Source organism: Roseibium sp. MB-4, from assembly GCF_053005265.1.
Window position 1 is genome coordinate 848,960 of record NZ_JBRKQB010000001.1, and the last position, 230,686, is coordinate 1,079,645.

The 230,686-nt window shown below is 56.4% G+C and carries 187 protein-coding genes and 4 tRNA genes (2 of these 191 cut by a window edge); 77 read left to right on the plus strand and 114 right to left on the minus strand.

The genetic code is table 11. From position 1 onward, the window contains the following. From ACVDG4_RS04115 to ACVDG4_RS04180, 14 genes are all read left to right on the plus strand, one after another. Positions 1 to 325, plus strand: the 3' portion of a protein-coding gene (locus ACVDG4_RS04115) for an ABC transporter permease (protein ID WP_209175785.1). 542 nt of this gene lie to the left of the window's left edge; 325 of the gene's 867 nt are visible here — the last part of the coding sequence; its start codon lies beyond the left edge, outside the window; its stop codon occupies positions 323 to 325. An 11-nt stretch (positions 326 to 336) separates the two neighbouring features. After that, a complete protein-coding gene (locus tag ACVDG4_RS04120; RefSeq protein ID WP_409691890.1) occupies positions 337 to 1,194 on the plus strand; it encodes an ABC transporter permease in 858 nt (285 codons plus the stop codon). Between the two features lie 12 nt (positions 1,195 to 1,206). After that, on the plus strand, positions 1,207 to 2,829 hold the full coding sequence (locus ACVDG4_RS04125; protein ID WP_447234110.1) for a GMC family oxidoreductase: 1,623 nt from the start codon (positions 1,207 to 1,209) through the stop codon (positions 2,827 to 2,829). Between the two features lie 12 nt (positions 2,830 to 2,841). Next, entirely contained in the window at positions 2,842 to 4,137 is a 1,296-nt protein-coding gene (locus ACVDG4_RS04130) for an NAD(P)/FAD-dependent oxidoreductase (protein ID WP_447234111.1), read from the plus strand. A 262-nt stretch (positions 4,138 to 4,399) separates the two neighbouring features. Further along, positions 4,400 to 6,625, plus strand: a complete 2,226-nt coding sequence (locus ACVDG4_RS04135; protein ID WP_447234112.1) for a DUF4114 domain-containing protein — start codon at positions 4,400 to 4,402, stop codon at positions 6,623 to 6,625. 289 nt (positions 6,626 to 6,914) lie between these two features. After that, positions 6,915 to 8,492: a PilZ domain-containing protein gene (locus ACVDG4_RS04140; RefSeq protein ID WP_447234113.1), complete on the plus strand. Its 1,578-nt coding sequence runs from the start codon at positions 6,915 to 6,917 to the stop codon at positions 8,490 to 8,492. After that, on the plus strand, positions 8,489 to 10,081 hold the full coding sequence (locus tag ACVDG4_RS04145) for a glycosyltransferase (protein WP_306147077.1): 1,593 nt from the start codon (positions 8,489 to 8,491) through the stop codon (positions 10,079 to 10,081). The genes ACVDG4_RS04140 and ACVDG4_RS04145 overlap by 4 nt, the downstream gene beginning before the upstream one ends. 449 nt (positions 10,082 to 10,530) lie before the next feature. Next, positions 10,531 to 11,823 carry a hypothetical protein gene (locus tag ACVDG4_RS04150; RefSeq protein ID WP_447234114.1) on the plus strand — a complete coding sequence of 431 codons (1,293 nt, stop codon included), beginning with the start codon at positions 10,531 to 10,533 and terminating at the stop codon, positions 11,821 to 11,823. Further along, on the plus strand, positions 11,816 to 12,031 hold the full coding sequence (locus ACVDG4_RS04155) for a hypothetical protein (RefSeq protein ID WP_447234115.1): 216 nt from the start codon (positions 11,816 to 11,818) through the stop codon (positions 12,029 to 12,031). Before ACVDG4_RS04150 ends, ACVDG4_RS04155 begins: the two co-directional genes overlap by 8 nt. Beyond that, positions 12,028 to 13,254 carry an SEL1-like repeat protein gene (locus ACVDG4_RS04160; protein WP_447234116.1) on the plus strand — a complete coding sequence of 409 codons (1,227 nt, stop codon included), beginning with the start codon at positions 12,028 to 12,030 and terminating at the stop codon, positions 13,252 to 13,254. Before ACVDG4_RS04155 ends, ACVDG4_RS04160 begins: the two co-directional genes overlap by 4 nt. A gap of 3 nt (positions 13,255 to 13,257) precedes the next feature. Then, a complete protein-coding gene (locus tag ACVDG4_RS04165) occupies positions 13,258 to 14,766 on the plus strand; it encodes an MBOAT family O-acyltransferase (RefSeq protein WP_447234117.1) in 1,509 nt (502 codons plus the stop codon). 13 nt (positions 14,767 to 14,779) lie between these two features. Next, positions 14,780 to 16,684, plus strand: coding sequence for a hypothetical protein (locus ACVDG4_RS04170; RefSeq protein ID WP_447234118.1), 1,905 nt, complete (start codon positions 14,780 to 14,782; stop codon positions 16,682 to 16,684). Between the two features lie 134 nt (positions 16,685 to 16,818). Further along, positions 16,819 to 20,319: a PAS domain S-box protein gene (locus ACVDG4_RS04175; protein WP_447234119.1), complete on the plus strand. Its 3,501-nt coding sequence runs from the start codon at positions 16,819 to 16,821 to the stop codon at positions 20,317 to 20,319. Beyond that, the gene (locus tag ACVDG4_RS04180; protein ID WP_447234120.1) at positions 20,316 to 21,836 is read left to right on the plus strand and encodes a sigma-54-dependent transcriptional regulator; all 1,521 of its coding nucleotides are present in this window, start codon (positions 20,316 to 20,318) and stop codon (positions 21,834 to 21,836) included. Before ACVDG4_RS04175 ends, ACVDG4_RS04180 begins: the two co-directional genes overlap by 4 nt. Positions 21,837 to 21,869: 33 nt before the next feature. Here ACVDG4_RS04180 and ACVDG4_RS04185 read toward each other — a convergent pair whose 3' ends face one another. Continuing rightward, positions 21,870 to 22,448, minus strand: a complete 579-nt coding sequence (locus ACVDG4_RS04185) for an NUDIX hydrolase (protein ID WP_008194638.1) — start codon at positions 22,446 to 22,448, stop codon at positions 21,870 to 21,872. Position 22,449: 1 nt separating this feature from the next. After that, positions 22,450 to 23,292 carry a hypothetical protein gene (locus ACVDG4_RS04190; RefSeq protein ID WP_447234121.1) on the minus strand — a complete coding sequence of 281 codons (843 nt, stop codon included), beginning with the start codon at positions 23,290 to 23,292 and terminating at the stop codon, positions 22,450 to 22,452. A gap of 504 nt (positions 23,293 to 23,796) precedes the next feature. Here ACVDG4_RS04190 and ACVDG4_RS04195 point away from each other — a divergent pair. Together ACVDG4_RS04195 and ACVDG4_RS04200 are read left to right on the plus strand one after the other, a co-directional pair. After that, positions 23,797 to 25,206 (plus strand): nucleotide sugar dehydrogenase, encoded by a 1,410-nt coding sequence (locus ACVDG4_RS04195; protein ID WP_447234122.1) that lies wholly within the window; start codon positions 23,797 to 23,799, stop codon positions 25,204 to 25,206. A gap of 294 nt (positions 25,207 to 25,500) precedes the next feature. Further along, the gene (locus tag ACVDG4_RS04200) at positions 25,501 to 26,826 is read left to right on the plus strand and encodes an EAL domain-containing protein (RefSeq protein ID WP_447234123.1); all 1,326 of its coding nucleotides are present in this window, start codon (positions 25,501 to 25,503) and stop codon (positions 26,824 to 26,826) included. 139 nt (positions 26,827 to 26,965) lie between these two features. Here the strand turns inward: ACVDG4_RS04200 and ACVDG4_RS04205 are convergent, their stop codons facing one another. Genes ACVDG4_RS04205 through ACVDG4_RS04240 form a run of 8 tightly spaced genes read right to left on the minus strand, consistent with a single transcriptional unit; the run spans position 26,966 to position 33,821 of the window. Then, positions 26,966 to 27,682 (minus strand): transporter substrate-binding domain-containing protein, encoded by a 717-nt coding sequence (locus ACVDG4_RS04205; protein ID WP_447234124.1) that lies wholly within the window; start codon positions 27,680 to 27,682, stop codon positions 26,966 to 26,968. A gap of 51 nt (positions 27,683 to 27,733) precedes the next feature. Continuing rightward, positions 27,734 to 27,982, minus strand: a complete 249-nt coding sequence (locus ACVDG4_RS04210; protein ID WP_447234125.1) for a hypothetical protein — start codon at positions 27,980 to 27,982, stop codon at positions 27,734 to 27,736. Next, on the minus strand, positions 27,979 to 28,740 hold the full coding sequence (locus ACVDG4_RS04215; RefSeq protein WP_447234126.1) for a hypothetical protein: 762 nt from the start codon (positions 28,738 to 28,740) through the stop codon (positions 27,979 to 27,981). Before ACVDG4_RS04215 ends, ACVDG4_RS04210 begins: the two co-directional genes overlap by 4 nt. After that, on the minus strand, positions 28,737 to 29,804 hold the full coding sequence (locus ACVDG4_RS04220; protein WP_447234127.1) for a Rieske 2Fe-2S domain-containing protein: 1,068 nt from the start codon (positions 29,802 to 29,804) through the stop codon (positions 28,737 to 28,739). Before ACVDG4_RS04220 ends, ACVDG4_RS04215 begins: the two co-directional genes overlap by 4 nt. Beyond that, a complete protein-coding gene (locus ACVDG4_RS04225) occupies positions 29,801 to 29,974 on the minus strand; it encodes a hypothetical protein (RefSeq protein ID WP_447234128.1) in 174 nt (57 codons plus the stop codon). Before ACVDG4_RS04225 ends, ACVDG4_RS04220 begins: the two co-directional genes overlap by 4 nt. Further along, positions 29,971 to 30,192, minus strand: a complete 222-nt coding sequence (locus ACVDG4_RS04230) for a hypothetical protein (RefSeq protein WP_447234129.1) — start codon at positions 30,190 to 30,192, stop codon at positions 29,971 to 29,973. The genes ACVDG4_RS04225 and ACVDG4_RS04230 overlap by 4 nt, the downstream gene beginning before the upstream one ends. 10 nt (positions 30,193 to 30,202) lie before the next feature. Next, positions 30,203 to 32,179 carry a thiamine pyrophosphate-dependent enzyme gene (locus ACVDG4_RS04235; protein WP_447234130.1) on the minus strand — a complete coding sequence of 659 codons (1,977 nt, stop codon included), beginning with the start codon at positions 32,177 to 32,179 and terminating at the stop codon, positions 30,203 to 30,205. A gap of 31 nt (positions 32,180 to 32,210) precedes the next feature. Next, positions 32,211 to 33,821 (minus strand): glutamate synthase-related protein, encoded by a 1,611-nt coding sequence (locus tag ACVDG4_RS04240; RefSeq protein ID WP_447234131.1) that lies wholly within the window; start codon positions 33,819 to 33,821, stop codon positions 32,211 to 32,213. Positions 33,822 to 34,212: 391 nt separating this feature from the next. On the opposite strand from ACVDG4_RS04240, the gene bchE reads away from it, so the two are divergent. Together bchE and bchJ are read left to right on the plus strand one after the other, a co-directional pair. Next, positions 34,213 to 35,868, plus strand: a complete 1,656-nt coding sequence (gene bchE / locus ACVDG4_RS04245) for a magnesium-protoporphyrin IX monomethyl ester anaerobic oxidative cyclase (RefSeq protein WP_447234132.1) — start codon at positions 34,213 to 34,215, stop codon at positions 35,866 to 35,868. Position 35,869: 1 nt separating this feature from the next. Beyond that, a complete protein-coding gene (bchJ, locus tag ACVDG4_RS04250) occupies positions 35,870 to 36,463 on the plus strand; it encodes a bacteriochlorophyll 4-vinyl reductase (protein WP_447234133.1) in 594 nt (197 codons plus the stop codon). 31 nt (positions 36,464 to 36,494) lie between these two features. On the opposite strand, the gene ACVDG4_RS04255 is transcribed toward bchJ, so the two are convergent. Continuing rightward, positions 36,495 to 37,247: a DUF1194 domain-containing protein gene (locus ACVDG4_RS04255; RefSeq protein WP_409691820.1), complete on the minus strand. Its 753-nt coding sequence runs from the start codon at positions 37,245 to 37,247 to the stop codon at positions 36,495 to 36,497. Between the two features lie 309 nt (positions 37,248 to 37,556). Here ACVDG4_RS04255 and lexA point away from each other — a divergent pair, with 309 nt between their 5' ends. Then, positions 37,557 to 38,270, plus strand: a complete 714-nt coding sequence (lexA, locus tag ACVDG4_RS04260; protein WP_409691799.1) for a transcriptional repressor LexA — start codon at positions 37,557 to 37,559, stop codon at positions 38,268 to 38,270. Positions 38,271 to 38,339: 69 nt separating this feature from the next. Here the strand turns inward: lexA and ACVDG4_RS04265 are convergent, their stop codons facing one another. Continuing rightward, positions 38,340 to 40,832 carry a ComEC/Rec2 family competence protein gene (locus ACVDG4_RS04265; protein ID WP_447234134.1) on the minus strand — a complete coding sequence of 831 codons (2,493 nt, stop codon included), beginning with the start codon at positions 40,830 to 40,832 and terminating at the stop codon, positions 38,340 to 38,342. A gap of 134 nt (positions 40,833 to 40,966) precedes the next feature. On the opposite strand from ACVDG4_RS04265, the gene gltX reads away from it, so the two are divergent. The 3 genes from gltX to ACVDG4_RS04280 all read left to right on the plus strand — a co-directional run bounded on the left by gltX (position 40,967) and on the right by ACVDG4_RS04280 (position 44,433). Beyond that, the gene (gene gltX / locus ACVDG4_RS04270; RefSeq protein ID WP_447234135.1) at positions 40,967 to 42,391 is read left to right on the plus strand and encodes a glutamate--tRNA ligase; all 1,425 of its coding nucleotides are present in this window, start codon (positions 40,967 to 40,969) and stop codon (positions 42,389 to 42,391) included. A 233-nt stretch (positions 42,392 to 42,624) separates the two neighbouring features. Then, positions 42,625 to 43,917 (plus strand): citrate synthase, encoded by a 1,293-nt coding sequence (gene gltA, locus ACVDG4_RS04275; protein ID WP_133950011.1) that lies wholly within the window; start codon positions 42,625 to 42,627, stop codon positions 43,915 to 43,917. A 198-nt stretch (positions 43,918 to 44,115) separates the two neighbouring features. Beyond that, the gene (locus ACVDG4_RS04280; protein WP_447234136.1) at positions 44,116 to 44,433 is read left to right on the plus strand and encodes a hypothetical protein; all 318 of its coding nucleotides are present in this window, start codon (positions 44,116 to 44,118) and stop codon (positions 44,431 to 44,433) included. Positions 44,434 to 44,480: 47 nt separating this feature from the next. Here ACVDG4_RS04280 and ACVDG4_RS04285 read toward each other — a convergent pair whose 3' ends face one another. The 4 genes from ACVDG4_RS04285 to ACVDG4_RS04300 all read right to left on the minus strand — a co-directional run bounded on the left by ACVDG4_RS04285 (position 44,481) and on the right by ACVDG4_RS04300 (position 48,617). Beyond that, a complete protein-coding gene (locus ACVDG4_RS04285; RefSeq protein ID WP_447234137.1) occupies positions 44,481 to 45,464 on the minus strand; it encodes a universal stress protein in 984 nt (327 codons plus the stop codon). After that, a complete protein-coding gene (locus ACVDG4_RS04290) occupies positions 45,461 to 47,185 on the minus strand; it encodes a cation:proton antiporter (RefSeq protein ID WP_447234138.1) in 1,725 nt (574 codons plus the stop codon). Before ACVDG4_RS04290 ends, ACVDG4_RS04285 begins: the two co-directional genes overlap by 4 nt. Before the next feature lie 28 nt (positions 47,186 to 47,213). Next, positions 47,214 to 48,233 carry an alcohol dehydrogenase AdhP gene (gene adhP, locus ACVDG4_RS04295; RefSeq protein WP_447234139.1) on the minus strand — a complete coding sequence of 340 codons (1,020 nt, stop codon included), beginning with the start codon at positions 48,231 to 48,233 and terminating at the stop codon, positions 47,214 to 47,216. 192 nt (positions 48,234 to 48,425) lie between these two features. After that, positions 48,426 to 48,617 carry a helix-turn-helix domain-containing protein gene (locus ACVDG4_RS04300; protein ID WP_209177743.1) on the minus strand — a complete coding sequence of 64 codons (192 nt, stop codon included), beginning with the start codon at positions 48,615 to 48,617 and terminating at the stop codon, positions 48,426 to 48,428. A 261-nt stretch (positions 48,618 to 48,878) separates the two neighbouring features. Between ACVDG4_RS04300 and ACVDG4_RS04305 the strand changes: the two genes are divergently transcribed. Both ACVDG4_RS04305 and ACVDG4_RS04310 read left to right on the plus strand, forming a co-directional pair. Then, positions 48,879 to 49,421, plus strand: a complete 543-nt coding sequence (locus ACVDG4_RS04305) for a metal-independent carbonic anhydrase family protein (protein WP_447234140.1) — start codon at positions 48,879 to 48,881, stop codon at positions 49,419 to 49,421. Between the two features lie 375 nt (positions 49,422 to 49,796). Then, a complete protein-coding gene (locus ACVDG4_RS04310; RefSeq protein ID WP_447234141.1) occupies positions 49,797 to 51,689 on the plus strand; it encodes a PhoX family protein in 1,893 nt (630 codons plus the stop codon). A 67-nt stretch (positions 51,690 to 51,756) separates the two neighbouring features. On the opposite strand, the gene ACVDG4_RS04315 is transcribed toward ACVDG4_RS04310, so the two are convergent. Beyond that, positions 51,757 to 52,452, minus strand: a complete 696-nt coding sequence (locus ACVDG4_RS04315; protein WP_447234142.1) for a type 1 glutamine amidotransferase domain-containing protein — start codon at positions 52,450 to 52,452, stop codon at positions 51,757 to 51,759. 140 nt (positions 52,453 to 52,592) lie between these two features. On the opposite strand from ACVDG4_RS04315, the gene ACVDG4_RS04320 reads away from it, so the two are divergent. Continuing rightward, positions 52,593 to 53,486 (plus strand): LysR family transcriptional regulator, encoded by an 894-nt coding sequence (locus ACVDG4_RS04320; RefSeq protein WP_447234143.1) that lies wholly within the window; start codon positions 52,593 to 52,595, stop codon positions 53,484 to 53,486. 51 nt (positions 53,487 to 53,537) lie between these two features. Here ACVDG4_RS04320 and ACVDG4_RS04325 read toward each other — a convergent pair whose 3' ends face one another. Beyond that, positions 53,538 to 55,031: a multicopper oxidase domain-containing protein gene (locus ACVDG4_RS04325; RefSeq protein WP_447234144.1), complete on the minus strand. Its 1,494-nt coding sequence runs from the start codon at positions 55,029 to 55,031 to the stop codon at positions 53,538 to 53,540. Between the two features lie 218 nt (positions 55,032 to 55,249). On the opposite strand from ACVDG4_RS04325, the gene ACVDG4_RS04330 reads away from it, so the two are divergent. After that, positions 55,250 to 55,789 (plus strand): helix-turn-helix transcriptional regulator, encoded by a 540-nt coding sequence (locus ACVDG4_RS04330; RefSeq protein ID WP_447234145.1) that lies wholly within the window; start codon positions 55,250 to 55,252, stop codon positions 55,787 to 55,789. Between the two features lie 64 nt (positions 55,790 to 55,853). On the opposite strand, the gene lpxB is transcribed toward ACVDG4_RS04330, so the two are convergent. The 14 genes from lpxB to rpsB all read right to left on the minus strand — a co-directional run bounded on the left by lpxB (position 55,854) and on the right by rpsB (position 70,420). Next, positions 55,854 to 57,050 carry a lipid-A-disaccharide synthase gene (lpxB, locus tag ACVDG4_RS04335; RefSeq protein WP_447234146.1) on the minus strand — a complete coding sequence of 399 codons (1,197 nt, stop codon included), beginning with the start codon at positions 57,048 to 57,050 and terminating at the stop codon, positions 55,854 to 55,856. Next, a complete protein-coding gene (locus ACVDG4_RS04340) occupies positions 57,047 to 57,931 on the minus strand; it encodes an LpxI family protein (RefSeq protein ID WP_447234147.1) in 885 nt (294 codons plus the stop codon). The genes lpxB and ACVDG4_RS04340 overlap by 4 nt, the downstream gene beginning before the upstream one ends. Before the next feature lie 13 nt (positions 57,932 to 57,944). Beyond that, positions 57,945 to 58,733, minus strand: coding sequence for an acyl-ACP--UDP-N-acetylglucosamine O-acyltransferase (lpxA, locus tag ACVDG4_RS04345; protein ID WP_447234148.1), 789 nt, complete (start codon positions 58,731 to 58,733; stop codon positions 57,945 to 57,947). 6 nt (positions 58,734 to 58,739) lie between these two features. Further along, a complete protein-coding gene (fabZ, locus tag ACVDG4_RS04350; protein WP_008192525.1) occupies positions 58,740 to 59,204 on the minus strand; it encodes a 3-hydroxyacyl-ACP dehydratase FabZ in 465 nt (154 codons plus the stop codon). A 66-nt stretch (positions 59,205 to 59,270) separates the two neighbouring features. Continuing rightward, complete coding sequence (gene lpxD / locus ACVDG4_RS04355; RefSeq protein WP_447234149.1) at positions 59,271 to 60,308, minus strand: UDP-3-O-(3-hydroxymyristoyl)glucosamine N-acyltransferase; 1,038 nt, start codon at positions 60,306 to 60,308, stop codon at positions 59,271 to 59,273. A gap of 100 nt (positions 60,309 to 60,408) precedes the next feature. Further along, positions 60,409 to 62,766 carry an outer membrane protein assembly factor BamA gene (gene bamA, locus ACVDG4_RS04360; RefSeq protein WP_209175830.1) on the minus strand — a complete coding sequence of 786 codons (2,358 nt, stop codon included), beginning with the start codon at positions 62,764 to 62,766 and terminating at the stop codon, positions 60,409 to 60,411. Positions 62,767 to 62,960: 194 nt separating this feature from the next. Further along, positions 62,961 to 64,097, minus strand: a complete 1,137-nt coding sequence (gene rseP / locus ACVDG4_RS04365; protein WP_447234150.1) for an RIP metalloprotease RseP — start codon at positions 64,095 to 64,097, stop codon at positions 62,961 to 62,963. Between the two features lie 99 nt (positions 64,098 to 64,196). After that, positions 64,197 to 65,408 (minus strand): 1-deoxy-D-xylulose-5-phosphate reductoisomerase, encoded by a 1,212-nt coding sequence (locus tag ACVDG4_RS04370; protein ID WP_447234151.1) that lies wholly within the window; start codon positions 65,406 to 65,408, stop codon positions 64,197 to 64,199. 8 nt (positions 65,409 to 65,416) lie between these two features. Then, positions 65,417 to 66,259, minus strand: coding sequence for a phosphatidate cytidylyltransferase (locus ACVDG4_RS04375; RefSeq protein WP_447234152.1), 843 nt, complete (start codon positions 66,257 to 66,259; stop codon positions 65,417 to 65,419). A gap of 15 nt (positions 66,260 to 66,274) precedes the next feature. Further along, entirely contained in the window at positions 66,275 to 67,042 is a 768-nt protein-coding gene (locus ACVDG4_RS04380; RefSeq protein ID WP_447234153.1) for an isoprenyl transferase, read from the minus strand. A gap of 33 nt (positions 67,043 to 67,075) precedes the next feature. Next, positions 67,076 to 67,639 (minus strand): ribosome recycling factor, encoded by a 564-nt coding sequence (frr, locus tag ACVDG4_RS04385; RefSeq protein WP_008196500.1) that lies wholly within the window; start codon positions 67,637 to 67,639, stop codon positions 67,076 to 67,078. 105 nt (positions 67,640 to 67,744) lie between these two features. Next, positions 67,745 to 68,467 (minus strand): UMP kinase, encoded by a 723-nt coding sequence (gene pyrH / locus ACVDG4_RS04390; RefSeq protein WP_008192166.1) that lies wholly within the window; start codon positions 68,465 to 68,467, stop codon positions 67,745 to 67,747. Between the two features lie 71 nt (positions 68,468 to 68,538). Further along, positions 68,539 to 69,456 carry a translation elongation factor Ts gene (gene tsf, locus ACVDG4_RS04395; protein ID WP_133950046.1) on the minus strand — a complete coding sequence of 306 codons (918 nt, stop codon included), beginning with the start codon at positions 69,454 to 69,456 and terminating at the stop codon, positions 68,539 to 68,541. A gap of 154 nt (positions 69,457 to 69,610) precedes the next feature. Then, the gene (rpsB, locus tag ACVDG4_RS04400; protein WP_209175834.1) at positions 69,611 to 70,420 is read right to left on the minus strand and encodes a 30S ribosomal protein S2; all 810 of its coding nucleotides are present in this window, start codon (positions 70,418 to 70,420) and stop codon (positions 69,611 to 69,613) included. 314 nt (positions 70,421 to 70,734) lie between these two features. Between rpsB and ACVDG4_RS04405 the strand changes: the two genes are divergently transcribed. Beyond that, complete coding sequence (locus ACVDG4_RS04405; RefSeq protein WP_447234154.1) at positions 70,735 to 71,133, plus strand: VOC family protein; 399 nt, start codon at positions 70,735 to 70,737, stop codon at positions 71,131 to 71,133. Positions 71,134 to 71,148: 15 nt separating this feature from the next. Here the strand turns inward: ACVDG4_RS04405 and dnaE are convergent, their stop codons facing one another. The 4 genes from dnaE to proS form a co-directional block, all read right to left on the minus strand. After that, positions 71,149 to 74,592, minus strand: a complete 3,444-nt coding sequence (dnaE, locus tag ACVDG4_RS04410) for a DNA polymerase III subunit alpha (RefSeq protein WP_447235084.1) — start codon at positions 74,590 to 74,592, stop codon at positions 71,149 to 71,151. A 581-nt stretch (positions 74,593 to 75,173) separates the two neighbouring features. Further along, on the minus strand, positions 75,174 to 75,890 hold the full coding sequence (locus tag ACVDG4_RS04415; RefSeq protein ID WP_133950053.1) for an ABC transporter ATP-binding protein: 717 nt from the start codon (positions 75,888 to 75,890) through the stop codon (positions 75,174 to 75,176). A 10-nt stretch (positions 75,891 to 75,900) separates the two neighbouring features. Next, positions 75,901 to 77,205 (minus strand): lipoprotein-releasing ABC transporter permease subunit, encoded by a 1,305-nt coding sequence (locus ACVDG4_RS04420; RefSeq protein ID WP_447234155.1) that lies wholly within the window; start codon positions 77,203 to 77,205, stop codon positions 75,901 to 75,903. Positions 77,206 to 77,285: 80 nt separating this feature from the next. Further along, complete coding sequence (gene proS, locus ACVDG4_RS04425; RefSeq protein WP_447234156.1) at positions 77,286 to 78,614, minus strand: proline--tRNA ligase; 1,329 nt, start codon at positions 78,612 to 78,614, stop codon at positions 77,286 to 77,288. Positions 78,615 to 79,561: 947 nt separating this feature from the next. Between proS and ACVDG4_RS04430 the strand changes: the two genes are divergently transcribed. Continuing rightward, the gene (locus ACVDG4_RS04430; protein WP_409691732.1) at positions 79,562 to 80,593 is read left to right on the plus strand and encodes a hypothetical protein; all 1,032 of its coding nucleotides are present in this window, start codon (positions 79,562 to 79,564) and stop codon (positions 80,591 to 80,593) included. Positions 80,594 to 80,670: 77 nt separating this feature from the next. Here ACVDG4_RS04430 and ACVDG4_RS04435 read toward each other — a convergent pair whose 3' ends face one another. The 21 genes from ACVDG4_RS04435 to ACVDG4_RS04535 all read right to left on the minus strand — a co-directional run bounded on the left by ACVDG4_RS04435 (position 80,671) and on the right by ACVDG4_RS04535 (position 100,114). Then, the gene (locus ACVDG4_RS04435) at positions 80,671 to 80,961 is read right to left on the minus strand and encodes a DUF1467 family protein (protein WP_055672865.1); all 291 of its coding nucleotides are present in this window, start codon (positions 80,959 to 80,961) and stop codon (positions 80,671 to 80,673) included. Positions 80,962 to 80,965: 4 nt separating this feature from the next. Next, a complete protein-coding gene (gene mce / locus ACVDG4_RS04440; protein WP_447234157.1) occupies positions 80,966 to 81,370 on the minus strand; it encodes a methylmalonyl-CoA epimerase in 405 nt (134 codons plus the stop codon). Positions 81,371 to 81,425: 55 nt separating this feature from the next. Beyond that, positions 81,426 to 83,105: a ribonuclease J gene (locus ACVDG4_RS04445; protein WP_447234158.1), complete on the minus strand. Its 1,680-nt coding sequence runs from the start codon at positions 83,103 to 83,105 to the stop codon at positions 81,426 to 81,428. 45 nt (positions 83,106 to 83,150) lie between these two features. Further along, entirely contained in the window at positions 83,151 to 83,936 is a 786-nt protein-coding gene (locus ACVDG4_RS04450) for a biotin--[acetyl-CoA-carboxylase] ligase (RefSeq protein ID WP_447234159.1), read from the minus strand. 15 nt (positions 83,937 to 83,951) lie between these two features. Then, positions 83,952 to 85,391, minus strand: a complete 1,440-nt coding sequence (gene nuoN / locus ACVDG4_RS04455; RefSeq protein WP_306147016.1) for an NADH-quinone oxidoreductase subunit NuoN — start codon at positions 85,389 to 85,391, stop codon at positions 83,952 to 83,954. Between the two features lie 24 nt (positions 85,392 to 85,415). Continuing rightward, the gene (locus tag ACVDG4_RS04460; protein ID WP_209177719.1) at positions 85,416 to 86,933 is read right to left on the minus strand and encodes an NADH-quinone oxidoreductase subunit M; all 1,518 of its coding nucleotides are present in this window, start codon (positions 86,931 to 86,933) and stop codon (positions 85,416 to 85,418) included. Next, on the minus strand, positions 86,933 to 88,945 hold the full coding sequence (gene nuoL / locus ACVDG4_RS04465) for an NADH-quinone oxidoreductase subunit L (RefSeq protein WP_447234160.1): 2,013 nt from the start codon (positions 88,943 to 88,945) through the stop codon (positions 86,933 to 86,935). Before nuoL ends, ACVDG4_RS04460 begins: the two co-directional genes overlap by 1 nt. A gap of 6 nt (positions 88,946 to 88,951) precedes the next feature. Then, the gene (nuoK, locus tag ACVDG4_RS04470) at positions 88,952 to 89,260 is read right to left on the minus strand and encodes an NADH-quinone oxidoreductase subunit NuoK (RefSeq protein ID WP_008192836.1); all 309 of its coding nucleotides are present in this window, start codon (positions 89,258 to 89,260) and stop codon (positions 88,952 to 88,954) included. A 97-nt stretch (positions 89,261 to 89,357) separates the two neighbouring features. Further along, positions 89,358 to 89,972 carry an NADH-quinone oxidoreductase subunit J gene (locus ACVDG4_RS04475; RefSeq protein ID WP_133950075.1) on the minus strand — a complete coding sequence of 205 codons (615 nt, stop codon included), beginning with the start codon at positions 89,970 to 89,972 and terminating at the stop codon, positions 89,358 to 89,360. A 91-nt stretch (positions 89,973 to 90,063) separates the two neighbouring features. Beyond that, positions 90,064 to 90,549 carry an NADH-quinone oxidoreductase subunit NuoI gene (gene nuoI / locus ACVDG4_RS04480; protein WP_447234161.1) on the minus strand — a complete coding sequence of 162 codons (486 nt, stop codon included), beginning with the start codon at positions 90,547 to 90,549 and terminating at the stop codon, positions 90,064 to 90,066. 20 nt (positions 90,550 to 90,569) lie between these two features. After that, the gene (locus ACVDG4_RS04485; protein ID WP_133950077.1) at positions 90,570 to 90,806 is read right to left on the minus strand and encodes a hypothetical protein; all 237 of its coding nucleotides are present in this window, start codon (positions 90,804 to 90,806) and stop codon (positions 90,570 to 90,572) included. Positions 90,807 to 90,817: 11 nt separating this feature from the next. Beyond that, on the minus strand, positions 90,818 to 91,876 hold the full coding sequence (nuoH, locus tag ACVDG4_RS04490) for an NADH-quinone oxidoreductase subunit NuoH (RefSeq protein WP_447234162.1): 1,059 nt from the start codon (positions 91,874 to 91,876) through the stop codon (positions 90,818 to 90,820). 16 nt (positions 91,877 to 91,892) lie between these two features. Continuing rightward, on the minus strand, positions 91,893 to 93,956 hold the full coding sequence (nuoG, locus tag ACVDG4_RS04495; RefSeq protein WP_447234163.1) for an NADH-quinone oxidoreductase subunit NuoG: 2,064 nt from the start codon (positions 93,954 to 93,956) through the stop codon (positions 91,893 to 91,895). A gap of 26 nt (positions 93,957 to 93,982) precedes the next feature. Continuing rightward, entirely contained in the window at positions 93,983 to 95,284 is a 1,302-nt protein-coding gene (gene nuoF / locus ACVDG4_RS04500; protein WP_428525917.1) for an NADH-quinone oxidoreductase subunit NuoF, read from the minus strand. A gap of 9 nt (positions 95,285 to 95,293) precedes the next feature. Next, on the minus strand, positions 95,294 to 96,550 hold the full coding sequence (locus tag ACVDG4_RS04505) for an NADH-quinone oxidoreductase subunit E (RefSeq protein WP_447234164.1): 1,257 nt from the start codon (positions 96,548 to 96,550) through the stop codon (positions 95,294 to 95,296). 81 nt (positions 96,551 to 96,631) lie between these two features. Further along, the gene (locus ACVDG4_RS04510; protein ID WP_133950087.1) at positions 96,632 to 97,816 is read right to left on the minus strand and encodes an NADH-quinone oxidoreductase subunit D; all 1,185 of its coding nucleotides are present in this window, start codon (positions 97,814 to 97,816) and stop codon (positions 96,632 to 96,634) included. Positions 97,817 to 97,827: 11 nt separating this feature from the next. After that, complete coding sequence (locus ACVDG4_RS04515; RefSeq protein ID WP_008196555.1) at positions 97,828 to 98,433, minus strand: NADH-quinone oxidoreductase subunit C; 606 nt, start codon at positions 98,431 to 98,433, stop codon at positions 97,828 to 97,830. A gap of 87 nt (positions 98,434 to 98,520) precedes the next feature. Next, positions 98,521 to 99,099, minus strand: a complete 579-nt coding sequence (locus tag ACVDG4_RS04520) for a NuoB/complex I 20 kDa subunit family protein (RefSeq protein WP_040451925.1) — start codon at positions 99,097 to 99,099, stop codon at positions 98,521 to 98,523. Beyond that, the gene (locus ACVDG4_RS04525; RefSeq protein WP_447234165.1) at positions 99,090 to 99,455 is read right to left on the minus strand and encodes an NADH-quinone oxidoreductase subunit A; all 366 of its coding nucleotides are present in this window, start codon (positions 99,453 to 99,455) and stop codon (positions 99,090 to 99,092) included. Before ACVDG4_RS04525 ends, ACVDG4_RS04520 begins: the two co-directional genes overlap by 10 nt. Before the next feature lie 463 nt (positions 99,456 to 99,918). Beyond that, a tRNA-Asp gene (locus ACVDG4_RS04530) sits at positions 99,919 to 99,995 on the minus strand. A gap of 42 nt (positions 99,996 to 100,037) precedes the next feature. After that, a tRNA-Asp gene (locus ACVDG4_RS04535) sits at positions 100,038 to 100,114 on the minus strand. A gap of 345 nt (positions 100,115 to 100,459) precedes the next feature. Here ACVDG4_RS04535 and ACVDG4_RS04540 point away from each other — a divergent pair. Beyond that, positions 100,460 to 100,834: a potassium channel family protein gene (locus tag ACVDG4_RS04540; protein WP_447234166.1), complete on the plus strand. Its 375-nt coding sequence runs from the start codon at positions 100,460 to 100,462 to the stop codon at positions 100,832 to 100,834. A gap of 60 nt (positions 100,835 to 100,894) precedes the next feature. Here the strand turns inward: ACVDG4_RS04540 and ACVDG4_RS04545 are convergent, their stop codons facing one another. The 8 genes from ACVDG4_RS04545 to ACVDG4_RS04580 form a co-directional block, all read right to left on the minus strand. Continuing rightward, positions 100,895 to 102,559: a Na/Pi cotransporter family protein gene (locus ACVDG4_RS04545; protein WP_447234167.1), complete on the minus strand. Its 1,665-nt coding sequence runs from the start codon at positions 102,557 to 102,559 to the stop codon at positions 100,895 to 100,897. A 253-nt stretch (positions 102,560 to 102,812) separates the two neighbouring features. Further along, positions 102,813 to 102,888, minus strand: a tRNA-Val gene (locus tag ACVDG4_RS04550). A gap of 256 nt (positions 102,889 to 103,144) precedes the next feature. Then, on the minus strand, positions 103,145 to 103,420 hold the full coding sequence (gene hbs / locus ACVDG4_RS04555) for a non-specific DNA-binding protein Hbs (protein ID WP_008192569.1): 276 nt from the start codon (positions 103,418 to 103,420) through the stop codon (positions 103,145 to 103,147). Between the two features lie 187 nt (positions 103,421 to 103,607). Then, positions 103,608 to 106,037, minus strand: a complete 2,430-nt coding sequence (gene lon / locus ACVDG4_RS04560; RefSeq protein WP_447234168.1) for an endopeptidase La — start codon at positions 106,035 to 106,037, stop codon at positions 103,608 to 103,610. A 338-nt stretch (positions 106,038 to 106,375) separates the two neighbouring features. Then, positions 106,376 to 107,641: an ATP-dependent Clp protease ATP-binding subunit ClpX gene (clpX, locus tag ACVDG4_RS04565; protein WP_133950095.1), complete on the minus strand. Its 1,266-nt coding sequence runs from the start codon at positions 107,639 to 107,641 to the stop codon at positions 106,376 to 106,378. Positions 107,642 to 107,879: 238 nt separating this feature from the next. Continuing rightward, the gene (locus ACVDG4_RS04570) at positions 107,880 to 108,521 is read right to left on the minus strand and encodes an ATP-dependent Clp protease proteolytic subunit (protein ID WP_447234169.1); all 642 of its coding nucleotides are present in this window, start codon (positions 108,519 to 108,521) and stop codon (positions 107,880 to 107,882) included. A 204-nt stretch (positions 108,522 to 108,725) separates the two neighbouring features. Beyond that, a complete protein-coding gene (tig, locus tag ACVDG4_RS04575; RefSeq protein ID WP_133950099.1) occupies positions 108,726 to 110,075 on the minus strand; it encodes a trigger factor in 1,350 nt (449 codons plus the stop codon). A gap of 249 nt (positions 110,076 to 110,324) precedes the next feature. Continuing rightward, on the minus strand, positions 110,325 to 111,110 hold the full coding sequence (locus ACVDG4_RS04580; protein WP_447234170.1) for an alpha/beta hydrolase: 786 nt from the start codon (positions 111,108 to 111,110) through the stop codon (positions 110,325 to 110,327). Positions 111,111 to 111,390: 280 nt separating this feature from the next. Between ACVDG4_RS04580 and ACVDG4_RS04585 the strand changes: the two genes are divergently transcribed. The 3 genes from ACVDG4_RS04585 (at position 111,391) to ACVDG4_RS04595 (ending at position 115,261) form a co-directional block, all read left to right on the plus strand. Continuing rightward, positions 111,391 to 113,820, plus strand: a complete 2,430-nt coding sequence (locus ACVDG4_RS04585; RefSeq protein WP_447234171.1) for a putative bifunctional diguanylate cyclase/phosphodiesterase — start codon at positions 111,391 to 111,393, stop codon at positions 113,818 to 113,820. A 496-nt stretch (positions 113,821 to 114,316) separates the two neighbouring features. Then, the gene (locus ACVDG4_RS04590; RefSeq protein ID WP_447234172.1) at positions 114,317 to 114,874 is read left to right on the plus strand and encodes a hypothetical protein; all 558 of its coding nucleotides are present in this window, start codon (positions 114,317 to 114,319) and stop codon (positions 114,872 to 114,874) included. Positions 114,875 to 115,063: 189 nt separating this feature from the next. Further along, positions 115,064 to 115,261, plus strand: coding sequence for a hypothetical protein (locus ACVDG4_RS04595; protein ID WP_209177706.1), 198 nt, complete (start codon positions 115,064 to 115,066; stop codon positions 115,259 to 115,261). A 164-nt stretch (positions 115,262 to 115,425) separates the two neighbouring features. Here ACVDG4_RS04595 and ACVDG4_RS04600 read toward each other — a convergent pair whose 3' ends face one another. Beyond that, positions 115,426 to 116,325 carry a LysR family transcriptional regulator gene (locus tag ACVDG4_RS04600; protein ID WP_447234173.1) on the minus strand — a complete coding sequence of 300 codons (900 nt, stop codon included), beginning with the start codon at positions 116,323 to 116,325 and terminating at the stop codon, positions 115,426 to 115,428. A gap of 115 nt (positions 116,326 to 116,440) precedes the next feature. On the opposite strand from ACVDG4_RS04600, the gene ACVDG4_RS04605 reads away from it, so the two are divergent. The 6 genes from ACVDG4_RS04605 (at position 116,441) to ACVDG4_RS04630 (ending at position 122,386) form a co-directional block, all read left to right on the plus strand. Next, positions 116,441 to 117,595: an ABC transporter ATP-binding protein gene (locus ACVDG4_RS04605; RefSeq protein WP_409691682.1), complete on the plus strand. Its 1,155-nt coding sequence runs from the start codon at positions 116,441 to 116,443 to the stop codon at positions 117,593 to 117,595. After that, entirely contained in the window at positions 117,595 to 118,515 is a 921-nt protein-coding gene (locus ACVDG4_RS04610) for a carbohydrate ABC transporter permease (RefSeq protein ID WP_306146994.1), read from the plus strand. The genes ACVDG4_RS04605 and ACVDG4_RS04610 overlap by 1 nt, the downstream gene beginning before the upstream one ends. Further along, on the plus strand, positions 118,512 to 119,447 hold the full coding sequence (locus ACVDG4_RS04615; RefSeq protein ID WP_141185488.1) for a carbohydrate ABC transporter permease: 936 nt from the start codon (positions 118,512 to 118,514) through the stop codon (positions 119,445 to 119,447). Before ACVDG4_RS04610 ends, ACVDG4_RS04615 begins: the two co-directional genes overlap by 4 nt. A 128-nt stretch (positions 119,448 to 119,575) precedes the next feature. Beyond that, positions 119,576 to 120,835 (plus strand): extracellular solute-binding protein, encoded by a 1,260-nt coding sequence (locus ACVDG4_RS04620; protein ID WP_409691672.1) that lies wholly within the window; start codon positions 119,576 to 119,578, stop codon positions 120,833 to 120,835. A 74-nt stretch (positions 120,836 to 120,909) separates the two neighbouring features. Further along, complete coding sequence (locus tag ACVDG4_RS04625) at positions 120,910 to 121,734, plus strand: phosphodiesterase (RefSeq protein WP_409691670.1); 825 nt, start codon at positions 120,910 to 120,912, stop codon at positions 121,732 to 121,734. A gap of 217 nt (positions 121,735 to 121,951) precedes the next feature. Further along, the gene (locus ACVDG4_RS04630; protein WP_409691667.1) at positions 121,952 to 122,386 is read left to right on the plus strand and encodes a hypothetical protein; all 435 of its coding nucleotides are present in this window, start codon (positions 121,952 to 121,954) and stop codon (positions 122,384 to 122,386) included. Positions 122,387 to 122,488: 102 nt separating this feature from the next. Here the strand turns inward: ACVDG4_RS04630 and ACVDG4_RS04635 are convergent, their stop codons facing one another. Together ACVDG4_RS04635 and ACVDG4_RS04640 are read right to left on the minus strand one after the other, a co-directional pair. Continuing rightward, entirely contained in the window at positions 122,489 to 124,024 is a 1,536-nt protein-coding gene (locus tag ACVDG4_RS04635) for a permease (protein WP_447234174.1), read from the minus strand. A gap of 8 nt (positions 124,025 to 124,032) precedes the next feature. Then, entirely contained in the window at positions 124,033 to 124,830 is a 798-nt protein-coding gene (locus tag ACVDG4_RS04640; RefSeq protein ID WP_306146988.1) for an ABC transporter ATP-binding protein, read from the minus strand. 302 nt (positions 124,831 to 125,132) lie between these two features. Between ACVDG4_RS04640 and ACVDG4_RS04645 the strand changes: the two genes are divergently transcribed. Beyond that, positions 125,133 to 125,996, plus strand: coding sequence for a hypothetical protein (locus ACVDG4_RS04645; RefSeq protein ID WP_447234175.1), 864 nt, complete (start codon positions 125,133 to 125,135; stop codon positions 125,994 to 125,996). Between the two features lie 661 nt (positions 125,997 to 126,657). Next, a complete protein-coding gene (locus ACVDG4_RS04650; RefSeq protein ID WP_447234176.1) occupies positions 126,658 to 127,416 on the plus strand; it encodes a hypothetical protein in 759 nt (252 codons plus the stop codon). Positions 127,417 to 127,663: 247 nt separating this feature from the next. Here ACVDG4_RS04650 and ACVDG4_RS04655 read toward each other — a convergent pair. Both ACVDG4_RS04655 and ACVDG4_RS04660 read right to left on the minus strand, forming a co-directional pair. Beyond that, a tRNA-Leu gene (locus ACVDG4_RS04655) sits at positions 127,664 to 127,748 on the minus strand. A 93-nt stretch (positions 127,749 to 127,841) separates the two neighbouring features. After that, positions 127,842 to 129,353 carry an NAD(P)H-hydrate dehydratase gene (locus tag ACVDG4_RS04660; protein WP_447234177.1) on the minus strand — a complete coding sequence of 504 codons (1,512 nt, stop codon included), beginning with the start codon at positions 129,351 to 129,353 and terminating at the stop codon, positions 127,842 to 127,844. A gap of 421 nt (positions 129,354 to 129,774) precedes the next feature. Between ACVDG4_RS04660 and ACVDG4_RS04665 the strand changes: the two genes are divergently transcribed. Together ACVDG4_RS04665 and glnA are read left to right on the plus strand one after the other, a co-directional pair. Beyond that, positions 129,775 to 130,113, plus strand: coding sequence for a P-II family nitrogen regulator (locus tag ACVDG4_RS04665; RefSeq protein WP_008195509.1), 339 nt, complete (start codon positions 129,775 to 129,777; stop codon positions 130,111 to 130,113). Positions 130,114 to 130,245: 132 nt separating this feature from the next. After that, positions 130,246 to 131,655, plus strand: coding sequence for a type I glutamate--ammonia ligase (glnA, locus tag ACVDG4_RS04670; protein WP_133950135.1), 1,410 nt, complete (start codon positions 130,246 to 130,248; stop codon positions 131,653 to 131,655). Between the two features lie 109 nt (positions 131,656 to 131,764). Here glnA and ACVDG4_RS04675 read toward each other — a convergent pair whose 3' ends face one another. From ACVDG4_RS04675 to ACVDG4_RS04705, 7 genes are all read right to left on the minus strand, one after another. Next, on the minus strand, positions 131,765 to 132,556 hold the full coding sequence (locus tag ACVDG4_RS04675) for a substrate-binding periplasmic protein (protein ID WP_447234178.1): 792 nt from the start codon (positions 132,554 to 132,556) through the stop codon (positions 131,765 to 131,767). 82 nt (positions 132,557 to 132,638) lie between these two features. Then, positions 132,639 to 133,679 (minus strand): DmpA family aminopeptidase, encoded by a 1,041-nt coding sequence (locus ACVDG4_RS04680; protein WP_447234179.1) that lies wholly within the window; start codon positions 133,677 to 133,679, stop codon positions 132,639 to 132,641. A gap of 54 nt (positions 133,680 to 133,733) precedes the next feature. Next, positions 133,734 to 134,213 (minus strand): P-loop nucleotide/nucleoside kinase family protein, encoded by a 480-nt coding sequence (locus ACVDG4_RS04685; RefSeq protein ID WP_447234180.1) that lies wholly within the window; start codon positions 134,211 to 134,213, stop codon positions 133,734 to 133,736. Between the two features lie 106 nt (positions 134,214 to 134,319). Beyond that, on the minus strand, positions 134,320 to 135,225 hold the full coding sequence (phnE, locus tag ACVDG4_RS04690) for a phosphonate ABC transporter, permease protein PhnE (RefSeq protein ID WP_447234181.1): 906 nt from the start codon (positions 135,223 to 135,225) through the stop codon (positions 134,320 to 134,322). Positions 135,226 to 135,305: 80 nt separating this feature from the next. Beyond that, positions 135,306 to 136,313, minus strand: coding sequence for a phosphonate ABC transporter substrate-binding protein (gene phnD, locus ACVDG4_RS04695; protein WP_133950143.1), 1,008 nt, complete (start codon positions 136,311 to 136,313; stop codon positions 135,306 to 135,308). Positions 136,314 to 136,336: 23 nt separating this feature from the next. Next, complete coding sequence (gene phnC, locus ACVDG4_RS04700; protein ID WP_447234182.1) at positions 136,337 to 137,161, minus strand: phosphonate ABC transporter ATP-binding protein; 825 nt, start codon at positions 137,159 to 137,161, stop codon at positions 136,337 to 136,339. A 192-nt stretch (positions 137,162 to 137,353) separates the two neighbouring features. Beyond that, a complete protein-coding gene (locus tag ACVDG4_RS04705; RefSeq protein ID WP_420337881.1) occupies positions 137,354 to 137,623 on the minus strand; it encodes a tyrosyl-tRNA synthetase in 270 nt (89 codons plus the stop codon). A gap of 305 nt (positions 137,624 to 137,928) precedes the next feature. Here ACVDG4_RS04705 and tyrS point away from each other — a divergent pair, with 305 nt between their 5' ends. After that, positions 137,929 to 139,182 (plus strand): tyrosine--tRNA ligase, encoded by a 1,254-nt coding sequence (gene tyrS / locus ACVDG4_RS04710; RefSeq protein ID WP_447234183.1) that lies wholly within the window; start codon positions 137,929 to 137,931, stop codon positions 139,180 to 139,182. Between the two features lie 891 nt (positions 139,183 to 140,073). Here tyrS and ACVDG4_RS04715 read toward each other — a convergent pair. Then, positions 140,074 to 143,364, minus strand: a complete 3,291-nt coding sequence (locus tag ACVDG4_RS04715; protein WP_447234184.1) for an AsmA-like C-terminal domain-containing protein — start codon at positions 143,362 to 143,364, stop codon at positions 140,074 to 140,076. A 223-nt stretch (positions 143,365 to 143,587) separates the two neighbouring features. Here ACVDG4_RS04715 and bcp point away from each other — a divergent pair, with 223 nt between their 5' ends. The 3 genes from bcp (at position 143,588) to ACVDG4_RS04730 (ending at position 146,369) form a co-directional block, all read left to right on the plus strand. Continuing rightward, positions 143,588 to 144,055 (plus strand): thioredoxin-dependent thiol peroxidase, encoded by a 468-nt coding sequence (bcp, locus tag ACVDG4_RS04720; RefSeq protein WP_447234185.1) that lies wholly within the window; start codon positions 143,588 to 143,590, stop codon positions 144,053 to 144,055. 43 nt (positions 144,056 to 144,098) lie between these two features. After that, complete coding sequence (locus ACVDG4_RS04725; RefSeq protein ID WP_447234186.1) at positions 144,099 to 144,935, plus strand: ferritin-like domain-containing protein; 837 nt, start codon at positions 144,099 to 144,101, stop codon at positions 144,933 to 144,935. A gap of 84 nt (positions 144,936 to 145,019) precedes the next feature. Further along, positions 145,020 to 146,369, plus strand: coding sequence for a M23 family metallopeptidase (locus ACVDG4_RS04730; protein WP_447234187.1), 1,350 nt, complete (start codon positions 145,020 to 145,022; stop codon positions 146,367 to 146,369). On the opposite strand, the gene ACVDG4_RS04735 is transcribed toward ACVDG4_RS04730, so the two are convergent. From ACVDG4_RS04735 to ACVDG4_RS04750, 4 genes are all read right to left on the minus strand, one after another. Continuing rightward, positions 146,364 to 147,248 (minus strand): DUF2971 domain-containing protein, encoded by an 885-nt coding sequence (locus tag ACVDG4_RS04735; RefSeq protein WP_447234188.1) that lies wholly within the window; start codon positions 147,246 to 147,248, stop codon positions 146,364 to 146,366. The two genes, ACVDG4_RS04730 and ACVDG4_RS04735, sit on opposite strands and share 6 nt — an antisense overlap. A gap of 81 nt (positions 147,249 to 147,329) precedes the next feature. Continuing rightward, a protein-coding gene (gene prfB, locus ACVDG4_RS04740) for a peptide chain release factor 2 (RefSeq protein WP_133950167.1) occupies positions 147,330 to 148,461 on the minus strand; the annotation gives its coding sequence in 2 pieces (ribosomal slippage) (positions 147,330 to 148,391 and positions 148,393 to 148,461; 1,131 coding nt in all). 126 nt (positions 148,462 to 148,587) lie between these two features. After that, positions 148,588 to 151,041 carry a penicillin-binding protein 1A gene (locus ACVDG4_RS04745; RefSeq protein WP_447234189.1) on the minus strand — a complete coding sequence of 818 codons (2,454 nt, stop codon included), beginning with the start codon at positions 151,039 to 151,041 and terminating at the stop codon, positions 148,588 to 148,590. A 182-nt stretch (positions 151,042 to 151,223) separates the two neighbouring features. Next, positions 151,224 to 152,531, minus strand: a complete 1,308-nt coding sequence (locus tag ACVDG4_RS04750; RefSeq protein ID WP_447234190.1) for an N-acetylmuramoyl-L-alanine amidase — start codon at positions 152,529 to 152,531, stop codon at positions 151,224 to 151,226. A 654-nt stretch (positions 152,532 to 153,185) separates the two neighbouring features. Between ACVDG4_RS04750 and ACVDG4_RS04755 the strand changes: the two genes are divergently transcribed. After that, positions 153,186 to 155,960: an Rne/Rng family ribonuclease gene (locus tag ACVDG4_RS04755; protein ID WP_447234191.1), complete on the plus strand. Its 2,775-nt coding sequence runs from the start codon at positions 153,186 to 153,188 to the stop codon at positions 155,958 to 155,960. 83 nt (positions 155,961 to 156,043) lie between these two features. On the opposite strand, the gene ACVDG4_RS04760 is transcribed toward ACVDG4_RS04755, so the two are convergent. After that, complete coding sequence (locus tag ACVDG4_RS04760; protein WP_447234192.1) at positions 156,044 to 157,204, minus strand: pyridoxal phosphate-dependent aminotransferase; 1,161 nt, start codon at positions 157,202 to 157,204, stop codon at positions 156,044 to 156,046. 205 nt (positions 157,205 to 157,409) lie between these two features. Here ACVDG4_RS04760 and ACVDG4_RS04765 point away from each other — a divergent pair, with 205 nt between their 5' ends. The 5 genes from ACVDG4_RS04765 to aat all read left to right on the plus strand — a co-directional run bounded on the left by ACVDG4_RS04765 (position 157,410) and on the right by aat (position 162,808). Further along, positions 157,410 to 158,876, plus strand: coding sequence for a M48 family metalloprotease (locus tag ACVDG4_RS04765; RefSeq protein ID WP_306147311.1), 1,467 nt, complete (start codon positions 157,410 to 157,412; stop codon positions 158,874 to 158,876). A 53-nt stretch (positions 158,877 to 158,929) separates the two neighbouring features. Then, positions 158,930 to 159,706 carry a DsbA family protein gene (locus ACVDG4_RS04770; RefSeq protein WP_447234193.1) on the plus strand — a complete coding sequence of 259 codons (777 nt, stop codon included), beginning with the start codon at positions 158,930 to 158,932 and terminating at the stop codon, positions 159,704 to 159,706. 290 nt (positions 159,707 to 159,996) lie between these two features. Then, complete coding sequence (gene accB / locus ACVDG4_RS04775; RefSeq protein ID WP_133950181.1) at positions 159,997 to 160,467, plus strand: acetyl-CoA carboxylase biotin carboxyl carrier protein; 471 nt, start codon at positions 159,997 to 159,999, stop codon at positions 160,465 to 160,467. Between the two features lie 15 nt (positions 160,468 to 160,482). Then, on the plus strand, positions 160,483 to 161,826 hold the full coding sequence (gene accC / locus ACVDG4_RS04780; protein WP_209177678.1) for an acetyl-CoA carboxylase biotin carboxylase subunit: 1,344 nt from the start codon (positions 160,483 to 160,485) through the stop codon (positions 161,824 to 161,826). A 295-nt stretch (positions 161,827 to 162,121) separates the two neighbouring features. After that, positions 162,122 to 162,808 carry a leucyl/phenylalanyl-tRNA--protein transferase gene (gene aat / locus ACVDG4_RS04785; protein WP_447234194.1) on the plus strand — a complete coding sequence of 229 codons (687 nt, stop codon included), beginning with the start codon at positions 162,122 to 162,124 and terminating at the stop codon, positions 162,806 to 162,808. Here aat and ACVDG4_RS04790 read toward each other — a convergent pair. The 3 genes from ACVDG4_RS04790 to ACVDG4_RS04800 form a co-directional block, all read right to left on the minus strand. Continuing rightward, positions 162,805 to 164,496, minus strand: a complete 1,692-nt coding sequence (locus ACVDG4_RS04790; RefSeq protein WP_447234195.1) for a hypothetical protein — start codon at positions 164,494 to 164,496, stop codon at positions 162,805 to 162,807. The two genes, aat and ACVDG4_RS04790, sit on opposite strands and share 4 nt — an antisense overlap. Positions 164,497 to 164,678: 182 nt before the next feature. Then, positions 164,679 to 165,065 carry an NADH:ubiquinone oxidoreductase subunit NDUFA12 gene (locus ACVDG4_RS04795; protein ID WP_133950189.1) on the minus strand — a complete coding sequence of 129 codons (387 nt, stop codon included), beginning with the start codon at positions 165,063 to 165,065 and terminating at the stop codon, positions 164,679 to 164,681. A gap of 215 nt (positions 165,066 to 165,280) precedes the next feature. Then, complete coding sequence (locus tag ACVDG4_RS04800; protein WP_133950191.1) at positions 165,281 to 165,970, minus strand: response regulator; 690 nt, start codon at positions 165,968 to 165,970, stop codon at positions 165,281 to 165,283. 642 nt (positions 165,971 to 166,612) lie between these two features. Between ACVDG4_RS04800 and ACVDG4_RS04805 the strand changes: the two genes are divergently transcribed. Beyond that, positions 166,613 to 170,281: a vitamin B12-dependent ribonucleotide reductase gene (locus ACVDG4_RS04805; protein ID WP_447234196.1), complete on the plus strand. Its 3,669-nt coding sequence runs from the start codon at positions 166,613 to 166,615 to the stop codon at positions 170,279 to 170,281. 329 nt (positions 170,282 to 170,610) lie between these two features. Further along, a complete protein-coding gene (locus ACVDG4_RS04810; RefSeq protein WP_447234197.1) occupies positions 170,611 to 170,859 on the plus strand; it encodes a DUF2188 domain-containing protein in 249 nt (82 codons plus the stop codon). 206 nt (positions 170,860 to 171,065) lie between these two features. Here ACVDG4_RS04810 and ACVDG4_RS04815 read toward each other — a convergent pair whose 3' ends face one another. Continuing rightward, on the minus strand, positions 171,066 to 171,881 hold the full coding sequence (locus ACVDG4_RS04815; RefSeq protein ID WP_447234198.1) for an NAD(P)H-binding protein: 816 nt from the start codon (positions 171,879 to 171,881) through the stop codon (positions 171,066 to 171,068). A gap of 75 nt (positions 171,882 to 171,956) precedes the next feature. After that, positions 171,957 to 172,865, minus strand: coding sequence for a haloalkane dehalogenase (locus tag ACVDG4_RS04820; protein WP_447234199.1), 909 nt, complete (start codon positions 172,863 to 172,865; stop codon positions 171,957 to 171,959). A 129-nt stretch (positions 172,866 to 172,994) separates the two neighbouring features. Here ACVDG4_RS04820 and ACVDG4_RS04825 point away from each other — a divergent pair, with 129 nt between their 5' ends. The 5 genes from ACVDG4_RS04825 (at position 172,995) to ACVDG4_RS04845 (ending at position 177,769) form a co-directional block, all read left to right on the plus strand. Beyond that, positions 172,995 to 173,594 (plus strand): TetR/AcrR family transcriptional regulator, encoded by a 600-nt coding sequence (locus ACVDG4_RS04825; RefSeq protein ID WP_447234200.1) that lies wholly within the window; start codon positions 172,995 to 172,997, stop codon positions 173,592 to 173,594. A gap of 178 nt (positions 173,595 to 173,772) precedes the next feature. Further along, a complete protein-coding gene (locus ACVDG4_RS04830; RefSeq protein WP_209177672.1) occupies positions 173,773 to 174,186 on the plus strand; it encodes an antitoxin Xre-like helix-turn-helix domain-containing protein in 414 nt (137 codons plus the stop codon). Positions 174,187 to 174,189: 3 nt separating this feature from the next. Then, complete coding sequence (locus tag ACVDG4_RS04835; RefSeq protein ID WP_447234201.1) at positions 174,190 to 174,882, plus strand: RES family NAD+ phosphorylase; 693 nt, start codon at positions 174,190 to 174,192, stop codon at positions 174,880 to 174,882. Between the two features lie 252 nt (positions 174,883 to 175,134). Beyond that, a complete protein-coding gene (locus tag ACVDG4_RS04840) occupies positions 175,135 to 175,950 on the plus strand; it encodes a substrate-binding periplasmic protein (RefSeq protein ID WP_447234202.1) in 816 nt (271 codons plus the stop codon). Between the two features lie 229 nt (positions 175,951 to 176,179). Further along, on the plus strand, positions 176,180 to 177,769 hold the full coding sequence (locus tag ACVDG4_RS04845; protein ID WP_447234203.1) for a cation:proton antiporter domain-containing protein: 1,590 nt from the start codon (positions 176,180 to 176,182) through the stop codon (positions 177,767 to 177,769). Positions 177,770 to 177,786: 17 nt separating this feature from the next. On the opposite strand, the gene ACVDG4_RS04850 is transcribed toward ACVDG4_RS04845, so the two are convergent. Beyond that, positions 177,787 to 178,797 carry a cytochrome d ubiquinol oxidase subunit II gene (locus ACVDG4_RS04850; RefSeq protein WP_447234204.1) on the minus strand — a complete coding sequence of 337 codons (1,011 nt, stop codon included), beginning with the start codon at positions 178,795 to 178,797 and terminating at the stop codon, positions 177,787 to 177,789. 6 nt (positions 178,798 to 178,803) lie between these two features. Beyond that, positions 178,804 to 180,180, minus strand: a complete 1,377-nt coding sequence (locus tag ACVDG4_RS04855) for a cytochrome ubiquinol oxidase subunit I (protein WP_447234205.1) — start codon at positions 180,178 to 180,180, stop codon at positions 178,804 to 178,806. Positions 180,181 to 180,500: 320 nt separating this feature from the next. On the opposite strand from ACVDG4_RS04855, the gene ACVDG4_RS04860 reads away from it, so the two are divergent. The 4 genes from ACVDG4_RS04860 to ACVDG4_RS04875 all read left to right on the plus strand — a co-directional run bounded on the left by ACVDG4_RS04860 (position 180,501) and on the right by ACVDG4_RS04875 (position 185,230). Then, positions 180,501 to 182,102, plus strand: coding sequence for an arylsulfatase (locus tag ACVDG4_RS04860; RefSeq protein WP_447234206.1), 1,602 nt, complete (start codon positions 180,501 to 180,503; stop codon positions 182,100 to 182,102). Positions 182,103 to 182,164: 62 nt separating this feature from the next. Continuing rightward, the gene (locus ACVDG4_RS04865; RefSeq protein ID WP_133950206.1) at positions 182,165 to 182,401 is read left to right on the plus strand and encodes a hypothetical protein; all 237 of its coding nucleotides are present in this window, start codon (positions 182,165 to 182,167) and stop codon (positions 182,399 to 182,401) included. A gap of 8 nt (positions 182,402 to 182,409) precedes the next feature. After that, positions 182,410 to 184,095 carry an alkaline phosphatase family protein gene (locus ACVDG4_RS04870; protein WP_447234207.1) on the plus strand — a complete coding sequence of 562 codons (1,686 nt, stop codon included), beginning with the start codon at positions 182,410 to 182,412 and terminating at the stop codon, positions 184,093 to 184,095. Between the two features lie 121 nt (positions 184,096 to 184,216). Then, positions 184,217 to 185,230, plus strand: a complete 1,014-nt coding sequence (locus ACVDG4_RS04875; RefSeq protein WP_447234208.1) for a formylglycine-generating enzyme family protein — start codon at positions 184,217 to 184,219, stop codon at positions 185,228 to 185,230. A gap of 52 nt (positions 185,231 to 185,282) precedes the next feature. Here ACVDG4_RS04875 and ACVDG4_RS04880 read toward each other — a convergent pair whose 3' ends face one another. Beyond that, complete coding sequence (locus tag ACVDG4_RS04880; protein ID WP_447234209.1) at positions 185,283 to 185,711, minus strand: hypothetical protein; 429 nt, start codon at positions 185,709 to 185,711, stop codon at positions 185,283 to 185,285. Positions 185,712 to 186,000: 289 nt separating this feature from the next. Between ACVDG4_RS04880 and ACVDG4_RS04885 the strand changes: the two genes are divergently transcribed. Continuing rightward, the gene (locus tag ACVDG4_RS04885) at positions 186,001 to 186,834 is read left to right on the plus strand and encodes an outer membrane protein (RefSeq protein ID WP_447234210.1); all 834 of its coding nucleotides are present in this window, start codon (positions 186,001 to 186,003) and stop codon (positions 186,832 to 186,834) included. Between the two features lie 57 nt (positions 186,835 to 186,891). On the opposite strand, the gene ACVDG4_RS04890 is transcribed toward ACVDG4_RS04885, so the two are convergent. Both ACVDG4_RS04890 and ACVDG4_RS04895 read right to left on the minus strand, forming a co-directional pair. Beyond that, entirely contained in the window at positions 186,892 to 187,236 is a 345-nt protein-coding gene (locus ACVDG4_RS04890) for a cupin domain-containing protein (protein ID WP_447234211.1), read from the minus strand. A gap of 122 nt (positions 187,237 to 187,358) precedes the next feature. Further along, entirely contained in the window at positions 187,359 to 188,348 is a 990-nt protein-coding gene (locus ACVDG4_RS04895; protein ID WP_447234212.1) for a fatty acid desaturase, read from the minus strand. A 308-nt stretch (positions 188,349 to 188,656) separates the two neighbouring features. Here ACVDG4_RS04895 and ACVDG4_RS04900 point away from each other — a divergent pair, with 308 nt between their 5' ends. Beyond that, entirely contained in the window at positions 188,657 to 190,138 is a 1,482-nt protein-coding gene (locus ACVDG4_RS04900) for a protein adenylyltransferase SelO (RefSeq protein WP_447234213.1), read from the plus strand. Positions 190,139 to 190,493: 355 nt separating this feature from the next. Further along, on the plus strand, positions 190,494 to 191,204 hold the full coding sequence (locus ACVDG4_RS04905) for a substrate-binding periplasmic protein (protein ID WP_209175994.1): 711 nt from the start codon (positions 190,494 to 190,496) through the stop codon (positions 191,202 to 191,204). Positions 191,205 to 191,306: 102 nt separating this feature from the next. Here the strand turns inward: ACVDG4_RS04905 and ACVDG4_RS04910 are convergent, their stop codons facing one another. The 3 genes from ACVDG4_RS04910 to ACVDG4_RS04920 all read right to left on the minus strand — a co-directional run bounded on the left by ACVDG4_RS04910 (position 191,307) and on the right by ACVDG4_RS04920 (position 193,546). Next, on the minus strand, positions 191,307 to 192,074 hold the full coding sequence (locus tag ACVDG4_RS04910) for a substrate-binding periplasmic protein (protein ID WP_447234214.1): 768 nt from the start codon (positions 192,072 to 192,074) through the stop codon (positions 191,307 to 191,309). A 139-nt stretch (positions 192,075 to 192,213) separates the two neighbouring features. Beyond that, entirely contained in the window at positions 192,214 to 192,534 is a 321-nt protein-coding gene (locus ACVDG4_RS04915; RefSeq protein WP_040453314.1) for an antibiotic biosynthesis monooxygenase family protein, read from the minus strand. Positions 192,535 to 192,610: 76 nt separating this feature from the next. Further along, positions 192,611 to 193,546, minus strand: a complete 936-nt coding sequence (locus tag ACVDG4_RS04920; protein ID WP_447234215.1) for a hydrogen peroxide-inducible genes activator — start codon at positions 193,544 to 193,546, stop codon at positions 192,611 to 192,613. 133 nt (positions 193,547 to 193,679) lie between these two features. Here ACVDG4_RS04920 and ACVDG4_RS04925 point away from each other — a divergent pair, with 133 nt between their 5' ends. Together ACVDG4_RS04925 and ACVDG4_RS04930 are read left to right on the plus strand one after the other, a co-directional pair. Beyond that, complete coding sequence (locus ACVDG4_RS04925; protein ID WP_133950226.1) at positions 193,680 to 193,862, plus strand: YdcH family protein; 183 nt, start codon at positions 193,680 to 193,682, stop codon at positions 193,860 to 193,862. Between the two features lie 38 nt (positions 193,863 to 193,900). Beyond that, positions 193,901 to 194,113, plus strand: a complete 213-nt coding sequence (locus ACVDG4_RS04930; RefSeq protein WP_133950228.1) for a hypothetical protein — start codon at positions 193,901 to 193,903, stop codon at positions 194,111 to 194,113. Positions 194,114 to 194,220: 107 nt separating this feature from the next. Here the strand turns inward: ACVDG4_RS04930 and ACVDG4_RS04935 are convergent, their stop codons facing one another. The 4 genes from ACVDG4_RS04935 to ACVDG4_RS04950 all read right to left on the minus strand — a co-directional run bounded on the left by ACVDG4_RS04935 (position 194,221) and on the right by ACVDG4_RS04950 (position 200,920). After that, the gene (locus ACVDG4_RS04935) at positions 194,221 to 197,337 is read right to left on the minus strand and encodes an efflux RND transporter permease subunit (RefSeq protein ID WP_447234216.1); all 3,117 of its coding nucleotides are present in this window, start codon (positions 197,335 to 197,337) and stop codon (positions 194,221 to 194,223) included. Between the two features lie 34 nt (positions 197,338 to 197,371). Beyond that, positions 197,372 to 198,466, minus strand: coding sequence for an efflux RND transporter periplasmic adaptor subunit (locus tag ACVDG4_RS04940; protein ID WP_447234217.1), 1,095 nt, complete (start codon positions 198,464 to 198,466; stop codon positions 197,372 to 197,374). An 11-nt stretch (positions 198,467 to 198,477) separates the two neighbouring features. Further along, positions 198,478 to 199,029 (minus strand): TetR/AcrR family transcriptional regulator, encoded by a 552-nt coding sequence (locus tag ACVDG4_RS04945; RefSeq protein ID WP_209175999.1) that lies wholly within the window; start codon positions 199,027 to 199,029, stop codon positions 198,478 to 198,480. Between the two features lie 247 nt (positions 199,030 to 199,276). Beyond that, on the minus strand, positions 199,277 to 200,920 hold the full coding sequence (locus tag ACVDG4_RS04950) for an EAL domain-containing protein (protein ID WP_209176000.1): 1,644 nt from the start codon (positions 200,918 to 200,920) through the stop codon (positions 199,277 to 199,279). 426 nt (positions 200,921 to 201,346) lie between these two features. On the opposite strand from ACVDG4_RS04950, the gene ACVDG4_RS04955 reads away from it, so the two are divergent. Further along, positions 201,347 to 202,516 (plus strand): aq_1923 C-terminal domain, encoded by a 1,170-nt coding sequence (locus ACVDG4_RS04955; protein ID WP_447234218.1) that lies wholly within the window; start codon positions 201,347 to 201,349, stop codon positions 202,514 to 202,516. A 67-nt stretch (positions 202,517 to 202,583) separates the two neighbouring features. On the opposite strand, the gene ACVDG4_RS04960 is transcribed toward ACVDG4_RS04955, so the two are convergent. The 5 genes from ACVDG4_RS04960 to ACVDG4_RS04980 form a co-directional block, all read right to left on the minus strand. Beyond that, a complete protein-coding gene (locus ACVDG4_RS04960) occupies positions 202,584 to 203,168 on the minus strand; it encodes a hypothetical protein (protein WP_447234219.1) in 585 nt (194 codons plus the stop codon). A 223-nt stretch (positions 203,169 to 203,391) separates the two neighbouring features. Continuing rightward, complete coding sequence (locus ACVDG4_RS04965; protein WP_447234220.1) at positions 203,392 to 205,161, minus strand: ABC transporter ATP-binding protein; 1,770 nt, start codon at positions 205,159 to 205,161, stop codon at positions 203,392 to 203,394. Between the two features lie 326 nt (positions 205,162 to 205,487). Continuing rightward, on the minus strand, positions 205,488 to 207,269 hold the full coding sequence (gene aspS / locus ACVDG4_RS04970) for an aspartate--tRNA ligase (protein ID WP_447234221.1): 1,782 nt from the start codon (positions 207,267 to 207,269) through the stop codon (positions 205,488 to 205,490). Positions 207,270 to 207,467: 198 nt separating this feature from the next. Beyond that, on the minus strand, positions 207,468 to 208,277 hold the full coding sequence (locus ACVDG4_RS04975) for a substrate-binding periplasmic protein (protein ID WP_447234222.1): 810 nt from the start codon (positions 208,275 to 208,277) through the stop codon (positions 207,468 to 207,470). Between the two features lie 101 nt (positions 208,278 to 208,378). Further along, positions 208,379 to 209,191, minus strand: coding sequence for a transporter substrate-binding domain-containing protein (locus tag ACVDG4_RS04980; RefSeq protein WP_447234223.1), 813 nt, complete (start codon positions 209,189 to 209,191; stop codon positions 208,379 to 208,381). A 791-nt stretch (positions 209,192 to 209,982) separates the two neighbouring features. Here ACVDG4_RS04980 and ACVDG4_RS04985 point away from each other — a divergent pair. Next, complete coding sequence (locus ACVDG4_RS04985) at positions 209,983 to 211,140, plus strand: D-alanyl-D-alanine carboxypeptidase family protein (RefSeq protein WP_447234224.1); 1,158 nt, start codon at positions 209,983 to 209,985, stop codon at positions 211,138 to 211,140. A 30-nt stretch (positions 211,141 to 211,170) separates the two neighbouring features. Here the strand turns inward: ACVDG4_RS04985 and ACVDG4_RS04990 are convergent, their stop codons facing one another. The 3 genes from ACVDG4_RS04990 to ACVDG4_RS05000 all read right to left on the minus strand — a co-directional run bounded on the left by ACVDG4_RS04990 (position 211,171) and on the right by ACVDG4_RS05000 (position 213,943). Then, a complete protein-coding gene (locus ACVDG4_RS04990) occupies positions 211,171 to 211,554 on the minus strand; it encodes a VOC family protein (protein WP_447234225.1) in 384 nt (127 codons plus the stop codon). A 104-nt stretch (positions 211,555 to 211,658) separates the two neighbouring features. Beyond that, positions 211,659 to 213,401 carry an ATP-binding protein gene (locus tag ACVDG4_RS04995; RefSeq protein WP_447234226.1) on the minus strand — a complete coding sequence of 581 codons (1,743 nt, stop codon included), beginning with the start codon at positions 213,399 to 213,401 and terminating at the stop codon, positions 211,659 to 211,661. Further along, on the minus strand, positions 213,398 to 213,943 hold the full coding sequence (locus tag ACVDG4_RS05000; protein WP_447234227.1) for a heme NO-binding domain-containing protein: 546 nt from the start codon (positions 213,941 to 213,943) through the stop codon (positions 213,398 to 213,400). Before ACVDG4_RS05000 ends, ACVDG4_RS04995 begins: the two co-directional genes overlap by 4 nt. A 274-nt stretch (positions 213,944 to 214,217) precedes the next feature. On the opposite strand from ACVDG4_RS05000, the gene bktB reads away from it, so the two are divergent. The 3 genes from bktB to ACVDG4_RS05015 all read left to right on the plus strand — a co-directional run bounded on the left by bktB (position 214,218) and on the right by ACVDG4_RS05015 (position 218,690). After that, positions 214,218 to 215,399 (plus strand): beta-ketothiolase BktB, encoded by a 1,182-nt coding sequence (gene bktB / locus ACVDG4_RS05005; RefSeq protein WP_447234228.1) that lies wholly within the window; start codon positions 214,218 to 214,220, stop codon positions 215,397 to 215,399. Positions 215,400 to 215,558: 159 nt separating this feature from the next. Then, positions 215,559 to 217,094 carry a DUF1254 domain-containing protein gene (locus ACVDG4_RS05010; RefSeq protein WP_447234229.1) on the plus strand — a complete coding sequence of 512 codons (1,536 nt, stop codon included), beginning with the start codon at positions 215,559 to 215,561 and terminating at the stop codon, positions 217,092 to 217,094. Positions 217,095 to 217,361: 267 nt separating this feature from the next. Next, positions 217,362 to 218,690, plus strand: a complete 1,329-nt coding sequence (locus ACVDG4_RS05015; RefSeq protein ID WP_447234230.1) for an MFS transporter — start codon at positions 217,362 to 217,364, stop codon at positions 218,688 to 218,690. Between the two features lie 49 nt (positions 218,691 to 218,739). Here the strand turns inward: ACVDG4_RS05015 and ACVDG4_RS05020 are convergent, their stop codons facing one another. Then, positions 218,740 to 219,366 (minus strand): nucleotide-binding protein, encoded by a 627-nt coding sequence (locus ACVDG4_RS05020; protein WP_447234231.1) that lies wholly within the window; start codon positions 219,364 to 219,366, stop codon positions 218,740 to 218,742. A 139-nt stretch (positions 219,367 to 219,505) separates the two neighbouring features. Here ACVDG4_RS05020 and rnd point away from each other — a divergent pair, with 139 nt between their 5' ends. Beyond that, the gene (gene rnd, locus ACVDG4_RS05025; protein WP_306146923.1) at positions 219,506 to 220,684 is read left to right on the plus strand and encodes a ribonuclease D; all 1,179 of its coding nucleotides are present in this window, start codon (positions 219,506 to 219,508) and stop codon (positions 220,682 to 220,684) included. A gap of 95 nt (positions 220,685 to 220,779) precedes the next feature. On the opposite strand, the gene ACVDG4_RS05030 is transcribed toward rnd, so the two are convergent. The 4 genes from ACVDG4_RS05030 to ACVDG4_RS05045 form a co-directional block, all read right to left on the minus strand. Continuing rightward, positions 220,780 to 222,303 (minus strand): Ppx/GppA phosphatase family protein, encoded by a 1,524-nt coding sequence (locus ACVDG4_RS05030; RefSeq protein WP_447234232.1) that lies wholly within the window; start codon positions 222,301 to 222,303, stop codon positions 220,780 to 220,782. A 153-nt stretch (positions 222,304 to 222,456) separates the two neighbouring features. Next, entirely contained in the window at positions 222,457 to 224,679 is a 2,223-nt protein-coding gene (locus tag ACVDG4_RS05035) for an RNA degradosome polyphosphate kinase (RefSeq protein WP_447234233.1), read from the minus strand. 263 nt (positions 224,680 to 224,942) lie between these two features. After that, complete coding sequence (locus ACVDG4_RS05040) at positions 224,943 to 225,623, minus strand: P-loop NTPase family protein (RefSeq protein WP_447234234.1); 681 nt, start codon at positions 225,621 to 225,623, stop codon at positions 224,943 to 224,945. Positions 225,624 to 225,633: 10 nt separating this feature from the next. Next, entirely contained in the window at positions 225,634 to 226,749 is a 1,116-nt protein-coding gene (locus tag ACVDG4_RS05045; protein WP_306146919.1) for an AI-2E family transporter, read from the minus strand. A gap of 216 nt (positions 226,750 to 226,965) precedes the next feature. On the opposite strand from ACVDG4_RS05045, the gene purM reads away from it, so the two are divergent. The 3 genes from purM to ACVDG4_RS05060 all read left to right on the plus strand — a co-directional run bounded on the left by purM (position 226,966) and on the right by ACVDG4_RS05060 (position 229,635). Then, positions 226,966 to 228,042 carry a phosphoribosylformylglycinamidine cyclo-ligase gene (purM, locus tag ACVDG4_RS05050; protein WP_447234235.1) on the plus strand — a complete coding sequence of 359 codons (1,077 nt, stop codon included), beginning with the start codon at positions 226,966 to 226,968 and terminating at the stop codon, positions 228,040 to 228,042. Between the two features lie 51 nt (positions 228,043 to 228,093). Continuing rightward, positions 228,094 to 228,744 carry a phosphoribosylglycinamide formyltransferase gene (gene purN / locus ACVDG4_RS05055; protein WP_447234236.1) on the plus strand — a complete coding sequence of 217 codons (651 nt, stop codon included), beginning with the start codon at positions 228,094 to 228,096 and terminating at the stop codon, positions 228,742 to 228,744. 63 nt (positions 228,745 to 228,807) lie between these two features. Then, positions 228,808 to 229,635: a hypothetical protein gene (locus ACVDG4_RS05060; RefSeq protein ID WP_447234237.1), complete on the plus strand. Its 828-nt coding sequence runs from the start codon at positions 228,808 to 228,810 to the stop codon at positions 229,633 to 229,635. A gap of 318 nt (positions 229,636 to 229,953) precedes the next feature. On the opposite strand, the gene ACVDG4_RS05065 is transcribed toward ACVDG4_RS05060, so the two are convergent. Next, positions 229,954 to 230,686, minus strand: the 3' portion of a protein-coding gene (locus ACVDG4_RS05065) for an amidohydrolase family protein (RefSeq protein ID WP_447234238.1). The gene runs 155 nt beyond the window's last position; 733 of the gene's 888 nt are visible here — the last part of the coding sequence; its start codon lies off the right edge, out of view — the gene reads right to left on this strand; the stop codon is at positions 229,954 to 229,956.

Here is a 230,686-nt window from a genome sequence, read left to right on the forward strand (position 1 = left end):
CATGATCGAGGCGGGATACAATCTTGGCGGTAACGGCTTCACGGTGCTGCGCAAGATCATTGTGCCTTATGCGATGCCAGGAATCGTTGCCGGCTGCATCGTAACGTTCATGCTGACGGCCGGGTCGTACCTCACGCCGATCCTGCTTGGCGGCAAAAATTCCAGCTGGTTCACGGAGCAGATCTACAACCAGTTCATCACCCGGTTTAACTGGGAAGGCGGCGCGGCCTTCGGCATGTTGCTTTTGCTGTTCACCTCCATCGTCATCTGGCTCGGCTTGAAGCTGAGTGGTCAGACGCTGGCAAACACTGTTGCCAAGAGCTGAGGAGGACAATCATGCTTGCGACAAACAAGACAACGCCGTTCCTCTTCGGATACCGGCTCTATGTACTGGCGTTCTTCATCTTTCTGGCTGCTCCGCTGATTTCAGCCGGTGCCTTTGCCTTCAATGACAGCTTGTTCCCGGCGTTGCCGTGGCAAGGCTTTACTTTGGACTGGTTCTTCTCCGACACTGAGCCAAAGCTTGGCATGTTCCATGACCGGCGGCTGCTTCAAGGGCTCTACTATTCGTTCGTGATAGCGATCTTTGTGGCAGCACTGTCGGTGTTCGTCGGCACAACCAATGCCTTCCTCTTTGTTCGCGGAGATTTTCCAGCCAAAAACTTCTTTTACATTCTCATGGTCGTTCCGCTGGTCATCCCGGGTGTTATCCTCGGTATCTCGATCCTGGTTCTTGCCAGCGACACGGCGAACTACATGGAGAACCAGTTCGACCTGGAACTGGAGTTCCTGCGGCCGGGCATGCTCTTGGTGGTTTTGGGCCAGTTCTCCTTCATTGCGACAATCACCTCTCTGGTGATCACCGCCCGGTTGAAGAAGTTCGATGAAACCATGGAAGAGGCCGCGTTCAATCTCGGCGCCAGCCGGGCCCGGGTGCTTCGCACAATTACCCTGCCCTTCCTGCGGCCGGCAATGATTGCTGCAGGCATCGTTGCCTTCCTGGTGTCGTTTGAAAACTTCAACACGACGCTGTTCCTGGTCGGCTCCGAGGCTCCGCTCACCATCACCATGTATGACCGCATGGCCAAGGTTGGTTCGACACCGGTTCTGAACGCGGTCTCGTTCTTCCTGATGGTTGGCTCTGGCCTGCTGGCGCTCCTGTCCATCCTAGTCCAGCGTGACAAGAACGCTTAGAGCGGAGACACCATGGCTGAGTTTGACTTTGTCATCGTCGGTGCCGGTTCTGCCGGTGCCGCCGTCGCAGACCGCTTGTCTGAAAGCGGCAAGTATTCGGTCTGCGTGCTGGAGGCTGGCGGCTCGGATCTAAACTTCTGGATCTGGGTGCCAGTCGGCTACGGCAAGGCGTTCTACAACAAGCACATCAACTGGATGTACTACACCCAGCCGGATCCGGGCTTGAACAACCGCGAAGGCTATTGGCCACGCGGCAAGGTGCTTGGCGGATCCAGCTCGATCAACGCCATGGTCTATATCCGCGGCCAGCACGCGGATTTCGAAGACTGGAAAGCCATGGGCAATCCGGGCTGGGGTTGGGACGATGTCCTGCCCTACTTCAAACGCTCCGAAACCAACGACGCTGGTGCGGATGACTTCCGCGGCGGAGACGGCCCGCTGCATGTTTCCAGCGTGGACAAGCATGCGCATCCGCTGTGCCAGAATTTCTTCCGGGCTAGCGAACAAGCCGGTTTCAAGTCCAACCCGGATTTCAACGGCGCGGACCAGGAAGGCGTCGGCCATTACCAGATCACGACCAAAGGCGGTTTTCGCATGTCGACGGCCCGGGCGTATCTGTCACGTGCGAAAAAGCGGCCGAATGTCACCATCCTGACGAAAGCGCACACAAAGCGTGTCCTTCTGGATGGCAACCGGGCGACCGGTGTGGTCTACGACAGGAATGGCGGCGAACATAAAGTTACTGCCCGGCGCGAGGTCATCTTGAGCGCTGGGGCAATCAACTCGCCACAGATCCTGATGCTCTCCGGTATCGGAGACGGCGCAGAACTTCAGGCCAAGGGCATTGAGCCCAAGGTCCAGAGCGCTGCCGTCGGCAAGAACATGCAGGATCACCTTGGCCTCGACTACCTCTACAAGTCCAAGGTTCCGACCCTGAACCAGCAGCTCTACCCGTGGTGGGGAAAGCTGGCCCAGGGCATCCGGTATGTTCTGACCCGCGGCGGTCCGCTCTCCATCAGCCTCAATCAGGGCGGCGGGTTTGTGAAGAGCAATCCGGAGTGCGAACGGCCGAACATGCAGCTCTACTTCTCTCCGGTCAGCTACACCAAGGCGCCGAAGGGACAACGCCCGCTTATGAACCCGGATCCTTTCGCTGGTTTCCTGTTCGGAATGCAACCGACCCGGCCAACCAGCCGAGGACATGTTGAGCTGAAGTCCTCAGACCCCTACGAGGGATTGGCCATCCGCCCGAACTCCTTGAGCACAAATCACGATTGTAAGGAGATGATCGAGGGATGCCGGCTGCTGCGGAAGATCGCGGCGAGCCCGGCACTTCAGGAAGTCATCGAGACGGAAATGACACCCGGCCCAGAGGTTCAAACAGACGAACAGATGCTGGATGATGTCCGCAACCGCTGCTCGACAGTTTTCCACCCAGTCAGCACGTGCCGGATGGGACCGGACAGGTCGGACAACGTCGTAGATCCGCGTTTGAAGGTGTACGGTGTCGAGGGCTTGCGTGTTGTCGATGCCTCGATTTTTCCGACGGTTACATCCGGCAACACGAATGCCCCGGCGATCATGGTGGGCGAAAAAGGCGCAGATCTTATTCTGGAAGACGCCAGGTCAGCATAAGGAACGACTACCATGGGAAGCGATGTGTTTGCGGCGGACTACAAGACAACGCCCTATTGGCAAGACATTGCGCCCAAGGTTTCTCTGCCCGAGCGGGAACGTCCAGATGAAATTGATGTCCTGATTATCGGGGCTGGCTACACCGGCTTGAACGCAGCACTACAAACCGCCTCCGAGGGGTTGGGCACGCTGGTGATCGATGCCGAACACCCCGGTTGGGGCTGCAGTCTCAGAAACGGCGGCCAGCTCTCAACCAGCCTGAAGCCCTCATTTGGCGCATTGTCGGGACGCTACGGAAAGGAACTGGCAACCGCGCTTTGCCAGGAAGGCCAAGCGTCTCTTGATTACATGCACCAGCTTTCAGCGGACGGTCTGGATATGGGGTTGAAGGAGGTCGGCCGGTTTCACGGGGCCCACAAGCCGCATCTCTACGACAAGCTCGCAAAGGAAGCTGCGACCGGACATCCGGTTTGGAAGCCAGACGCCTTCATGGTTTCAAAGGAAGACATGGCCTCCGAGCTTCGCACGGAGGCCTATCACGGCGGCATCGTCTTCCCGCATCATTGCAGTGTTGATGTCTCAAAATATCATCCAGCGCTGCTGAAGCGAGTCCTGGAAACTGGCGCTCATGTTATTGGCGGTTGCCGGGCTTTGTCGTTGGAGCGGACCGGATCTGGTTTCAAGGTACTGACCGAACGCGGCGAGATCCGCGCCGGGAAGGTCATTCTGGCCACAAACGGCTATTCCGGTCCCCTGTCGCCATGGCATCAGCGCCGGGTCATCCCGATCGGGTCTTATGTCATTGCGACCGAAGAGCTGCCAACAGAGCTCGTGGATCGTCTGTTTCCAACGGACAGGATCCTCTCTGATACAAGGAAGCTGGTCTACTATTACCGGCTGTCGCCGGACCGGAAGCGCGTTCTGTTTGGCGGCCGCGTCTCATTGAGCGAGACCGATCCCCGCAGCAGCGCGGTCAAGCTGCACCAGGACATGTGCGCCCTCTTCCCGGAATTGCGGCCGTTCAAGGTCAGTCACGGCTGGATGGGGTTTGTCGGCTATACGTTCGACACGCTCGCCCATTGCGGGCAAGACAAGGGCCTGTTCTACGCAAACGGCTACTGTGGGTCGGGTGTCGGCATGGCGAGTTATCTGGGCATGCGCATTGGCCGCAAGGCAGCCGGGCGGGAAACTACACCGTCGGCCTTTGAGATGATCCCCAACCCGACACGCCCGTTCTACACCGGTAATCCCTGGTTTCTGGCACCCTCGGTCATGGTCTACCGGATCCGCGACCGGCTGGGTCTCTAAGGCGGTCAATAATCCCCACAGCTATTCATAAGCTGAAGTGCTGATTTGCCCAGAATTCAAGTTTTGCATTTTCCGGAGCGGCTTTCTCAAAATCGAAAACGGGGTCATGCAAAACTGTAATATCGCTCGAATTCAAATCGACACTACCGCTATCTCATTGAAATAACTTATCTCTTACATGAACATTCTGTAAGGTTAGTGGCCCATTCCCTGCAACTGCCTCCTTCGATTGCGTCCTTCGTAAGAAATAAGGAGACAGGAAATGGCAAGTTTGCCCGCAACGCGTCCCATGATAGGGACGGATGAAGACGATACACTTGTCGGCACCCGGCATTCGGACGTCATGTCCGGTCGCTTTGGGGATGACGTGATGTCCGGCAACAACGGAAATGACGAAGTCTGGGGTGGCACCGGGGACGATATCCTCTACGGCAACAACGGCAACGACATCCTCTACGGCTCCGGTGGACCGGATCTGGTCGAGGTCACGGGCATTGAGATCGTGGATGATCATCCGGTGTCTGTCGTGTTCGAAGGTGAAACAGCCGGCTATCGAAACACCTTCGGCGACTACAAGATCCAGGAAGATGGACTAATCACAGACGTCGAGATCTTGTGGCCCAATGCCTCGTTGCAAGGAAGCGGCGGCAACTTGATCCAAGGTGAAAGCCGGGAATACCTGGATGTCCAGGCCGGTGACACGCTCGGTTTCTTCATTATCTCCAATGGCTACAGCCTGAACAATGGCTATCAGGGCTTGGACCTGGACGTTCGGCAGGACGGTGAAAACGCCCCGCAGTTGATGTTCAAGGATGCGGATGGCAACCAAGCCACCATCCACAGTGACGGTCCACGGCTGTATCATATCGCGGCGGACGGCACGGAGACGATGATCCGCACCAACCCGTATCATACCGCGGCTTTCGGCGAGACCGTTGATCTGAACCCGGATGGCATACTGCACACCACCGGCGTCCTGAAAGCCGATGCCGGAACAATCACGCTCGGGTTTGAAGACCTTTACAACGGCGGCGACCGGGATTTTGACGACAGCGTCTTCACCGTGGATATCGGGGTGCAAAACGCACTGGTCCTCAATGCGCATTATCAGCAGGATGATGGCGGCACCGATCCGGACCCAAGCCATGAAGGTGTCGGCAACCAAGTTGTCGAAATCGAACGGTCTGACAACGACATCCTTGTCGGCGGCGACGGTTCCGACGAGTTGCACGGCCGGTCCGGCAACGACGATCTGTCCGGCAACAATGGCCACGACGATCTGCACGGCGGGTCCGGGGACGATAACCTCAAGGGCAACTCCGGAGAGGATGACCTTTATGGCAACTCCGGCAACGACACTTTGAACGGAGGCAACCACAACGACAAACTGAACGGCAACAACGGTAACGATGCCCTGTACGGGGAAGCCGGCAACGATGAGATGATCGGCGGCACCGGTGACGACATGCTTGACGGTGGTAACGGCGATGACAGCCTCGTTGGCGGCTCGGGCGTCGACAACCTCAGTGGAGGCTACGGCAATGACGAACTCAAAGGTGGTGCTGGCGACGACACGCTCGATGGCGGCAACGATGACGACGTTCTGGTTGGCGGCTCCGGTGCTGACACGATGATCGGCGGCTACGGCAATGATGATCTGAAAGGTGGTGCCGACAACGACACCATGGATGGTGGTCATGGAGATGACAGTCTCATTGGTGGCTCCGGCGATGACATCATGACCGGAGGTGCTGGCGCGGATGTACTGAAAGGCGGCTCCGGCAACGACGAACTGAGTGGTGGCAGCCATAACGACGAACTGTATGGCGGTCATGGGGACGATACGTTCTATGGCGATGCCGGGAACGACATGATGCATGGCGGCCGGGGCAACGACACCGTTGATTACTCCGCCTTTGACGTGGATCTCTCCATATCCCTTCACAACAAGAAGGCTCATGGTCTTGAGATAGGCACCGATACCATCAAGTTCATCGACAACATCGTCTCTGGTGGCGGAGATGATATCCTGAAGGGCTCGAGAGACGCCAACGTGATCGAAGCCGGTGCCGGTGACGACACCATCCGCTCCCTCCAGGGCGCTGACACACTCACAGGCGGCGCCGGCAGCGATACGTTTGTCTACCGGTCCTATGACCTGTCAGGTGGCACAGACACGATCACGGATTTCCTGATTGGCACCGACAAGATCGACCTCAGCCAGATGCTTCATTCTCTGATCTCCTATGTCACCGAAGCCGTGAGTGCCGAGGACGGTGAAGGCAGCGGCGGTTCAAGCGAGCCAGGCACGACAACCATCGACTACTCAGCCGCGCTTGCGCGCCTGGACGTTGATATGGCTGGCGAAGACTTGACCCTCCTGATCGACCGCCAGGGCAACGATGCCTATCAGGAGGTCTGCACGCTGGTCGGTGTCGGTAATCAGACAGTGTCGGCCCTGCACGACAACGACTGCTTCATCCTCTAAGCAACTCAAAAGACCGGGTCGCGTTTTGAGAAAAACGCGGCCCTTATTGTTTTTGGTCCGGTACGGTTTTTTGCAAATTCGGAAGCGCCAAGTGACGGCGCTCAAGTTTCCAAGGTTCCCATTTTGCAAATTTCGGTTTTCTGCCCAATGCGAACTTCATTTTTTTCCGTATATTTTTCAATTAGATAATCCCTATCTCCGAAATAAACATCGCCTCTGATTGTCCCCCCAACAGTTTGGCATCGTCCTTGCGAACAGATGGGTGTCGTTGAGATCAAAGGTTGCAAAAGTGGACATCATTCATGAAAGGCCCAGCCAAAGGCTGCACTACAGGGTAACAGCGCCGATGCGCGTCACCCTTGGTGATCAGACTTTTGATGCTGCGGATTGGGGGCTCGGCGGTTGCCGGATCTCCGGCCTTTCTGCGCCGCTTCCTGAGGTCGGATCGGAGCACACTCTCTTGTGCACCCTGCCGTTCCAAGGCTTCAACATCACCTTGAAGGCAAGTGCCGAAGTCGTCCGTTCGAGTGAAGACACCAAAGAAGTCGCTTTCCGCTTTGTTGACCTTGGCGAGCGGGAAACCGCTTTGATGCAACACTTTGTCGAGGATCTCGTCCGCGGCAAGATGACAGACGTCACCGACACGATTGTTCGCATCGATACACCGGTCACGCCGGTGCCGACCAAACCGGACCCAAATCCGGCACAGGAAATCCCCGTCCGCCGCTGGCCGATCAAGCAGATCGTCATGACGCTCTTCTATTTCGTCCTTGGCATTGCAGTCTTCGGGTATGTCGGGATCTACATTTTCGCAACGCTCTTCCGTCTGGAAATCTCCACCGCAGTCGTCAGTGCAGAACGTTATCAGGTCACGGCACCGGCAACCGGTCGGCTGAAAGGTCTGAACCTGCGCACTGGTGATATTGCAGCTTCTGGTGTTCCGATCGCCTTTATCGAGAACGATGCTCTGATTTCCGAAATCCGGAAAGCCGAAACCGCACTTATGCAGGCGCAAGTAGAGCTCTCCGAGCACAAGCTTTATCTTCAAGTCGAAGCTGACCGCGAAAATGGCTACAGCCTCGTTGCGGCGAATGATCTGCGCCAGGCCCGCGCCGAAACGGTTACACTTGACCTTGCGGTTGAGACCGCACGTGACCGTTTAGACAGATATGAAACCCTGTTTGAACAGGGCTATCTGAAGCGGGATGTACTCGCCACGGCACAGCTTGAGCTGGCCACAGCCAAGAGCGCGCTTGAAAAGCACATCATTCACGTTGCCGAGTTGGAAAAACTGGGCGCTGAAGGCGGGAACATCGGCATCCTGAACGGTGACAAGTTCAGCGGCCTCAAGGCCGAACGCATTGCCGAAGTGGCCCGCTGGCAGCAGGAAGTCGACTTCCGCACCAATCTTTTGGAAGAGCTGCGCGCTCAACCTGAAATGATGCCGGTGACGGTTGGCTCCAATGCCGCTGTTGTGGATGTGATTGCAGCCGATGGTCAAACGCTTAAAGCCGGTGCCCCGATTATGGTTCTGGAAGAAAGCGATCACCGGGTCATCACGGCCTTCCTGACCCAGGAAGAAATCACTCAGGTCCGCAAGGGCAGCCCTGCTCGCATTTATGTGCCGGCAGAAGACCGCTGGATCGAAGCAACAGTGGATATGATCAGCCGCACAGACGGTTTCATTGATGAGACCACACAAATGCACCGGTTCAGGGCACCGGATGCGCGCTCTGCAAAGGTCGATCTGGTCGCAAAAGAGGGCGCCCTTCCCCAATCAGGAACACCCGTCACCGTCTACTTTGAGCGGTACCGCGCAAACAAGGTCTTGCGGCTGATCTCGGGCTACATCGGAGACGCTACATGAGCCGGTCCCTGCAACAAGATTTCAACGTGGATGAAATAACGCATCAACCGAAGGGTTTGGCTAAATGGACACCGTTTGCGCTGTTCCAGATCAGCCTTTACTTCGGACTTTGCTTTGTCGGGTTGACCACCTTTGAAAACGTCTTCTTCAGCCCGGCGACGAAACAGATCACCTTTGTCATCGGGATCCTTGGCATCTGGCGCTATGGCTGGTGGTTCACTCACGCGGTACGGGCGTGGATCTATGGCAAGTTTGTCTACCCCTCCATGCGGGATGCCGGAAAGAAGGTGTGGGATGACGGCTGGCGTCCCCGCCACCTCCACTTCATGATGACGACCTATAAGGAACACCGGGACATCACGGAAAAGGTGATCCGGTCGATCTGCCGCGAAATCCGGGACGCCGGTGTTCCGGGCACGATCTGGCTCGGCTCCGGCGACCGGTATGACGAAGACCTCATTTCCAATCTTCTGGCCCGGGAATGGTCCGACCTCGATGTGACCCTTCATGTCGTCCGGCAGAACCAGCCAGGCAAGCGTTTGGCGATTGGTCTCGTTTTGCGTGCGATGAGCCGGGGTGATGTGGAAGACGACGACCTGATCATCTTCATGGATGGCGACTTCATCCTGGCCAAAAACGCTGTTGGTGCATGCCTGCCGCTTTTCAAACTTTACCCGGACCTGCAGGCCTGTACGACAGATGAGGAAGTGCTTTGCATCGGCCCGCGCTGGATTGCCAATTGGCTGACCATGCGCTTTGCGCAGCGCCGGCTGGCCATGCAATCCCACTCGCTCTCCGGCCGGGTTCTGACCCTAACGGGACGGATGTCCGTTTTTCGGGCGAACCACCTGACAAAACTCAAGTTTATCCGTCTTCTCGAAGCAGACCATCTGGAACATTGGCTGTGGGGCAAGTTCCGCTTCCTGTCCGGAGATGACAAGAGCACCTGGTACTACATGCTCCAATCCGGCTGCCGCATGCTCTATGTGCCCGATGCCATGGGCTACACGGTTGAAGTCATTGAAGGTTCGGGCATGGACCGGATGGTTCAGAACTTCCGCCGCTGGTCTGGAAACATGCTGCGCAATGGTTCTCGCGCCCTGGCATTGGGGCCGGGCCGGATGCCGTTCTTTATCTGGTGGTGCCTTCTGGACCAGCGCGTTTCCATGTGGACCATGCTGGTGAGCCCGGTGCTTGCTGTCTGCACCACGTTTCTCTATGACCCCTACTACATCTTCGGATATGTGGTCTTTATCTGCATAACCCGCATGCTGCTGTCGCTGTTTCTCTACCAGTACGCCCGGAAAGTCGACCTCAGCTATCCGTTCATTCTCTATTTCAACCAGCTGATCAACGCGTCGGTAAAGGTCTACTGCATCTTCCGTCTGTCGAAGCAGCGCTGGTCCAACCGCGGCGACCAACGTGCGGGTGAAGGCGACGGGCTCATCGCCACTCTTCAGAACCTCATGGCGAGTTATCTCACACTTCTTTATGTGACGATGCTGTTCGTCGGTGTGTGCCTGATGGCTGGCCTGATTGAACCGCCGAGTGGCCTCATGATCGCCAACGTTCTCGGACTGCCAGCCTGATCTTCTGGCTGTGCCCGGACAATGCAACTGTTTTCGGGGGGACGGGAAATGTTCCACTCTCCGAGGCAGAAATACGGCTGGAGAAACTGTTCCCGGCACTGCGGTCACCCCGGGCGAACGAGGTGAGACCCGGGGCCCACTCATTTGCAGAGCCTAGCGCGCAATAACTAGCGGATGCCGATCGACTGATAGGGAACTTCGGCTTTGGCATGCAGCATTGCGAGCGGACCCCGAAACTTCGCTCCGCTCCGTCCGGGGTGACACTTACAGGGTATTCGACACCCAGGACTCCAACGCACTCAGAGACCTTTTCAATTTGCAAAACCGCTCTTGCACAATTGCTAAGCCCTACCTGTTTCCAAAAATGCAAAATCCTCATAAATATCTGTTTTTGTTGTAATTCTAACTCAATAACTGAATTGGCCCAGCTCTTGAAAGGATCCAGCCAAATGGATCAAACGAGGGCCACAGCTATGAAGCTGAAACCGAAACTCTACACTGCTGCATTGACCCTGACCGCGTGCCTCGCTCTGGCTCCGGTTGCGTTCAACGGTGTGGTTGACGCTTACAACCACAACCAGATCGTCGATCTCGGTCTCGACAAAACGGAAATCAGCGTCAAGGCGCATTATCCGCTCTACAAGATGATCGAGTATCCGCGCATCAAGGCACCGACGGTTGTCCTGGGAGACAGCCGCGCGCGCGCGCTCCAGGACAAGTACTGGCAGGAGCTCGGACGCGACGATGTCTACAATTTCGCCTATGGCGGCGCGACCGTTTTCGAGATCTACGACACGTTCCAGTATCTGAAGGACAACGCGGAACTGGAAACGTTGATCGTCAGCCTTCCGCTTCGGTCCATGGATGCCCGGTTCAAGGGCGGCATGAACCGCGTACCAGAAGCGATCTCGCTCGCAAATGATCCGTTCGGCTATTACACGAACTGGTTTGTTGCCAAGATCGGTTGGGCTCTTTTGCAGGACCGCTACCCGCAGGTCTTCGAAGCGGTCGAGAATCTGGCGCTGTCCCCCATTTCGGAAGCAAAAGCTGCTGAACTCAGCGGTCTTGAAACGCTCTCCGTCGACGCGCTGTTAGACCCTGCCTTATGCGACGAGTGCATCTTGCAGACACCGAACGGCACATTGATCCTGCCGGCAGTTTATCACGGCCGGGGGCTCGGTCTGGGACACTGGGCGCGCTACTGGCCGGACATTGCAATTGACCGGGATCTTCCGTCCCTGTTCGCCAAGCAGGTTGGCACCAATGGTGCGGCCGACTGGCGGCGGTTCAAGCAATCAGAAGATCTGTGGGCGATGGTCGAAGAAATCGCGGCCTGGTGTGACGAGAACGATGTCGAACTCATCTTCTTCATTCCGCCGACGATCTCCGAGATGCAGCAGCGCATCAATGATTTCGGACTTGCTGCGGCAAACCACAAGTTCCGTGACCGGCTCTCAAAACTTGCGCCCATCGTGGACATGGATTTCGACACGGGGTTCACCCGGGATCTGAAGAATTTCACCGACGCCTATCACTTCGGGTCCAACCCGGCCCGCAATATTGTCGGCGAACTCCTGCAAGTCATCGATGGCGATAAGGCACGGGTCAAGACGGCGATGGACCGCCGGGCCGATCTCGCCTGCCCGGTGCGTGCGGACGACATCACCCAAACCCACAACGAAGGCACACTTCAACTGATCGAAGGCACATCCTGCAGAATCTGGAGGCAAATCAATGGCTAAGTCGAACAAGACCCTGGAAGAAGCCCTGATTTGCGTAACCGGTTTCGTGATTGGCGCCATCGCCGCCTCTAGCTTCACCCCGATGCCTGAAACCGCTGCAGTGGAACCGAACCGCATTGATTGGCTGTTTGATCATGCTGAGCCCATGTACCGGCAAACGTCGACCGAAGGAGAACAGCCGGTCTTTGAAATGGAGTTGCTGAAATGACCCGCAAGCCATTGAACCGAAACATTCTAAAAGCAGCCTTTGTTGCCGCGATTATCGGTGGAGCCGGTGCTGTCGCGCTCTCCGGTGATGCAGTTCGCCCGGCAGCAAAGGCCGAGCGGATCGATCCTACGATCGAGGAGATGATCAAACAGGCCCGCGGTCTTCAGAAAGTCGGCCGCTGGGAAGCTGCCGCCGATCTCCTGACCCAGCTTGCCAGCGATGGTCATCCGGTTGCCCTTTATCACCTCGGCCGGGCCTACAAGAACGGCTGGGGCGTTGACGCAGACCTCGACCAGGCACGCCTGATCTTCATGGAAGCCGTGCGCTACTCCTTCGCCTATCGCGGCGAAACAGCTTATGAGCTCGGCCGCCTGTTCCAGCGCTCATCCGGCGAACGGTGTGCGGAAATCGCCTTGCAGTGGTTCCAAAAAGCCCTTGGCTGGGATTACCCGAAAGCGCACGTTCAACTTGCAAAGCACTATGAGCGCGGCATCGGCACAGAGCGGGATTTGACCCTCGCCTTTCATCATTACGAGAAAGCAGCGATTGCCGGATATCCGTCTTCAACCATCAACTACGCCCGGATCCTTTTGAACGGCCGTTACGGGTCCACCCCCAACCCGGAACAGGCTCTGTTCTGGGCCGAGCGCGCCATTGCCGGCTTGGAAAAGAAGGCCCGCGACGGATCCGCAAGCTCTGCCAAGACGCTGGGCAGGCTCTACCGGGACGGAGAATTCATGACAGCCGACCGGGCCCTTGCCCGTGACTGGTTCCTGCGCTCTGCCGATCTCGGCGATGCTGGCGCCATGCATGATCTGGCGCTGATGATGCTGGCAACCGCTGACGACAAGGACACCGTTCAGGAAGCTCTGAAATGGCTTCGCCTTGCTGCAAAAGCGGAACACGGCGGTGCTCTCACCGGCCTTGCCCGCCTGCATTTGAAGGAAAAACACGGCCTCGATGCCAATGCAGCTGTCGAGCTCCTGGAGCGCGGAGTCGCTGCCGGCCACCCGGGTGCCATGGAAGAGCTTGGCCGTCTTTATGCGAAAGGCAAGCTCGTGGAGCAGGACCGGACCAAGGCGTTCGAACTGGCCCGGAAAGGCGCCGACCGTGGCCACCAGGGCAGCGCCACTTTGCTCCAAGAGCTTCAGAAAACAGACGAAGCAAATCTCACCATTCTTCTGCGGACCACTCCGCAAGACACCAGCAACAAGGAGGGCTGAGTCATGGTTTTCAGTTCCCTGGAATTCATCTACCTGTTTCTGCCGCCGGTCCTCATCGGTTACCTCGTGCTCCGTCATTGGGGCTGGGAAAACGGCATCATCTGGTGGCTGACCATCGCGTCCCTGGTGTTCTACGCCTGGTGGACCCCGGTTTATCTGCCCCTTCTCTTGGGCTCCGTCGTGATCAACTACGGCTTTCACCGGGTGCTCCGGCAGGTCCGCGACAAGTTCATCCTGATCACGGGTATCGTCTTCAATCTCGCGCTGATTGCCGTGTTCAAGTATGCCGACTTCTTCATCGGCAATGCGAACCTGGTCGCCGGTACGGACATCCCGATGCTGAACCTGGTCCTGCCTCTGGCGATCTCGTTCTTCACGTTCCAGCAGATCTCGTTCCTGATCGATACCTACAAGGGCGACATCATCAAGTGTGACTTCGGCCGCTACATGCTGTTCGTGGTGTTCTTCCCGCAGTTGATCGCTGGTCCGATCGTCATGCAGAAGGAAACCATTCCGCAGTTCAAGCTGCCGGTGTTCCGAAACAAACTGGCACTCAACCTGGCAATTGGCGGCACTCTGTTTGCGATCGGTCTCTTCAAAAAGATCGTACTGGCGGACGGCATCGCACCCTATGCCAACCAGGTCTTCTCCCTTGCCGAGACCACTAACGGCGTTCCGCTTGAAGCTGCCTGGATCGGGGCGCTTGCCTACACCTTCCAGCTCTACTTCGATTTCTCCGGCTACTGCGACATGGCGCTTGGGCTCGCCCGCCTGTTCGGCATCCGCCTGCCCGTCAACTTCAACTCGCCTTACAAGGCAACCAGCATCTCCGACTTCTGGCGCCGCTGGCACATCACGCTGTCGCACTTCCTGCGGGATTACCTCTACATCCCGCTGGGCGGTAACCGCAGTGGCCCGATCCGCCGCTATGCCAACCTCATGATCACCATGCTTCTTGGCGGTCTGTGGCACGGAGCAAGCTGGACCTTCGTCTTCTGGGGCGGTCTGCACGGTGCGTATCTTGCAATCAACCACGGCTGGGATGCCCTGTCCAAGAAAGGCTATGTGCCGAACATCTTGCCCCGTCCGGTCGGCAATCTTCTGAGCCGCGGCATCACACTCCTTGCCGTTGTAGTTGCCTGGGTGTTCTTCCGCGCAGAAAGCTTTACAGGCGCAAGCAACATCATCCACGGCATGACCGGCTTCTCCACCGTCTATGAGCCGAAGCTTTGGGAAGGCGCCTTGAGCGGCACCATGCAGGTCTGGGCCATGATGGTTGCTCTTGCCGCTATCGTCTTCCTTCTGCCGAACGCCATCGAGTTCACCGAGAAGTACAACCCGGTGCTTGGCTTGAAGAAGCTGGTGGCACAGCGCCGTTCTGAAGGTTTCCTGCCGGTGCGCTGGCAGCCAACCACAGGCTGGGCCCTTGGTGTCTCGGTGCTGTTCGGACTGGCGCTGATCCAGACCTACCGGCTCGCAGAAATGACCGAGTTCATCTACTTCAACTTCTAAGCGGAGACAGCTGATGCGCTCGCTTTTTCTGACACTCGCCTTCTCAACGGCCCTTTGTGCCGGAACATCAACAACTTGGGCCGCACCGGAGGGTGCGGCTCAAAACTCCCTTCTTGTTCTCCCCGCTCAAGGCCTCGAAGTGGATCTGAAAAGCGGAGATGTGACCCGCAAGGGCGTGACCGGCCAGTGCCTTGAAACCGTATCGAAGGCCGGGTCCAACCTTCTGGTGGTCGCGAAGACCCCTGGCGATGACAAACCGACCGTCTCGGTGGATGGCATGATCCGGGAGCTCGGTGGCCCTGATCAGGATGGCGCGCGCCTTGGCACCATTCGCCTCGCCCGCGATGGATCATTGGTCCACATGCGAACCTGGAAAACCGGCGACAAGCAGACCGAACTGCTTCAGGACGGCGTGGTTAGGCTCACATTCAAGCGCGGCACACTCGCGAAACTGTTGCGCTTTACCGAGGACCAGGCGCTTTTGCTGGTCACCCGGCAAGGCGAACCGGCGCAGCTCATCCGTCACAAACGTGACACCGATGGCCGCATATCAGCGGAGCCGGAGGTTCTCCTGGATTTCGCTGGCTGCGCGCCCGAACGCGTCGTGGTTCGAGGTGATGTGCTCTGGGCCCGCATGGACTGTGAAAACACGGATACCGCCGGGATCTACAGGATAGACCTTGCGACAGGGTCCATTGAAGCGCCCGTCATGACAAGCGAGACCGCGGATTTCATGACGCTTCCACGCAAAGACCGTCCTGACGGGGAAGCCGTTCTAACGGTCTCTGGTTCGCCTGCCGGTATGAACTTCTACTACGCAGCCACCGGCCTGCTTGCCGCTCAGACTGGTGAGGTGCGGGCCTGCTCGTCGGATGCGGAAGGATTGCAAAGCTGGAACCAGAGTTACCGGCTTCGGGCCCTCGCCGCCCTTTACAAAAAAACCAGAGATCCTGTCTTTGCGGCGCTTGCCCGCAAATCGATCCGCCTCACCCTTGCAGCTCAGGACGGCGTCAACGGGCGCACGACAAATCAAAACCCTTCCTGCGGCTGGAGTTCAACCATCTACGCGACGAACACCGACGATCGGATGACCCTGATGATCAATCAGGCGATGATTGCCAATAGTCTTGCAAAAGCCTGCAAAATCCTTGGTGACGGGTGCACGGAAATCCTGGCGGACAGAATTACCGAAACACAGGCTTGTCTTGCCAATACCTACGAACCGGATTTCGACGCGGTAGCCGGACTCTACCGGATCAACGGAGATATCGACTTCAGGTTCAAGGGCAGCATCGCTCCCTGGAATTGGCAGGTGACAATGGCCAGTTTGCTGAAGGACCGTCCAGATCCTGCCCTCAACGCCCGAAGCACATCCATTATGGAAGGTTTTTATGACGAATGGAGTGCGGACGAAAATGGCGCCCTTTTCCGCTATTGGCCAAAGGCGGCTTTTGAAGACCGTGACGGTTCACCGTCAAAACGTGCCGGCGAGCGTTACGAAGATACAGGTCATGCCGGGATATCGCTGCTGAGTGCAGCCGAATTCCCTGATCTCATGACTGCCGACCATGTGGCCGCGCTCAAAAGCCGGGAAGACTTCCTGCTCACATTCGGTTCTGAAACCCCGCGTGATCTGGATGGCGCCGGACCGATCGGGCCCCGCTGGTTCCCGGCAGGCGGCTGGTCATTTGTACCGTCCGAAGCGTTGAAGAAACGATTTGCAGGGCCAGTCCCCGGCGTTCAGTCGGCCGATACGGTCTTTGCCTATGCAAACCTCTTTAATCCTGACGCAGACTTCCAGCTCACGCTCAAAGTTCACAGTTGCACAGACAGCTGCGAGCCGTACCGCACTTACACTTATGAAAGCTGGCAGGCCTTCATGGCGGATAATCCGTTCTTCAAATTGCAGCCGGGTTAAAGCCCGGCTGCAACCAGGACCTGAATCCTCCGTTTTTTCCATAAAGTGAAATTTTACATCCTATGGCCAAACTAACATCAGGAAACAGCCGAAGTGTTTTGAATTCGCAAAACGCACCAGCCAGGGACAAATCCATGCGTAAGTGGATATCTGATGTCGCGCAGGACGCCACTTTCTGGCTGGTCCTTGTGTTCATATGTGCATCTGCAATTTCGGCATACGTCATCGCGGTCGACTTTGGCCAAAAGGCGCGTACCGCCGATCTTTCCGCAGCCGCCCAAGCGCAGAATGAACTGCTGACCGCGACCCGTTCATTTTATTCGCGCGAAGTGGTCGACAAACTTTACTCTTCCCAAGATGTAACGGTCAGTCATGATTATCATGGGAACGAGCTAACAATTCCAGCTCCCGTCTCCATGACGTTGGCGCTGGAAAATGAACTGGCGCTTCTTGGTGCGAAGAGCCGGATCCGGATGTTATCCAATCATCCCTGGCCATGGCGCCATGACCGGGAAATCGATGACTTCGAGCGTGAAGCTCTGGCAGCCCTGGTGGCGAACCCGGAACAGCCGTTTCAACGGCTTGAACAACGCGAAGATGGTAACGTTTTCCGCAGCGCCACCGCCGTTCGTATGGAGGGAAGCTGTGTCGCTTGCCACAACACACATCCAGACTCACCCAAGACCGATTGGGAAGTTGGTGACATTCGTGGCATTCAGGAAGTCGTGCTCCCGGCGAGCGCGCTTTACGGCGGCAGCCTAACATCGATCAACAGCCTGATCGTGATGCTGGGCATCGCCTTTCTGGCGGCAGCTGCCCTAACTTTTGTGCTTTCGTCCCAGCGCCAGAAAGCTCTGACACGTGTGCATGATCTTGCCGATGCGGAGCGCGAAAAGAACGCCGCCCTTGAAGCGGCCATCATCCGCGCTGAAACCGGCGAAGCGCAAGTCAATGCCGTCTTGGAAACGATGCTGGATGGTGTTGTGACGCTATCTCCATCCGGCGATCTCTTGAGTGCCAATCCGGCAGCGCTGCAAATGTTCGGTGTTGATTCTTTTGAAGATCTGTCCGGCAAACGGATCTGCGATATTTTTCCAGAAGAAGATGCACATGTCCTGCCGTTTACGTGTTGCTCGGGCAAGTCTGCGCCTCTTGCAACAGACAAGAACCGCTTTGAAGTCACAGGCCGGCGCTTTGATGGAAGCCTCTATCCTGTCGAACTGTCTCTTTCCAAAACTATCGTCGAGGGTCAAGACACCTACACCGCAATCTTGCGCGACCTCACCGAGCAAAAAGCCGCGGCCGCGAAACTACAACAAGCAGAAACCCGCCTCGTGGATGCCATTGAGTCCCTACCCGACGGCTTTGTTCTCTATGACGCCGAAGACCGGCTGGTTCTGTGCAATAGCAAGTACAAGGAGTTCTACAGCAGCAGCGCCGATCTGATCCGGCCTGGCCGAACGTTCGAAGAAATCATCCGTGAAGGCGCGCAACGCGGCCAATATCAAGTCTCAGGACAAGTCCTAGAGGACTGGATTGAATTGCGGATGCAGAACCACCGGAATCCGGGCGCTCCGATGGAACAGCATCTGGACGACGGTCGGTGGTTGCGCGTTATTGAATCCCGGACAAGCGAAGGCGGCATGGTCGGTTTCCGTGTCGACATCACAGAACTTAAAAAGCGCGAGCAGGAACTGGTCAGCAGCCAAGGACTGTTACGCAATGTGGTCTCCGCCTCCTTCGACGGCATCATCGTCATGGATGGCAGCGGAACCGTTCTCGACTTCAGTCCAGCCGCCGAAGAGGTGTTTGGCTGGACCGCCACTGAACTCGTTGGGCAAAAAATGTCCGACTACATCATTCCCGACAAATACCGCGCCATGCACGATGCCGGTCTGGAGAAATTCCTGAAAACCGGAGAAGGACCGGTTCTCGGTAAGCGGATCGAGATCGAGGGCCTTCACAAGGAAGGACATGAGATCATCGTGGAACTCGCAATCCGCCACACGCGCGGTGAGAAGGGACCACTGTTCCTCGGCTATGTCCGAGACATCACGGAACGCAAAGCCGCTGAAGAGGCCCTTCGGATTGCCAAGGAAAAGGCGGAAGCAGCGAACGAGGCCAAGGCACAATTCCTTGCCATGATGAGCCACGAAATCCGCACCCCAATGAACGGGGTGTTGGGTATCTTGAGCTTGCTCCGGGATACCGATCTTGACCCCGGCCAAAAAGCATACGTGAAAACGGCCCGTGAATCCGGCCGCTCCTTGTTGGAACTCATCAACGATATTTTGGACTTCTCCAAACTTGAAGCAGGACGAACCGAGCTCGAAAAAGCGCCCTTCCGGCTCAAGACCGTCGTCAAGAGCATTGCCGACTTGTTCATGCCGATTGCCCAGGAAAAGGGGCTGACAATTGACCTGAACTATCCTGCCAACGTTCCACAGGTGGTAAGCGGTGATTCAGGCCGGTTGCGGCAAGTGTTGCTGAACCTGGTGTCTAATGCGGTCAAGTTTACCGAAATCGGGTCAATCGATATCAGCGTTTCCCTCGACAAGGACGATCCGGTTCAGCCTGTGTTCCGCTTCACCGTCAAGGATACCGGCATTGGCATCGCAAAGGACAAGCACCAGACACTGTTCGGAGATTTCGTCACCATCGATACGAGCTATACCAAAAAACAGGGGGGCACCGGACTTGGGCTGGCCATCAGCAAACGGCTCTCCGATTTGATGGGCGGAGAGATCCACGTGGAGAGCCTGCCCGGCGCAGGCAGCACCTTCCATTTCTGCGTTCCTCTTGAGCGCGCCGACGATGCTATCGAGTTGCCCGAGCCTGAAGTCGCCATGCTGGAGGAACATATTCCAGACGGCTTGACTGTTTTGGTTGCCGAAGACAACGCGACCAATCAGATCGTGGTCTCGCACGCGCTGGAACGTGCCGGCTGTGACATTGATATTGCCAACAACGGCAAGGAAGCGGTCATCGCGGCCCAGAACCGCGATTATGACTGCATCTTGATGGATATCTCGATGCCTGAAATGGATGGCCTCGAAGCTGCTCAACACATTCAAAACGGGCAGCGAAATGCAAAAACCCCCATCATTGCCCTCACCGCTTATGCCTTGCGCGGCGATAGAGAACGGTTCCTTGCAGCCGGCATGTCCGATTTCCTGTCAAAGCCTGTAGAGAAGCAGGATCTTTTGGCGTGCATTGCCCGCAATGTCCGACATCATGCTCCCAAGCTGGACCATGCCCCGCCGCAGGATGCGTCTCTGGAACTCGGCGAAGCCCGTACCCTCCTCGCGGATATGCCACCAGAGTTACAGGAAAAGCTCCTGAATCAATTCAAAGCCGACACTCGTGAGAAAAGCGAAGCGGCACGTCTTGCGGCTCAAACGCATGATTTTACCCAGTTGGAACGCGCCACACGCGCCCTGAAAAGTGTTGCGGGCACCTTTGGAGCAACGCGATTGACCACGATTGCGGCGGAAATCAACACTCTGGTCCGCGAAGAAAAAACAGCCGCGGCCCTTACACGGGTGGACGAACTCCGATCAATAAGTGACGATACGTTAGCAGATGTGAAAGCTTTGGCGGGCGAGATGGGGATCAACCTGACCTCTGATCCATGATAGCTCCGCAAGACTTTGAGGGAATTGATTTGAAAGTTCTGATTGTCGAAGACACGCTGTCTCTTGCCACCGTTTATGAGCACCATCTGTCCCGTGCCGGGATAGAGACGACCCATGTGGAAACCGGTCAAGCGGCCCTTTCCAAGATCCGCAAGGGCGGCATCAGCGTCGTACTTCTCGATCTGCAACTGCCCGACATGAACGGCCTTGAAGTCCTGGCGACCGTTCGGGAGGAACAGTTGCCAGTGACGGTCGTGGTTGTAACCAGCTCCGGATCCATCAAGACGGCGGTCGACGCCATGCAGGCCGGCGCCTACGACTTCATTGTCAAACCAGTTGCCGAAGAGCGCCTGATCACAACGACCCGTAACGCGCTGGAGCGTGAAACCCTCACGGAAGTCGTTGCAGAGGTCAGAAAACCGTCCGGCGGGAAGGCCAATCACGGCTTTGTCGGCTCGTCCTTGCCCATGACCGCTGTCTACAAAATGATCGAAAGCGTCGCCCGGTCCAATGCGTCTGTCTTCATCACAGGAGAAAGCGGCACCGGCAAGGAGGTCTGCGCAGAAGCCATCCACAAATCCAGCCCCCGCGTAAAAAAGCCTTTTGTGCCGCTCAATTGCGCGGCCATTCCGAAAGATCTGATCGAGTCTGAGATTTTCGGCCACGTGAAAGGCGCTTTTACCGGAGCGACGGGGGATCGGGATGGAGCGGCTGCCCGCGCGGACGGCGGCACCCTTTTCCTCGATGAAATTTGTGAATTGGAACTGAGCCTACAGGCCAAATTGCTGCGCTTTTTGCAAAGCGGCACAGTCCAGAAAGTCGGCAGCGACAAGCTGACCAAAGTCGATGTGCGCATCGTCTGCGCGACGAACCGGGATCCGCAGGAAGAAGTCGAAGCTGGCCGCTTCCGCGAAGACCTCTATTACCGTCTTCATGTCCTGCCTATCGGACTGCCACCCTTACGCGCTCGCGGTGCCGACATTTTGGAACTTGCCCGGCATTTTCTGACCAAGTTCGGCAACGAAGAAGGCAAGACGTTTGAAGGCTTTTCAGTGGAAGCCGAAGAGCTTTTGATGCGCCATCCCTGGCCCGGCAACGTCAGGGAAATGCAAAACACGATCCGCAATCTTGTTGTTTTGAATGAAGGCCCGATTGTCGAGGTGGACATGCTGGCAACGCTTCAGGGACGTCAACCCTCAGCGCCCAAACCCGCACAAGCCGTTCCCCTCAGTGTACCTCAGGCGGCAAGCCCGGCTGCAACGGTCGTCAGCGACACGGGCGATGTTTGGCCGCAGATTACATTGTCTCTCGGTCAACCCTTCGAAACGCTTGAACGCAGCATCATCGAAGCGACGATTGACGCTTGCGGAGGAAGCCTGCCGAAAACCGCACGTATTCTCCAAGTCAGCCCCTCAACCCTTTACCGCAAGAAGGAAATCTGGGCGGCCCAAGACGGGGACGACACCAGCGTTGCCGGCTCCGAACCGGACGAGGACGATATGGCTGTCAATTCCTGACAGCCTTTGCAGACAGCCCACTTTCTATTTCTGTTAGGCACCACTCGCCCTGATCATGGTCTCGGCAATCCCAACCGCGGCTGCGTGGGATGTAATTGGCAGAGCGCCGTTCAAAAGGTCTTGTTGAACCCGTTTTCGGGACCGCAGCCTGAGTTGCATTTCCTCCAGATCGCCAGGACATGGATCACTGAGCTGGATGACATGGCGGGCGACAAAGATATGTCCGAGCGCGACCCGTTGGTTTCCGTGAAGCACAAGGGCCGGTCCTGCGGTCCAGCGGCCACCGCCATAGCCTGTTTCTTCCAGGAGCTCCCGGCGGGCAGCAAACTCAGGGTTCTCACCAGGGTCAATTTGCCCGCCTGGGAGTGTCAGACACACATGTCCGACACCATGCTTGTATTGTTCCAGAAGCAGAACTTCGTCTTTCTCCGTTACAGCATAGACTGTCGCATAGGTCGGCAGGTCTATCTGATAATAGTCCTCAACACGGGTATGGTCCGGCAATTCAACGGTCTGGCGAAGGACTTTCAGCCGATCTCCGGCTTCAAACACCTTTTCACTTCCCAAAAGAGTCCAGGTCGTTTGGTCCAGGGGGGCGATTGGCAATCCCATCTCACGCCTCGACCAGTTCGCCGGCCCGCTCATTCACGGCGGCTTCTTGTTGCGTGAGACGGCGGAACTCATAGCTCAGCAGCTGACTGACATCGCCCGGCCCTTTGATTATCGAGAGAACGTCTGCAGTGCCAAAAGCGTCGCTGAGCGGACTGGCGTAGGATCCGGCGGCTTGCGGTGTCACATAGCCGATCAGGCGTGCATTCTTGTGCCGCTTGAGCAGATGGCTAACCACGAGAGCGGAAGAAAACGTCCGAGGGACGATCAACAGGCTTGTATCAGTGTCGCGGTATACATCGTGATCCGGAAACCGGGCTTTGAATTCATGGGTAATGGTCGCGAGCTCAGAATGCTCATCCTCCCATGCGGCATAGTCTTTCATCTGGCGAAGCGTTGATTGATAACCCGCGATGCAGAGACGCAAAGATGCAGAGCCACTTTCCAGCATCGGCGCTTGTTTTTCCGGGTACGCGCTTTTCTGAACGACCTTGACCATGAACTCATAGAGATCATCGGAGAACTCATGCTCATGCTGCACAACGAGATCATCTCCGACCCAGAGTTCCGTGCCTCCGGCCGCGAACAGACCGGCACATGCCGAGCGGACCGATGCCGGAACACGGGTCATCATGTCCGTGATACTGGTGTTGGACAGAATGTAGCATGCACGCTTGCGCGCAAATGCGCTCAAGTACCGCGCGAAATCCAGATCCATCTGGCCTTTCGGGCTTGGCACGAGAGCATCAAGATCGAACAGATAGACGTCATTTACCGGACCCGGGTCAGTCCAGCCAATGGGGCCCGTGACTTGTCCGACTGGGGCGAATACCGCTTGTGGAAACATGACAGCCTCTCCTTTGCGAGAATTAAGTTGCAGACTGCTCTGCAACAGGCTTGCCAAATGGAACGGTCGTGTCCGAGTCGATAATTTCCTAAATAAATACAGGCACCTATCTGAATTTTCAAACTACCGGATAACGTATATGCCATTTATCATTTCTGATTTCCGGAAGCGTTCTTTTTGAATTCGCGAAATCCGAACTGTTGTTTGTTACGAAATTTGGTGCATCCAAAAATCCGGCTATCAGGCTTTATTATATAGACCGTGTTTCATCGGCTCTTGGTTTGAGAAATTCGGGGGACTGACCACACACTTGCGTATTTCCGAAAACCCGAATTTTGTTTGTTCGAATTTGAACTTTTGTTTTCAAAATCGAAAGATCAGCAGACCCGGAATTTTTGTGAATTTTTTGTAAATTATTGTTTTTCCATCTCTTTTCTATGCCAATTCGATTTGGCACGGCGTTTGTAACTGTTGTCCCAGGACCATCACACTGGGAGCAGTGAAATGAAAATGCATGTAGGAAAATTCGAAGCCGTTCAAACTCTCGACGCTTTTGACTGGCGCCTCATTGAAACCAAAGACACCATCAGTGTCATCGGCCTGGGATATGTTGGAGCCGTCTCCCTCGCCTGCCTGAGCTCGCTCGGCCACAAGGTCATCGGCGCCGACATTGATGCCAAGAAAGTCGATTCCATCTCCTGGGGCCAGAGCCCGATCGTTGAAGACCAACTCGGCGACTTGCTGACCGCGGGTGTCAATGACGAGCTGCTGACCGCGACCACCGATGTTGTGCAGGCGGTTATGGACTCAGACGTAACGTTCGTCTCCGTTGGTACCCCGACCAGCGAAGACGGCGGCTGCGACACGCGCGCCATTAAAGCGGTTGCCCGGTCTATCGGCACTGCAATCGCGGCCAAGGACGAATTCCACGTCGTCGTTCTGCGCTGCTCCGTTCCTCCGGGAACGACACTCGAGATCATGACCCCGATCATCGAGGAAGTGTCCGGCAAGCGGGCCGGACAGGACTTCGGCGTATGTTTCAATCCGGAGTTCTTGCGGGAAGGTACGGCTGTTGCCGATTTCCATGCACCGCCAAAAACAGTCATCGGTGTTACGGATGAGCGCACCGCGAACATCTTGAAAAAGATCTATGCACCCGTTGACGACAACCCGATTGTCACCTCTGTCGATGTCGCCGAGCTGGTAAAATATGTCGACAATGTCTGGCATGCCACAAAGGTAAGCTTTGCCAACGAAGTTGGCCGCCTTTGCAAGCCGATGGGGATCGACAGTCACAAGGTCATGGACATCTTCGTCCAGGACACGAAGCTGAACTTGTCGCCTTACTACCTGAAGCCTGGCTTTGCCTTTGGCGGCTCTTGCCTGCCGAAGGAAGTCCGCGCCGTTTCGCATCTTGCAGAACAGCTGAACGTCAACGTTCCGCTCATCGACTCGCTGATCCCGACCAACGACCAGCAAGTCGAAGAGGCCATCGAGATGGTTCGTAAGACCGGTGCCAAGAAAGCCGCCATTCTGGGCGTCGCGTTCAAGCCGGGCACGGACGACTTGCGCGAAAGCCCGGTTCTGGAAGTGATTGCGGCCCTGCGCGCTGAAGGCGTGGAGGTCACCGCTTACGACCCGGCCATCGTGCCTGGTCCGCATATCGCACAACAGTTTGAATATATGCAGCACGCTTCGCCGCATCTCAAAGCTGTTGTCGATGCCTTGCCCGACTTCCTGAAACAGACCCCGGAAGAGGCCATCGCGGACGCTGATGCAATCATCGTTTCGCAAAACGGTCCGGCCATTCGGAGTGTGATGAGATCCAAAAAGGAAGACGCGGCAGTGGTGGATTTGGTCCGCCTGCACGCTGAACCGCCGGCATGCTCCCGCTATGCGGGGATCGGCTGGTAGGACCATCCACTCCCGTCCGCCTCCTCCCGTGGCCCCATCACAAAACCGGAGGGGGCGGACACCTTTCAAATTGACCAAGCCCCCGCTTCGGTTTCCGGAGCGGGGGCTTTTTCGTCCACCGAGGCACTTGGATATCAAAGCCCAGTCTTTAAGCTAATTCGCGGCACTATCGGCGAGAGGCTCGTCGGCGAAAAAGGGCCAATTTGAACGCTGGTCTTGTAAGGTCGTCATTGCGCTTTATGGTAGTGTTTAGAGGACTGTATCAAAGACAAGTCATTTGAAACGGGGCAGAAATTGGGAGATCAATCCGACGACGGTGACACGCCTGCCGCCTTGAAACAACGTATCGCGGCACTGGAGCATCGGCTGGGCACAGACGATCTGACTGGCCTTGCGACGAAACAATGGTTCTTCGACTATTTCGCTGAAAACGCGCGTGACGCCGACGCGCTCATGTTTATCGATCTGGACGACTTTAAGTCAGTGAACGACAACTATGGGCACGCCACAGGCGATCTGCTTTTGGTTCAAATTGCCTCCGCATTGCAAACAGCAGTTGGCGACAAGGGGAAGGTCGCAAGGGTATCCGGCGACGAATTTGTCGGCTTGTTTCACGGCATAGATGACCAGGGCCTCGAAGCCATAAGCGCAGAGGTCTTGACCGCGATCAGCAAGTGCCAAGTCCCCGTCGGAGAGCTCCTCGTTTCGCGCCATGCATCAATCGGTCTTGCGAAAGTCAAACACGGCATGAAGCCGCGCAATGCCTTGATCGAGGCTGACAAGGCGCTGATGGAGGCAAAGCGAACGGGCAAGCAGAAAGCGGTTTTGCTCAAAGAGCGCGGTCTCCAATTGGCAACCGGTCAACCAAGCGTTGAGGAGGTGCATCTTGGGCTAAACAGGCGCGAAATCGGCTATTTCGTTCAGCCGATTTTCGACATAAGGCAAGCTGAGTTGTGGGGCTATGAAGCCCTCTTGCGATGGCGGCGGCCGAATGGCGAAATCGTTGGCCCGGCACAGTTTCTTGAAACGATGACAGAGGCTTACAACTATGGAGCCACACCGCCGCTGGAGGCGGCCCACGCGACTGCTGCCTGGGCGGCGTTGAAACAGCAAAAAAACATAGCTTTCAACATCTCGAGCGCCTTCCTCGCGAAAGTTGCCGATCAGAAACTTGATTGGGTTCAAACGATTGTTGGCGACATTCCAACAGATCGTATCGTCTTTGAAATTGTGGAAACGGTTGTCGAACAGGACAGCAGCGATGTCAGCCGGGTTGTCAGCCAGTTGCGCGACAAAGGTATCAAGGTCGCCCTGGATGACTTTGGCATCGGGCAGTCAACACTAAGCCGGCTGCAGACCGTACCGGTCGACTACGTCAAAATAGACAAGCACTTTCTGGCATCCGCAATTCAATCACCGCGAGACAAAGATATCCTGTTTCGGATGATTGACCTTATCCGCGCCAGCGAGGCAAAACCGGTTGTAGAAGGCATTGAAACAGAAGAACAACTTGCCTTGGTTTTGGAAACGTCAGCCGATTACGGACAAGGGTTCTATCTCGGCCGCCCCAATCCGACCGATCATTGGAATGCCTCACCCCCGGAAATGCCCCGCCGCTGAAAATTTCGACCGGTTTGCTAACGCCTGATTGGCCAAACTCGTCTCTTCCCTGCAGCTTTGATCACTCGTTTTTTTTGCACGGTAGAAACGTTTTTCTGAGGTCAGCGATCTTCATCTTGAGATTTGGTTTGACAGTGAACTAACTGCCCGGATCAGCCTCATGAAAGCTCTCTGTTATTTCCTTGATTTTCCCGGTATCCAGCATGTCCCGCAAAACACGCGTGATGTTTGGTACCAAATGGCCGTTTTTTGAATGCAGGTAATGGAAAAAATCGACCTGCCCCAAAGAACCGCCAACAGCTTCGATGCATCCACGATCCTCGCGTTTGGAATAGATGTCCAAGGCTATCTGAGGACCGACCACGGCGTCCAATCGATCCAGTTTGAGCATGCCGAAAAGCTCTTGAAAGGTGTCTCCCAACCACACATCGTCATACCCCTCAGTGTATTTCGATAGTAGCCGAGCGCCGTTTATCCGGCCCCAACGTTTTTGCTTGACGGAATTGGCATCTAACAAGTCGGGATTGCAGGAAAATATCCTGATGTCGATCTGCAAGATCGGCACGTCGATCCGCGTCAGAAACGGAAACTCCTGATCAAACAGTTTTGGCCCGGCAATGATGCCGTCTACCTCTTTGGAAGATGCGGTAAGAATATTTCGGGACCGAGCCATGGGCAGTTTGGTAATTGAAATGCCCAGCTGATCATACGCGCTTTCAACGATGCGCACGGCCAGCGCAACCGGTGCAGCATTCTGGGCCATGGAAAACGTCAATGTGTCCTGCGCTTGCGATGACGGCACAAGCCAGTGCGATAACCCCAGAACAAAGACCAACGTTTTTAGCCCTGCCCGCATCCGCCTCTCCATGTAACGCAGTATCCTAAACAGCAAAAAACATCATTCCAGTTACGTCTTTCGCCTCCCAATCCGGGCCGCAAGGAAACCGATGATCCGATCCGCAAACGTCAGCACAACGAAAACAGCCAGAAGCCCAACGAAGAATCGCATGTCGGTGAGTAGCGTTCCCCTGGCATAGGTGCGCGCACCGATATTGGCGTAGATCCAAGCATAATAAGCGGCAGCTGTCACAGCGCCGGTCAAAACCAGAGCAATCGCAATCGTTTGCACAGGAGGACGCTTGGGTTGCCCGCTCATTTCAGGATCCTCGCCGTTGAGAGATCCGCCTTGAAGACCAGAAGATCGTCCAGGCGCTCCACCTCGCCTTCCACCTCGATGTAAAGCGCAAGCAGATCCCGGATCTCATCGCCCAAGAGAGTACCGTCCTTGTCTGCCATCAGGAAAAAATTGCGCCCCTCGACGGGACCGGAGGAGACAAAGACCGGCGGGATGCCTCCGGTAATGCAGAGATCGGCGCAGGCCTTGTGGGCAAGCCCTTGTCCCGGCCGCATGGCACCGGCATAGCATTTGCCATCGCAGATCTCTCCAGCGAGTTTCCAGCGCCCAAGCGGCACAGCGTCGCTTGGCGCAAAGTTGCCCGCGCCGCCCTCCGTTGCCTCCACCTTACCAACCTGGATCATGGTGAGATCACCCCGATTGACAGGAACGCCGCGCAAGGTGACCGGCGTCCCTGCATTCGCCTCTGCCGGACCGAAGACGCCGCGTTTTCCTTGACCGGACAGCATATAGGTCCGCGGCCCGCTCTCCTCGTCGCCGGGCACCCGGAACACCGGATAGGGCCTCATTTCCAGCAATCCGGCCTGTTCAAAGCGGTTCCCCCATTGAAATCCGCCATTGCCCGGATCGTTCTGGGTTGAGGACAACGCAAGAGCGGCCAACCCCATACCGCCTGCAAAACACAGAGAGAAAACCAGAGCGAACACGGCGAGCGGTTTTGGGACAGCATTGAGATAGCCAACGAAAAACGGCGCCTCCTTGGTTTGTTTCCAGCTCATGCGCCCTCTCCCAGTTTGACCGGTTCAACATGCGTTCCGGGCGGCAAGGCGTTCGGATCCAGAAGCACTGTCGATCCAATCAATTTTAGCCGGTAGGTCGATATTTTCTCGGTAAACGGTTCCGGAGCCCGACCGTCAGCGAGGTTGTACTGATATCCATGCCAGGGACAGGTAATGCAGCCCCACAGGACCTTTCCCTCCCCGAGTGGCCCGTTCTGGTGGGCGCAGGCATTTGTGATCGCGGACAGTTTGCCGTCATACTTGAAGATCGCGACACGCTCGTCGTCGTCCAGCGTCACCACCTTGGCGCAATCCTCATCGATCTCGTTTACCTCGCCGGCAATGACCCAGCCCGCCTGCTCAAGCGAAGCCTTTGCCGTGGCTTCGCCGCGCTCGCGCGCTGCTTCCATCCGCCCGGTCGCAAAGTGGACGCCGCAAACCAGTACAACACTCGCCGTGACCAGACTTGTCAGTATCGGATCCCCGGGGCCTTGAAGCGCGCCCAGCGCCACGTGCAGGACGACAAAGGCGTACGCGATATAAATTGACATGTGCAGCGCTTTCCAGAGGGGGGCTCCGAGAAAACTCAGCCAGAAATCATGGCTGGTGGCGGCAAGCACGAACAAGATCAGCAGCGCGCCAATGCCCAGCGCCTCGAAGGGAAAGCCGAGGATCTGACCGTAACTGGTGTTGGACGACAGCAACGCGACGTATTTGTCCGTCGGCGAGAAATTGAAATACCAACCGAGGACATAATTGGCATGGACAGCGGCGATCCCGGCCGTCAACACACCGAAGTGCCGCCGATTGTATAAAAGCGGCAGGAAGCGTCGGTCGAGCCGTGCGAGCGGTCCGATGCACAGGATAACGGTGAGCATCAAGAACGCGCAGCTGCCGAAGGCGCGCATGCGCAACGTTGCCCCGTCAATCGGTTTGGTCACATCCTCAAAGGCCGGGGCATAGCGGATAAAGACATAGAGATAGAGCGCGACCGCGATCAGCAGCACGCCGTCATAAACCAGCTTGTTCCGGTTCCAAAGGACGGGAGTGTACTGAACGCTCATTGGTTCCCCTCCCCGGTTGCCGCTGCATTTACAGGCGCTTCAATCAGGATTGCCGGCCGGTCCGCGGGCGGGGTTTGCCGCAAGGCAAGGATGGTGAAGAAAGCCATAGGCAGTGCGATCCCAAGCACCGTCCAAATCCGGGCGTGCGCGGTCCGGTGGGCCCGTTTCATGGTTTGTCCCCCTTGGTTCTTTCCAGAACGGCCCACCGATAGAGCACCAGCGGCCAGATGAGACAAATGCCGGGGATCAACAGCGGACGAAAGGCATAGGAGCCGTTGGCCGACGGCTCTATCCGGTCAATGCCAATCACCAGGAACAAAGCCGCAACAATCCCACCTGCATAAAGGTAGTAACGGCCAAGCTCGATCAGAAATGCTGCAGTCGCCAATGTTCTCCCCCTACACAAGATCCGCGTCGGTCACGATTTCCACCAAGGACGGCCCGTCATGCGCAATCGCTTCGGCGATGGCGGCATGGAGCTCTGCGGCTTCCGTGACCCGGTGCCCATGTCCACCGCAGAGCCTTGCGAAGGCCGCGAAGGACGGGTTGGTGAGGCTCGTCTCCCAAACCGGCCACTCACCCGACCGCTGTTCTTTCGAGATCTTACCGAGTTCGGAGTTGTTGAGAAGGATGTGCGTGATGTTCATGCCGTATTTGACGGCCGTGGTGAACTCCATCGCGTATTGCCCGAACCCACCGTCCCCGGAGATCGAGATGACCTTGCGGCCGCGATACTCTTCGAAATCCTGTGTGGCACACCAGGCGCCCAGCGCTGCCGGCAGACTGAACCCGATCGAACCGAGATATCCGGACATCAGGATGCGTTGGCCACGTGGCTCAAAATACCGGCCGAAGGAATAGGTGTTGTTGCCCACATCCACCGGAATGATCGCATCTTCCGGACACAGCTCCGTCAGCGCCTTGAAGACCGCTGCAGCGTGTATTCCGTGTCCCTGATCTTCGCTTAAGCGGGTTTCCTTCTCCTCCCGCCACATATGCCAACGCTCGAACAGCTCGGTAAGCTGGTGCGCGGCATGGGCGGACTTTTCGACCATTGGATGGACCGCATCACAAAAAGCCCCGATTTCACCCCAGACCGGCAGCGTCACCGGATGGAATTTGCCAAGCTGCATGCGTTCGTAATCGACTTGAATGATCGGCTTGTAGGGCGCGATACCCGTGTGATTGGCAAAGGACGAGCCCAGCGCCAGGATCAAGTCGGCCTCGTTCATGAGCCAACTGGCGATCGGGGTTCCGGAACGGCCCAGCACTCCGGCGGCGTTCGGATGATTGTCCGGGATAAGCCCCTTGCCCTTGAAGGTGGTCATGATCGGTGCACCCAGATGTTCGGCCAGCGCGATGACTTTGTCCCGTGCGTTTATAGCGCCATAGCCCATGATGATGACCGGCCGTTTGGCTTCCCCGATCATCTGCGCAGCCCGTTGAAGATCCTCGCGCGCCGGAACAACGGTTGAGCCTCCAACCCTTCCTTGTGGACCGGATGCCTTCTGATCACTCGGCAAAGTCTGAACATCATCGGGGAAGATAAGGTGAGACACGTCTTGCTCGACGGTCGCAGTCTTCAACGCAAGCGTCATCAGTTCCGCATGATTGGAGGATGTGAGCACCGGTTGGGAGAACCGGGCCACGGCCTCAAAAGCCGATTTCAGGTCTATGTCCTGGAATGCTCCAGGCCCAAAGACCTGCGTCTGGACCTGTCCTGTTAACGCAAGCACAGGCGCACGATCCACCTTAGCGTCCCATAAGCCCGTCACAAGGTTCGTCGCGCCTGGTCCGGCAATTGTCAGACAGGCGGCGGGTTTACCCGTCAACTTGCCATAGGCAGAGGCGGCAAACGCTGCAGCGCCCTCGTGCCTGATCCCGATATAGCCGAGCTTGCCCTTGTTCACCTGAAGCCGGATGGCATCGGCAAGCCCAAGGTTCGAGTGACCGACCATCCCGAAGATACGTTTCACACCCCAATTGACCATGGTCTCTGCCATGACATCGGTCACGGTGCGTTCATGCTCAGGCTCTGGTTCCAGCCCAACAAAAATCTCGCCGTTTTCGACCTTGAGGGGATAAAGCTCCTGTCCGCTGTCTTCGTGGCCTCCCGGCGGCTTTCCGGTCAGCGGGTCAAAGTCCCATCCGTGCCAGGGACAACGGATCCAGCACTTGCCATCCACTCCCTTCTCTATTGAGCCTTCTCCAAGAGGTCCACGCTGATGCGGACAGTGATTGTCCATCGCGGCCCACTGACCATCGAAGTGCGACAGGCAAATGGATGTGGTGCGCGCCGTAACCGTCTTGACGCGCCCTTCCGGCAAATCATTCACATGGCCGACCTTGATCCAGTCGAGATTTTGAGCGTCCATGAATTCCTCCCTCAAAACTTATCGGCCCGGATCAGGCCAAACCACCATAGGCAACACCGGATAGGTCTGCCATTTCCCGTTTCCAGGTTGTGAGATCGTGCTGGTTGAATTGGTTCAAATGCGAATAGCCACAGGCGCGCGCCATCACCTGCATCAGCTCAACCGATGCTTCGAAGAAGTTGGCAAGCTGGCGGGCGGATTTCTCGATCACCAGACGGTTCACAAGATGCGGTTTCTGGGTCGCGATCCCGACGGGGCAATTGTTGGTGTGGCAGGCGCGCATGGCGATGCAGCCGATCGCCTGCATAGCGGCGTTGGATACGGCAATCGCATCGGCGCCCAGGGCCATCGCCTTGACGAAGTCCGCCGGCTTCCGAAGGCCTCCGGTAATCACCAGCGAAACATCGCCCCGCCCAGACGTGTCGAGATGCCGCCGGGCCCGGGCGAGCGCGGGGATTGTCGGTACGGAAATATTGTCCCGGAAAATGATCGGCGCAGCTCCAGTGCCCCCGCCGCGGCCGTCCAGGATGATATAATCAACCCCAACCTCCAGTGCCGAGTCGATGTCTTTTTCTATGTGCTGAGCAGACAGCTTGTAGCCAATCGGAATGCCGCCAGTACGGCTACGCACCTCATCGGCAAAGTCCCTAACCTGCTCACATTGCGTCCAGTCGGGAAAGCGCGGTGGAGAAATGGCCGACTCGCCTTCGTTCAGGCCGCGCACCTCGGCAATCTTGCCTTGCACTTTGGAACCCGGCAAATGGCCGCCGGTTCCGGTCTTGGCGCCCTGACCACCCTTGAAATGAAACGCCTGAACCTTGTTCAGCTTTTCCCAGTCGAACCCGAAGCGTCCTGAGGCCAGCTCATAGAAATAACGCGAGCAGGCTTCCTGCTCTTCCGGCAACATCCCGCCTTCACCGGAACAGATACCGGTTCCAACAAGCTCCGCCCCCCGCGCAAGCGCAATCTTCGCCGGTTCCGACAAGGCGCCGAAACTCATGTCCGAGACAAAAAGCGGGATCTTCAGGTGAAGCGGCTTTTGTGCATTCGGCCCGATGACAACGTCGGTCCCCACCGGATCATCATCAAGCAACGGAAAACGCTGGAGCTGCGCAGTCAGGATCTGGATTTCGTCCCAATCTGGCAGCTCAACACGCGGCACCCCCATCGCATCCACCACGCCGTGGTGACCGGTCTTGGAAAGACCGTGTTTGGCATACCCCTGAATGAGTTTGGTATAAGGCTCTTCCTCAGTCCCGTGGGACGTGTCAGCATAAAGACCGAGATAGTCATCGCGCTGGAACGGTTGCGGGTTGTCTTTGGCCCAGGCCGCGATCTCCTCCGCATCCACCCGCACTTCGTCGTCTTCGATCCAGCTGCTGAATTTCTTCAGGACTTCCGAGTTGTTGTACTCAGAAACGCCTGTATCAATGCGGTAGTCCCAGTAGTGAACGCCGCAAATAAGGTTATCTCCATCCACATAGCCGTCGGACATCAGCGCCCCGCGGTGAAGACATCGCCCGTACATCACCGACACCGTTTCATCAAAGCGAACAACCACCAGATCGACATCTTCCACGAGAGCATATTGCGGATCTCGATCTGGCAACTCGCTCCACTTGGCGACGGCGTGTGCTTTCATTTTGTCTTCCCCAGCTAGTGGCACAGCGTTTGTTCGACTGGGCCTTGGTATTTTCTGTTTGCTTCAAAACAGTCGCCAATTCATTGCGGACTGTCGTTCTTAAATCTCCTGTCTCCATGATCAGCATGTGCTGAAGGCGCGCTTTGAAAAATGGGCGTGCAATAGATGGTTTGCTTGCAGGATTAGGTCTGGAAAGCCCTGCAGTCTCAAATCATAAGCAGATGACAGTGCTGTGTGGCAATCGTGAAATACCGCAAGGGAAGATAATTGAGCTGCAAACGACGCCGCCGCTCAACTTGCCAAAAATACGCAATTCGCCCGATTGATCTGCGTCATTTTTCTGAGACGATGCATGTGTCAACTTTAATTGACACATATGAGAGGTGATCCCATGCGCATCCTGTTCGTTCATCCAAACTACCATTCTGGTGGCGCGGAAATCGCCGGGAGCTGGCCTCCGGCTTGGGTCGCCTACCTCTCGGGAAGTCTCAAAAAGGCAGGCTTTGACGACATCCATTTCGTCGATGCCATGACCAATGACTTATCTGACGCGGAAATTGCTTCAGAGATCCGCCGGATCTCACCGGATGTCATTGGCGTTACTTCCATCACCCCCTCAATTTACGCAGCCGAACGGATATTGGAAATTGCGCGGGATGAACATCCGCATGCGGTGCGGGTTCTCGGCGGTGTCCACGCCACCTTCATGTACAAGCAAGTCTTGAGCGAAGCGCCCTGGGTGGACGTCATTGTGCGCGGCGAAGGCGAGGAAATCGTCATTGAGCTGATGCGGGCAATCGACGAGGAACGGTGGCCGGAAGACCGCAGAACGATCAAGGGCATTGCTTTCAAGGAAGACAACCAAATCGTTGCGACCCATGCGGCCGCGACCGTGAAAGATCTCGACGCGATCGAGCCGGACTGGAACATTCTGGAATGGAACAAATACACCTATGTTCCGCTCGGTACCCGCGTCGCCATCCCGAACTTTGCCCGGGGATGTCCGTTCACTTGCTCCTTTTGTTCGCAGTGGAAATTCTGGCGCGATTACCGGGTGCGCGATCCCAAAAAGGTTGTCGATGAAATCGAAAAGCTGGTCACTGAGCACAATGTCGGCTTTTTCATCCTTGCTGACGAAGAGCCCACCATCAACCGCAAGAAGTTCGTTGAATTCTGCAACGAGCTGATCGCACGCGGGCTGCCGGACAAAATCAAGTGGGGCATCAACACCCGTGTGACCGACATCATGCGCGACAAGGACCTCTTGCCGCTCTACCGCGAGGCCGGCCTGGTTCACGTGAGCCTTGGAACGGAAGCGGCGGCGCAGCTCAAACTCGACCAGTTCAACAAAGAAACCAAGGTAAATGATAACAAGGAAGCCATCCGGCTTCTGCGGGAGGCCGACATCTTCGTGGAGGCGCAGTTCATTGTCGGGCTCGACAATGAAACCGAGGAAACCCTGGAAGAAACATATCGGATGGCGTGGGATTGGCAGCCCGACCTTGCCAACTGGGCCATGTATACGCCCTGGCCGTTCACACCGCTCTTCCAAGAAATCCGGGATCAGGTCGAGGTGTTCGACTTCTCAAAATACAACTTCGTGACACCGATCATGAAGCCAGAGGCCATGACACGCGGCGAACTTTTAAACGGTGTCATGAAGAACTATCGGCGCTTCTACATGCAAAAGGCGCTGTTCCATTACCCGTGGCGCGGTACAGGCTTTCGCCGGCGCTATCTGCTGGGCTGCCTGAAAGCCTTTCTGAAAGCCGGGTTTGCCCGCACGTTCTATGACCTTGGCAAGGCCGGGTACTGGGGCCCGCAGTCCAAAGACAAGGTGCATTTCGACTTCGATGAGAACCGCACCTTGGCAGAAGCCCAAGTGGCGGACTGGGAATCGGCGGCCGATCGTGCCGCCCGGGCAGCCGAACGGCGTGAAGCGTTGCGTCTGCAGGGCAAGGAGCGGGCGGCAGACCGCAAAAAAGCGTCAGCCGCGGCAGCGCTTGCTTGCGGTGGCAGCACGGAACAAATGGCGGAGAACGCCTGACATGGACCGGCAGAGCCTTCAGGCCGATGGCATGATCGGCCCGAATGCCTTGACCCAATTCCGCTCTCCCTTGGAAGAACAGGGCGGTCAGGACCTTTTCGAAACGCTCTTGCACGACGCCCGCATTGCGAGCCTTCCAGATATGAGCGGCCTGATCCCGGAAGGCCCCGTTGCACGGTTTCACAAGACCGTGCGGGCCACCCTGCCCGACCTTTCAACGGAGATATCTAGGGCTGCTGGTGTTGGAACGGCCGATTATGTCCTAAAACACCGAATCCCTGGTCTGGCGCAATCGCTTTTGAAAGCGCTTCCCGCAAGCGTCTCAAAACATCTCTTGGCAAACGCCATTTCAAAAAACGCCTGGACCTTTGCAGGCTCCGGACAGTTTGAAATCGCAAGACGCAGACCCCTGGTCTTTATCCTGAAGGACAATCCGCTAATCGCAGGGGAACACGCTGATCATCCAATTTGCCATTGGCATGTGGCTGTTTTCGAGAGGTTGTTCCAGGAACTGATCGGCCAGCTTGTCCGTGTCACAGAGACGGAATGCGGAGCTTGCGGGGCGGATGCCTGCCGGTTTGAGTTCAATATCTAAGATTATGTAGTCCCGGACTGGATCTACCCGATCAGTTCGCAGCTCCCGTGCCTTCAATCGCTGCAAACCTCACACGGGCATCCGGCGCAGACCGCTTGTCCGCGATTTCCAGAATGAGTTTCTTGCGCACAGCCGCTGCGAAGGTATCTGCACTGTCCGCGGTCACCACAAAGGATCCCGGACCACCGATGATCTCGGAAAAGAACCGGTCCTCCAGATTGTAAGACACCGGACGGCCGGAACAGTGCCGGCACAGGACCGCAAGACCATTGATGACGATGCCGGAATTCACCACAGCGTCTCTTGCCTCAGTGATGCTTGGCCCATTCCAATTGTTGGCGCTGTCCGCCGACAAATCGATCACCCGGCGCAACCCCTTGTATTCGTTGGTGTCGATCAGCTCCTTGCCCTTTAGAAGAGCTGCGCCAATCGCGTTGCGGCCAAAGGCCTGACGGGGCGGTGCCATCAAACGCTCTGCAAAGAGCTGCGCCGACTGCGGTCCGTCGATCACCATCCAGTCGACCACGACGTCCTGGGAAAACATGTCCGCCCATTCGACATAGGTCACGGCGATCTTGCCATACGCGTTGTCCGCAATTGCGTTCAGGACCTGTGGATCGGTGATCGCTTCGGCATAGCCCTGGCGCTGGAACCTGATTTCCGCGTCATCAATTGAACCAGTGGCATCTGCCAGAAGCACGAGTTCCAGATCAAGTTCCTCGGATGAGGCCGCAGAAACAAGCAAGCCCTGCAACAAAACAGCAACGATCACAATCATCCGCATGGTCTGCTTCCTCCGCAACAACTCAGAAGATAGCTAGAGCCTGTTAGCGGATCAGAAAGGCCGGCTCACAACATTTGTGCAGGTCCCAGTCTTGTTCTTTCCGCGAAAATCGGTTGTTCAACCGTACTGCGAATAAAACAATCTTTTTCTCAGCGCCTTAAAGCATCTGCAGGTTTCGATCTCAGAACCATCGGCAGAACAGTAAGAGAACGTTTACCCTTGCAGAACACAATGAGAACAGGTAGGATGTTCTCGATTTGTACTGAGCGATTCTCAGGCAAAACTAAACTCAGGGCGAGGAACCGCAGTATGCTGACGCGCAAGCAGTACGAACTGCTCATGTTCATTCACGAAAGACTGAAGGAAACGGGCGTTCCGCCGTCTTTCGACGAAATGAAAGATGCTCTGGATCTCCGCTCCAAATCCGGCATTCACCGACTGATCACCGCCCTGGAAGAGCGCGGTTTCATACGCCGGCTTCCCAACAGAGCCCGCGCCATGGAAGTGGTCCGCTTGCCAGATTCGATCGCGCCGGGCCTGGGTGCGCCGCGACCAAGAGGCAGTTTCTCACCAGAGGTGATTGAAGGATCACTCGGCAAACCGGCGCCGGCCCCTGCGCCCGCGCCAGAACCTGTCGCAGCATCGACGGAAATCCCGGTCATGGGACGGATTGCAGCCGGTGTTCCGATCGAAGCAATCCAGACCCACAGCCACTCCATCAGCGTCCCGCCAGAACTCCTTGGCAAGGGTGAACATTACGCTCTGGAAGTGCGCGGGGATTCAATGATTGAGGCCGGCATTTTGGACGGCGACACCGTCTTGATCCGCCGAACGGAAAGCGCGGACAGCGGCGACATCGTCGTGGCCCTTGTGGACGATGAGGAAGCGACGCTGAAACGGTTGCGCAAAAAAGGCGCGTCGATCGCGCTTGAGGCCGCTAACCCCGCCTACGAGACGCGTATTTTCGGACCGGGCCGTGTCCGTGTGCAAGGGAAACTTGTTTCTCTGTTTCGCCGGTACTGAAGCTCCGAGACCGGCAGGCATTTTCGAGAGTTTCCCGCCACTGCGGGTTTGTAGGTACTCTCATCTGTTTTAGCCAGCAGATGCTCGCAGACTTGCGCGTGTGACCGAGCCTTGCTTGTGCCACGGCCGCGGAGGCGTTGGCTTGGCGTATTTGACTGAATTTATTTGCGTTTGGCAAACAACAGCGCTGGGAGTTTTTGCCGCTGCGCGAGTGGTTTGCGGCGGCATTATTGGGGCTGGCGCAACATTCTTTCTTTGAACCGCAGCCTCTACTCTCTGCCCGTTTTCGATCATCTGGTCCTTTGTTGGAGTGCGTGTTCGACAGACCTGGCCCAACCAAATAGAAATGGCACCGCGCGCCACTCTGATGTCCTGGTCGAAAACGACTGCGGAGCATGCTTCCGGCGCGATCATATCGGTCACGATCATATCTGCCTTTTGACAGTCATAAAAAAGGGCATTCCGGGTCTTCGGTAGGGCGATGGTGACCGGAATCTGCTCCTCACCAACTTCTGCCCTTGCTGCGAATGTCTGGACCACACAGCCCGCAGGGTCGCAAGCGCGCTGATCGGATTTCATCTTGCGCGATTTAATCGCTTCTTCTGATACTCCTTCCGCTTCAAACCAAGTCTCTACAGCAAAAGAACTTCTGGCGCTGGATAACGCTAACTTGCCCTCGATATCCCGGGCAGCCAATTGAGCCCCTTTTGCCGGAATGTAAATATCTGGCGGACGCGATATTATCGCGAGAGCGATTCCGGCAGGTGCGAGACCCAAACCGATCATCCGGAAACGGCCCGGGGCGAGCAGCAAACCAAAGAAACCGGCCAATAAAACAGCGGCAGACAGGCCGGTTAGACTTCCCATTCGGCCAAAGTCAGGCGCAATCTGTTCTGTGAATTCCGCTATCTGGATCAGCGCCGCCAGACCGGCGCTCATGATCTTGAGCGGGATTGCCGCCAAACCGAACGGCATCAGGACCAATGCCACCACGCCCATTGGCATCACGATGATAGAAAAAACCGGCATGCCCAGCATGTTGCCGACCAGTCCGAAGGGCGCGATCCGGGAAAAGTGGTACGCACCGACAATTCCGGTTGCGATCCCGGCGACGAGGGCCGTCACGAACAAACCGGTGGCCCATTTTAGTGCGCCGGACAAGAACCAAGAGAGCCCGATTGTTGAAGAGACAAGAAACCTTCTTCTCTTTTGATGCGAACGCCAAAGATCATAAACGGCGACCAGTGCGATCACGGCCGCAAACGACATCTGAAAACCTGGATAAAACAGGCGCTCCGGCGCGAGTAGAAGCAAGAACAGGCCGGCGATTGCGACCGATCGCAGTGTCAAACCCCGGCGTCCGGTCATGATCCCCAAAAAGACCAGCGCGATCATAATGAAGGATCTTTGGGTGGCGACTGATGCCCCGGACAGCAGAAGATAAAAAACTGCCGCGACAAGGGCGAGAACGGCTGAAACCTTGTGGATCGGCCAGCGCAGCGCAAGGCCCGGGATAATTGCTAGGGCGCCAAGACATACAGCATAAGCACCGCCTGCAAAGAGCGCCATATGCAGGCCTGAAATTGCCAGAATGTGTGCCAGGCCCGCGGCCCGAAGGCTCTCTTCGGTCTTTTCATCAATACCGCTGCGATCGCCCACCAAGAGTGCAACCGCAAGGGCTGTTTCCGGGCCTTCCGGCAAAAGTGCTGAAATCCGCTCTGCCAAGCGCTGGCGGAGTTCATTCACCTTGCGAACGAGCAGAAGGACTTGAGACGCCGCAGGCCCTTGCACGATCTCTGGCGCGCCGTAACTGAAGCCGCTTGCACCTATGCCGTCAAAATAGGCGCGGAAGGAAAAGTCATATCCGCCGGGCACCACAGGACCCATAGGCGGAAACAACCGGGCCCGGACTTTGATCGAGTTGCCGGGTGCAATGCGCGCATCGGCCGGAATGCGCAGCCGGACCCGGTTTGCAAACCGCCCAACAGTATTTTCTCTGGCATCAACTTCTCTGACGCGGAGCACAAGCCGCTTGCCAGACCGGGTTTCCTGCACCTTCAAGACGTCACCGCGCAACAGAACAGTCATCGGCTCCGCCAGCCGGGGTGCGCCCACTGCAGCTGTTCGGAGTGTTGCAATGCTGAGCCCTGCAAAAAGGGCGAGCAAAAGGATCAAAATTCGCGGCAGACCGGTTCGGATAGCGTGGGAGCCAGCGAAACCACCTGATAAAACGAATAACACGCCAAGCACGAGCCAACTCGGCTCTTCAGGCAACAAGCTGTAGAAAAAAATACCGGCGCTGAAGGAAAATCCGGTCCACAAAAGACCCTGCTTTTGCCAAAACTGCTCCCAATCGTCCGCCGTTCCTGCCCAACCAGCGTGCTGATAAGTTGGCCGGTCTTTGTGTTCTCTCCGGGTTCTCAGAAACGCGATCCAGGGCGACCCCTCGGCGGGCTGGTGCCTGCTATCCGTGTTTGACGATATAACTGAAGGGTCACTGACAGGAGCACCGGGGACAGCCCGGTTGTCATCATCGGCTTCTGGTTTCGCCTCCCGTGCCACCCGCGCTCCTTATGCCGGGTTTGACGATCGCAGCAAAGCCTATTTTGCCACAGGCTTGCCTATGCTAAGACCGCGCCACTATCCGTCAGGCGCAGACCCGCGCCTCATTCTGACAGAGACTTTCAAAAAGCACCATGGCACAAGATATCGTCACGCGTTTCGCCCCATCCCCGACCGGATTTCTACATATTGGCGGCGCCCGCACCGCCCTCTTCAACTGGCTCTTCGCCAAGCATCACTGCGGCAAAATGCTGCTGCGCATCGAAGACACAGACCGGGCCCGCTCCACACAGGAAGCGGTCGATGCGCTGATGGATGGCCTTTCGTGGCTTGGTCTTGACTGGGACGGCGAACCGATCTCCCAGTTCTCCCGGGTCGACCGCCACAAGGAAGTTGTTGACCAGATGCTGGAAAACGGCACGGCTTATCGGTGTTACTCAACCCCGGAAGAGGTCGATGCCATGCGCGAAAAGGCCCGCGCAGAAGGACGCCCGCCGCGCTATGACGGCACCTGGCGCGACAAGGATGCGTCCGAAGCGCCCGAAGGCATTGATCCGGTCATCCGGCTGAAAGCTCCGCAAGATGGCGAAACGGTCGTGGACGACATGGTTCAAGGCCGTGTGGTGATCCCGAACAAGGATCTTGATGACTTTGTTCTCCTGCGCTCCGACGGCACGCCGACTTACATGCTGGCCGTCGTTGTCGACGATCACGACATGGGCATCACGCATATCATCCGCGGTGTCGACCATCTGACCAACGCCGCCCGCCAAACGCTGATTTTCAATGCCAACGGCTGGGACGTGCCGAAAATGGCGCATATCCCGCTAATCCACGGGCCGGACGGTGCCAAACTTTCCAAACGCCACGGCGCGACCGGAGCCGAGGCCTACCGGGCCCTTGGCTATCTGCCGCAAGCCATGCGCAATTATCTCGCGCGCCTCGGCTGGAGCCATGGTGATGAAGAGATCATGTCGCTTGAGGACATGATCAAATGGTTCGGCATGGATGCCGTTGGTCAGTCGGCAGCGCGCTTCGATTTCAAGAAGCTGGAAAATCTCAATGGCCATTACATGCGCGCCACCAACGACGCTGAGCTGCTGGAGCATTGGAAGGTCTATCTTACACATGCGGACGACGGGGCAGCTGTTTTGGAATGGATGTCGGACGCGGCCAATGCCCAAACGGCTCTGACCGCCCTTCCCGGCCTGAAGGAACGCGCAAAGACACTTGTCGAATTGACTGACAGCGCCTCCTACCTGTGGCGCCAGCGCCCGCTCGAGAATGACGAGAAGGCGATCAAGATCCTTACAGACGACGCCCGGGCGATTCTGGGCGATCTAAACGGCGTGCTTTCTGGCGTTGCTGACTGGCAAGCGGAACCGCTGGAGGCGGCTGTCAAAGCCTATGCGGAAGACAAGGATCTGAAACTCGGCAAAGTCGCCCAGCCACTGCGTGCAGCGCTCACCGGCCGGGGCACCTCCCCTGGCATTTATGACGTGCTGGTTGCACTCGGCCGCGACGAATCCCTCGCCCGGATTGCCGATCAGGCTGCCTGACGTAAGGGAGCACAAAGGACCGGCGCGTTTTGCTGCAGCGCGCCGGAACATTGGCAAACATCAACATGTCGGCCTTTGACCAAAGCGTTATACGCTGCTGCTTGCGGCAGTGCGGCAAATGGGCTAGGCAAGACGCGACCATTCCTCCAGCACAGTCTGGCCGCCTCATTTGGGTCTTGCATCCAAGGCCCGTGGCTCGGCAGTGCAAGGGTAACAAATAGGGGGTTTTCTGAATGGCCGACAACAACGCCAAGCTCAACGTCGGTGGCAACGACCACGATTTCGACGTCCTTGACGGATCCATCGGACCGTCGGTTGTGAACATCTCGTCCCTTTACAAGGACACGGGCATGTTCACCTACGACCCGGGCTTTACCTCAACCGCATCGTGCGAATCCAAAATCACCTACATCGATGGTGACGAAGGCACGCTGCTGTATCGCGGGTATCCGATCGAACAACTCGCCGACCATGGTGACTTCCTGGAATCCTGCTATCTGCTGCTGTATGGCGAACTGCCGACCAAGGCGCAGAAAGACGATTTCGTCACCCGTGTGACCTATCACACGATGATCCACGAACAGATGAACCGGTTCTATTCCGGTTTCCGCCGCGACGCCCACCCGATGGCGATCCTCTGCGGCACCGTTGGCGCCCTGTCAGCGTTCTATCATGACAGCACCGACATCTCCGATCCGCATCAGCGGATGGTGGCGTCCCTGCGCATGATCGCAAAACTGCCGACCATGGCTGCAATGGCCTATAAGTACCACGTCGGTCAGCCGTTCGTTTATCCGCGCAACGACCTGGGTTACGCAGCGAACTTCCTGCACATGTGCTTTGCCGTTCCGTGTGAAGAGTACAAGGTGAACCCGGTTCTGGCGCGCGCCATGGACCGTATCTTCATCCTGCACGCTGACCACGAGCAGAACGCTTCCACATCGACCGTGCGTCTTGCCGGATCCTCCGGTGCGAACCCGTTCGCATGTATTGCAGCTGGCATTGCCTGTCTCTGGGGCCCGGCACACGGCGGGGCAAACGAAGCAGCGCTCAACATGCTGTCCGAAATCGGTTCTGTTGACCGCATTCCGGAGTTTGTTGCCCGCGCGAAAGACAAGAACGATCCGTTCCGTCTCATGGGCTTCGGTCACCGGGTCTACAAGAACTACGATCCGCGCGCCAAGATCATGCAGAAAACCTGCCACGAGGTGCTCGGCGAACTCGGCATCAAGGACGACCCGCTCCTCGACATTGCGATGGAGTTGGAAAAAATCGCCCTCAACGATCCGTATTTCGTCGAGAAGAAGCTCTATCCGAACATCGACTTCTACTCCGGCATCACGCTGCGTGCGCTCGGTTTCCCGACTACCATGTTCACAGTGCTGTTCGCGCTTGCGCGGACCGTCGGCTGGATCGCCCAGTGGAAGGAAATGGTGGAAGATCCGTCTCAGCGTATCGGCCGCCCGCGTCAGCTCTACACAGGTGCTACCAAGCGCGACTACGTGCCGATCGATCAGCGCCGCTGATTGGTTGACGAACTGACCAGACAAAAGCCCCGGATCGCAGATCCGGGGCTTTTTTGTTTCTGGGGGGAAATGCCGCCTACCAGAAAATATCTGGTTCTCGCATCACCGGTCTCATCTACCTAAAAGCACTTACGCAGTCGCCACAGCTTGTGCGTGCAAGACCCGCGTGTTGTAATTTTCTGGGATGGAGGAGCATCAATGCATGACCAACGTCACAAGTCGAAAAGACTGCAATCGCCGCACGAAGACGTGCTGGTCAATGATCTGATCCCGCGCGTCGCCCAGGAGTTGCACAAACGCTTTGCAGCCAGGCTTTCCGAAAAACCGGAGACCTTGAGTAATTCCAAATCGCGATTTGAAGATGTACCGCGCCTCCGAAGTGATCGGGCACGCCGCCGCTTTCCGGTCCATACCCAGTTCACAAGCCCTTGCGACACCTGCGAACGGTATCAGCGTGCTCCGCTGCCGTTCAACTTGCATCACGGGACCGCCGCGCCGCCGACAGGCATTCGCTAGGCCTTCTACCGGCCAGCTTGAGACCCGGCGGCAACACTCTTTCGATGTCAGGGTGCCAGCAATGGGCTGACAAACCCTTCAGGTTTGACGGCAAGCACCGGACATTGAAGGCTATTGACGATGTTCTCAGCCGTGTTGCCAATGAAAACGCCGCTGAGCCCGGTCCGCGCGACAGTTCCCATAACCACGAGATCCGCGTTTTGAATGTTGCTCTGAATTTCTATCACGCGTTCCACTGCGCCGCGGGCAAGAAGTGGCTGTAAGACCACGTTCGAACTCGCCAATCTCTCACGCATGGTATTGAGCAACCGGTGCATCGCTTCTTCGCGGATTTTCAACGTCTCCTGCACATAGTCATTGGCTGCCTTGCGCGCATCCCCGGTGTCGGAAAAAGCCCAAACCATCCCCTCGCCTACCGCGTCCCAGGCATGAAGTATGATGATTTCTGACCCGGGTGCATGTGCAACACGCACCGCAGCTTCGACAACGCGCTGGTTCAGCATGTCCAGAGTGTCCGGTTCCGCCGCATCCCAGTTGTCCAAATCCACCGCCGCAATGATACGGCGCGGCGACGGCTCAGCGGTTCCGGACTGCAGCCAGACCGGACAAGGACATTTGCGCAAAAGATGCTGGTCGTTGCTTGCATGCAGGAAACCACTGACGCCGGTCAACGGCTCAGCTGCTTTCACCACAAAATCGCAGCCCGTTTCAGCAACATGCCTGATGATGTTCAGATAAGCTTTCCCGACAACAACTTGAGGTTCGATCGCTTGATCCGGCAGAACCCTTCTCAGGTTCTCTGTTGCAGACCTTTGCGCACGGGTCACCATCTCTTCAATGATCGCGTCTTTATCGCGTCCGGCCAACCGGGCGATAATTGCGATGTCCTGCGGTGGCTCCACGCAAGCGATCACCTCTAAGGCGGCCTCATACGCTTTTGCCAACTCGGCTGCACTCTTAAGTGCGATCTGCGTATCTGTGTCATCGATTACGGCGAGTACTTTTTTTGGACGCCCGAGCTCCCCAATCATACCGGCAGCTCCTTTTGACCTTCAGGATCCTGTAGACCGGGCAAAGAGGGAGCCGCACGCCCGGCTATCATGTTTGCTGCGGCATAAGCTGCGTCACGGTATGGCATCATGACGATATCAGCGTTTATCCTTGAGAGAGCCTCCGCAGTCACCTCGCGGTGTGCGGCAACCGCAACACGTCCCTCAAACCCAAGATCACGGGCAGCTTTCAGCAAAGCAAAGCGCGGGTCATCATGTGTCACACCGGTGTCGTGTTCCGGAACAGCCATCACGAGCCATTCCGCATTGCCAAGTGGAAGATGAGCAAGAAACTCCGGATCCGTGGCATCTCCAAACAACACGTCATAGCCAAGTGCCCGGGCATTTCTGACAGCACCTGGACTGAAATCCACCCCCAAGATCCGTTTGCCATCCTCTTTCAAAGCGCTGGCAATCCCGAGCCCGTACCGCCCCAGACCAAACAGGATGACGTCATAGGACTTTGCAGACACGCTGCTGCCTTCGGGTTCGGCGGCCGTGTTGCGCCGTTCGAAGACCCCAAGGAACGGTTCGAGCGCGGCATAGAGCTGATGCGAGAAGGTGATCATGTAGGTCGATGCTGCGATTGTGACCAACCCGACAAGTGTCACCAGCCCAAGCGCGCGTTCATCCACGTGGCCGATCGTCAGCCCCATCGCCATGAAGATCAGGGAAAACTCGCTGATTTGGGCAACGGTCAAGCCGGCAAGAAACCCGGTCCGCTTGCGGTATCCCATGGCCCCCATGATCGCTAAAACGATCAAAGGGTTGCCAATCAGAACGAACAAAGAGAGCACGATGGCAGGCCCTACACTCGCGCCGAGGACCGACAGGTCCAGCGATGCACCGAGCGCGATGAAAAAGAACAGCAACAAGAAGTCACGAAGGCTGGCAAGACGTGCAGAAATCGCCTCGCGAAAGGGAGTCGATGCCAGTGACACACCAGCCAGCAAACCGCCCAGCTCCTTGCCAAATCCAAGGTAATGGCCAACGGCTGCGAGCAATGCCGCCCAGCCAATGGCAAACGACACCAGCAGTTCCGGCGCCGTGGACAATTTTTCGACCAGCGGATTGGCTACAAAGCGGATGAAGAACGCAACGAACGCCAGCGTCGCCAATCCATAGCCGAAGACCCGCAAAACATCGGCAAAGGCGCTGTCGCTGCCGCTCGCACTGCCGACACCAATCGCCGAAAGCGTGATCATGGCGACGACGACAACGACATCCTGAACGATCAGGAAACCAAGGGCGATCCGGCCGTGCAGCGCGTCGATCTCACGCTTGTCCGACAAGAGCTTCACAATGATGATCGTTGACGAAAAGGTCAACGCGATGGCGACATAGATCGCGGTGGTTGGTGTCATGCCAAGCGCAAGCGCGATCAGGAAGCCGAAGACGGTCGTGAACAGGACCTGCCCCAGTCCGGTCACCAGTGCGACCGGACCGAGAGTTCGGACAAGATTGTAGTCCAGTTTCAGTCCGACGAGAAACAAGAGGACCGCAATTCCAAGCTCCGCCAGCAGATCGATCTGGGCGTCTGACTGCGCAATTCCAAGGACCGAGGGACCGGCGAGGATGCCAACGGCGATAAAGCTGACGATCAGGGGCTGTCGCAGCAACAGCCCTACAAAACCGACACTTGCTGCAAGAACGAGCAGAGCTGCGATCTCGTAAAAGATATAGCCCTCAATCGCCGCTGCCATGATTGAAATCCTCTCTGTTTGCCGCCGGTTACAACGTCATCACAATGCGGCCATCGATTTTGCCCTGCTCCATCCGGCCAAAGATGTCGTTGATGTTGTCGAGTGACTCTGTGGCGTAATGCGAAGCAACCTTTCCCTCTGCGGCAAATGCCAGGCTCTCAGCGAGGTCCGCCCGTGTTCCGACGATCGAGCCCCGGATTGTTTTCCGGTTGAGAACAACGTCAAAGATGTTGAGCGGGAAATCGCCGGGCGGCAGACCGACAAGGCTCATGGTCCCGCCGGGAGCCAGCATGCCGACCGCCTGAGCAAAAGCTGAATTCGAGACGGCCGTTACCAAAACGCCGTCTGCGCCGCCCAATCGGGTCAGCTCAGCCACTGGGTCTTGCGTCTTGGCATTGATCGTGACTTCGGCGCCCAAATCGGACGCAAGCCTCAGCTTGTCATCAGCAACGTCCACGGCAATGACATGCAGACCCATTGCCTTGGCATACTGCACCGCGAGGTGCCCCAATCCACCGACACCGGATATGACGACACTTTTTCCCGGGCGGAGGTCACATTCCTTCAGGCCTTTATAGACCGTGACGCCAGCACACAGGATCGGCGCGGCCGGCGCGAAGTCGACCCCGTCCGGAATATGCCCGACATAGACCGGATCAGCCTCGACATATTCGGCGAACCCGCCATTGACTGTGTATCCGGTGTATTGCGGATCGGTCCGGCAAAGGGTTTCCCATCCGGTTATGCATGAGTTGCAGTGGCCGCAAGCACGATGAAGCCAGGGCACCCCAACACGGTCACCCTCCTTCACAGACGTCACACCGCGTCCGACCTCGGCAACGTAGCCCACACCCTCATGGCCCGGAATGAAGGGCGGTTCAGGCTTGACGGGCCAATCGCCTTTGGCAGCATGGAGATCGGTATGGCACACACCGCTGGCTTCGATCTTGACCACGATGTGGCCTTCTCGAGCGCCTGGTTTTTCGACCTCTCTGATTTCCAGTGGCTTGCCAAATCCCGTGACCACTGCAGCTTTCATTTTGGGCATTGCTTGTCCTCGTGATTTTGAGTGGAAGTTTTTGCGTGCCTTCGGTGCACAAGCTCTCAAATGCGTGTGCCTTCGGTTCGCGCGTTTTGTTCGTTCGTATGACTGTTTGCGCCAATTAATCAGCGGGCAATTTTCGGCGTTCGCCGATTAAACAGACTGTGCAGCAGTAACTAAAAGCATGGGCCGACTGGCTTATTTCCAACTGGGAGCTCTGGTCGCGTGTTCATTGACAAAGGCCTCCAGGTCTTTGACCGCCACGCGAAACTCCCGGCCGAGCTTCACGGCCCGCAGTTCCTGTTGATGGATCCAGGTCCGTACCGTTGGTTCCCGCACCTTCAGGAGTTCGGCGATTTCATGCGTTGTCAGAAAAGGTTTGCTCAGCATTTTCGTCTCCGATGTGTGCTCACCGTACCTGCAGGCAGCTCAACAGCCATTGATCCTCGTCAAACACTCTCAGATATTTTCAAAAACGCTCAACAGCTATCAATATTGTTTGCGCTTTGGGAAAGAAGGCCGGGTTTAAGGCTGTAAAATGGTCAGCGGTCCGGCTCAAATATTAAAATATTTTAATTGGTAACGTGATTGTCGACTTCCCATCTCCAGGTTGTCTTTGGATGAACCTGCCATTTCTTGGAGGAGAGAAGTATGTTGAGACCTGCCGCTTTCGCCATTGCTGCCGCGCTCGCAGCGACCGCCGTGTCCGCCACCGCGGCGACAAAGCCTTCTGGTGAACTGACGGAGAAGGAGGTCACTGCCCTGAAAACCGCCTGGGGCGAAGGCATCGTCAACATCGGCAAGGTGCATTCGGACGGTGGAGACTATAGAGCGGCGGCAACAAACCATATCGAGCAGTTTTATGCTTACGGCGACCGCCCTGTCCTTTTTAAACCAACGCTCGCCAGTGAAGATCAGTTCCGGGGAGACTTTGACGCGGCCCTCTCCTACTTTGTGGGCGGCGATATCTCCGAGGACAATGGCTTTGCGATCGCGCCTTATAGCAATGTCCGCTGGGAACCGGAGGGCATGGTGATCAGCGGCGAAACCGCCATGACCATGGGCAACTACTACTTCATGACCACTGACGGCACAGAAGTGAAGGTTGAATACACCTTTGGTGTTGAGCGGATGGAAGATGGCGATCTGAAGATCGTGCTGCACCACTCATCTGTTCCTTTTTCGCCGAGCTGAGAGCTGCAAAGGACCCTGTAATTCTTTGGGAGGCGTTGGCAGTACGCCACAGCCTCCCAACGTGTTTTCCGAGCCAGGGCTCCCTCTGTTCGGCTTGATCAAGATGAACTCAAACGGGGCCGCGATACCGGAACAAACCCGGACAAATTTCATATCTTTTGGAATGAATGACGGCGGGAAGCGTCATCCATTTGAAATCTAAATTTGCATAGATCCGATGGGTACGGGCGTTTCAATCGAAGGAATGAAACGGTCGTTCAGATCATCGCTTTGACAGCTAAATAGTTGCAGCTATAGTCAATGCGACCCTGGCGGGTGCCAACCAAAAATTCTTAGCCAAGACCGAAAACGGTCGCTAGCCTGGAGGAGCCTTCAATGGCCAACATCGACACCAAAGATTTGTCGTTCGATGAATTTGACGAGGTCGTAAATCCCCGTCCCGAAGAGAATGATTTTGACAGGATCGTTGAATCGGCCCTTAGCCGCCGCGGCTTTCTGGGCGGCGTTTTGGCATTTGGCAGCTTTACCGCCCTTGGCACGAGCCTGGTGCCGACCGGTGCAAAGGCTGCGGACGGCCGCTTTGCCTTCACCCAGATCCCGACCTCGACAGCGGATGCAGTGATTGTCCCGGAAGGCTACAAATCGGAAATCCTAGTGCAGTGGGGCGATCCATTGTGGTCCGATGTTCCCGAGTTTGATGATGCGACCCGCGGCACGGCGGATAGCCAGGCCCGCGCGTTCGGCGACAATACGGACGGCATGGACGTGTTCTCCCATGACGGCAAGACGCTTCTCGTCGTGAACAACGAATACACCAACCGCGACATCATCGCGCTGAGCGCTGAAGACAAGCGCATCATGGCCGAAGACGACATTGCCAAGGGCATGATGGCCCACGGCATTTCAGTTGTTGAAATCGCCAATGACGGTGGCGCCTGGAAAATCGTCAAGGACAGCCCGTACAACCGCCGCATCACGCCACAAAGCGAGATGGAGCTGACCGGACCGGCCGCAGGCCATGACTTGATGAAGACCGAGGCCGATCCAACCGGCACCAAGTCTCTTGGGACCTGGAACAACTGCGGCAACGGCGTCACCCCATGGGGCACGTACCTGACCTGTGAAGAAAACTTCAACGGCTATTTTTCCGCTCCGGAAAATCCGGACCACGAAGTAACTCCGGAACTTGCTCGGTATGGCGTGTCTGCAACGGACTGGGGCTACAACTGGGCTGTAATTGAAGATCGTTATGATGTCTCCAAACATCCGAACGAGCCGAACCGCGCCGGTTATGTTGTCGAGATCGATCCGACCGACCCGACCTCCACACCGAAAAAACGAACCGCCCTTGGTCGTTTCAAACACGAAAACGCCGAAGCCGTGGTCAACAATGACGGCCGCATTGTCGTATATATGGGCGATGATGAGCGCGGTGAATTCGTCTACCGCTACGTTTCCAACGGTGTTTACGCACCGGGTGCTCCGACTGACGCACTGTTGGACGACGGCATTCTTTATGTTGCGAAGTTCAGCGACAACGGCACCGGCGCATGGGTGGCCCTGACCCCGGAAACAACCGGCATGGATCAGGCTGAAATCCATATCCATACCCGCCAGGCAGGATCCAAAGTCGGCGCAACCACCATGGACCGTCCGGAGTGGATCTCGGCCAATCCAAAGGCACCGGAAGTCTACTGCTGCCTGACCAACAACAAGAACCGTGGCGTCAAGCCGAATGCCGGTGGCGACGACACATCCGTCAACGGTCCGAACCCGCGCGAGAAGAACAACTACGGGCAGATCGTGCGCTGGCGCCCGGATGGCGGCGACCACACGGCTCCGGGTTTCACCTGGGATCTTTATGTTCTTGCGGGCAACCCAACCGTTCATTCCGATGCCTATGCCGGCTCCGCGAACGTCAACGAAGAGAACATGTTCAACTCGCCGGACGGCCTGGCTTTCGACTCCAACGGCCTGGTCTGGATCCAGACGGACGGCAACTACAAGAACGAAGGCGACTTTGCCGGTCAAGGAAACAACCAGATGCTTGCCGGCGACCCGGTTACCGGTGAAATCCGCCGCTTCATGGTTGGTCCGAACGAGTGTGAAATCACCGGTCTGACCTGGAGCCCGGACCGCCGGACCATGTTTGTTGGCATCCAGCACCCGGGCGAGCGCGGCAACAGCCACTGGCCGGCTGGTGGCACGTCTGTTCCACGGTCCGCGATCATCGCAGTGACCCGGGAAGATGGCGGCCTCGTCGGCTAACGCCGTTTCCCTGAGGCAAAATAAAAGGGCGCCGCTTGGCGCCCTTTTTCATTTCTGTCTTGTGTGCTTATCCGAGCTGGGCGAGCACTTTTTCTGCGACAGCTTCAGAACTTGCCGGGTTCTGGCCGGTGATCAAATTGCCGTCTTCGACCGCAAATGAAGACCAGCTGGCCACGCTTTCATATGCCCCGCCCTTTGCCTTCAACTCATCTTCCAGAAGGAATGGAACCACATTGGTCAGGCCAACGGCGTCTTCCTCGGCATTTGTGAACCCGGCAACCTTTCGGCCGCTCACAAGCGGTGCTCCGTCTGGTGTCTTGGCATTAAGTAGCACTGCGGGTGCGTGACAGACCGCGCCAACCGGTTTGCCGGCGTTGAAGAAAGTCTCGATCAGGCCAATGGACGTCGTGTCGTTGGTGAGATCCCACAAAGGGCCATGGCCGCCCGGGTAGAAGATCGCGTCATAGTCCGCAGCGTTTACGTCATCCAATTTCAGGGTGTTTGCCAAAGCCTTCTGGGTTTCCGGGTCAGCATCAAACCGGCGGGTTGCGTCGGTTGCCGCAGACGGATCGGAACTCTTTGGATCGATCGGCGGCTGGCCACCTTTCGGCGAAGCAAGCGTGATATCCGCACCAGCATCTTTAAAGGCATAGTAAGGGGCGGCAAATTCTTCGACCCAGAAGCCGGTTTTCTGACCGGTGTCGCCAAGATCTTCATGGCTGGTCAGAACAATCAGAACTTTTTTGTCAGATACCTGCGGCATTAAAATTCTCCCTTGTCAAAAATGGACGGACAATCTGTCCGGCGTGACCTTGATTTAATTCGCTCACCCAGTAATACCAATGACAAATTGATTGACCTTAATGTCACAATTATTGAGACAAGCCTGGGAGCACCGTCCGCATGGAAGCGTCAATCGAACACCTCAAGAGCCTAATGGTTTTTGCGCAGGTGGCAGACAGCGGGTCGTTCAGTGCTGCCGGTCGGCATCTCGGCCTCACACGCGCCGTCGTCAGCTATCACGTGAACAAACTGGAAGACGCCTACGGGCTCAGCCTTTTCCATCGGGCACAACGAAGTCTAAAAATCACAGAAGCCGGAGCGAAGCTGCTCGGCCATTGCCGGATCATCATGGATGAGACCGTGGCTGCTCAGCGAGCCATTGAGCGCTACAAGCAGGAGCCGGAGGGCGTTTTACGCATTTCATGCCCTGTGAGCGTCGGCCTTAATCACATGGTTCCGGTTCTCGGTGCCTTTCACAAGCTCTACCCAAAAATTAAGCTCAACGTCAGTTTCTCAGACACGGTCGTCGACATTCTGGAAGAGGGTTTTGATCTTGCTATCCGCGGGGCCCCGCTGCCCGATTCAGACCTGAAGGCCACACGGCTCGCAACGATCACGACCTGCCTGTGTGCGGCCCCCAGCTATTTTCTAGCCCGGTCCCGGCCCAAAACCATTGATGATCTGAGTGACCATCAATGGGTGCTGCACATGAACAAGCAGAAGGTGGAGATTCTCATCCCCGGAAGCGCCTCAAAAGTCTTCGAACCGGAGGGAAGCATCACCACCAACAATGCCGTTGCCCGCACAGCCTTTGTGGAAGCAGGCCACGGGATTGGACGCATCCCGCGGTATGATGCCGATCCGAAAATCCGCGCTGGCCTCTTGGAGGAGGTTCTTCCGGGAACACGGCTGCCGGAAATCGCCATCTATGGCGTCTTTCCGCCGGGAGCTGCCATGTCCAGCAACCTCCGCCTTCTGCTCGATTTTACAAAGCAGGCTTTTCAGACCAACTGAACCTCAGTCCGTTCTAGAAAACAGCCTGTTTCACGGTTCAAAATGCCAAAACTAGGTGACTGTGAACTGTCCCATCATTCCGCGATCCTCATGTTCGAGGATGTGGCAGTGATACATGTATGGATACTGTTCTGTCGCGATGTGATCAAACCGCACTACAATTTCAGACCAGTCGTCGTCATCCAGCACCACTGTATCTTTCCAGCCTAGCTGGTCTGCTGGAACCGCCTCTCCTTCCATCTGCTCGATCAGGAACGAACACCCATGAATGTGAAAGGGGTGAGCGCCCTGGTCTGACCGGATGCGCCAGCGCTCCCAGACACCAAGTCCAACGCGCTCGTTGATCACCGACATGTCCATGACAGCGCCGTTGATGGTCATGTCCATCTTGCCGTGACCGTCATGGCCCACGTGATCACCGCTGTGATCCATTTCGAGAACAAATTCCCGAACGTTCTTGATCTCATGTTCCTCAGGATGCCTGATATGGGCGAGCTTATCAGGCAACGGCGCCTTGTTGGCAACCAAACGGGCATCCGGACGCAAGGTCAAAGATGCTCTTGGTGGCGCGGCATCCGATCCACCCACCAAAGTGCTCAGGCCACCGACGATGCCCGCGCCCTCGTCATCGATCTCATCTTCAAAGAAGGTCAAAAACTCTACAGGGTTGGCGTCAGCCAAATCAACGACAATCTCACACCGTTCGCCAGGCGACATTTCCATTGTTGTCATGGGGACAGGTGTGGGCAGAAGACCGCCATCCGTCGCAATCTTGTGAAAGACGCGATTGTCGGAAAAAGCGATCACATAGAACCGTGCATTTGCCCCGTTGAGCAGCCGCAAACCAACCTTGCCGGCCGGGACATCTGCCACAAGCGGCCCGATGGCGCCGTTGATGACGACAGTGTCCCCAAACCAACCGTCTTCATCCGCATCATAGAGGGAATAGACGAACCGGCCCTCACCATCGAACGTCCGATCTTGAATGATTATCGGCAAATCATCCACACCATACCGGTTCGGCAGGTCCAATGCGTCGCTCTCGTCATCATCGATGATGATCATTCCAGCAAGGCCGCGATAGACTTGGTCGCCGGTCTTGCCGTGAGTGTGCGAATGATACCAGCACGTGGCAGCCGGTTGGACAATGGACAAGGAAGGTTGCCATCCTTCACCCGGCGCCATTTCCAGTTGGGGCCCGCCATCGACATCTCCTGGGACATGGAGGCCGTGGCCATGAATGGAAACGCCCTCATCCAGCGTGTTCATGTAGCTCAAGTTGAGTTCGGTGTTCCGGCGTGTCCGCAAAGTCGGTCCAAGAAAATTCTGGTTGATGCCGAGCGTTGGTGTCTTCACACCAGCCGGAAAGGTGTGTTCGCCAGCCCGGATTTTGAGATCAACCGGCTCTTCATTGGTGCCGTCAGCCAGGGGCGGTATCGGAAGAATGGTCGGAGCTGTTGTCGACCAGGCAGGGCTGATCAGGGATGCCCCGAACAGGGACGCGGAACCGGCAAGAAGCTGTCGGCGAGATAGGCGAAGCGACATTCAGGTCCCCAAATCAAAGATACGACCAAGACTGTTTGCGGCCATCCAGGAGACAAGCAGGATCACCGCCGTGATGCCTGAAATGTGTGATGATACCGACGCTTGGAGTCCATCGGACAAATGCCGGATCAAAGGGTTCAGATATCCGGCAAAGGGTCAATTTTGGGAACAAACCCGGTTTTGGTATGTTGGGCGACCCATCGATCAAGGAAATTCAAATGATAGATGCCTCGGGGCAATTCCGTTACCGGCAAACCATCTTTGTTGTGTTCGTGCTTATCGTTTTTGGCACCAGCGTCGTGGAGATTGTCACGGAGTTCATGAATGGAGAAACGTTGACCACCATGGTCGACGACATGTCAGGTGTGGCAGTCAGCGCCCTTGTGCTCATGGGCTTTGCCTTGGAGCGGCATGCCCAACACAAAGCGCTAAAAGACCTTCGAGGCAAACTGGAAAACGCCCGCGGGCAACTCGCGAAGCTCGATGCCCGCTCTCCTCAGCTTGCCGGACAGTATCGCGCGGTCATGCAGAAGCAGTTCGATGCCTGGAGTTTGACGGCAAGCGAGCAGGACGTTGTAATCGGTATGTTGAAAGGCCTGTCTTTCAGAGAGATCGCAGAACTGAGGCAGACCCGAGAAAAAACCGTTCGCCAACAAGCAACATCAGTTTATCGAAAGGCTGGCGTGAACAGCCGCAACGAGCTGACGGCCTGGTTTTTCGAGGACATGTTGGATGCCCCACCAGTTCGCGAGCCGTAACGCGTCATGATGGATATGCTCGCAGCGTTCTCAACGCAATCTTCAAAACTTGGACCAATGTTTCTTAGTTGTTTTTGCTCAAACACCCGATAACGACGTCTGCTGCGGCCGCGCTTTGGCTGTAGCCATCCGGCAACCGCATGACGTCATCAAGGCGGCTCAGTTCAGCGACCTGTGCCGCGCGTTCAGGACTGTCCGTGAGATAGCCCGTTAACAGGGATGCAAGCACATCCGGCTGAACCTCATCATTCAGGAACTCGGGAATCGCCTTCGTTCCCAGAATGATGTTTGGGAGCACAAAGGAGTCGACGCTGGCGAATTTGAAGATCTTGTTGAGGTCATTGAGCCTGCGGAAGAACCAGTCGACCTTGTAGGCCACAACCATCGGAACACCGGCAAGCGCCAGTTCCAATGACACCGTACCGGATGCTGCTAACGCGGCATGTGCACTGCGGAAAGCCGTGCGTTTTGCGTCAAGGCCGGTCACGATGTCCGGCTGGACTGGCCAGTTGGCAACGCCCTGCCGAATCCGGTTTTCCAGATGGGCCACTGCCGGCAGGACCACCCTCACCTCCGGCATATCCGCCTTCACCTGGGCGACCGTCTCGCCAAAAACGTCGAGAAGCCGTGTGATTTCGCTTCCCCGGCTGCCCGGCAAGATCAGCATGACTTTCTCGTCTGCCTCCAACGGCGCGCGTTCCCCTTCAGACGGGCGCAAGAGATCGGCGTTTTCACTTAACGGGTGACCGACATAGTGCGTGCGCGGACCGCCGAGCTTCTTATGCACCGCCGGTTCGAACGGCAAAAGCGCTAGCAACTCGTCGACATAGACGCTCATTTTTTTTGCCCGACCCGGCCGCCAAGCCCAGACTGACGGGGACACGTAACCAACAACCGGAATGTGCGGTGCCCGATTGCGCACGCGTTTTGCCACGTTGTGGGTGAAGTCCGGACTGTCGATGATGATCAGAACATCCGGCTTGGCAGCAATGGCAGCGTCGACGGTCTGATAGACACGCTTTACAATCAACGGCAAGCGCGCAAGCACCGCAGACAGTCCCATGACCGAGACATCGGACATGTTAAAAAAACTGGTGAGCCCGAGAGACGTCATGCGTTCTCCACCGACACCGCAATACCGCACGCCGGGGCCGAGTTTTTCGTTCAGCGCCTTGATCAGTTCCGACCCGAGCTGATCGCCCGATTCCTCACCGGCCACTATGCAAATGGTGGGCATGACGCTGGCCGCGGGCGTCGTCATTCGGCCGGACCTTGAGACAAGGCAGACTGGTCAATGCCGATGACAAACAAACCTGCCCGATCTGCCTGCGCCAGGGTTTCCTCCCGATCGGAAATCAAGGTGCCGCCGGCTTCAATCGCTATGCCTGCCAACCCTGCGGCTTCGGCCCGCTCAATCGTCCGTGGCCCGATGGTGGGCAGATCAACCCGCAAATCCTGATTGGGTTTGGCGGTCTTTACCAGTACACCAGTCTTGTTCTTTGCCCGGATCCGGCCGCTGCCACGCAAATCTGCGCAGCGTTCGAGCATAGCGTCGGTGCCTTCCGCGCCTTCCAACGCGACAACCCGGCCACCAATGGCCACAGCCGCCTGTCCAATGTCGAGTTCACCCAGTTTCTGGGTCGCGGTCAAGGCAAGCTGGATGTCCTGCCAATCGGTGTCCCGCGGCTGCGTTTTTCCCAAAACGCCGCTGGCTGCGAGAAGCCCGGGTGCAACATCCTTGATCCCCACCACGCGAAATCCCTCTACCTCGAAAAGACCAATAACCTTGGTCAGTAGGCTGTCATCGCCGCCGGCAAGCGCGCGAATAATGGTCGGCAACCGGCGGAGCGTGCCAAGATCACCCAGAATAGACGCGAAATCCGGGCGTTTCGACACACCGCCAATCAACATCACATCCCGGCAGCCACTCTTGTTCAAAAAGGCATAGAGCCGGCCGATTTCTCCCCAGCCGAGCTCGGCAGAGGCGAGCGACCGTGTTGCTGCATCGGCCTCCCCGCGGATCGCGACAACCTTGCACTCCCGGCCTGCAGCCGCCAGGGCATTGGCGACCTGCAACGGTATTCGGCCATTGCCGGCAATTAATGCAACCGGAGCATGGGAGGCGGTTTCGGCCAATGTCATGTCCAATACCCGCTTATGCAGGTGTGCAGAAGCGCCGGTCTTCCTCCTCAAGGATGAAGTCGGTCACTTTCTTTACCAGCGGCTGATCTTGGGAGTTTTCTGCAATCGCCTCGGCGCGCGTGCGCAAGGTTCCTTCATTGCTCTCAAACAGCGCCTTATAGGCCGCGCGCAACGCATGAATTTGCTCACGCGGGAAATTGGCGCGTTTCAATCCGATCAGGTTTAGTCCGCCAAGGTTCGCCCGGTTACCGGTCACCATGCCAAACGGAATGAGGTCGTTCTCAAGGCCGGCCATGCCGCCGACAAAGGCGTTGTCGCCAATCCGTGTGAACTGAATAACAGCGGACCCACCGCCGAAAATCACATTGCTGCCGACGGTTACGTGACCTGCGATCATTACGTTGTTGGACAAGATGACCCTGTCCCCAAGGTGACTGTCATGTCCGACATGGGAATTTGCTAGAAACGCACAATTGTTGCCGATTGTCGTGCTCAGTCCGCCGCCCTCGGTGCCCGGATTGATCGTTACGCCTTCGCGGATGATGCAGCCTTCGCCAATCGTCAGAGTGGCGGCCTCGCCACGGAACTTCAGATCCTGTGCCTGATGACCAACCGATGCGAACGGGAAGATGGCAGTGCCAGCTCCAATGGTCGTGTCACCGGCAAGCGCAACATGAGACTTCAGCTCAACGTTGTCGCCAAGTGTCACCTGAGACCCAATGACACAATAAGGGCCAATGCGCACGCCGACGCCGATTGTTGCACCGTCTTCAATGATCGCTGTTGGATGGATATCAGCCATAATTCCTCACGCGTCTACCAGCATCGCGCTGACCTCGGCTTCGGCGACTTTTGCGCCGTCAACCATGGCAACCGCATCGAACTTCCAGATGTTGGCACGTTGCTTGATTTTCTTGACGTGAAAATGGACCTGATCGCCCGGCTCCACAGGTTTGCGGAACTTCGCCCTATCGATGGTCATGAAATAGACCAGTTGCGGCGGGGCATCGGCACCGCGTGCATGAACACACAAGGCACCTGCCGTTTGCGCCATGGCTTCGATCAACAGTACACCCGGGAAAATTGGCCGTTCCGGGAAGTGGCCCTGAAACTGCGGCTCGTTGATGGTGACATTCTTGATGCCGATGCAGCTGTTGTCGCCGTCCATCTCGATGATCCGGTCAATCAGCAAAAACGGATACCGGTGCGGCAACAGCTTCATGACTTTCATGATGTCCGCTGTTGCGAGCGTTGTTTTTTCTGTTTCGTCCATTCTTCGCCCCTTGGCGGAGGTCCGCCAAAACTCTTCAAGTAATTAGATGTTTGAACTGCTGTCCGTTTACGATTTGCCGCCGCGTTCTGCAAGTTTTCTGACTGCAGCAACTTCGCGGAACCATTGTTTCACAGGTTTTGCGGGCGTTCCGCCGTAGCGTCCGCCGGCTTCCAAGCTTTCGCTGACAACGCTGACCGCCGCAACCTGAGCACCCATGCCGATGGTGACATGCCCGCCCACACCGCTCTGTCCGCCAATCGCCACATAATCTTCAAGCGTTGCGCTGCCGGAAATTCCGACTTGGGAGACGATGACGCAATGACGGCCAATGACGACATTGTGGCCAATCTGGACCTGGTTATCGATCTTCGTGCCTTCACCAATCACGGTGTCGCGGTTGGCCCCGCGGTCAATGGTGGTGTTGGCGCCAATCTCCACGTCATCCTGTATAACAACCCGCCCGACTTGTGGCACTTTCAAGTGTCCGCCCGGTCCCATGGCGTAGCCAAAACCATCTTGCCCGCAGCACACACCAGGATGAAGATAAACACGATTGCCCAAGATTGAATGCTGGACGGAACAATTGGCGCCAATGACACTGTCACGGCCGATACGTACGCCTGCCCCGATCACCGCATTGCTGCGAATGACAGTCCCAGCACCAATTTCTGCGCCTGCCCCGATAACCGCCCCAGCTTCAACGCACACACCGTCTTCAAGACTTGCTGTCTCATCGACCGATGCGCGCTCGGATACGCCTTCGACACCATGATCACGCGGAACCATTGCCTCAGGAAAGAGCTGAGCCAGCACTTTGGCCCAAGACCGGTAGGCATCCTTGCACACAAGCGCGGCAACGCCTGCGGGAACCTTGTCCTTGTGGCGTGTGTTAACGAGGCAGCCGGCTGCCGCAGTGGTGGTCAGCGCGTCGAGGTAAGCCGTGTTGTCGAAAAACACCAGCATGCCCGGACCGGCGTCTTCAAGCGGGGCAACTCCGGTGATTTCGGTTTCCGGTGCACCGTTCACCAGTTCGGCCTCTGCCCAACCGGCGATATCGCCGAGGCGTATACCTTCTGGAAAGTGAAAGAATTTCGGCTCGGACATCGGCATATCCTCTTTTGAACACCTGCGGTCCGGTTTGACCGTAACAAAAACGGCCGCCGTTTGATGCGGCGGCCGTCGGTTTTTGGGTAGAAACCGCTTCTTAGAAGGTGGTGCCACCACTCAGGCGGAACACCTGGGTGCGGTCAGAGTCTTCTTTCAGGAGCGGGTAAGCAAAGTCTGCCTTGAGCGGACCGAATGGCGACTGCCACCGGATACCGAAGCCGACTGAAGCACGCAGATCAAATCCATTGGAAAGGATCCGGCCTCCGCCAGCTTCAACGATATCAACCAATTCGTTGTCGGCATCCCACAGCGAGCCAGCATCGGCAAACAGTGCACCACCAAGACCCAGTTCTTTCGGAATGCCCGGGATCGGGAACTGTGCTTCAGTTGTCGCCGCAAAGTACCAACGGCCGCCGATCGCGTCATCAGACGTCGCATCACGAGGGCCGATACCCCGGTTTTCAAAGCCGCGGATCAGGTTGCCACCAAGCATGAACTGCTCTGACACCCGAAGACGCTCATTGAGGCCGATGATGTTACCACCACGGAACTGAACGCTGCCAACGAGGCCATAGTCAGCGAGGATTTCCTTGTAGGCACGTGCCTGGATTTCACTCTTGATGTACTGGCTGTCGCCACCAACACCGGCAAACTCCTGCCTGAAGGAGGCATAGATGCCGTCCGTCGGGTTCAGGTTGCGGTCAAGAGTGTTGTAGCGCAGCTCATAACCAACCAGCGAGGTCAGGTATGTTCCAAGGGAGTCACAGACAGCCAGCGAGAGGTTGGCAGTGCTACAGTTATTGATCCCGGTCGAGCCATATTTGCCGTCGGTGTTCTTCTCCTCGTAGATTGCATAGAACAGACGGAGTGTTGTCTCATCTTCGCGCAGCGGCAGGGTAAAGCCGAAGCCACCGCCTGTCCGCTCTTCGTCAAAAGACCGGTAGCTGTTGGCATCATTCACCTGACGGTAGACATCGAGGTCCAGCGCGACCCGGCGGCCCATGAAGAACGGCTCGATGAACCGGAACTCGTAGGTCTGGGTATCGGAACCACCACCAACACCGATTTTAACGTACTGGCCACGGCCCAGGAAGTTGCGCTCGGTCAGCGAGATGTCACCGACCACGCCATCGGTCGTGGAGTAACCGATACCGAAGGAGATTTCACCTGTCGGCTTTTCTTCAACCTGCACGTTCACAATCACGCGATCCGGTGCACTGCCCTGCTGGGTCGTGATGGATACACGCTCGAAGAAGTTCAAGTTGCGCAAACGGCGCTCAGCCTTGTCGATCAGGGCGCGGTTGAACGCATCGCCTTCAGCAACGTCAAACTCGCGGCGGATGACATACTCACGGGTCCGGTCGTTGCCGATGATGTTGATGCGCTCAACATACGCCCGCGGGCCTTCTTCGATGTAGTAGATCAGGTCGATCGTGTTGTTTTCGTAGTTCCGTGAACCACGCGGACGAACACGGGCAAACGCGTAACCTTCTTCAGAAACACGGAGCGTGATGTCTTCAACGGACTGCTCGACGCGCAGGGCGTTGAATGTCCGGCCGCTGCGGGTCCGAACCAGCCGGCGCAGATCTTCCGGGTCAACTTCGGCGATCGTGGAAACCACCTCAACGTTGCCGACATCGTAGCGATCGCCCTCATCAACCGTGAAGGTCACGTAGAAGATGTTGTTCTCGCGGTCGAGATCAGCACTTACAGAAACGATACGGAAATCCGCATAGCCTTTGTTGTTGTAGTATTGGCGCAGCAGCTCTTCGTCCGCAGCCAGACGATCAGGATCGTATGTGTCGGTGCTGCGCAACCAGCTCAGCAGCCCACTTTCGCGTGTGCGGATCACGTCCCGAAGACGGCCGTCGCTGAACGAGTTGTTGCCGATGAAACTGATGCGTTCCACACCGGTCTTCGCACCTTCATTGATTTCAAAGACCAGATCGACCCGGTTCTGACCGCGATCAATGATCTTCGGTTCAACGGCAGCGCCATAACGGCCGCTGCGGCGATAGGCTTCAAGAATGCTTTGGACGTCGGACTGGACTTTAGCTCGAGACAGCATGGACCGTGACTGTGACCGAACGGCTGTAGACAGCGCATCGTCCTTGATTTTGCGGTTCCCCTCAAAGGAGACCCGGTTGATCATCGGATTCTCGGTCACGGTCACGATGACGGTGCTGCCACGCGGGGTGATTTCTACCGTGGCAAACAAACCGGTTGCATACAGCGCCTTCAAAGACTCATCGACGTCAGCCGCGCCATAGGAGCGGCCGGGAACGATGGTCATGTAGCTGATGACCGTATCTTCCTCAATCCGGCTCGTGCCGCGAACTTCGATGTTGCGCGCAACAGCGGCTTCCGCCTGCGTTGCCCCCGCGAACGGACCAAAGTTGCCCGGAACAAACGATCCGGCTGAGAGAACCGCGGTCGCCAAAATTGCGGCTCTCAAGTGTTTCTGCAATCGCTGCATCAGTGCGCTATGCCTTTGTTTTTTAAAACCCCGTCTCGGAATTCATCCGATCACCCCCGGAGAATCCCAAAAATCGATCCATGTTTTATAGGTTTTTACCGATAACGCAACAGCAGTTGGCCGCCGAAATCGATTTAGTCAGAGGACGTTGCGTCAATGTCACGGCTCCCCGCTTAAAGGCTCATTAATCGCCAGATATCGTTCCAAGTCGCGAACACCATCAGCATTAGTACGAGGCCTAAACCGATGCGAAAACCAACTTCCTGCACCTTCTCGTTGAGCGGTTTTCCACGGATAGCTTCAGCCGCATAGAACACCAGATGGCCGCCGTCGAGAATCGGGATTGGAAGCAGGTTGATGAAACCGATCGAAACAGACAGAAAACCAGCGAGACTGATGAGCTCAATCAAGCCGAACTGAGCGACCGTTCCGGACACCTGCGCAATTTGTATCGGCCCACCCAATTGCTTTGCCGACTGCTCCCCGGCAAAGATCTCGCCGATGAAATTCACGGTATCGTAGATGATCTTGTAGGTACGCAGCACACCTTCCCAAAGCGCGCCGCCAACACCGAGCTGCTTCAAAATACGGGTATTTTCGTCACTTGCGATTGCCACGCCAATGCGCGGCTCCCGGTACTCAACACCGAACTGATTGACGTCGGTGACGTAGACGGGCACCACTGTCGCCGTGAGCTCGGCCCCGTCCCGCTCAATCCCGAGGACCAGCGGCTGGTCCGGGTTATGGCGCACTGTCCATTTCAAATCTTCAAAATAAGACAATGGCTTATCATTGATCGACAGGATTCGGTCACCCGTCTGAATGCCCGCTGTTTCGGCTGCGGAACCCTCGATAACCGTGGAGACGACCGGCAAGAGCTGCGGCTTTCCGTAAGCCATGAAGATCCCGGCAAAAATGATGACCGCCAGGATAAAATTGGCGATCGGACCGGCAGCCACGATCGCTGCACGCTGCCACACGGGTTTTGCGATGAAAGCCGTTCTGCGCTCTTCCTCGCTCATGCTGGCAATGTATTCCCGGTCCGGAACACTCGCGGCATTCTCGTCACCGGCAAATTTCACATAGCCGCCAAGGGGAATAAGCGACACTTTCCAGCGCGTGCCGCGTTTGTCGTACCAGCCAAACAATTCCCGCCCAAATCCAACGGAAAAAGCATCCACCTTCACGTTGCACCACCGCGCAACGGCAAAGTGGCCGAGCTCATGAAAGAAGACGACGATCGTCAGAACAAACAGGAACGGCACCATATAGCCGATCAGAAGGTCGTAGGCAGAGCCAAATATTTCCATGAGATTTCCGATTGTTCCCGCACAGTCCTTAAGCGCTACCTTAATAGCAATGGAATTACGGCACGTTAATGATCCAGCATTCGTTTCGCACCGGATAAATTAGGCGGCGCGGCTTGAAATCCAATGCCCAGTCCAAACACGAGCTTCCTGATCCAGCGCCAAAACGTCTTCTACCGTCGCAGCTGGTGCAAGCTTTCCTTTGGCAGAAAACGCCGATAGCGCCTCTTCGACAGCTGCCGGGATATCCATAAACCCGATCGCGCCCTTCAGAAAGGCCGCAACAGCTGTTTCGTCGGCGGCATTTAGAACCGCTGGTGCTGTACCGCCCGACCGCAGCGCCTCCAGCGCGATCCGTAGTGCCGGGAACCGCTTCATGTCCGGTGCCTCAAATGTGAGCGACGCTAGTTTCGCCAAATCCAGGCGCTCGACCGGTGCTTTCATCCGGCGCGGATAGGCCATGCAATGCGCAATCGGTGTGCGCATATCGGGACTGCCGAGCTGCGCAAGAAGCGATCCGTCGCGGTATTGGACCAGCCCGTGAACGGCAGATTGCGGATGGACAATAACATCCAACTGATCAGCACTCACCGGAAAAAAGTGATGAGCCTCAATAACTTCAAGACCCTTGTTCATCATCGTAGCGCTGTCGATGGAGATCCGCGCACCCATATCCCAATTTGGGTGTTTGAGCGCTTGCTGTGGTGTCACCCGCACCATATCTTCAAACGCCATCGTTCGGAACGGGCCGCCAGACGCAGTCAGAATGACCTTTTCTATGCTGTCCGGGTGAGAGGCCTCGAAGACCTGGAATATTGCGTTGTGCTCACTGTCGACCGGCAGGATTTCGGCGCCCTCTGCCGCAATCTTGCCCATGAACAGGTCCCCTGCGCACACCAGGCACTCCTTGTTGGCCAGTGCAATTCGCCGCCCGGGCTTAATAGCTGCCATGGTCGGCAAAAGACCGGCCGCGCCCACAATTGCGCCGATGACAAGATCTGTATCCCGGTCGACCGCCTCAAGCACAGCTTGATCACCGGACGCGCTCTCGATCCCGCTTCCAGAAAGCCGGTTTTTCAGATCCTCATAATTGCTCGGATCGGACAAAATAGCGGATTTGGCCTTCAAACGGAGCGCCATCTCCGCCAAGGCGTCAGCGCTTGAATTGGCAACCAAGGCAACAACTTCAAAGCGTTCGGGATTACGTGCAATCAAATCCGCGACGCTCTGGCCGATTGATCCGGTCGCGCCAAGAACTGTAACGCGAACCATTTTTGCCGGATAGTCTTGCTCTTGTTCTGCCGTCAACGGCACTCTCCCACTCAGAATAGAGCCAAGCTGTTTAAAGGATCTGCAAACGTGCCACCGGCGACCAGACCGATCAGCACCGCAAAGATAGCAGCAGCGACCAAGCCATCAATCCGATCCATGATACCGCCATGTCCGGGTATCAGCTGGCTGGAATCTTTAACATCAAATCGGCGTTTGATCGCAGATTCCATCAAATCACCGGCTTGTGAAACGATTGACAGGATAGCCGCAAGCACGGCCCAGGTCACAAGTTGACTGGCTCCGCTTATTGCCGCGACGCCGACACCGAAAACGATTGCGATGGTAAGGCCGCCGATTGCACCCGACCAGGTTTTCTTAGGCGACACCCTTGCCCAGAGTTTGGGGCCGCCAATTGCCCGGCCGGTGAAGTATGCAAAGATATCTGTCGCCCAAACCACAAAGAACAAAAAGAAAGTGAAGACCAGACCGCCAGTGCCTGCCCGCAAGGACAAGAGCGCGGTGAGGGCCAGGCCGCTGTACACGATACCTTCCGCCCCCCAGCGCCCTTCCCTGGAAAAACCGGACAAAACCAGCGTCGCAGCCGCGCCAGCAGCCACGACCAACAGTCCCTCAACGTGAAAACCGAAAAGCTTCAGACCACATGCACCGACGAGAGCTACCTGCCCGGCGATCGCGGGAACCGATGTCTGCTTGGTCCCGGTGATCGTAAACCACTCTGACAGGAAAAGGATAGCAGCCGCCAACACAAGGACCGCATAGGCCCATCCACCAAGATAAATCAGCCCAAGAACCAGAGGCCCCAAAACCACTGCTGACAGAACCCGCAGCTGCAGATTGCTTTTCGTTTTGGCTGGAAGGTCTTGATCAGGCATTACCTTTTAACGGCCTCAAAGTGCCTGCGCGGTGACACCACCGTACCGCCGATCCCGGTTGCCGAAGCACTCCAGCGCCTGATCCAGCGCAGCTTCATCGAAATCGGGCCACATGAGATCCGAGAAATAGAACTCTGTGTAAGCCGCCTGCCATAAGAGGAAATTTGAGAGGCGGAGTTCGCCACTTGTGCGCACGATCAGATCAGGATCAGGTAGACCCGCTGTGTCGAGCTCGGCGGAAATATGGGCTTCCGTAACGGCGCTTGGTTCGATTTCGCCGCGCGCAACCTTCTCGCACAACTTTTTCACCGCAGCGGTCAGCTCTTGCCGTGCGCCGTAGTTGAAGGCAACAACCAGCTCCATGCCCGTGTTGTTGTGGGTCAGCTCCTCGGCATCGAGCAAAAGCTTGAGGATACCAGCGTCGAGATTATCGCGCTCACCGATAATGCGGATGCGGATGTTTTCCCGGTGCAACTCACTCAAGTCACGCTGCACGAACCGGCGCAGCAGCCCCATCAGAAATCTGACTTCAGGCTCCGGCCGGCTCCAATTTTCGGTCGAGAAGCTGTAGATCGTTACTATTCCGACGCCCCGCAGAGCGGCATGACGGATGATTTTACGGAGCGCCTCCAGCCCCTGACGGTGGCCTTCGGTACGCGGCAGGCCGCGGGAAGACGCCCACCGGCCATTTCCGTCCATGATGAACGCAACATGGTTTGGCACATGCGAAGGCGCAGCCAAAACCGGCTCTGCATTTGCCTGTCGTTCCAGGTTGCTGCTCATCCTAGTCCTCGACTGCTGGCCCAAAGCCGCCCTTTAAACCTGCGAAATCTCCGCCTCTTTCTTCGCAAGCATCGCATCCACTTCGCCGATCATCCCATCGGTGAGTTTTTGCACTTCGTCAGATGCAACACGGCTGTCGTCCTGAGAGATCTCGCCGTCTTTTTCTGCCTTCTTGGCGTCATCCATTCCATCGCGGCGTACGTGACGGATCGCAACCTTGGCCTGTTCGGCATACTTGTGCGCAACCTTGATCAGCTCCTGACGGCGCTCCTGGTTGAGCTCGGGGATCGGCAGACGCAGCAATTGACCGTCCACAACCGGGTTCAAGCCGAGGTTTGATTCGCGAATGGCTTTTTCGACAGCGGCAACCATGGACTTGTCCCAGACCTGAATCGCAACCATGCGCGGCTCTGGTACGGAAACCGTTCCAACTTGGCTCAGCGGCATGGACTGGCCATAAGCGTCGACAGAAATCGGATCGAGCATGCTTGCGGATGCGCGGCCTGTCCGCAGACCTGAGAAATCAGTTTTCAGAGAAGAAAGCGCGCCTTGCATGCGCCGCTTCAAGTCATCCAGGTCGACACCTTCTACAGACATTTTGTCCTCACTGTTCTTGTTGCTTAAGCCAAATCAGATCCGGCGCGCCAACATGGCACAACCGCACCGAAACACAAGTGCTGCAGCCTGTTAGGCGCCGAAAAACTACTCGTCACCCACGACTGTGTAGGTTCCCGTTTCCTGCAACACACTGACCAGCGCGCCCGGCGAATGGATCGAGAAGACAATGACCGGGATGGAATTGTCCCGGGCCAAGGCGATCGCGGTGGTGTCCATGACCTTCAGGTTGCGGCTGATGACCTCGTCATAGCCGAGAGTTTCATACCGCTCTGCATCCGGGTTGACCTTGGGGTCCTCAGAATAAACGCCGTCCACTTGCGTGCCCTTCAAAAAGGCATCGCATTTCATTTCGGCAGCACGCAAGGCCGCCCCGCTGTCAGTGGTGAAAAACGGGTTTCCGGTACCGCCTGCAAAAATGATCACATCGCCATCTTCCATGTAACGATCCGCCACACGTTGAGAGAAGGTCTCGCAGATGGATGGGACCGCGACGGCGGACAAGACACGGGCGTTGACCTTGAGACGGCGCAAGGCATCGGCAAGGGTCAGGCTGTTCATGATGGTTGCAAGCATGCCCATGTGGTCACCGGTCACCCGGTTGCCGCCCTTGGCAGCCACTGCCACGCCGCGGAAGATATTGCCGCCGCCGACAACCACGCCGACCTGCGCGCCAAGCGCCACGGCGTCCGCAATTTCCTTTGCAATCCTTTGCACAATCGCCGGGTCAATTCCGAAAGCCTGCGATCCCATGAGGGCCTCGCCGGAGAGCTTGAGGAGGATCCGTTTCCAACGCAAAGGAGATGTCATCTGTGTACCTTGGGTAAAATTAAGCCTTCAAAAAAAAAAGCGCCGGACTAACCGGCGCTTTTCTTGGGACCTTACTGCCCGGAGGCTGCCGCCACTTCCGCGGCGAAATCCTGCTCTTCCTTCTCGATCCCTTCGCCGAGTGCGAAGCGGACGAAACCGGAAAGCTTGACCTCGGTGCCGAGGTCTTTGGCAAGCGCCTCAACGGCCTGCTCTACCGTCTGATCAGGATTGATCACGAATGCCTGTTTCACGAGGGTAACTTCCTCGTAGAACTTGCGCAGACGGCCTTCCACCATTTTCTCAATGATGTTTTCCGGCTTGCCGGATTCACGAGCCTGTTCAGAGAACACGGATTTTTCACGCTCGACCACTTCCGGGTCCAGCTCTTCAGTGTTCAAAGCCAGAGGGCTGGTTGCAGCAACGTGCATCGCGATCTGACGGCCAAGCGCGTTCAGCTTGTCCTTGTCACCGGAGGATTCCAGTGCAACCAGAACACCGATCTTGCCGAGGCCATCGGCGACAGCGCCGTGGACATAGGTAGACACAACACCATCGCCAACGGACAGGATCGCGGTCCGGCGGAGGGTCATGTTCTCGCCGATTGTGGCGATCGCATCGGTGATGGAATCAGCGACAGACTTGCCGTCCAGATTGGCTGCAGTTACTGCGTCGACAGAACCGTCGGTGCCAACGGCAACGGTTGCGACCTTGCCGACCAGTTCCTGGAACCCTTCGTTGCGGGCAACGAAGTCGGTTTCGGAGTTCAGCTCGATCACAGCAGCCTTGGTGCCTTCAGCAGCAACGCCAACCAGGCCTTCAGCGGCCACGCGGCCAGCCTTCTTGGCAGCTTTTGCCAGGCCTTTGGTGCGCAGCCAATCAACAGCTGCTTCCATGTCACCGCCGTTTTCAGTCAGGGCGGTCTTGCAGTCCATCATGCCAGCGCCGGATTTCTCACGGAGCTCTTTTACCATCGCGGCGGTAATGCTCATCGATTGCCTCGTAGATGGGGGGTTTCAGATGAGACACGGTTTAGCCGATGGCTTTCCGCGCCTTTATGACGGGCCTGCAACAATTTGCACCCCGCCTTGCGAATTCAACATGTTTCTACCGCGCGGATCGCCGCGCGGTAGAAATCAGATCAATTTAAGCTTGGGCAGCCGCTGCTTCAGCTTCAGCCGGAGCTTCTTCTGCAGCCGCTTCGACCAGCGCTTCTTCGACCGGAGCTTCTTCAGAAGCGCCAACGTCCATTCCAGATGCGCCTTGTGCACGGGAGATGCCATCGATGGCAGCGCGTGCGATGAGGTCGCAGTACAGAGAAATCGCGCGGCCAGCGTCATCGTTGCCAGGAACCGGGTAAGTGATGCCTTCCGGGCTGGAATTGGAATCCAGGATAGCTGCAACCGGAATACCCAGACGGCGGGCTTCCTGGATCGCGATTGCTTCGCGGTTGGTGTCGATGACGAAGATCAGGTCCGGGATACCACCCATGTCCTTGATACCGCCAAGGTTCCGCTCAAGCTTTTCGCGCTCGCGGTCCATGAACAGGCGCTCTTTCTTGGTCAGAGCGTTTGCAGCGTCAGAGTTCAGGGTCTCTTCCAGCTTGCGCAGGCGCTGAATGGACTGGGAAATGGTTTTCCAGTTGGTCAGCATGCCGCCGAGCCAGCGGGCGTTGACGAAGTACTGCGCAGAATTGCGGGCAGACGTTGCAACGGCTTCCTGAGCCTGACGCTTGGTGCCAACAAGCAGAACGCGGCCACCACCGGCGACGGTGTCAGAGACAGCTTTCAGTGCCTGGTGAAGAAGCGGAACGGTCTGGGACAGGTCCATGATGTGAACATCGTTGCGTACACCAAAGATGTACTGACCCATGCGCGGGTTCCAACGGTGTTTCTGGTGACCAAAGTGAACGCCAGCTTCCAGCAGCTGACGCATCGTGAAATCAGGCAATGCCATGCCTATAACTCCTGAGTTTTCCGGTTTTACCTCCGCAAGAGGGTGTGGGCCGGAGGAAGATCTCCTGTCGGCCACCGGATGGACCCCGATAAGCTCGGTTTCCGCCCCTTGCGTGTGGAATGGGCGCCTTATAGTGGGAGAGAAATTTTATTTCAAGAGCCGGGAGACGGTTTTATGCGCAGAAAGTACTTCTATCAGCCGTTATCCTGCGGCACTATCGGCGCCCTCCACGGCGCAGCCAACCTGCATCTATCTCATTATTGCTTATGAGGCGCCACTTGCGCCGGACTGCCTCTCTTTCCAAGGAGACCTTTTTGGCCACAATCGGCATCAATCACCTCGGCCTCACCGTCCGCGATCTGGACCAGACTACGGCCTTTTTCACAGATTGCCTCGGCTGGGCACTTTTGGCCCGCGATGACAGTTACCCGCGCACCACCGTTACTGACGGCACCTGCCGTTTGACCCTGTGGCAAGCGGACAAAACCCAAGCGATCACAGACTTTGACCGCAAAACCAACATCGGCCTGCATCACCTCGCCCTGGAAGTTCCGAGCCGGGATGCGCTCGACGCATTGGCGGCGAAAGTCGGCAATTGGCCCGGCGTTCAGATGGAATTCACCCCGGAACCCATGGGCGCCGGTCCGCGGATGCACGCGATGTTTTCAGAGCCGGGCGGAATCCGCCTGGAAATCATCTGGCCTGCCAGCTGATTTCCAGGCGCAACGTTAAGCCATCTGCACGTCGGTGACCCCGGGCACCGCTTTCAGCGCACCGGCAATCTCCGGCGAGAGGCGGAACCGGCCAGGCAGTTTCACTTCGACTTCGCGGGCACCGTTTTCTAGAAGCACGATCACCGTAACATCCCCCTCACCGCGCACTGTCAGCTGCTTGGCGAGACTTGCAATCGGCCGTTCGTCGCGCACAAACACCCGCATGCTTTTTTGAAGCCGCGCGGCCACCTTGTCGATCGGGTCAACCTGTTCAATCCGGAGTGAGGGTTCATCGTCGCGCATGTCCGCGCCAACGAGCACGACCACCGAACGCCCGGTTTGAAGGACATCGCGGAACTGCTCCAGCTTTTCGCGAAAGAGCAGCGCTTCATACTGGCCAGTGGCATCCGACAAGCGCGCTATGCCCATACGGGTTCCAGACTTTGTCTTGCGCTCCTGCATAGAGATCACGGTCCCTGCAAGACGGCCGGCCGATGCCCCTTTTTTCACCGCTTCGGCAAACTGTGCCCACGGCTGAGCGCGCATCTTTTCTAGAACAGAGGCATATTCATCGATCGGATGCGCGGAGAGATAAAAGCCGATCGCCGAATGCTCGCGCTGAAGCTTCTCCTCAGACGTCCAGCCATGAACCTCATCGAGCTGCAGGGGCTCTTCGCTGTCAGATCCGCCAAACAGTTCATCCTGACCGAGGGTCTTGTTTTCTTCCGTGCGCTGCGCGAGCCCCATGATCCGGTCAAGACCTTCAAAAACACGAGCCCGGTTCGGCTCCAGCTCATCGAACGCGCCGGCGGCAACCAGATTTTCAAGCGTGCGCTTGTTCAAAGCCTTCGGCGAAATCCGCCGGGCAAAATCGCCGAGGCTTATGAACGGTGTCTCGCCGCGCACCTCTACAATATGTTCCACCGCCTGTTCGCCAACACCCTTCACGGCCCCCATTGCGTAGAGGATCTTGCCGTCCGATACGTCGAAATAGACCTGCGAGCGGTTGATGGATGGTGGCACCACCTCAATACCCATCCGCCGAGCTTCCTGACGGAAATCCCCGAGCTTTTCGGTATTCCCCATATCGAGTGTCATGGACGCTGCCATGAACTCGACCGGGTGGTTCGCCTTCAGCCAGGCGGTGTGATAGGAGACCAGCGCGTAGGCGGCCGCGTGCGACTTGTTAAAGCCGTAGTTCGCGAATTTCGCCACAAGGTCGAAGATTGTTCCGGCCTGGGTCTTGTTGATGCCCCGCTCAACGGCGCCGTCGACAAAGCGGGCGCGCTGCACCTCCATTTCCGCAGCAATCTTCTTACCCATCGCCCGGCGCAGAAGGTCCGCTTCTCCAAGCGAATAACCTGAGAGCACCTGCGCGATCTGCATCACCTGCTCCTGGTAGACGATGATGCCATTCGTCTCCATCAGGATTGGCTCGAGCAGCGGATGCAGACAATCCGGCTCCTGCTCGCCGTGCTTCACCGCATTGTAGACCGGGATGTTCTCCATCGGGCCCGGACGGTACAGCGCAACGAGCGCAATAATGTCTTCAAACCGGTCCGGCTTCATGCCGGCAACGGCACGGCGCATGCCCTGACTTTCCAGCTGGAACACACCGAACGTCTCACCGCGGGTCAAAAGATCATAGGACTTCTTGTCGTCAATCGGCAGGCTGGCAACATCCACGTTGATGCCCCGCCGCTCGATCAACTTCACCGCCGTGTCGATGACCGTCAGTGTTTTCAGGCCGAGAAAGTCGAATTTTACAAGGCCAGCATCCTCAACCATCTTCATGTTGAATTGGGCAACCGGCATGTCGGAACGCGGGTCGCGGTAGAGCGGGACGAGCTGCTCAAGCGGCCGGTCGCCGATCACCACACCGGCTGCGTGGGTGGACGCATGCCGGTAAAGCCCTTCAAGCTTTTGGGCCATTCCAAGAAGCCGCTCGACGATTTCTTCTTCGGCGGCTGCTTCACGCAGGCGCGGCTCGTCCTCAATCGCCTGGCCAAGGGTGACCGGATTGGCCGGGTTGGCGGGCACGAGCTTACACAGCCTGTCGACCTGGCCATACGGCATCTGCAACACACGACCAACGTCGCGCAGCACCGCACGCGCCTGCAAGGACCCGAAGGTGATGATCTGGGCCACCTGCTGACGGCCATACTTCTCCTGCACGTAACGTATGACTTCTTCACGCCGGGACTGGCAGAAGTCGATGTCGAAATCCGGCATCGAGACACGTTCCGGGTTCAAGAAACGCTCAAAGAGAAGCGAGAATCGCATCGGGTCAAGATCGGTGATGGTCAAGGACCAGGCCACCAGGGAGCCCGCACCAGAGCCACGGCCCGGTCCAACCGGGATGTCGTGATTCTTGGCCCATTTGATGAAGTCGGCAACGATCAGGAAGTAACCCGGAAACTTCATCCGTTCGATGATACCGGTCTCATAATCGAGGCGTTCCCAGTAGTCTTTTTCCTCAAGGCCCGGCGCCAGGCCATGGGCATCGAGGCGGGCCTGAAGCCCTTCGCGGGCCTGGCGTTTCAGTTCTTCCGATTCGGCGCGCTCGGCTTCTTCCGGGTCCGCATCTGCACCAGCAAACCGGGGCAGGATTGGAGCCCGTTTCATCGGCCGGAACGAACAGCGCTGAGCGATCTCAATCGTGGAGGCCAGTGCTTCGGGCAAATCTGCAAAAAGAGCGCACATTTCTGAGCGCGTCTTGAAGTAGTGCTCCGGCGTTAACCGCCGCCGGTCGCTTTCGATCAGAACCCGGCCTTCCGAGATACAGATCAGCGCATCGTGCGCCTCATAATCATCGCGCGCTGGAAAGAAAGCCTCATTGGTCGCAACGAGCGGCAAGCCCATCTCATAGGCAAGATCCAGGAATGCCTCTTCGGTCTTGCGCTCGCTCTCCATGCCGTGGCGCTGAAGCTCGACATAACACCGTCCGGCAAATCCATCGGCGAGTGTTTTCAGCCGGCTCTTCGCCAAATCTTTCCGGCCGGCCAACAGCGGCGCGCCAATGGCGCCCAGGCTGCCGCCAGTCAGAACAATCACATCTTGCGCTTTTTGAAGAAGATAGCTGATCGACACATGAGGCCTCAGGCCCGTTTCCGTGTCCAGAAACGCCCTTGATGTCAGTTCCATCAAGTTGCCGTAACCGGTTTCGGTCATGGCAATCAGGACGAGGTCAGCAAGTGCCGGCTCGCCGCGCCGTCCGCTGTCCAGACCATCATCAAAAAACACTGACAATTGGCACGCCGTGATCGGCTGGATGCCGGCGCCCCAGGCTTTGCTCGAGAACTCCTGCGCACCAAAAAGATTGTTGGTGTCGGCGATCGCAAGCGCCGGCTGCTCATCTGCCTTGGCGAGATCCAAGAGCTTCTTGATGGGCAACGCCCCTTCCAGGAGCGAGAGCGCGGAATGAACGCGCAAGTGCACGAAACCCGGACCACTCCCCATTGGAGCAGGCGCTCCAGACACGGAGCTCATATCGCTGTCTACATTCGTCATGGCGGCATACTCAATGGCTTGCGCGAATCTTCGCTTCAAAGTGAAACGCCTCGGGTGCGTTTCGTCCAGCCGCCAGTGCGGTTGTCACCGCTGTTCTTTAAAGGGCTAAAAGCATCTCTGCCAGACCATGTTGTGCCATGTGTCTTACCAATTGCCTTCGCTAGTCCGACCACACCTCAAATCCGGTATCGTTTCGAGGGCATGCTGCCCGGCTGCCACCTGCCGGACTGCAGGTTGGATACGCTGCGGCTCAGCCAGCGGAGAGAATGACATCGCCCCAAACAGCGAGCGTCGCACAGAAGGAAACAAGGGATGCAAAAGCTGCACAGTCACGAGCGAAATAAAACATACCACCCTCCAACATCTTGTTCGATATCCAGAGCATGTTCCATTTATGTTCTCTTTGCAAGCCTTTTTTGTTCTTCTTGATTTGATTTGTATAAAACCCGCAGAAACCTTTGTGTTTTTGCTTTGTTCCAGTCTCACCAAAAGTGTTTTCGTCAAAAACCGGACCGCCTAGGTTCGCCAGATCAGCGGGGTTTTACGAGACCGTCTGCCAGCGTGATGGCGCGATCCATCCGTCCGGCAAGTTCAAGATTGTGGGTCGCAAAGAGCGTGGCAACACCGGAGGCCCGGACGAGCGCTGACAGCGCATCGAAGACATAATTCGCCGTGTTGGGATCAAGATTGCCGGTCGGTTCATCCAGAAGAAGAATCCGCGGCGCATTGGCAACTGCGCGGGCAACGGCAACCCGCTGCTGTTCACCGCCGGAAAGCTCAGACGGACGGTGGCTGCCCCGATCGGCAAGGCGCATATAGGCGAGCAGTTCATCGGCGCGGTCGGCCGCCACCTTTTTCGGCAACCCCCGGATCATCTGCGGCATCATGATGTTCTCCTGCGCGGTGAACTCCGGCAGTAGGTGATGAAACTGGTAGACAAAGCCGATGTCGTTGCGCCGGATTGCGGTCCGCTCATCATCCGACAAATCCGTGCAATTGACGCCGCCAAGATAGACATCGCCGCCATCGGGTTGCTCCAAGAGCCCCGCAATATGCAAAAGCGTCGATTTACCGGTTCCGGACGGAGCAACGAGCGCCACCATTTCACCGGCTTCGATGCGCAGGTTCGCACCATTTAGCACATGAAGCTTGTGGTCGCCTTCATCATACGCACGCGAAATCCCGGACAGTTCGATGGCAGCCGGTTGAAGGCCGGGAGCCCGGCGCGGATCTACAGCCTGGTTCATCTGCCCTCTCCTATTCGTACCGCAGGGCTTCGACCGGATCGAGCCGGGCAGCCCGCCACGCCGGATAAAGCGTCGCCAGAAGAGACAGAGCAAGCGCCATCAACAGAACCGTTACAGTCTCGCCGCTGTCGATTTCCGCCGGCAGTTTCGACAGGAAATAGAGCGTTGGATCAAACAGCTGCGTCGACGTCAGCCAGGAAACGAATTGCCGGATGCTCTCAATGTTGAGGCACACGATGAGCCCAAGGAAAAAACCCGCCAGCGTGCCGACACAGCCAATGCTGGCGCCTGTGATCAAAAAGATCCGCATAATGGACCCACGCGTTGCGCCCATGGTCCGCAAGATCGCAATGTCATGCCCCTTGTCCTTCACCAGCATAATCAGGCCTGAAATGATATTGAGCGCAGCAACCAGGACAATGAGCGTCAGGATGATGAACATCACGTTCCGCTCAACCTCAAGTGCGGAAAAGAACGTCACATTCCGCTGCCGCCAGTCGGTTACGAACGCCGGACGGCCGGCAGCTTCTTCAACGGCAGCCAGCATGGTTCCGACATTGTCCGGATCGACCACGTAAAGCTCAATCCCGGTCGTGATGCCGTCCATGTTGAAATAGGCTTGGGATTCGGGCAGCGGCATGAACAGGAAAGTCGCGTCATATTCACTCATGCCGATCTCGAAGACCGCGGTCACCGGATAGGCCTTGACCCGCGGGGTCACGCCCATCGGGGTAACACTGCCACGCGGTGAAATGATGGTGATGTTGTCACCAAGCGTGATGCCGAGCTGTTGCGCCATGCGCGAACCGATGGCAACGCCTTGACCGGCATCAAAACCATCCAGCGTCCCGGCGCGCAAGTTGTTGGCAACCAACGGGATCCGGCGCAAGTCACTTTCTTTGAGGCCGCGCACCAGTGCTCCGAGGTTTCCGGCTGGACCGGAGACGAGCGCCTGACCTTCAACGAAAGGAATGGCGCTGATGACCTCCGGGACACCCTCAAGGCGTTTGGCCACCGGATCATAATCGGTGAGCGGCTGGTCAATCGGCTGGATCAGCATGTGGCCATTGATCCCGAGGATCTTGCCCAAGAGTTCAGAGCGGAACCCGTTCATCACCGCCATGACGATGATGAGCGTTGCAACGCCCAGCATGATGCCTGCGAAGGAAAATCCGGCGATCACTGAAATGAAGGTTTCCCGGCGGCGCGAGCGTAGGTAGCGGCCGGCGATCATCCATTCAAAGGGCGCAAAGGGGCGTGTCGGCTCTGCCGCCTCCCGATCCGCGCCCTCGCGGGCAGTGTCTACTGCTGTCATTTTCCATCCAATTCAGCAATGCCCCGGTGACCGCAGTTTCCCGCAGCCGATTCCCCGCCCCAGAGGATCACCGGACTGGATCAGTCCGTCAATGCCGCGGTGAGCTTGTTCAAGGTCGCCTCTGGGGTCAGCATTTCCTTTTCCCCAGTTGCCCGGTCCTTGACCTCCAGCACACCATCTTTCAGCCCGCGCGGACCGGCCACCACCTGGAACGGCAGACCGATCAGATCCATCGTGGCAAATTTCGCCCCTGCCCGGCTGTCCGTGTCGTCGTAAAGAACCTCAATACCGGCAGCTTCCAGCTTGGCGTAAAGATCCTCACAGACCGGGTCGGTCAAATCATCGCCCGGGCGCATGTTGATGATGCCAACATGGAACGGTGCCACCGATTTCGGCCAGATGATTCCACCCTCATCATGATTGGCTTCAATCAAGGCGCCAAGAAGACGGGATACGCCGACACCGTAGGAGCCCATGTGAACCGGCACTTCCGTCCCTTCAGCGGTGGCGACCTTGGCGCCCATCGCGTCGGAGTATTTTGTGCCGAAATAGAAGATGTGTCCGACTTCGATACCGCGCGCAGACACGCGTGTGTCCTCTGACAATGCGCCGAAAGCTGCTTCATCATGCATTTCATCGGTTGCCGCGTAGGGGGTCGTCCAGCTTTCAACGATCGGTGACAGGTCCGACCAGAAATCTGTGTCCTTGGCCGGGATCGGCATTTCAAGAAGTGACTTGTCCAGGAACACTTCGCTCTCGCCGGTTTCCGCAAGGATGATGAACTCGTGGCTGAGATCGCCGCCAATCGGGCCTGTGTCGGCTTTCATCGGAATCGCCTTCAGGCCCATCCGGTCAAAAGTGCGCAGATACGCAACGAACATACGGTTATAAGCATGACGCGCCGATTCCTGATCAAGATCGAAGGAATAAGCATCCTTCATCAGGAACTCGCGCCCGCGCATGATGCCGAACCGCGGCCGGACTTCATCCCGGAACTTCCACTGTATGTGGTAAAGGTTCAGCGGCAAATCCTTATAAGAGCGCACATAGCTGCGGAAGATGTCGGTGATCATCTCCTCGTTGGTCGGACCAAAGAGCATCTCCCGCTCATGGCGATCGGTGATGCGCAGCATTTCCTTGCCATAGGCATCGTATCGCCCGCTTTCGCGCCACAGATCGGCAGGCTGGATGGTCGGCATCAGCAGCTGCACTGCGCCTGCCCTTGCCTGCTCTTCTTCCACAATCCGCTCAATCTTACGAAGCACCTTCAATCCCAGCGGTAGCCAAGAATAAATCCCGGCGGACTGCTGGCGGATCATGCCAGCCCGCAGCATGAGCCGGTGGGAAACAATTTCCGCTTCCTTCGGAGTTTCTTTCAGGATGGGCAGGAAGTAACGGGACAGACGCATTTATGCACTCTCAAAACTGTGGCATTGCCGGATTTGTGCGCAGTCAAAGCGCAAGCTGACCCTAAACACAAGAGCAATCGCATTTTATGGCCGAGTTTTGCAGGATTTGCAGATAGACAGCGGGCCGCCAGCGGAATTGCAGGACTTAGCCAGCTCAGTTTGCAGCGCCGTTTTCCGGGTTCCATGTGTGTTTTTTTGACGCATCGGAAATAGGCAAGCAAAAAATGTAGGCTCTCCAAGACAAATAGGTGACAAGGCGAAAACAATCAGTTAGGTTCCGTTCCCATAACAAGAAAGCCCTAGGCAGAAATGTCAGGAGCTTACGGACATCGCGGTCTGAGTCTTGGGAGGAAGGACACCAGGCGCGCCTTACGGCAGCAGCCGCCCCGTCAAACCGGAAAACCGGCACGCGAGGGAACGGAGTCAATTTAGACGCGGAACTTTATCAAGGCAGAGCTTCAGGCTCTGCCTTTTTTCTTTGTCTGCGATAATTCGAACACTCGGAATTTCGACTAGCTTTGACGTTGGACGCGTCCTTATCCCTCGCACAAGACGGCGATCCACTGCGATTGTTGCTGCCTGCATTTCTGCCATGCCGGATGAGCATAACTGGCCGCGCCTATCTCCTAAAGAATTATGACGAATCGAACACCGCTATTTCGGCCAAGAAGCACCGCAGATTAGACATAGCCCCAATGCCCATTTTATTTCGGACACCAGAAATCCGGCTTTCAGATTAGGACCTTGCCAAGAAACATGAAGAAATAAACTTTCGGCATATTCCTCTCCTTAACCCTTCTTGCAACATAGTCATTTCTAACGTTACGTTTTTGTGACACAGAACACAGTGTAGCAGTCACGTGCCGGGCTACGCAGGAAGTGTGACGGCGCTAAGTACGACCCGCGTGCCGGGACACTAATAACGAAGAACAAAACTGGAGAACAAGATGGCTCTGCACGATTGGGCGCTTCCGGGGCTTCCGCTGGATCCGACACAAAGGCTCTCCCGCCCTCAGCAAGTGCCGCCTTTGCCGTCAGAGCCTTGCCTGCCAGTTCATCTCAACCGGAACGTATTTTACCTCGTTCCGTCAGATTCTACCGACGATACGAAAGACGATATCGGTGCGTTCTTCCGCCTGGGTGAATACTCCGAGGTGGAGCGCACCGCGTTTGAGAATGACCATCATGATGAGCTCTTCCCGGCTCAACACATTTCCGATGAAGGCGACGATACGTCTGTCTACTCAAATGCTGCTGGCGGTTCTCAAGGTATTCTTCTTGCCTGCGACGGCCGGGTGCTGATCAAAGCTGCTGAAAAAATGTACCTCGAGACTGCCGACTATCATCAGCAGGTCAACGGCGACTACACACTGGACGTCGATGGCGACTACACAGCGGCGGTCGAGGACAGCATCAATGTCTCCACGGACAACGGCGGCATTACTGTAACCAGCGGGCGAAACCAGCAAATCAAGATCAACGCGGGCGACGGCACCGGTAAGCTCGAAATAAAGTCGAAAGACGAGTCAAAAAACATCCAGGGCAAGTCCGACCACACCTACCACAAATGGCATACGGTGAAATACAAGGACTCCTTCGAAAGCCATAAGTTTGGTTGGGATTTCAACAGCATCTACGGGTTTGCAATGACCACCTACTATGGCGGGATCATGGAATCCGTCTACGGCATCCGCATGCAATTCGATAAATTCAACTTCATGTCCGACTGGGTCTCCTTGAATTGGAAAGGCACACAGATCGACCTGAAGGGCATCGTGATGAAAAAACTCACAGCCAAATTCGGAATGACGGATTGTTCGGCTGAATGGGATGAAATCATGGTCGGTCTGCAGGGCCTGAAGGCAGAGGCCACACGTCTGGAAGCAAAGCGCAAGGAATTGGCCGTTCAAAGCGGCAGCGTGGATCTGAAAAACCACGGCACCGGCGCTCGCCTGGTCGGGATCGAATGCGTGCTTTAACGACTGAAAAATGAGCGGAAAAACAAAAGGGGAGCAGCTACGGCGGCTCCCCTTTTTCATTCCATTCACACCGGGCTTTACCCGCCAGGCGTGGAGTAACTCTCGCTCGGAGGCATAAAGAAGGGAATATCATCCAAGCCGAAGCCACTGGAGCGCAGCCACATGTACCCGGCAAAGAGCACGCAGGTGACGACCGTTGTCATCAGCAGTACGCGCAACATCCGGGGGCGTTCAGGGGCACTGGCCTCAGAGCCCGGGATCACCTCGCCTGCTTCCTCCTGTGTCCGGCGCATGCCAAAGGGAAGCATTGCAAACAAGATGATCCACCACATCATGAAAAAGATTGCCAGGCTGAACGCCAAAGACATGTGATTAAGCCTCTTCCAATTCCGTCAGGGTGCCGAGAAAGTCCTTCGGGTGCAGGAACAGCACCGGTTTGCCGTGGGCACCGATTTTCGGTTCGCCGCTGCCAAGAACACGTGCGCCATCCGCCACCAGTTTGTCCCGCGCCGCGATGATGTCGTCGACTTCAAAACAGACGTGGTGGATACCGCCGGACGGGTTCTTCTCCAGAAATTTAGCGATCGGCGAATCTTCGCCAAGCGGTTCAAGCAACTCGATCTTGGTGTTCGGCAGGTTGATGAACACGGTCGAAACACCGTGGTCCGGCTGCGCTTCCTTGGCAGAGACATCCGCACCAAGCGTATCCCGGTAAACGGCGGTCGCCGCCTCGATATCCGACACTGCAATGGCCACGTGGTTAAGCCGACCGATCATTCCAATTCCTCCACAAACAGGCAGACCGTGATTTGAGCACGGTTTGCGGTGTAACTTATAGCCGGGTCACCACCACCTTGCAGAGCGTCTTTTTGCCCCAGACATCAAGGATCTCGGACCGGGCCGCACGGCGTGCCGCTTCCGCGATCAGATCCTTGTCCTTGCGCCGGGCTTTCGGAATACTCGTCACAGCGCCAATTACGGCCTTTTGAACGATGTCTTCCATCGGCTCGCCATCATCGTCCGTGTCCGGCAGTCCGAGCAGCACGGCATGTGGATCGTCGAGCAGCTCTCCGGACCGATTGACCACCAGTGTAATGATCGCAGCGCCTGCAAAAGACAGCTTCCGCCGTTCCTTCACCCCGGTGACCTCCGGATCATCAAGGATCCGGCCATCCTTCACCAGAATACCAAACGGCGCCTCATCAATGATTGCAGCCCGGCCGGCCACAAGGCGGATGATGTCCCCATTCTTGCCGCGAAGGACTTCCGGAACGCCTTGCTCCTTCGCAAACGCAGCATGAGCTGCAAGATGCAATGGTTCCCCGTGAACGGGAAGCACGACTTTTGGCTGTACCAGTTTGTAGAGCTGCTCCAGTTCACCGCGGCGCGGGTGTCCCGAAACATGGACCAGGGCATCCTTGTCGGTGACGATTTCAACGTCCTTGTCCGCCAGGTTATTGAGGACAGCCCCGACTTCCTTTTCATTTCCCGGAATGGTCCGGGAAGAAAAGATCACCATGTCGCCTTGTGCAAGCGCAATATTCCGGTGGTCGCCGGCAGCAATCCGTGCAAGTGCGGCCCGGTTTTCACCCTGTGATCCGGTGCACAACAACACCACCTTGTCACGCGGCAGATAGCCATAGGCTTCTTCGTCATGGAAGGCCGGGAGGTCATCCATGTATTCCAGCTCGTTGGCCACCTCGATGGCCCGGTGCATCGACCGGCCAACCACAACAACATCGCGCTCATTCGCAGCAGCAGCACGCGCAATTGCCCGGATGCGGGCCACGTTGGAAGCAAAGGTTGTCACGGCAACGCGGTGCTTGGCACGGCCAATCACCTTGGTCAGTTCAGCAGCGACATCGGCTTCACTTGGGCTGACACCGTCACGAACCGCATTGGTGCTGTCACAGACCAGCGCCATCACCCCTTCGCGGCCAAGCTCTGCCAGCCGGTCGAGGTCGATTGGTTGGCCAATGCCAGGGGATGTGTCGATTTTCCAGTCACCGGTGTGCAGCACCAAACCCGCCGGAGTGCGGATCGCAAGCGCACAAGGCTCCGGGATCGAGTGGGCCATGGCAACGAATTCCACGTCGAACGGACCAATCGTGTGACGCTCGCCCTGGCGGACAACCGTCACGGGAACCTCTTCAGCGCCCGGCTCACTCTCGGTCTTTGCCGCCAGCAGACCGGCGGTAAAGGCCGTTGCGTAGACCGGCACCTTCAGGAAGGGCCACAGGTGCAGGATCGCGCCATAGTGGTCTTCATGGGCATGGGTGATGACCATGCCGACAATGTTGTTGACCTCGTCTTCCAGAAACTTGATGTCCGGCATCACCAGATCGATGCCAGGAAGTTCCGGACCTGCAAAGCTGACCCCGCAATCGACGATCAGCCATTTCCGATTTCCTTCCGGCCCGAAGCCGTAAAGGCCGAGGTTCATGCCGATTTCGCCAACACCGCCAAGCGGCAGGAACACAAAGTCGTTTTCTTTATCCTTGGCCGAAGCCATCAAATTCTCCTACCCCTCACATTTTTCGAGGGAACTGTCCGGCCGTCATTCGCCGGATAAAAATACGTCACCGGCGTAGACAGTGCGTTTTTGGCTGTTATCCAGTCTTAGGACCAAATAGCCGGACGCATCCAGATCGTCAAAAATGCCGGTTATTTCTTCTTGAGCGGCCCGGACAGTGATCTTTTGTCCCAAATGCGCCGCCCGCTTCAACCATTGGCGCCGGATGCGATCAAAACCGTCCGGTTGGTGCCAGATTGCAAAATACTTTGCCAGTGTTTCCGCCAGCGCTGCGAACAAGCTGTCGGCCGATACTTGATAGCCTAGGCTGCGCAGATCGGTTGCCCGATACAACGCCGGATCGGGATGGGACACACAATTGACCCCAAACCCCATGACCGCAGCCAGCCTTCCGTCTTTGAGTGTCTCGGCTTCCAGCAAGATGCCCGAGAGTTTCGCTCCGTCGACCAGCAGGTCGTTCGGCCACTTCAACGACACCAATTGGAGCGTACCGGCAGCCTTGTCAACGGCTTCGGCGAGCGCAACAGCCGACAAAAGCGGCAATTCGCCGATGCGGGCCAAGGGAGCCGGGTCGATCAGCAGCACACTTGCGAAGAGATTTCCCTGCGGAGAAGTCCAGGCCCGCCCCCGCCGGCCCCGGCCTGCCGTCTGAACGCCTGCCCGGATCCAGAGGTTTCCAGGATGCCCCGAAACGGCCCGCTCCAGACACAGAGCGTTGGTCGAGCCGACCGTCTCATAGGCCTCATAGAGAAAATCCGGCGCTCCGGGCGCCGGACCTTTTGTCTCAAGATGTGGTGCGGGACTGTTCAATCGCCAAACCGCTTATCAAAACAACGACTGTGCCGCAGCGGTTGCAGCCGTTACGACCGGACCAGGCATGACCCAGAAAAAGACCACGAACACACCGGACAGGCCGAGGACGACCTTCAGTTCGGTCGGCATCGGCTGGAAGGCCTCCGCCGGTTCGTCAAAGAACATCACCTTGACGATGCGCAGGTAGTAGTAACAGCCGACCACGGATGCCAGCACGCCGATAACGGCTAGCGGATAGAGGCCTGCCTCGACAGCGGCTGCAAACACGAACCACTTTCCGAAGAAACCAATCAGCGGCGGAATGCCTGCAAGCGAGAACATCAGCAAACCAAGGATCACCGCCATCGGCAGGTTGGTTTGAGAAAGGCCGGAAAGATCGGAGATCTCTTCAACCATGCCATCCTTACGCCGCATGGACAAGATGCAGGCAAACACACCAAGCGTCATGCCGAGATAGGCGACCATATAGAAGATCACGCCTTCAACACCGGTCTGCGTACCGGCCGCAAGACCGACCAGCGCGTAGCCCATATGGCCGATGGACGAATACGCCATCAGGCGCTTCAGGTTGGTCTGACCAATTGCGGCGAACGCACCGAGCGCCATTGAGGCAATCGATACGAAGACGATTATCTGCTGCCAATCGCTGGTGACCGGATGAAACGCATCAATGACAATCCGCACCAGCATCCCCATGGCGGCAACCTTCGGAGCTGCTGCGAAGAATGCGGTGACAGGCGTTGGCGCACCTTCATAAACGTCCGGTGTCCACATGTGGAACGGAACGGCGGAGATCTTGAAGGCAAGGCCTGCAAGAATGAAGGTCAAACCAATGATCAGACCGATGGACGCGCCTTCTTGCGAAATCAAATCGGCAATTGCGGCGAAGGAGATCTGACCGGAGAAGCCGTAAACCAGCGACATGCCGTAAAGCAGCATGCCGGAGGACAGCGCGCCGAGAACGAAGTACTTCAAGCCCGCTTCTGTTGACCGGACACTGTCGCGGTTGATCGCAGCCACAACGTAGAGCGACAAACTCTGGAGTTCGAGACCCATGTAGAGCGCAATCATATCGTTTGCCGACAGCATCAGCATCATGCCGAGCGTCGCAAGGACGATCAGGATCGGATACTCAAAATGGTCAAACGACTGGCTCTTCGCATAGGCCCACGACATGGCGATCGCAAAGAACGATCCGACAAGGACCACCAGCTTCAAGAAGTAGGCGTAGTCATCGAGGATGAAGGAACCGCCGAAGGTTTCACCGAAACTTGGGACCAGCAGCAGCACGAGAAACGTACCGCCAAGAAGCCCCATCGCTCCACCAAAGACCGCGTAGCTGATGTTCCGGCCACCGAAGGCACCGACCATCAACAGCACCATCGCTCCGATCGCCAGAATGATTTCCGGCAAGGCCGGCATGAGATCTGGCAGTTGGGTCACGTCTGACATAGCTCTGTCTCGCCCTCGAAACTCTTAGTGCGCCGTGGCCGCATGCTGGGTGACCCCAGCAGCTTCAAGGGCCGCGGTATATTGATTGATCAGGTTATCGACGGATCCCTGGGTCACATCCAGGATGGCCATCGGATAGAAACCGAAGAAGATCGTCAGGATGATCATCGGGACCAGGATGACCTTTTCGCGAAGATCCAGATCGAGGATCGACTTGAGGCTTTCCTTGTCCAGGGAGCCGAACACGACCCGGCGGTAGAGATACAGCGCATAACACGCCGACAGGATCACGCCCGTTGTCGCGAACACAGCAACCCATGTGTTGACCTGGAACGCTCCCATTAGAACGAGAATCTCTCCAACGAAGCCAGAAGTGCCAGGCAAACCGACATTGGCCATCGTGAAGATGAGGAACGCGACCGCATATTTCGGCATCCGGTTAACGAGGCCGCCATAGGCCGAGATCTCCCGGGTGTGCATCCGGTCATAGATGACCCCAACGCATAGGAAGAGCGCACCGGAAACGATGCCGTGGGAGAGCATCTGGAAAATACCACCCTGCACGCCCTGCGGCGTCATGGTGAAGATCCCCATGGTCACGTAACCCATATGGGCAACCGAGGAATAGGCAATGAGCTTCTTGATGTCTTCCTGAGCCAGCGCAACCAAGGAGGTGTAAATGATCGCAACGACCGACAATGTGAACACCAGTGGTGCAAACATATCGGAGGCAAGCGGGAACATCGGCAGGGAGAACCTGAGGAACCCGTATCCCCCGAGTTTCAGAAGAACACCCGCCAGGATCACGGATCCGGCTGTCGGCGCCTCAACGTGGGCATCCGGCAACCAAGTATGCACCGGCCACATTGGCATTTTCACTGCAAAGCTTGCAAAGAACGCGATCCAAAGCCAGGTCTGCATTTCAGCCGGGAACGGATAGGCCAGAAGTTCCTGGATGTCCGTCGTGCCGGCCGTCCAGTACATCGCCATGATCGCGACCAGCATCAAAACCGATCCGAGCAGCGTGTAGAGGAAGAACTTGTAAGACGCGTAGACGCGCCGGGCCCCACCCCAGACGCCGATGATCAGGAACATCGGGATAAGGCCAGCTTCGAAGAAGACGTAGAAAACGACGATGTCGAGTGCGCAGAACACGCCGATCATGAGCGTTTCCAGGATCAGGAACGCGACCATGTATTCGCGCACGCGCTTTTGAACGCTCTCCCAGGACGCCAGGATACAGAACGGCATCAGGAACGTCGTCAGGATGACGAAGAGAACCGAAATGCCGTCGACACCCATCTTGTAAGTGATGTTCGAGCCAAGCCAGTCCCGCTCTTCGACAAACTGGAACCCGGGGTTCGAGTAGTCGAAATAGGCCCAGATCATCAGGGAGAGGACAAACGTCATCGATGTGGTGACAAGCGCCACCATGCGCATCTGACGCTTTGCGTGGTCGTCATTGCCTGGCACCAGCAGGACGAACACAACACCCAGCAAAGGCAGGAATGTCGTGAGTGACAGAATTGGCCAGTCAATCATTAGTGTGCACCCCCGCCGGTGCCCGCACCGGTGAACATCGACCAGGTGATCAAGGCCGCCACACCGATCAGCATCGCAAATGCATAGTGGTAGAGATATCCGGTTTGCAGTTTAACGACCCAGGTCGTGACACCCTGCACCCGCGCGGCGATCCCGTTCGGCCCATAGCCGTCGATCACGGTGCCATCGCCCTTCTTCCAAAGAACGCGGCCAAGCCACATTGCGGGACGGACAAAGATGAAATTGTAAAGCTCGTCGAAATACCACTTGTTCAACAGAAACTGGTAGAGCGCAGAATGGCGTTCGGCCAACTGCTTCGGCATTTCCGGTGAGCGGATGTAGAACTGGTACGCCACCAGAAGCCCGGCTGCCATCATGACGAATGGCGACAGACGCACCCAGGTAGGAACGTAGTGCATGTCATGCAGGACATGGCTGTCGGCAAACGCCGGCAAGGACCCCGCCCAGAAGGCTTCATAGGCCGCCTCGTCGAAGAAGAACGGGCCGTAGAAGACCACGCCGGCCAGAACCGCGCCGACGGACAGGACGAACAGCGGCACCGTCATCACCAGCGGCGATTCATGAACGTGTTTCATCACATCAACAGAAGCGCGTGGTTTTCCGTGGAAGGTCATGAAGGTCAGACGCCAGGAGTAGAAGGACGTCAGGCCAGCCGCGATCACCGTCAGCCAGAAGCCGTACAGTGCCATCGGATTTGGATGATCTCCGCCGCCAGCTGCAAACGCGGCCTCGATGATGCCGTCCTTTGAGACGAAACCGGCAAAACCAATATGAGTTAGCGGAATACCGACACCGGTCAGCGCCAGCGTGCCAAGCATCATGGTCCAATAGGTGATCGGAATGTGTTTGCGAAGACCACCCATCTTGCGCATGTCCTGTTCGTCAGACACGGCATGGATCACCGAACCTGCACACAGGAACAACAGCGCCTTGAAGAACGCGTGCGTGAACAGGTGGAACACCGCGATGGAGTAAGCTCCAATCCCGAGCGCCACGAACATGTATCCCAACTGCGAACAGGTGGAGTAAGCGATCACACGCTTGATATCGTTTTGAACAAGCCCGACCGTTGCGGCAAAGAACGCAGTGGTCGCACCGAAGAACACGATCACGGCCAGGGCGAAATCGGACAGCTCAAACAGCGGCGACAAGCGCGCCACCATGAAGACACCCGCTGTGACCATGGTCGCAGCGTGGATGAGCGCAGACACCGGAGTCGGGCCTTCCATCGCATCCGGCAGCCAGGTGTGCAGAAGGAACTGCGCTGACTTGCCCATTGCCCCCATGAACAGAAGTAGACAGATGACGGTCATCGCGGCCTGGGCATCAAGGTGATAGCCCATGAAGTTCATGACTTCACCCTGCTCTTCAATGAAGGACGGAGCGTCATTGAAGATCGTTGTGAAGTCGATGCTGCCAAACAGGTAGAAGACGCCGAAGATGCCGAGCGCAAACCCGAAGTCACCGACACGGTTGACGACAAATGCCTTCATCGCCGCCGCATTGGCGGACGGTTTCTTGTACCAGAAGCCGATCAGCAGATAGGATGCAAGACCCACGCCTTCCCAGCCGAAGAACATTTGCAGAAGGTTGTCAGCGGTCACCAGCGTCAGCATGGCGAAAGTAAAGAGCGACAGGTAAGCAAAGAAGCGCGGGCGGTGCGGATCGTGATGCATGTAGCCAATGGAATAGACATGCACCAGTGCGGACACTGTGTTGACAACGACCAGCATGACAGCTGTCAGCGTATCGACCCGGATTGACCAAGCGACATTGAGATCGCCGGCGCTCATCCAGCGGAACAGGTGAACTACCTGGGCTTCGGAACCTCCGACCCAGAACCCGATAAATGCCCCCCAAGACATAAGCGCTGCCAGGATCAACAGGCCACTTGTAATGTACTCGGATGCCTTGGCACCGATTGACCGGCCGAAAAGACCGGCAATCAAAAATCCGATCAATGGCAGGAACAGGATCGTAGCGTAGTACATCAGCCCCTACCCTTTCATCACGTTGACATCTTCCACGGCAATGGAGCCGCGGTTCCGGTGGAAGACCACCAGGATTGCAAGACCGATCGCAGCTTCTGCGGCCGCGACGGTCAAAATGAGCATGGTGAATACCTGCCCGATCAGATCGCCGAGGAACGACGAAAAGGCGACGAAGTTGATGTTCACGGCGAGCAGCAACAGCTCAACCGACATCAAGATGACAATCACATTTTTCCTGTTCAGAAAGATCCCGAAGATCCCGATCACGAACAGGATCGCCGCGACCGACAGATAGTGCGACAGACCGATTTCCATGGGCGCCTCGCCGTGCTCCCCTCATTTACCCCAACCCTGAACCGCACGGAGGAGCGTGCCGGTTGCAGGACTTATCGAACGACGCGAACGTTTCGCGTCAAATACCCTTGCCCGTTTCGACCTTCCGGACCTCAACTGCGGCTTCGCGTGTGCGGCCAACCTGGGTCGGAATGTCCTGACGTTTGACATTCGGTTTGTGGCGCAGAGTCAGAACGATCGCGCCGATCATGGCCACCAGCAGGATCAAACCGGCGACCTGGAAGAAATAGATGTATTTGGTGTAGAGCACCGAACCGAGCGCCTCGATGTTGGTCATCTCGGTCAGCGGCGGTGTTGGCTCCACGGTGTTCGCAGTCAACTCCGGCAGAATGACCCAAGCTCCAAGACCCATGAGCAGCTCGACCAGAAGGATAAGCCCAACGAGGCCACCTACCGGCAGATACTGCAAGAAGCCCTGGCGCAGTTCCACAAAGTCAACATCCAGCATCATAACGACGAACAGGAACAGAACGGCGACCGCGCCGACATAGACAACCACCAGCAACAGCGCCAGATATTCAGCACCAAGCAGAATGAACAGTCCCGCGGAATTCACGAAGGCAAGGATCAGAAACAAGACCGAGGTCACCGGGTTCCGGGCCGCGATCACCATGAATGCCGACGCGACTGTGACGCCTGCAAACAGGTAGAAAAAGAGGGCTTTCAGGATCATTTCAAAGACCTGCCTGTCGTGTGGCCTTTCGGCCAGAAAATGCGGGGCCCGGCCGGATTGCCAGGCTGAACTTGGAGTGTGCGGTTAGCTCCTAACGGTAAGGAGCATCCATTTCAATGTTTCGAGCGATTTCACGCTCCCAACGATCCCCATTCGCGAGCAGCTTTTCCTTGTCGTAGTAAAGCTCTTCACGGGTTTCGGTGGCGAATTCGAAGTTTGGACCCTCAACGATTGCATCCACAGGGCACGCTTCCTGGCAGAAGCCGCAATAGATGCATTTCACCATGTCGATGTCGTACCGGGTCGTGCGGCGGGTGCCATCGTTGCGGCGCGGGCCGGCTTCAATGGTGATCGCCTGAGCCGGACAGATCGCTTCGCACAGCTTGCAAGCAATGCAGCGTTCTTCCCCGTTCGGATAGCGGCGCAACGCATGCTCACCGCGGAACCGAGGGCTTACCGGGCCCTTCTCGAACGGATAATTGACCGTTGGCTTCGGTTTGAAGAAGTAGCGCATCGCCAAGAAGAATGACGATACGAACTCTTGCAGAAACAGCGATTTGACGGTTTGTCCAACCATCGCGTTAGCCTCTCTTTACCTCAGCCAGCCAGCAGGCTGGCGGCCCAATAGCCGACAATCGGAAAGCCGATCACCGGAATACCAAAAATCAGTGCACCGATTGGTGCCCGGTATCTGGCAACGACACCACCGTCGCCGCCAGCTTGTCTGTTTTTCGTCTCCGCCGCCTGAAGGATGCCCTTCAGGATCTTCCAATCGAGCCAGCCGACATAAAGCCCAACGGCAGCTCCGATCACTCCGGGGAGCGACACTTCCATAAACCGTCCCCTTACGCCGCGCCCGGCGCCCAGCCTGTGATCATCAGAACAGTCGCGACCACAAACACCATGGCGAGCGAAAGCGGCAGGAACACTTTCCAGCCAAGACGCATCAGCTGGTCATAGCGGTAGCGCGGTACCATCGCCTTGACCATGGCGAACATGAAGAAGCAAAGCAGACACTTCAGGATGAACCAGATGACGCCCGGCACCCAGGTGAACGGTGCGAAGTCAAACGGCGGCAGCCAACCACCCATGAAGAAGATGGTCATCAGAGCGCACATCAGGCAGATCGCGACATACTCGCCGAGCATGAACATCATGTACGGCGTGGAGCCATATTCCACCATGAAGCCGGCGACCAGTTCTGATTCTGCTTCGGCCAAATCGAATGGCGGACGGTTGGTCTCAGCCAATGCCGACACGAAGAACACCACGAACATCGGGAACAGCGGCAGCCAGTACCAGTTCAGAATATTTAGCCACGGCACGCCCAGCATGTCTGCAAGGCCGTTTTCTTGCGCCAGAACGATACCGGTCAGGTTCAAGGTGCCTGCGCACAACAGAACCGTGACGATGACGAACCCGATAGAGACTTCGTAAGACACCATCTGCGCTGCGGACCGGAGGGCTGACAGGAACGGGTACTTGGAGTTGGACGCCCAACCGCCGATGATCACACCATAAACTTCCAAGGAGGATACAGCGAAGACAAACAGCACACCGACGTTGATGTTCGCAATCACCCAGCCATAGTCCACCGGAATGACTGACCAAGCCACCAAGGCAAGCAGCACGGACACGAGGGGCGCCAGCAGGAACAGAACCTTGTTAGACCCTGACGGGATCACCGGTTCTTTCAAAACAAACTTTAGAAGATCGGCAAAACTCTGGAGAAGTCCCCAGGGCCCGACAACGTTCGGGCCACGGCGGATCTGAACAGCCGCCCAGATCTTGCGGTCCGCATAAAGCACGTAGGCGACGATCACCAAAAGCACGACAAGCAACAGAACGCTCTGGAATACCATCCAGAGGAACGGCCAGCCGTAGGTGGTCATGAACTCAGCCATTTCGGTCCCCTACCCCTTATTCCGCAGCTTCTGCGGCACGCGTTTTCGCGAGCGCCGAACACTCGGCCATCACCTTGGAGGCGCGTGCGATCGGGTTGGTCAAATAAAAGTCCCGGATCACGTTTGCGAACCCGGCGCTGTCCATTTTGGCTTTGCCATTGGCCAGCTTCTGAATATCTGCCGCATCGCCGGCTTCGATGGAATCGATCGCTGCCATATGCGGAACGGCTTCAAAGAGCTTAGAGCGCAGCTGCGGCAGTGAATCAAATTCCAAGGCCTGACCGAGAACGGCTGACAGAGCCCGAAGGATTGCCCAGTCCTCGCGCGCATCACCTGGAGGGAAGCCCGCGCGATCCGCCATTTGAACCCGGCCTTCCGTGTTCACGTAGATGGCAGATTTCTCGGTGTAAGCTGCGCCCGGCAAGATCACGTCGGCACGGTGTGCACCGCGATCACCATGAGTGCCCTGATAGACCACAAACGCGCCTTCCGGAACTTCAATCTCATCAACGCCGAGCAGGAAGAGAACATCCAGCGCGCCGCTTTCCAGCATGCCGCCCGTGTCCTTGCCGCCATCGCCCGGGACAAACCCGATGTCGAGCGCCCCGACCTGGGAAGCTTCGGTGTGGAGGATATTGAAGCCGTTCCAACCGTCCTTGATCACACCCAGGGATTTTGCGGCTGCCGCAAGGTTCGCCAGGACAGCTGCGCCATCGGCCCGGTTCAAAGCGCCCTGCCCAATGATGAACATCGGCTTTTTGGCCTTGGCCGGTGCGTGTTTGACGAATTCCTTAATGCTGTCCGGACCGGCCCCAAGGTAGGTGACCGGGTAGGTCAGATCAGCATTTTCACCGATCACACCAACGGTCAGATCGCCCTGTGCCCAACGCTTGCGGATCCGGGCGTTCAGAACCGGTGCCTCAACGCGCGGGTTGGTGCCGATCAGCAAGATGGCATCTGCCTCTTCAATTCCCTGAATTGTGGAGTTGAAGAGATAGCTCGCGCGGCCATTCGACGGATGCAACGGTGAGCCCGGGAATCGGCTGTCGATGTTGGCGGAGCCGATTTTTGCCATCAGGCTCTTAAGCGCAAACATGTCTTCAACACCGGCAAGCTGCCCTGCGAGCGCACCGACCTTGTCAGCGGATGTCGCTTTGACTTTGTCGGCAATGATTTGGAACGCCTGAGACCAGGAAACCGGCTGTAGTTTGCCATCGATCTTCGCATACGGGCGATCAAGACGCTGTGTCTTCAACCCGTCCCAGATGTAGCGGGACTTGTCGGAGATCCACTCTTCGTTGATCTCTTCATTGAGCCGCGGCATCACGCGCATGACTTCCTTGCCGCGTGTGTCAACGCGAATAGCCGAACCGAGCGCATCCATGACGTCGATGCTTTCGGTCTTGGTCAACTCCCAAGGACGGGCGTGGAACTCGTAGGGCTTATGCGTCAGCGCACCAACCGGGCAGAGATCGGCCACGTTGCCCTGCATTTCTGAGGACAGCGCCGCTTCCAGATAGGTGGTGATTTCCGCATCTTCCCCGCGGCCAATCAGGCCCATGTCCGACACACCTGCAACTTCCGTGGTGAAACGGACACAGCGCGTGCAGTGAATGCAGCGGGTCATGATCGTCTTGATGAGCGGGCCGATTTCCTTGTTCTCAACCGCGCGCTTGTTCTCATCGAACCGCGTGGTGTCGACACCATAGGCCATCGCCTGATCTTGAAGGTCGCACTCCCCGCCCTGATCGCAGATCGGGCAGTCCAGCGGGTGGTTGATGAGCAGGAACTCCATCACCCCTTCGCGGGCCTTCTTGACCATTTCGGATTTAGTTTCAACGACCGGCGGTTCACCGTTCGGGCCCGGACGCAGATCCTTGACGCCCATCGCGCAAGACGCGGTCGGCTTGGGCGGTCCGCCCTTCACTTCCACCAGGCACATGCGGCAGTTGCCGGCAATCGACAGGCGGTCGTGGTAACAAAACCGCGGAACCTCGGCGCCTGCCTCTTCACAAGCTTGAAGCAGGGTGTAGTCCGCCGGGACGTCTACCTCATTGCCGTCGATGATGAGCTTCGTCATCCGCTGCTCTCCAAATTCCGTTCCGCTTACTCAGCCGCCACCATGGTCGAAGACGTTCTCGACTTGGCGACATAGTCATCGATGCGTTGCTCGATGACCGGCCGGAAATTCTTGATCAAGCCCTGGATCGGCCAAGCAGCCGCATCTCCGAGAGCACAAATTGTATGGCCTTCGACCTGCTTGGTGACCTTGAAGAGCATGTCGATCTCTTCATAGGAGCTCTCGCCCTTCACCATGCGTTCCATCACACGCCACATCCAGCCTGTGCCTTCCCGGCAGGGCGTGCACTGGCCGCAGCTCTCGTGCTTATAGAAGTAGCTGAGGCGGGCAATCGCCTTGATGATATCGGTCGACTTGTCCATGACGATCACCGCCGCAGTGCCAAGGCCGGAGCCCATGCCGCGCAGTGTGTCGAAATCCATCGGTGCGTCTTTGATCTCTTCCGCCGTACAGCACGGGACCGAAGATCCGCCGGGAATAACCGCCAGGAGATTGTCCCAACCACCACGAATGCCACCGCAATGCTTGTCGATCATCTCGGAGAATGGAACGCCGAGCTCTTCTTCGAAAGTCGCCGGCTGATTGACGTGACCAGAGACGCAGAAGAGTTTCGTACCGGTGTTGTTCGGACGGCCAAGGCTCGCGAACCAACCGCCGCCGCGGCGCAGGATGGTCGGCGCAACTGCGATCGATTCCACGTTGTTTACAGTCGTCGGGCAGCCGTACAGACCAACGTTTGCCGGGAACGGCGGCTTCAGGCGCGGCTGGCCCTTCTTGCCCTCCAGGCTCTCCAGCAGCGCTGTTTCTTCACCGCAGATGTACGCACCTGCGCCATGGTGAACGTAGATGTCGAAATCGTAGCCGTTCTTGTTGTTCTTTCCGATCAGACCGGCGTCATACGCCTGATCGATCGCTGCCTGCAGGCGCTCGCGTTCACGGATGAACTCACCGCGCACGTAAATGTAGGCCGCGATCGCCCCCATGGCGAAACCGGCGACCAAGCAGCCCTCGACCAGCGTGTGTGGATCGTGGCGCAGGATTTCACGGTCTTTACATGTGCCCGGCTCAGATTCGTCGGCATTGACGACAAGATATGCCGGACGGCCATCGGACTCTTTTGGCATGAAGGACCATTTCAGGCCGGTCGGGAACCCCGCCCCGCCACGGCCTCTGAGACCGCTGTCCTTCATTTCCTGGATGATCCAGTCGCGGCCCTTGTCGAGCAACGCCTTGGTGTTGTCCCACTGGCCACGTTTCTTCGCGCCTTCCAGACCCCAGTCGTGAAGGCCGTAGATGTTGGTGAAGATACGATCCTTATCCTGAAGCATCTCTTCCCCTTAGTCTTCGCTCTTGGAGGAAGCGACTTCGCCTGCTTCCACACGCTTGGAAAATTCGGTCTCTCCGCCGGAAGCAAGCAATTTGGCCTGCTCAATCCAGCCGTCACGCTCGATGCGCCCCTTGAACTTCAGCCGGCTGTCGACCCAGGCAACCTCTTCCGGCCCCCAGCTCGCGACTTGATCAAAGTGGAAAAAGCCGAGTTCATGCAACGTCGCTTCCAGCTTCGGCCCAACACCCTTGAGCTTTTTCAGGTCATCGGGTTTGCCGTCGCGGGCTTGCTTCAAGGTTTCCGGTGCCTTTTCAGAAACCGTTTCAGCAGCTTCGACCTTCGCTTCGGGCTTGGCCTTGGAGACAGGTGCCGGCTCGCTGGCCTTTTCAGCTGCTTTTTCAACCTTGTCAGCTGTTTTGGCAGCCGTCTTTTTCGGTGCAGCCTTTTTCGGCGCGTCCGCTTTTTTCTCAGCCGGAGCATCGGCTGGCGCTTCGGCTTTTGCCGCGAAAGCTGCCTTTACCTTGGCAACAGCGTCTTCGGCGGGTGTCGGCACACCGTCGTAGTCATTTCCGCCGGTGTTGATGGCAGCGCCTGCAAAATGGTGGGACGCCTTTTCAGACCCATCGACCACTTGCGGGACAGGCAGGGTGCCCGTGGTGTTGTCTTCAATCTCGGTCAGGCTGGTTTGCCCGCCCTCAGCCATGGAGAAACGGCGGCCATTCTGCGGGCCTGGCGTGACTTCATTCCCGGCTTCGATATCGTCCAGAAGCTTGTTGAAGCTCTCTTCGGTCAGATCTTCATAAGTATCCTTGAAAATCTGCACCATTGGCGCATTCACGCAAGCACCCAGGCACTCAACCTCTTCCCAGGAGAACATGCCGTCCTCGGAGATCTCGTGCATATGCTTCGCGATGCGGGATTTACAGATCTTGATCAGATCTTCCGAGCCGCGCAGCTGGCACGGTGTCGTGCCGCACACTTGAATGTGGGCTTTCTTTCCAACCGGCTGAAGCTGGAACATGGTGTAGAAGGTCGCAACTTCCAAAACGCGGATGTTCGGCATTTCCAAGAGATCAGCAATATAGCGGATCGCCGGTTCGCTGACCCAGCCATCGTTCTGTTCCTGTGCACGCCACAGAAGCGGGATGACCGCTGACGCCTGACGGCCGGCGGGATAGCGGTCGATCAGCTTCTTCGCCCAGCCGAGGTTTTCCTCGGTGAACTCAAAGCTATCAGGTTGTTCCGCCGCAAGCCTGCGAACTGCCATGAGGTAATTCCCGTTGTTATCAGCTGCCCGGCGCCGCTACAGCGGCTGCCTGGGTCGAAATTGTGTGGAGGATGCCCCGCATTAGCGGTCAACCTCGCCGAAAACGATGTCCATGGACCCAAGCACCGCTGAAACGTCGGCGAGCTGGTGGCCACGGCAGACGAAATCCATCGCCGAAAGGTGGGCGTAGCCCGGTGCCTTGATCTTGCAGCGGTACGGCTTGTTGGTGCCGTCAGCCACGAGATACACACCGAATTCGCCTTTCGGCGCTTCAACGGCCGCATAGACCTCACCCGGCGGTACGTGATAGCCTTCCGTGTAGAGCTTAAAGTGGTGGATCAACGACTCCATCGAGCGTTTCATTTCACCACGCTTTGGTGGAACGATCTTACCGTCAGCAGACGATACCGGACCGGTTTCCACCGTCAGCTTCTCCAGGCACTGCTTCATGATCCGGATCGACTGACGCATTTCATCCATACGGATCAAATACCGGTCATAACAGTCGCCGTTCTTACCGATCGGAATGTCGAAGTCGAGTTCGGAATAGCACTCATAGGGCTGCGATTTACGCAGATCCCAAGGCGCACCGGAGCCCCGGACCATGACGCCTGAGAAACCCCAGGCCCAGGCGTCATCCAGATCGACAACACCGATGTCCACATTCCGCTGCTTGAAGATGCGGTTGTCTGTCAAAAGACCTTCGATATCGTCCAGCGTCTGCAGGAACGGGTCACAGAAATCCCAGATATCATCCAGAAGATCCCGTGGCAGGTCCTGGTGAACACCACCCGGACGCACATAGGCTGCGTGCATCCGCGCGCCGCATGCGCGCTCATAGAAGACCATCAGCTCTTCACGCGGCTCAAAGCCCCACAACGGCGGCGTCAAAGCACCAACGTCCATCGCTTGTGTGGTGACATTCAAAAGGTGCGACAGAATCCGGCCGATTTCCGAATAAAGAACACGTACCAACTGCCCGCGCTTCGGCACTTCGATGCCGAGCATACGCTCAACGGCAAGAGCAAACGCGTGCTCCTGGTTCATCGGCGCAACGTAATCCAGTCGATCGAAGTACGGAACAGCCTGAAGGTAGGTCTTCTGCTCGATCAGCTTTTCCGTGCCGCGGTGCAAAAGGCCAATATGCGGATCGACGCGTGTGACCACCTCGCCGTCCAGCTCCAGCACCAGACGCAACACGCCGTGCGCCGCCGGGTGCTGCGGACCAAAGTTGATGTTGAAGTTACGAACCTGAGCCTCAGCCATCGGGATCCGCCTTAATTCGTCGTTGCTTTTTCATCGCCCGGCAGCACGTAATCCGTGCCTTCCCATGGCGAGAGGAAATCAAAGGTGCGCATTTCCTGGTTCAGGCGAACCGGCTCATAAACAACGCGTTTCTTTTCGTCGTCATAGCGGACTTCGACAAATCCGGTGACAGGGAAATCTTTGCGCAGCGGATGACCGTCGAAGCCGTAATCCGTCAAAATCCGGCGCAGGTCCGGATGGCCGGAGAACAAGATGCCATACATATCGTAGGCTTCCCGTTCAAACCATTCTGCTCCCGGAAACAGAGACGTCAGAGACGCGACCGGCGTCACATCATCTGTTTCGAGCTTCACGCGAATACGCTGGTTCTGGAAGGGGGAAAGGAAGTGGTACACAACGTCAAAACGTTTCTCGCGCGCCGGATAGTCAACGCCGCAAATGTCCGTCAGGTTGACGAACTTGCAGGAGGCGTTGTCGCGAAGATACCGCACCACATCAAGAATGTCGGACGCATTCACGACCAGTGTGAGCTCGCCGTATTCGACCTTCCAGGACACGAGGGACTCTGACAAACCGAGCTCGATATGCTCGGCGAGTTCCTTCAACGTTTCGTCCATGTTCGACCTCACTCCTTCGGAGCTCTCATTTGGGCCCCTTTGGCCCTCTTCCCTCAAATCCGCCGCCATTCAAAGCGGCGAATGCAATCAACGTTCAATCGTGCCTGTGCGGCGGATCTTTTTCTGCAGCATCAAGACCCCATAAAGCAGCGCCTCTGCCGTCGGAGGACATCCCGGGACGTAGATATCGACCGGGACGACGCGGTCACATCCGCGGACCACCGAATAAGAGTAGTGGTAGTAGCCACCACCATTGGCGCAGGATCCCATGGAGATGACATACCGCGGTTCCGGCATCTGGTCGTAAACCTTGCGCAGCGCAGGCGCCATCTTGTTGGTCAGCGTCCCAGCAACAATCATCACATCCGACTGACGCGGGGATGCGCGCGGGGCAAAGCCAAAGCGCTCAGCGTCATAGCGCGGCATGGACATTTGCATCATCTCAACGGCGCAGCAGGCCAGACCAAACGTCATCCACATCAAGGAGCCTGTGCGGGCCCACTGAATCAGGTTGTCGGTGGAAGTGACAAGAAAGCCCTTGTCGGCAAGCTCGTCATTGACTTCCAGGAAAAACGGGTCGTCCGCGCCAACCGGCTTTCCGGTATTCGGGTCGATTATGCCTTTCGGTTGCTCCGCGATGAGCGGCTTGGCAGTGGTCAATCCCATTCCAGCGCTCCTTTTTTCCATTCGTAGATAAATCCGACCGTCAGGACGCCCAGGAACACCATCATTGAGCCGTAGCCATACCAGCCAAGCTCACCGAAGGAGACCGCCCACGGAAACAGAAAGGCCACTTCCAGGTCAAAGATGATGAAGAGGATCGCAACCAGATAGAAGCGGATGTCGAATTTCATCCGGGCGTCGTCAAAAGCGTTGAAGCCGCACTCATAGGCGGACAGCTTTTCCGGATCCGGGTTCTTGTAAGCAAGCAGGAAGGGCGAGACCAGCAGCGCAAGGCCAATGACCAGCGCAATGCCGATAAACACGACGATCGGGACATATTCCCGCAGAAGTTCTTCCATGTTTTCGCGTCCTTGCATTTGGAGGCGGACCGGGAGGCGATCCGTACCGCAGCCCCGCCCTGTCCTGCACCGGATAGTACCATCAGGTCATGCGTGGCCCGTCGGTTTTTTCACTAATCCAACATGCGAGCGCACACCTAGCCCACGTATTGCTGCAACGCAAGACCCTAACCCGGTCAAGCTATTGCCACATTTAAACCAAATCCATAACAGAACGCTACAAAGCGCATAATTCGGCGGGTTTGAAAGGCAGGATTTTCTCTGCACAACCGGCGCGGCAAATTGGCCGCACGCCATGACCAATCAAGCCAATCATTAGAATCGCCTGCATTTGGCATCTATCCAGCGGAAACCCGGCTCATCAGGCACGACATTCAAACGCACCTGGACGCCGCAACGCGCACCGACGTCGGCCGGTTGAACTTGAATTGCTAAATTTTCGGAAAAAATCGGGAACCGTGAGTGGCGCGAGTGACGGGGCTCGAACCCGCGACCTCCGGCGTGACAGGCCGGCACTCTAACCAACTGAGCTACACCCGCACATTCACGGTATATATGCGCCACAAACCCAATTTGGGAAAGTGGCGCGAGTGACGGGGCTCGAACCCGCGACCTCCGGCGTGACAGGCCGGCACTCTAACCAACTGAGCTACACCCGCTTCGCGCGGCGACGTGATGTCGTCGCGAAGTGGCGCTGATGTACGGCGGCTGAGACATGAAGTCAAGCGCTCTGGCCGGACAATTATGTCGTTTTTTTAAAAGCCGTCTGTTTGAGCCATTTTGCCAACGCACCAAAAGCGTTCAGGTTGTGGACAACTCAATTTGCCAGATCGGTAATCGCCACATGAAATCCCGACGACGATGTGATTTTTTTGTCAGTGATTCAATACTTTAAGGTGCAGTGGGTAAGTAAAAGCACTTCAGCACTCAAAGCGAAAAACAATCCATCGAAACATTGATGCATATTGATTGCACACCGCCCCGGCTCAAGAAAGGACATTGCAATGCTGTCGACCGTTCTCACTCTGGTGCGTTTGCTGAAAGCCATTCTGCGATCATGGAACCGGCCGCATTTCCGCTCCGGGTTTCTCCTCGCAGGGCTGATCCTTTTCTCCGGCACCGTTTTTTACAAGACAGTGGAGGGCTGGAGCTGGGTGGATGCGCTCTATTTCAGCGCCATGACGCTGGCGACCGTCGGCGTAAGCGATCTTGCCCCACAGAGCGTTGCCGGCAGGCTGTTTACGGTGCTTTATCTGTTTGTCGGTGTCGGGGTGTTTGTGGCGTTGTTTGCCCAATTCGCCCGCGCACTTTTGCAGATCGAACAGGAAGTCGATTGGGCTGAAAATTTTAAATCCGACCACCCTGCGAATAAGGCTTGAGGGTCTTCCAATTTGGTCGGGTGCACAATCAATTGGCGCGCCCCCCGGACTGATCGAGATCTATTCTGCCGGAACAAGGCGCGTATTCCGCAGCTGCCCTTTTTCCGCAAGGATCGGCACAGCCACCGCTGCAAAGAGCGCGTTGATGTCCTTCAGGCTCCGAATAACCTCTAGATGCGCATTGCTGGACCCGAGACTGTCAGGCGTCCCGGATGTCAAACGCTCCAGGTGCCGGGCGTGGCTGATTTTTTCCAGGTCCCGCATCCGGTCTTTTTCTGCAATCAGCTCCCGCGCGGATTCCGCATCGCCGGACACAAGCACGTTCATGGAAAGTTGCATGTTTGCCATGACGCGGCCGTGCATATCCGACAGCTCCCGGAGCCCTTCTGCAGAAAACCGCAAATCCCGTTCGCGCATTTCCAAGGCAAGCGCATAGAGGTTCTTTGACACCAAATCCCCTGCCCGTTCCAGGTTGACCGAGAAACTGACGAGCTCCATGCTGCGCTCGGCATCTTCCTGTTTCAGCTCGTTCCGGCTCATCTCTGCGATATAGAGCTTGATGTCTCCATGGATCTTGTTCACCACCGCATCGCGCTTCTGGAGGCGCTCGATGGCTTCCGGATCACCGCGCTCCAGCATTAGCATGACCGGAGCCGCCATGGCTTCCACCACCTCCCCCATGCGCAACAGCTCGCGTGTCGCACTGGCCAGCGCCAGGCGCGGCGACGACAAGACGTTTTTGTCCAGGGCGCTGTTCTGCTCGGCAAAGCCTTCCGTCTCGCGCTCCGCTGCACTGGCTGCAAACGTATCGAGCACCCATGCGACCGGCTTCAGAAACGGCAAACAGACGATCACCAGTGTCATGTTGAAGAGCACATGCAAGGCAACCAATTGCGCCCCTTGGCTGCTGCCAAACAGAGGAACCTTCGGCAGCTCATCAAGCGCGATGAAGACGACCAGCGCTGCCAGCGCACCGGTTGTCCGGAACAAGAAGTTGCCAATCGGAAGCAGGCGCGCCTTTTGGTCTAGGGCACGGGTCAGCCATATAGCCACCACGCCAGCCCCGATATTGGCGCCGAAGACCAGCGGAACAGCGGCCATCATGGGCAATCCGGCCTGATCCGCAACCGTCGCAATCATCAAGATGGCAGCCACACTGGAGTGAACCAAAAAGGCCAGCAACGCCCCGACAAGCAAAGCAGTCACTGGGTCTGCGGCAAGGTGCGCTGCAACCGCCGGCATAAAGGATGCTTGTTTGAGTGGCTCGGTCGCCTCTGCAATCATTTGCAGCGAAATCAAAACCAGGGCGATCCCAATCAGGATCCGGCCAATTTGCTTCGCCGTGCGCGATGGAAGCTTCAGGAAGGTCCAAGCACCGACTGCGAGCAACAAGGGGATCAACCAACCTAAATCAAACGACAGAAACTGGACCACCAGCGCGGAGCCGAAATCCGCACCCAGAAGGATTGCCAGGCCCGCCGATGTCGACATGAAGCCTGAACTGGCAAAGCCGGCCGTCAGCATCGCAACGGCCGTCGCGCTTTGAAGCAGGATTGCAACCACTCCACCGGAGGCAATACCAATCAACGGATTGGCAGACGCGCGCCCAATCGTGCGCCGGATACTTGGGCCCGACACTCTCTCAAACCCTGTCCGCACCATGCGGACGGCGTAAAGGAGCAGCATAACCGCTCCAAGGAGCTTGAGGATTCCGATTGCAAGCATGGCGTAATTTTCTGACTTATCGTGACTTTATATTTTGCCGTCTAAGTTTCTGATACACACATTACCCCGCCAAACGCCAGCAATTTATGCACACAGTGCACTTTTCTTAAAAAGTCGAATGGAAAAACACAAAAAGGCCGCCCCCAATAAGGCAGCGGCAACAACGATTTAGAAACGCTCACGATAGATCGCCGAATGTATAGCATTCGGTTCAAAAACAGCTGCGCCAGTCATCGATTTTAAGTCGGGGGAATGGTGGGCGATGAGAGACTCGAACTCCCGACATCTTCGGTGTAAACGAAGCGCTCTACCAACTGAGCTAATCGCCCTCAACGAGGTGAGATGCCTTTTATGGGCTCCCTCTCTCCTTGGCAAGACCTATTTTCTAAAAAAATGCCATCGGCGTTTCTGCCTGTGGATGACCGTTTCATAAGGCACCCGCTCTCTCGCCTTTTACAGCCAAAGTCAGTTGCTACGAGTAACTTAGCGTTCTCTATGGCCGCCAAGTGCGCATAGAAAAAAACCCCGTCCTCGATTATTCGAGAACGGGGTTTTTTCAGTCCATGGACCGATGCAAACTCGCAATTAGGAGTTCACAGCGTCCTTCAGGCCTTTACCAGCCTTGAATTTCGGCGTCTTAGAAGCCGGGATCTGGATCGTTTCGCCAGTCCGCGGGTTCCGGCCTTCGGTCGCAGCCCGTTCGGAAACGGTGAAGTTACCAAAACCGATGATACGGACTTCGCCGCCGCCTTTCAGCGTCTCAGTGACAGCTTCAAAGCTTGCGTCAACTGCTTCGCCTGCCTGTGCCTTTGTCAGGCCGGTCTTTTCTGCGACAGCTGCGATCAGATCGTTCTTATTCATAGCAGATACCTTTCTAAGAAACGGACGTATGCCGACGATTCCTGTCAGCGCCGTTGCGCGAAACTCGCGAGATTTGAGCCGAAACGCAAGTGGTTTTTTCGCAGAAAACAGCCGTTTTGACCAATTATTCAAAAGAAAAGCCCCGGTTTTCCCGGGGCTTGACTGTTTCGCAAATGTCAAGGGCGGATTAGTGAGCGACGACACCTGCTGTGTCATCATCAGAAGCACTCGCCTTGGTTGCATTTTCCGCAGCGCTTTCATCCCATTCGATGGCCTCCGGCTGGCGTGTCAGAGCATGCTTGAGCACCTCATCCATGCCGGAAACCGGAATGATCTCGAGCGAGTTTTTCACGCTGTCCGGAATGTCCGCCAGGTCCTTGGCGTTGTCTTCCGGGATCATCACAAGCTTGATGCCGCCGCGCAGAGCCGCAAGAAGTTTCTCCTTCAGGCCACCGATCGGCAAGACGCGGCCACGCAGGGTGATTTCGCCCGTCATGGCGACATCCCGGCGCACCGGAATACCGGTCATGGTCGAGATCACGGCCGTGGCCATGGCAATACCCGCAGATGGCCCGTCCTTCGGGGTTGCGCCTTCTGGAACGTGGACGTGAATGTCCTTCTTCTCAAATAGCGGCGGTTCGATGCCGAAGTCGATCGAGCGGGAGCGAACGTAAGACGCCGCAGCCGAAATGGACTCCTTCATCACATCCTTAAGGTTGCCGGTGACTGTCATTTTGCCCTTACCAGGCATCATGAGGCCTTCAATGGTCAGGAGCTCGCCGCCGACTTCAGTCCAAGCGAGACCGGTAACCACACCAACCTGGTCCTCCAGCTCGGCTTCCCCATAGCGGTACCGCGGAACACCAAGGTATTCCTCAACGATCTCCTGGGTCACCGTGATGCTTTCCTTGTCGCTCATCAGGATGTCCTTGACCGCTTTCCGGGCCAGGGTCGCCATTTCACGCTCAAGGTTCCGCACACCGGCTTCACGGGTGTAGCGGCGCACTACAAACTGCAGTGCATCGTCTTCGATGGAGAACTCACCGTCTTTCAGACCGTGATCCTTCTCGGCTTTCGGAATGAGGTGACGGCGGCAGATTTCCACCTTCTCTTCTTCCGTGTAACCAGCGATCCGGATGATCTCCATACGGTCCATCAGCGGACCTGGAATGTTCAGCGTGTTCGCCGTGGTCACGAACATCACGTCTGACAGGTCGTATTCGACCTCCAGATAGTGGTCCATGAAGGATGAGTTCTGTTCCGGATCCAGCACCTCAAGCAGCGCAGATGACGGGTCACCCCGGAAATCCATGCCCATTTTGTCGATCTCGTCGAGCAGGAAGAGCGGGTTGGATTTCTTCGCCTTTTTCATTGACTGAATGACCTTGCCCGGCATGGAGCCGATATAGGTCCGCCGGTGGCCGCGGATTTCCGCTTCATCGCGCACACCGCCAAGCGACATGCGGACAAATTCGCGTCCCGTTGCCTTCGCAATCGACTTTCCGAGCGAGGTCTTACCAACACCTGGAGGTCCAACAAGGCAGAGGATGGGACCACGCAACTTGTTCGCCCGGCTCTGGACAGCAAGATACTCCACGATCCGCTCCTTGACCTTTTCAAGGCCATAGTGATCGGTATCGAGAACCTTCTCGGCAAAGCTCAGGTCGTGCTTGACCTTGGACTTCTTCGACCACGGAATGCCGATCAGCCAGTCCAGATAATTGCGCACGACGGTCGCTTCCGCGGACATCGGGCTCATCTGTTTCAGCTTCTTGATCTCGGCAGCAGCGCGTTCGCGCGCCTCCTTGGTTAGCTTGGTCTTTTTGATCTTCTCTTCGAGTTCGGCAACTTCGTCCTTGCCGTCCTCACTGTCCCCGAGTTCCTTCTGAATGGCCTTCATTTGCTCATTCAAGTAGTACTCGCGCTGGGTCTTCTCCATCTGACGCTTGACGCGTGAGCGGATGCGTTTTTCCACCTGCAGGACGGAAATCTCACTTTCCATCATGCCGAGGACACGCTCAAGACGCTCAGCGACAGAGACGACGCCAAGAATTTCCTGCTTTTCAGGGATTTTAATCGCCAGGTGAGAAGCGATCGTGTCAGCCAGTTTGGAGTAATCGTCGATCTGATTGACCGCACCGAGCACTTCCGGCGACACTTTCTTGTTCAGCTTCACATAGTTTTCGAACTCGGCAACCACGGAGCGGGCCAGAGCCTCGACCTCGATGTTCTCACCGTCTTTTTCCGGCAAAACGGTTGCGGTTGCTTCGAAATAGTCGGTCCGGTCAGAATAGTTGCCGATTTGCGCGCGTGCACCGCCCTCAACAAGCACCTTCACAGTGTTGTCCGGCAGTTTCAGCAGCTGCAACACGGTTGCCAGCGTACCAACGTTGTAGATCTGGTCCGGATTCGGATCGTCGTCGGCGGCATTCATCTGGGTCGCCAGAAGAATGTGCTTGTCGGTGGTCATCACCTCTTCAAGCGCCTTGATCGACTTTTCACGACCCACAAATAGCGGAACGATCATGTGCGGGAAGACGACAATATCGCGCAGAGGCAATACAGGATACACAGACGTACTGTCCGGATCAGTGGCGCGGATTTCTGCGTCGCTCATTCTTTTTCCTTTCTCGGCGTGTTCCGGCCCCACTCACAAATAAAGGCAGCCAGAGACACTGGAAAACGGCTTTCGGCGATCGTCTGCCGAGGGCCGGATCGCAACACCCCGGATGGGCGCGTTGACGATCCGCACAAGCCGTCCTTACGTCCTATTAGGTGGCTACCTGTCAGGCCGGTGTCAAGGCGATCAAACATTAACAAAGGGACTTGTCTGTTGACGACTCACCAGCACGGTGGATAACGCACCTCGAATAAAATCAGGTGTGCAAAAAGCAAAATGCCGCTCACTCCAGAGCGGCATTTGTCTGACGATAACGTTATGCGCTTGCCGCTAGCTTACGCACTTGTCGCTGACGTCTCTTCGCGGTCCTCGTAGATGTAGAGGGGACGCGCTTCGCCCTTTACCACTTCCGGAGAAATGACGACTTCCTTGACGCCCTTCAGGCCCGGCAGTTCGTACATCGTGTCGAGAAGGATCGACTCAAGGATGGACCGAAGGCCACGTGCACCGGTTTTCCGCTCAATCGCCTTGTTGGCAATCGCCCGCAGTGCATCTTCATGGAACGACAGTTCAACCTGCTCCATCTCAAAGAGACGCTGATACTGCTTGACGAGCGCGTTTTTCGGCTCGGTCAGGATGGTGATCAGGGCATCTTCGTCGAGATCTTCCAGAGTTGCGATGACCGGCAGACGGCCAACGAATTCCGGAATGAGGCCGAACTTCAACAAATCTTCCGGCTCCAGCTCGGAGAACAGCTCGCCAATCCGGCGGTCTTCCGGCGCATGAACCTGTGCCTGGAAACCGATGGAAGTCTGGGTACCGCGATCGGAAATAATCTTGTCCAACCCGGCAAATGCGCCACCACAGATGAAGAGCATGTTGGTGGTGTCCACCTGCAAGAACTCCTGCTGCGGATGCTTGCGTCCGCCCTGCGGCGGCACGGAAGCCACAGTGCCTTCCATAATCTTCAACAGAGCCTGCTGCACGCCCTCACCCGAGACATCGCGGGTAATCGACGGGTTGTCGGCCTTGCGGCTGATTTTGTCGATCTCGTCGATGTAGACGATGCCGCGCTGAGCCCGCTCCACGTTGTAGTCCGCGGACTGCAGCAGCTTGAGGATGATGTTCTCGACGTCTTCACCGACGTAACCGGCTTCGGTCAGGGTCGTGGCGTCTGCCATTGTGAACGGCACATCCAGAATCCGGGCGAGCGTCTGCGCAAGCAGTGTCTTGCCGCAACCGGTCGGTCCGACCAGCAGGATGTTGGACTTTGCAAGCTCAACATCGTTGTTCTTGGACGCGTGGTTCAGACGCTTGTAGTGGTTGTGAACGGCGACCGACAGGACCTTCTTCGCACTGCCCTGCCCGATGACATAATCATCGAGAACATCGCGAATTTCCTGAGGAGTCGGGATCCCGTCCCGGGACTTAACCAGCGAGGATTTATTCTCCTCGCGGATGATATCCATGCACAGCTCGACACATTCATCGCAAATGAAAACAGTCGGGCCGGCGATCAGCTTGCGGACTTCGTGCTGGCTTTTGCCGCAGAAGGAGCAGTAGAGCGTATTCTTTGAATCGCTGCCGCTGGCCTTGGTCATGTAGTCAACCTCGCGTTTTTGGGGTGCTTAACCCCTTATCTCTCCGGGTGAGGCCAAATTGAGGCTCCCGGTTTGAAAGTTTTAGGCGCCTAAGGTGCCGCACTTTCCTATAGGATGTCACCATGCTTCGCCGGTAAAAATCAATATAGGTTTAAGGCGAAGGTGGAAACCTTGGAATACCTTGGGATTTTCACGGTAAAGCCACGGATTTTCAACCCGTGGCTCTCCGCAGAAATCCTTAGCCTTTCGACTCGACTTCACCACCAAGGCTGGACCGATCCGTGATGACATTGTCGACGATCCCGAATTCCTTGGCTTTTTCAGCGGTCATGAAGTTATCGCGCTCCAGCGCTTCTTCCACCTGATCCAGGCTCCGTCCGGTGTGCTTCACGTAAATTTCATTGAGCCGGCGTTTCATCGCAAGGATTTCCTGGGCGTGCAGCATGATGTCGGCTGCTTGACCACGGAAACCACCGGATGGCTGGTGAACCATAACCCGCGCATTCGGTAGAATGAAGCGCATGTCTTTCTCGCCAGCAGCCAGAAGCAGTGAGCCCATGGAAGCTGCCTGACCAATGCAGAGGGTCGACACGGCCGGGCGAATGAACTGCATCGTGTCGTAAATCGCCAGGCCGGATGTGACCAACCCGCCGGGCGAATTGATGTAAATCGCGATTTCCTTGGAAGGATTGTCAGCTTCCAGATAAAGCAGCTGCGCACTGACCAAGGTCGCCATGTGATCTTCGACCGGACCGGTCAGGAAGATGATGCGCTCCTTCAGCAAGCGCGAGTAGATATCGAAGGCCCGCTCGCCCCGGTTTGTCTGCTCGACAACCATCGGCACGAGAGTGTTCATGTAGATATCGACAGGATCCTTCATACCTCATCCATATGCTTGAGATGTTACCCAGGATTTGGGCTGGAAACAGGCCTTGAAAGCGCATCGTTCCAAGGCCTGACTCGAAAAAAGCGACACCCCCATATATAGGGATGCCGCCCTCAACGCAAAGTCATCGCAGATGCGGCATGAAAGCAAAGTTAAAGTTGCCGCCGCATCTGTTGATTATCCGAGAAAAACTCACCGTCAAGCGGCGTCTTCGTCCTCGGCGACAAGCTTCTCCAACTCTTCCTTGGTCACAGTCTTGTCGGTCACCTTGGCAAGCTCGAGCATGAAGTCGACGACTTTTTCCTCGTAGATCGGAGCGCGCAGAGACGCCAGTGCCTGCTGGTTGTTCTTGTAGAATTCAAACACCTGCTGCTCTTGGCCCGGGAACTGGCGGACCCGGTCGTAGAGCGCCCGCTGCATTTCCTCGTCGGTGACCTGAATGTTGTTCTTTTCACCGATTTCCGACAGCACCAGACCCAAACGAACACGGCGCTCGGCGATCTTGCGGTATTCCGCTTTCGCCTCTTCTTCCGTTGTTTCTTCGTCTTCGAAGGTCTTTTCGTTGCGCTTCATGTCTTCTTCGACTTGCTGCCAAACGATCTGGAACTCAGATTCCAGCAGTTTTTCCGGCAGTTCGAAGGAGTAATGCTCGTCCAGCTTGTCGAGAAGCTGACGCTTGACGCGCTGACGGGTCATCTGACCGAACTGGCCTTCGATCTGGCCACGAACGATTTCTTTCAGCTTGTCGAGCGACTCAAGGCCAAGGCCTTTTGCAAACTCATCATCGATCGCGGCTTCACCCGGTGCGCCGACCTCTTTGACAACGACGTCAAACGTCGCGGCTTTACCGGCCAGATGCGCTGCCGGATACTCTTCCGGGAAGGTCACTTCAACGACTTTCTCGTCGCCAGCCTTCGTGCCGATCAGCTGCTCTTCAAAACCCGGGATGAACTGACCGGAGCCCAGAACCAGCTGGCCGTTTTCGTCCGCACCGCCTTCAAACGGCTCGCCGTCGATTTTGCCGAGGTAAGACATGGTGACGCGGTCGCCGTCTTCAGCAGCGCCATCCTTGGCTTCGAACGGGGTATTATTCTTGGCGATGTCAGAGACCTGAGTGTCGACTTCTTCTTCCGCGATCTCGACAACCGGACGCTCGATTTCAAAACCGCCAAAATCGACGATTTCAAAGTCCGGCAGTACGTCGTAGGTCATCTTAAAAGACAGATCGGCGTCGCCGGCCAGGATCTTTTCAGCGTCTTCTTCCGGAAGATCGATTTCCGGTGTCAGCGCCGGGCGTTCGGAACGCTCTTCAACAGCCTTTTGTGTGGTTTCCTGGATGGTGTTCGACAGGATTTCGGCCATGGCTTGACGGCCATACATCTTTTTCAGGTGCGCGACCGGCACCTTGCCCGGACGGAAGCCCTTGATGTTGGCCTTGGACTTCATGTCGTTCAGATAGTCATCGAGCTTCACAGCCAGATCGCCGGCCGGAATGTCAATCTTCAGCTCGCGCTTGAGGCCCTCAGCGAGGGTTTCGGTTACCTGCATGGGTTTTGCTTCGTCCTCGGTCCTGAGCGGCAATCCGCCCCGGAGGTGTTGATTATCAAAATTTCCGTGTGCCGCGCCGCCCACTCCCCTTTTTGCAGGAGCATTGCAAATAGCAGCGCTCGCCTTGGGCGGAACCCAAGACGCACGATGGGAGCGCGATAAAGGTTGGGGGTGAAAGTGTCAAGGGTGGAGCCGGGAAATTGGGTCTAAAGCGCAAGGTTCGCACCAAAAAGCGAACCGGGTCTGGATCTAGATATTCTTGCGGGAAACTGTTTCCCGGATCCACCCCAGACTGTTTGACGCGAGCTCCTGCCATCCGTCTTCGAGCTGCATGTAGTGGCATTTACCAGGATACTCTTGAACAGTGGCCAAATCGCCATACCGCGCCGCCATCTGACGGGCCGTTGATGGCGGGACCACCTTGTCTTCTCCCCCTGTCAGGAAGAGCATTGGCGCATTTCGCCCATCAAACACCACCTGCGTTGCCTGTTTCTGATCATACATCCAGAAAAACAGTTCAAACAAAACCTCTCCAGACTCAGTGCTCAATCGGTCACAGATTTCGTGCTGCTGAATTTCCGGCATGGTGTTCAAACCATAGGCCGCAAGCAATTCAAAATCCTGACCTGGCGCCTCCTGCCAAAAGGCACCGGCCGACATAAACATCTTGCCGAGGGCACGCTCCATGTCCGTGGTCGGTGTTGCACCTGCCATGATGCTGCTGTTGATCAGAACACCTGCTTCGATCAGACCACGCCCGGACAGAATTTGCGCGATCAGTCCGCCAAGGGAGTGCCCGATGACGATGGGCGGCCTGTCGAGAGTTCGCATGAATTCAACGGTATCCGAGACGTAGTCTTGAATACTGGTTCCAATCAGTGCTTTCCGGCGGTCTTCGCCGTCCGCAAGGTCATGGAACCGGTATGTCGGCGCATGACATGCAAAGCCAGCTTCTTCAAAGAACTTTTTGAAGGGCGCCATCGTGCAGGGTCCGGCATTCGTGCCATGCAAAAGTACCACTGGGATGTCAAACATGGTGCCCCACTAAGAGTTCTTGTTAACTACCGGTGATTGCATTGCTTGCCTAAGGCTCTGTTCTGCAACCGAACGGCTTGAACCAGATCATACTCAGTGCTGGACCAGTCGTCAGTGATTTTGACCAAAAAATACTTGCGGTTTCGGTGAGGAGTATTTTGACATTTTCCCTCACATCACTGGAAGGAAACGCTTTTTTATATCTTTACGCGATATCTCTGACTTTGCGGAAGGGCGAGAAAACGTCCAACAACGCAACCGGGGGCGCGCCAGACTACGAATGCGAGACAGTTTAAGTACCGATGACCAGACCGGAGATTTCCTGAGGGGACCAGCCTCTGAGGGCGCGCCAAGCGAGACCAAACGGGCTGCGCCGGCGATCGCTATCGGACTGTTGATGATGTCCATGGTCGTCTCATTTCTGGGCTACAATTATCTCTATCTGGCTGGCGAATATCGCGCGCGCAACTTCCAGCATTTCCTGCACATCAAACAAGCCCATGACCTTGTTGTCCAATCGCCGATTCTTCGGGATTCGGACATCGGCCAACTTATTGATTCACTCTCAAGTGCGCGAGCAGAAGCGCTTTGGTGTACGCAGAATCTGACTGTCCCTGAATATGAGGTGGTCAAACGGCTTGGTGCAGGCGCCGCGTTCGCCATGTGCAGGGCTGAGGTGGCCAGGACCGACGATCTCATCGCGCAGCTGGAACTCATGCGCGCGGCTCCTCTTGCACGCCACTCAGAACAAAGCAGCCGCTTTGCCCAAGGTCTTGAAATCAAGGCGGCGCTTGAAAAAATGATGGCAGACAGCGCCAGTTTTCATGCTCAGGTTCAGACGATTGAGGATCGGATCGTCAACCTGGTCATCGGGGGCACGTTACTCGTCAGCTTCGCTTTGCTCATGATCATGATGTTCTTGACCCGGACGATGCGCGAGGTGTGGTCCACGCTCACAGCCTCCGCACGGCACGTGAATGAGGTCAATGAACGCTTTGCCACCGCCGTCGAAGCAATCCCGGACGGCTTTGCGGTCTTTGATGCAAAGCGACGCCTCATTACCTGCAACGAAATGTATCGCCAGCTCGCCCATCCAGTCCCTGAACGGGTTAAACTCGGTATGACCGGCGCGGAAATTCTGCAAGATGCCATGGAATATGGACACTATCCCGACATCTCAGAGGAAGACCGGAACAAGTTCATTCTCGATTTCCGGAACAAGTTGGAACAGGACGGCTCGCAGGTCAGCCTTGTTGTACAAGGCGAGCGGTACATCCAGGTGAAACTTACGGAAAGCGCGCATGGCGACAAGGTCGTCATCCGGTCCGATGTCAGTGATTTCGTACAGTCCAACCGCAAACTGCAAAACCTGACCGAAAACCTTGAGACGGCGAAGGCCCATTACCGGCGCCGGTCCCTTGAAGACGCGCTGACGGGTCTTTCCAACCGGCGCAAGCTCGACCATGCATTGAAAGCTGCCGGTGGACGCGGCGAACGGGCCGTGATCCGGATCGATCTCGACCGCTTCAAGCAAGTCAATGACGTCTTGGGGCATGATGCCGGCGACCACGTTCTGAAGACAGTTGCCCGCAAGCTTTTGACCGCAACCCGGGAAGACGATCTGGTGGCCCGTGTCGGCGGCGACGAATTTGTTGTCCTGTGTGCTCCAGGCACAGAATTGGAACGCGCAGAAGACATTGGCCAGCGTCTGTTGGAACGCACCCTGGAGCCCATTCTCTATCGCAACAAACAATGCGTATTCAGCGCAAGCCTCGGGCTCGCGGTTGCTGAAATTTCACGCGATGATCCGTCTGAAATCCTTCGCAATGCCGATGCCGCACTGTATGAAGCTAAAGCCGCTGGCCGGGCAAGCTTGAGAGTGTTTACCGGACCGCTTGAACAACGCATTTCACGCGACCGGCGGCTGGCTGATGACCTGGTCGAGGCCTTTGCAGGCCGGGAACTTGTGCCGTTCTATCAAACCCAGCACGATGCCCGCACCCACGCAGTCACCGGAATTGAAGTGCTGGCCCGTTGGCAGCACCCGGAGTTTGGCCTTCTCCCACCAGCCTTGTTTTTCCCGATTGCCCATCAACTGGGCCTCGACGGCGACCTTGACCTTGCAATCATGACACGCGCGGCCGAAGACCTCGGCCCCCTATTTGCCAAGACAGGTGCCCTGCCCCGTCTTGCCTTCAATGTAACATCCTCAACCTTGATCGATCCGGACTTTCCGGAGTTCGCACAACACCTGTTCAAGCGGTGGCAGGCACCGGTTGCCTTCGAGATCCTGGAGTCTGTCTCACTGGAAGATGGTGACGACACCATTCCTTTTGCCTTGGACACGCTCCGTGAACTTGGGTTCGAGCTGGACATTGATGACTTCGGGTCCGGGCATGCGTCCATCAAGAGCGTTATGCAGGTTCGCCCGCACGCACTGAAAATCGACCGGAGCATTATTCTCCCGCTTGGCGAGGACCCGGCTGCAGAAGGCTTGGTCGCGGCAACGATTACGATGGGCCAAAGCCTTGGTCTGCAGGTAATTGCTGAAGGCGTGGAAACGGCACAGCACGCTCACCGCCTCGCGGCTCTCGGCTGCGACACGGTTCAGGGTTATCATTTTTCGAAACCGATGCCCTTGAAGGACCTGAAAACCTATCTCAATGGCGACGCGATCACCCCCGGAAACAGATCCGCCGCGGCGTCTTAAGCTGAGCCTGACAGCTGAACTTGCTGACGAAACACAAAACTTAAACTTTAAAACGTGTGGGTCAGTGACTGGAAATCAGCCTAAGAAGCAAAAACAAATCGAGCGCTGAGCACCAGGACTGCGCTCAGGCACGCAAGACCAATCACAAATAATATAACAGCCTGCCTGACGCGCTCTGATTTCTGCATGAGGATCCTTTGGAGTAGCCGACACTCCCCCATTTTACGTTACGGTATATTCTTGGATCAGGCTTGCTGGAACCATTCGACTTTCGCACATATGCGGTTACAAAGGCCGTCAAAGGAACACACAGTTTGGATCTTTGTGCTCTGAATTAGTATCCTATCTAATTGCCGAGAGTTCGTCTGTCAGAACGCTTACTACCTGGAAATCTCTCTGAACAATCAGTTACCGCAATCGTTGAATTTTCCACCCTAACTGTGCGTATTTCTTGGCACTTTCCAGTGTAAACTTACCGCATAGATCAGGGAGACCGATGGTGTCACGTGACGTTTTTGTAAATCAACCGCCGGCGTTCGACGGACCGATTGTAGAAGCAGCCAGTTTCTTAGGCCGCGTTCAACGATATCTGGACATGGCCCAGTTCCGCGACGTCGCCGTTGATTTGTCCGGCAGCCGCCTTTTTATTCTGTCAGAAAGCCGGTTTGAGGACTTGATCGTTTATGGGCAGCATCCGCTTGCCTGGCTCATCGATATCAGCAGCTATCCGACCCACTCCACGCGATTTGGCACATCAATCCAAGATCTTGAGAACCTCATCAGCCATTGGTGCGGCTCGATCATTGATCAGGCGGGACGGCCACATATTGTTCTTGATGCGTGGATGTACGATCAGTTCCGGCAAAAACAAACTATTATGCTTTCCTCTGCCCAAATGCCTGCGCCGAAGGCTTTGTCTGGTGTGGACCGGTCACCACAGGTTCCAACACCCGATGGGACCTCTGCACTCATTTGCCTTGAAACCTTTCGGCAGACAGGTATTCGCAAACCGCCCCACCGAGCCAAAGGATGGCCCCGGCTTGAATTGCCATAGGCGTCTGTAGACAGTCAGATCTTTCGGTCGTTTTTAGCCCGACCTCGCCTATGATTGCGCCACACTGCACAATTCATAGTCAGATTGACCTTGCCGAGCCTCGAATACACACCTGAGACGTCTCTAATTCTGGCACCCATCTTGCGTAATCATCTGTAACGCAACCCAATGAGCACAGGAGATAATCTCATGGCCGCAGAAGACAGCACAGCCGAAGCATTAAACCCAACACTTTGCTTGGCAATGACTGCGAATGAACTGGAAACGGAGCAAAAGCCGTCACCACGTCAATTTCCGAAAACCGTCTGCAATCCGACGATGGCACTTGCGATCTATGCGAGCCTTTACAACGAAGCGGACGCATCCGGCGAGCGTGCTGGACGCTGAACAGCCCAAGTAGAGGGTTATTCAGCAAGGTAGAAGCAGATAGATGGTTTTCGCGAAATAGCGGTAGCCATAACGCGTTCGGCTAAAAACGGGTTAAACGGTCATCAACTCTCGCTTTGGACTTCGTTCAGCGCATGAGTTCTGCCGTTTCGTCCATATTGATCTCAGGCTGATTTCTGAGGCTCGGCAACCGTCCCGTCTATACAGACACCTAAAAAGCTTTGAATAAGCCGCAGGTCTTTTTTGTCTCGGGGGATAACGACACAATCTCGGTATTCTTCCGGCATTTCATGCACTGGAATGGCGACCAGATTGTCTGATGGATAGAGGCTGTTTTCCAGAAGGAGACCGACGCCAAGACCATGCAGCAAAGCTTCCTTGACCATGGGAAAAGTTGTGGTTTTTAAAATGCGCTGGAAGGTCAGATCATGTTTCTTAATCTTTCGGTTTGCAATCCGCTGGGTCAGCGACCCGTCCTCGGGCAAGACAAGGGTTTCCGTTTGAAGGTCGACAAGCGAAAGGACCGGCTCTTTCGCCAGCCAGTGGTCAGCCCGCATGTGTACCATGTATTTGGATCGCCTAAGCTCATGGGTCACAAGTGCCGGGTTTTCCTGAGGTTCGGTGACAATCGCCATATCCACCTGACGCTCGTTCAAAAGCGTCATGGCCGTGGTCCAGTCATAGAGCGTGAAATCGATCTGAACCTTGGGATAAAGCTCTCCATACCGGGCAATAATGGGCATCGCAGGCCGGGGTGCGTTGGCGATCAATCGAATGCTGCCGTCCGTTAGAGCGCTGTAGTCGTTCACTTTTTCTGTGACCAGCTGGTCCAGCGTCGCCAATCGGTCGGTGATTGAAAACAGCTCTATGCCCGCACGCGTCAGCTCCAGACCGTCGCGGCGCCGAATAAACAGCTGGGTCCCCATCAGGTTTTCCAGTTTGGCCACATGCTGGGTTACAGACGACTGCGTCACATTGAGCGCGCGGGCAGCGCGGGAGAAACTGCGTTCCCGCGCAACATAAGTAAAAGCCTTGATTTGGTAGGGACTGGGCGAAGCGTTCATGACAGTTCCATGTTGTCTGCATGAAAGACGATAGCGCCCATTAGCAACGCTAATATTACGTCACAGATGGTTCAATCACGCTCGCTACGGTGATCGCAACTAGAGGGGCGATCATATGGCGGCCATTTCCTTAAAAGCGATCGAAAAGAGTTTCGGCGACACGTCGGTTCTTGAAGGGATCAATCTCGACATCGCACCGGGAGAGTTCCTGACACTTGTCGGACCTTCTGGATGCGGGAAGTCGACCTTGCTCCGGATTTTGGCCGGACTGGAAGCACCAAGTTCTGGTGACGTTCTCATCGACGGCCGGAAAGTCAACCAGGTCCGCCCCGCTGACAGGAACCTAGCGATGGTCTTCCAGTCCTATGCGCTCTATCCGCATTTGACCGTCGGCCAGAACATGATGACGCCCTTGCGGCTCCGGGACTTGTCGTTTGCCGAACGGCTTCCTTTCGCCGGCCCGCTGCTCGCAAAGTCCAAGTACAAGGCGCTTTGGGCGCAGGTGGCCGAGACGGCGAAAATCTTGCAGATCGATCATCTTCTCGATCGCAAACCCGGCCAACTCTCAGGCGGTCAAAGGCAACGTGCCGCCCTGGGCCGGGCGATGGTGCGCAAACCGGCCGGCTTTCTTATGGACGAACCACTATCTAATCTGGACGCGGCGCTGCGCATTCATATGCGCTCAGAACTGGCCGAACTTCATCGATCCCTTGCCACGACCTTCGTTTACGTCACGCATGACCAGGCCGAAGCTCTGACGATGTCAGATCGGATGGCAGTTATGATGGAAGGGAACATCCTGCAGCTCGGCACACCGGACGAAATATACAACAATCCGCAGGATATCCGGGTTGCAGAGTTCGTTGGAGCGCCGAAGATCAACCTCTTGCCCGGCCACCTGGACAGCAATGGCCACGCCCGCTGCGGCGATGTTGTCTTGACGCGGGTCGCAGCAACCTCTTCAGACAAAATTACAATCGGACTGCGCCCGGAACATTTGACGCTTTGTGACGACACGGATCCGGAGGCTTTGAAAGGCCAGGTGGTTCACAAGGAAAACCTCGGCGCTGATATCTACCTGCACATCAGCCTTCATGACGGTGCGCATCGTCTCGTGGTCCGCGCGGCGCCCGTAGATGGTGTTGCCGTGTCCATTGGTCAGGACGTGGCATTCAAGCGGCAACACGGTGCCGCCATGATCTTTGAAGTAGGCGGCAAACGGATCGGCCTTTCCAATACTGAAGATACCGCCGTCGCGGAGGTGGCGTAATGCCCCGCTCCAAGGCGCACTATTGGTTTGTCGGCCCTGCCCTTTTCCTGATGTTTGTCATTTTGCTTCTGCCGATTGGCATCGCATCCATCATGAGCTTCACGAATTACAGCCTGGGCAATTCCGGCGCTGAATTCGTCGGCCTTGAGAACTACGAAAAGATCTTCACCCGTTCCACCTATGAAAAGATGTTTGGCGCGACCTTCCGCTATGTTTTTGTGGTTGTTCCGCTTTCCGTTGGACTGGGCCTCGGCGCCGCGCTCCTTATCAATTCGACCAAGCGGTTCGGTGATCTTTACAAGACCATCTACTTCCTGCCCGTGATGGCTGCGCTGATTGCGATGGCCATTGTTTGGGAGTTCGCCTTTCACCCGACCATCGGGATCGTCAATTCCACATTGGAGCGCGGTTGCGGAACTGTTCTGGAAGTCTGGGGTTGGTACGCACACGGGTGTGAGCGGGGCTTCCCGCTCTGGCTGACCGACCGCGACTATGCCATCTGGACAGTCGCCTTTATCGGGGTCTGGCAAGGCTTTGGCTTCAATATGGTGCTCTACCTCGCGGGTCTGACCTCTGTGCCGAGGGAGCTTTACCAAGCGGCCGAAATGGATGGCGCAAAGTCGGCCTGGGACCGGTTCCGCCTTGTCACATGGCCAATGCTGGGCCCGACCACGGTCTTTGTCGTCACCATTTCGTTTATCCGCTCATTCCAGGTCTTTGACACGGTCGAGGCGTTTTACCCGCAAGGCGGCGGACCGTCGAAGTCGGTCTACGTCATGATGTTTGCCATCTACGAAAAAGCGATCCAGCAAAACCTCATGGGAATTGGCGCGGCCATAACCGTCGTCTTCCTGGCTTTCGTCATGTTTCTCACGCTCGTCCAGCGCTGGCTGGTGGAGAGAAGGGTTCATTACACATGAGCGACACAACTCTTTCCTCTTCCACCGCGGTTGGCCTGCCGGCCTTCCGGTTTTCAGCGGCAGAAACCCTGAAGCATGTGGTCCTGATCTTCGGCAGCCTGATCGTGCTGCTGCCGTTCTACGTGATGGTCAGTTACAGTTTCAAAAGCCCGGCTGAAATCATGCAGAACATCGGTGGGTTCTTCGGCGCGCAGGAAGCATTCCGCGACGACTATTGCATTAAGCTCGGCAAGGACGTGGCCGACTGTATGGTCACCCCGGTCATCTACAACTACACCACGGCTTTTGAGAAAGCACCGCTCATCCGGTACCTCCTCAACGGCGTGATCGTTACGGCGTCCATCTTCTTCATTCAGGTTCTTGTCGCACTGCCTTGCGCCTATGCGCTGGCAAAACTCAGGTTCTGGGGGCGCGAAGCTGTCTTCGGACTGGTTCTGTTCTGCCTGCTCATCCCGGTCCACGCCATCGCGCTGCCGCTCTACATCATGCTGGCCAAAGTCGGGCTGACCAACACCTATGCCGCTCTGATCATTCCCTGGACGATCTCGGTATTCGGCATTTTCCTGATGCGCCAGTTCTTCATGACCGTCCCCGATGATCTCATCGACGCCGCCAGGATGGACGGAATGAACGAGTTCTCGATCATCTGGAACGTCATGTTACCAACCGCGATCCCTGCCCTCTTGGCCTTTGCGATCTTCTCGGTCGTTGCGCATTGGAACGATTACTTCTGGCCACGGATCGTGATCACCGGCGACAGATCTCTGTTCACCCCACCGCTTGGCTTGCGCGAATTCAAGGGCGACGCGGATGGTGACAACTTCGGCCCGATGATGGCGACCGCCACGATCATCGTGGCGCCGCTGATCGTGGCCTTCCTGATTGCTCAGCGCCGTTTCATCGAAGGCATCACGCTCAGCGGGATGAAATAGACCCAAGAGCTCAGAAACATGCGGGGCCGCCCAAGGGCGGCCCCATCACCGAAATCCCGCGAGGGGATCAACCGGGAGCGGACGAGTTTGGCGACCAGCCACTCCCACGGCAACAGACGGAGAGTTCCATGAAAAAGACCCTCACCGCAATAGCACTACTGCTGGCAGCCTCCGCTGCGCATGCAGACGACAAAGTAACGATCGAATTCGCTTACCCGTATTCCCATCTTTTTGATGTGACCTACGAGAAAATCCTGCCGAAGTTCAACGAACAGTTTCCGAACATCGAAGTGAAGATCCGGGCAACTTACGAATCTTACGAAGACGGCACCAACACCATCTTGCGTGAAGCTGTTGCCGGCACGCTCCCGGACGTCACCATGCAGGGTCTGAACCGTCAGGCGATCCTTGTTGAAAAAGGAATTGCCAAGTCGCTCGAGCCTTTCATCCTGAAGGAAGAGACGTTCGAAAAAGACGGCTACCACGATGCCATGCTCAAGCTCGGCTCGTTCAACGACGACATCTACGGCCTTCCGTTTTCTGTCTCCCTGCCCGTCGGTTACTACAACATGGACGTTATGGCGAAAGCTGGCATCACATCTGTTGCCGACCTGCCGAAGTCCTGGGATGAAGTTGTTGAGGTTTGCGGCAAGCTCCATGAGGCCGGCGTCAAAAACCCGATGTTCTGGGGCTGGAACATCACCGGCAACTGGTTCCTGCAGGCTCTGATGTGGTCGCAGGACAAAGCCACAATGGAGGGCAACGCGTTCCAGATTTCTTCCGACGAAGGTCTGAAATCCCTGGAAACTATGAAAGGCATCTTCCGCGGCTGCGACATGCAGAACATTGAGTGGAAAGCGGCCCTTGCCTCCTTCTCAGCTGGTGAAATCGGCATGATGTTCTGGTCGACATCTGCGCTCGGTGCCGTTGAGCGTGCCAAAGGCGATTTTGAACTGAAGACCAACGAATATCCGGGCATCGAAGCATCTGGCCCGAAAGGTCTGCCAGCCGGCGGCAACGCGGCCATGCTGGTGTCTTCTTCTGAAGATCCGAAGGTCTTGAACGCTGCCTGGGAATGGCTCAAGTTCATCACCTCCGGTGAAGGTGCTGCCGACGTTGCCCGTACAACAGGCTACATGCCGCCGAACAAGGCTGCCAACGAAGTCATCCTGGCGGATTTCTACCAACAGAACCCGAACAAAGAGACCGCTGTCCGCCAGCTGCCACTGCTGCGCGACTGGCAGGCCTACCCGGGTGACAATGGCTTGGCGATCACTCAGGTCATCTACGACGGGATCGAAGGCATTGTGACCGGCGAGTTCGACGACATGGCCGAACTGCAAGAACAGCTGGACGAAGAAGTTACAGATCTTCTGCCGTCCAACTGATCAACTTTCGTTCTTGCGCCGCCCGGTCTACCGGGCGGCGTTTTTCATCACAAAAATAATCCAAGGAGGAAGACTTGAAACTTCTCCAACTGACGGACATTCATTTGACCAAACCGGGGGACACGATTGCCGGACGGGATCCGAATGAGAATTTCCGCAAAGCCCTTCAACATGCCATATCCCATCATCCCGACGCTGAAGCCATTTTTATCACCGGTGATCTCTCTGATTGGGGCGACAAAGACGATTACCTGCGCCTGAAAGCAGAAATCGCCAAATGCCCGCTTCCCATTCATCTATGCATTGGCAATCACGACGAGCGGGACGTTTTTTTGTCTGTTTTTCCTGAAGACGTTGACGAGAACGGCTTTGTTCAAGCGGTTGTTCCGTTGAGTGAAGGCACGGCAATTCTGTTGGACACCTGGGGACCGGATACTCATGCCGGTTTTTATTGCTCTAAACGGCAAGACTGGCTCGATCGGGAGCTTTCCAACGCCACGGCCCCCGTTTTCCTGTTCATGCACCACAACCCTGTCCCGATCGGCATTGCGCCCATGGACAAGATCATGCTCCAGGACGCAGACGGGTTTGGCAAAGTCGTTTCCCGGCATACGGCCAAGATCCGGCATATTTTCCATGGGCATTGCCATCTGCCTCTGGCCGGTTCTCTGCACGGAGTTCCCTTTAGTGCACCGCGCGGTACCAACCATGCCGGATGGCCGGACTTTGCCAATAAGGGCAACCTCGCAGGATCGGACCTGCCGGAGAGTTATGCGGTCGTCCTCGCAGAGGAAACTTCGACCATGATCCACATGATCGAATATGGATATGAGGGCACCGTTCGCCGAGAAGGGTCTCCCGATTACGCAGACTGGGATCGCTTAACCATGATCCGTTAGCGCGCCTAACCAAGAGAAATAGTACCAGCGGCCGTTTGTCTTGCTGAAGTTAAACGGCCACTCTTTTGCGTTCCGGACCAACAGCGGAAATTGATGGTGTCACCAACGTGCCCAAAACGTGCGACAGGAAAGCATTTGCGGTCCCAGCAGTCTCCATAGCAAGATGTCCTTCAGATCTTCGACAGCCAGAGCTGTTTAAAACATCAAGGGGAAATGCATGTTGCGGGCTCTGTCTGTCTTACTTCTCGTGCTGTTCACCTCCACGGCATTAGCTTGGGAGTTCCGCGCTAGCCGTGTTTGCGAATTGCTTCACAAGGATGAGACCGCGTCCGTCCGGGTTGTCTTCGACCCAGCTATCCCGGAGTACTTCATCGCAATCACACCGAACCGCCCCTGGATGCCCGGCCCGGTTTTTTCCATGCGCTTTGATGGACCACTTTCAAACACCATCGCCACAGACCGGCACGTCATCACGCCCGGTGGAGGAACGCTGACCGTCACCGATCGGGGCTTTGGCAATGTGTTGGATGGATTGGAATTCAACTTCACCGCCACGGCATTGCTGGGCGATCAGGCCGTTCAGATACCGCTAGATGGCGCAGCCCCCGAAGTCCGTGAGTTTCGCGCCTGCGCATCGGGCCTGGGCGTCTGACAGCCGCTTTGAAGTAGGTCACGGTATACTCGCGTATTCAAAAGCGGCGACAGCTCCTCAGTATACATCGTTGTCTTTTGGCCTGGCCGCGCGTCACGGATACTAAACCTCTGCGATCTGTTTTGGACGGATACTCCAGGAGATCCCGAGTACGCTAGCGAGTAGAATAATCGGGAGAAGGGCCAGCGGGCTCCCTGCCGCGATGAGGGCTGTGCCGGCTGCGCAGGAAATAGACGCTCCAGCCTCCGCGAAAGTGGAAGCTTTTGAGGCAACCTGCCGGCGCCGGAAGGTCGTGCGTTTGGCTTGAGCGCGAAACCAAAGTTGAACCAGGATTGCGCTGGCTGCTGCAATAGATGCTCCAGCAGCGGTAACGGCTGCCCCCCAGAGCGACATGAACGCCACGGCCAAGCTGACCGGCAGGATAATTGCCGTGACAAGTATGAGGACTGACGCAACTTTCGCCCAAAGCCGCATAAATGCCGAAATGGGTGCCGTTGCAATCAGTTCGGGGGCATCCTCACCGGAGATCGTCAGCCAAGCAAGACCACCGGCAAGCTGGCCCACGGCCATGACGACAACAGGAGCGATGATGACGGACGCCTCGGCCGCTTGGCCAAAGCTGACCCAGAGCATCACGGCAGGCGGAATGAGATAGAGAACCTGCATCAACGTCTGGGAAATAAGCCAGGGATCGCGGACAATGAGCCTTAGTTCTTTTTGAATGAGTGCCCCGAGGGGAGAATGGCCCCGAAATGCCCGCTTTGATGTGCCTCCACGCGCCGTCTTTTCTGTGACACCAAGTGCCAACACGACAATGCGGCGGAACTGCCTGGCACCAAATAAAGCCGCCGCCGAAAAGAACACAACTGAGGCAACGAGGAGAAACACCACAGCATTGGTTTGCCCGGCCACAGCATGAGCAGGAAACCACAACATGGACCCCGCGACTGGCGCATGGTTTGCGAGAAAGACTGGATCAAATAGGGCGAACCGGGACATTGACCCGAAGGAGAGGATCGCAACCACCTGCATTCCGATTAAGAAGGCAGCTCCCACGATCGCCGCAAGAATTTGAGCATAGAGCCGCGTCCGCTGCGGCCCAACCATGCGGAAGAGTGCAAGCGTGATGAGGATCCCGCCTCCGGTTGCCGTCAGAGATACCGCTAGAAGAACCACATATCCTGAAAGCCAGCGAATCCCATCGAGCGCCATTGCAACGTTGATAAATGGCGAAACGACCAGCGCCGACATCGCCCAGCTTGTCAGAGCCATGATCGTGATACGCACAAGAAACAAATCATGGGAGGGCGCGGGTGAAGACAAGATCAAATCGAGATCGTCACGGGCATAGAATGCTCGTGTCACCGACTCCATCGCCTGGGACAGCATCATGGTGAAGCTTAGCAAGACCGTCACTGAAAGCACCGCAAGCGTGGTTTGATCGAGCACAGATGCAGCGGTCAAATGGGCGCCCAGAACAGCATACGCGATCAGATGCATAACCGCGTAAAAGTTGCTGACGCCGATAAGGGCGCGCCACAAGCTTTTGCTGTGCCTGCCAGAAAACATCCATGCCCAGTCACGCCAGGCCAACCTTAATTCATGATGCGAAAATCGCATCAATTCGGAATTTGCCATGAATTGTCTCATGCAACCTTCTCGTGGAAGCCTGTTGCCTCCTGCGCAGGTGGTTCGCTGCCGGCTTCACTACCAACAATTTCGAGGAAAATGTCCTCCAGATTGTTGCCATCAGCACTCGCCCGTTCCCGCAACTCTTCCAGCGTTCCTTCGGCAACGAGACGACCGCGTGCGATTATTCCGATCCGGTCCGCCATGCGTTCCGCGACTTCTAAAATGTGTGTCGTCATGACAATCGACACACCTTGCGCAACAAGTCCGGACAGCACCCTTTTGACTTGCCGTGCAGAACCTGCATCCAGTCCCGTGAGAGGTTCATCAAGGATGATCAAACGCGGCTCATGGATCAAAGCTCCGGCAAGCGCCACCTTTTGACGCATTCCTTTGGAGAACCCGCCACAGCGTTCATTTGCATGGGCCCCGAGCCCAAAAGAGTCGAGCAGGTTGTCCGCCTTGAACCGCGCAAAATCCGGCGGCATGTTCCAGAGTCCTGCAACAAACTCCAGGTATTCAAGCGGTGTCAGCTTGTCATAAACCATCGGATCGTCTGGAACCCAGGCCAGCACTTTTTTGGCGGCAATCGGATCCGCAAATGCGTCGATCCCGCAGATCTTGACCGCACCGGCATCAGCCTGGAGCAACCCCGCAACCATCCGCAGCGTTGTTGTCTTGCCAGCGCCATTCGGGCCCAGCAGGGCATAGAATTCACCACGCCGCACCGTTAGCGAGAGATCATCAACGGCAGGTTCGTTGAAGCACTTGTGGAGACTGAGAATCTCGAGGGCGGCAGCACTGGTAAACGACATTTGTCTCTCGTCGATCGGCGGGTTTTTCCAAGACTACTGGCTGGACCTTTCTCGAGAGTAAAATCCGTCTCTTTGCCATACTCGACAGCCCCAATTGACGTGGACGTTTCACAGCAATAACCGAAAACATGTGCGTAAAGCCGTGGAGCGCGCGCTCAACAAGTGTCTCCAACAACACCGTGATTTATGGGCCTCTTTTTCAATACCGCCATTCTTAAGCTGTAGGGGAGTTCCGAGCCGGACCGGCATGACCTATATTGGCAACACGGAGCAAAGGTCGGCAACAAGGACTGGAGAAGAACGTGTCACCAAGCAAGGGCCGGATTGAGCGCCTGATTGATGCAATTGCGACGGAGTTCCAGTCCCATCTGATCGACCTTCGAAACACGTCTACATCCCTTGAAATCAAGGATGGCGCGGTTGAGAAAATGATCTCGCGCCAGGCTCCATTTGGTGTCATCGGTCTGAAGATACTGGTGTCTGACCCCGGTGATGCTGGCCGGTACATCGAGCATGCCTGGAATTTCAGCATCGGGATTACGGGATGCGTGTTTGCGCTTCTGGATGTCGATTACCAGAACGACGTCTGGATCGGAGATGAAACATCAGCCGATTTTGCGGGGCATGAGCACGTTACCTACAAAACCGCCGAGCAAATGATGGCCTTTCACGGCGATGAATTCGGTATTGGTCAACTCTTCGTTGAAAGGGTTGGCGCATTGTGTCCGAGCTTGCTTGAAAAACCACCGCTGTTTTTCCGCCTACCGCGACGGGCGCCGCCCGCCTACCGATACACACTAGCACCAGCCCATGTTCGCGCGGCCTTGGGTCTTTCTAGTGCCGACCCCACCATTTTGCTTGAAGTCATGATCAAGGAGCACGGGATTGATCCCTACACAATCCTGCTGTCGTTCCAATCGGATACAAATTTCTGGCTGGTTGACCTGCCCGAAACGCTTGCCGATCGATACCAACACGGGTTGATGGGACAAGACCTCGGTGAGCATCATACCAACCTGGAGGTCGGAGCAACCATTACCGCAGACACATCGAGGAAGACCTACAGGTTTGCAAACGGCGGTCCCGTTGACGAGAAGCGGGATGGGAGCTCCTATTCGATGTCGGGAACTGTGTCGGCTCGCGGATATATGGCACGGCCCATCTGACGACAGGGGCGCGGTGTAAACCTCCATCAAGCGCCACAACAACGTCTCAGGCCGGTCATTGAATGATGTTTTCTTCGATACCTGTAGAGCTATGTCAGGCTAACGTATCCGGCCGTCACGACGGGATATGGCAGATGGCTGGATCCTTTAAACAGAGCGCCCTAGCTACATTCGTGGTTGGAAACGTTCTGGCAGTGTCAGGCTTCTGTGAGACCTGCGTCAGAATAAAAACAGCACTGAGCCAAACAAAAAAGGATACAAATCTTGGAGACAGGACCGTGGATCATCGCCTTGGGGTTTATGGCGGCGGGTTTTATCATCTTGGAAGGCCCACGCGCCGACGCGCAAACACAACGGCCTGATGTCCGGTCGATGACCTGCAGCCAAGCAAAAGCCCTTGTGCAGAAACAAGGTACCGTAAATTTTGCTACAGGGCCGAACAGCTGGACCCAGGTCAAAGCCGGGGTCAATTACTGCGCCGACAGAGCGGTTTCCCTGACACCTGTTGTTGCTCCGACCAAAGATAATCCTCAGTGTCAGGTCGGGTTCACCTGCACCCAAATGCGGTACTCGACACGATAAATACAAGGAGATTTCCCCAGCTTGCCGTTAGCGAGCCGCATACGCTTCATCGGCCGCCCTTGAAAGGAGCCAGGCACATATGTTGAGCCTTTTCGACCGCGGTCCGTTTATCGCCTTTGAGCCGTCTCGCGGCGTCATCTGCCGGTGTCTGAATGTTGAGGCTGCAGCGGAAGCACTCAAAGTCTTTGACGGGATTGGCGAGATCCATGTCGACCAAAATTTCGCCGGCGGCACTTATGTCATCGATCCGGATCTCGACGCGCTAAAGGTCGCTTTTGTGCCGCGACTGGGGCGCCGAATCGAACCGGCGTCGGACAAGGACCACCGCGCGCTCATTGATGGTGCCGAAATGGCGGCATCCGTCACCCTCCACCATCTCGGTCTCTCTCCGGAAGACTGTGAACGGCTTTTCAAGGCAGATGTTGAAAATGCCCTGATCTCAACGGCATTTCCCTTGAGTTTCCGGTATGAGTGCTCGAGCGCGAGGGACATCGCCGAGACACTCGGCCCGGGTCGGCTGTTCGGCCATTTGAGAGTGGTCCCGCAACGATCTGCAGACCCAGCGGCACATTTCTTTGATTTCGATGCGGCCTACTCCCACGCGCACGCGACTCGTGGAACACTTGAAGTGTTTGACTTTCGGACTCGATCGGCCCAGCCGCGGCTCGCAGCACAATCAACTGCCGGGCTTGAAGTCATGGAAGAGCTGCGAACTGTCTGCACGGAAGTCCTGGAGGCCATCGCAGACTATTGCGGGCTTTCATCGGCCGAGGATGCTGACAAGCTAGATCTGTTCAAGCAAACAGGAGCCATGTCAAACGGTCAAACTCGGCACTAAGAGGCAAATGCCAGGATGGTAGATCCTCCTGGACCGAATAACTGCAGCCATCTTGAGACCTGGCAACAACCAGTTCCACCGCTTGGAGGTGTTTTATGATCAGGTAGTTGCTACCACACGTATTCGCCTCACACGCATCAGGGGTAACACTGGGGCAAATTGCGGGGTAAAATCCGCGACTTCACAAATAAAACAGTCGGCCAGAGGCCAGCATCGTAAATAACTCAATTACTTGCTGTTTGAGTATTGGTGCGGATGGAGGGACTTGAACCCCCACGCCTTGCGGCACCAGAACCTAAATCTGGCGTGTCTGCCAATTTCACCACATCCGCGTCGCAGGAGCTTGGACACTCCGCGTTTGAAGCGGGGCCTCTATAACACCCCGACTTTTTCCGTCAAAGGAAAAATAACGCGTCTGCCAATTATCACGCAAGACTTGTCCACAAGTGCCGGATCGGCTCCCTCAACGCCGCCGCCAAATCTTCAGCAATAAGGCCGGGGCCAACGGTCCGGCCAGCCTCTCCATGCAACCAGACCGCCTGGCAGGCAGCCTCAAATGCCGGAACACCTTGCGCCAGTAGGCCGGCCGCGATCCCTGCCAGCACATCACCGGACCCGGCGGTTGCCAGAAACGGCGGCGCATTGCAGTTGATCGCGGCCCGGCCGTCCGGTGCTGCAATGACTGTGTCGGGGCCTTTTAAAATGAGTATTGCACCGGAACGGCGTGCGGCCTCCCGCGCCCGTGCAAGCTTGTCGAGGCCGGTCAGATCCGGAAAAAGACGCTGAAACTCGCCGTCATGCGGCGTCAGGATAGCTGACGATGCGTTTTCTTTGATCAAATCAAACAGCTTCTGCGGGTTTTCTGAGAAATTGGTCAAGGCATCGGCGTCCAGCACCAAGGACCGCCCTGTCGCGATAATGGCCTCGACAGCTGCTTGTGTGTCCTCTCCGATCCCGTATCCTGGTCCGATCAAAACGGTGTTCAAACGTGGGTCGGACAGAAATTCCGGGATCGCTTCAGGACCGGAGACCTTTTTCAGCATGACTGCCGTTAAGTGCGATGCGTTGACCATCAAGGCGTCCGGCGGCGATGCCAGAGTGACGAGCCCCGCCCCGGCCCGAAGCGCAGCCATGGCTGAAAGCCGCGCTGCACCGGTACTAGCCATGGGTCCACTGAAAACGACGGCGTGGCCTTTTGAGTATTTGTGACCATCCACTGCCGGGTGCGGCCAACTCGCAAGCCAGAGGTCCGGTATATTTTCAAATGTCGCTGGCCCGATTGTGTCGAGCACGCCAGTTTCAATTCCAATCTGAGCGACGGTGACCGAACCGCATAATCCGCGGCCGGGGAACAGCAGATGCCCGGGCTTTTTCAGAAAGAATGTAACGGTCGCATACGCCTTGATCGCATTCCCCATGATCTTTCCGGTCGCACCGTTGATGCCGGATGGCAGGTCCACCGCTATGATTGCAGCGCTTGATCCATTTACAGCTTCAACCAGCTCGGCCGCTGGACCGGACAGCGGACGATCCAATCCCGCTCCGAATAAGGCATCGACAATGACATCGGCCCCAGTGAACCGGTCTGCCATATGCCCGATCAACTGATCTCCGGATGTGAGGATCTCAAATGGCAGGGTCATAGCCGCAAAGGCTGCAGCAGCGTCCCCCTTCAAGCCGGACGGGGATTTGAGGAGATCGACCCGGACATCATACCCCTTTTCTGCCAAGAGCCGTGCGGCAACAAATCCGTCGCCGCCATTGTTGCCTGGCCCGCAAAGAATATGAATGCGCCCTCCCGCCGGTGCGTAGTTTGCGGCCATACCGGCTACCGCTGATCCGGCGCGCTCCATCAGATCCAAGCCCGGACGGCCGCCCTCGATCGTCAAACGGTCTGCCTGGCCCATTTCGTCTGGAGTGAGTAGCGCTGCCGTCATGACCATCCTTCGTATGCCCAACAAAATGGAAATTGTTCGGCGTTATCATACGCATCTCTAACGGCAATTCACCCCGCAACAAGATCGGCGAGACGCCCGGCATTGAGGCGGCCTCCGGCAAGACCAGACATCGGGATCCACTCAACTGCACACTTTGTAATCATAACGGCTATTTTTTATGCAAATTTGTTGGACGGCCTCACTCTGACGCCTCGACTTTCGCGATAACGTGCTAAAAATAGCGGCGGAATCCTGCCGGGATGGAAATTCTGACAAACAGACCGACAATTGGCACGCTTCGTGCTTTTGCTTGGCAACAGCTCTCAGCTGACCCGAACCAGTGCGTTTTAGTCTGGCGGCGGTCCGAAAGAAGAGCGTTCGGGCAGACCCTGCCATTACATGTGGAGAGAGACATACGGTGATGAAAAAGATCGAAGCGATCATCAAACCTTTCAAACTCGATGAGGTCAAAGAAGCTCTTCAAGAAGTCGGCCTGCAGGGCATCACAGTGACCGAGGCCAAGGGATTTGGCCGTCAGAAAGGTCACACCGAACTTTACCGTGGCGCTGAATACGTTGTCGACTTCCTGCCGAAGGTCAAAGTCGAAATCGTGCTTGGATCGGACATGGTGGACAAGGCTGTCGAGGCGATTCGCAATGCTGCTCAAACCGGTCGTATCGGCGATGGCAAGATTTTTGTCTCAAACATCGAAGAGGCAGTCCGCATCCGGACCGGCGAGTCCGGTACTGACGCTATTTAACCCTCACCTGTTCCGGCATTTCGCCGCACACCCAATTCCGGACTATCCGCGCCGAGACAAACACCTTAAACACTCTGCCGGACCGGGACCAAAACCCAAACGTTCACACGAAAAATCAAAGGGATGGACATAATGACCACCGCTGCTGATATCCTGAAGCAAATTCAGGAAAAAGACATCAAGTTCGTCGATCTGCGCTTCACTGACCCGCGCGGCAAGATGCAGCACGTCACCATGGACGTTGCACTGGTTGATGAAGACATGTTCGCTGAAGGCGTCGCCTTTGACGGCTCTTCCATCGCCGGCTGGAAGGCCATCAACGAATCCGACATGATGCTCATCCTGGATCCGGAATCGGCTCACATCGATCCGTTCTTCGCCCAGTCCACCATGGCGATCTTCTGCGACATCATCGACCCGATCACCGGCGAAGCTTACAACCGTGATCCGCGCATGACCGCGAAGAAGGCAGAAGCCTACGTCAAGTCCGGCGGCTTCGGCGACACCATCTACGTTGGCCCGGAAGCCGAATTCTTCATGTTCGACGACGTCCGCTTCAACGCCGACCCGTACAACACCGGCTTCATCCTGGACAGCTCCGAACTGCCGTCCAACATGGGCTCCGAGTATGAGACCGGCAACATGGGCCACCGCCCGCGCACAAAAGGCGGTTACTTCCCGGTCCCGCCAGTCGACAGTGCACAGGACATCCGCTCCGAAATGCTGTCCGTGATGGGCGAAATGGGCGTTCCGACTGAAAAGCACCACCACGAAGTGGCGGCTGCCCAGCACGAACTCGGCATGAAGTTCGACAACCTGACTTCCTGCGCCGACAACATGCAGGTCTACAAGTATGTTGTTCACCAGGTTGCACACGCATATGGCAAATCCGCAACCTTCATGCCGAAGCCGGTTTTCGGCGACAACGGCACCGGCATGCACTGCCACCTCTCCATCTGGAACAACGGTGAGCCGACTTTCGCTGGCAACCAGTACGCAGATCTCTCCGAGACCTGCCTGTACTTCATCGGCGGTATCCTGAAGCACGCGAAAGCCCTGAACGCTTTCACCAACCCGTCCACCAACTCCTACAAGCGTCTGGTCCCGGGTTACGAAGCACCGGTTCTTCTCGCCTACTCTTCGCGTAACCGGTCTGCGTCTTGCCGCATCCCGTTCACGTCTTCTCCAAAGGCGAAACGCGTTGAGGTCCGCTTCCCGGATCCGACTGCAAACCCGTACCTCTGCTTCTCTGCCCTGTTGATGGCTGGCCTTGACGGTATCAAGAACAAGCTGCACCCGGGCGACGCAATGGACAAAAACCTCTACGATCTGCCGGCTGAAGAACTGGCCGAGATCCCGACGGTTTGTGGTTCCCTTCGTGAAGCTCTGGAAGCCGTTGATGCAGACCGTGAGTTCCTCAAAGCCGGCGGCGTCTTCGACGACGACCAGATCGACGCTTATATCGAACTGAAGATGGAAGAAGTCGAGCGCTACGAAATGACCCCGCATCCGGTCGAGTTCGACCTGTACTACTCTGTCTAAGACAGGTTCGGCGTCAAACACGGAAAGCCCCGGTCACTCGACCGGGGTTTTTCTTTTTGATCCGATGAAACCTTGAAAGAGGCAGGGCCGAACCCTCGCTGGCCGTGGGTCAGTTCTCGCCTGTAAGCACGCTAACCGCAGCAGCTCCGGTGTACTTCTTCAAAATGTCGGCTTGAAAACCGTCTGTGATGATGCTGTCCAGGCCGTTCTGCATGCGCTGGAGCAATGCTTCATCGGTTTCAGGGTTACACGCGAGCGCATTTCCGATGATGTCGCCAAACCCATGAACCAGCTCGATCTCAACACCTTGCTGCACAAGCGTGTGAAACGTCATGCTTGAGATCGCGGCAAGGTGCAGCCTCTCTTGAACAAGCTGTCGGATCACCGTTTCAACATCATCAAAATAGTCGATGGAGCCGAAGCCCTGGGTCTTCAAGACATATTCGGCGTAGTCGCTCCGCTGAGTGCCGACGGAAAAGTTGCCAACAATATCGGCCAAGCCTGACGGGATCTGCGATCCGGCCTTCTTGATCAGGAACAGTTCAGCGCCACCGAGCGGTGATATCCAGGCAAAGGTCTCGGCTCTTGCCGGTGTATAGGCGGTGGTGAAGACACAATGATTTTTCCTGTTTTCAGCCAACCAAAAGGCCCGGGACCATGGGAGCATCTCCATTGTGAATTCAATGTTCTCCCGGATCATGATTTCCCGCACCTGATCCGCGCCGAGCCCCACGATCTCTCCGTCCCGCATGAAATTGAAGGGCGGATAGTTTTCCGTCACAAGATGAATTTCCGTCGCTTGCGCCTGCTCTACCACGGCTAAAAGACCGCAGATCAAGCCGAACGAGCTGATCGCATTCCGCAAGGGTTTTAATCCACTGGTCCACATCAGAATGATCAAGTCCTGTTCTTTCCGATGCTATTAATCCAGCGAAGTCTTACAATTTGCTTGAGTGAGATATCAAACGATCTGGATAATCATCTCAATTTTGATCCAGCCAGTCCTTCAAGGACGGCCGGAAGCTCGTCCCCTTCCCGTACATGGCGGGAGATGCAATCATTGCATTGAGCACCGCCTCCTGGGTGGTTTCCGCCGCGGCCTGAAACAGAAGATCGATCTTACCCTCATGCATATGATCGCGGGCGATCAGATCGCCTTCTGGATTGTGCGGTATCTTGTGAGCTGTTGAGAACGCAAAACCGATGTCGCCACTGCCATTGCCATAGAATGAGCCGAGCCTTGCCAGACCGGCGCCTGCGCGCCGTGCAATCCGTTTCAGCTGCCGGCTTTCCAGTGGCACATCCGTTGCAAGAACAACGATGACAGATCCGCGTTCCTCCGGTGCTGCCATTCCTTCAGGCGATGGCCTGCGCCCATCCGGAAGGACCAAATCCCCGGCCCTGCCAAAATTCGCCTGCACCAAGGCGCCCAGTGTGAAGGTCTTGCCATCCAATTTAAATTGGCGGGATGCCGACCCAATCCCGCCTTTGAATCCGAAACAGCTGATACCGGTCCCTGCCCCGACACTGCCTTGCTCAAAATCTGTAGCCGCAACCGAAAGTGCCGCGTTGGCATCCTCTTCGGTCAACGCAATCGCGTTGATATCGCTTAAGTAACCGTCATTGCACTCCATCACGACCGGATTGACAGTCCCCTTCGCGCGGTCAATTTGAGGATTTTGTTTCAGCTCCCTCCGGATCAAGGCGTGAATGCCTTCTGCCACCCCGAAAGTGTTGGTGAGCAGGATCGGGGTCTCCAGGGTTCCGAGTTCCTCCACCTGGATCAGGCCCGCGCTTTTGCCAAAGCCGTTTATGACGTCGCAGGATGCGGCCAACTTTTCCAAAAACAGATTGCCCGGATGCGGGACGATGGCCGTGAACCCCGTCCGAAGGTCCCCATCAATGATAGTCTTGTGCCCAACCGTGATGCCCGCGATATCCGTGATCAGGTTTCGGGGCCCGGGTTGCATGGTCCCGCAGATCAGACCGTGGGCACGTGCTGGCGATGCATTTGTCGGCCTCATAAGGTCTTTGCTCCCTTCAGCGGGTAGAAAACATGTCGGCCAGCATCCGGAGACTTAGCGTTCCAATACGTCAAAGCCTTCATCCGGAGTTGGCGGGACGAAGTATTTGGTAACTGCTTCAAATTGCTCATCACTCACAGAAAACGGATGGCTACCACTGGCATTGCGCGCCCGCAGACGCTCCTTGCAGATCTCGTTGGAAACATTGAGGTAATGGAGCGTATGATCGCAGCCGCTATTTTTAGCAACACGCCGCATCCAGACGCGCGTCTCCGGCGTGTTGGCCGGAAAGTCGAGAACCACAGACACGCCGGTTTTCAAAAGCCCAATCACATGCGGCTCCATGACGGCTCGTAGCCTTGCCGAGACCCGCACATAGTCTTTGACAGTCGACATTTCAGGTCCAAACAATTCGGCCAGCCAACTGTCTTCACTGATCAAAACGGTTGCTGGTTGGCTTGAGAGGTCTCCGGCAAGCGTTGACTTTCCAGAGGCGATCTTGCCGCACAGGATATGGAGATGTCCGGGTGTCATGGAGAAGCCTGTTAGAACCCGCTGGTCGGATATTTGTCACTTGAGGCCACGAAAGTGGCACCAGACCGGCAGATTCGCAACGACGGCTTATGCTTGGAGCGCTTTATCAGCGCGCTAGCAACGTCTCCAGGCCAATCACGAGAAGGGTCAAGAACAGGAAGTAGGCAGCAAACCGGCCGTGGTCGGTGCCATCGATCACGACCTTGCGCAACAGCGACCCGAAGATATCAAGCAAGGAAACCGTTATGAGGATGATCAATAGGATCGCAGCGCCAGCCGAGTAGTCAAAGCCGCGCAGGGCTTCTGAGAGCGACATGCCAATACCGCCCGCGCCGACAATGCCGAGCACGGTCGCAGAGCGCACATTGGCTTCAAACCGGTAAAGGGAATAGGAAATCCAGAGCGGCAGGACCTGCGGCACGACACCGTAGACGATCTCTTGAATAGCCGGAGCGCCTGTCGCCTTGATGCCCTCGACCGGACGCGGATCGATCGCTTCCACGGCCTCTGAAAAGAGTTTTGCGAGCGTGCCCGTCGTGTGGATCGTGAGCGCCAGAACCCCTGCGAGCGGCCCTAGGCCGACGGCCGCCACAAAAATCAGGGCAAATACCAGCTCATTGATTGCCCGGAAGGCATCCATGAGTCTGCGCACTGGGAACACGATCCAGTAAGGCGCAATATTGGACGAGGACAGTAATCCGAACGGGATCGCAAGGATCACCGACAGAAAGGATCCCCAGACCGCCATTTGGACGGTTTCGAGCATCAAGTTGAAATAGCTGTGCCAATACCGGAAGTTCGGCTTGAGAAAGTCTTCCAGCAGCATGGCCATGTTGCCACCGCCGGTGAATACCTGGCCCATGCGGTGCATATCCGCCGGATGGAAACTCCAGACCAGCATGACGATCAAACCGCCCCAGATCAGAACGTCAAAGACCTTCTCCTGAGTGGTTCGACCCGGGACTTCAAGAACGGGCTCGCCCGTATTGAGCACGTCTACATTACTGGTCATGGAAAGTGTCCTGTCGGAGATCAAACAAGAGCATGAGGGAATGCCCTTATGCCTCCCCTCATGCCTGTGTGCTGCGCTGATTACTTGCGCGGGCGGGCAGCAGCTGCTGCGCGGATTTCTTCGATCTTGGTGTTGATTTCCAAGATTTTCGCGGTCCGCTCGTCGTCGGAATAGGTGTCGTCACCCTCGATGGACATGCGCTGACGGATCTGATCCATTTCGTAGAACGGCCACAGCTGGGCGTTGGAAGACGGAATGAACGGTCCCATGTCGATCATGGCCAGGTTCTCACGCGCCTTGGCCACTTCCTCGTCGGTGCCCTGACGGCCATAGGTCATGAAGAAATACATGATCTTCGACTTGATGCTTTCATCGAGCTCCGGACGCCAGGCCATCGGATCAGACGCGATCAGCGGAGAGCGCCAAATTTCCTTCAGTTCGGCAAAGAGTTCCGGCTTGGCGTTTTTCAGGCGGGAATACATGCCGGTGGAGGACGCAACAGCTGCATCAACCTGTTTGGTTGCAACCGAAATCAGGTTGGTCTCGTGGTTGGCGTTGCGAAGGGTCTTGAAGCAGTCCTTCGGGTTCACACCTTCCTTGGCGAAAACGAAGGTGGACGGGACAAGAAAACCGGACGTGGAATTCGGATCGCCGATGCCGAAATTCAGATCCTTGTTGCACGCCATTACATCTTCATAAGTGAGACCGGAGTCCTTGTGAGTCACCATCACCGACCAATAACCACGGTCTCCGGTCGCTTCGGTCGTTTGAGCGAAAATTTCGGCACCAGCGCGGTCGACGGCAACCATTGCAGACTTGTTGCCGTACCAGACAACGTCGACCTTGTCGAAGCGCATGCCTTCGATCACACCGGCATAGTCAGCAGCAAAGAACGGCTTTACCGGCATACCCAGAGAGGCTTCCATGGCTTCCAGGAACGGGCCCCACTTTTCACGCTGCGCAGAGCTGGATTCAGTGGACAGAATGCCGAAGTAAAGTTCTTCCGGGTTTTCACGCTCGGCAAGCGCCGGGCCGCTCAAACCAACCATAATCGCTGCAGACGCAGCAATGCGAGTAATCAATTTCATCACGATGTCTCCCCTGGAGAGATTCAGGCCGTCGCCGGGATTGGCGCGGTCCCGAAGTCTTCGGCATCCGGCAGCACAAGTTCTTCGCTGGCCTCACCGTAGATTTCGCGCAAAAACTGGGTCGTCAGTGCATGGCTCGGACCGTCGTAGACGATCTGTCCGGCCCGCATGGCAATCGTGCGTTTGCAGTACCGGCGGGCATATTCGACCTGGTGCAGGGAAACGACCACGGTCGTGCCGTCTTCCTCGTTGATCCTGGACAGGATCCCCATCACGCGCTTTGCCGAAGCCGGGTCCAAGGACGCAATCGGCTCGTCGGCCAGGATGATTTTAGCCCCCTGAACAATCGTCCGGGCAATGGCCGCGCGCTGCTGTTGGCCGCCCGACAATGTTGACGCCCGCTGGCGCGCCTTTGTCTCAATGCCAACGCGCTGCAGGGCGCGCATTGCAAGCTGCTTTTCTTCTGATGAGAAAAAACCAAAGAGGCCGCGCCAAACCGGCACTTTTCCAAGCAGTCCTGCAAGGACATTGGTCAAGACACTCAGTCGCGGCACCAGATTAAACTGCTGAAACACGACACCGATGCCGGTTCGCGTCGCCGAGATGTTTTTGGAGATGGCGCCGCTGTCTTGAACTGGGTACCCATTGATCGAGATCTGACAACAGCCACTATTCCTGTCTCCAGCCACCAGACCGGAAATATGGCGGATCAAGGTGGATTTTCCCGAGCCGGACGCGCCGATCAGCGCAACGAACTCACCATCGGCGACCGTCAGATCGACGCCATCCAAGGCGCGGATGCCACCCCGGAACGTTTTGGACAATCGTTTTACCGTAATCGCAGACATCGACGCCTCCTTGACCGGGAGGGTCGTAACAAAAGCGCAGACTGCGTGAGTGAAGGATTGGTGTCATTCTGATGAAATCTGCCGCGCTCAAGACCTGCGCACTTGGAAGCAGTGTTTGGAAACAAAAGCTTATCCAAAAAACGAAAGGCCCCCGATTGGAGGCCTTCGTTTTAAGTTCTTGTATCTGATTGATCAGTAACAGACCCGGCGATACCCAACGACAACATAGCGGTGTTCATAAGGGCTCCACCGGCGGACGGCCTGGTTGTGGCAGCGGACGGGCGCGACATATCGGGGCTGTACCTGACTGGCGATAATAGCGCCGGCAGCAAGCCCAATGATCGCGCCGGCGGCAACAGCGCCCGCCCGGTTTCCGGCATGGGCTTCAGTCGGCGAAACTGAGACTGCAGCCGTGGCGAGGGCAGCAGTTGCAACTGCTGCGATAGCGAATTTCCTAAACATTTCAACTCCTCCTCCGGATCAACATGCGCCCTTGAGCGCCAACACCCACACAACAGGATGAGACCGCCCTTCCAGCTGTGATTGGGGTCACGCTTGTTGTTTTTTGCGCAGGATTGCTCGCCGCGCCGTCTCCATGACCCGATCTGAGATCCTTCGTCATGGAAATTGCGCAAGAAACGAAGCTCGCCAAACCTTTGAAGACCGAACTTTTAGACCCTGTGCAATTTACATCATTGCTTTGCCGGTATAGAGCCATGCCCAACAGGCAAATGGCCACACGACAGTTGCATCTAACGGGCAGACACATGAGCGAGTTCAAGTCAGAGTTTTTGAAAGTTCTTTCCGAGCGCGGGTTCGTTCACCAGATCTCGGATCCTCAAGGCCTCGACGAGCTCTGTGCCAAAGAAACCGTGACTGCCTATATTGGATTCGACTGCACGGCGCCGAGCCTGCATGCCGGGTCCCTTGTGACCATCATGATGCTCTACTGGTTCCAGCAGACCGGCCACCGGCCGATCGCGCTTATGGGCTCCGGGACAACACGGGTCGGCGATCCGACCGGCAAGGATGAAAGCCGCAAGGTTCTGTCCGATGAAACCATCGAAGAGAACAAGGCCGGCATCCGGAAGGTGTTTGAAAAGCTCCTTACCTTCGGCGATGGTCCGACGGATGCCGTCATGATGGACAACGCCGACTGGCTGCTCAAACTCAACTACATGGAGTTTCTGCGCGACATCGGACGGCATTTCTCGGTCAACCAGATGATCCAGCGCGATTCCGTCAAGCTGCGCCTGGAGCGGGAACAGCACCTGTCCTTCCTGGAATTCAACTACATGCTCCTTCAGGGCTACGACTTCCTGGAGATTTACCAGCAGACCGGCTGCCGCCTGCAAATGGGCGGCTCGGACCAGTGGTCCAACATCCTGTCCGGTGTGGATCTCATCCGCCGCAAAGAATCCAAGGAAGCCTTTGCGCTGACCGCCCCACTTCTGACAACCTCTTCCGGTGCCAAGATGGGTAAGACGGCGGCCGGCGCGGTCTGGCTCAACGAAGAGCAGCTGTCGGCCTATGACTACTGGCAGTACTGGCGCAACACCGAAGATGCGGATGTCGAGAAATTCTTGAAGCTCTTCACCATCCTGCCGCTTGACGAGATCAGCCGTTTGGCAGCGCTCGATGGGGCGGGCATCAACGAGGCCAAGAAGGTGCTCGCTACCGAAGCCACCGCGATGATCCACGGGCGCGAAAAAGCGGAAGCGGCCGCCGAAACTGCGCGCAAGGCGTTCGAAGAAGGCCAATCCGCGGAAGGTTTGCCGACTGTCGAAGTGGCAAGTGCTGACCTTGAGGCCGGGCTGGGTGTTTTGAACGCCTTTGTCACGGCCGGGCTGTGCGCGTCCAACGGCGACGTCCGCCGCAACATCAAGGGCGGCGCCGTCAAGATCAACGACAAGGGCGAGCAGGATGCCAACCGTCAGCTCACCCCGGCGGATGTGACCGAAGACGGCATCATCAAGCTGTCGCTTGGCAAGAAGAAACACGTTCTCCTGAAGCCGGTCTGATCAATTCAGCAAGCCAAAAGAAACCGAAAGGCCGGGCGCTCCTGCCCGGCTGCGCTTGATGACAAACACCACGCCTCTGGATAGCCATCCTCGGCCCTGCCGAGGATAACCTGTGAGAAGAATGAGCTTTGATCTCAAGCGCACGCCGCTTGTGGTGGTGTGCCGAGTGGAAAATGTATTTCTGTTTTAAAACGGTATTTACTGCGGCGCGAATACTCTTCTTGATTGAAGAAAACCTACATTTGCAATCAAACTCAAAAACGACCAGGAAAACGGGCTTGCCATGCCGCTGTGTGCCAAGGTTACAGAAGAGGTCGATCAAAAACTGGACGCCCGAAGAAAGGTAAGAGCCCCGCAGTGCCTTGCACCGCAAGACGGGACCAGCGGCGAGAGACCCAGGGGCCTGCTGCTCACCGGACCGCCGGAACTCACAGCCAAGTTGGAACACAACCTGAGCGGCATGCTTGGGGGAAGCGATGAAGGAACCAATCAGTGCAGTCGATTCTCGTAACCGTGTTGTTGGTACTTATCGCTCTGTTGTTTGTTGTAGTTCAATGTCGGACCTATTTACTTGCGAAAGCTGATCCGGAATACAGGTATCACAATGTCAGCTGGCGAGGCTTTGCTTACCGCGTGCACCATCTAAATAAAACTCCAGAAAAGGTAGTTATCATAGACAGAATTACATCAAGAATATTGTATTTCATATTTTTTGTGATTTTAGCTACTTCGGTGTTGATAGGTATGCACTAGTTGGTTTGATGACAAATGCTGAGTGTTATGCAGAAGGCGTTCGTTTTCTGGTGAGGAAGGGTTTGAGTTCAGAGTGTGATTAGATGCGTTAACGGTCTAGCTCCGGGCCATCCGCTCGCTTTTTTTGTCGCGAGCCCGCTATTCCGGCTGGAACTCAAACATCCGGCGGAAGATGCCGGGGGCGATCGCTGAAATCGGATTGACCGACAGAACCGGGTCGGACAAGGACCCGGACAAGCGGTAGGTCACACCGATCAACCCTTCCCCCGTGCTGCCGCCAAGCGCAAACCCCAAGAGCGGGATCTTGGAAAAGAAATTGTTGAGCGCATAGATCGGAACGAACGTACCGGTGAGATTGAGCGTCTGCTGTTTGAGATCCACCGTGCCGGCCACCGTGCCGCCAAGCGCATTGCCCTGCAACGCGCCGCGGCTGATCGTCATCTGGTCCCCTTCCCGGGTGAAATTGATGTCGAGTGTTTCAAATGAAGCCGTGCCGCGCGCGCCTTCCGCAGTGTTGACCTGCGGCTGGCGCACGATTACGCGGCTTGCCTCATCCCGCGTGTTCAAGTTGGTCGTGCTGATGCGCTGAATGGCCGGATCTTCTGTGATTACCAGCGAACGCACCTTGAAATCGCCCACCCAGCTGTCGGCGTCGGCCATGGCAACACTCAAGGTTCCCCGCCCGCCACGCATACGTTTGTAAAGATCCAGAAACGCCAGCATGGCGCCCGTATCGTCAAAGCGTCCGTCTGCTTGTTGCGCACCGCCATTGCTCGTCAACGTAAAGCGGAAGTCTGAGCTGCCGCCAACGAGCCCGCTGATATCGGCGGCCATCAAGCCGCGGGCTCCGGTGTCCACCCGGCCCCTGACGGTCCCCATCCAGCGTTTGTTGAACCCGGTCATCCGGTCAAGATCCACGGCAATTCGGGCCCCGTCGGCAAAATCGCCGGCACCTTGGCTCCCTCCCGGACTTCTAAGGCTCTGGATCAAGCCACGGCCGTCGAAATTCTTGCCGGAAAAAATAATGTCATACCGGCCACTGTCCGCCCGGGTGATGTCGATTTGCGCATCATCGCCTGGCCGCAGCTGGAACCGCGGAAAGGATGCTTCAGTAAGCTCGCCAGTCGCCGACAGGTGGATTTGACCAAAGATATCCGCGCCTTCCGAAACCAGCTCGAAGTCCTGGACAACTTTCTTATCGTCGGTTTCGATGAGCTTGAAGGAGGCGGACGCCGGTACGCCCTTTGCCTTTCGCCAACCAAGCGCCTGAAGCCGGACTTCCGTCTCTTGAAGGTCGATGCTGATGTTCTGACCGCCCTCGGCCTTGCCCGCACTGACCGTCATCGGGCCATCCAGGAATGCTGTCAGATCAATTCCACGGGCCTTCAGCTGATCGGCTGTCACGGACGCCACGACATCCTGACGCCGTGGGTCGCCTGCTCCAGATAGCGGGACCACCAGGTTGATATCCGCGTTCAGACCGTCGAACTCACCGTTGCCGGAGATCACGATTTGGCTGCGATCTGCCTCGATCGACAGATCAGCATTTTGGATCTGGTGGCCCATGATCGGGTTCTCGTCAGAGAAGTCTTCCGATCGGCCAACCGCTTTCCAGGTGACATCATCCATGTCGATCACGCGTTCCATCGGGAAACTCGCGGTGATATCGACAACGCCGTTCCCTGTCACACCACCGGTTTTCAAGTTCGCACGGTCGAGAACCTCAAACGGTTTTGCATTCAACAATGCCCCGATTTCCGCGTTCCCGCCTTCCAGCCGTGTCTCGACCTTTGCGATCTTTCCGACACGCAGAGGCAGGTTGTGGATCTCAAAAACCGTCTCAGGAACGACGACATCATCTTCCCCAGGCAGATCGGCTGTGCCGCCGCTGGCCTTGACGGTCAGGACTTCGTTTTCGATGGTCATAGTTCCGGACAGGCCATCCACCACGGCAACATCGCCGACAGGCGCAACAGCACCGTCAACGAAGCTCATGGTCATTGCCATATCGTCGCCAGACCAGCCCGCGTCCGGATCAAGATGATTGAACGCAGGCGGACGTATGGCGGCTGTAAAGGACACAGTTTCGATCAGACCTGCCTTGATCCGCTCGATGATCCATTTGCGTGCCGGCGGCACCAATGTGATCGGCCAAACCTTTTTCGCAAGGGAGATCGGGATCTGTTCGCCATCAACGGCAATCGCCAAGTACGGCCCATCCGAACCGATTTGGATGTTCACAACACCCGTTGCGCTTGCCTTGCCCGAGCGCACCGAAAAGCGGCTGATATCAATTTGCTTCTCCGCCAAATTGAACCTGCCCTGAACCGTGGCACCATCCAGCATTTGCGGCAGCTCACGCACATCCAACGGCCCGACCTGAGGGTGCTCGGTTTCCAGGCGGAAGTCCCAGACCGGCGCATCGCTGGTAGGTTGATCAATCTGTCCAGAAAAGAAGATCCGCGTATTGCCCCGGATAAAATGGGACGTCTGGATATCTATCGGCTTGTCTGGCCCGCGGTATACTGCAGACAATGCGACATCATCGAAGGCAACCAGCGTCCGTCCCATCTGGAACCAGCCGTTTTGGACCCTCGCAACAGCGTTCGCAGAGATCAGTTCCCCATTTTCATCCAAAACGCTGTCGAGTTTCGCCGACGCCGGCAGCCTCAAGCCCTTGCCATACGCTGTTGCCGCGTCGGGACCCAGAAGTTCGGCAAGTGTAATCCCGTTGACGACGGCCGCCATGCGGGTGCCAGGCCCGGTCTTGGACGGCGCTCTCAGGAAATCCAATCGCCAAGAGGTCACCCGCCCGCCAACGCGGGCGCTCGCAGAAATTTCGCCATCCGGAGACCGGAACACGTCCGCATTGATGTTCGTGAAGGATCGCGGCGCCGGTCCCGTTATATCAAAAGCCCCGTCGGAAACCGTGACGGACGTGAGACCCCGGCGGACAAACTGATCATCGATCACATTGCCGATGCGATTGACGGCTTCAGACAACTGGCTGATCTCGGGAATGACTGCCGGTCCGCCTTTCAGGGCGATCGTGACTTGCGGCTCTTTTAAATTGAGGGATGCGAACCGGATGTCTCCCGACCATAGGGCTGATCGGGTCAACGGCGCTTCGAGCCGTGGAAGCTTCAGTGTGACCGGTGCGCCGCCGCTGATATCAACACGCACATCTTCAATGACGATCCGGATCCCGTCATCGGCTGTAAAGTCTACACTGGCGCTTTCAACCGAAAGGGTGACTGGTCCACGCGTTCCCTGCGATGCCAGAAGATTTCCAAGAAAAGGAACGGTGACCGGGCCTGAGGCAAAGATCGCGCCCACGAACACGATAAGGCCGACAAAGACCAGACCACTGGCCAAACGCAGAATTCTGCGGCGTTTCCATGGGGCCGGTTTGGGCAGTTCGTCTTTCATTCCGTCCGGTTGCGACAATTACATTCCGTCCGTTGTCCCTCGGGCAACCCGCGGGATATCTTTTCAACTGCGTACTATTCCAAGAAGCCCGCACATCCGTTGCATTGAACGAGTCGTATCAATGCATATGATAATGTGAAACAAGCACCAAAAGCGATAGCCGCTTCCCACCCAGCTGCCGAATTCGGCATTAACGCACAAAACTTGACAGAAGGATGGCGACATGAGCGATCTGGCCATAGGCGATGCTGCACCTGATTTTGACCTTGAGGCAGACGGCGACAGCCGTATCACCTTGAGCGACCTGAAGGGCAAACCGGTCGTGGTTTACTTCTACCCGAAGGACAACACACCGGGCTGCACCAAAGAAGCGATTGCCTTTACCGACAACATCGACGCTTTCAAGCAACTGGGCGCAACGATTGTCGGGATTTCACCAGACAGTGCCCGCAAACACGACAATTTCATTGCCAAACACAATCTTGCGGTGCGTCTCGGCGCCGACACCGACAACGCGACTGCCGAGGCCTATGGCGTGTGGGTCGAAAAGGCCATGTACGGCAAAAAGTACATGGGCGTTGAAAGAGCCACATTTCTGGTAGACGCAGACGGAAAAATCGCTCAGATCTGGCGCAAAGTGAAAGTGCCCGGACATGCAGAAGCCGTTCTTGAGGCCGTGAAGGCCCTCTAGACTTGCATCCCCCGGTGCGCTGATAACCAAGTCAGACGCTCAGATGACAAACACAGAAACTCTGCCGGTGCCGGCGAACCTTGTTGCCGGCGCCCGCGCCATTGTCGAAGCAACCGATACAGCCGAAAAGGTCCGGCTCGCCTATGCTGTTTCCAAGGCCTGGTTCAAACGCGACCTGGCTCTCGGCTCACCGTCAAAAGACGGCCATATGCCGGACCGTCCCGGACGGCCGAACAAGCCGGAGTTGCTTGCCCCGCGCGACATGCCCAAACGCAAGCTGTCGGGTACCGCCGGCCGGCTAGCCCTGATCCACTCCCTCGCCCACATAGAACTCAATGCGGTTGACCTGACCTGGGATCTGATCGGCCGGTTCGCCCATGTCCGCCTGCCCCGATCCTACTATGATGACTGGGTCCGGGTGGGGCTTGAGGAAGCAAAGCACTTTTCGATGTTGCAGGACCGCCTCGGCCAACTCGGCGCATCCTACGGAGACATGCCCGCCCATGATGGTCTTTGGCAGGCCGCGCAAGACACCGGTCACGATCTCGCGGCGCGGCTTGCAATCATTCCCCTCGTCCTCGAAGCCCGCGGGCTCGATATCACGCCGCCAATGATCGAGAAGGCCCGGAGCTTGGGAGATGAAGACACAGCCAAATGCCTGGATGTGATTTACCGCGACGAAAAGAACCACGTTGCGTTCGGCGCCAAGTGGTTCCGATTCTTGTGCGACCGGCAGGGGATTCGCCCGGAACCAGCGTTTCACAGCTATGTACGCAAGCATTTTCGTGGCGCTTTGAAACCGCCATTCAACGATCGCGCGCGATCCGAGGCAGGCTTAACCCCCGGTTTTTACAAGCCTCTTGCCAGATTAACCGGCTGAAAACACGCATTTGAAGACGAATTGTTAACCTTAAGGAATTCTAATCATCACAGGTGAAATGCAGAATGCAGCAGTGATCGAGTGATGACCCAAAAGCGCCCAGAAATGACGCGGACCTACCAAGTGCCCCACACAGAGGCACCGCACCGGCAGTCTTTGAAAGGCAATTTGAGAACGACCACCTATATCCTCCGACCGGTTCATCTGATTACCGGCGCCTTGACGTGCATCGCGGCGACCCTGATCGTAACCGGTGCCATCAGTTATCAGGTCATGCGATCCGGCATGGTGGCGGAAGTCAATGCCGAGCGCACCGAGGTCGCACTCCAGTACCAGGACCGCATTGCGCGCCTCCGCGCAGAAATCGAGCGTCTCAACAGTCGGCAGTTGGTTGACCGGGAAAGCGTTGAAATCCAGGTCATGGATGTGCTGCGCCGCCAGCAAGATCTCAATCAACGCCACACGATTGTGGCCGACCTGATGGCACGTGCTGAGAGCGTCGGGATCTACCTCAACACCGGCAAGCCGGTTCCCGCCCAAAAGCCAGCGATAGATGAAGGCCGGATTGCAGCCGCCCCCAAAGGCGATCGCACGGCCATGGGCGGCGAAAACGAGGTGATCTCCGAACCGGTCAAGGCGCTGGGCCTCAGGGATGCGTCGCGCAAGCCCTTTGATCCGCTGTCCGTTCTTCAGGGCACTGACGCACCTACCGGCGATGCCTTAAAAAAAAAGACTGAAAAACGCGCAGCCCTAGATGCCCTCAAAGCCGACATTTCAGAAATGGGCACGGAAAGCACCGCTGCCGTTGACGCTATAACTGTCGCGACAGAAAGCCGGATCGAAGACATTCTCGGCATCACCAAACCACTCGTCCCCAACCTCAACAAGGCTGTTCGTAGATCCTCCAGTCTTGGTGGGCCGTTTGAGCCGCTCAGTCAGACGAGTTTTGCCGATCGGCTGCACCGGGCAAATACCGCGCTTGATACCCTGAAGCGGGTAAAGTTCGCGGCGCTCCGCCTGCCCGTCAAACGCCCGGTCCGCAACGGCACGCTCTCAAGCGGCTACGGTCCGCGTATGGATCCTTTCTTGAACCGGCTCGCAATGCATTCGGGTCTTGATTTCAAAGCCCCCTATGGCGCGCGCGTTTATTCTGCTGCACCCGGCACCGTCATTTTCGCAGGATGGAAAGGCGGCTACGGCAAAATGGTTGAAATCCGCCACGCCAACGGCTTCATCACCCGCTATGCACACCTGAGCAAGATCCGGACGTCTGATGGCAGTCACGTTGTGGCCGGAGATGTGATCGGCAACATCGGCTCAACGGGGCGCTCGACCGGTCCGCACCTTCACTATGAGGTGCGCCAGAACGACCGGCCGACCAATCCGGCAACCTTCCTGCGCGCTGGCGAGAGACTGGCGAAACTGTCGCTATAGATTGACTATTTCATACTGAAGACCGTATTTCGATCGCTGCAGCTTTTGCAGTTTTGTATCCGGATACTGTTCATCTAGGATACGTTTGACTTCAGAAACGAACTCCGTACCTGACCGAATTCCAACAATTACTGAATGTAAGGTCGTGGGGTCAAATGCGACAAGTTCGCGTTTAGTATCTGAAATATTTTCCCTTACGAGCCTCCATTCCCTCTCAAAATGCCAATCACTATGTTTGTGAAGAAGAAATGTTTTGGGGTCGATGAACTCGTAAAGAGCTTTTGTCCCAGAGAGCCACTCAACTGCACGATAGTTATTGAGAGGACTTGGCGGCGTCGCAATGTATTTTACCGGAAAGGCATTTCGAAACATACTTTCAACAGAACTTGTAGAATAGCAGAGAACTGCCCCTTGGATGTTATCTGCATATAGCCCCCACATCGGCGCTATATTTCCAGATGAGGACATGCAAAACACCTGTGTGCTACGATCTATATGCTCGGCCATTTCTAACGAAAATTGCGAAAATCTCTCTGCCATGTTTTGCATGTTCTTTTGAACACCGGCTGTCATAAATTCAAAAAACCGTCCTCTAGAACCACTTAGGATTGGCTTTAATTCGCTCAGTGCTTGAGCGATCTCATTGTCCGGAAATGTATAATTCGGGTCGTTAAACATCCCCCATATTCGTTCAGTGGTCTCGAGTAGAACCTGTTTTTCGTCGACCTCGAACACTAAGTTCAGCTTCATATCAAAGTCGTCGTTAAATAATGAAGGGCTAGAGAACATAACCTTGCTACTCTCAAGAACCTTCAAGACACTTTCAGGAGATGAGTACTTGTACAATTTTGCGGGCAATTCGGAATTGGGTGAAGACATATCCAAATCCTCAAATCATCGACAACCATAAAAAAGGCGGAGCATAGCCCCGCCTTTTTCAACTCTATCGTGAAATATTACTCATTCAATATCCTCAACAACGACTTCGTCGCCGCCGAAGACCCGCTGGGCTAGCGCTGCTTCCATGAAGGAATCCAGGTCACCGTCCAGCACATCGTCCGGCGATGTGCTTTGCACACCGGTCCGCAGATCCTTGACCAGCTGATAGGGCTGCAGAACGTAAGAACGGATCTGGTGGCCCCAGCCGATGTCGGTCTTAGATGCAGCTTCGGCGTTTGCCGCTTCTTCACGCTTTTTCAGCTCGGCTTCATACAAACGCGCCTTCAGCATGCCCCAGGCAGTCGCCCGGTTCTTGTGCTGGGAACGCTCCGACTGACACTGCACAACAATACCGGTTGGCTGGTGCGTGATGCGCACAGCGGAATCAGTCGTGTTGACGTGCTGGCCGCCAGCGCCGGACGCGCGGTAGGTATCGATCCGGCAATCGCTCTCGTTGACATCGATCTCGATGCTGTCATCGATCACCGGGTAAACCCAGGCGCTGGAGAAGCTAGTGTGCCGACGCGCGTTGCTGTCATAAGGCGAAATCCGGACCAGACGGTGAACGCCAGATTCAGTTTTCAGCCAGCCATAGGCATTCTCGCCCTTGATGAGCAGCGTTGCTGATTTGATGCCGGCCTCTTCACCATCATGGTATTCTAGAAGCTCAACCTTGTAGCCGCGCTTTTCAGCCCAACGGCGGTACATGCGCAGCAGCATGGACGCCCAATCCTGGCTCTCCGTGCCCCCTGCCCCGGAGTTGATTTCCAGGTAGGTGTCGTTGCCGTCGGCCTCACCTGACAGAAGCGAATTCAGCTGAAGCTGATTGACCTTGTCCTTGAGCCCGCGCAGTGCCTCTTCGGCGTCCTCGACAACAGACTTGTCGTCTTCCATTTCACCGAGCTCGATCAGCTCGATGTTGTCCGCCAGATCCTGTTCCAGCCCCTTCACGCCATTGATGCCGTCATCAAGCTGCTGACGCTCGCGCATCAGTTTTTGGGCTTTGGCCGGGTCATTCCAGAGTTCGGGATCTTCAGAAAGAGCATTCAGCTCTTCCAGTCTTACCAGGGCTTGATCCCAGTCAAAGATGCCTCCTCAGCAGGCTTATGGCCTGCTTGATTTCATCAACGATGGCTTCCATCTCGGCGCGCATCGGATACCTCTCTTGATTGGTGAAAAGCCCGGAGCCTTGATTCAGGATCCGGGCTGAATTTGGAGCGGGAGATTAGCTTTCCGCAACTTTCCTGTAAACCACCACAAACGGCGTTTGTGGCAATCGTCAGTAGAGTCCGCCGGTGCCTTGCAGAACAGCCTGGCCGGCTTCGGGCGACACATAGGTTGGAACACCCATCGTGTCCTGGAACCCGATAACGGAATAGCTGTCCGGCGGGGCCATGCCCGGCTTGAAAGCCTCCAGGATCGCGCCCGGCGTTCCACCTGCTGTCCGCAATCCGGTGTTCTTGTTGATCGGGATCAGCTGGAGCCCGCGCGGGACACGGAACTCTACCGGCGGCTTTTCGGCGAGAGCTTGCTTGACGAATTCGGTAAAGATCGGTGCAGCCACCTGTCCACCGGTCGCGCCGCGGCCCATCGGCTTGGGATTGTCGAAACCGACGAAAACACCGACGGCGAGATCCGGCGTGTAGCCAACGAACCAGGCATCCTTTTCGTCATTCGTCGTGCCGGTCTTGCCGGCAACAGGACGATTGACGGCACGAACGGATGTCGCGGTTCCGCGCTGAACCACGCCTTCCATCATGGAGGTGATCTGATAAGCGGTCATCGGGTCGAGCACTTGCTCACGATTGTCGATCAAAGTTGGTTCGCTCTGACCATCCCAGGCATTTTGGGTACAGCCGTCACAAATCCGGCTGTCGTGCTTGTAGATCGTGCGGCCGTAGCGGTCCTGGATCCGGTCGATCAGGGTCGGACGCAGCTTCCGGCCGCCATTGGCAATGGTCGCATAAGCTGCGGTCATCCGAAGAACCGTGGTTTCCCCTGCACCGAGCGACATGGACAGAACCGGCAGCATGTTATCGTAGATGCCGAACCGCTTGGCGTATTCGGCCACCAGCGGCATGCCCATGTCCTGCGCAAGGCGCACGGTCATCACGTTCCTGGACCGTTCAATCCCGGTGCGCAAGGTTGATGGACCGTAGAACTTGCCGCCGTAGTTTTGCGGCCGCCAGGTCCCAAGGCCTGGGCCTTGTGAAATCTCAAGCGGCGCGTCCATTACCACAGATGACGGCGTGTACCCATTGTCGAGGGCTGCAGCATACAAGAACGGCTTGAAGGACGAGCCCGGCTGACGCCAAGCCTGTGTCGCCCGGTTGAATTCACTCTGGGCAAAGCTGAAGCCGCCGACCAGCGCCAAAACACGGCCGGTGTACGGGTCCATGGCGACGAGAGCACCAGACACCTTAGGGATCTGGCGAAGTTCATAAGTGCCAGGTGCAACGGCGCTTTCCTGAACATAGACCACATCGCCCGGCGCCAGAACGTCAGAGACGGCGGACGGTGCCCGGCCGCTGACCCGTGCCCATTTCATGGTATCAAGGAACAGCGGGCCCGCCTTGCGATCTTCCTCGAGCTGCCCGCTTTGAAGCCGCTTCGGTTGAATGCCAACCCGCGCTTCGCTGGTCCCGCTTTCCAGAACAACAGCCAGTGACCATTCCGGCAGATCGCTCAGCGCCTCGATTTTGGCAAGTTCCACGCCCCAGTCTGTGCCTGTGGAGATGCGGTCAATCGGACCGTTCCAGCTGCCGCGCTGGTGATCGAACTTGATCAGACCGTCCATCAAGGTCTTGCGTGCGATCTGTTGCATTTCCGGGTCGAGCGTGGACCGCACGGAAAGGCCGCCTTCATAAAGCCGCTTGGTGCCGAAGATATCAGCCACTTCACGGCGGACTTCTTCGGTGAAGTATTCTGCAGCGAAAAGCTTGGAGCCGTGACCGCGGAGCTTCACGGTAATCGGCTTTGCCTTGGCTTCTTCGCCGTCCTCAAAGCTCACATGACCGTCTTCAACCATGCGGTCGATCACATAGTTGCGGCGCGCAATAGCAGCCTCGGTTTTCCGGTAGGGGTGATAGTTGCTCGGCCCCTTCGGAAGCGCTGCAAGATAGGCCGCCTCTTCCAAAGCCAGCTCATGAACGGACTTGTCGAAGTAGATGAGCGAGGCCGCAGCTACACCATATGCGCCAAACCCGAAGTAGATCTCGTTGAGATAAAGCTCGAGGATCTCGTCCTTCGTGTAGGCCTGCTCTATGCGCAGCGCGAGGATGGCTTCCTTGATTTTCCGTTCAACGCGCAACTCGTTGGTCAGAAGGAAATTCTTCGCGACCTGCTGCGTGATCGTCGACGCGCCCTCCGGACGGCGGCCTGATCCATAATTCTGGATGAAGCGCACAGCCGCACGGGCAATACCCTCCGGATCAACACCCAGATGGGTATAAAAGTTCTTGTCCTCGGCAGAGATGAACGCCTGCTTCAAGCGGTCGGGCATCGCCTGAATCGGCAGAAACATCCGGCGCTGGGTCGCATATTCCGCCATGAGGCTGCCGTCTGCGGCATGAACACGGGTCATGACCGGCGGCTCATAGTTCTTCAGCGCACTATAGTCCGGTAATCCATCGTTGAGGTGTTGCAGATACATCCACACCCCAGCGGCCATCAGCAAGGCAAAGGCCGCGCCGATCCCAAATAGATAACCAAAGAACTTCACCAAGAATTTCATATGCGGGCTCGTCTTTCCCCGTCCAGCATGCCCTAACGTCTCTTACCACGCTTTTAAGGGCAGGCACATATCCGTGCCAATTGCGACAATAGCAGTGTTTGCCTAAGTCGTGCACATTTATGGCGATGCTGAGGCAAATACCAGCTAAAGGTTTCCGATTGTTTTTTCGCCGGTTGCACCGGTTATTGTGATACCGCCCCGTCCCGTCCGGCCAGGCGGGGCCTGAAGAAACTGTGGATGGCCTCTGTCATGGCGTCCGCCATCCGTTCCCGCCACTCTTCAGATATCAAGAGTTTCTCATCATGCGCATTCGACAGATAGCCGAGTTCGACCAAAACCGAGGGCACATCATGCGCTTTCAACACCCGGAAACCGGCTGATCTGTGCGGGTTTCGGATCAATCGAACAGCGCTCTGCAATTCGCCAATCAGGGTCTTGGCAAAATAGACGGAAAACGATCGGGTCTCGCGGCGGGCCAAATCAAGCAGAATGTCGGTCACTTCAGTCGGCTCTTCTTCGAGTTCAACACCCGCGATGATGTCCGACATGTTTTCGCTGGCGGCCAACTCCTCGGCAAGGTCATCCGATGCCCGGTCTGACAGGGTGTAAACAGTCGCTCCGCGCGCAAGTTTTTTGCCCCGCACCACCGAATCAGCGTGGATAGAAATAAAGAGATCAGCCGCCAAATCATGGCCGATCTGGACACGCTCTCCCAGCGGGATGAATGTGTCATCATCCCGGGTCAGATGGATCTGATAGAGACCGCCTTCTGAAAGCTTGTCCCGAAGCAGTTTGGAAAACTCCAGAACGATCGCCTTTTCCAAAGTTCCGCCGACACCAATCGCTCCGTAGTCAATGCCGCCATGCCCCGGATCCAGCACGATCACTGGTTTGCTGTTCGCGCGTTGCGCAGTCAGAAGATCGGTTTTCGGTGCGGCAGCCTCCCGGCTGGCTGTGCGCTTTGACCGGGTTTCAGAGACAAACTCCGCAAATTCTTCATCGCTGGCCCGAACAAGATCGATCACCAGGCGCGATGGCTGATCGTCGATCGAGGGCAAAAACAGTGTCTTGTCCACCCGGACCGGTGCAGCCAAGTCCACAACCACGCGGGACTTTCCGACGGCGAATAGGCCAAACCGCCAGTCACGAACGAGCCCCTGCTCCGCATTTTGCGCTCTCTTATTAAACGCAAAGGTCACTTCCGGCAGATCCAGAATGAGCCGGTAGGGCGTTCCAAGTGCGGAAATCACAGGGGTGATCTGCGTGTTGAGTTCAAAAACGATTCGTGTCCGGTCTTCGTCACCGGCGACGCGCGCGGCTGAGATGACAGGCTTGTCAGCCGCCAGTGCCGCCGCCCCATATGCTGATACAAGGAGCGCAAGTGAAAAGACCGCGAGCGCAATAACCCATTGGATCGCCAGAACAATCGCCAGCACACCGGCAAAGCCGCTTGATGCCGGTGATTTCAGCACTTTTATGTTATCAGCCATTCTCATCAAATCAGATCGCCTTGAACCTTCGAGGTTTTATGCCATTCGCCCCCTATTCGATAGGGAAAATGCCTTAGGCTGTTCAGTTTGCTTGCAAACCTTGTTCGCGGATCGTAAAAGTACCTTACGGATTCAGGTTTGAAACCGATACTGTCCGATGTGGCAAAAGGATGGACATATCCACAATGCCATCGGTTTACGGGCCCATAAAACGATAGAACAGAGGCCGTTCTGCCGTATCACGGGCGATCCGAAACCTCAAATGGACAGCATATCGGCGGTTGCTGACGATCCATCGCCCCTTGGCGCTGCAAACGTTTGAACGTGCAGTCTTTCGGGGTCGAAGGGGATAACCAGACCAGCCTGACCCGACCGGGACCAGATCCATGGCCACGAGGCCAGCTGAGCCGGAACACAGATTGATAGACTTAACTCAAGGGCTTGCGTTGCCCCGAAGGACCCGCGTGATGCAAATGCTGATCAACATCGAACAAGCCCCCGCCTTAGGTGCGGCCGCTTGTTTTGATCAGCCAAACGCGCCGGGCGCAGACGCCCTTGCTCACAACAGCAAAACAAGTACGGCGGCCATCCTCCTTTCGGGCGATGCGCGCTTCAGATGCGCGCACATGAGCGCCGCCGTGGAGAAATTCAATAATGGCAAACAAGATGCTGATCGACGCGGGCCACCCGGAAGAGACCCGGGTCGTCGTCGTCCGCGGCAATCGAGTTGAAGAATTCGATTTTGAAGCAGCGAATCGCAAACAGCTGCGTGGTAACATTTATCTGGCGAAGGTCACACGGGTCGAACCCTCCCTTCAGGCAGCTTTTGTAGAATACGGCGGAAACCGGCACGGTTTTCTGGCATTCAGCGAAATTCACCCGGACTACTATCAAATCCCGGTTGCCGACCGGGAGGCTTTGCTCGCGGCCGAAGCTGCTGAGCGCCAACCCGATGAAACCGAACAGGAAGAAAAGCCGAAACGCCGGCGCCGGTCACGGGCAGCGCGCAACGAATCGGATGGAGATACTGTTGCCAGTGAAAAGGTCGAGGCCGCAGACGAAGACGGGTCTGATCCAGAAGCAAATGCCGACAGTGATTTAGAAGCTACGGAATCGGTAGCTGCCGACAGCAACGACGAAGCCGATGCTGATGCCGTCTCCGATAGCGAAACAGCTGATGAGAACACCGTCGATGCTCAGTTTGCAGACGCGGACGCCGAGACAGCGTCTGATGAAAACGAAGATGATGCCAAACCGGCCCGTGCGCGCCGCCGGCGCCGCCGCAAGTCTGATGTCGAAGCAGCAGCAAGCGACGACGCAGGCGACAATGGCGACGACGAAGTTGAATCGGTTGGCGCGGAAGACGCTCTGGAAGAAGTGCCGGAGCGCCGCGCTCCGATGCGTAAGCAATACAAGATCCAGGAAGTCATCAAGCGCCGCCAGATCATCCTGGTGCAAGTCGTAAAAGAAGAGCGCGGCAACAAGGGCGCGGCTCTAACCACCTATTTGTCCTTGGCAGGCCGGTATTCCGTTTTGATGCCGAACACGGCCCGTGGTGGCGGGATCTCCCGCAAGATCACACAGCCAACAGACCGCAAGCGGCTCAAGAAAATAGCAACTGAGCTGGATGTGCCGGAAGGCATGGGCGTTATCCTGCGCACTGCAGGCGCAAGCCGCACCAAGGCAGAGATCAAGCGCGACTTTGAATATCTCATGCGGCTCTGGGAGAATGTGCGCGAGCTGACATTAAAATCGAGCGCGCCGAGTCTCGTTTATGAGGAAGGCAGTCTGATCAAACGATCGATCAGGGACCTCTACAACAAGGACATTGACGAGGTTTCGGTCGCAGGCGACGAAGGCTACCGGGAGGCAAAAGACTTCATGCGCATGCTCATGCCGAGCCATGCCAAGAACGTCCAGCCGTATCGCGACCCCTCCCCGCTGTTCATCCGCTATGGCGTGGAACCGCAGCTTGATGCCATGTTCTCGCCGCACGTGACCCTGAAGTCAGGCGGATACATTGTTATCAACCAGACCGAGGCTCTGGTTTCCATCGACGTGAACTCGGGCAAGTCGACCCGCGAACACAACATTGAGGACACCGCCCTTCAGACCAACCTGGAAGCCGCCGAGGAAGTGACAAGGCAGTTGCGCCTGCGCGACCTTGCCGGACTTGTTGTGATCGACTTCATCGATATGGAGGAATCGAAAAACAACCGGGCGGTCGAGCGGAAACTGAAGGACTGCCTAAAGAACGACCGCGCGCGGATCCAGGTCGGACGGATTTCCCATTTCGGTCTTCTGGAAATGTCGCGCCAGCGGCTGCGCACCGGTGTTCTGGAGAGCTCCACCACACCCTGTCCGCATTGTCAGGGCACGGGCATGATCCGGTCGGTGGAATCTGTGGCACTCCATGTACTGCGGTCCATCGAAGACAACCTTCTCAAGGGCGCAACGCACGATCTGATCATTCGGACGTCTGCTGAAGTCGCTCTTTATATCCTCAATCAGAAACGCTCGAACCTGTTCGACCTTGAGGTGCGGTTCCTGGTCGGTATCGAGGTCCAGGCAGACCATATGGTCAACGGACAGCTGTATGTTCTGGAACGCGGCGCCCTGATTGATCGCGATCGTCAGCCAATGCCGACAGCGACTGTCCAGCCGGACATGATCGATATCATCGACGAAGATACCGAGCAGCCGGTTGTTGAGGAACAAGCTCAGCAGGAAGATGACAATGGCGACCGCCGTCGTCGTCGTCGCCGCAAGCGCCGCCGGGGTGGTTCCGACGCTCAAAGCGACGAGACCTCAGAGGCAAATGCCGACAGCGAAAACGCTGATGGTGAACAGGCCGAAGCGCGCGGCTCGGACGACGACAACGACGATGAGCCGCGCCGCAAACGGCGCCGGGGCCGGCGGGGTGGTCGCCGTGGTCGCCGTGACGACGAGATGGAAAACCAGGCGGATGATGCCAACGGCTCTGACGGCGACTCGTCTGATACACCGGTCTCTGACGACAACTCGGACGCTCAACCGACTGAAGCAACTGCTGCATCCGATGCACCGGGATCGGAAACTGTCGCGGCTGCCGACCCCGGCACCCCGGATCAGCCGGTTAATGGCGTCGATACGAGCGCATCGGAGCCGTCTGAAGCTGTAGAACCTTCACAGGCAGCGGAAACTGAAACTGAAACTGCGGAGAGCACTGAGGAACCGGTCGCTCAAGCGGATAGAGCGGAAGACATCGTCATCGATACTCCAGTCTCCGAGCAGCCGGTCGAAGCTGAAGCGGTTGCAGACGAACCGGAAGAGCCGATTAAGCCTTCTGCTCCAGCCGAGCCCGTTGTGACGAGTGAAACATCTGGCGAAGAAAAAGCCGACAAGCCGAAACGCGGCGGTTGGTGGCAACGCGGACGATCGTTCTTTTAACGATCGCTCAGCATCAACCAAAAGAACCAAAGGCGGCCGTCATGGCCGCCTTTTTGTTTGAAACCGGGCTTTGCTGGCGCTTATCAGATCCAGTCCTTCAAACGCTGCAAAGCGGTTTTCATGTCGTCATGAGCGCCGGCGAAAGAGAAACGCATGAACTCCTTGCCATGGACCGGATCAAAATCAACACCCGGCGTCGCTGCGACTCCGGCCTCATGAAGCATCCGTTTTGCAAAATCGAGGCTGTCATCGCTGAACCGGCTGATGTCAGCGTAGATGTAAAATGCGCCGTCCACCGGCAGCAGTTTGTCAAATCCGATCTCCGGCAATCCCTTCACCAGCAATTCCCGGTTTGCCGCATAGCCAGCTTTGACAGCCTCCAGTTCCTGAACAGCATCCAGCGCCGACGCGGCTGCGATCTGGGACAGCTCCGGTGGTGATATGTAAAGGCTCTGCGCAATGCGTTCAGTTGGCCTGACAAGTTGTTCGGGCAGCACCATCCAGCCAATCCGCCAGCCGGTCATACAATAATATTTCGAGAAGCTGTTGATGATAATGGCGTTTTGCGATGTTTCGAGAGCTGTTTTCTGCTCTCCGGCATAATCCAGACCATGATAGATCTCGTCGGAGATGAACCAGATCCCGGCTTGATCACAATATGTGATCAGATCGGACAAGGCTTCGGCGGTCATCATGGTGCCGGTCGGATTTGCCGGACTTGCAACAAGAACACCCCGCACCGGACCGTCCTTCTGTGCATCATCCAAATGGTCTGGTGTCAGGCTCCAACGGGTCTCCGCCCCCACTTCGACTTCAACGGGTATTAGGCCCAAGGCTTTGATGATGTTCCGATAGGCCGGGTACCCCGGTGCGGTCAGGACTATGCGGTCACCGGGATCAAACGCTGCCAGGAAGGCGAGATTAAACCCGGCGGACGATCCGGTCGTTGCCATGATCCTGCCAGACGGCACATCCACCCCATACGCCTTCCGGTAATGAGAGGACAAAGCCTCCCGCAACGGCTTGATCCCGAGAGCTTCCGTGTATCCCAGCTTGCCGTGTTTCAGTGCTGCATCCGCCGCCGCAAGGGCAGTTTTTGGTGCCGGAGCAGATGGCTGCCCAACTTCCATATGGATGATGGACCGTCCGGCAGCTTCCAAAGAGGCCGCTTCCGACAACACATCCATGGCAATGAACGGTGCAACATCACTGCGTTTTGACGGCTGAAAACGGTCCGATGCCATGTCTGATCCTTTTGAACTGCAAGCGCCTTTAAGGCCAATTAACCCCTGCCCCTAAACGCGGATGAACCTTTGCGCAAGTCCCTGAAAAAGGCAGCGCCGCCGCAGAAACAAATGACGCTGAATTTTTCTTTATTGCATCCGGCATTTCTTGACCCCAAGGGTTCCGGCCCATACCTTCGCCACAAACATGTTTCAACGCTCTGGAATGCCCTTGTCATCCGATCGCCCAAAAGGCCTCACAGAAGTCCTTGCCGCGCCTGTTCGCGGTCTCGCTTGCCTGATCAAAACGCCTGCTGCAACCGCGCGGAAAGCGGTGACCTTGACCTGCGCTGCCGCTTTGGTCTTGCCGATTCTGCTTTCTCCTGCCCACGCACAAAGAAAACTGCCGCTGGTTCGCGATGCGGAAGTGGAAGGTCTCTTGCGCGATTATGCGAAACCGATCTTCCGCGTTGCCGGTATCGGCAGTTCCGAACCCACGATCATTCTCGTCAATGACAAGACATTCAACGCCTTCGTTCCTGATTCCCGCCGGATGTTCATCAACATCGGCGTGATCCTGGAATCGGAAACACCTGGCGAAGTCATTGGCGTTCTGGCGCATGAGACCGGCCACATTGCAGGCCGCCACCTCGTTCGCATGCGGGCCGCGGCTTCAAATGCCCAGATCATGTCGGTTATCGCCATGATCTTGGGGGCTGGCGCCGCAGCTGCTGGTGCTGCCAGCGGCTCCGGTTCGGCCACAAGCGGCGGTGCGGCGGCCATTGTCGGCGCCGGCTCTCTCGGCCAACGCTCGTTCCTCGCCTACCGGCGCAGCGAAGAAGCGGCAGCCGACCGCGCGGCGCTGCGCTATCTGGATCAGACCGGTCAAAGCGCCCGCGGTCTGTTGCGCAACTTCCAGCGCATGGCCGAGCAGCAAATGTTTTCAAAGCAATTTGCAGACCCTTATGCGATCAGCCACCCAATGGCCCAGGACCGCTTCAATGGGCTCTTGCGGGAAGCTCAGGAGTCAAAGCACTTTGACAAGCCTGAGGATTACGTCCTGCAACATCGGCACGATATGGCTAAGGCAAAACTGTTTGCCTTCACCAGCCATCCGTCAGCGACCTTGCGCACCTATCCGCGCAAGGACAAAAGCCTGCCAGCGCAGTATGCACGGGCCATTGCAGCCATGCAGAGCCGTGGCAAGGGCGCTGTGGGCGAGATCGACAAGCTGATCCGGCAACATCCGACAAATCCCTATTTTCATGAGCTGAAGGGCCAAGCCCTCCTTGAAGGCGGTGATCCGAAAAGCGCGATCGCCCCATTCCGCAGAGCGCTCTCGATTCGGCCAAACGAGCCGCAATTCATGGTCTGGCTTGGCTATGCCCTGGTTGCATCCAACAATCCGGCCAATCTTGCTGAAGCGGAAAGCGTGTTGAAGCGCGCAATACAGCGCGATTCCAACTCAGGCACCGCCTACGCACAGCTTGCGATCGCGCACGGGCGCCAAGGGGAACGGGCCGAAGCCGATCTTGCGACAGCCAAGGGCCTGATGGTGCGGGGCGAATTCGAGGCAGCCAAACGATACGCAGCCCGTGCTCAAAAAAGTTTGAACCGTGGGTCAGCTGCATGGCTGCAAGCAGATGATATTGTCGCCTACAAACCACCCAGCGTGCCAGGACAACGGCGCTGATTATTTTGACCTCACGGCTGATGCGCTTTTGCCTTCAGTCTCAGGAGCATGACATGACCCCTTTCTCAAATTTGCTGCGTTTGCCGATGGCCCGATTTGCAGCTGCACTCGGATTGACAGTTTCGGTCTTCAGCACGCCTGCGATCGCGCAAGACATTGACCGGGGCGAAATTGAAAAGATCGTGCGCGAGTACATTCTGAAAAACCCGGAAATCATTACCGAGGCTCTGACAGAGCTGGAACGCCGGGAACAGGAAGCTGAAGAAGCTGCGCGCCGTGAAGTTCTCACCAGCAGCGCGGATATTCTTTATAACTCGACCCGCCAGGTCGTGCTCGGGAACCCGCAGGGCTCAGTCACTTTGGTCGAATTTTTTGATTACAATTGCGGCTACTGCAAACGCGCCTACGGCGACATGGTCCGCTTGATGGACGAGAACCCCGATCTGCGAGTGGTTTTGAAAGAGTTCCCGGTGCTCGGCCAGCCGTCTGTCGAAGCAGCCCAGGTCGCGATCGCGGTCAACTCCGTTGCACCGGAAAAGTATCATGCATTCCATGAGGCGCTCATGACCCGGCGCGGTCAGGCCAATCTTGCCAGTGCCATGGAAGCAGCAACGGGCGCCGGTATTTCGACAGAAGATCTCCAAGCGGCGATGGCAACCGACGAGGCCGGGCAGACAATCGAAGAGGTTTACTCGCTGGCCAACCGTCTTGGACTGACGGGAACACCGTCTTATGTAATCGGCGATGAAGTGGTGATGGGAGCTGTCGGCTACGATCAGCTGAACTCCAAGCTTTCCGACCTGAAGAATTGCGGCGAAACAACCTGTTAATGAACGGCATCCGAACGCGGATTTCTTTATGAGAGATCCGTTTTCAGGGGTTTTCCTGCCTGATTTGAATGCCTATAAGGAGCTGTGTCGGTTTCGTAAGGAAATCAGACAAAGTATCTAGATCCGCTATACAATCCGGCGGAGCAAAGAGCGTGTTGTTGATCAGGTAATAGTAAGCCGGTCCAGTCTAAATCCGAGATTGGTTTGGCAACAACTTTATTGACCGGTTCCGCCGGGAGATTTCCGTCAGCGTTGCGCTAGTTGCGGCCCGAGTACGAGAGCCAGAAGACATGAACAAAGATAACAAGAGTTTCGATACGGCCCTGATCCGCGATCTTGCGGTGCTGCTTGATGAAACCAATCTGTCCGAGATCGAACTGGAAAAAGGCGACACGCGGATCCGCGTCGCGCGCCAGATTTCCATCAGTGCACCGGTCAGCGTTGCAGCGCCTGCTGCCCCTGCCCCGGCTGCAGCACCGGCCGCGGCGGCGGCTCCGGCAGCCGCGCCTGCTGACGCCGCACCAGCACAGGGCACCGTGGCTTCCCCGATGGTCGGCACGGCCTACATGGCAGCAGAACCGGGCGCAGCGCCGTTCGTTCAAGTTGGCGACAAGGTGGCTGAAGGTCAGACGATCCTGATCATCGAAGCCATGAAAACCATGAACCACATTCCGTCCACCAAGGCGGGCACCGTCAAGCAGATCCTTGTGGAAGACGCCCAGCCGGTGGAATTCGGCGAACCGCTCATTATCGTCGAATAAGGAGCCGGTCCGGCCATGTTCTCCAAAATCCTCATTGCTAACCGCGGTGAAATTGCCCTGCGCATCCTGCGCGCTTGTAAAGAGCTCGGCATTTCCACGGTCGCGGTCCATTCCACGGCAGATGCCGATGCCATGCATGTCCGCCTCGCGGACGAAAGCGTGTGCATTGGACCACCGGCAGCGCGGGACAGTTACCTGAACATTCCGCAGCTTCTGGCCGCGTGTGAAATCACAGGCGCAGACGCAGTTCACCCGGGTTACGGTTTCCTGTCCGAAAACGCCCGGTTTGCTGAAATCCTGGAAGCGCACAACATTGTCTTCATTGGCCCGACCTCTGATCACATCAAGATCATGGGCGACAAGATCCAGGCCAAGCAAACGGCCAAAGATCTCGGTATTCCAGTGGTCCCCGGCTCAGATGGCGCGGTTACGCCGCAAGACGATGCGCATGCGATTGCTCGCGAAATCGGATATCCGGTTCTCGTCAAAGCCGCAGCCGGTGGCGGCGGACGCGGCATGAAGGTGGCGCAGACCGAAGCCGAACTCGATACCGCTCTGTCAACGGCCCGCTCGGAGGCAAAGGCTGCCTTCGGCGACGACGCCCTATACATGGAAAAGTACCTCGGCAAGCCGCGGCACATCGAGATTCAGGTCTTGGGCGACGGTCAGGGCAACGCTGTCCATCTGGGTGAGCGCGACTGCTCCTTGCAGCGCCGCCATCAGAAAGTTTTGGAAGAGGCTCCGTCCCCGTCCCTCAACCCCGAACAGCGCGCGGAAATTGGTGAAATCGTTGCCAATGCGATGCGCAAGCTAAAGTATCGCGGTGTTGGTACGGTCGAGTTCCTGTATGAAAACGGTGAGTTCTACTTCATCGAAATGAACACCCGTCTCCAGGTGGAACACCCGGTGACCGAGATGATCACCGGCATCGATCTGGTGAACGAGCAGATCCGGATTGCGGCGGGCGGCTCGCTGGACATGACCCAGGACGACATCACGTTCGACGGTCATGCAATCGAGTGCCGGATCAATGCGGAAGATCCGCAAACTTTCGCTCCGTCTCCGGGCACGATCACCTACTACCACCCACCGGGCGGTTTGGGTGTGCGCGTCGATTCAGGTGTTTATCAGGGCTACAAGATCCCGCCTTATTATGACAGCCTGATCGGCAAGCTGATCGTGCATGGCCGTAACCGTGTGGAATGCATGATGCGCCTGCGCCGGTGCCTGGATGAATTCGTCGTGGATGAGATCAAGTCGACCATCCCGCTGTTTCGGAACCTGGTTGAAAACCAGGATATCGCAAACGGCCAGTACGACATTCACTGGCTTGAGCAATACCTGGCCAACAAGAAGTAAAGTCATAAGGGGCGGCAACGCCCCTTATTCTTTTCAAGTGTCAGCGCCAGTCCCACCGTTCGGTGCTCACCTTTGTCCACTTACCGACATGCAGAACACCGTGTGCGTGGACCCAAAAACAGAATTGCCGGTTGAAGACTCGATTTTCGGTGTTTCCAAAACCCTTGAACTCGAAAACACTACATTTGAAAGTTCGGGGGCCATGCCCCAATTTGTTATAGAGGCGGTTTTCCCATAACGCTGTCTGGACCGGGATTCTGCAAGCCAGTCCCAGCGCGAGGAACCAAGAGGATCCATGGCAGGATACCAGAACGACGTCATCTTCGAGATCACGCCCCAGGTGCTGCTGAAAGCCTATGCTTGCGGGCTGTTTCCGATGGCCGAATCTGCCGACGATCCGGGCCTGTTCTGGCTGGAGCCCGAACAGCGCGGCATCCTGCCGCTCGATACTGTCCATGTTCCGCGCCGATTAAAACGCACAATCCGCAACGACCTCTTTGAAATCCGCATCAGCACTGATTTTCAGGGCGTCATTGACGGATGCTCCGCTCCCATGCCGGGCCGGCAAAAGACCTGGATTAACCGGGAGATCCGGCGGCTCTACGGCGAGCTGTTTGAGATGGGCCATTGCCACACAGTCGAGGCCTGGCAGAACGGGGATCTTGTGGGCGGGCTCTACGGTGTGAGCCTCAACGGTGCTTTCTTCGGAGAAAGCATGTTCTCCTTCAAGACAGATGCATCAAAGGTCTGCCTGATACACTTGGTGGCCCGGCTCAAAAAGGGCGGATACACGCTTCTCGATACACAATTCGTCACCGGCCACCTTGCCAAGTTCGGCACACTCGAAGTTCCGAAGGATGAATACAACGTCCTTTTGAGTTCCGCCCTGCAGCAGGAAACCGACTTCTACGCGCTCTCCACAAAAGCAACTGGCGCTGACATCCTCAGCATCCTGGACGGCCAGTCGGACGCCTCCTTCTAGACAAATCCGATAATCGTTTCTGTGAGGGCCTTGTTTATTTCAGCCTGCCCGCCATCCATGCTGGAGAGAAAAGCTGGCGTGCTGATGGGAATGCTGATGGTGTAGTTGGATGCGGTCGCAAAGCCGTTACCACTGACATAAACACATTCGCAGTTCATCTCGTTTGTTGCTTCCTGACTGGATGTGAGCTGCTCATTTTCCTCATTATAGGAAAATTTGTATGAGCAACTGCTGCCACCTGCAACCTGCCTCAAGACGAACAAGTCTCCGTCCCGTTTTGCTACCCTGAAAGGCAACTGCACATCCTGAAACTGCCTCAGATTCGCACCACCGGGGTAGACATCATTGTCTCCCCTGTCCCCCAGGCCAGCAACAGTGATCACCGGATTTCCCGGATTGGCGACCAGCTCTACTTCGATGTAGCCACTTTTTCGCAGAACTTTCAGTGTACTGACATTGTCATTGTTTGTTTTCGTTGAGGTCAGCTGCATGCCGTACTCTCCGATAAAGTAAGAGAACTGGACAATCGTCACGGCATCGACCAGCGGCGTCGCCGGAAAACTGTTTGCGACATAGCATTCTGCCGGAACGGTCAGCTGCACACTGTCGGTTTGTTCGGTCGTGACGGCCAATTCGGTCTGGTGGCTCTCCATTGTTTGCTTCGTGTAGGAAAACGGCGAGCCGATCGTGAACAAGTCTCCAATTCCCACCTGCGGGATGCTGTATTGCTTGGACTTGGTTTTCTGAAAAATATCGATGGTGCCGTTTTTCCGGGATTCTCCATGACCGAAGGTACAGGTCATTGACAGGCCGGACGGATTTTTCTTGAACGGGATTTGAAAACTGAGGCCTTCCAGATTTTCGAACATTCCGGAAATCATGTTTTTGATATCGACCACAGAAATCAGGCTGAAGTTGTCCAGGTAACTCCGGGTTTTGCCAACAAAACTGGAATACCGGATATTGATGACGTGATTGCCTTTGCCGTCCGCTGCCGACAATTGCAAACCGGTATCGTTGATCGACCAGTACATGTAGTAGTCGTTTTTTCTGGGGGCGTTGAATGTTGAGACAGCCCTCTCAACGGCAGTGATCATTTGTGTTGGATCTTGCCCGACCGCGGGAACCGCGAGGGCCGTTGATGAGAATGTGCCGGATGCCGCCGCGAGATAAACGTACTTGGCTTCGTTTTGCTGGTCCCGGCCGATGACCAAAAACGCGACGAGTCGGGTCCCGTACCGGTCCTGCGTCTTGCCTTCCGATTTCCGGGTTGTGCAATAGTATGTCCGCAGTTCCGTGATCTCCAAAAACTGCATGAGGTTGAGAGCGGGCGCGCCGAGTACGACGTCTCCACTCTCCGTTTCCAGACCAATCTGGAACTTGCTGTTCTGCGCCCCGGTCGCCTCCATCGCCCGAAGCGGATAGACGTCCGCCGGATCCTTGTTTTTCTTGAAACCAAAACTGATTGTTTGCAGCTGCGCCGCCAGTTCAGGGGCCACCATTGTCCGTGGGCAAGGCCGGCCGCGTAGTGCTGTCAGGTTTTGGGCATGGGCTTGGTTGTCCGACAAAGCCGCCGTGTCCTGAAGACCTGCCTGTAGTTTTTCTCGTACGCCGACAAAGTCTGCATTGACCTGTTCGACCTGCTGGTTTGCTTGCGGATCTGTCAAACGGGAGTAGGTGATGATCATGCGGATTGCCCTCGAAATCAGAAGAGATGTCCGAAAGACGCATGACACGGCGATTTGTGAGCCAGTTCGTTAAACCGGGTCCAACACTAACCAGCTTCAACCGATTGGCGGCGCGCTCCCAAACGGCCAAACGAAAAAGGGCCCGCGTCAGCGAGCCCTTAAAAAACAAATAGGTACTTGGCTTACTGGCCCGGCGTCCACGCCTGATAATCGCCGGTAACTTCGGGGCGTTTTTCCGGCGTCAGGATCGAGCCGTGAGGGCGATAGGCTTCCGGTGTTCCGGTATGATTGGCCTCGTGCGGCTTTTGCCAGCTTTTCGCGTGGTAGTTTTCATCGACCGGCGCCGTGTCGACACGGTGATGCATCCAGCCATGCCAGCCTGGAGGAATGCTGGAAGCTTCCGCGAGGCCATTATAAATAACCCAGCGTTTCTTGCCGTCGCGTTCCTTGTAGTACTTGTTGCCGAACTCGTCTTCGCCGACGAACTCACCCTTCCGCCATGTGAAGAACCGCGTACCCATTGTATGGCCGTTCCACCAGGTGAAGATTTCAAGCAGAAGTTTTTTCATGGCCCTTGAAAGGTCCCTTGATCTCAAGTCGCATCAACAAAGGCTTATAAGCGCCTTCGGAATTTTGCCGGACTATGGCGTCAAGTGCCGCTGCTGTCCAGTGCTGCATTGCCGCAAGCCCCGGAAATTCGACGAATCGCAACAGGGGTCATCAACCCTACCCGTCTTTGCAACTCTTCCGGCTGGAAAGGTTTGGCGGTCTGCATCGGCAAACTCTACGCCGATCTGCCATTCCTGATATGACGCGACGCGGCTGACTGTTTCTTTGCGCGCTGCGCAAAGCCGCGTCCAATAATTTTTGGTTCCTCGGGCTGCTGCTTCTTCTTGTCAAAGGCTTCCTGAACCACGTCGTCTACCTCGGCGCGTTTTTGGACAGCTGTCCTGTGGTTGACCCGGGCGGCGGCAAGCGACTTCATCTTCTCCGCCTGCTGGTCCATCAGCTTCTGGATGCCATAGATGTTGTAGAAACCGGAGTTCTCAAGAACCATCGGCCGGTCGTCATGAAGCACCCACTCGATTCGCTTGTAGAGCGTCGACGGCGACAATGGTTTGACCAGCACATGATGCGCCCCTGCCCTCAGAGCCTTGTCGACAAGCGGCCGTGTGCCGTGGGCGGTGATAAAGAGAATCGGCACGAAGCACAGCGGTTCCATGTGCTTGTGCCGGATAAGGCGTAACAGCTGATATCCGGTGGTCGGGGCCATGCGCCAATCTGTAATGATCAGATTGGGCGGTTCGGCAAGGCTTGCTTCCAGAGCATCATCGACCGAATCAAATGTGCGTACCCGCGCAACCTTGAAGCTCAAAAGGGTCGAGCGCAGGATGGTTTGCATCGGCTTGCTGTCTTCAACAACAACAACGTCAATGTCATCCATCGCCAAGCCAAAGGCAGCATGATGTTTCATAAAGGCGGTCCTCGATCCCTTGTGCAGGATCACTAAACCAGACCGGGCTTAAACCGCGTTGAAGTGCACTGATGCCATTTTCTTAAAAGTTTCATAAAATTTGAGCTATCTTCATCCACAGACTTTGCACGGCACATAATTACGGCTCTTTTGCCTGTTTCGGCAGTTTCCCGGGCCCACCGGAGTGCCGGAGTGCCAAGGTCCCCGCTATCCACATAGACACACAAGATTTTGCGCTTGCCCACAACATGAGCACTACCTGTTGTCGTCAGCGGGTTGACCTTAAGGATTCATTTACTTTAGTTTCCTAATCATTGCGATGTGCGTAATCGGAGGCTCTCCCGGGCGCTCCGGTCATCCAGAAACACCAGTCTTAAGCGTACCCGTACAGGATTCGAAAGCTCGATCCTGAGCGCGGTTTCGTGCGTCCTGCTTCTGGCTACATGTCGTGACAAACCTGTTGATGAATACTATATGTAGTGGATCATTAACGAAGAGGCGCTAGATACAGACATCCAGTCTGTGACATACAGACTCAAGACCCGGCGGCAGAGGCCAGTTACGACACCACGCCGGGCGCATGTGGAAATGATCAATCGGTTCGGGGCGAACCGTCGGGGATTTTAAAGGGGACTTGAGAAAATGCGGATCGAGCGGCGCTACACCAAGGAAGGCCAATCGCCTTACGCCAGCATAGACTTCCGGACAGCAACAAGTGAAATCCGGAACCCGGATGGATCGATTGTTTTCCAGCTGAAGGACATTCAGGTTCCGGCACAATTCTCTCAGGTCGCATCTGACATCCTCGCTCAAAAATATTTCCGCAAGGCAGGCGTTCCGGCCAAGCTGAAGCCGGTGGAAGAGAACACGGTTCCTTCCTGGCTGTGGCGGCAGGAAGCAGACGAGAAAGCTCTAGCGAAACTCCCCGAGGACGAGCGCTACGGCTCTGAAATGGATGGCCGTCAGGTTTTTGACCGGCTCGCCGGCACCTGGACCTACTGGGGCTGGAAAGGTGGGTATTTTGACACCGAATCCGACGCCCAGGCCTTCTATGACGAGCTGCGTTACATGCTCGCGACTCAAAAAGTCGCTCCGAACTCCCCGCAATGGTTCAACACCGGCCTTCACTGGGCGTATGGCATCGATGGCCCGAGCCAGGGCCATTATTACGTCGATTTCCAGACCGGCAAGCTGACCAAATCCAAGACCGCTTATGAGCACCCGCAGCCGCATGCGTGCTTTATCCAGTCCGTTGGCGATGACCTCGTCAATGACGGCGGCATCATGGACCTGTGGGTGCGTGAAGCGCGCCTCTTCAAGTACGGCTCCGGCACCGGCTCCAACTTCTCTCACGTCCGTGCTGAGGGTGAAAAACTTTCCGGCGGCGGCAAGTCGTCCGGTCTGATGAGCTTTTTGAAGATCGGTGACCGGGCCGCGGGCGCCATCAAATCCGGCGGCACCACCCGCCGCGCGGCGAAGATGGTCGTGGTCGACGCAGACCATCCGGACATCGAGGAGTACATCAACTGGAAGGTCAAGGAAGAGCAGAAGGTTGCGGCCCTCGTGACCGGCTCCAAGATCTGCCAGAAGCACCTGACAGCCATCATGCGCGCCTGCGTCAACTGCGAAGCGGACAACGGTGATTGCTTTGATCCGGCGAAAAACCCGGCGCTGAAGCGCGAAATCCGCGCGGCCAAGAAGATGATGGTGCCGGAGAACTACATCCAGCGCGTCATCCAGTTCGCCAAACAGGGCTTCACCAAGATCGAATTCCCGACCTACAACACGGACTGGGATTCTGAGGCTTACCTGACCGTTGCTGGCCAGAACTCCAACAACTCCGTCCGCGTCACCGACGGCTTCCTGAACGCTGTTGTTGAAGACAAAGATTGGGACCTGACCGCGCGCAAGACCGACACCGTCCTGAAGACGGTCAAGGCGAAGGAGCTTTGGGAGCAGATCGGTTACGCAGCCTGGGCGTCTGCTGATCCGGGCCTTCAGTACCACACCACCATCAACGACTGGCACACCTGCCTTGCAGATGGCGAGATACGTGCGTCGAACCCGTGCTCGGAATACATGTTCCTGGACGACACCGCCTGTAACCTGGCGTCCCTGAACCTGATGCAGTTCCGCAATGAAGACGGGTCCTTTGCGATCGACAACTACGAGCATGGCGTCCGCCTGTGGACCATTGTTCTGGAAATCTCGGTCTTGATGGCACAGTTCCCGTCCCGCGAAATTGCAGAGCTTTCCTACAAGTTCCGCACGCTCGGCCTTGGATACGCCAATATCGGCGGCCTTTTGATGACGTCCGGCATTCCGTACGATTCCGATGAAGGCCGCGCGATCTGCGGCGCCCTCACCGCTGTCATGACCGGTGTTTCCTACGCAACATCTGCCGAAATGGCCGGCGAACTGGGCTCCTTCCCGGGCTACAAGAAAAACGCCAAGCACATGCTGCGCGTCATTCGCAACCACCGCCGCGCCGCCCATGGTGAGGCTGAGGGATACGAGGGTCTGAACACCAACCCGGTGCCGCTCGACCACGCCTCCTGCCCGGAACCGATCCTGATCGACCGCGCCAAGAAGGCCTGGGACCGCGCTATGGAACTTGGCGAAAAGAACGGTTTCCGCAACGCGCAATCGACCGTCATCGCCCCGACCGGCACGATCGGTCTGGTCATGGACTGTGACACTACGGGCATTGAGCCGGACTTTGCTCTTGTGAAGTTCAAGAAACTCGCGGGCGGCGGCTACTTCAAGATCATCAACCGCGCTGTTCCGGAAGCCCTGCGCAAACTCGGTTACACGGAAAGCGAAATCGGCGAGATCGAAGCCTATGCCGTTGGTCATGGCTCCATCGATCAGGCACCGGGCATCAATCCGGCCTCGCTGAAAACCAAGGGCATTACCGACGAAAGCCTTGCCAAGCTGAAGGACGGCATGAAGTCCGCCTTCGACATCAAGTTCGTCTTCAACCGCTGGACGCTTGGCGACGATCAGATGAAGGCGCTCGGCGTGACCGACGAGCAGCTGGAAGATCCGGAATTCGAACTGCTGTCATTCCTTGGCTTCTCCAAGGCGGACATCGAAGCTGCCAACACCCATGTGTGCGGTGCGATGACCCTCGAAGGCGCACCGTTCCTCAAGGAAGAACACTATCCGGTGTTCGACTGCGCCAACCCGTGCGGGCGCATCGGCAAGCGCTTCTTGAGCGTTGAAAGCCACATCCGCATGATGGCAGCTGCCCAGCCGTTCATCTCCGGCGCGATCTCCAAGACGATCAACATGCCGAACGATGCGACCGTTGAGGACTGCAAGGAAGCGTACATGCTCTCCTGGAAGCTTGCCCTGAAAGCCAACGCGCTTTACCGCGATGGTTCCAAGCTCAGCCAGCCGCTCAACTCCCAGCTGCTCAGCGACGACGACGATGAAGCCGAGGATGCGGCAGAAGAAATCGCAGCTCTCCCGGCAGCTGCCAAGGCAGAGGTCGTTGCCGAACGCATCGTCGAGCGCATCGTGGAACGCGTGGTGCGCGAGCAGGAAAAACTGCCGACCCGCCGCAAGGGCTACACCCAGAAGGCAAAGATCGGCGGGCACACCGTGTTCCTGCGGACCGGCGAATATGAAGACGGCCGTCTCGGTGAGATCTTCATCGACATGAACAAGGAAGGCTCGGCCCTTCGGGCGTTCATCAACAACTTCGCCATCTCCGTCTCGCTCGGCCTGCAGTACGGCGTGCCGCTCGAAGAGTATGTGGACGCCTTCACCTTCACCAAGTTCGAGCCGGCCGGCATGGTTCAGGGCAATGATGCGATCAAAAACGCAACGTCGATCCTCGACTATATCTTCCGCGAGCTGGCCGTGTCCTATCTTGGCCGCCATGAACTGGCCCACGTTCCGCCGGAAGTCTTCAGCGGTGACAAGGTTTCGGCTGGCACCATGAAGGACAAGAAGGACAACGGCATGGTGTCCCATGGCCTCGTCCGCGGTCAGACCGAGCGGTTCCGCCTGGTTTCCGATGAGCCGGCAGGTGAAGTCACTCAGGCGATCACGGCTGAGCTCGCCGGCACTCCGGCAGCACAGACATCTGCCGTCGCAACGGCCTTTGCCCGCGGCGCAGAAGCGGCGGTTGCCGTGGAAGTCTCCCCTGCCCCGCAGGTCAAGACAGCGGCCCAGCAGATCGCGCAGGCCCGGATGAAAGGCTATGAAGGCGAAAGCTGTGCGGAATGCGGCAACTTCACCATGGTGCGCAACGGCACTTGCCTGAAGTGCGACACCTGCGGCTCCACCTCCGGCTGCAGCTAAGACCTTAGCCGGGAGTTCGCCCAGACCGGCCACTGCCGGTCTCAGCGCGGCTCCCGGCGCCCAGCACTAAAAAACCGGACGCTCTTAGGCGTCCGGAACAACTAATGAGAACGAAACAGAAACGCGAATGTGCCGTGACTTCAGCGGTGTGAGCGTCAAACGAAAAAAGGCCGGAGCAAAGCCCCAGCCTTTTACCCGCGTAGCACCTGCCAAGGTACTGGCGGGCGGCAGACAAAGTAGAAACCGTATCCACCCTAGCACCTGGAATATCTCGGATTCTCCTAGTCATGTCGAGCGGAGCCTTGGCCCTGTGGAAAAGGAACTCTTCGATGAGCAAAGGAAGAGATCGAACCGTTTATCGTCGTGATGATAAACTATGGGTCAATAAACGTAACGATGCGAACCGTCCTAGTAGTGTTCACTCTACGCAGGCGGAAGCGCTGCGTGCAGCCCGCGATAACCTCGTAAATCAAGGCGGTGGAGAACTAACGACCAAGGGAAGAAATGGACGTATCCGGAGCAAAGATACTATCGCTCCGGGAAATGATCCCTATCCGCCGAGAGATCGTGAACACTGAGCCCCTGCTGCTCTGAAATCAACCAACCCGCCCATCGCTGACGATCGGGCGGGTTTTGTTTATCGGGGCAGGAGAGTCTCCGTTTCGGATGGTGATGCGTTCCTTTCCTCCACAGGAATAAAGGTTTGCATCCAACCAAAACCCTGACCCACCTCCAACCGCTGAAGTTCCGTTTCCATTGGGTGGAGATGAGCTTCAGACAGCCACTACCAGCAGCCCGCCGCGTGGGCATCCTCAGTAAACTGCGCAAACGTTCTCGGCTCCCGGCCGAGGGCGCGCTGCAGACCATCCGCGGTGCTTGCATTCTTGCCGTCAAGGATCTCAGCCACAAGGCCGGCGACAAAGGCGGCGTCTTCGGCAGGAAACCCGGCGGCAATCAAGGTGCCTTCAAACTCCTGCGGCGTGGATGTGCGATACGCCACGTCCCGTCCGGTCACGCTGGCGATAAGACGTACCGCCTGGTCCCAGGTGAGCAGCTCTCTCCCCGTGATTTCATAGACTTCACCGGTGTGACCGTCGTCCAGCAGGGCCGCGACAGCAACATCCGCAACGTCTTCCAAATCTACCCAGGGCTCTCCAGCCCCAGAATCCGGGGCCGACACTTCTCCTGCCAGCACGTCGTCCAGAAACCCGCCTTCGCTAAAGTTCTGCATGAACCAGCTGGGCCGCAGGATTGTCCACTCCAGGGACGAGCCCATAAGAAGTTGTTCGCAGACTTGCGCCCGCGCCTCGTTGCGTTCCGACAACAAGACCATGCGGCGCAGTCCTGCCGCTTCGGCCGCCCTTACGAAAGCGTCGATCACTCCGTGTGCGGACGGGACCGCCAGGTCGGGTGAATAGGCTACATAAGCGGTTTTAATGCCATTCAGCGATGCAGCCCACGTTTCCGGGTTTTCCCAATCAAAGGGGATCCGGCTGCGGCGCGTTCCATGCCGGACGGCCAGGCCGCGTGCCTTAAGCCGTTGGGCGACACGTTTGCCGGTTTTACCGGTCGCACCGATGACGAGGATTTCAGGTTCCATTGTTCAGTCCTGGGTGTGAGGAGTTGACGGCTGGCCCTAGTGTTCGGGCACAACCATGTGATGTTTTCGGGTGTTTCAGACCTGGGCCAGGCCGAAGTGTTCGAGGGCCTTTTGGGCAATCAGTTCGCCGCCTGATTCTTGAACAAAATGTCCGCCTTCCGGGATTTCCAGAGGGTCCGGGCAGCCGTTGATCACGGTGCGCATGACATTCATGACATCCGGCCCCAGCATCTTGTCGCGCATTCCGATCGCCATGAAGCTTTCGCCGGTCCATTCTGTCGACCAGAACTTTGCGGCCCTTTGAGACACATCGACGCCCGGAGCATCGATCGATGTCGCGATCAAAAGGGGAAACTTGCGAACACCGGCCTTGTATCTCTGGTCCGGGTATGGCGCCTCATAGGCGGCAGCCTCGATGTCTGAAATGACCGGCTCGTTCTTCTGCATGATGAACGGGATCGGCACGTCGGGATCTGAAACGATATCCGCTTTCCAGGCATCAAAAGCGGGGCTGTTCACCGGGCCCATCATGAGACCGGTATTCATGATCAGCAGCCGCTTGAACCGGTCCTTCATCTCCATGGGCAGCGTCAAACCCAGAACGCCTCCCCAGTCTTGAACCACAAGCGTGATATTTTGCAGGTCCAGATGCTCGATGAGGGCAAGCATGTAGTTTCGATGGAAGTGAAACGTGTAAACCTCGTCGTCGACAGGCTTGTCGGATTTCCCAAACCCCAACCAGTCGGGTGCGATCACCCGGGCACCGGCATTGGCGAAAATCGGGATCATCTTGCGATAGAGATAGCTCCAGCTGGGCTCTCCATGAAGCAGCAGGAAGACCTCCTCGGAGTTCGGATCGCCTTCATCGACATAATGACCACGAAGGCCCTCATATCCCTTCAGATCCTCGACATAATTGGGTTGAAATGGATAGTCGGAAAGACTGTCAAACCGGGCATCAGGGGTACGGAGTGCTTTGATCATAAGGGCACCTTCAGGAATTAGGTCGCATGACCAAAAATTAGGTCGTTTGACCAACCTCGTCAAGTCTCTATACTCAAAAACAAGGCAGACCCTTGGGTCACAGCCATGAGCCAAAAAGGAAAAAGTAAAGTGGAACAGCATGTTAAGCGCCGAGTTTTCTCTCCAAAGGAAAGACTGATCCTCGATGCTGCACTGGAACTCTTGATCGAAATGGGCGACGCTGGCCTGACGATGCGTAAACTCGCGGAGCGCACAGAGATGCGGCTCAGCAATGTACAATACTATTTCAAGACACGGGATGATGTGCTGATTGCCATGGTGGCGGGCTACTTCGAAGAATGCACCGAGAACCTGAAAAAACTCGCGCAGCAGAGCAACGCCTCAACAACCCGAGACCGGATTCGATTTCTGGTGCAGGCCGTCCTCGTCCATGGCCTGGAGATTAGTGACATGTGCCGGGCTTTTCGGGAAATATGGGCGATCTCCAGCAGGAGCGGTCTCATTGATGAGTGCCTGATGGAATACTATCGACGCTTTTCCAAGGTAGTTGTGGACTTTGCGTTTGAGGGCAAAACAGACGCTGCTTCTGCAGATCGTTTGACGACCCTGCTCATCCCCTACTTTGAGGGCTATTCAATCACAGCCCGCGCTTTGCCGGTTGATATGGACGATGCCGCTGATCTACTGACCGACTTGGCGATGTCGATTACAGTGACCGGCGGGGATTGAAAAGGACACCGATCATTGGCCCTGCAATGAACCTTCAAAGCTGAGCCCTGCATTGACGGCTCAAGTGTTCGCACATGAGAAATGAGCACTGAGATCCCACCGATCCCCTTGAAAAACAGCAAACCGGTTGTCATTTGACATATATAATATAAAATGCCGTCAAATGATGGAGTTTGAGTTGAGCTTGCAACCGATAACATCGACGCCAGCGCACGCACAGAACCCGGTCATCACGGACGATGAAGCCGGCGCGTTGGCGCGCGCGACTGTCAACCTCTTCAAGGCCTGGGGCTTGAGCGATGCGCAATCCCGCACGCTGCTGGGCGACATGTCACAAAGCACATGGGACCGGTGGAAACGCGGTGACATCGGCCGCGTGGACCGGGACCGCAAGATGCGCATGGCGCACCTAATGGGCATACACAAAGGCATCCGCCACCTCTTCAACGAGCCAAAGCGTGGATACGCCTGGGTGAAAAAGGAAAATGACGCTTTTGAGGGACAATCTGCCCTTGATGTCATGCTGCGCGGTGAAATGTCCGACCTTGAAAGCCTGCGCCGCTGGCTGAACGCCGAGCGCGGGGTTTGGTAGGCCATGCCGCACATCCGGCGCGTAACGTGGGCGCGAACCTTTCGCATAATCCGCTCCCTCTACCCTCCCATTGATTTGTTTGAAGACATCGCCGACCCAAAAGACTGGGAAGCTCTGGCTTCGGTCGAGGCAAAAACCAACCCGCGCGTGCGCGGCGAAATCGGCGACCTTGGCAAAGTCCCGGTTCATCGACGCGTTTCCGGTCCCGGCGCCAGCTATGTCATGGCACCGTTTGTCCATTGCTCTCCGCTGAGGCCCGGCCGGTTTTCCGATGGCAGCTACGGGATCTACTACGCGGGCAATTCAGAGAACGTAGCTCTCGCGGAGACAATTTATCACCATGCAAGGTTCATGGCCTCTACACGCGAGGACGCCGGATGGACATCCCAGTTCCGGCTTTTGGTCGGGTCTGTCGACGCGGACCTGACAGACGTCAATGATGTGCCGGGTGTCCTTCATGCCTCAGACTATGGCCTCTCCCAGAAGGCCGGCGCCGAAATCCGAGCCTTAGGCAGCGATGGCCTTGTCTGGAACAGCGTCCGTTGTGCGGGCGGCGAATGTTTGGGGGCGTTGTGGCCGGACGTGGTGTCAATCCCTGTCCAATCCTCGCACTTCAGCTATCACTGGAATGGAGACCGGGTTGATTTCGTCAAACGCCTGGACACTGGCGAAGTCTTGGAAGTGACAGACCCGTAAAGTTTCCCGGACGAAACCTGCCATCATTTGCTTGCGATTTCAGCAAACCACTTTGCCTAAATTTGATGCTTTTAACACCCAGAGTAATGTATTTTTAAAACACACGCAGATTTTCAAATATCCTCCCCGATGATTTCTTCAAATTAAACGACTTTGTGACACCGATATTATTTACTTTTTAAATCTCAGACTTTTAACTTCTACAGGTGTTACCGGATAATGCTTCCATAGCATGGTTGGATAAAGCAGTAGATGTCAGATCCAAAAGCAGTGAAGCGGATTGCGAGGGACTTGTCCCGTCGATGGCGAGCGGTTGTTGCCGCCGGTTTGCTTCTCACAGCGGCAGCGCCCTTTGGGGAACCTGTTCAAGCCGAGACCACATTTCCAGAGCTCAAGCTTCTTTCCGAAGACTGGAAGCCCTACCACTATGTCGAAGATGGCGTGGTCAAAGGTCAAACAGCCGATCTCTTGGACAAGATCCTTCAAAAAGTCGGGTCGACCCAAACTCGAGAGGACATTGTATTCCTTCCCTGGGCACGAGCTTTTCACCAAGCTCAGGTTGATGCAAATACGGTTCTGTTCTCCACCGGCCGCACGCCCGAACGGGAAGGTCTTTTTAAATGGGCAGGCCCGATCCTCAAATTCGACTCCTATTTCATCGGCAAAAAGGAGCGGAACTTCGAAATCGAAAAGTCAGAAGACCTCCATCAATACAAGGTCGGCGTCGTAATTGATGGGGCCAGTGCGGTTTTTGCAAAGCGGCACGGTATTCCGGAAGAAAATACGACGTTCAACAGCCAAGGCATTTTTAATGTCAAAATGCTGGCCGCCGACCGGATCGACTTCATCCCGATCCAGTGGAAAAACTTTGCAAGGCTCGCGGCCAAGGCAGGAATAGATCCCGCCGAGTTCGAACCGGTGTTTCTGGCAGATACTGTAAGTCTGAACTTCGCCTTCAATCTGGAGACGGCCGATGGCGTCGTAGACCGTTTTCAAACAGCACTCGAAGAGGTTCTTGTTCTTCAAGAACAGGCCCAGGGTGAGACACCCACACGCGAAGTGAACTGACGGGTTTGCTATCCCTCACTGTGTGACCCGTCTTTATGCCCTTTGCCTTCTCGTCACTGAAGGCAAACCCAGGTGCCAGATGTCTTTCCACTTGAAAGATCTGCATATCGGTTCGAAGTCGCACCCGTGGACCGAGTGTTTGAATCGACCCAAGACGATTGATGTGTGCAGGGAATCGCCCAAGAATTGACGACTACCTTTAGGGCACGAACCAACAGGTGAGACCGGCATGCACTTTGAAGTCTTTGCGATCGGAACAGCGTTCGTGTTCGGACTTGCTGTCCGGCAGGTGGGCCTCCCGCCGCTTGTTGGCTTTCTGGCTGCAGGCTTTTTCATCAACCTGATCGGACCACGCTTTGGAATGCCGGGCGAAACGGGCCCAATTCTTGATTACATCGCCGAACTCGGCGTTTTGATGCTGCTGTTCACCATCGGTTTGAAGCTGAAACTCAGGCAGATAACCGAACCGCAAGTGGTTGGCGGCGCGCTGATCCATTTTATCGTGTCCATTGGCGTATTCACCCCGATCATCTGGCTGCTTTTCACATCCGAATGGATGGGCGCCCTTCTCGTCGGCATCGCCCTCGCCTTTTCCTCCACCGTGCTGTCGGCAAAGATCCTTGAGGCCAAGCGCGAGCTCGGCACATTTCATGGGCGGACCGCCATCGGCATCCTGATCGTGCAAGACATTATCGCGCTGGTGGTTTTGGCAATCTTTGCCGGAAAACTGCCTGGTCCGTGGGCTCTATTGATTTTCGCGACACCTTTGCTGAGGCCGGTCCTGTTCAAGTTGCTGGATCTTGCCGGACACGACGAGGTCTTGTTGTTGACCGGCATGATGCTCAGCCTGGTCATCGGCGGTGTCGGTTTCGAGATCATCGGATTGAAAGGCGAGATCGGTGCGCTCGTTATGGGGCTTCTGCTCTCCGGTCACCCTCGAGCGGGTGAACTGTCCAACTCACTTTGGGCGCTCAAGGAAGTGTTTCTGATTGGCTTCTTCCTTTCGATCGGAATGTCCGGGCTCCCGGATTGGAATGCGATTGTCTTTGCGTTGGTTCTGGCAGCACTTTTGCCCTTGAAAGGCATCCTGTTTTTCGCCGTCCTGATCGCTTTCAAACTCCGGGCAAGAACCTCCTTCGTCACGGCCTTGTCGCTGACAGCCTATAGTGAATTCGGCTTGATCGTCGCTGCCGGAATCCCGGCTGCTCAAGACTATCTCGTCCCACTTGCGATTGCCGTGTCGGTGTCGTTCCTGATAGCCGCGCCCCTCAATCGCTTTGCGCACCAGATCTTCGAAAGATTCGAGCCTCAGCTGCAACGGTTTGAACTGTCGACGCGTCACCCGGACGAACAGCCCAAAGACCTTGGAGACGCGGATATCATTGTATTCGGGATGGGGCGCACCGGGACCGCCGCCTACAATGCTCTGATTGAAAAAGAGCACCGCCCCATTGGTTTGGATGCAGACATCTATAAGGTCCAGGGCCATGCGGAAGCTGGGCGCAATGTCATCTTTGCGGACGCAGAAGACAGCAATTTCTGGAATAGCGTCGACCTCAGCAAAATCACCGCAGCCGTTCTGGCAATGGATGATCTTGAGGCCAAACTGATCGCAGCACGGATGTTACGAGCCAGTGGCTTCTCCGGAACGATCGTCAGCCATGCCCTGCATGCCGATCACGTGGCTCAAATCACCGAAGCCGGGGCGGACCAAACATATCTGACCATGCAGGAAGCCGGGCAAAGCCTTGCCATCCATGCCTTTGAAACAACCGGTTCCGAAAACTCGGCAGAGGGAGAGAAGGCAGCACCGGCCTAGTCCCCTCTAATCAAGATCTAGTCGTAGCGCAGCTCGGTCGCCTTACCGCGGAAGACGGTGTAGGCGAGGATAGTGTAGCCGATGATCACCGGCAGGACGAACAAGGCCCCAAGCAGGATGATAAACAGGCTTTCCGGCGCACTTGCGCTTTCATAAAGGGTGAGCTGCTCCGGTACCACGTAGGGGTAGAAGGAATAAGCCAATCCTGCGAATGCCAGAAGGAACAGGCTGGCCGTTGCCGTGAATGGCACCCACGCCCATTTGTCGTCTTTGGCCGGCAGGTGCTGCAGCGCTGTGTACAGGATGAAGACCAAAAGAGCCGACATCAATGGCAGGGGAGCCAGCAGGATCATCGAGGGAAAGGAAAACCATTTTTCGAAGATCCGGTCGCTGACCAACGGGCTTGCCAGCGAGATCGCACCGAAACCCAAGACCACACCCCAAAGCCGCGTCCGGGCCCAACGGATCGCCTTCATCTGCAAGCTGCCTTCGGATTTGATGATCAGCCAGGTCGCACCGATAAAGCCGTAACCGGCCGTCAGACAAAGCGCAGTCAAAACACCAAAGGCAACTGTGGCTGGTGTGTGTTCCAGACCCATGATGTAGAGACCGAGCATATACCCCTGTGCGAGCGAAGCCGATACAGAGCCAAAAAAGAACGCCTGATTCCAGCGATGCTTCTGCTTGCCGGTGGTCTTTGCGCGGAATTCGAACGCAACGCCGCGCAAGATGAGCCCGATCAGCATGACAGCAACGGGAAGATAAAGCGCGGTCAGGATGACGCCATGCGCCACCGGAAAGGCCACGAGCAACAGTCCCACCGCGAGCACCAGCCATGTCTCGTTGGCATCCCAAAAGGGGCCGATCGCCGCGATCATGCGATCTTTTTCTTCCTCATCCCCGAGGGGCAGAAGGATGCCCACCCCAAGGTCAAATCCGTCGAGCACAACGTAGACGAGGATAGAGATGCCCATGAGAGCGGCGAAGGCCAGCGGAAGCCAGACTGTTGGATCACCAAAAAAGGTCATGTTGTCTTACTCCGCCGGGACAAGGGCCACTTGGGCAGCACCGGAATGCGGCCTGGTGTCTTCGGGGTTGCTCGCCTTGCGGGCCAGCCGGAAGATGACCGTGATATAGGCCACCAGCAGAACCGCATAAACGATCAAGTAAGCTGCAAGCGTTGTCGCAACCATGGGCGCCGGGACATCCGCAACAGCCGCCTCGGTTGTCAGGACGCCTTGAACTAGCCAAGGCTGACGGCCGATTTCCGTTGTGTACCAGCCGGCAAGTGTCGCCAGCCAACCGGAGAAGGTCATGGCCACAAGGCCGCGCAGCAGCCACGGGTTCAAGCCGTCCACACCGCGGTTCCGGCGCATCATGATGACAGTCGCCCAGCTCATGACGAGCATCAGCACGCCTGTCCCGACCATCACGCGGAAAGACCAGAATACCGGCGCGACCGGCGGATGAAGCGCGGTCCCATCTTCGGCATAAAAATCGTTCAAACCCGGAACCACACCAGCAGGATCGTGTTTCAGGATGAGCGACGCGCCGCTCGGAATGCCGATCTCAAAATCGTTCTGTCGCTTTTCCTCATCCGGCAAGGCGAAGAGCAACAGCGGCACATGGGACGAGGTTTCCCAGTTGCCTTCCATGGCGGCAACCTTCTGCGGCTGGTGCTCCAAGGTGTTGAGGCCGTGCAGGTCACCCGCATAGATCTGCACCGGAATGAGAATGGCTGCCATCCACGCGCCGGTTTTGAAGGTGACGCGAACGCCTTTGGACTGGTCGCCGATCAGACGGCGGAAGGCCGAGATGCCAAGAATGAGGAATGCAACGGTCAACCCGCTGGCGAGGAGCATATGCACCAAACGGTAGGGCATGGACGGGTTGAAGATGATGGCCCGCCAGTCAGTGGCATGCACGATCCCGTCGCGCAGTTCAAAGCCGGTTGGTGTGTGCATCCAGGAATTCAGGACAAGGATCCAAAACGCGCTGACTGTGGTTCCGAACGCGACGAGGAAGGTCGCAAGCGTGTGCAGCCAGTTCGGAACACGCGACGCACCGAACAGCATGATCCCAAGGAAAGCTGCCTCAAGGAAGAAGGCTGTCAGAACTTCGTATGCGAGCAGCGGACCAGCGACGTTGCCGACCGTTTCCATGAAGCCCGGCCAATTGGTGCCGAACTGGAAGCTCATCGTTATGCCGCTTACAACGCCGAGGCCAAAGGACAGGGCGAAAATCTTCACCCAGAACATGTATGCCGCCATCCAGCGGTCATCGCCCGTCGCATTGAACCTCAGTTTGAAGAACAGGAGCACCCACCCCAGCGCGATGGTGATCGTTGGGAACAGGATGTGGAACGAAATGTTGGCCGCAAACTGAATTCGGCTGAGAAGAAGTTCTTCCATGGCTCTTTCCCGGCCCGAAGGCCTGGTTGTGGTTGATTGCTAAGCCGACATATGGATGAGGGATTTCACTTACTCAATGTCAAACCGGCGAAGTGCGGCGACACGCCATGCGGCAGCCGGTCACATGCGATTTTTCAACGCTGCCGTCGCCCTTTCAGATGATGCGCCACCAAAACCTGCACAAAACCAAAAACAAATAACGCTGCGTTATTTTTAACTTTCCCGTGAACAGATATTGCGCATAGACTGTTCAAGTATGCTGAAATTTTCTTCCGCGATACAACCGCACGTACCCATCACCTCACAGATTGCGAGGCTTCATGCGTTATTCATTTATCTCCAGTCGATTAAAAGTGATTGCACTTTCAATCGCCTCACTAGCCGTGGCAGGGATTGCCCCGATATCGGCTCAGGAAACCAAACCCAACATCCTCGTCATTTGGGGTGATGATGTGGGTCAGTCCAACATCTCTGCTTACACAATGGGCTTGATGGGCTACCGCACCCCGAATATCGACCGCGTCGCCAATGAAGGCATGATATTCACCGACTATTATGGCGAGCAATCGTGCACGGCGGGCCGCTCGTCCTACATCATGGGTCAAAGCGTGTTCCGCACCGGTCTGTCGAAGGTCGGCCTGCCCGGCGCGGATCTCGGCATGCAGGAAGAAGATCCGACCATCGCTGGTCTTTTGAAGGCCGAAGGCTACGTGACCGGACAGTTTGGCAAAAACCACCTGGGTGACAAGGACGAACATCTGCCAACCAATCACGGCTTCGATGAGTTCTTCGGTAACCTTTATCACCTGAACGCTGAGGAAGAGCCTGAAAACGCCGATTATCCGGGCGATGTCATCATGCCGGACGGGCGCACCTTCCGGGAAACCTTCGGTCCCCGCGGTGTCATCAAGTCATCGGCAGACGGAACAATCGAAGACACCGGCCCACTCACCAAGAAACGCATGGAAACGGTGGATGAGGAAACACTTGCCGCAGCTGTCGACTTCATCAAGCGGGCGCATGAGCAAGGTCAGCCGTTTTACGTCTGGTGGAACGGGACACGGATGCATTTCCGCACCCATGTGAAGCCGGAAATGATGGATCAGGCGAGCGACATTGCCGGCCGGACCGTCGATGAATACACCGCTGGCATGATCGAACATGACATGCATGTCGGACAGCTTCTGGACCTGATCGATGAACTTGGCATCGCCGACAACACCATCGTTCACTATTCCACCGACAACGGCCCGCATTACAACACCTGGCCGGATGCCGCAGCGACGCCGTTCTTCGGCGAAAAGAACACCAACTGGGAAGGCGGTTGGCGTGTTCCGTCCATGGTCCGCTGGCCGGGCAAGATCGAAGCGGGTTCCGTGTCCAACGAGATCATGCACCACATGGACTGGTTGCCGACTTATCTGGCCGCAGCCGGTGTTCCTGACATCAAGGAACAACTCAAGGATGGCGGTGTGCAAGCGATCGGACGCGAGTACAAGGTCCATCTGGATGGTTACAACTTCTTGCCCCACCTGCTTGGCGAAGAAGCCAAGGGACCGCGTCAGGAGATCTTCTATTTCTCTGACGATGGGGACCTGACCGCTCTGCGGTATGCCGACTGGAAGATGATCTTCATGGAGCAAAAGGCCTACACGACGCTGCGGGCCTGGATCGAGCCGTTCACCCCATTGCGTGTCCCGCTGATCTTCAACCTGCGCCGCGACCCGTATGAGCGCTCTTACAGAACGTCCAACACGTACTACGACTGGTTGATCGACCGGGTGTATCTGCTTGTCCCTGCGCAGCAGTACGTTGCGAATTTCCTGGCCACTTTCCAGGAATTCCCGCCACGCCAGAAAGCGGCCAGCTTCTCGCTGGATCAGGTCATGGATAAACTCTCGACGCCAAGTGGCGCTCAATAACAACTAGATAGACAAAATGGGGCGTCATAGGATGCCCCATTCTCAGTCTCCGGAGCCAAGAAATGCCAGATATCAAAGACATCGTGGATGAACTCAAGCAAACCCGCGACGAGGTCAAACTGAAAATCCATTTGGGCAGCAAAGAGCTGCAGGAGGAATGGGACGAGCTGGAAAAGAAGTGGGACAGTTTCGAAGCTGAGGCAAAACTCGGCGAATCCGCGCAGAACATCAGCGAAGCCACCTCCTTGCTTGGCGATGAGTTGTCCAAAGCCTTCAAGAAAATCAGGTCTGCGCTTTGACCATGCAAATGCGTTGGTTGTTTGTCGGGATCTTGGCGGTAAGTGCTGCCACATCGGCTCAAGCCGAAGCCCAGGAGCAGCCCAAGCTGGTCTTGCAGATTACCGTTGATCAGCTGCGTGGTGACTTGATCGACCGGAACATTGCGCACTTTGGTGACACAGGGTTCAAACGCCTTCTACAAAACGGCATCTATTATACAAACGCCCATCACCGGCACGCCAACACAGAGACGATTGTCGGCCATACCACACTGGCAACAGGCACCGATCCCGCCGTTCACGGAATGGTTGCCAACCTCTGGTTCGACCGGGCGACCGGGAAGCCGTTTTACAACGTTCAGGATCCTGATTATCCGCTGCTGGCGAAGTCCGGTGTCGATCAGGCTACCGAAATCGATCCGACACAGCGGGCCGCGACATCTGATGGACGCTCTCCTTCGTCGATCTTGTCATCGACCCTGTCTGATGAAATTGCGATCGCGAATGCTGGTGTTTCGAAGATATTCGGGGTGTCCGTCAAGGATCGCGGTGCCATCTCGATGGCCGGCCACGCCGGAACAGCCTACTGGTTCTCAAAGAGCGACGGCCGGTTTGTCACGTCGAGCTACTACATGGATTCCTATCCAGACTGGGTTAACGCCTGGAACGATGCCGGGCATGTTCTGGCCTACGCCTATACAGATTGGGAGCTGACTGACCCTGAACACACCTATCGGTTTGCTGCCTTCGATGATGCGGAGTGGGAAACCGACTTTCCGGGATTTGGCCGCACTTTTCCGCATCCATTCGGCGCTTGGGACAGCAAGTACTATACGACGTTTCTAACGCTCAGTCCGGCGGGCGATGAGTTGACGGCATCGTTTGCCAAAACACTGATCGATAAGGAGGATATCGGTGCAGACGATGTGACCGATTATCTCTCGGTCAGCTTTTCATCGACTGATTATGTTGGCCACATTTTCGGCCCATCCAGCCTGGAAGCCGAAGACAATCTGCGCCGTCTTGATAAAACCATCGGCCAACTGCTGGACCATGTTGATCAAAAGGTCGGATTGGAACACACATTGGTCGTTCTGTCCGCAGACCACGGCGGCGCGGAAGTCCCGGGTTACCTGGAATATCTCGGTATTCCGGCCGGCTATTTCACTTTCGATGATATAGACAAGGAACCTGCCGCGAAAACTCTCATTGCTGAGTTTGGGGTCGCTCAGGAGCTCATTTCCTCCTTTTCCCAGCCTTACGTCTATCTCAACGAACAACTGATTTCGGACAAAGGACTAGAAAAGGCGGACGTTGCCAGAACTCTCGCCAAGGAACTGCAAAAGATGCCAGCCATTGCCTACGCCATATCCAGCGAGGATCTCGCAAGTGCTGCGATTGCCAAGACGAGTGTCAGCGATGCAGTGCTGGCGAATTTTCATGCCTCACGGTCCGGCGACGTTTATGTCGTATTTGAACCGCACTGGTTTGTAGGTGATTTTGACGGGCTTCACGTTGCCTCGCACCATGGTTCCCCCTGGACCTATGATACGCATGTCCCGATCATCTTTTCCAGGCCGGGGATGAAAGCAAGCCGCATTCCGGCGCGGATTGAAACAGTCGATCTCGCGCCGACCGTTGCCGCCTACTTGAGGATCAAGGCACCCAGTGGCACTCGTGGTAAGGTCTTGGATGAGGTCGTCCACACTCAGTAATTTTTGATCAAACGCGGACCGCTCGATGACAACATCACTGCCGAGTATTCGAGACGTAAGGACCTAAAAGCGGCGATCGATCATCGGTCAAAATGGATGAGGATTGGAAATCAGTGTTTCGATGGGAGCTAGGCAACTGAAAAAAGGCAATAATTTGAGGCTGGTCGTTTCCAGTTTCCTCGGGCTTACGGCTCTTACTCTGGCAATCAGCTCGGCTTCTCAGGCAAACGGTGATTTTGTTTTGCTGGACGGCGGGACCTTCACGATGGGCTCGAATGAGCACTACCGTGAGGAGGCAATTGAACGGCAAGTCACGGTCAGTTCCTTCCAAATCAAGAAAACCGAAGTCACCAATGCCGAATTCCGGGCCTTTGTCGAGGCGACCGGCTATGTCACAACCGCCGAGCGGGACCTGGACCCCACAGAAAACCCCAGCCTTCCAGAAGACCTGCTGCGCGCTGGATCGATGGTTTTTGCCCAGCCGCCCGGCAAAGTAGACCTGACAGACTTCCGCGTTTGGTGGCGCTATGTCCCGGGTGCAGACTGGCAATACCCGGAAGGCCCCGACAGCTCAATTGAGAACTTGGACGACCACCCGGTGGTTCAGATCTCACCGGAAGACGCCCGCGCCTACGCCAAGTGGGCCGGCGGCCGATTGCCGACGGAGGCGGAATGGGAATTTGCCGCTCGGGGCGGCATCGAGGGCGCGGAGTACACCTGGGGCGACGGCTATGATCCTGGGCAAGGTTGGAAGGCCAACACATGGCAAGGCCTCTTTCCAAGTGTCGACACCAAGGAAGACGGCCATCACGGAACAGCTCCCGTCGGCTCCTTTCCGCCAAATGCCTACGGCCTTTACGACATGGCCGGAAACGTTTGGGAGCATGTCTCCGACTGGTGGGTGCCTGGACACCCGGAAATTGCCGCAACCGATCCGGACGGGCCACCAGAGATCCTGGCAGCCAGCTTCTCTCATCCGAGCGTCGGCGCAATGAACGTGGTCAAAGGCGGATCCTGGCTCTGCGCCCCGTCCTATTGCCTGAGATATCGCCCCGCCGCCCGTCAGAATGCAGAACGCAGCCTTGGCACAAACCACATCGGGTTTCGCATCGTCAAAGATGCACCAACACGATAGTTGCGCAATCCAGTCGGTCTTGAAAAACCTATGTCAGGAACCCTTTACAACATCACTTTCTGAACCGGTTCATCTCGATCAGCATATCTAGTCTATCGGACAAGAAATCCATTCGTTCTTCAAAACGGCGGAAAGCAACCTCATCGGGAATCTCATCCGGTACAGGAATGTTCCCCGCAAGCCTTAGGACCTCACCGACTCTGGCACCGTCTTTGGTCCAGTAATACGTGACTCTTTGCGGCGGCCTGCGATTGGCCGTCTTGATGCGAACCTTTACTTCGCCGTTATTTTGCACATCGTGATCACTGATATCGGCTTCGCCTCCTGTATCAGTGAGTGTATATTCTGCATCCTTGTCGTCCGGTTTCTTTCCATCGACTACTATGACCTCAATACCTGCCAGCCCCCAGGTTATATGCAGGTCATTCACGGCCTGGCCGGTGTTATTGGTGAATTTGTAAGTCTTAAATGAACGCGCCATGGTTACCCCCATCTAACTGAAAATGTGATACAGCGCGGAGATTTGAATCTCACTTATGATTGCATTGCATAATATAATTTACCTTACGTAATGTCCAATCTAATTGCATTCACTCAACAATACCACCATTTGGGGAATCTAGGTTGTATACACATTGGATGACCTGCACAGCTATGCCAGTATAGAAAAGTCTAGATGTCGGCCTGGGCAGGAAACACGTCCGGTCTCGTGTCGTCCAAATTTCAACCATCCTTAAGAACGGGCTATCAAGTTGAGCGAGGCGTTGACCATGAAAAGGCTGCTCCAAAATGGTGCGGGTTGCTGCGCAGTGCTGAGCTATTCGTTTGTTGCTGCGGTTTCGCTGGCCACTCCAAACGCCGCTGCCGATCTCCCCTCGCCGCCCCCTGCCACATACACACCGGATCTTCGCGTTGAGCGCAGCTGGGAGTTTGTCATTGCGCCTTATCTGCTTGCACCGACCATTCAGGGCGACACGACGATTGGCCGCTTGCCGAATACGTCGCTTGACGTGTCGCCGGGAACCATCTTTGAGAACTTGCAGTTCGGCGCGATGGGGCATTTCGAAGCGCTGTATGACGGCCGGTTCGGTGTAACCCTCGACGTTGCGTATATGGATCTCGGGTCTGGCCGAACATTCCCGCGCGTCGGAGGCACTGTCAGTGCCGGGGTCAAACAGCTGGTGAGCGAAGCCTATTTCGGCTACCGGTTCTGGAGACAGGATTCAAGCTGGATGGAAGCCTATGCGGGCGGACGCTGGTGGTACAATCAGATTGATGTCACCGCGAACGTGCCGCGCAATTCCTTTTCCAGGACGATCACCGAACAATGGATCGATCCGGTCATCGGTCTGCGCGGGCAGCATTTCCTGAACGACAAATGGTCTCTATTCGGAAGTGCCAACGTTGGCGGGTTCGGGTTGGTCTCTGACTTTACATGGGGCGCGCAGGCCGGCGTCGGCTATCACTTCAACGAGCGTTGGGCGATGCATCTGCACTACAAGGCGACCGGTGTGGACTATGACAACGGGAAGTCCGGCACCGAGGCATTTTCCTATGACACCGTCACGCACGGGCCGATGGCCGGCGTCGCCTTCCGTTTCTAGACAACCGCTGCAGAGTTTTGACGGCCGGCTGCACGCAGTCGATAGATCCCGGCCGTATTACAAACGAATGACGTATTCCTTGGTGGTGGTTTCCAGAACTTCCCAGGTGCCGGAAAACCCTGGCCGCAGGATAAAACTGTCTCCAGCTTTCACGTGATGCTCCTGCCCGTCCGTGTCTGTCAGGACAGAGTGGCCATCGAGGATGCGGCAGTATTCCCATTCGTCATACTGGATCCGCCATTTTCCCGGCGTGGAGCGCCAAATGCCACAATAAAGACCATCGCGCTCTTCGACGTTCCAGGTGGTGAATTCAGGTGATCCTGATATCAACCGGTCCGGCGCTGGGGCATCGGTTTCTGGAGCGGCGGCATCTTGAGACAAGCGGCAGAAAGTGTCAGTCACGGGAGCTTTCCTTCAAACAAACGCCCGTATTTCATACACCGACCGGTAACAGTGCGCCCGGATTTCTTCATCCGAGCCGTCACTCAACGGCGCATACGCATCGGGGCTCTGCTCCGCAGAGTTCAAGCCGCCGAGAACGGCACCAGCCGTTTGGTGTCTTCATCCCATAGCGCCAGATGCGCGCTTTTCAGGCTTTCCCAAATGGTGAGCTTATTGATGGAGGCCAACTCCGGTTTCCCCGCCATGCATTCCTGCAAACGGTAATTCGGAATATGACTGCAAAGATGGTGGATGTGATGCAGGCCAATGTTGCCTGTGAACCAATTGAGGATCGCTGGCAACTCATAATAAGACGAGCCGAGGATTGCCGCCGTCTTCCGATCCCAAACGCCATCGCGGGACCAATGTGTCTCTTCGAACTGATGCTGGATGTAAAAGAGCCAGACGCCGGCTGCGGCTGACAGCACCACGATCGGTGCAAAAACGAGCACGAAGTGTACCCACCCCATGAAGAACGCGAGTGTGCCGTAGACGGCAACAATGGCAAGATCCAACAAGAGCACGCTGGCGGTCATCTTCCAGGACGGACGCTGAACGGTGAACGGGAGCCTCTGGATAATCAGAAAGTGCAGAACACCGCCGACGAATGTCATGAAAAACGGGTTCCGATAGATCCGGTACCAGACGCGTTTGTGAAGTGGCAGAGACCGGAATTCCTCAACTGTTAGCGTATCAATATCTCCGAAGCCGCGCCGGTCGAGGTTGGATGATGTCGCATGGTGAAGCGCATGTGCCCGCTGCCAATACGCATAGGGTGTCAGCGTCAGGATGCTCATCAGCCGTCCGGTCGTATCATTGGCCGTTTTGGACGAGAAGAATGATCCGTGACCACAGTCATGCTGAATGATGAACAAGCGGACAATCAATCCGGCGGTCGGCACAGATAGGGCCAGGGTGATCCAATAGCTGATGTCCACCGCGGCATACATGGCGGCAACCAGAGCAACGAACAATGGCACGGTCGTAAGAACCTGGAAAAGAGCAGTTGCATTGTTCGGAGTTCGATACTGCTCGCAGTGTTCGACAAGGTCCTGAATCTGGCTCGGATGCACTGGGATATCCCGTTTTCTTCTTTTCGGGAGTATTCCCTTACGTGCGTGGTGACAGACTGAGCGTGCTGGGTCAATGCAGACGGCAACTAATGCGTCTTTTTGCTCAGTAAATGGTTTTCAATTTGCTGTTTCTTCGCCGATAGGTTCGCTTCGGAGGGAGGAACAACCCTGTCCGCATGTCCGTCTGAAGCAGACAGCGAATCTACTTCAAAAAATGGAACCTCAGTAATTGACGCTGTGGGGTCGAAAGCAAGTGTGATAAAAACTATATAGCGACGGTAGACAGTGACCGACCGGATCTCGCCCCAATGACCACGCAGCCCCCCGCCTTTCAGTTCGACAATACGTACGCCCGCGAGCTTCCCGGGTTCTACGTCGAGTGGCAGGGCGCGGCCGTGCCGGACCCGAAGCTGGTCCTTCTAAACTCCTCGCTCGCCGGTGAACTCGGTCTTGATAGCGCGGCGCTTGCTGCTCCCGAAATGGCGGCTGTCTTTGCTGGCTCGGCTAGTCCTGAAGGGGCTTCTCCCCTCGCCCAGGTCTATGCCGGTCATCAGTTCGGCGGTTTTTCGCCTCAGCTCGGCGATGGCCGGGCCCTCTTGATTGGCGAGGTGATCGATCAGAAAGGCCATCGCCGCGACATTCAACTCAAGGGCTCCGGCCGGACACCGTTCTCACGCGGTGGCGACGGTAAAGCAGTGATTGGCCCGGTCCTGAGGGAATACATCCTCGGCGAAGCGATGCACGCGCTCGGTGTGCCAACAACACGTGCGCTTGCGGCCGTGACAACCGGCGAAATGATCCAACGCGAAGGCCTGAAACCTGGCGCCGTCCTTACCCGTATAGCATCCAGCCATTTGCGGGTCGGCACCTTCCAATTCTTTGCGGCCCGAAGTGATACGGACAAGGTGCGGCAACTGGCGGACTACGCCATCGCGCGGCATGACCCGGACCTCCCGGATGCGGACGATCGATATCTTCAGTTCCTTGCCCGTGTTGTGGACCGCCAGGCCCGGCTGGTTTCCGAATGGATGCTGATCGGCTTCGTCCATGGTGTGATGAACACAGACAACACCACGATCTCTGGTGAAACGATCGACTATGGTCCCTGCGCGTTTTTGGACGGTCATGACCCGGCCGCTGTTTTCAGCTCGATTGACCACGGTGGGCGCTATGCCTTCGGCCGTCAACCCACCATCATGCAGTGGAACCTGGCACGCTTGGCAGAGGCCCTGCTCCCCTTGTTCGATTCAGCGGACCTCGACAGAGCCGTAGAACTTGCAACTCAGGAACTGAACAAATTTCCGGATCGCTATCGAACCGCCTGGCTCAATGGCATGTGCAAAAAACTTGGCCTGACTGATCTGCAAGATGATGACGTCACTCTGTTTGAGGACCTTCTCAGCGCGATGGAGGCATCCAAAGCTGACTACACTCTGGTTTTCCGGCGTCTGTCCGATGCTGTCTCCGGAAACACCGCTTCCCTTTTTGATCTCTTCGAAGACAAGGCCGATATATCTGCCTGGGTAAATCGCTGGGATCAACGGCTCTCCGCAGAAGGGCGCCCAGCCGAAGAAATCAGCCGCGAGATGAACCGTGTGAACCCGGTCTACATTCCGCGCAATCACAAGGTCGAAGAGGGATTGGCCGCCGCAGAGACCGGAGATTATAGTCTGGTTGAAGACCTGCTCGATGTCTTGAAAGATCCTTATGCGGAACGTGAAGGATTGGAGGCTTACGCAAAGCCGGCACCACAGGATTTTGGACCTTACCAAACATTCTGTGGGACCTGAGTCTCATCGGCAGCGCCGTTAATTTTGAAGCTGGACTGGAAGCCGTTCTGCTCAACGCTGAGCGGTTTACAGGTTCGGATAACTTATCAGATGACCTAATTTACTTACCGCCTTCATTTAAAAATCAACAACTACAAACCGAAGAAAAATACACTTCGCGCTCTGATTTGCAGCCAACTGAAATATTTTACATGGATAATTTTTATAGAACTACTTCTCTCAAATACTTTGATAACCTTATTCTTACTTTCACTCAAAAATCACCTCACTCATAACCAAGAGTAAGCCCCTCCCCTTTCTAATGACGGCTGCAAAACAACGATAAGCAGTCCTATCGCTCCAGAAAGGAACCGACATGAAATTTGCTGCTGGCCTCATCGCCCTTGCCGCTGCTGCGGTGCTCACCCCTGCTCACGCTGCAGACATCAACCTCACCACCGAGGAATACAAACCGTTCAACTACATGGAAGGCGACAAGATCGTCGGCTTTGGTGCTGAGCAGGTTTTTGAAATCATGAACCGCGCAGGCCTGACCTATGACGTCGAAATGGCGCAATGGTCGCGCGCGATCGGCCTGGCTGAAAAACAAGCGGACTACTGTGTGTTTACAGCATCGCACACAGAGGCGCGTGATCCATTGTTCGTCTGGGTCGAACCGCTGAATGTTGACCGGACGCTGCTGATCAAAAAAGCCGGATCTGATGTGAACGCCACAACAATCGACGAAGCCATGGCTTACTCTGTCGGCACGCAGTCCCAAGACTACACGGAAGCTCTATTGAAAGACAAAGGTTTCCCGAAAATCGATGCCGCCAAGGATATGGAAACAACCCTCAAGAAGCTGGCAGCGGGCCGGATCGACATGGTCGCCGTATCCGAAGCGTTCTTCAACAGCCTCAAGAAAGACGGTGTCGCGGTCGAAGAAGCGGTTGTCTTGTCTGAGACCGTCCTGTCGATGGCATGTAATCCGGGCACGAATGCCGACAATGTCAAAAAAATGCAGGACGCATTGAAGTCCATGATCGATGACGGCACCCAAGCCAAGATCCTGGCGAAATATCAGTAAGCAAACGCGCCATCTGAACCGAATAAGAAAAGCGGCCCTTGCACGGTGATGCAGGGGCCGTTCTCTTTTTGCTGTGATCTGCGCCGAAGGCAGAAAACTCATTCAATTCAGCGATCTGGGTCGGATGTACGGGCCGATAATGCGGTCAAATTCACCGTTGGCTCGGATGATCTCCATACCGCGGTTGAAGGCATCTACGAAATACGGGCCATGCTCCGTTTGCCGCGAGATCAACAAGTGGTAGGACCATGGATAGGTCAGCCTTTCCAAGTGACCGATCCGTTTTTGCTGGTCTTCCGTCAGATGCTCCAGGGCGGCCTCGTACCCGCTGGTTTCCAGCTCAGGGACAAAATCAACCCGCCCCATGGCGAGCATCTGAAACAGCTGCTGATTGTTCGGCACTCTCGCGACGATGATCGATCCATCATCGATCAAGGGAGCGAACTGTTGGCCAAACGCGCTGGAATCCAGCGCCCCCATGACCTTGCCGTTCAAGTCCTCCAATTCCTTGGCCTCAACAGGATTGTCCTTGGAGTAGAAGATCACCTCCCGCAAGACAAACAGCGGGTCACTCGCAAGATAGAGGCGCTCCCGCTCCGGCGTCAGCACCCACATGAAGGTTCCGTCCCAAGCGCCCTGCTCCACGAGCAGCATCGCTCTATTCCAGGGAAAGAAACCATACTCGACTTCTATGCCGACCGCTTCGAAAGCCTTCGTCACAACTTGAGACGAAACACCGTATCCTTGCAGGTCTTTGGACTGATAAGGAGCCCATTCGCCATTGGTAAGTCGTATCTTTGTGGGCTTTTCATCCGCAACAGCGGTTGCCGCAAACAGAATAATGAACAGCTGAACGAAAAACATCCTCATGGTGCATGACCTTACGGCAAAACCACCGGTGGATGCAATCCTGAACGCCTGTCGGATCTTGTCGCGACACTGGAACTGTCCGGACCACTCGTTATCAAAGTCACGGCGGCTTGCTCTTTAGCCCCCAGCAGCATGAGTGTCAGGCGAAACTCTCCGCCACATCATACATGACCGGCTCGAAGCTCTTGCACAGGGCATGGATCCGGCGGTTGCGCTCGCGCATTTCATCGGACCGCAACATGGCCAGGAAGTCTTCCCGCCGCCGCCACTGGGAGTAATTGGCGATCCGTGTCTGCGCATCGTTGACGTGCAGACCGGCACCGATAAATCCGGGCTGGTGCTGAATAAACTCGCGATACGCGTCTTTCAGCTCCTCCAAAAGATCCAGGCACGTTCCCGGTGTCATTTCAAAGGTTGTTATGACGGTTTGGTAGTCGCTTGCTTCAGATATCTTTGGCATGGCTTGCTCCAACACGTTTTTGAAAGCTGGCAAGAAGCACCCGCTTGGGCAACAGCATTGGACAGTGTAGCAGCATTCATCCCGAAGTTGGTTCCACTCCGGGAACATTCATGCTCTCAACAGCTTCGAGAGAAAGATCATAAAGTGTTTGGAAATGATTGTGCCGGGCGCTGTCGCGGCGCCAGGCAATGCAAATCGTCCGTCGAGTTTTCATTTCCGCGACCTGTTTCAAGACGATATCCGGTTCTTTTCCGAACTCGGACGCTATGTAGGCCGCCGGAAACAGACACAAGCCCATGCCGATCGACACCATTTGGCGCAGGGCATCAAGGCTCGTCCCTTCATAGTCCTGACGGAAATCAGCGCCGCTCGCCCGCGCCAGGGACTGAACATCGTCGTGAAGCCGAAAACCTTGGCTCAGCGTGAGAAGCCTTTCGCCCTTAAGCAGTTCAACCGGTATGACATCCAGGCCTGAGAGGGGATGGGACCGCGGCACGGCAAGCGACAAGTCTTCCAGGCACAACTTCAAAACCTGAAGCCGTTCTGAACCCGCCAAGTCGGGGGATATGATGCAATCAAGAGTGCCATCAAGGATTTGCTGCTCCAAAACCATCGGCCGGTCTTCCCGGATATAAAGCTCAAGTTCCGGGTATTTCAACTTCAGAATCGGCAGGAGATACGGCATGAAATATGGCCCGAATGTGGACGGCACCCCCAACCGGATTAAGCCGCCGAGATTTTCGCGCCCGGCTTCAGCTGCCGTCACAAAATCGTCCAACACTTCCAACGCATGGCGCGCCAGCGGCAACAGCCGTTCTCCAGCTGCGGTCAACCGCACGCCGGTCGTCCCGCGCTCCACAAGTGTTGTATGAAGACTGTCTTCCAACAGTTTGAACTGATTAGATAATGTCGGCTGCGATACATGGCACTTCTTGGCAGCTTTGCCGAAATGCCCTTCCTCTGCCAGAGCAATAAAATACTCCAGTTGCCGCGCCGACGGTCGATACCCCATGGCCGCTTTTCCTCTTAGTTTCCCCCATAGACATATTCTATCGATTTTATCGAAACAATGTATTTCCGCTATTTCAATCCACTCCCCACATAGGAAGCGCAACGATGTTTTGAAACTGAGAGGAGCCTAGGAGATGTACGCACGTCTGAAATCACTTCGCAGCCAGCACGGTACTCTGGACAACTTGATCCAGCGGGAAGAACTGCATCCTTACCCAGACGTGGAACACATCCGATCTCTCAAGAAATTTAAGCTGCGTTTGCGTGACGAAATTCAGCGCGTCGAGCGCAAGCTCAATCCAGCCCAAACCGCCTGATCCGCCAACTGACCTGCCGAAACAGAGGAGCCCCCGATATGACCCTTTTCTGGCCTTACTACGGAATTGGCGCTTTGCCGTCCGGTTCAAACTCCCACCGCGCCCGCCGCGCCCGCCTGCGGGATCTTGAAGCCCGCATGGAGTCTTTCCTGGTTGAGAAAGAAAACAAACAGGAAGTCTGCACCCGTGTGCTCGGCAACGTGAAAGAGTGCAAGACCCGCCTGCGCGGCGAACTGGCACATCTAAGCTAGACCCCGGCACATCTTGACCCTCTCCCTCCCCAGGGCCGGGATGTTGCCCGCCGGAGCGCGATCAGCTCTGGTCACGCCGCCTGCCGCCGCCCGGCAGGTGGCGTTTTTTATTCGCCCGGCACGGGTGCCGCAGCGGTTGGGACGTTTTCTTCTTTGGGGGTCGGTATATTCGTTGTTTTCGTTGGCCGGACACGGAAGAACAGCGCATAGAGGACCGGCGCTGCAATCAATGTCAGGATTGTCGCGAAGGCCAGACCGCCCATGATGGTGACCGCCATGCCGCGGAAGAAAGCATCCGACAACAAGGGTACCATGCCAAGGATGGTCGTGATCGCCGCCAGCATCACGGGCCGCATACGTGAGACACTCGCCTCAACGATGGCTTGGTACTTTTCTTTGCCCTCCCGGATCATCAGATCGATTTCTTCGAGCAGAACGATCGCATTCTTGATCAGCATGCCTGAGAGCGACAAGAAGCCGAGGAGCGACATGAACCCAAATGCCGTGTCTGTCGCAAGAAGAGCAATCGCGACCCCGTTGATCGACATTGGCACCATCAACCAGATGATCAGCGGTTGCCGAATCGAGCCAAACAGCAGGATCGAGATGATCAGCATGACCAGGAAACCGAGTGGAAGCTGCGCACCGAGAGAGGCTTGCGCATCGTTGGTGCTCTCGTATTCGCCGCCCCACTCCAGCGCGTAGCCTTGCGGCAGTGCAATGGCTTCAATCTGAGGCCGGACCCGGGCAAGCGCTGCAGCTGCCGTTTCGCCGCCCGTGGTTTCCGCAGCCACTGTGATGGTCCGCACACGGTCGCGGCGCTGGATCAACGTGTCCTGCGGCTCCATGACGAATTCTTGCACGACCTGGTCAACCGGTACGTAACGGCGCTGGCTTGTGCTCCAGACCACGGAGTCGGACACGCTTTCGTTCACAGAAATTCCGTCGGTTCCGGCCTTTCGCGCGACGATCGGAATGCTCTCGTCAATGTCGCGGTACGCGCCCACCTGAACACCCTCAGTGGCAAACTGCAAAGCGAGTGACAGTTCTTCGCGTGTAATGCCGGAGATGCGGGCGCGGTCTTCGTCAAAGATCGGCCGGACCACCAGTTCGCGCTGGCGCCAATCGGTATTAACGTCGGCCAGGCGATTGTCCGGCAGCTGGAAGACGGCCCGGGCTTCCTCGCCGAGACGCTTCAGGATGTCCTCATCCGGTCCGGAGAACCGTGCCTCGATCTTCGCTCCGCCGCCAGGACCAAAGACCAGGCGTTTCGTGATGATTTGGGCTGACGGGAACCGTTCACCGAATTGTTCCCGCAGATCCAACGCCAAAGCATCAATGTCATCCCGGCTGTGGGTCCGGATGATCATGTGACCGTAGGCAGGATTGGCATCTTCCGGTGCGTAGGTAAGCATGAAACGGGTAGCCCCGCCGCCCGCAAAACTGGTGACCGTTTTGACCCGTTCATCTGCAAGGACGACAGTCTCCATGTCCTTCAGATCTGCCTCGGTCGACCGGATGTCGGTGCCTTGAGGTTTCCAGTAATGGACATAAAAAAGCGGCGTGTTGCTGTCCGGAAAGAACGCCTGTTTCACGTTGCCGAAAGCCATCACACAAGCAACTGTCACACCAATCAGCACTGCGATTGTCAGCAGACGGGCATGCAGCGTTCCAATCAGGAACTTCCGGTAGATCGTATAAAGGATACCCTTGTAGGGATCATGATTATCGCCAACGCCTTCAGCTGTTCGGAAAAAGTATTTTCCGAACAAAGGCGTCACGGTGATCGCAAATATCCAGGAAAGCAGCAGCGATATCCCGATAACCGCAAAGAGCGAGAACAGGAACTCACCCGTTGCATCTGGGGACAGACCGATGCCCGAGAACGCCATGATGCCGATCACGGTCGCACCGAGCAGTGGCCACATGGTTTGTTTGACAACCTTGCTGGCGGCGTCAATGGCCCGCATGCCGCGTTGCATGTTGATCATCATGCCTTCTGCGACAACGATGGCGTTGTCCACAAGCATGCCCATCGCGATGATCAGGGCGCCAAGCGAAATCCGCTCCATCTCGATGGCAAACAGCCGCATGAACAGAACCGTGGCCATCACCGTGAGCAAAAGCACGGTTCCAACAACGAGGGCCGCGCGCCAACCCATGAACAGCGCCAGGACCGTGATCACGATGACCACCGAGGCCGCAAGGTTGATGATGAAGCCGTTCACAGATTCATCGACAACGATGTTCTGCTCGTAGATCGGGTGAATCTGCATCCCGACCGGCAGTTGTGCTTCGACCTCTGCGAGTTTTTCAATGACACGTCCACCAACCTCAACGATGTTCGTACCGTCGATCTGCGAGACACCTATGGTGACCGCTTCTTGTCCGTTGTGCCTGATCAGCCGGGAGGGCCTTTCAGGTTCACCAAGTTCCAGCGTCGCAATGTCCGACAGGCGGATCATCGCCGTGGTGCCCGGCCGGCCGATCACCAGATCCTGAATGCCCGTAAAGTCGTCAAAAGCGGACGCCGTCATCAACCGGATGCGCTTGTCTCCTGATATGCCGGAGCCGTTGGTCTGGATCCGGTTTTCCGCATCGAGCACGCTGGTGATATCGGTCATGGAAATACCAAGGCCGACCATCTTGTCGTGGTCGACATTCAGGTAAATGACATCCTCCGGCTCGCCGGAGACATCAACCTTGCCAACGCCCGGAACCGTGAGCAGCTCCCGCCGGATCCGCTTGACGGTCGTGCGGATATCGCGGTTGGTATACCCATCTGCAGTGAAGGCATAGAAAAGACCGAACACATCGCCGAAATCGTCATAGACCAACGGTGTTCCAGCGCCGGCGGGCAGAGCGCGCTGTTCATCACCGACCTTTCGGCGAAGCTCGTCCCACACTTGCGGCAATTCGGTGCCGTCATAGGTGTCTTTGATTTCGACACGGATACGCGACAGGCCCGGTTCGGAAACAGACGTGATTTCCTTCAGCTGCGGTAATTGCTGGATCGCGGTTTCGAGGATCTCGGTGACCTCGTTCTCCACTTCGGCAGCCGTTGCGCCCGGGTAGCTGGTGATGACCTGGGCTTCCTTGATGGTGAAGGCTGGATCTTCGAGGCGGCCAACGGTGCTGAGTGCCCACAAACCGCCGAGCAAAGACAGGATGACGATCATCCAGGTGTTGACCGGTTTCTGGATCGAATAACGTGCAATATCCAAGGGATCAGATCCTTGTTCGGTATTATCTGTCAGATCAGCGCAGCGGTCGCACGACCTGGCCATCACTCAAGAATGCGGCTCCGGCAGCAATAATGTCTTCACCAGCCCCAAGGCCCGAACTCACCGGGATGTAGTCGCCCATGACAGTGCCGACTTCGACCTTGCGTTTGGAGACGGCATCGCTTCCATCATCATAGATCCAGACATATGACTGACCATCGCCGTCAACGGCGACCGAACCGGTCGGAATGAGGAACATCTCCCCAAGGGACAGCCCTTCTGGAAGGAACTTGACCCGTACCGACGCTGTCATTCCCGGGTAAAGCTGATCCGCTCCCTTACGGGGCATTGCTAGCGTGACACGGTAGGTCTGGGTGACATCGTCGACTTGGGAAGAGTGCTCGCGATAGATCAATGGGAAATACTTGTCGCCGTAGGCTGGAAATTTGGCTTCGATCGAGACGACTTCCGTGTCCCTCACCCGCCCGAAGAGAGCCTCGGCCACATTGATATCGACTTGGATTTCCGACACATCGTGCATCCGAACTACAGGTGTTCCAACGCTGACCGTGGTGAAGTTGTCGATGAGGCGCAGGGAAACAATGCCGTCAAACGGCGCACGAAGTTCGGAGTACTGAAGATCCAGCTTGGCTTCCTTTAACGCTTCAACAGCCAAATCATGCTTGTCCTGCTGTGCGTCGAACGCGGAGACCGCAATCACATTCCGGTCGCGCAGGGTCGCAAGGCGGTCCAACTCGCGTTTGGCTTGCTCGACGTTGATTGTCGCCTCACGCAGTGCGCGATCATAGTCGGCGGTATCAAGCCGTGCGATCAGATCGCCTTTCTTCACCTGCTGACTTTCCAGGACCGGCAGCTCAACGATCCGGCCGGCAACCTGGAAAGAAAGATCGACGGTTTGCACCGCAGCCACCCGACCGGCAAACCGGCGCTCCAAAAGACCGAGTTGATCGGAAACGGTAAAGATCTTGGCCGGCCTTGGGGCGGCGTGAAGTTTTGCCTCCGCCTCGGCGATCGGATCTATTGCATCGTCCTGGCATGCGGCCAATAAACCCGCCGAGAAAACAATCGCTGCCACCCTTGCGGCGGGCGTCTTCAACAATGCCAACATAGAGTTCCGTCCTATTGGTTGAGGTCCTTGAGCCGGCCACGCAGTTCTTCGAAAACTGCTGCCCGGTCGTCGTCCGTCAGTGTCGAAACGCAGTGCGCTTCGGAAAAATGCAATCCTTCGAGGCTGGTCCAAATGACCCACGCCGCCCCAAGTTGCGAGGTTTCTTCCAGAATCGCGGCCCGCAGCCGGAGCTTGACGTCGATAAATGGCTGCCGAAGGTCCGGTTTGTCGGCGGTCGCCGGCAAAATCGCCCGCGCAACATCGCGCTGCTCACTTAACCAGCCTTCTGTGACGTCCACCATGGCGGCCAACGTCGGAGAATCTGCATCGGTCGCATTTTCACGCGCGGCGGCGATTTCGGCTTCAAATTTCCCGGCCAGAAACTCCACCATACCCCGAATGAGGGCATCCTTGCTGGGGAAGTTGTAAAGCAGACCGCCCTTGGAGAGCCCCGCTTCTTCTGCGACAGCATCAAGCGTCAACGCGGGCGTGCCTGCGCGGCGGACGACCTCAAGCGCAGCGGTCAAGATCTGGCATTTTGTGTTTTTGGTAGTCTTCGACATCTTGGATTCTGAACCGTCTGGTCAGTACAGTTCCAACGCATATAAACCGTCCAGCCGGTATAGACAAGGAGTTCATAGCAGCCGTGAGGCGACTAATCTTTAAAGCGTTTGTTCAGAAGGCTGAGGAACCGCGAAAAAAAAGAACTGAATACCAATGGATTGGTAGATCACTCAGCGACCCGCGAATCCCAGGAATGCAGGGTGAAAAAACCGCTCGAAGTAGTCTGTGAGTGGTCCAAGCCCCGGATCAGGCCGCTTCGTCTTCCATGGACGCTTCGGCTGCGGCCTGTTCCGCAGCGGCCGCTTCCGCGGCGATCCGTGCGCGTTCACGGGCTTCATCTTCAACACGCTCGGCGAACTCGATAAACTCTTTGGCCGGCATGGGTGCTGCGAAGTAATAGCCTTGCGCTGCTGTCACGCCGAGTTCCATCAGGCGATCAATCTGCTCTTCTTCCTCGACGCCTTCAGCGATGATGCCCATCCCGAGATTGTCGGCAAGCTCGACCATGGAATCCACAATGGTCGTGGAGTTGTCGTCGGAACTGATGCTGTCGATGAACATCTTGTCGATCTTGATGATGTCCACACCGAGCTTCTGCAGATAGGCCATGCCGCCATGGCCCGTGCCAACGTCATCAAGCGCAATGCGGACGCCGAGAGCCTGCAATTCGGCCATGATCTTGCGCGCTAACTCCATATCCTCAAGCGGATAGCGTTCGGTAACCTCAACAACAATTTGCTGATAGGAGATCTCGGAGTTCTCAAACGTGTTCTTGATGTCGGACACGATCTCACGGTCGAGGAAATGCCCGGCAAAGAGGTTGATCGACAGCTTGAAGTCCGGATGCTCGCCGTAAAGCGCGCCCACTTCGTCGCTAGCAACCCGCATCATGTGGCGGGTCATGTCAAAGATATGCCCATTGGCTTCGGCATAGGCCATGAATTGGCCAGGTGAGACAATCATGCCGTTCGGGCGGCGCCAGCGCATGAGAACCTCGCAGCCACGAACACGCTTGGTCTCAATATCCATGACCGGCTGGTAATACGGAATGAACTCGCCGTTTCGGATCGCGGCCACAAACTCGTCGTTCGCCTCGCTCTCCGGCCGCCAAGAGTACCAGATACCGATAGCGACAAACAGAACTGCAATGGCTGCGCAGGCCGCCGCGGCAATGACTTTCAGTTGCTGAACAACCTGCAAGGCCGCCGAAGCAGGTGCATTGACAATGGCAATCAGCGGATAAAGCTCAGATGCAACTTCAACCGACAGCATTTCACTTGGATCGTTGCCTTCCGAATTGTAGCCACCGACCTGATACCAGAGAAGATTGTCGCCGAGGCGCAATTCTGTCCGCCTGTAGGATCTCAGATACTCAGGGCCAGGATCCATTGCGATCACCGCCGGGGTGATCTCGGCAAACAACCGTGTCTCGTTTTTCAGATCCCAACTGACCACGGCGGCTCTGGCGCCAAGGTAACTGCGCTCCAGCATACCAATACCCACCAGTGGGCCGTCTGGACGCAGGGGCGGCAGGACCACTTCTGCAGACAGTTCCCGATCAGGGATGATGCACATGCGCTGTCCGGCAGCATCAACCAGCCCAATTGCGTCGATCATGCCGTGGTCGATGATCTGCTGCTCATAGATGATCCGGTCAGCTGCATCGCAGGTTTCAACGTCGTCGCGATCCAGTCTTTGCAAGAAAGAAACAGTGGTGGTGATGGCCTCTTCCGCACGGCGGATGGACACCTGCCCCATCGCTTCCATCTCGCTGACGGCGCGGCTCTCGGCATATTGATTGAGGATAATATTGATCGCAAACAGCGGCGTTGTCGCAAGCACCAGTGCGATCAGAACCGTCTTAGCAAAACCGAAATAACGAAAGGACAATGCGCAAGCCCGTTGAGTACCATCTCCCGCAAACCATGCCGCGAAATGGGTAAACAAGCCCTGAATGCAGAAGCATTTCTTAACCCTGACAGGACGATTTCACTAAGCCAGCAGGCTATTTGGCAGCTTATGATGAACCCAAACTGCGACTGCACAAGCTGAGGCTGCACCTACCGCTGTTTTCATTTTCCACAACCTTTCGGCGCACATTTACCGGCCCAAGTGCGGAAATCCGCCAAGAGCGTGATCGCCGTCACATTGTCGCTGCACCAATCGGGTGACAAAACCTTCGAGGCAGGTCAAGAAATCGGTCTCTTTTTCAATTCGCACCAGCTGCAATAAATGGGTCCCTATCTGTCGCCGTTGGTATTAAGCTATGACGCAGGCTCGCGTCAGCCCTGACACTTCACGTTTGGAGTACACATCATGATTTCCAAGAAGTCCCGGATCGGCCTCGGCCTTTCAACCGCAGTTGGTCTGTTTTTGGCTCAGGCTGCACCGGCCCTAGCATTCGACCCGAGCGGCGTACCGGTTGCCGATGCGTTCTTGAAACTCCTCGATTCAGACAGCGGCGACGTGGAAAGCTATGGCAGCGTCAACGAAACGGGCGGTGACGTCACCATCGCCGACCTCGTTCTCAAAAGCGAAGATGACGATGGCACTGTCACCATCGGCACCACGACCCTCTCCGGTGGTTCTGTTCTGGACAATGGCCGTTTGAAACTGAGCGGCCTTCAGCTTCAAAACCTGGAACTTGCGGCCGACGACGGCGGCCTCACCATGGCAAACATGACCGCAACGGACCTTGTCTTGCCGGCAGCTGAAGAAGTTCAAAACGGCGCCCCGACCGTTGATCCGAGCTACAAGACCTTCGAAGCTTCGACCATCCAGATCGATGACAAAGACGGAAAGATCGCCACAATCGACACGATCACCTCATCCATCGACGAAATGGACGGCGATCAGCCAACGAGCGGTAGCTTTGCAATCTCAAACATCGTCGTAGATGTGAAAGAGATCCAGGCCGAAGAAGCCAAATCCCTGCAGGACCTTGGCTACGAAACCCTCAACATGAACATTTCCGGCTCAGGCAAGTGGGATCCGGATGCGGCTACCATCAATATCCCGGACCTTAAGATCGATGGCCAGGACGCTGCCGCGCTGACACTGTCGCTCTCACTTGGCGGTGTAACGCGCGAAGTTGTGGAGGAGCTGAACAAGGCTTCCGACAATCCGGAAGAGTCCATGGCCCTTCTTCAGAACATCTCCGTGTCCAATGTGCGCGTCCGTTTGGATGATGCATCTCTGACCGGCCGGGTGCTAGATCAGGAAGCCCAAAAAGCTGGCGTCGACACCCAGCAGTATGTTGCTGGACTGACCGGCAGCTTGCCGCTGATGTTGGGCATGCTTCAGAACAAGGATCTCGAAGGCCAGGTTGCTGAAGCCGTGACACAATACCTGACCAATCCGGGTTCCCTGGAAATCACCGCGTCTCCGGAAAACCCGGTCCCGTTTGCCCAGATCATGGGGGCGGCGATGATGGCCCCGCAAATGGTTCCGCAGTTGTTGGGTGTGTCGATTACTGCCAATCAGTAATCCATACTCCGAAACCCAAAACGCGGCGGAACGTACCGCCGCGTTTTTCTGTTTTCATCAGGCTTGATCAGGTATTGGTGATTTCGAAGCCGATGGCGTCGAAGAAGGTGACATCAAACAGCTCACCACCCTTGATCTTAAGATCACTCAAGATTTCCGGGTTTTGAACTGTGTAGGTGCGTTCCTCACCATCCGGGCCAGTGAAACGTATCTTTCCGGTTTCAGTGTCCGCGGTGAGGATCTTGACCGTGACGGTCATCTGACGGGCTGTCAGGCCCGCGGGCAAGCGGTCCTCATCGGCAAGAACGACCGTTTTTGAGGCATCGATCTCAGGCTTGGTGTTTTTGCTTTTTTCGATGTCGATGACGACACCGGCAAGATACGTCACGTTCAGGAACTGGTTTTCCCGCACCGATGCTATGTCAAATCCGGCCTGAACCGGAACAGCGAATTCATTGCGGTCCTTCGCCTTGACGATGATCTCGTTGCGGGCCGGGTTGGTCGTGACGACCTGCGCTTTATAGGACACTGTTTCGGCGGCTGCGAAGGCTTCCTCAAAGGTTGGCTCGGACATCGCCGAGGCGGCACCAGAAAAAGCAAACACCGACAGCGCTGCGGCCGCAATGGTCGAAATGAGGGGACGTGCTGACATTTGAAAAGTCCTTTGCAAAATCGGTCAAGGTTTTCGATGACGCCAGGGCCACTCGCTGATTAATCAGCGATGTCCCTGGTTTCGCTCGGCAAACATCTGAACCAATTGCGGCTCTTTCATGAACGCAAAGATTGCAATTTTTTTAGACTTCGCCCATCAAGAAAACTGATCAGTGGGTCGCAAAAGGGGTTTGTCGACCCGCAATCCCGGCGGCGCAGGAGAATTACTCCGCCGCTTCCGTCTTGTCCTGAAACTGCAGATCACAGAGACGCCGGTAAATGCCGTCGTGATCGTAGAGCTTGTCGTGCGTTCCGCTTTCAACAACCCTGCCCTGATCCATGACATGAATCTGGTGGGCATGACGCACGGTTGAAAGCCGGTGTGCAATGACGAGTGTCGTCCGGCCGGTCATCAAGGTTTCCAGCGCGGACTGGATCTTGGCTTCAGATTCTGCATCCAATGCCGATGTTGCTTCGTCCAGCAAAAGGATCGGTGCGTCCCGGAGCATCGCACGGGCAATGGCGATCCGCTGGCGCTGACCACCGGAGAGATTGTTGCCGCCCTCCCCGGCACTGGTGTTGTATCCGTCCGGAAGAGCGGTAATGAAGTCATGCGCATTCGCTGCTTTCGCCGCCTCGATGATGTCCGCTTCGGTTGCACCAGGCACACCAACGCCGATGTTGTCGCGAAGGCTCATGTTGAAGAGATAAGCATCCTGCCCGACGTAGGCGATGGACCGGCGCAAGGTCGCGACCTGAACCTCTGTCACTGGCTGACCGTCAATCCGGATTTCGCCGGATTGGGGATCATAGAACCGCTCGATCAGCGAGAACACGGTCGACTTGCCGGCACCTGAGGCACCGACCAACGCAGTCATTTTCCCCGGATCGGCCTTGAAAGACGCACCGCTGAGTGCTGCTCCCTCGCCATAGGAAAACCGGACATCGTCGAACACGATTTCACCGCTTGAAACAGCAAGGGATTTGGCTCCGTCGCGGTCCTTGAGATCGGCTTTCTCATCGATCAACTCGTACATCAGGCGCAGGCCGACCATTTCACGGCCAAGATTGACATTAAGCCGCGCCAAACGGCGTGCCGGATCGTAAGCGAGCAAAAGAGCCGTGATGAAGGAAAACAGAGCCCCCGGGTCCTGGCCCAGCTCCACAACGGAATAGCCGCCATAGAAGATCACCATCGCAATGGCGAACCCACCGAGCGTGTCCATCATGGGCGATGTCCGGGCGCTCAAGGTTGCGATTTTGTTGGCCTGACGCTGGACATCTTCTACCGAGTCGCCCATGCGGTCCCGCATGGCGTCTTCCATGCCAAATGCCTTGACCACACGCACGCCAAGCACGGTTTCTTGCAGGGCTGCCGTAATCTTAGCGGTTGAGACTACCTGGCGGTTCATATGTTTCTTGACACGCCGAATCAGAATCGCAACGCCAATGACTGCCGGCGGCATGATGACGAAGGCAAAGAAACTCAGCAGCGGGTTCTGAACGACCATCACGATGACAAGACCGATCAAGGTCAGGAGATCACGGCCGAGCGAGACGACGACCATATCCATCGTCATGCGGGCGGAGTTCACACCTTGTGTGACGATCACATTGATCTCGGCGAGCGATTTACGGTCGTAATAAGCCTGATCGAGCTGCAGAATATGGTCAAACAGGCGCTTTTGAAGGCTCGCAATGATCGCGTTGCCGACCCGAGCAAGCACCACCAGCTGGCCATAGGTGGACACGCCCTTGACCGCGAATATCAGCATCACCACGCCGGCAATGACATAGACCATCTGCTGATCGCGGTTGACGAAAACCTCATTGACCACATCGCGCATGATCCAGGCACTGGCCGCCGTGGTCGCCGCCACAAACCCCATGAATACGAATGCGAGCGCGTACTGCGGCAGATAGGTCTTCAGGTTTTCCCCGAAGAGACGCCGGATCAAGGGAATGGTTTCATTCGGATCCGTCTCAGCGTTCACTTTCCGAAAATTGAGCACCCACTCATGCCTTTCTTCGGCGCAACCGGACCCTGTGTCCTTCCCTGCGCCACCCTGCCCGCACTATCTATCGCGTTTCGCGGCATTCTTAAAACCAGAAGCATCGCCTGTTGCATTGAAATCTGTGACTTCATGCAGCGATGGGCGACAAAGCCGTTTCGCGAACTGCGTTGTTGCGAGTCGATCAGCGGCAATTCACCGACCGGAGCTTTCTAACCGTCTGATACGACAAAGGCCAGCAGAGCCGGCCTTTGCGCTCCAGCGAACTGGAGTCTTCTATCAGGCTTTTGCACCCTTTCCCGGAAAGATCACTCTTCCGGAAGGTTAAGCCGCAGATGAAGTTCGCGCAGCTGAGCGGTATCCGGCTCATTCGGCGCACCCATCATCAGGTCTTCCGCCTTCTGGTTCATCGGGAACAGCATGACTTCACGGATGTTGGCCTCGTCCGCCAGCAGCATCACGATCCGGTCGATACCGGCTGCACAACCACCGTGCGGAGGTGCGCCGTACTGGAACGCATTGACCATGCCGCCGAAACGCTTGTCGACTTCCTCGTTCGGATAGCCGGCAATCTCGAAAGCCTTGTACATAATTTCCGGCTTGTGGTTCCGGATCGCACCGGACACCAGCTCGTGACCGTTACAGGACAAATCGTACTGGTAGCCGAGAACCTCGAGCGGATCGCCTTCCAGCGCCTCCATCCCGCCCTGCGGCATGGAGAACGGGTTGTGTTCAAAATCGATCTCGCCGGTTTCTTCGTCCTTCTCGTAGATCGGGAAGTCGACGATCCAGGCAAATTCGAAGCGGTCCTTATCGGTGTGGCCTAGCTCTTCACCGATGGTAACACGGGCTTTTGCGGCAACGGCCTGGAACTGCTTCGGCTTGCCACCGAGGAAGAAGGCTGCATCGCCGACCTCAAGACCGAGCTGCTGGCGAATGGCCTCGGTGCGCTCCGGACCAATGTTCTTGGCGAGCGGGCCAGCCGCTTCCATAGACCCGTCTTCGGCCTTACGCCAGAAGATATAGCCCATGCCCGGCAAGCCTTCGCCTTGTGCGAACTTGTTCATGCGGTCGCAGAACTTGCGGCTGCCGCCTTTTGGGGCCGGAATGGCGCGGATTTCCGTGCCCGGCTGTTCGAGAAGGTTGGCAAAGATCGCAAAGCCGGATCCGGCGAAATGCTCGGACACGATCTGCATCTTGATCGGGTTACGCAGGTCCGGCTTGTCGGTGCCGTACCACAGTGCACTGTCCTTGTAGGAGATCTGCGGCCAGTTGCGGTTGACCGGACGGTCGTTGCCGAACTTCTCGAAGACGCCTGCAATCACCGGCTCGATTGTGTCGAAAACTTCCTGCTGGGTCACGAAGGACATTTCCATGTCCAGCTGGTAGAAGTCGGTCGGCGAACGGTCGGCACGCGGATCTTCATCGCGGAAACACGGCGCGATCTGGAAGTACTTGTCAAACCCTGAGACCATCAGCAGCTGCTTGAACTGCTGCGGTGCTTGCGGCAGCGCGTAAAACTTGCCCGGATGCAGACGGGACGGCACCAGGAAGTCGCGCGCGCCTTCCGGGGATGAGGCTGTGATGATTGGCGTCTGGAACTCGTTGAAACCAATCGCCCACATACGGTCGCGGATATCGCGCACGACATTGGAGCGCAGGATCATGTTGTTGTGCAGCTTTTCGCGGCGCAGATCCAGGAAGCGATATTTCAGGCGCACCTCTTCCGGGTACTCCTGTTCACCGAAAACAGGTAGCGGCAATTCTTTGGCGGAGCCAAGAACTTCCATGTCCCGGATAAAGACTTCGATCTCACCGGTTGGAAGGTCAGGATTGATGGTCTCTTCGGTCCGCTTCTTCACGGTCGCGTCGATGCGGATACACCATTCGGAGCGCACGGTTTCAGCCAGACCAAAGGCCGCAGAATCAGGATCGACCACGCATTGTGTCATGCCGTAGTGATCGCGCAGATCGATAAACAGCACCCCGCCATGATCTCGGACCCGGTGGACCCAGCCGGAAAGACGGATGGTCTGGCCTTCGTCGGACAGACGCAGATCACCGCAAGTATGGCTACGGTAGGGATGCATTCTCGTTCCTCAATTCTTGTTCAGATGTGCAGAGCGCCTCAAACAGCCAGTCGCAATGTCGAGACACAGAAAACCATTACGGCCCGCAGAACGCAGGCCGTGCGCGCTGCACAAGCCATGCCCAGCGCGGAATGTCAAGGGAACGGGAAGCAATCATCAAAACGAAGAGCTGGAAAACCGGATGGAACCCCAACCGGTCTACCGGATCATGTCTTCCGGTTTCTCCTCATGATCCACCGCCTCGGCCGCCAGCTCGGCGTGAGGCCCGAGGATGCTGCGGATTTGACCACTCTTTTGAAGGTCGGTGATCCGGGTGTTGATGGCAGCGACAAACGCCCGCCCCGGCTCATTATCGTGGCAGACAAAGGATATAGGCAGGCGAATGTTGTGGAGCGTTATCGGACTGACACGCAGGGCATCCGGCTTGCCCAATTCCTCCAACGCCAGTGCCGTATCCGGATGGTGCCCCAGGAATGCATCCAGGCGCCCGAGACTGAGCATTTCAATAAGCTGCTCTTCCGACGGGATCGGATAGAACTTCTCCGCGTTTGCAAGGCCGTGAATGCTGCCAGAGCCTTCGATGTAGCCCACCCGATACGGGTCGAAATCAGATAGAGATGTGAAAGATGCCCCGTCGGTCGTGGTGTAGACACGGAGCGACACAATATCGACAGGCTGAGAGGCGATCAAAGTTGCCGTTTGATCACCGGCATCAAGCCCCATGATATTCGTCGGAAAGAGACAGCTTCCGGTATCACCGAGGAACAGGGCCCTTGCACGGTTGAGCGGGGCAGCTCCCCTCGGCACCTTCGCAAGTTGGCCAGACAGCGCCACGTCCAGCAAAAGGTCATATTGCTTGCCGCTGGTTTCGGTCAGCCTGTGCGGAAGATAGTTCAGATAGAGCTTAACGGTATCTGGCTGTTGCGCGCCTGCGGAGGCCGGCGACAGAATAACCGACGCAAGGAACAAAAGTCCGACATGGCCAAGTCTAAGTTTCTTGCAGGTCATGATGTATTCTGTCTTTGCAACGCACCGGTATCAAGCCTAACCCTCATCAAACACCCCGTGATGACCGTTCTCCGTCAGAACGAACCGTTAAAACGTCATTCTCACTGAGAGACTTGGGCGCCAATGGCATCTTCAGCATCAGTCGGCAGATGGGCGTGTGGACCAAGTACCCGGCGAATCTCTCCATCCTGGTGGAGCTGCCGGATCCGCGCGTTCACCTCTTCGATGAACTGCCTCCCGTCCGCCGTGTCGTGGCAGACGAAAGATATTGGAAAACGCACATTGCTCACCGTGATGGGACTGACCCGCAACAAACCCGGTCGGTTCAGGTCTTCCAGCGCCAAGGCTGTGTCCGGATGGTGACCCAAAAACGCATCAAGACGTCCGAGTTCCAGCATCCGGATAAGCTGTTCTTCAGACGGAATAGGAACGAAGAGTTCATGCTTGGGGCCGAGACCTTGCACAGTCCCGGACCCCGCGATAAAGCCGACCCGTCTTGGGTCAAAATCATCGACAGATGTGAAGGCTTTCTCCGTATCTCCGGTCGGCGTGTAAAGCCGCAGGGAAACAACGTCGATCAATTCTGAAGACACAATTGCGTCCGGCTCGGCGACTGCGTGAAGTGCCTTGACGCTGATCGGAAATAGGCAGCTATCACGGTCAGACAAGAACAGTGTCAACGCGCGCTTCATAGGGGACGCTTCGCGGGCAACAGTTAGCTCGGTGTCGGCGAAAATCTCGTCCAACAGGCGGTCATACTGCTTGTTGCTGGTTTCCGTCAGCCGGTGCGGCAGGTAGATCAAATGAAGATCCGTTTCGGCATAAGTTGCCGCCACAGGGCCCGCCAGATTCAAGCCCATCGCCAAAAAGACAATGGCAATTAGACGCTTGGCATTTCTGTATAGCGTATGCATTACCGCTCTCTACCCAGTGACCTGCAGTATCTGCAGAGCTATTCCTGACCTCCCGTTGCGGAAGCCTCCTATTGCATTCCGGGCGTCAGGTCACCCATAAATCTAGCCATCTTCTCACGATTTGGGATGACCGCCGCTGACTGCGGCTTGCTGTGATGGACTAACTCTTTAAATCAATTAGATATTCTATCCGCTCAAGTTGTTCCAAGCACAATCACGTCAAATGACACTGCGGTGTGGATATACAGCAGTGGTCAACCGCAAAGGCTCATCTTCTTGCTTCGAACAGACCTTGTTGCTCCGCCGATTCAGCATGTTTGCCCAAGATCAAACCCATTCAGCAGTCTTACGAGCATCCCCAGTCTGCTGGTTCTCTCCGACTTGAAACCCGGTCCCCGAGGTAGTGTCGTGGCAGATGAGGGTCACCGGACACGTCGAAGCATTAAACCCTGCCCCATTCCTGCCAATAACCGACTTTTATGGCCCTGGCTTTCCATAGGGAGAAAACCGCAGAGAGACAGCGGCAAGGGTCACAATGCCATTTGGCTTCTGATCGACATCTTCTGGTCGCGACCCAGTTTCTTTTAAGTTCAGACAAAACTTGCGACCAATCCAGATCATTCCAGTTTGAAAGATCCAATTTCCTCAAACGATTGGGGTGAGGCAAATTTTAGCGAACACCTTTAAACGACTTAAACAGGTCGTATTGTTTTTGTAACGGACGATTGCGCGCACAATACCCATTACAACAGTCACTTGAGCCGCAATACGCAATGATCAAAAGGCCCTCAATGTTTCGCTTTGCCGCCATCACGACCCTCTTAGTTGGCCTCCTGTCAGGAGCAATTGGCGGCATCGGTGCAGGTGTTGCGCAGGAACATCAGACACTCACGACGCCGTCCCTTGTCGTGGATCTCGACACTGGCGCTGTCTTGCATGCCGAAGCCGCTGGAGATCCCTGGTATCCGGCGTCGACAGCGAAGCTGATGACCGCGCTCGTTACGTTCCAAGCCCTTGAGCGCGGTGACATTGATCTCTCAACGCCGGTTATCCTTTCCCATAACGCAATGGACCAGTCCGCTGCATATGCCGAATTGAAGGTCGGCAATGCGATGACGCTGAAAGATGCGCTCTATGCGGTATTGGTCGGTTCGGCAAATGAAGTGGCCGTCGCACTTGCGGAAACCGTTGCGGGGACGGAAGCCGCGTTTGTCGACCTGATGAACGCGGAAGCGGTCCGACTGGGGATGACGGCAACCCATTTCACCAACCCGAATGGCCTTTTCGATCGCAAACAAACCGTATCCGCGCGCGATCTTGCGGTTCTCGGCCGCCACCTTTTCCAAGAACATCCGCAATACCACGAGATGTTCCGAACTGCTGCTGTGACCATCGATGACAAGGAACTGATCTCGTACAACGAGCTGATCACGCGCTACCCCGGAACGCTGGGCCTCAAGACCGGCTTTGTCTGTTCTGCCGGCCGCAACATCGTGGCGATTGCAGAGCGGGATGGCAAACGCTTGCTGGCGGTTGTTCTTGGCGCAACAACCGGGCGGGAGCGCGCAGAACGGACCGCCAAACTGTTCGATGAAGGCTTTGCGGGAAATCTCGCTGCCGAAGGCACAAGCCTTGTCGAGTTGCCCAACGTATTGGAGACAAAGCCGGAAGACATGCGCATGCGGCTCTGCAGCAATGAAACCGATGCCTATGAGGCCGGACAAAACCGGCGCTATCCGATGGGCCTCCCCGGGGCGCCGAGCTATCTCAAGGATCCAGTATCCGCCCCGACCCACAGCTTCCAGACATGGTTCGTGCCCCAGCCTGAGTTTGTTCCCGTGCCCAGCGCAAAGCCCGTGCAAGCGGTTGAGCTCATCGCTACGCCACCGGCAAGCGGATCTACCGTCGAAATCGTGCCACCGAGCAAACCACCCTTGCCAAGAGGCTGATCCATCACGGCATCCTGGGACTACGACTGCCTAGGTGTCGGTCAGGCTGATTGAGATGTGGAGCTTATTGCCGTCCGGATCCCGGATATAAGCGCCATAATAGTCTGGATGATAATCACGTGGGCCGGGCGCCCCTTCATCCGTCCCACCGTTGTTAAGTGCCGCGGAATGAAACGCGTGCACTCCGTCCTTGTCAGCAACATGAAAGATGAACTGGGTGCCGTTTCCAAACGTCGCTGGCTCGTTGTTGTAAGGTGTTACGATGAACACGGTTACCCGTCCGTCTGCTTCCGCATAGCCTCTTTCATGTTCGCCTTTAAATGCTGGCTTCATCCCGATCGTTGCAAACACCGCGTCGTAAAATCCGGCTGCTTTCGCCATGTCGTTTGTCCCGATGCAAACACCGCTCAGCATGTTGAAATCCTCGTATTTACTATGTAATTGGCAGGCTACCGCGAAGTGCGGAATAGCTGTCTCTGCTATGGCTTATTGCGGAGTGTTGCCGCTATAGCGATCTGTCACGACGCAAGTTCTGTTTGAAGGACAGTTTTCAGCTTGTCCAGACTGATCGGCTTTGTGAGAAAACCATTCATGCCGCTTTGGAGGCAAAGGTCCATATCCTGCTGCATGGCATTTGCGGTCATCGCGAAAATGGGCACAAGGCCGGCAGGACCTGGCAGCTGCCGAATTCGGCGCGTTGCCTCGAGGCCGTCCATTACCGGCATCTGCATGTCCATGAAGATCATGCCGTAGTCGGCTGACTGCACACGATCAATGGCTTCCTGCCCATTGTCCGCGATATCTGCTTCATATCCGAGTTTTTGAAGAAACCCAGTGATAACCAGCTGGTTCGTCACGATGTCTTCAACAACAAGCAAGCGCGGAAGAGACCCGGGCTCAGCTTCTGAGACTTGATGCGTAAATTCGGGTTTCGTGTCTTGCACCCGGTGAGATGTCGGCAAAGGGTTTCCAAGAAGCGTGTTCTGGATTGCGCCGCGGGTCAAAGGCTTTGGGAGTACAATCGTGTTTTGCGCAATCGCTGGCTCCAAATCCGCCGCGTCGAACACAAGATTTGACGCCAGAATGACCTCTGCAGTGCTGTAACCTGACACCATACGTGCCTGTCTTAAGAACTCATACGCTTCAGCCTCAGAGACTGCGCTGATCAGAATGGTGTCTGTCCGATTTGCAGAGAGTTTCTGCAAAGCATCGGCAGATGTTGATGCGTTGACAACTCTGTGACCCAGATCATCAACCAGCGCAACGAGCGTCGTTCTTGCAAGAGGCTCTCCAACCAGACACAGCACGGTTTTCGGTGCCTGGTCCTGAGACCTCGTTTTTGCAGTCTGTCCGAGCTGTTGGTCGTCTTTGAGAAGTGGCAGTTCAAACCAGAAGAGACTGCCTTCGCGCTCTTCGCTTTGCACGCCAATCCGCCCGCCCATCAGACTGATCAATTGGCGGGTAATCGCGAGGCCAAGGCCTGTGCCGCCATGTTGCCGGGAGGAACTTGGATCGACCTGAACAAACTTATCGAAAAGTGTTGGAAGCTGGTCCTGCGGAATTCCGATCCCCGTATCTTCGATCTCAAACCGAACCATACCAGAAGACTTGGCCTTTGAGACCCGAACGGCAACGGTGCCCTTGTCTGTAAACTTCAGGGCGTTCCCAGCGAGATTGAGCAGGATTTGGCGCAAGCGGCCAGCATCGCCAACCACACTGGTTTGCAGCTCCATGGGCAAAAAACTGACAAGGTCCAACGATCTGGAAATTGCCGCCGGAGCCAGGATCTCCAGGACGCCATCAATCACGTCCGCCAACTGAAACTCCTCGTTGGAGAGTTCCAGCCGTCCGGCTTCGAGCTTCGAGAGATCCAGAATGTCGTTGATGATCGTCAGCAGTGCATCGCTGGATTCCCTGATCGTGGTCGCGTAATGCCGTTGATTGTCTGACAAAGAAGTGTCGAGCAGCAAGGTTGCCATGCCAATGACGCCGTTCATCGGTGTCCGGATCTCGTGGCTGATGTTTGCGAGGAACTGGGACTTGGCTTCATTTGCCTTCACAGCATCCGACATTGCTGTTTTGAGCGCTGCAGTGCGTTCTTCAACCTGCGCTTCCAAATCGCCGAGCGTGGAGATCAGTTTCTGATTGATCTCATAAAGCTCACTGCTCTTGTCTTCCAGGAGCCGCTCAGCTTCCTTGCGCGCCATGCGTTCGCGTTCGAAGCGCCGTTTCCATTTTATCGCGTCGGGATGATCGCTCACACCGGCCTCTCCCGGCTGATCATGAACTGTACTTCGTGCGGGCCGTTTTGATCGGTGCGTTCGATCTCCAGATCGTCCTTAAAATGCGCGCCACATCCACGTATGAGCCCATGAGCGAGATCTCCAAAAGGCCGCTTCGATTTGTAATTCATTTCCAACTTGTCAGGTGCATGCCGGATGCAGCGGAAGGTGGGAAGCTCCGCATTCGGATAGAGTTTCTTCACCTCGACATGAATGTAGCCTTCAATGTTTTCCAGAAAGTCGAGACTGCATGTTGCCCCGCTGAAAAACTGAGAATGGGTCACGGTGAAGCGCTGAAAAAGATGCTGACCGAATGCGGTGATCAGAGCATCGATTTCCATTCCCGTCACCTTGTGCAAGGCTGCGACCAGTTTGACCATGTCTGTGTGGGAGTATTCCTGGACCGCTGTGAACCCGGTTTCGACACCGACCCCGGAAATTTCCATGATCTGGTCGGCCACATCAAAGGAGAACTCGTCTTCGACCATCTCCATGAATTCGGTGAACACCACGCCAAGCATCTCTATCGCCCCTCACCCGAATGCTTCGGGTCTCTTTGACCAGCCGCAGAACTTTCTCCCGCAGCGTAATTTGACCGGCACTCCGGTCAACACGTTTTTGCAGATCCCGTAAACGCAATCCGGCATTCCTGCTGGCCAAGCTTAAGATGATTTGGTTGCGAATGCAGAAACCGGCCTCAGACTTACCCTGAAAGGTGTAGCTGACGACGTTGACGCTTGCGGTAGCAAGATCGGGCTGCCAAAAAGATGCAACGTCAGATTTGGAGATACTCAAATGAAAGACATTGTCATCACCAGCGCAGCCCGGACAGCTGTCGGCAGCTTCGGCGGTTCCCTGAAAGATATGGCGCCGATTGATCTTGGCACGGCGGCAGCAAAGGCTGCAATTGAGCGCGCCGGCATTCAGGCCGACCAGGTCGAGCAGGCGTTCTTCGGCAATGTCATCCACACAGAGCCGCGGGATATGTACATCTCGCGTGTCGCCTCTCGTCAGGCCGGTGTGCCCGACCATGCGCCCGCGCTCACCATGAACCGTCTGTGCGGATCCGGCCTACAGGCAATTGTCTCATCGGTCCAGGCCATCTCCATGGGCGACGGCGATGTCACTCTCGCGGGCGGCGCTGAAAGCATGAGCCGGTCCGGATATCTGATGCCTGCGGCCCGCTGGGGCCAGAAGATGGGCGACACCACCGCCCATGACATGATGACCGGTGCCCTGCACGATCCGTTTGGCATTGGACATATGGGCGTGACGGCAGAAAACGTTGCTGAGCAGAATAACATTTCCCGCGAACGTCAGGACGCGTTCGCGCTGGAAAGCCATCGCCGTGCCAGCGAAGCGATCAGGAATGGTCACTTCAAAGATCAGGTCATCCCGCTGACCGTCGGCCGCCGCGGCAAGGAGACCGTTTTTGATACGGACGAACATGTCCGCCACGATGCCAAGATCGAAGACATCGCCAAGCTGCGCCCGGTGTTCAAAAAGGATGGACTGGTGACAGCCGGCAATGCGTCCGGGCTAAATGACGGGGCTGCCGCGATCACCCTCATGACGTCGGAAAAAGCCTCTGAACTCGGCGCCTCACCGCTGGTAAAAATCCGCGCTTATGGTGTTGCAGGTGTCGATCCGGCCGTCATGGGCATTGGTCCGGTCCCGGCCATGCAGATTGCGATGAAACGCGCTGGCATCACGGCAGCCGATCTGGATGTGGTGGAATCCAACGAGGCTTTCGCCGCCCAGGCCTGCGCCGTCAACGATCTGCTCGGATTGCCGGGCGAGAAGGTCAACCCGAATGGCGGTGCGATTGCGCTTGGCCACCCGATCGGAGCAACGGGCGCAATCATCATGACAAAGCTCATTTACGAGTTGAAGCGGACCGGTGGCTCACTCGGTGCTGCCACCATGTGTATCGGCGGCGGCCAGGGCATTGCGATTATCGTCGAAAACGCAAGCTAAAACCTGACAAGGCACAAAACCAAGGCGGCCCATGTGGCCGCCTTTTTTGTGTGCCGGTCAAAGACCCCAATCTCCTTTTCGCCCCGCCTTAAATTGAAAAACTGCCCGTGTCCCGCGATGATGGTATCCAACGCCAAAACCCATCAAGGACCCCTTCTGATGCCCCATCTCCCCCAATGGATCGCAGCCGCAGTTGCTGGTGCATTTGCAACCAGCATCAGCTTCGTGCCCTTGTCCGCGCAAGAGCCGCCCAAAATGAAGATGACCACCGAAATTCCGGATGGCATCACCACGCCGGACAACATCGAGACTCAGCTTGGCGATTTGACCTTCTTTGACGGGGTTCCGGATGCAGAAACGACAGAGAAGATCTACAATCTTTACGATTTTTCACAGGCCTACCAAGCCTATCTCAATGGCCTGAAAATCGCCTCCATGGATGCGATGCTGCGCGGTATTGAGGAATGGGGCCCGGCCAACACAACTGTTGTTCAGTTTGCGGACTTGATGGATTCGACCGCGCTTTTCCTGACGCCGAACACGACCAGTGTGTATCAGACGGCCGTATTGCGCATGGGCGATGAACCGATGGTGATCGAGACACCGCCAAACGTGCTCGGCTTCATCAACAACGCCTGGTTCAAATATGTGATGGACTTCGGCAATCTCGGACCGGACCAGGGCAAAGGCGGCAAGTTTCTGATCCTTCCACCCGGTTTCGAGGGTGACGTGTCCACGGACGGTTATACCGATGTTGTACAAACCGACACCTATGCCCATTGGGTGCTATGGCGCGGTTATCTGGATGAAAACGGATCTCCGGAAACCGCTGTCTCGCAGACGCAGGAGCAGTTTCGGATCTATCCGCTCTCACAAGCAGACAATCCGCCAGAGATGACCTTCGTCGATGTGTCGGGCAAGGAATTCAACACCATCCACTTGATGGATGCGCGCATGTTCGAAGAGATCAACAACGTCGTGCAAGCCGAGCCGACATATGGCGAAAGTCCGGAACTGCTCGGCTATCTGGCGGCGGTCGGCATTATCAAGGGCCAGGACTTTGCGCCTGATGCGCGCATGCAATCGATCCTGGAACGGGCAGCGGCGGCTGGAGCCGTCACGGTCAAGACGCTGATTTCCAAACCGCGCGCGACTGAAGCCTACTGGTATCCGGGCGAAAGCAATTGGCAAAACGCGTTCCCGGGCGGCGCCTACACGTTCACCATCGACGGTGCGATGAAGCATGACTTCCGCTCAGCGTTTCATTTCTACGCGACAGGTATAACACCGGCGATGGCGTTCAAATCACCGGGCAAGGGCTCGCAATATGCCTTCACCTACCGGGATGCGGACGGAAACGCTTTGGATGGCGCCAAGACCTACAAGCTGAATGTTCCGGCAAATGTGCCGGCCAAGGATTTCTGGTCGTTCACACTCTACGACAACCAGACCCGCTCGATGCTGCAGACCGACAAGCAGTTCCCGGCCCTTGGCAGCAATGACGCGGGCCTGGTGCAAAACGCCGACGGCTCGACCGATATCTACTTCAGCCCGGAAGCACCGGAAGGCAAAGAGAGCAACTGGCTGCAAACGGTGCCCGGCAAGGGCTGGAACACGATCATGCGCCTTTACGGCCCTCTGGAGCCGTGGTTCGACCAAACCTGGCGTCCGGGAGAGATCGAATTGGTTGAGTGAGGTGCAATATTCAGGAGCCGTTCGGGACATCCGGCGGCTCCTGACCGGCTGACCATGTCAGACTGCTTCCGAGCCATTGATGATGTCCAACAAACATCGCCTCTTTTGCGGATGAAACGCGATTGCTAAAGCAAATCGCGCTTGTGTGGATATAGGTTTCGCTGCCACTCGGCTTTGCCTCGTACGCGAAACCTGAAGCATCCTGTATTCAATTAAGTGCGACACCCTATAGAACGGGTCTAGATTCTGGCCCCGGAGCTTCCGCAATTGTTTTCCGTTCTTTCAAACCGAACATACCGGCACCTGTTCTTTGCTCAGGTGGTAGCGCTTTTCGGCACGGGTCTGATGACCGTCGCGCTGGCTCTGCTTGCCTACGACCTTGCGGGCGCGGATGCTGGCGTTGTGCTCGGCACTGCACTCGCCATCAAGATGATCGTCTATGTGACCTTGAGCCCGGTCGCTGCCGGATTTGCAGCCCGGTTTCCAAGACGCGGGTTTCTGATCTTCCTGGATCTGGTCAGAGCATCGGTCGCACTGGCCCTGCCTTTCGTCGACGCGATCTGGCAAATCTACGTTCTAATCGCGCTTCTACAGTCAGCATCCGCCGCCTTCACACCGACGTTTCAGGCAACCATTCCGGACATCCTGACCGACGAAGACGACTACACAAACGCCCTGTCACTCGCCAGACTCGCCTATGATCTTGAAAACCTTCTGAGCCCGATGGCCGCCGCGCTTCTCATCAGTGCGATAGGTTTTCATTGGCTTTTCACCTGGACCTCTGCAGGCTTCCTGGCATCGGCTGCTCTTGTGTTGAGCACCGCACTGCCAGCGATGAAGGCGGCACAAAGCGCTTCCCCGTTAGAACGGATCAAAAATGGGGTGGAAATTTATCTCAAGACCCCGCGCTTGCGCGCGCTAATGGCCCTCAATCTCACGGTCGCGGCCTCCGGCGCGATGGTGATTGTGAACGGTGTTGTTCTCGTTAAATCCGAACTCGGGCTCAGTGACACGGATCTCGCTCTTTCCATGGCGGCCTATGGCGGCGGTTCCATGGCTGCCGCGTTTCTAGTCCCCAAGCTTTTGAAACGGTTTCCGGAGCGTTCCGTGATGCTCTCTGGTGGCGCGATGCTGCCAATACTGCTTCTTGGATTTGCAGCGCTTTATTCAAACCTGCCTGAACAGGCGATCTGGCCCGCACTTCTTGTCTCCTGGACGATCATGGGTGCCGGCATGTCCGCCGTGCTGGTCCCTTCTGGCCGCCTCTTGCGGAATTCCGCGCACGCTGAGGACCGGCCGCTTGTCTTTGCCGCACAATTCGCGCTGTCTCATGCGGGCTGGCTGATCACCTATCCGCTGGCGGGCTGGCTTGGCAATACCGCCTCGATACCGCAAACCTTGACCGCCCTTGCGCTGGTTGCAGCACCCGCTGCCCTTGCAGCAGCCTGGCTCTGGCCGAAAGACGATGCGAGATACCTCATCCACGATCACCCGGACCTGCCGCACGATCACCCGCATCTGGTCAATGCCCATGGCAACCGGCACGGGCATGATTTCGTTATCGACGGCCTCCATCCGAATTGGCCGGACCGATGAGTTAAGCTGCACTCATCGGCTATCGTTTGCGTAGTTCTTCTGTCTGCGCTCAGGTATCGACTGCCTGCAACAAAGGATGCCATTGGCCGCGCACTTCATGGGACTGCGCATCCGAAAAATCAAAAACCCCGGTTCCGGCTGCCGCATGCTTTGCGTAGGCAACCCGGTCGGAAATGCGGCAGAGAACCGGATATCCCTTCTGTGCCAAAGTCTGTTCCAGTTCAGCGACTTGGGCAGATCTGCGATTGATCCGGTTGGCCACCACGTGAATATCCGCTTTGCCCTTCCGCACGCGTTTGATTTCCGAAATACCGTCGAGAAATTTCAAGGTCGCGTTCCAGTCGAACGCAGAGGCCAGAACGGGAACCAGAATGTCGGAAGCTTCGGCGATCAATGTCTTTGCGAGTTCGGAGCGCAGACCACCTGGGCCGTCAATGACGATCGCATCCAGCCCCTTGGTCTTGTCACCGATGCTGCTTTCCTTGGTCCAATTCAGCCCGTCAATTTTGGCGAACTTGCTTGGCCGGCGCTTGACCCAGGAAAGGCTCGATTTTTGCCGATCCGCATCGGCCAACGCCACGTCCTCACCGCGCACCGCCAAAGCGACCGCCAGATTGGTTGCGATTGTTGTCTTGCCGCATCCGCCTTTGGAATTGACCACCAAGATCTTGCGCATTCCCGCTCCCCATTCAAACGTCTTATCTGCTTGCGCCCACACTAGGCGCACATATTGCGCCTTTTCAAGATCTACATCGCCAATCGGCACCATTTCGTGGCGACAAGCTGGCAGAACTCGGGTATAGCTTTCGATCACCATGGAAGTGATTACAAAAACTGAAGACCTCGCCGCTGCCTGTCAGCGTCTTGCCACCAACGACTATGTCACCGTCGACACGGAATTTCTCCGCGAAACGACATTTTGGCCGAAGCTCTGCGTTATCCAGATGGCCGGAACCGACATGGCCTTTATCGTTGACGCTCTGGCTGAAGGCCTTGATCTAGATCCCTTTTTCGACCTGATGCGCGACGACAGTGTGACAAAGGTGTTTCACGCTGCCCGGCAGGATATCGAAATCATCTACCATTTGGGTGGCCTGATCCCGGCCCCGCTGTTCGACACGCAAGTCGCAGCCATGGTCTGCGGATTTGGGGATTCCATCTCCTACGACCAACTTGTCTACAAGGTCACGGGTGCACGGATCGACAAGTCGTCCCGGTTTACCGATTGGGCCCGCCGGCCGCTGACCGCCAAGCAACTGGATTACGCCCTCGCCGACGTCACCCATCTGCGCGATGCCTATCAGTTCCTGAAAGCAAATCTAGCCGAACAGAACCGGACCCATTGGGTCCAGGACGAAATGACAGTCCTGACGTCGGTTGCGACCTACCGCACGGATCCAGACCAAGCCTGGAAGCGCTTGAAACTTCGCGTGCGCAAGCCGGTTGAGCTCGCGGTGATGATGGAAGTCGCCGCCTGGCGCGAAACCGAGGCCCAAAACCGGGATGTCCCCCGCAGCCGCGTGATCAAGGACGACGCCATCTATGAACTGGCCGCGCAACAGCCGGTGACGGCGGAAGCGCTTGGACGCTTGCGGACAATCCCGCGTGGCTTTGAGCGATCCCGCAACGCAGACGAAATCCTGAAAGCGGTCCGCCGGGCACTCGATATCCCGAAATCCGAGCTCCCGAAATTGCCGAAAGGCCGGCAAGCTCCTGATGGATCTGCCGCGGCGGTCGATTTGCTGAAGGTTCTTTTGAAGCTCGTCAGCGAAGCCCATGGCGTTGCAGCCAAGGTCATTGCCACGGTCGACGATCTGGAGAAGATCGCGGCTGATGACAATGCGGATGTCGCGGCGATGAAAGGCTGGCGGCGGGAGCTGTTCGGAGAAACCGCGCTCAAGCTCAAGCGCGGCGAAGTGGCCTTGGCATTCCAGAACCGGCAGATCACTGTTCTGGAGCAAACACCTCAGCAGGCCACACAAGCGGCAGAGTAACTGCAGACACAATATAGAGATCTGACAAAAAGGTGCCGTTTCAGGCACCTTTTTCTTTTGAGAGCAGCAGACTATTCAAAAGCCGAAGTGAACAACTATGCGCTGACGCGCACACTCACCGGTGCATCAATGACCTTGGAAAGCTGACCGACACGCTTGCGCAGGCGCTCTCCATCGAGATCGGCCAGCTCGGTGCCAAGATCTAGCACAAGCTCCTCGCCCTCCTTGCTGATGCCCACCTTCGGCAGCATGCCGCCCATGGAGGCACTCAAGAGTGAAGCAACACGCAACGTCGCCCCCAGAACCTTTGCGCGGATACGAAGCCGGTCGGTGAACAGCTCCCGGATAACGGTCGAAAGTGCGCCTTCCCTGAGCCCCTCATGCCGGTAGAAGACGGCGGCAGACAAATAGGCCCGGCTTGCGTGATCCAGACCTACGAACGAAGCGTTGGAAATGATGTTGAGGCTCTGCTCCCCGCGATAGTCTGGATGCGCCCGCCAGCCAATGTCAGACAAAAGGCAGGCCGCATGACGCAGCCGGGTTTCGTTGGCGGTCTCTTCGATTGAAAGCATTTGGAACAAGGCGTCGGACCAGGCAATCAGCTCCTCGGCGAATTGTGGTGATCGCGCCCGCAACACACAGAGCTCTCGGGCGGCCTCAATAACCGGATCCTGCGCCTGCATTTCCGGTGACAGTTTGGAATGCAGAAGTCCTTCACGAACGCCGGTTGCTGAAAACACCAGCCGTTCCGCCTTCATGGCCGTAAGGACACGTTCCAGAACAACGGCCCCGATCGGAACGAGCGGACGGCGCTGCTTGGAAACAACCTCGGCAAGTTCCACGCCTTCCAGATCCGGCACGGCAATCTTTCGGCAAAACTCAATCGCCTCATCGGCGTTGATTTGATAGTTGTGCATCACGTGCAGCGGATAGTTTTTCTGCATCAGATGAAGACGGCCCAACGACCGCCACGTTCCACCGACCGCATAGAACGTCCGCTCGCCCGGCGGCAAATCCGGCCAATGGAAGTCCTTCAGTGTTTCCTCTGCAATCTCGGAGGCCTTTTCGATGCTGCCCTCAGCCATTTCCGCAAGGCGCAGACCACCAAGTGGGAATGTCATGCCAAGGCCCGGGCCTTTGTCATCGACTTCGACGAGCTCCAGACTGCCCCCGCCCATATCGCCGACAAGTCCGCGCGGCTGCCAGAACCCTGCAGTAACGCCAAGGGCCGAAAAATAGGCCTCTTCGTTGCCGTCCAATATCCGCACAGGTGCACCGAGGATCGCCTCGACCTCGCGGACGAAATCCGGCCCGTTCTCTGCATCGCGCGTTGCAGCCGTCGCAACAATATAGATGTCCTGACAGCCAGTATGCTGGATTAAGGCGCGAAAGCGCACCAACTCGCCAAGTGCGGCCTTTACAGATCCGTCCGCCAGCTGCCCGGTCGCCGCAACGCCGCGCCCAAGACCTGCCAGCATCTTTTCATTGAAAAGCATCGTCGGCGTGCGCGCCTTGCGCTCATAGATCACCAGACGAACAGAGTTGGATCCGATGTCGACCACAGCGATAGGGCCGGTGCCGTTGAGCCGGCCACGCGCCGGATGATGTTGGGAAGACATCAAAGGTCAATCCTTGCCCTTGCGGCCTGTCAGCGGGCTTGGTTTCGGGCCGCTGATCTTGAATGTGCCTGCACTTAACGTCATCGGATCACAGGGTCAATTCCAGAATTGCAGTTTCCGCCGCGCATCTGATCGCTTAGCGAAATGGCCAGTTCATCTTCTCTTTTTTCGCTTAACGAAAGGCTTCGGGCGGTCGCTTTTTAATGACTTTCCGCGACCGGACAAAGACGGGTTCGTCATGAAATAGCGATGGGCATTGAACGGCTCGTCAGTGGCGCCGGGTTCAATACGCTCGTGACTGCCGTTTGAAAGGATTCGCCAGCTTTGTTGATTGTCCTTCAAGTTGGCCACCATGATCTGATCAAGGACCTGCTCATGCACTGTCGGTGTCGTCAGCGGCACCAACACCTCCACTCGGCGATCGATGTTGCGCGGCATGAGGTCGGCGGAGCCGATATAGACATGCGCTTCAGGGGACGGCAGGCCATGACCGTTGCCGAAACAGAAAATCCTTGAGTGTTCCAGAAACCGGCCAACGATGGATTTCACCCGAATGTTGTCAGACAATCCGGCAATCCCCGGCCGGAGGCAGCAAATACCACGGATGACCAGATCGACCTGAACACCCGCCTGGCTCGCCTTGTAGAGCGTATCGATGATTTCCGGATCGACCAGGCTGTTCATCTTCATCCAGATTTGTGCCGGACGGCCGGCACGGGCATGTTCGATTTCCTCTTCGGTTAACTCGATCATACGACTGCGCAGATTGACCGGCGAAACAGCCAGGTGATTGAGTTCCGCCGGCTCCGCATAACCGGTGATGTAGTTGAAGACCCGCGCGGCATCCTCGGCAACGCCCGGATCATCGGTGAAGAAGGACAGATCCTCGTATATCCGCGCCGTGATCGGGTGATAGTTACCGGTCCCGATGTGGCAATAGGTTTTTAGCTGTCCATGCTCCCGCCGGATCACCATGGAGAGCTTCGAATGGGTCTTCAACTCGATAAACCCGAAGACAACCTGTACGCCGGCACGTTCCAGATCCCGCGCCCACTTGATGTTGGCCTCTTCGTCAAACCGGGCCTTCAGTTCGACCAGAGCTGTGACCGACTTTCCGGCCTCGGCCGCCTCCGCCAGCGCCTTCACGATCGGCGAATTGTTGGATGTCCGGTAGAGCGTCTGCTTGATCGCCACCACATCCGGATCTCTTGCGGCCTGACGCAAATACTGGACAACAACGTCGAAGGACTCATACGGATGATGGACGATGATGTCCTTCTGATGAATTGCTGCAAGGCAATCTCCGCCATGTTCCCGGATACGTTCCGGAAAGCGGGCCGTGTAGGGCTCAAACTTCAGATCCGGCCGCTCCAGATCCACGATCTGGGACAAGTTGTTCAGCGCCAACAGCCCTTTGGCGAGGAAGATCTCCTCGCCGTCCACATCCAAGGCATCAGCAACGAACTCCTGCAAGGCGGGCGGTGTCGTCTCCTGAATTTCCAGACGGATCACCGATCCGCGCCGACGGCGTTTCAGGGCGCTTTCAAACAAGCGCACCAGATCTTCCGCTTCTTCCTCGATTTCCAGATCACTGTCGCGGATGACCCGGAAGGCGCCTTTGCCGCGGATTTCGTACCCCGGGAACAAACGGTCGATGAACAGCGAAACGACCTTCTCGATCGCAATGAACCGCTCGGCCCCGTCACTTGTCTTGGGCATTTGAACAAAGCGGGCGACCTGACTTGGAATACGCAGCAGCGCGATCATGCTGCGCCCGCCGCCGGTCGGCGCCAGCTCAAAGACGATTGAAAACCCGAGGTTCGGAATGAACGGGAACGGGTGGGCAGGATCGATGGCAAGAGGTGTCAACACCGGGAAAATGTAGGACAGGAAATGGTCTTCCAGCCATTCTTTTTCGTTGGCATCCAAGAGGTCGCCATGAAGGATCTCGATGCCTCTTTCAGCGATCTCACCGCGCAACTCACCCCAGATCTGCTGTTGGGTTGCCTGCAACTGATGAACCGCTTCGCTGATCTTCTCCAGCTGCTCTGTCGGCGTCAATCCGTCGTCGGAAAGGTGGGTCACTTCGGCCCGTTGCTGGCCCCGCAGACCGGCGACGCGCACCATGAAAAACTCATCTAGGTTGTTGGCTGAAATCGACAGGAACCGCACCCGCTCCAAAAGCGGATGGTTGCGGTTCATGGCTTCTTCCAAAACCCGGAGGTTAAACTGCAACCAGGACAATTCGCGGTTCATAAACCGGGCTGTCGATGTCGGTAGATGCTCAGCCGTATCCCGCGCCGCCTTGATGTCCGGGTGGTTGGGCACCTTTTGCACTGAGGATGCAGTGTCAGGTGCGTCAACAGTCTCGGTCATACGGGTTCCTCCGGTCCGAAGCATTAGCTCAACTCGGCATGTTGCCGGGTCGCTTCTGGTCATAACATCTGAAAGCTCAATGGCCTAGTGTGGTGAATTTGAAATTCGCCACGTCACAGCAACGCGCTCCGTAGCGACCTTCAAATTCGAAAACCACACTAGAAACATAAACTTGTTGGTCACCCTTTTGAATCAGATGTTCGTTCCGAGCAGGCTTCACAATGAGACGAACTTAAGATTCGGGTGACCAAGCCGAGTGGCCTTTAATCGGAGCTTGTGACAGTTTCAAGAACACGGCCCGCGAGTGGCTTGGTGATCTTCACCCGGCCGGCAAGTGCTTCCCGGTCGATGGCGTCCACGGCCCTCAAAGCGACCTCCAGCGACCGCTCCATGCGCACGACCAGATAGTCCACGACACCGATATCAACGGCAATCTGTCGGTCTGCAAAGAGCTTGACCAGAACCCGCCGCAGCAGATCGTCATCCGGCTCAAGCACTTCGACCGGTGTTGCCGCGCGCAACCGTGACATCAGATCCGGCAAGGATATCTTCCAGGACGCCGGCCATGTGCGGCTGGTGATCAAAACCGTCTTGCCCGCCTGACGCGCCGCGTTCAGCAAATGAAACAGGGCCGTGTTGTTGACGCCACGATGCGCATCTTCAACGACACAGGCGGGTGCTGAGACAAGCGCGGAAACGCCAGCCTCGGTCAAATCCCGCGCCTGGAGAACTTCCGCACCGGTCTCATCACGGAAAGCCTCGACCAGGTGCGTTTTACCCGAACCGACTGGACCTGCGAGAATGATGACGGGCGACGGCCACTCCGGCCAGCGCTCCAGGAGCTCAAACGCCGCCTGGTTGGATTTGCCCACAAGGTAGTCTTCGCGGCCGAGGGCAGCATCATGCGGCAAATCCAGGGGCAACTGGCGCGGTGTTTCCGCCATCTTAACTCGTCTACTCGTTGGCTCCCTCTTGGGAGGCGGTGTCCTCAGGCCCGATTTTGCTCAATCGGCGGCTTCCGGTATAAACCGGGCTCGCTAGGTACTGCTTCAGCGCAAATCGTGCAAGCACGCCAATCATGGCCGCTGCCGGAACTGCAATCAACATCCCCACGAATCCAAAGAGATATCCAAAGGCAAACAGCGCGAACATGAGCGTCACCGGATGAAGGCCAGTGCTGTTTCCAACGAGTTTCGGCTGGAGGATATTCCCTTCAAGAAACTGTCCGACCGCAAAAATTGCACCGATGACCAGGATCATCGGCCATTCCGGCCAGAATTGCACGACCCCGACACCCATGGAGACAATGAAACCCAGTCCCGCACCGACAAACGGGATGAAGCTGACGAGGCCTGCGCCCATTCCGATCAAAAGACCGAAATTCAGCCCGGCAACGGCGAGCGCGATGGCATAAAACGCGCCAAGCAAAAGACAGACGGACAGCTGGCCGCGAACAAAACCGGCAACAGCGCCATCCATCTCGCGGGCAAGACCGCGAATTTCCTCAAGGTGATCGCGCGGCAGCCAGCCGTCGATCTTTGCGATCATATGATCCCAGTCGAGCAGCAGGTAGAACGCTACGACGGGCGTGATAACGAACAGAGACAAGATCGAAAGAAGCGCTTGCCCGCCGCTCCAAACAGACTGCGCCAATTTGCCGACAAATGCCGCGCCCTGCCCCACCATTTCGGCCATGCTTGCTTGAAGATCTGCAAGATTGATCCCAGCAGCTTCGGCAAGACGCTGACCCATTTGCTCGTTCACTAGCCCCTGAAGCTGGCGCACCAGCTCCGGAAAGCGCTCAAGAAACGATGCCAGCTGGTTTCCGAGAACCGGCAGCAGCAAGATAAAAAACAGAATGAGCAAGAAGACGAACGCCAGCAGAATGGTGAACGTTGCCCAAAGACGCCCCATGCCCAGTTTTTCCAGCCGGTCACACACGGGATCGAGCAGGTAAGCAACGGCAGCGCCAGCCACAAACGGCAGCAAGACGCCTGAAAACACATAGAGAAACGCGCAGAAAGCGAACAGGGAAATCAGCCAGAACTGGATCTGACGGCGCAATGTCATGTGTCGGTTTCCTTGTTCCGAATAGGGCCTACCGGCTGCACGGTATGCATCCCTGTGCCCGGCACTCTCTCGTTGTGTGCAGTTAGGATGCCAGGGGTAGAGAGGTCAAGAGCCCGCCATTTGCCGGTGACTTCACCCGCCCGGCTCTTGTTTTCTGAAGCCCCAGGCTGTAAGCGCAGCAGGCAAAGCCAACCGCAGCCAGCTTTGGAGCGCCTCATGAGCCAATCGTCTTCTTCCGGTTCCAACGGTTTGACCTATGCCGATGCCGGGGTCGACATCGACGCTGGCAATGCCCTGGTCGATCGGATCAAGCCGCTGGTCAAGGCAACTTCCCGTCCAGGTGCAGACAGTGATATTGGCGGTTTTGGCGGTCTCTTCGACCTCAAAGGTGCCGGATTTACAGACCCGGTTCTGGTGGCCGCCAATGACGGCGTTGGCACCAAGCTTAAGATCGCGATTGAAACGAGCCAACACCGCACCGTCGGGATCGATCTTGTTGCCATGTGCGTCAATGATCTGATCGTTCAGGGCGCTGAGCCTCTGTTTTTCCTCGACTATTTTGCAACCGGCGCGCTGGATGTCGACACGGCCACTGATGTGGTCGCTGGTATTGCCGATGGCTGCAAGATGGCGGGCGCTGCCCTGGTTGGCGGTGAAACGGCGGAAATGCCGGGCATGTATGCTGCAGGCGACTATGACCTTGCGGGCTTTTCCGTCGGCGCTGTGGAGCGCGGCGAAATCCTGCCGCGCAAGGATGTTGCAGAAGGCGATGTGCTCCTCGGCCTCGCGTCCTCCGGGGTTCATTCCAACGGTTATTCCATGGTGCGCAAGATCGTAGAGCTTTCCGGGCTTGAATGGTCAGCCGCTGCGCCGTTCGCAGAAGGCCAGACCCTTGGCGAAGCGTTGATGGTTCCGACCAAAATCTACGTCAAACCACTCCTCGCGGCCCTGAAAGAAACCAGCGGCATCAAGGCGCTCGCGCACATCACCGGTGGCGGCCTGCCGGAGAACCTGCCGCGCGTCCTGCCAAAAGGATCTTCTGCGCGCATTGATCTTTCCAAGGTCTCCGTGCCTCCGGTTTTCTCCTGGCTTGCCGAAAAAGGCGGTGTCGCGGAAGCTGAAATGCTGCGCACCTTCAACTGCGGCATCGGCATGGTTGTTGTGGTTGCAGGCGATGAAGCCGCAGCGGTCTCGGCCGCGCTGGAAACAGCCGGTGAAACCGTTGTCGAAATCGGCCGGATTGAAACAGCTGGCAGCAGCCCTGTCCTGTTTGACGGCGCACTCAAGCTTTAATCCGCCAACATTGATCCGAAAGCCATAATCCGAAACCGGGGGCCTGCCATCATGAGCCGCAAAAAGACCGCCATCCTGATATCCGGCCGCGGCTCAAACATGGGCGCCTTGATTTCCGCGGCCATGGATCCGGCTTTTCCGGCAGAGATCTCACTGGTCATTTCCAACCGCCCAGACGCCAAGGGGCTTGAGCGGGCCCAAGAGTTCGGGATTGCCACAGCGGTTGTCGACCACACGGAATTCGGCGGCGATAGGCAAGCTTTTGAGCGCTCCGTCGATGACGTCCTCAAAGCTGCCAGGATCGATCTTGTCGCCCTGGCCGGTTTCATGCGGATCCTCTCGCCTTACCTCGTCAACGCCTGGGCGGGCCGGATGATCAACATTCACCCGGCCTTGCTGCCGTCTTTCAAGGGCCTTGCCACCCACGAACGGGCGCTTGAAGAAGGCGTCAAACTGCACGGCGCCACCGTGCATTTTGTCTCTGCTGAAATGGATGACGGACCGATCATCACACAAGGCGCTGTGCCGGTTCTCGATCAGGATACGCCTGACAGCCTCGCGGCTCGGGTATTGGACGTGGAACACAAGATCTATCCGAAAGCCCTGCAACTGGTGGCGTCCGGAAAAGCCAAGATCAAGGGCGGTACCAAAGTCGCCACCGGCGATGCGGACGAGACCGCGGCACCGCTGATCTGGCCTTAGTTTTCTAAATATCTGTCGGCGTTAAGGCCGCCTGTTTTGTTCAGCGAGAATGGATCGAACGCTATGCCTTCCAACTCAAAACAACTTCTAGCTGAACTTGCTGTCGAGATTGCACAATCATTGAAAAACGTCTTGGCGCATGGCGATCTGTCGCAATACGCCTTGCCTGACTACTTTGAACACAGTTACAGCGGAGATTTTACCGATGGTTGCGATGCCCTCTGGGATTTGAACTGCGGAGTTGCGGGCTACGGTATCAAAAGCCCGTACAATGAACTGAGTTACGAAGCATTCCGCGACCTCCAAATGTCCGCTCCAAACAAGTACATCAGGCCACCGTATTTTAAGGTGGATGCTCCGGATGTTATTCGGAAAAAAATCCTTGAAGACCTCGAAGGTGATCCGTCGCGGTTCATGACGAATACGTTGTCAGCATATGTGGCTATAGACGGTTTTGGCGACAATGATCAGCTCTCCGTCAGTCGCGACCCATTCGTTCCGCCTGCTCGGTGTAGGCCGATGTTAAGACTGCTTGCTGAACATGGATACGTTGAAAACATAGGTGAGCATTACATCTGGACCAACAAAATTGCTCCGGCGATGCAGCTTGCTTTTTTTTGGTCAGACGATGGACAATCATTGGGGGATGTTGAAGATGCTCGCCTTGAAGACGAAGCGCGCACCGCTTGGGAGGCAATGCCCATCACCATAAAAGAGAGCCATTTCCGGAATAACGGTTACGATCTCGCCGAAATAACAAAAACCCTCATGAAGTTTTGGAAAGACGGAACGTGGCGCGACCAACATGAGGAAGAGAGCGACATACTCAGTGGTCACCTCAACCTCGCCCGCCGCTTGATCAAGATCGCAAAAGCCGAGAAACAACAGTAAGACTTTCACTGCAGTCCGCGCCGGACAGCCGCATCACGCGAACGCAACTGATCTGGATCCGTTTTCATCTTTCAAACGTCACGTGTAATGGCTGGAAGCAACGGCATAGATTGCCGGATCAAGTCCAGCAATGACGAAATAGTACGGCTTCGCCGCACAAAACACCCAAAACCATCCCGGCCACTTTTGATAAGACAACCCCTTCCATCACCTCAGGCGTCATCCTCGGGCTTGACCCGAGGACCCATGCCGTTTCGGGTCCGCTCGATCAGTCGTAATACCTGACAGACGCGCTCCAGGCGCAGCACGACTGCCCCCTTACCGCACTCCGATTTGCTCCATCGAAATCTTGCGTCCGAAGACCCGTTCGGCGTTTTTGTAGGCGAGTTTTTCGGCGATCTCGCGCGGGAACTGGGAGAGCCAAAGGCGGTTCATGTCCATGATCGCCGAATAGTTCTCCCACTGGCTGTTCACCCAGGTGTCGCTGCCGATCATCAAGCGGTCCTGGAAATCGAGAATGATCTCCACCCACTCGGGGCTGAGCTTGTCGCCCGGTCCGGCAATTTCCCATTCCCTCAAAGAGGTGTCGGCGAGAAGATCCGGAAATTCCTCCATCAGCGCGTAGACCTCTGATGCCGGTGTAGAGAGGCCGGCATGCGCCCAGATGATCTTCACATCCGGGTCCAGTGCATAGAGCCACCGGATCGGTTCCGCGCCTGAGTGGACATGCAAGTAGATATCCCGGTCTTTCGCCATCTTGATGATCTTGCGGAAGAGCGGTTCATCAGATGTGTCCAGACGGTGGATGTGAAATTCACCAATACCCTCGTGCGGATAGGTTTCAAGACGCGCCTCCAGGTAGGCGTCCATCCCCTCCGTCTTGGTCCAGTTTGAGGACCCGGCCGCGCCGTGGTAGGGCCGAAGCTCCGGGACGATGCGATTGGGGGCATATTCCCAGAGCATGATCGTGCCTTCATCCGGCGTGGACGACACCAAAGCCATGGCGACCCCGTTTTCGTCCATGAGTTCGATGATGGTTTCGACCGGGAAC

What these genes read in the sequence shown, in the direction of transcription:
- ACVDG4_RS04120 (WP_409691890.1), top strand. Translation starts at nt 337, where the DNA reads ATGCTTGCGACAAACAAGACAACGCCGTTCCTCTTCGGATACCGGCTC.
- ACVDG4_RS04125 (WP_447234110.1), top strand. Translation starts at nt 1,207, where the DNA reads ATGGCTGAGTTTGACTTTGTCATCGTCGGTGCCGGTTCTGCCGGTGCC.
- ACVDG4_RS04130 (WP_447234111.1), top strand. Translation starts at nt 2,842, where the DNA reads ATGGGAAGCGATGTGTTTGCGGCGGACTACAAGACAACGCCCTATTGG.
- ACVDG4_RS04135 (WP_447234112.1), top strand. Translation starts at nt 4,400, where the DNA reads ATGGCAAGTTTGCCCGCAACGCGTCCCATGATAGGGACGGATGAAGAC.
- ACVDG4_RS04145 (WP_306147077.1), top strand. Translation starts at nt 8,489, where the DNA reads ATGAGCCGGTCCCTGCAACAAGATTTCAACGTGGATGAAATAACGCAT.
- ACVDG4_RS04150 (WP_447234114.1), top strand. Translation starts at nt 10,531, where the DNA reads ATGGATCAAACGAGGGCCACAGCTATGAAGCTGAAACCGAAACTCTAC.
- ACVDG4_RS04155 (WP_447234115.1), top strand. Translation starts at nt 11,816, where the DNA reads ATGGCTAAGTCGAACAAGACCCTGGAAGAAGCCCTGATTTGCGTAACC.
- ACVDG4_RS04160 (WP_447234116.1), top strand. Translation starts at nt 12,028, where the DNA reads ATGACCCGCAAGCCATTGAACCGAAACATTCTAAAAGCAGCCTTTGTT.
- ACVDG4_RS04165 (WP_447234117.1), top strand. Translation starts at nt 13,258, where the DNA reads ATGGTTTTCAGTTCCCTGGAATTCATCTACCTGTTTCTGCCGCCGGTC.
- ACVDG4_RS04170 (WP_447234118.1), top strand. Translation starts at nt 14,780, where the DNA reads ATGCGCTCGCTTTTTCTGACACTCGCCTTCTCAACGGCCCTTTGTGCC.
- ACVDG4_RS04175 (WP_447234119.1), top strand. Translation starts at nt 16,819, where the DNA reads ATGCGTAAGTGGATATCTGATGTCGCGCAGGACGCCACTTTCTGGCTG.
- ACVDG4_RS04180 (WP_447234120.1), top strand. Translation starts at nt 20,316, where the DNA reads ATGATAGCTCCGCAAGACTTTGAGGGAATTGATTTGAAAGTTCTGATT.
- ACVDG4_RS04185 (WP_008194638.1), bottom strand. Translation starts at nt 22,448, where the DNA reads ATGGGATTGCCAATCGCCCCCCTGGACCAAACGACCTGGACTCTTTTG.
- ACVDG4_RS04190 (WP_447234121.1), bottom strand. Translation starts at nt 23,292, where the DNA reads ATGTTTCCACAAGCGGTATTCGCCCCAGTCGGACAAGTCACGGGCCCC.
- ACVDG4_RS04195 (WP_447234122.1), top strand. Translation starts at nt 23,797, where the DNA reads ATGAAAATGCATGTAGGAAAATTCGAAGCCGTTCAAACTCTCGACGCT.
- ACVDG4_RS04205 (WP_447234124.1), bottom strand. Translation starts at nt 27,682, where the DNA reads ATGCGGGCAGGGCTAAAAACGTTGGTCTTTGTTCTGGGGTTATCGCAC.
- ACVDG4_RS04210 (WP_447234125.1), bottom strand. Translation starts at nt 27,982, where the DNA reads ATGAGCGGGCAACCCAAGCGTCCTCCTGTGCAAACGATTGCGATTGCT.
- ACVDG4_RS04215 (WP_447234126.1), bottom strand. Translation starts at nt 28,740, where the DNA reads ATGAGCTGGAAACAAACCAAGGAGGCGCCGTTTTTCGTTGGCTATCTC.
- ACVDG4_RS04220 (WP_447234127.1), bottom strand. Translation starts at nt 29,804, where the DNA reads ATGAGCGTTCAGTACACTCCCGTCCTTTGGAACCGGAACAAGCTGGTT.
- ACVDG4_RS04225 (WP_447234128.1), bottom strand. Translation starts at nt 29,974, where the DNA reads ATGAAACGGGCCCACCGGACCGCGCACGCCCGGATTTGGACGGTGCTT.
- ACVDG4_RS04235 (WP_447234130.1), bottom strand. Translation starts at nt 32,179, where the DNA reads ATGGACGCTCAAAATCTCGACTGGATCAAGGTCGGCCATGTGAATGAT.
- ACVDG4_RS04240 (WP_447234131.1), bottom strand. Translation starts at nt 33,821, where the DNA reads ATGAAAGCACACGCCGTCGCCAAGTGGAGCGAGTTGCCAGATCGAGAT.
- bchE (WP_447234132.1), top strand. Translation starts at nt 34,213, where the DNA reads ATGCGCATCCTGTTCGTTCATCCAAACTACCATTCTGGTGGCGCGGAA.
- bchJ (WP_447234133.1), top strand. Translation starts at nt 35,870, where the DNA reads ATGGACCGGCAGAGCCTTCAGGCCGATGGCATGATCGGCCCGAATGCC.
- ACVDG4_RS04255 (WP_409691820.1), bottom strand. Translation starts at nt 37,247, where the DNA reads ATGCGGATGATTGTGATCGTTGCTGTTTTGTTGCAGGGCTTGCTTGTT.
- lexA (WP_409691799.1), top strand. Translation starts at nt 37,557, where the DNA reads ATGCTGACGCGCAAGCAGTACGAACTGCTCATGTTCATTCACGAAAGA.
- gltX (WP_447234135.1), top strand. Translation starts at nt 40,967, where the DNA reads ATGGCACAAGATATCGTCACGCGTTTCGCCCCATCCCCGACCGGATTT.
- gltA (WP_133950011.1), top strand. Translation starts at nt 42,625, where the DNA reads ATGGCCGACAACAACGCCAAGCTCAACGTCGGTGGCAACGACCACGAT.
- ACVDG4_RS04280 (WP_447234136.1), top strand. Translation starts at nt 44,116, where the DNA reads ATGCATGACCAACGTCACAAGTCGAAAAGACTGCAATCGCCGCACGAA.
- ACVDG4_RS04285 (WP_447234137.1), bottom strand. Translation starts at nt 45,464, where the DNA reads ATGATTGGGGAGCTCGGGCGTCCAAAAAAAGTACTCGCCGTAATCGAT.
- ACVDG4_RS04290 (WP_447234138.1), bottom strand. Translation starts at nt 47,185, where the DNA reads ATGGCAGCGGCGATTGAGGGCTATATCTTTTACGAGATCGCAGCTCTG.
- adhP (WP_447234139.1), bottom strand. Translation starts at nt 48,233, where the DNA reads ATGCCCAAAATGAAAGCTGCAGTGGTCACGGGATTTGGCAAGCCACTG.
- ACVDG4_RS04300 (WP_209177743.1), bottom strand. Translation starts at nt 48,617, where the DNA reads ATGCTGAGCAAACCTTTTCTGACAACGCATGAAATCGCCGAACTCCTG.
- ACVDG4_RS04305 (WP_447234140.1), top strand. Translation starts at nt 48,879, where the DNA reads ATGTTGAGACCTGCCGCTTTCGCCATTGCTGCCGCGCTCGCAGCGACC.
- ACVDG4_RS04310 (WP_447234141.1), top strand. Translation starts at nt 49,797, where the DNA reads ATGGCCAACATCGACACCAAAGATTTGTCGTTCGATGAATTTGACGAG.
- ACVDG4_RS04315 (WP_447234142.1), bottom strand. Translation starts at nt 52,452, where the DNA reads ATGCCGCAGGTATCTGACAAAAAAGTTCTGATTGTTCTGACCAGCCAT.
- ACVDG4_RS04320 (WP_447234143.1), top strand. Translation starts at nt 52,593, where the DNA reads ATGGAAGCGTCAATCGAACACCTCAAGAGCCTAATGGTTTTTGCGCAG.
- ACVDG4_RS04325 (WP_447234144.1), bottom strand. Translation starts at nt 55,031, where the DNA reads ATGTCGCTTCGCCTATCTCGCCGACAGCTTCTTGCCGGTTCCGCGTCC.
- ACVDG4_RS04330 (WP_447234145.1), top strand. Translation starts at nt 55,250, where the DNA reads ATGATAGATGCCTCGGGGCAATTCCGTTACCGGCAAACCATCTTTGTT.
- lpxB (WP_447234146.1), bottom strand. Translation starts at nt 57,050, where the DNA reads ATGACGACGCCCGCGGCCAGCGTCATGCCCACCATTTGCATAGTGGCC.
- ACVDG4_RS04340 (WP_447234147.1), bottom strand. Translation starts at nt 57,931, where the DNA reads ATGACATTGGCCGAAACCGCCTCCCATGCTCCGGTTGCATTAATTGCC.
- lpxA (WP_447234148.1), bottom strand. Translation starts at nt 58,733, where the DNA reads ATGGCTGATATCCATCCAACAGCGATCATTGAAGACGGTGCAACAATC.
- fabZ (WP_008192525.1), bottom strand. Translation starts at nt 59,204, where the DNA reads ATGGACGAAACAGAAAAAACAACGCTCGCAACAGCGGACATCATGAAA.
- lpxD (WP_447234149.1), bottom strand. Translation starts at nt 60,308, where the DNA reads ATGTCCGAGCCGAAATTCTTTCACTTTCCAGAAGGTATACGCCTCGGC.
- rseP (WP_447234150.1), bottom strand. Translation starts at nt 64,097, where the DNA reads ATGGAAATATTTGGCTCTGCCTACGACCTTCTGATCGGCTATATGGTG.
- ACVDG4_RS04375 (WP_447234152.1), bottom strand. Translation starts at nt 66,259, where the DNA reads ATGCCTGATCAAGACCTTCCAGCCAAAACGAAAAGCAATCTGCAGCTG.
- ACVDG4_RS04380 (WP_447234153.1), bottom strand. Translation starts at nt 67,042, where the DNA reads ATGAGCAGCAACCTGGAACGACAGGCAAATGCAGAGCCGGTTTTGGCT.
- frr (WP_008196500.1), bottom strand. Translation starts at nt 67,639, where the DNA reads ATGTCTGTAGAAGGTGTCGACCTGGATGACTTGAAGCGGCGCATGCAA.
- pyrH (WP_008192166.1), bottom strand. Translation starts at nt 68,467, where the DNA reads ATGACATCTCCTTTGCGTTGGAAACGGATCCTCCTCAAGCTCTCCGGC.
- tsf (WP_133950046.1), bottom strand. Translation starts at nt 69,456, where the DNA reads ATGAGCATTACCGCCGCGATGGTAAAAGAGCTCCGTGAGAAATCCGGC.
- rpsB (WP_209175834.1), bottom strand. Translation starts at nt 70,420, where the DNA reads ATGGCATTGCCTGATTTCACGATGCGTCAGCTGCTGGAAGCTGGCGTT.
- dnaE (WP_447235084.1), bottom strand. Translation starts at nt 74,592, where the DNA reads ATGGGGAGTGGTCCGGGTTTCGTGCACTTGCGCGTTCATTCCGCGCTC.
- ACVDG4_RS04415 (WP_133950053.1), bottom strand. Translation starts at nt 75,890, where the DNA reads ATGAACCAGGCTGTAGATCCGCGCCGGGCTCCCGGCCTTCAACCGGCT.
- ACVDG4_RS04420 (WP_447234155.1), bottom strand. Translation starts at nt 77,205, where the DNA reads ATGACAGCAGTAGACACTGCCCGCGAGGGCGCGGATCGGGAGGCGGCA.
- proS (WP_447234156.1), bottom strand. Translation starts at nt 78,614, where the DNA reads ATGCGTCTGTCCCGTTACTTCCTGCCCATCCTGAAAGAAACTCCGAAG.
- ACVDG4_RS04430 (WP_409691732.1), top strand. Translation starts at nt 79,562, where the DNA reads ATGGCTCTGCACGATTGGGCGCTTCCGGGGCTTCCGCTGGATCCGACA.
- ACVDG4_RS04435 (WP_055672865.1), bottom strand. Translation starts at nt 80,961, where the DNA reads ATGTCTTTGGCGTTCAGCCTGGCAATCTTTTTCATGATGTGGTGGATC.
- mce (WP_447234157.1), bottom strand. Translation starts at nt 81,370, where the DNA reads ATGATCGGTCGGCTTAACCACGTGGCCATTGCAGTGTCGGATATCGAG.
- ACVDG4_RS04445 (WP_447234158.1), bottom strand. Translation starts at nt 83,105, where the DNA reads ATGGCTTCGGCCAAGGATAAAGAAAACGACTTTGTGTTCCTGCCGCTT.
- nuoN (WP_306147016.1), bottom strand. Translation starts at nt 85,391, where the DNA reads ATGTCAGACGTGACCCAACTGCCAGATCTCATGCCGGCCTTGCCGGAA.
- ACVDG4_RS04460 (WP_209177719.1), bottom strand. Translation starts at nt 86,933, where the DNA reads ATGATTGACTGGCCAATTCTGTCACTCACGACATTCCTGCCTTTGCTG.
- nuoL (WP_447234160.1), bottom strand. Translation starts at nt 88,945, where the DNA reads ATGTACTACGCTACGATCCTGTTCCTGCCATTGATCGGATTTTTGATT.
- nuoK (WP_008192836.1), bottom strand. Translation starts at nt 89,260, where the DNA reads ATGGAAATCGGTCTGTCGCACTATCTGTCGGTCGCGGCGATCCTGTTC.
- ACVDG4_RS04475 (WP_133950075.1), bottom strand. Translation starts at nt 89,972, where the DNA reads ATGATCCTGAAAGCCCTCTTTTTCTACCTGTTTGCAGGCGTCACAGTC.
- nuoI (WP_447234161.1), bottom strand. Translation starts at nt 90,549, where the DNA reads ATGGTTGGACAAACCGTCAAATCGCTGTTTCTGCAAGAGTTCGTATCG.
- ACVDG4_RS04485 (WP_133950077.1), bottom strand. Translation starts at nt 90,806, where the DNA reads ATGGAAGTGTCGCTCCCCGGAGTGATCGGAGCTGCCGTTGGGCTTTAT.
- nuoH (WP_447234162.1), bottom strand. Translation starts at nt 91,876, where the DNA reads ATGGCTGAGTTCATGACCACCTACGGCTGGCCGTTCCTCTGGATGGTA.
- nuoG (WP_447234163.1), bottom strand. Translation starts at nt 93,956, where the DNA reads ATGACGAAGCTCATCATCGACGGCAATGAGGTAGACGTCCCGGCGGAC.
- nuoF (WP_428525917.1), bottom strand. Translation starts at nt 95,284, where the DNA reads ATGCTTCAGGATAAGGATCGTATCTTCACCAACATCTACGGCCTTCAC.
- ACVDG4_RS04505 (WP_447234164.1), bottom strand. Translation starts at nt 96,550, where the DNA reads ATGGCAGTTCGCAGGCTTGCGGCGGAACAACCTGATAGCTTTGAGTTC.
- ACVDG4_RS04510 (WP_133950087.1), bottom strand. Translation starts at nt 97,816, where the DNA reads ATGGCTGAGGCTCAGGTTCGTAACTTCAACATCAACTTTGGTCCGCAG.
- ACVDG4_RS04515 (WP_008196555.1), bottom strand. Translation starts at nt 98,433, where the DNA reads ATGGACGAAACGTTGAAGGAACTCGCCGAGCATATCGAGCTCGGTTTG.
- ACVDG4_RS04520 (WP_040451925.1), bottom strand. Translation starts at nt 99,099, where the DNA reads ATGGGATTGACCACTGCCAAGCCGCTCATCGCGGAGCAACCGAAAGGC.
- ACVDG4_RS04525 (WP_447234165.1), bottom strand. Translation starts at nt 99,455, where the DNA reads ATGGAAGAACTTCTGCGGGAATATGTCCCGATCGTCGTGTTTATCGGC.
- ACVDG4_RS04540 (WP_447234166.1), top strand. Translation starts at nt 100,460, where the DNA reads ATGCTGTCGACCGTTCTCACTCTGGTGCGTTTGCTGAAAGCCATTCTG.
- ACVDG4_RS04545 (WP_447234167.1), bottom strand. Translation starts at nt 102,559, where the DNA reads ATGCTTGCAATCGGAATCCTCAAGCTCCTTGGAGCGGTTATGCTGCTC.
- hbs (WP_008192569.1), bottom strand. Translation starts at nt 103,420, where the DNA reads ATGAATAAGAACGATCTGATCGCAGCTGTCGCAGAAAAGACCGGCCTG.
- lon (WP_447234168.1), bottom strand. Translation starts at nt 106,037, where the DNA reads ATGAGCGACGCAGAAATCCGCGCCACTGATCCGGACAGTACGTCTGTG.
- clpX (WP_133950095.1), bottom strand. Translation starts at nt 107,641, where the DNA reads ATGACCAAGGCCAGCGGCAGCGATTCAAAGAATACGCTCTACTGCTCC.
- ACVDG4_RS04570 (WP_447234169.1), bottom strand. Translation starts at nt 108,521, where the DNA reads ATGAAGGATCCTGTCGATATCTACATGAACACTCTCGTGCCGATGGTT.
- tig (WP_133950099.1), bottom strand. Translation starts at nt 110,075, where the DNA reads ATGCAGGTAACCGAAACCCTCGCTGAGGGCCTCAAGCGCGAGCTGAAG.
- ACVDG4_RS04580 (WP_447234170.1), bottom strand. Translation starts at nt 111,110, where the DNA reads ATGTTTGACATCCCAGTGGTACTTTTGCATGGCACGAATGCCGGACCC.
- ACVDG4_RS04585 (WP_447234171.1), top strand. Translation starts at nt 111,391, where the DNA reads ATGCGAGACAGTTTAAGTACCGATGACCAGACCGGAGATTTCCTGAGG.
- ACVDG4_RS04590 (WP_447234172.1), top strand. Translation starts at nt 114,317, where the DNA reads ATGGTGTCACGTGACGTTTTTGTAAATCAACCGCCGGCGTTCGACGGA.
- ACVDG4_RS04595 (WP_209177706.1), top strand. Translation starts at nt 115,064, where the DNA reads ATGGCCGCAGAAGACAGCACAGCCGAAGCATTAAACCCAACACTTTGC.
- ACVDG4_RS04600 (WP_447234173.1), bottom strand. Translation starts at nt 116,325, where the DNA reads ATGAACGCTTCGCCCAGTCCCTACCAAATCAAGGCTTTTACTTATGTT.
- ACVDG4_RS04605 (WP_409691682.1), top strand. Translation starts at nt 116,441, where the DNA reads ATGGCGGCCATTTCCTTAAAAGCGATCGAAAAGAGTTTCGGCGACACG.
- ACVDG4_RS04610 (WP_306146994.1), top strand. Translation starts at nt 117,595, where the DNA reads ATGCCCCGCTCCAAGGCGCACTATTGGTTTGTCGGCCCTGCCCTTTTC.
- ACVDG4_RS04615 (WP_141185488.1), top strand. Translation starts at nt 118,512, where the DNA reads ATGAGCGACACAACTCTTTCCTCTTCCACCGCGGTTGGCCTGCCGGCC.
- ACVDG4_RS04620 (WP_409691672.1), top strand. Translation starts at nt 119,576, where the DNA reads ATGAAAAAGACCCTCACCGCAATAGCACTACTGCTGGCAGCCTCCGCT.
- ACVDG4_RS04630 (WP_409691667.1), top strand. Translation starts at nt 121,952, where the DNA reads ATGTTGCGGGCTCTGTCTGTCTTACTTCTCGTGCTGTTCACCTCCACG.
- ACVDG4_RS04635 (WP_447234174.1), bottom strand. Translation starts at nt 124,024, where the DNA reads ATGGCAAATTCCGAATTGATGCGATTTTCGCATCATGAATTAAGGTTG.
- ACVDG4_RS04640 (WP_306146988.1), bottom strand. Translation starts at nt 124,830, where the DNA reads ATGTCGTTTACCAGTGCTGCCGCCCTCGAGATTCTCAGTCTCCACAAG.
- ACVDG4_RS04650 (WP_447234176.1), top strand. Translation starts at nt 126,658, where the DNA reads ATGTTGAGCCTTTTCGACCGCGGTCCGTTTATCGCCTTTGAGCCGTCT.
- ACVDG4_RS04660 (WP_447234177.1), bottom strand. Translation starts at nt 129,353, where the DNA reads ATGACGGCAGCGCTACTCACTCCAGACGAAATGGGCCAGGCAGACCGT.
- ACVDG4_RS04665 (WP_008195509.1), top strand. Translation starts at nt 129,775, where the DNA reads ATGAAAAAGATCGAAGCGATCATCAAACCTTTCAAACTCGATGAGGTC.
- glnA (WP_133950135.1), top strand. Translation starts at nt 130,246, where the DNA reads ATGACCACCGCTGCTGATATCCTGAAGCAAATTCAGGAAAAAGACATC.
- ACVDG4_RS04680 (WP_447234179.1), bottom strand. Translation starts at nt 133,679, where the DNA reads ATGAGGCCGACAAATGCATCGCCAGCACGTGCCCACGGTCTGATCTGC.
- ACVDG4_RS04685 (WP_447234180.1), bottom strand. Translation starts at nt 134,213, where the DNA reads ATGACACCCGGACATCTCCATATCCTGTGCGGCAAGATCGCCTCTGGA.
- phnE (WP_447234181.1), bottom strand. Translation starts at nt 135,225, where the DNA reads ATGACCAGTAATGTAGACGTGCTCAATACGGGCGAGCCCGTTCTTGAA.
- phnD (WP_133950143.1), bottom strand. Translation starts at nt 136,313, where the DNA reads ATGAAATTGATTACTCGCATTGCTGCGTCTGCAGCGATTATGGTTGGT.
- phnC (WP_447234182.1), bottom strand. Translation starts at nt 137,161, where the DNA reads ATGTCTGCGATTACGGTAAAACGATTGTCCAAAACGTTCCGGGGTGGC.
- ACVDG4_RS04705 (WP_420337881.1), bottom strand. Translation starts at nt 137,623, where the DNA reads ATGTTTAGGAAATTCGCTATCGCAGCAGTTGCAACTGCTGCCCTCGCC.
- tyrS (WP_447234183.1), top strand. Translation starts at nt 137,929, where the DNA reads ATGAGCGAGTTCAAGTCAGAGTTTTTGAAAGTTCTTTCCGAGCGCGGG.
- ACVDG4_RS04715 (WP_447234184.1), bottom strand. Translation starts at nt 143,364, where the DNA reads ATGAAAGACGAACTGCCCAAACCGGCCCCATGGAAACGCCGCAGAATT.
- bcp (WP_447234185.1), top strand. Translation starts at nt 143,588, where the DNA reads ATGAGCGATCTGGCCATAGGCGATGCTGCACCTGATTTTGACCTTGAG.
- ACVDG4_RS04725 (WP_447234186.1), top strand. Translation starts at nt 144,099, where the DNA reads ATGACAAACACAGAAACTCTGCCGGTGCCGGCGAACCTTGTTGCCGGC.
- ACVDG4_RS04730 (WP_447234187.1), top strand. Translation starts at nt 145,020, where the DNA reads ATGACCCAAAAGCGCCCAGAAATGACGCGGACCTACCAAGTGCCCCAC.
- ACVDG4_RS04735 (WP_447234188.1), bottom strand. Translation starts at nt 147,248, where the DNA reads ATGTCTTCACCCAATTCCGAATTGCCCGCAAAATTGTACAAGTACTCA.
- ACVDG4_RS04745 (WP_447234189.1), bottom strand. Translation starts at nt 151,041, where the DNA reads ATGAAATTCTTGGTGAAGTTCTTTGGTTATCTATTTGGGATCGGCGCG.
- ACVDG4_RS04750 (WP_447234190.1), bottom strand. Translation starts at nt 152,531, where the DNA reads ATGGCTGATAACATAAAAGTGCTGAAATCACCGGCATCAAGCGGCTTT.
- ACVDG4_RS04755 (WP_447234191.1), top strand. Translation starts at nt 153,186, where the DNA reads ATGGCAAACAAGATGCTGATCGACGCGGGCCACCCGGAAGAGACCCGG.
- ACVDG4_RS04760 (WP_447234192.1), bottom strand. Translation starts at nt 157,204, where the DNA reads ATGGCATCGGACCGTTTTCAGCCGTCAAAACGCAGTGATGTTGCACCG.
- ACVDG4_RS04765 (WP_306147311.1), top strand. Translation starts at nt 157,410, where the DNA reads ATGCCCTTGTCATCCGATCGCCCAAAAGGCCTCACAGAAGTCCTTGCC.
- ACVDG4_RS04770 (WP_447234193.1), top strand. Translation starts at nt 158,930, where the DNA reads ATGACCCCTTTCTCAAATTTGCTGCGTTTGCCGATGGCCCGATTTGCA.
- accB (WP_133950181.1), top strand. Translation starts at nt 159,997, where the DNA reads ATGAACAAAGATAACAAGAGTTTCGATACGGCCCTGATCCGCGATCTT.
- accC (WP_209177678.1), top strand. Translation starts at nt 160,483, where the DNA reads ATGTTCTCCAAAATCCTCATTGCTAACCGCGGTGAAATTGCCCTGCGC.
- aat (WP_447234194.1), top strand. Translation starts at nt 162,122, where the DNA reads ATGGCAGGATACCAGAACGACGTCATCTTCGAGATCACGCCCCAGGTG.
- ACVDG4_RS04790 (WP_447234195.1), bottom strand. Translation starts at nt 164,496, where the DNA reads ATGATCATCACCTACTCCCGTTTGACAGATCCGCAAGCAAACCAGCAG.
- ACVDG4_RS04795 (WP_133950189.1), bottom strand. Translation starts at nt 165,065, where the DNA reads ATGAAAAAACTTCTGCTTGAAATCTTCACCTGGTGGAACGGCCATACA.
- ACVDG4_RS04800 (WP_133950191.1), bottom strand. Translation starts at nt 165,970, where the DNA reads ATGAAACATCATGCTGCCTTTGGCTTGGCGATGGATGACATTGACGTT.
- ACVDG4_RS04805 (WP_447234196.1), top strand. Translation starts at nt 166,613, where the DNA reads ATGCGGATCGAGCGGCGCTACACCAAGGAAGGCCAATCGCCTTACGCC.
- ACVDG4_RS04810 (WP_447234197.1), top strand. Translation starts at nt 170,611, where the DNA reads ATGAGCAAAGGAAGAGATCGAACCGTTTATCGTCGTGATGATAAACTA.
- ACVDG4_RS04815 (WP_447234198.1), bottom strand. Translation starts at nt 171,881, where the DNA reads ATGGAACCTGAAATCCTCGTCATCGGTGCGACCGGTAAAACCGGCAAA.
- ACVDG4_RS04820 (WP_447234199.1), bottom strand. Translation starts at nt 172,865, where the DNA reads ATGATCAAAGCACTCCGTACCCCTGATGCCCGGTTTGACAGTCTTTCC.
- ACVDG4_RS04835 (WP_447234201.1), top strand. Translation starts at nt 174,190, where the DNA reads ATGCCGCACATCCGGCGCGTAACGTGGGCGCGAACCTTTCGCATAATC.
- ACVDG4_RS04840 (WP_447234202.1), top strand. Translation starts at nt 175,135, where the DNA reads ATGTCAGATCCAAAAGCAGTGAAGCGGATTGCGAGGGACTTGTCCCGT.
- ACVDG4_RS04845 (WP_447234203.1), top strand. Translation starts at nt 176,180, where the DNA reads ATGCACTTTGAAGTCTTTGCGATCGGAACAGCGTTCGTGTTCGGACTT.
- ACVDG4_RS04850 (WP_447234204.1), bottom strand. Translation starts at nt 178,797, where the DNA reads ATGACCTTTTTTGGTGATCCAACAGTCTGGCTTCCGCTGGCCTTCGCC.
- ACVDG4_RS04855 (WP_447234205.1), bottom strand. Translation starts at nt 180,180, where the DNA reads ATGGAAGAACTTCTTCTCAGCCGAATTCAGTTTGCGGCCAACATTTCG.
- ACVDG4_RS04860 (WP_447234206.1), top strand. Translation starts at nt 180,501, where the DNA reads ATGCGTTATTCATTTATCTCCAGTCGATTAAAAGTGATTGCACTTTCA.
- ACVDG4_RS04865 (WP_133950206.1), top strand. Translation starts at nt 182,165, where the DNA reads ATGCCAGATATCAAAGACATCGTGGATGAACTCAAGCAAACCCGCGAC.
- ACVDG4_RS04870 (WP_447234207.1), top strand. Translation starts at nt 182,410, where the DNA reads ATGCGTTGGTTGTTTGTCGGGATCTTGGCGGTAAGTGCTGCCACATCG.
- ACVDG4_RS04875 (WP_447234208.1), top strand. Translation starts at nt 184,217, where the DNA reads ATGGGAGCTAGGCAACTGAAAAAAGGCAATAATTTGAGGCTGGTCGTT.
- ACVDG4_RS04880 (WP_447234209.1), bottom strand. Translation starts at nt 185,711, where the DNA reads ATGGCGCGTTCATTTAAGACTTACAAATTCACCAATAACACCGGCCAG.
- ACVDG4_RS04885 (WP_447234210.1), top strand. Translation starts at nt 186,001, where the DNA reads ATGAAAAGGCTGCTCCAAAATGGTGCGGGTTGCTGCGCAGTGCTGAGC.
- ACVDG4_RS04900 (WP_447234213.1), top strand. Translation starts at nt 188,657, where the DNA reads ATGACCACGCAGCCCCCCGCCTTTCAGTTCGACAATACGTACGCCCGC.
- ACVDG4_RS04905 (WP_209175994.1), top strand. Translation starts at nt 190,494, where the DNA reads ATGAAATTTGCTGCTGGCCTCATCGCCCTTGCCGCTGCTGCGGTGCTC.
- ACVDG4_RS04910 (WP_447234214.1), bottom strand. Translation starts at nt 192,074, where the DNA reads ATGAGGATGTTTTTCGTTCAGCTGTTCATTATTCTGTTTGCGGCAACC.
- ACVDG4_RS04915 (WP_040453314.1), bottom strand. Translation starts at nt 192,534, where the DNA reads ATGCCAAAGATATCTGAAGCAAGCGACTACCAAACCGTCATAACAACC.
- ACVDG4_RS04920 (WP_447234215.1), bottom strand. Translation starts at nt 193,546, where the DNA reads ATGGGGTATCGACCGTCGGCGCGGCAACTGGAGTATTTTATTGCTCTG.
- ACVDG4_RS04925 (WP_133950226.1), top strand. Translation starts at nt 193,680, where the DNA reads ATGTACGCACGTCTGAAATCACTTCGCAGCCAGCACGGTACTCTGGAC.
- ACVDG4_RS04930 (WP_133950228.1), top strand. Translation starts at nt 193,901, where the DNA reads ATGACCCTTTTCTGGCCTTACTACGGAATTGGCGCTTTGCCGTCCGGT.
- ACVDG4_RS04940 (WP_447234217.1), bottom strand. Translation starts at nt 198,466, where the DNA reads ATGTTGGCATTGTTGAAGACGCCCGCCGCAAGGGTGGCAGCGATTGTT.
- ACVDG4_RS04945 (WP_209175999.1), bottom strand. Translation starts at nt 199,029, where the DNA reads ATGTCGAAGACTACCAAAAACACAAAATGCCAGATCTTGACCGCTGCG.
- ACVDG4_RS04955 (WP_447234218.1), top strand. Translation starts at nt 201,347, where the DNA reads ATGATTTCCAAGAAGTCCCGGATCGGCCTCGGCCTTTCAACCGCAGTT.
- ACVDG4_RS04960 (WP_447234219.1), bottom strand. Translation starts at nt 203,168, where the DNA reads ATGTCAGCACGTCCCCTCATTTCGACCATTGCGGCCGCAGCGCTGTCG.
- aspS (WP_447234221.1), bottom strand. Translation starts at nt 207,269, where the DNA reads ATGCATCCCTACCGTAGCCATACTTGCGGTGATCTGCGTCTGTCCGAC.
- ACVDG4_RS04975 (WP_447234222.1), bottom strand. Translation starts at nt 208,277, where the DNA reads ATGACCTGCAAGAAACTTAGACTTGGCCATGTCGGACTTTTGTTCCTT.
- ACVDG4_RS04980 (WP_447234223.1), bottom strand. Translation starts at nt 209,191, where the DNA reads ATGCATACGCTATACAGAAATGCCAAGCGTCTAATTGCCATTGTCTTT.
- ACVDG4_RS04985 (WP_447234224.1), top strand. Translation starts at nt 209,983, where the DNA reads ATGTTTCGCTTTGCCGCCATCACGACCCTCTTAGTTGGCCTCCTGTCA.
- ACVDG4_RS04990 (WP_447234225.1), bottom strand. Translation starts at nt 211,554, where the DNA reads ATGCTGAGCGGTGTTTGCATCGGGACAAACGACATGGCGAAAGCAGCC.
- ACVDG4_RS05000 (WP_447234227.1), bottom strand. Translation starts at nt 213,943, where the DNA reads ATGCTTGGCGTGGTGTTCACCGAATTCATGGAGATGGTCGAAGACGAG.
- bktB (WP_447234228.1), top strand. Translation starts at nt 214,218, where the DNA reads ATGAAAGACATTGTCATCACCAGCGCAGCCCGGACAGCTGTCGGCAGC.
- ACVDG4_RS05010 (WP_447234229.1), top strand. Translation starts at nt 215,559, where the DNA reads ATGCCCCATCTCCCCCAATGGATCGCAGCCGCAGTTGCTGGTGCATTT.
- ACVDG4_RS05020 (WP_447234231.1), bottom strand. Translation starts at nt 219,366, where the DNA reads ATGCGCAAGATCTTGGTGGTCAATTCCAAAGGCGGATGCGGCAAGACA.
- rnd (WP_306146923.1), top strand. Translation starts at nt 219,506, where the DNA reads ATGGAAGTGATTACAAAAACTGAAGACCTCGCCGCTGCCTGTCAGCGT.
- ACVDG4_RS05030 (WP_447234232.1), bottom strand. Translation starts at nt 222,303, where the DNA reads ATGTCTTCCCAACATCATCCGGCGCGTGGCCGGCTCAACGGCACCGGC.
- ACVDG4_RS05035 (WP_447234233.1), bottom strand. Translation starts at nt 224,679, where the DNA reads ATGACCGAGACTGTTGACGCACCTGACACTGCATCCTCAGTGCAAAAG.
- ACVDG4_RS05040 (WP_447234234.1), bottom strand. Translation starts at nt 225,623, where the DNA reads ATGGCGGAAACACCGCGCCAGTTGCCCCTGGATTTGCCGCATGATGCT.
- ACVDG4_RS05045 (WP_306146919.1), bottom strand. Translation starts at nt 226,749, where the DNA reads ATGACATTGCGCCGTCAGATCCAGTTCTGGCTGATTTCCCTGTTCGCT.
- purM (WP_447234235.1), top strand. Translation starts at nt 226,966, where the DNA reads ATGAGCCAATCGTCTTCTTCCGGTTCCAACGGTTTGACCTATGCCGAT.
- purN (WP_447234236.1), top strand. Translation starts at nt 228,094, where the DNA reads ATGAGCCGCAAAAAGACCGCCATCCTGATATCCGGCCGCGGCTCAAAC.
- ACVDG4_RS05060 (WP_447234237.1), top strand. Translation starts at nt 228,808, where the DNA reads ATGCCTTCCAACTCAAAACAACTTCTAGCTGAACTTGCTGTCGAGATT.